Here is a 209714-nt window from a genome sequence, read left to right on the forward strand (position 1 = left end):
CGGGCGCTGGGCCCCCATGCCCTTTCCGGCGAATGTCCCCCGGCCGCTGCGCGGCCTCCTCCTTTATTTCGCCTCCAAGGGCATGGGGGCCCAGCGCCCAACCCACCGACTGCCCCCAAAGCCCCCTGCGTACCGCAAGCCGCTACGGGGCCCTCACGCGCGCGGAACGCCAAAGCGGAGACAGCACCGATCAACACGGCGGCCAGGCTGCCCAGCCACACGCATATCGCGCTGCGTCATCTGCCACGGCCCTTGCAACAGGACGCTCCCCCATAGCGAGAGGGAGCGTCCTTTCTGTGGGATACCGCCGCTCTCACCAGTCGTACTGCACCTGCAGCCGCGCATACCGTGGCGTGGTGTTGTAGCGGGCCTTCCCGTAGTTGAAGTAGTCGGTCACCGTCCCGGCCGAATTGACGTCGTAGCGCGTCTCATACACCTGCACCGGCTTGATCGAGTTGAACAGGTTGATCACCGACAACTGCACGCTCAGTCCCGGCAGCGCCGCCGGCGAGTACATCACGTTCGGGTTGACCGACATCGTCCACGGCGTACGCCCACTGCTGCCCACCCTGGAAAGATCGTCCTCGCCGACATTGCAGGTATGGAACACACCGCGGTAGCCGAAATCGGTATCGAACGTACCGTTACCGCCGCCCAGGCAGCTGATCGGCGTGCCCGACTGCACCAGCAGATTCGCGCCCACCTGCCACTGCGGGCTCAGCTGGTAACTGCCGTACAGCTTGAAGCTGTGGCGACGGTCGTTGAACAGATAGCCATCGGCGCCGTAGGACAGTTCCTTGAAGTCGAAGTCCGAGGTCGTGCCGGTGTCGTCCTGGCCGTTGGTGCTCTTCACCAGGCCTTCGTAATTGCCATACAGCTTGGCCCAGGTGTAGTTGACGCTGGCATACCAGCGCTCGGTACGCTTCTCCGCCGACAGGCTCAGCGAACGGTAGCTGCGCTTGGCCTTGGGGCCCAGTTCACTGCCGGGAACGGTGATGGTGTCCGGCGTGCCGTCGCCATCCACGTCGATGTCCAGGGTCAGGTCGCTGCCGGGATTGAAGATCCAGCAGCCGGGGAGGCCGCCCGGCACTTCCCATTCGCTGTCCCAGTGCGAGACGTCGTAGCCGGCGGCCTTGGCTGCGTTGTACAGCGAGCGCGAATCGCAGGTGTCGTCGATCACCTGGTTGATCCGGCGCACGGTGAGCTTGGCGCCCAGCGTCCAGCCATCGACCCAGTCGTTGCTCGATCGCAGCAGCCGCTGATAGCCGAGGATGGCTTCGTCCTGGGTGTAGGGCTTCAATCCACGGGAGGCGACCGCGCGCGGATCGGGCGTGCTGCCGTCGGCGCCGTTGACCACGCTGTCGGCGCTGCCGTTGCGATACGAACCGGTGATGTTGGGTTTGCCGGTGACCGGGTCGTAGCCGTCGTAGGTGTAGTAATCCATCGTGTAGTACGACCCGGTGGCCGCGCGCAGGGCCACGTTGGCGGCGATGGGCAGCGAGTAGCGGCCAAGCGATGCGTACAGCTTGCTGTCGCCGTCGCCGGTGGGATCCCACGAAAGGCCCAGCCGCGGCTGCCAGATGTTGTCCTGCTTGACGAACGTCGCGCCGCTGCCGTTGCGGTTGTCGAACGAGTCGTTGCGCAGCCCGGCGTACAGCATCAGCCGGTCGTTGACCTGCCAGTGGTCTTCCAGGTACCACGACGCCTGCTTGACGCCGATGCGGCCACCGGTACGGAAGTTGATGCGCTGAGCATAGTTGGCGTAGAGGTTCCAGTACGCGCCGCTGGAATAGGCCGTGCCCTGCACCGACGTCCAGTCTTCCTTGCTGTAGCCGCCGCCCAGCTGGTGGTTGCCCACCTGCCAGACCAGGTCGGCCTGCGTGTTGCTGCGCTCGTTGCTGCCGGCGCGCAGGCCCAACTGGCTGTTGACGGCGCAGCCGACCTGCTTGCCCAGCATGCGGTCGACCACGTATGGGCAGTCGCCATCGGCGGCATTGATGTCGCCATCGTAGTCACCACGCTGTCCATCCGGACTGATCGTGTACTGGCCATTGGTGTTGCGCATGCGCCCGTGCTGCAGGCTGGCGGTGACGTCGTCGCTGAGCTGGCTGGTCCACTTGAACACGTTGGTGTTGCCGCCCGAGCGGCCTTCCAGGCGCCCTCGGTAGTCGCGCTTGTCCACGGCCGCGCCGGGCCGGTCGCTGGCGTAGTCGGCGTCGTAATAGTCGTACTGGTAGCGGCGGCGGTTGTCGAAACCGGTGTATTCCAGGTGATTGCGGTCGTTGAGGTACCAGTCGAGTTTCAGCAGCCAATAGGGATCGCGCGAGCGGTAGTCCTGCGCGGACGTCGCCAACGATGTGGGCGGCACGGGCTTGTCCGGATCGCGCGTACTGCGCGGGTTGCTGGCCGAACGTCCGCCGAAGGCGGTGTTGTCCGATCGCGTCATGCTGCCCAGCGCGAACACGAACAGCGTGTCCTCGATCAACGGGCCGCCGGCCCAGGCGCTGAACACATCGCCGGACTGGCGGTTCTTGTCGTACGAACGCAGGATGCTGCCATCGGTGCGCAGCGTGTCGGGCGCGTTCTCGCGCAGCGCATCCGGCGTGGTGGTCCAGCTGGCCCCGCCTTTCCACGTGTTGGTGCCGCGCTTGACGTTGACGCTGGTGACTCCGCCGGTGGAGAACCCGTAACGCGCGCCGTAGCCGCCGGTCTGCACGTCCAGCTGGTCGATGGCCTGGAACGGCACCTCGGCGAATGACAGGCTGTCGAACAGGTTGGTGACGTTGAAGCCGTTGATGTAGTAACTGTTCTCGGCCGCCGACGCACCGCCGAACGAGGCCGGCCCGAAGAAGCTGCTGCTGGCCACCGTGCCCGGGGTGAGCAGCGAGATGCTGGTGACATCACGCGCCACCGGCAGGGTGTTGAGCTGTTCGGCGGTGAAGGTGGTGCGGGTCTCCACGCTGCCGAGGTCGATCGGGGCCACGTTGCTGGCACGCACGTTCACTGCGTCCAGGGTGGCGGCCTTGGCGAAATCGGCCTGGGTGGTCTGCCCGGCCACCACCGTGACCTGGCGTTGGTCGGTACTGCCATCGGCGCGGGTGACACGGATTTCGTACTGGCCGGTAGGCAAGGCCGGCAGACGGAACCTGCCGTCGGCGGTGATGCGGGTTTCGCGCGAGGTGCCGGCCTCCAGGCTGCGGATCTGGACATTGCCGCCGGCGGCATCCGGGACGTGCCCGAGGACGTCGCCGACCGTGCTCTGGGCCAGCGCGGGCAGCGGGGTCAACATGGCCATCAGCAGGAGGGACAGGGTGGTCTTGCGCGGTTGGATCCTGCACGTGCGGAACGGGTGTTGCATGTCTTCGCCTCCAGTGCGTCCGGCCGGGGTGGCCGGGTCGAGTGGGGCGGACGCTAGTCGTCAGGCGTGGAGAAAAAAGCGCGTGGCGTCGCCAGGACCTCGTGTAGCGTGACGCCGCGCAAAAATAGTGCCGCTGCGCGCACCGAGACGTGACGAGGTTCGCTGAAAAACCTTCTGCAGCAGTGCGAAGGGTGTAAATCAGGATCGTGCCGTTCGCGACAAACCGCGCGTCGTCGCCGGACGGAAAACGCCGCCCGGAGGCGGCGTTTTCAGGGGGTACGACCGTGTTCGGCTCCGCCGTGGGTCAGCCCGCGGTCACCGTTTCCAGGATCCGCTTGCCGGTCGCCTGCAGCTCTTCTTCCGCCTGCTCGCTCTTCTGCTTGGCGAACTTGGCGTTCGGGCACTGCGCCAGCATGTAGTTGGCGTCGAAGTCGAGCTTGGCCACCAGGAAATCGACAAACGCGCGCACCTTCGGCGAGACCAGGCGACCGCCGGCGAACACGGCGTTGAAGTCCACTTCCGGGCCGGTCCAGCCGGCCAGCACGCGGCGCACCATGCCCGATTCGACGAACGGTTTGGCCATCACATCGCCGGTGAGCAGCAACCCTTCGCCGCACACCAGCGCACCATTCAGCGCGGACGGGTCGTTGGCCACCAGCAGCGGATTGACCGGGAAATCGCGCAGGTCGCCGCCGTTCTCGCCGAGCTGCCAGAAGAAGCGGTTGTTGTTGATGTTGCGTGCCTTGCGCATCGCCAGGATGCGGTGGAACTGCAACTCGTCCGGGTGCAGCGGCTCGCCGTAGCGCTCGATGTAGGCCGGGCTCGCGAACACCTGCGTGCGCAGGCTGCCGAGCTTGCGCGCCACCAGGTTGGAGTCGGGCAGGGTACCCACGCGCAGGGCCAGGTCGGCTTCGCCGGCGATCAGGTCCAGCTTCTCGTTGCCCAGGTGCATGTCCAGCTGGATTTCCGGGTACTGCGCATGGAACTCGCCGAGCAGCGGCGCGATCCAGGTGATGCCGATCGAGTAGGGCACGGTGAAGCGCAGCCAGCCGCGCGGGCCGGACTGCAGCTGGTTGACCGCGCCTTCGGCTTCTTCCAGTTCGCGCGCGATGCGCTGGCAATGCTCGTGGTACACCGAGCCGGCCTCGGTCAGGCCCAGCCGGCGCGTGGTCCGGTGCAGCAGGCGCGCGCCCAGGCGCGTCTCCAGTTCCTGCACCTTGCGGCTGACCGTGGTCTTGGGCAGGCCGAGCGCGGTGGCGGCGGCGATGAAGCTGCCTTGCTCGACCACCTTGACGAAGATCAGCGTGTCGTTGAGATCGTGTGCCATGACGGGGATCCGAAGTGGGGAGGGCTAGGGTGCCCGAAAGATTGTGCCGGGTACGGGACGATTATTCCCCTTAATCCGGACTAATCAAGGGGGAGTTTGGGGACTAATCTGGCGCCATTCCCGAAGTGAAGGACCCCAGCCATGTGGTTGCGGAACATTCTTGGCCGCGTACTCAGCGGCCCCACCTCCCCGCTGGAGCTGGCCATGACCGTAGAGAAGCGCCCTTCGGCGTTCTCGCACAAGGCTTTCCGCGAGTTCACCCCGCCCGCCAAGATGCAGCGCGGCGGTAGCCTGCGACTGGGTTCACGCCATCTCGACCAACTGGGTCGAATTGGGATTATCCCGGGCGCGGGAGTGAAAGTCCCATGAGTGGGACGCTGGCCCCCGAGGTCCTGGTCCTGGGCGGCACCGGCAGTGTCGGCCAGGGCATCGTGGCTGCGCTGCTGGAGGCCGGCAGCCCGGTCCTGGTGGTCGGCCGCGACCCCGGGCGGCTGGCGGCCCTGCAGGACCAGTTCGCCGACGAGCCCGGGCTGGAAACGATGCTCGGTTCGCTGGGGGACGATGGTTCGGCGCGTGCGCTGGTCGAACGCCTGGCGCTGCGGCGGCGCCCGTTGGCGGCCGTGGTCGATGCAATGGGCGGCCCGTACAACCGCGGCCGCGTCACCGACCGCAGTGGCGATGCACTGCTGCAGGCACTGCAGGCCGACGTGATGCCGCACGTGCACGCCGGGCGCCACCTGCTGCCGCTGCTTCGCGGTGGCGCGCAGGTGCGCCGCTACGTGCTGGTCGGTGGCCCGGCCGGCTTCAAGCCGTGGGCCGGCCACGGCGAATCGTCGATCACCATGTCCACCACGCGCATGTACGCCCAGGTGCTGCACCAGGAAGCGCAGGCGCTGGGCGTTCGCGCGCAGATGCTGGAAGTGTGCAACCCGGTGTGTACGACGACCAATGCGGCCAATGCCTGCATCGAGTGGCCGAGCGCGCTGCTGGTCGGGCGGCGGCTGGTGTCCCTGCTCGATACCTGCACCGACAACCGCGCCATCGTGCGCTGCGACACCCGCGACGCCGAACTGCCGCGTGGCCTGCTGCACCTGGACAGGCCTCCCCCGCTGTCGCGCGATACCGCAGGTGCCGCTTGACCTTTACCAAGGTTCAGGTCCCAGGATGTGCCCCCCAGTTGCGCCTTCCCCCCGATTTCGTATCACCACCCCCTCCGTACGGATGCATGCCATGACCACCTCCAACTCCACTTCCCCACGTTTCACCCGACGGCTGGCCATGGTCGGTGTGTCCGTCCTGGCCGCCGCCGTCCTGGCCGCCTGCAGCGGTGGCCACGCCGAAGAAGCCGGCATGCCGCCGCCGCCGTCGGTCAGCGCCGCCCCGGTGCTGGTCAAGCAGATCAGCCAGTGGGATGACTTCAGCGGCCGCGTCGAGGCGGTGCAGAGCGTCGAGCTGCGCCCGCGCGTGTCCGGCTACATCGACAAGGTCAACTACGTCGAAGGCGACGAGGTGAAGAAGGGCGATGTCCTGTTCACCATCGACGCGCGCAGCTACCAGGCCGAGTACGACCGTGCCCGCGCCGAGCTGGCCCGTGCCCGCACCCAGTCCACGCTGGCCCGCAGCGAGTCCGACCGCGCCAAGAAGCTCTCCGAGCAGCAGGCGATCTCCACCGAAACCTGGGAGCAGCGCCGCGCCGCGGCCGACCAGGCCGGTGCCAGCGTGCAGGCCGCGCAGGCCGCGCTGGATGCCGCCGCGCTCAACCTGGAGTTCACCAAGGTGCGCGCGCCGATCAACGGCCGTGCCGGCCGCGCGATGGTGACCGCTGGCAACCTGGTCACCGCCGGCGACAGCGCCAGCGTGCTGACCACGCTGGTTTCGCTGGATACGGTGTTCGTGTACTTCGATGCCGACGAGAGCACCTTCCTGCGGTACGCGCAGATGGCGCGCAAGGGCGAGCGCCCGAGCGAGCGCGACAGCGACCTGCCGGTCAAGGTGGGCCTGTCGGGCGAGGAGGGCTTCCCGCATGAGGGCAAGGTCGACTTCCTCGACAACCAGGTCACCCGCAGCACCGGCACCATCCGCGTGCGCGCGCTGCTGGACAACGCCGACCGCACCTTCACCCCGGGCCTGTTCGCCCGCGTGCAGCTGCTGGGCAGTGGCCAGTTCCAGGCCATGCTCATCGACGAGAAGGCCGTGCTCACCGACCAGGACCGCAAGTACGTCTACGTGGTCGACAAGGACGGCAAGGCGCAGCGCCAGGACATCACCCTGGGCCGCAACGCCGACGGCCTGCGCATCGTGCAGCAGGGCCTGAAGGCCGGCGACCGGGTGATCATCGACGGCGTGCAGAAGGTCTTCATGCCCGGCATGCCGGTGCAGGCCAAGGCCGTGGTCATGCAGCCCGCTGCGGCACCCGCTGTTGCGTTGAATTGAAGGGCAGCCGACTGACCGTCGGCCCTACATAGCAGCCGACCCCACCGTCGGCTCTACCGTGTCTGCCAGCGCCCCGTGCAGGGGAGCCCGCCACCGCTGTCGCCTGCGACAGCGGCCGGGGTCGTGCACGCCGGCGTTGGTGAAACCCCAGGAATCCACCCATGGACTTTTCCCGTTTCTTCATCGACAGGCCGATTTTCGCGGCGGTGTTGTCGATCGTGATCTTCGCCGCCGGCCTGATCTCCATCCCGATGTTGCCCATCGGTGAGTACCCGGAAGTGGTGCCGCCGTCGGTGGTGGTGCGTACCGTGTATCCCGGCGCCAACCCCAAGGTGATCGCCGAAACCGTGGCCACCCCGCTGGAAGAGGCGATCAACGGCGTCGAGGGCATGATGTACCTCAAGTCGGTGGCCGGCTCCGATGGCGTGCTGCAGATGACCATCACCTTCCGCCCGGGCACCGACCCGGACGATGCGGCGGTGAAGGTGCAGAACCGCGTCGCCCAGGCCCAGGCGCGCCTGCCCGAGGACGTGCGCCGGCAAGGCGTCACCACCCAGAAGCAGTCGCCGACCTTCCTGATGGTGGTGCACCTGACCTCGCCCAAGGGCAAGTACGACACCCTCTACCTGCGCAACTACGCGCGCCTGCACGTCAAGGACGCGCTCGCGCGCATCCAGGGCGTGGGCGATGCGCAGATCTTCGGCGGTGGCGACTACGCCATGCGCGCCTGGCTGGACCCGGACAAGGTCGCCGCCCGCGGCCTGACCGCCAGCGACGTGGTCGGCGCGATGCGCGAGCAGAACGTGCAGGTCTCGGCCGGCCAGCTCGGTGCCGAGCCGATGCCCAACAGCCAGTTCCTGACCCTGATCAACGCGCAGGGCCGCCTGCGCAGCGAGAAGGAGTTCGGCGACATCGTGCTCAAGAGCGGTGCCGACGGTGAAGTGGTGCGGCTGTCCGATGTGGCCCGCGTGGAACTGGGCGCCGGCGACTACACCCTGCGCTCGCAGCTGGACGGCAAGAACGCGGTCGGCATCGGCATCTTCCAGGCCCCTGGCGCCAACGCGCTGGACATCCGCGACGCGGTGATGGCCAGCATGGACGAAATGCAGAAGTCCATGCCGGACGACGTCAAGTACGAGGCGGTGTACGACACCACCATCTTCGTGCGCGACTCGATCAAGGCCGTGGTCTCCACCCTGCTCGAAGCCATCGCCCTGGTGGTGCTGGTGGTGATCCTGTTCCTGCAGACCTGGCGCGCCTCGATCATTCCGCTGATCGCCGTGCCGGTGTCCATCGTGGGTACGTTCGCCGCGCTGTACCTGCTGGGCTTCTCGATCAACACGCTGAGCCTGTTCGGCCTGGTGCTGGCGATCGGCATCGTGGTCGATGACGCGATCGTGGTGGTGGAAAACGTCGAACGCAACATCGAGGAAGGTCTCACCCCGCTCGCGGCCGCCCACCAGGCGATGCGCGAAGTGTCCGGTCCGATCATCGCCATCGCGCTGGTGCTGTGCGCGGTGTTCGTGCCGATGGCGTTCCTGTCCGGCGTCACCGGCCAGTTCTACAAGCAGTTCGCGGTCACCATCGCCATCTCCACGGTGATCTCGGCGATCAACTCGCTCACCCTGTCGCCGGCCCTGGCCGCGCGCCTGCTCAAGCCGCACGGTGCGCCGAAGGATGCCCCGACCCGCATCATCGACCGCCTGTTCGGCTGGGTGTTCCGCCCGTTCAACCGTTTCTTCAAGTCCAGCTCGGAGAAGTACGAGCGCGGCGTGTCGAAGATCCTCGGCCGGCGTGGCGCGGTGTTCGTGGTGTACGCGGTGCTGCTGGTCGGTACCGGCTTCATCTTCAAGCTGGTGCCGCCGGGCTTCATTCCGACCCAGGACAAGCTGTACCTGATCGCCGGCGTGAAGCTGCCGGAAGGCTCCTCGATCGCGCGTACCGATGAAATGCTGCGCAAGGTCGCCAAGATCGCCCAGGAAACCGAGGGCGTGGCCCACACGATCTCGTTCCCCGGCCTGAACGCACTGCAGTTCACCAATACGCCCAACACCGGCGTGGCGTTCATCCCGCTCAAGCCGTTCAACGAGCGCCATGGCCGCACCGCCGCGCAGATCAACGCCGAGATCAACCAGAAGATCGCCGGGCTGCAGGAGGGCTTCGCCTTCGCCATGATGCCGCCGCCGATCCTCGGCCTGGGCAACGGCAACGGCTACCAGATGTTCATCGAAGACCGCGGCAACCTCGGCTACGGTGCGCTGCAGAACGCCGTGCAGGCGATGCAGGGCGCGGTGTCGCAGACCCCGGGCATGGCGTTCCCGATCACCAGCTACCAGGCCAACGTGCCGCAGCTGGATGCCGAAGTGGACCGGGTCAAGGCCAAGGCGCAGGGCGTGCAGCTGACCGAGCTGTTCGACACCCTGCAGACCTACCTGGGGTCGTCGTACGTCAACGACTTCAACCAGTTCGGGCGTACCTGGCAGGTGATCGCCCAGGCCGACGGCCAGTTCCGCAACAGCGTGGAAGACATCGGCAAGCTGCGTACCCGCAACGACCGTGGCGAGATGGTGCCGATCGGTTCGATGGTGACCGTCAAGGAAACCTTCGGCCCGGACCCGGTGCTGCGCTTCAACGGCTACCCGGCGGCCGACCTGGCCGGCGAAGCCGACCCGCGCGTGCTGTCCTCGGCCGAGGCGATGAACAACCTCACCGCCATCGCCGCCAAGGTGTTGCCGGTGGGCATGACCACCGAATGGACCGACCTGAGCTACCAGCAGGCCACCCAGGGCAAGGCCGCCTTCATCGTGTTCCCGGTGGCGATCCTGCTGGCGTTCCTGGTGTTGGCTGCGCTGTATGAAAGCTGGTCGCTGCCGCTGGCGGTGATCCTGATCGTGCCGATGACCCTGCTGTCCGCGCTGTTCGGCGTGTGGCTGACCGGCGGCGACAACAACGTGTTCGTGCAGGTCGGCCTGGTGGTGCTGATGGGCCTGGCGTGCAAGAACGCGATCCTGATCGTCGAATTCGCCCGCGAGCTGGAGATGGGCGGCAAGGGCATCGTGGAAGCCGCGCTGGAAGCCTGCCGCCTGCGCCTGCGTCCGATCGTGATGACCTCCATCGCCTTCATCGCCGGCACCGTGCCGCTGGTGCTCTCCCACGGTGCCGGCGCGGAAGTCCGCTCTGTCACCGGCATCACGGTGTTTGCCGGCATGCTGGGGGTGACCCTGTTCGGCCTGTTCCTGACCCCGGTGTTCTACGTGGCCCTGCGCAAGTTCGTCAGCCGTAATGGCGGCGGCCAGCTGGTGACCCACGGCGCACCCACCATCCACCATTGATCCCGTCCCCCGCGAGGTTTTTCACATGAATACCGCTACCCAAACGATTGCCCTGGTCACCGGTGCCACCCGCGGCATCGGCCTGGAAACCGTCCGCCAGCTGGCCCAGGCCGGCGTGCATACGCTGCTGGCCGGGCGCAAGCGCGACGTCGCCGTGGCCGAGGCCCTGAAGCTGCAGGCCGAAGGCCTGCCGGTGGAAGCGATCCAGCTCGACGTCGGCGATGCCGCCAGCATCGCGGCCGCCGTGCAGACCGTCACCGAGCGCCACGGGCGCCTGGACATCCTGGTCAACAATGCCGGCATCCTGCTCGATGACCCCACGCTGGCGCCGTCGGCGCAGACCCTGGACACCTGGCGCACCACCTTCGACACCAACGTGTTCGCGGTGATCGCCGTCACCCAGGCCTTCCTGCCGCTGATCAACGCCTCGCCCGCCGGCCGCATCGTCAACGTGTCCAGCATCCTCGGCTCGCTGACCCTGCACAGCCAGCCCGGTTCGCCGATCTACGGCTTCGCGGTGCCGGCCTACAACGCCTCCAAGAGTGCGGTGAACGCCTGGACCGTGCAGCTGGCCTACGAGCTGCGCGAGAGCACCACCAAGGTCAACACCGTGCACCCCGGCTACGTGAAGACCGACATGAACGCGGGCGAGGGCGAGATCGAGATCAGCGAAGGCGCGCGCTCCAGCGTGGGCATGGCGCTGATCGGTGCCGACGGCCCCAACGGCAGCTTCACCTACCTCGGCGAGGTGCTGCCATGGTGATCCGCCTGTTGACCGTGGCCGTGACCAGCGCGCTGCTGGCCGGCTGCGTCAGCGTCGGCCCCAACTACCAGGCGCCACCGGCACAGCCGGTGACCCTGCAGGGCGCGGCCGCGCCGGTGTTCAGCACCACCTCGCCGGTGGCCAGCTGGTGGGCGCAGTTCGACGATCCGGTGCTGGAGCAACTGGTGCATGACGCACTCGGCGACAACCTGGACCTGCGCATTGCGATGGCCCGCGTGCGTGAAGCGCGCGCGGTGTTCGTCGAGCAGCGCCTGGACCAGTTGCCGCACGTCACCAGTGGTGGCAGTTACGACCGCCGCAAGCAGCCCGACGCCAGCCGTGGCGGCGAGCGCGTCTTCAGCGAGACCTACCAGCTCGGCTTCGACGCCGGCTGGGAACTGGATCTGTTCGGTCGCCAGCGCCGTGCCGCCGAAGCGGCGCGCGCCGACCTCGGTGCAGAGCAGGACAACCTCGCCGATGCGCAGGTCACCGTGGCGGCGGAAGTGGCACGCAACTACTTCGAGCTGCGTGGCACGCAGAAGCGCATCGACGTGGCCAAGCGCACCCTGGTCAACCTGCGCGACACCCAGCGCCTGACCGAAGCGCGCTGGGAACTCGGTGCGGGCAGCGAGCTGGACGTGCAGAGCAGCCGCGCGCGCTTGAAGGCGATCGAAGCGGACATCCCGCTGCTGGAAGTGGCCGAAGTGCAGTCGCGGCATCGCCTGGCGGTGCTGCTGGGGCAGCGCCCGGATGCACTGGATGCCCTGCTGCAACCGCGCGAGGTCCCGGCCTATGCCAGGCAGTTGCCACTGGGCGACACCACCGACCTGCTGCGCCAGCGCGCCGACGTACGCAGTGCCGAGCGTCGCCTGGCGGCGGCGACGGCACGCGTCGGCGTGGCCACCGCCGACCTGTTCCCGCGGATCAGCCTCACCGGGTTCGTCGGGTTCCTGTCCGGCGACGCCAGCGGCCTGGTCAACGGGGCCAACAAGGCCTGGTCGGTGACGCCGTCGATCAGCTGGGCCGCGTTCGATTTCGGCACCGTGCGCGCGCGGCTGCGCGCCAGCAAGGCACAGGCCGACGGAGTGGCCGCCGAGTACGAAAAGGCGGTGCTGCTGGCACTGGAAGACACCGAGAACGCCTTGACCCGCTATGCCAAGCAACAGGCCCGGCTGGGCATCGTTGCCGAGCAGGCGCAGGCCGCACGACGTGCCGAGCAGCTGGCGCAGATCCGCTACCGAGAAGGGTCGGAAGACTTCCTGACCCTGCTCGATGCGCAGCGCACCCAGCTGGCCGCCGATGATGCGTTGGCGGCGGCCGAATCCACGGTCAATGTCAGCGTGGTTGGCGTGTACAAGGCCCTGGGGGGTTGGGGCCAGCAACAGGACGCGGCGCCGCCGGCGGTGGCCGGCACGCTGCGTTGAGGTGACACGGGGGGCGGCATCTGGCCGCCCTCCCGTGTGTCGGGCGTCGGAGTTCGCAAAGACGCCGCGTCGGCAATGCCGCCATTGGCGGCTTTGCCCCTGACGCACGCATCCCTCCGGGTGCTACAAGATTTCTCTTTTCCAGGGAGGGACGCTATGGGCGGACATGACCGATGGCGCACCGGGTCGATCGCCGGCCTGCGCGCGCGGGCGGCGATGTCACCGGCGGTGATCGTGCTGCTGGTGCTGGCCGCATTGGCGGTGGCCCTGGGGTTCGGCCGGCTCCCGGATCAACTGCTGGACATCGGCGTGCTGCTGGTAGGCGTGTTCCTGGCCGTGGTCGCGCGCATCTGCCAGGCGCGCGACCAGCACCTGGTGTTGAGCCGCCTGCTGGGCGAGGGGCACCGGCAACGCCGGTACTGAGCGCTAGTCCCAGTGGTTGGCCGCGGCCCGCCCGTCATCATCGCGCATACGCACGATGCAGAAACGGTGGCCGGTCGGCGCTTCCATCACCCACCAGCGTTTGACGAATCCGATCCGGCGCGCGCCGAGCGCCTCCAGCCGGTCGGCCTCGGCATCGATGTCGTCGCTTTCGATATCCAGATGTACCCGCGAGGCATGGGGCACCCGCTGCACTTCCACGTTCAATCCCGCCGGCGCGCCCTGCAGATCCGCATACTCGGCGCCTTCTTCGCGATAGGCCGGCGCGGCCCGGTAGCCGAGCGCGGCGGACCAGAACGCGGCGGCCTGGTCGGCGGGCGTGTCCTGGCAATCAATGATGAAACCGGCGAGGCGACTGCGGTGGGCCATGGTGGCGGTCTCCAGGGGGAATCCGGGCTGTATCGCACCCGGCGCATCCACGCCGCGTGAGGTGGCCCGGGCGCCCCTTGCCGCCGCGGTCACGGCGGCTGCGCGATCCTGCCGGCCACCGCTCACAGCCCATGACGAGGACCGCCGATGCGCACGACTTCGCTCGCCGCCGGGTGCCTGCTGGCCTTGGCCGCCGCCGCCTGTGCACACGCCAACGATCCGCTGGTCGGCCCGGGCGAGGCGATCGCCAAACAGCTGCCCAAGCCCTATGCCACCCGCTCGGCGCAGGTGAATGCCAAGGTGATCGGTTGGCCGCAGGGTCGCACCCCGACGGCGCCGGCGGGATTCCAGGTCAGCGCCTACGCGCGTGATTTCGACAACCCGCGCTGGATGACGCTGCTCGACAATGGCGACGTGCTCGTGTCCGAGGCCAGGACCGGGGCCAACAGCGCCAACCGCATCACCCTGCTGCGCGATGCCGACGGCGATGGCGTGCCGGAACTGCGCACTACCTTCCTGGCCGGTCTCAACCAACCGTTCGGCATGCTCCAGCGCGGCAACCAGTTCTACGTGGCCAACACCGACGGCGTCTGGGTGTATCCGTACCAGCCGGGCCAGACCAGGATCACCGCGAAGGGCCGCAAGATCCTGTCGCTGCCCGCCGGCGGCTACAACAATCACTGGACCCGCAACATCGTGGCCAGCCCCGATGGCCAGTACCTGTACGTGACCGTGGGTTCGGCCAGCAACAACGGCGAGTATGGGCTGGAGAACGAAAAACGCCGCGCCAACATCCTGCGCATCCGGCCCGATGGCAGTGGCGAAACCATCCATGCTGCCGGCCTGCGCAATCCCAACGGCATCGCCTTCAAGAATGGCCGCATGTGGACCGCGGTCAACGAGCGCGACGAACTGGGCGACAACCTGGTGCCGGACTACATCACCCAGGTAGAGCCAGGCGGTTTCTATGGCTGGCCCTATGCGTACTACGGCGCCAACGAGGATCCGCGGTTGGCCGGCAAGGCACCGGCGCTGGTCAAGAAAACCCGCGTACCCGATTTCGCGGTGGGGCCGCACGTGGCGGCGATGGACATTACCTTCTATGACGGCACGGCGTTCCCGGCCCGCTACCGTGGCGGCGCGCTGGTGGGCCTGCACGGGTCATGGAATCGCGCCACGCTGTCCGGTTACAAGGTGCTGTTCGTGCCCTTCAGCGGCGACACGCCCAGCGGCCAGGCCGAGGAGTTCCTCAGCGGCTTCGTGGCCGAGGGCGGCAGCGCGCAGGTCTACGGCCGGCCGGTGGCCAGCCTGGTCCTGAAGGACGGCAGCGTGCTGGTCACCGACGACGCCGGCAACACGGTCTGGCGTGTCAGCTACGCTCCCGAGGCCACCGCCGTACGGTAAGGCGGTGGCCCCTGGCGCGCCGGCTCAACGGCCGGGCGCGGCCGGGAAGCGCAGGTCGGCCTGCACCGGGAAGTGGTCCGATGGCAGCACGCCGCCGGGCCGGTCGTCCAGCGTGCTGAAACGGTCCACGCGGAAACCGCGGACCAGGATCCAGTCCAGCTCCACGGTCGGCTTGCCGCTGAAATCGTGGAAGGTCAGGCGTGGGCCATCCACCTTGCCGGCCAGCCTGCGTGCATCGCCGAGTGCGCGGGTGAAGGCCTGGTAGGTGGTGCTGCCCGGCTCACTGTTGAAGTCGCCGGTGACCACCACCGGGATGTCCTTGGGCAGCGCTGCCAGGCGGTCGACGATCAGCTGTGCGCCCAGCACCCGGCGCGGCTCATCCTCGTCGCGATAGGGCAGGTGGGTGTTGAGCAGGTAGAAGCGCTTGCCGTCGGCCTGGCGCTGGAACAGCGCCCAGGTGACCATGCGCGGCATCAGGTTGCCCCAGGTGATGCTGCCGGCCACGTCGGGCGTATCGGACAGCCAGAAGTTGCCCGACTCGACCACCGTCAACTGCGCGCTGTCGTAGAACACGCCCATGTGCTCGTCGCCCTTGCCGCCCCGACGGCCTTCGCCGAACCAGCGGTAGCCGGGCAGGTGCTCGACCAGGTAGTCGGCCTGTTTTTCCACCAGCTCCTGGGTGCCGAACACAGCCGGATGCTGGTCGCGAAGCAGCGCCACCATCGCATCGCGACGGTCTTCCCAGCGCCGGCCGGGCTCGGTATCCACCGGCGTGCGCACGTTGAAGGACATCACCCGCAGCGGGGCGTCGGTCTGGGCCAGGGCGTGGCCGGCCGGCAGCGACAGGGCCATCAGCGCCAGCAGCGCGGTACGACGAAAACGAGACAACATTGGAATCCCTCCATCCCATGAAAACGTTTCCCGAAGGGTCGCACGGAAACGGGGCAGGGGGAATTGCACGCATTGGCGGCTGGAGCGCCGGGCGCAGGGCCGCGCCGCCCGCTCAGGTGGCCAGCAATGCCCAGCCGATCAGGCTGTTGATGACGATCCCCAGCAGCAACACCCAGGCCATCGACAGGACCGTGTTGAGCCACGAGCGCTGCAGCGTCATCTTCAGCCAGCGGGCCTGCACCACCGCATACCAGAGCAGCGACAGTACCGACACGACAATGCCGGCCTGGGTCGAGAGCTCCCCCGGCAGCCGCACGAACACCATGCTGGTGGACAGTGCCACCGCGAACGGCGCGGTCAGGTAGCACTGCACGAAGAACGGGCCGCGCAGGGACTCACGGGTGATCGGCCGCTGCCTGCGCCGCAGCAGGTGCACGCTGCAGATGAGCGGCCATACCGCAAAGGTGATCGAGCGGTACAGCAGCAGGCCTTCCTCGTTGCCGAACAAGGTGCGCGACAACTGCCCGGTCCCGGTCACCTGCTGGTGCATCAACAGCTCCACCCCGTGCGCCACCAGCACCGCCAGCATCAGGAACATCGGCGGGCTGATCGCATCGTCGAACTGGTTTTCCAGCTTCTGGGTAAGCTCGGTATGCACGTACTGCGCCATCTGCCGTGGCCGCACCACCACCCGGTACAGCGTGCGCGGGAAAAACAGGAACCAGGTGCAGAGTTCGTAGAGGAACTCTTCCAGCGATCGGAGCAGTTTGAGGAAGTCCATCCCGAGGTCCCTGCGAGGAAGAAACCGGACGCGCCGTGCCTGCCCGACGCCGGGATCAGCGGATGGCCACCGTCAGCGTGTGCGGGGCCTTTTCACCGCGCCGTGCCTGTGCGCGCATCTGGTACACCTGCACCACATACGTGCCGGAGGCGGGCAGGGCACCGCTCCAGCGCCGCTTCTCGTCACTGTTGCCGAGCGCCTCGCCCTCGCCGGGCACCACGCCCGGGGCGAACACGTTGAAGCTGGCGTTGGCGCTGCCGCCCAGGGTGACCGTCATGGTCTGCCCGGCGCGTGCGGCCACCGTGTAGCGCACCGTGTCGTAACCGGAAAGCGTGCCACGCAGGGTGGCGCTGCTGGTGCCCTTGGCGAAGTGCACGGGCGTGGTGGTGACCGTATCGGCGGCGCCGGCCAAGGTCGGTGCCACCGCGAGCAGGGCGGTCAACAGGATCGAACGGAACGGGGTCATGGCAATCCTCGCGCGCCCGGGAGGGAGGCGCAGTGCGCCGAGCATGATGGGCAGGGCATCAAGGGGGTGTCGACGCTGCCCGGTCATCGCGCACGCCCCGGGGCCGTCGGCACCGGAGCGGCGCAGCCGGTGCCAAGGAGGGGTAACCTTGGCGGTTCCCTTCTTGAACAACAGGCCCCCCGATGGATTACCAGCTTGTGATCAAGTTCTGGCGAGCGTCGCTGGACGACGAGGCCTTCCTGGCCACCCTGGAAGCCGAGTTGCGTACGGCCCTGGGCAGTGCGGCGACCCTGGACGGCTATGACGTCAGCGCCAAGGAGATCAACCTGTTCATGTTTACCGCCGATCCGCGCCCCACCTTCCGCCGGGCCAAGGACGTGTTCGAGCGCCTCGGCGTGCTGCGCAGTGTGTCGGCGGCATACCGACTGGTCGGCGGGGCGCAGTTCACCTCGGTGTGGCCGCTGCGCATGGCGCGCAAGTTCACCCTGCCCTGAGCAGTACTGAGGCGGTTTCACCCTGCCCGTGAGCAATGACATGGACATACAGAATCGATATCGCGGTGCGCTGCTGGGCCTGGCCTGTGGCGATGCGGTGGGTACCACGCTGGAATTCCAGCCGCGCGGCAGTTTCGAACCGTTGACCGACATGGTCGGCGGGGGCCCGTTCGAGTTGCAGCCGGGGCAATGGACCGACGACACCTCGATGGCGATGTGCCTGGCCGAGAGCCTGGTGCGCTGCGACGGTTTCGACCCGCGCGATCAGATGAACCGCTACGTCAACTGGTACCAGCACGGGTACTGGAGCTCGACCGGCAGCTGCTTCGATATCGGCGTGGCCACGCGCGCGGCCCTGCACAGCTTCCTGGCCACCGGCGAGCCGCTGGCCGGCAACCCGGCCGCCAGCAGCGCCGGCAACGGCTCGATCATGCGCCTGGCCCCGGTGGTGCTGCGCTACGCCGGCACTGCCGAGCTGCAGGACATGGCGGTGCTGAGTTCGCGCACCACCCATGCCGCGCTCGAGTGTCTGGAGGCCTGCCGCCTGCTGGCGGTGGCGATCGAGCGCGCCTTGCAGGGGCAGGGCAAAGCAGCGGTGCTGGACCTGCGCGCGGTGGCGGTCAGCAGCCCACGGCTGGGTGCCATCGCCGCCGGAGGTTACCGCGCGCTGCCGCGTGAGCAGATCCGTGGCAGCGGCTACGTGGTGGACAGCCTGGAGGCGGCGCTGTGGTGTTTCGCCCGTCACGACAGCGTTGCCGACATGGTGCTGGCGGCGGCCAACCTCGGCGATGACGCCGATACCACCGCGGCGATCGTCGGCCAGCTGGCGGGCGCCTTCCATGGCGCCGCGGGCATTCCGGGCCACTGGCTCGAACGGCTGCACGAGCGCGAGGCCATCCAGGCGCTGGCCGACGCGCTGCTGGAGCGGCATGGCGGGATGCTGGACTGACGCCGCTGCGCGGCGTCGCAACGCCCGTACCGCGACCACCTTGTCACTGCACAGCGCATCCTCGCCGTCGAAACGGTAGGCGACCCGCGGCTCCCCCGGCAGGGCGGCGCTGTAATCCACGCAGCAGGCCGTGGCCGAGATGACGCCGGGCCTGCCGCTGAACCAGCAATGCCCGAAAAAGACCGGCTTGGCCTGGTCGTAACGGGCGATGGCGCTGTCCCACCAGCGCACGCGCGTGCGGTGACGGACGATGCTTTGCTTGTCGGTGAAGGACACCGGCGCGGGCAGCGCTATCTCCAAGCCCTTGCAGCTCGCCTCCACCGCGACGACCGCCACGCTGTCCTTGCGGCTGGCGGCCGGCACCAGTTCCGGGGTAAGGGTGTTGCCCGGGCCAGCCGGTCGGCGATCGCCGCCATCGCGGCCGGGTGCCGGCAGGCGTGCACCCGGCGCACCTGGTCGGTTTCGATCCACAGCGGCAGGGTCATGAACCACTGCACCCACTCCCGGTGCACTGCGCTGTCCACCACCACCTCGTCGAGGAAAGCGCGGTGCCGGGCATGGTTGCCGGGTCCGCGCGTCCGCAGGTGTTCGCCGGGCCGTTCCGGGTCCTGCGTCGCGTAGGCAATGCCGTTGAACTCGTGGTTGCCCATGATCGCGTCGGCACTGCCGGCATCCACCATGCGCCGCACGACGTCCAGTGTTTCCAGTTGCCCGGGGCCGCGGTCGATCAGGTCGCCCACGAACCGCGCGCTGCGCTCCGGGTGCCGCCACGCGCCCATGCGCTCGCGGTACCCCAACTGCTTGAGCAACGCCTTGAGTTTCCCGCCTGACCGTGGATGTCACCCATGATGTCGTGTCCCATGCCTGCATTCCAGCGGCGGGCGTGGGCGTGCGGATCGCTGCAGTAGAGGGCGCGCGGTGGGGTGCAGTTACCGCGCATCATTAGAAACTGTGATGCATGCACATTATTGCCGGCATATTGGACACTGCCATATACCTGTGTTATCAAGCGCTGGCCGGGATACTCCCGGTAAACCCGCACAGCCATCAAAGGAGTGAAAGATGAAACGATTCGCACGAGCATTGCGCGTCAGCCTCAATATTCATCCGAACGAGAAAAGCAGTGTGTGGAATACCTGGCCGCTCTGGATCGAGTTCTGATTCCCCGTTGATCCAAGGGGTTTGAACGGTAGCAAGACGAAGGGACTCGTCTTCGAGTCCCTTCTTGCCGGAGGCGTGCATGGAAGGGATGTCGCAACAGGTTGGCGGCGTGGCCGCCGAGCGCCTGGCCGCCCGCGTAGAGCGCGAAGGCCCGGTCTTGAAACTGGAGACCGGCGGCATCGGCGTGTTCTGCCCGGAACTGGCCGGCCGGGTCGACAAGGAAAACTCGGAACAGTTGTTCGTCGTGGAATCGCTGGCCGACCTGTTCCGCCGCCATGAGCGCGTGCGCTGGTCGGAAGTGCGAAGCCTCATCGCCACCCGCAGCGCGGAACTGACCGGCGCGGACACCCTGCGCGCCCTGCAGGGCCGGATGCGCGCCGCCCTCGATGCGGTCTGCGGCATCGAGGGCGATGCAATGCCCGCCGTGTGGAATGTCATGTCCTTCCCACTGATCCCGCTGGTGATCGACGGGCTCACCGAGCGCGAGCAGGCGGCGGTGCAGTGCGCGTTGCGGCTGCGTTTCACCACGCAGGTGGAGCAGGTCATCCATACCCGCCATCTGCTGCGCAACTTTCTCATCGGCCGTGGCGAGTCCAGCGCGATCCGGGCCGAACTCAAGCGCCGGCTGCGCGACGGCCATGCGCATCTTGATTATGCGCAGCCGCTGCTGGGCCTGCGCGACCGGATCGGCCTGGATAAAGTCATCTATCTGGTGACAGTGCAGCTGATCGCCATTTCCGGCGTGCCGGGCATGATGGCCGCGTGCCTGTTGCTGGCCCTGCAGATGCACCCGGCGTGGCGGGAGAAAATCGAGGCGGAGTTCAGGCCGCTGACCGATGCGGAGATCCAGGCGCTGCCGATGGCGCGCATCCCGTGCACGATGCGCTTCCTCAAGGAAGTCATGCGGCTGTATTCAACGCCGTTCAACAATCGCCGCGTGGCCGTCTGCGACCTGGAGGTCAACGGGCATGCGATTCCCGAAGGCAGCGTCTACGAACTGAGCTCCTACATCCAGCACCGCTCGGCAGCGCACTGGGACCATCCGCAGGTGTTCGATCCGGACCGCTGGTTGCCGGAGCGACGCCGCCGCACCGCCGGCATCTACGTGCCCTACGGGTTCCCGTCGCGCTCGTGCGTGGGCTCGGCGGTGGGCAACGCGCAGCTGATCCTGCTGTGCGCGCTGTTGGCGCGCGAGTACCGCTTCACGCCCTCGGCCAGCTACCGGCCGGAGGTGCGGATGGACGGCTTTGCGATCCCCGCGGCATTGCATGGGACGTTCTGCAGGCAATAAAAAAGCCGGAAGCCCTGTCACCAGGAACTTCCGGCTTCTTTCCGGTCCCGAAGGACCGGTCGTATGGTGGAGGTGGGCGGAATTGAACCGCCGTCCGAAGGCACTCCATCCCCGGTTCTACATGCTTAGCGCACCGTTGGATCTCATCCTGTGGCAGCACGGCGTGCAAAGCGCACCCCAGGACCAGCCTGCTTTAGTTAAGTCGTGACTGACAGGCAGCCATCACAACCGGTTCCGTGATAATGACCCTACATCTACGAGCACGGGCACAAGTAGGTTCGGGGGTTCGCCTTAGGCGGCTGTAGAACTAAAGCAACTGCTGCTGTTTAGGCGGCGATTGCGAAGTCCGAACCGTAGTTGTCGTCGTTGGCAACTAGAAGTTTGCTGCTGGATTAACGAGGAAAGCTGCCCCCTCGGCATGCACCAAGTAACTTCACAACCCCCGTCGAAACCAATGCACCCCCGGTTTCTTCAAGAACCGCAAGACATCTGGCGACCCAGACGCTACTTGACAGGGCTGATGCTACTCCAAAGACGCTGAACAGTCACGCACGGCGTTGCCGCGCAGGGGCGTCGTAGCCAATCCGTGCGGCCCTTTGTTAAGGTTTCTGAAATTTCGCCAGGACGCCATGGAGGCGGCTCCGCATGATCAAACCCCTGTGCATTGCAGCGCTTGTTGGGCTGTCGCTTACCGGCTGTGCCACGTTCGAATACGGCACGCCGTATGCGCCGGTGCAGGCAGTACCGGACAAAGCCACCGTGGTGGTGTATCGGGCGAAGGCTGGCTTCCTGGCGCCCCTGGGCAAGGCGCCGATGCCCTTCGAAGTGGATGGCGTGGCGCAGGGGGCGTTGAACCCGGACAGTTTCCGCACGCTGCACCTGGCGCCCGGTGATCGCCTCTTCAACGCGCGCAGCGGGGTAATCGATCTTCGCCGGCGCGCCGATCTGGTTGCCGGCACGGTCCAGTTTGTCCGCGGCAGCTGCTATTACGTGTTGACCGAGGCCTTCTGCAAGCTGGAGCCGGTGGAGGCGTCGGTGGGGCAGGCGGAAGTGGCCGGGCTGCGCGAGTCGGTGGGCAGCCGATAGACGGCCCTGCGTGGCAGGGCCGAGGGGTTCGGTCCGCCGCACCCAGCGCGCCGGCGGCGTGGCCGGCGCCCCGTGAGCGTAGTCAGTCCGCGCCACCGGCGGCACCGCCAGGTTGAACCGCAGGCAGCGCTGCACGCGGGCGGCCGGTGCAGCCACGTTCATTAGGGGTGGCAGACGGCGTCGCTCTGGTGCGCGATCAGTGCCGGCAACGTGGCCGGGCAGTTGCTTCCCTGAGAATCTCGATCGGGCTTCCGTGCCCGTCCGCGGACCGCTGCGGGCGGAGCTTCAGCGCTTGCCTTCGCGCTGCCGCTTGCTATCGGCCTGGTGCTTGGCCTTGAGCTTGCGCTGGTGGTTCTGCTCGTTGCGCAGGCTGATGGCCTGCTTGCGGGCTTCCGGCTGCACCTGCACCGTCAGGGCGTCGATGCGGGCGATCAGGCGGCGGTGTTCCAGGCTGTCGTAGGTCTGGTTTTCCGAGGCGTCGCGCTTGGCGTTGCGGCCCAGGTAGGTGAGCACCTTGAGCAGCGCGGCCGGATCCATCGCGCGGGTCAGTTCGGCGAAGATCGATTCGTATGCGGCGACGTCGGCCTGGAGCTCGGCGGTTGGATCCGCGCTCGGGGCGGTGTCCTGGGGGATTTCCTGTGTCACGCAATGCTCCAGACGGGTAATAGGCGGGGATTCTGACACTTGTGCGTGCGCTGCGGGAAATCGCGGCCTCGCGCGCTGCCTGGCCGCGTCGTCGCCCCATTCCGCCCGACCGCGACAAACCCCTGCAACCCGGCGCACAACCGCCGCGCCGGTGGCGGTAGAGGCTGGCGGTGTCGTGACTGTTCCCTGCAGCACGGCACGGCAGCGCCGCCAGCCCCCCTTTGCGGGCGGCGCTGCCCCTTCTTTCTTTCATGGAGAGCCAGAATGGGCATCATCGACGGACAGCCGTTGGCAGTGGATCGGACGCACGCGGCGCTGGCGCGCCTGGAATCGGATGTGATCTTCGGGTGCGTGTTCCTCGGTTTCGTCACCCACATGCTCGGCAGCGGCGAGACGCCGCGTTGGGACGTGGACAGTGGCGATGAGGACGCGGGCAGGCAGCAGGCCGACCTGCAGGACGTATTGAACCGGATCGGCGCGCTGACCGGGGTCGAGGGCGCGGTCGTGCAGGCCGGCAAGAGTCCCACCTACGACGGTGGCCAGGCGCTGCAGCTGGCGATCGCCTCGCCGTTGAAGGACGGCAAGGCGCACGCGGGCAGCGTGCAGTGGTCGCGGCATGTGGCCGACCACATCAGCAGGATCGTGACCAGCAAGAAGAGCTGGCTGTTTGGCCTGATCACCCGCAGCGGCCCCTCTGAGCTGCTGGAGTTCACCTTGGACAACGAGCGTGGCGCCTACTACGGCATCGTCGACGATCCGGCCAACACGGTGCCCAAGGTGATCAGCTCGGTGCGCCGGCTGATCCCCTACGGCAGTGAAGGGGGCCGCTGGCGGTACGGCATGGAGTACCACGGCCTGATCGGCTACGACAGCGACGCCACCCTGCACACGGCACGGACCACGCCCAAGCAGGCGGGCTCGATCGAGCCCACCGGGCTGATCGGCAGCTGGGACGGGCGCGGCAAGGTCTGTGGCTATTGCCACGGCATGGTCTGGGCGCTGGCCGAGGTGCGCTGCAACTACCCGCAGGGCAAGCCGTTCGAGCTGGCGCTGGGCAAGCAGACGCACAAGCTGTCCTCGTGCTTTGGCTGCAGCACCTTCCAGCTGGCCAACGGCCGCGTGGCCAGTTCGATGCACCTGGGTCGCTCGGAGTCCTGGGTGCCGCTGCCCGAGGACGAGAACGCCACCGCGCCCTTCAGCACCGGACTGGCCGTGGAGAGCGTCGACGGGCAGGTGGGCGCCAAGGAGCGCCGCGACCGCGAGGTCTTCGCCGACATGAACAAGGCCTGGGCCGAACACGTGGCGGCCTGGCTGTTGATGGGCGCCGAGCGGGTGCGGCGGGCCGGCCGGGGGACCTTTTCGGCGCAGGTGCTGGAGACGGCGGCGGCGCTGTCCGCCGAGGCAGGGCGGCGCAGCCAGCGCGGGGCGGCCAACCTGTTCCTGGATGCGCTGACGGTGCACGACAAGGACCTGAACCGGCTCAAGCGCTTCCTCGACCCCGCGCCGCACTGAGCGGCGCAGCCGCCGGCAGTCTCTGCCGGCGGTGCTGTGGCGCGCAGGCGCGGCGGGGCAGGGCGCCGGCCGCCGTGGCTCAGAGCCGCTTGCGCAGGTACAGCCGCTGGTGGCCCGGCGGAAAGTCCTCGAGCCGGCCGAAGATCGCGTAGCCCTGCTTGAGGTAGAAGCCCTCGGCCTGCCAGGAAAACGTGTCGAGCATGACCGAGCGCGCCCCGAGGGCGCGTGCCTGTTGTTCGGCATCGGCGAGCAGGGCGTGCCCCAGCCCGAGGCCGCGATGGCGCTCGTCCACCCACAGGGCATGCACGCTCAGCCAGCCGCCGTAGACATCGGCGACCAGGCCGGCGCAGGGCGTTCCGTGCGCATCGCGGATCACGCGGTTGAGCGCCTGGTCATCCAGCGCCGCCCCGCAGGCGGCACGGTTGAAGGCGCGCAGACCGGCGAACACCGCCGCCGCGTCGTCGGCACCGGCCGGCTCGATACGGGGCGATGCGTGCGGGCCGGGCATCAGGCGTCGCGGTTGTGGCGGCGCATGGTCCGCGACTTTTCGCGGGCCCAGTCGCGGTCCTTCTCGGCGTCGCGCTTGTCGTGGGTCTGCTTGCCCTTGGCCAGTGCGACCTCGAGCTTGATCTTGTTCTTGCTCCAGTACATCGCCGTCGGCACGATCGTGTAACCGTCGCGCTCGACCTTGCCGACCAGCTTGTCGATCTCGCTGCGATGCAGGAGCAGCTTGCGCTCGCGGCGGTCGTTGGCGACCACGTGGGTGGAGGCCTGGATCAACGGGGTGATCTGGGCGCCGATCAGGAAGATCTCGCCCTGCTTGACGTACGCGTAGGCGTCCACGATGTTGCCGCGCCCGGCGCGGATCGACTTGACCTCCCAGCCCTGCAGGGCCAGGCCGGCCTCGAAGCGATCTTCGATGTGGTACTCGTGACGGGCACGCTTGTTGAGCGCGATGGTTTTGTTGGCCGTCGCGCCCTTTGCTTTATCCTTGCCGCTGTTCTTGCTCATTTCCCTATTGTCTCCGATTCGGGCACGCCCGGTCGATTCATCTGACATCTGTATCGCATGCCCACAATCCGCCGTAGTGCCCTGGTCGAACATTCGGCTGCCCGTATGTTCGATCTGGTCAATGATATCGAGGCCTATCCGCGCCGGTTCCGCTGGTGCTCGGCGTCGCAGATCCTGGAATCCGCGCCGGACCGCCTGGTGGCGCGCCTGGACCTGGGGCTGGGGTCGTTCTCGACCTGGTTCATGACTGAAAACACCTTGCAGCGCCCGAGCAGCATCGACATGCAGCTGCGCGATGGTCCGTTCAAGCGCCTGCACGGCCGCTGGGAGTTCCATGCACTGGCCGAGGAGGCCTGCAAGGTGACCCTGACCCTGGAGTTCGAGCCGAACTCGCGCCTGCTCGGGCCGGCGCTGGCACTGGGCTTCCAGGGCCTGGCCGACCGCATGGTCAATGATTTCGTGCGCGTTGCCGACGGGCAGGACTGAGCCGTGATCAGCGTGGAGGTGGTACTGGCCTGGCCCGACCGCGTGGCGTCGCGCCAGGTGCAGCTCCCCGATGGGGCGACGGTTGCCGACGCCATCGCCGCTGCCGCGCTGGACGGCAGTGACGCCTGCCCGGCGGTGGCCGTGCACGGGTTGCTGGCCCGGCCGCTCCAGCTGCTGCGCGATGGGGACCGGGTGGAACTGCTGCGCCCCCTGCTGGCCGACCCGAAGGACAACCGCCGCCGGCGCGCACGCGCCGGCAGCTGAATGCGCCTGCCGCCTCAGCGGCCGCCGCGCTTCTTCTTGTCCTTGGCCAGGTTGCGACCGAACTGGCGCACCGTGGTCTTGGCCAGGTCGGCGTCGTTGTTGGCGAAGTACTCGCCGTCCCAACGGGTCACCGCGTCATTCTCGAAATACACCGTGAAGTTCTTCACTTCGGTCTGGCCCAGGCGGTTCACGCGCTGGCTGGCGGTGTAGTCCCAACGCTGGGCGTGGAACGGATCCGGGATCGAGGGGGTGCCGAGCAGCGCGTTGACCTGCTGCTTGCTCTGGCCCACCTGCAGCTGACCGACGGCCTGCTCCCGGACCAGGTTGCCCTGATAGATGGGTTGCTTATAGATGATGCCGCAGCCCGTGGTGGACAGGGCAACGGCGGCGACCAGCAGGAGATTGCGCATCGGAAAGGGCGTTTGGGGAAATCCAGTCGATGATACACTCACGACGCGTCGCCGCGACCCAATCCGAGGCAGCTGGCGCTAAATCGCCAATGAACGGAGAACTATGGAAACCCACGACCTGCGTAAAGTCGGCCTGAAGGTGACCCATCCGCGGATGCGGATCCTGGCGTTGCTCGAACAGCGCAATGCCCAGAACCACCAGCACCACATGACCGCCGAGGACATCTACCGCCAGCTCCTGGAGCATGGCGACGAGATCGGCCTGGCCACGGTGTATCGCGTGTTGACCCAGTTCGAGGCCGCCGGCCTGGTGCTGAAGCACAATTTCGAAGGCGGCCAGGCCGTCTACGAGCTGGACCGCGGCGGCCACCACGACCACATGGTGGACGTGGACAGCGGCAAGATCATCGAATTCGAAAGCCACGAGATCGAAGAACTGCAGCGCAAGATCGCGGCCGATCACGGGTACGAGCTGGAAGAGCACTCGCTGGTGCTTTACGTGCGCAAGAAGCGTCGGTAACGGCCCGGCGGCCGGTCATCGGACCGCCGCAGGCCAGCAGATCGCGTGACTGGACCCCGGGCCCTGGCCCGGGGTTCCTGAGTTTCAGCGTGCGCACACCGGGACGGCGTCCGGCAACAGGGCCTGCAGGTCCACCGCCGCCGCCATCGCGTGGTTGCCGGCATCGCCGGGGTGCAGGTGATCGCCGGAATCGAAGGCGGCGGCCAGGCGTGCCGGATCGGCGGGATCGCGCAGCACCGCGTCGAGGTCGATCACCGCATCGAAGGGACTGTCGCTGCGCAGCCAGGCGTTGAGTTGCCGGCGCAGGGCGTCCTTGTCTGGCTGGTAATAGTCCTCCAGCGGGGTGCCGGGCAGCGCACCGGCGAACGGCGGCAGGGTGGCACCGAGGATGCGCACGCCGCGGGCATGGGCGCGTGCGACCAGACTGCGATAGCCGGCCTGCAGCTGGGCCAGCGACGGCGCCGGTTCGGTGCGGGCGAAGGCGGTGCCAGGCCAGCCGATGTCGTTGGTTCCGAGGAGTACGATCACGCTGGCGAGGCCGGGTTGGTCGAGCACATCGCGCTGGAAACGGGACAGGGCGGCCTCGCCCATGCCATCGCGCAGCAGGCGGCCCCCGGAGATGCCGGCGTTGACCACGGCAACGCCCTGCGGCGCCAGCCGCGCGGCGAGGTGGTCGGTCCAGCGCTGGTCGCGGTCCAGGCTGGCGGTCGCACCATCGGTGATCGAATCGCCGATCACGGCCACGCTGCGTGCGCAGGCGGCCCGCTCCACATCCAGCCCCGAGACGAACAGGCGGGCGGTCGTGGTTGCCGCGTCTGTCAGTGCCGGGGCCAGGGTCTGGTCACCGGCGGCGAACGCGGCGGTCTGCCGGCCGTCCCAGTGAAAGGTCTGCAAGGGCGTGCGCCCGGCGACGTAGACGCTCACCTGCACCGCCTGCAGATCGCGGGTTGCCAGTGCCAGCGGGTCGCTCACGCGTTCCTCGCCGGGGCCGATCACCACGCCGGTGCGCCCATCGAAGGCGAGTGCCAGCGGCGTCCGGCCCGGGCCGGCGGCGGCACTGGCAGCATCGATCCGCAGGGGCTGTTGACCATACGCATTGCTCAGGCGGACCCGCAATTGGCGGCCACCCAGGCTGAGGCGCACGGTCTGGCGGAACGTCTGCGCGGCCAACTGATCGGGGATCAGCGTAGGGAACAGGAACCGTGCGTTCCAGACCGGTTGCGGGCTGGCCTGCCCGCTGGCGACCCATGCTGGCGACGGCACGGCGGTGGCCGCCGCGGCGGTCGAGGAGGCGAGCAGGGTGGTGGCGACAAGGCGGGTGAGTGCGTGCATCGGGTGATCCATCGGCGGGGGGAACCCCATGGTGATTCGCCAGCCACCTGTGAACTAGACTGCTCCCGGACAATCATCTGTGAACTGGATTCATCCCATGGCAGGCACCGACATCAACCGTTCCGGCGAACTGGAAGTCTTCGTCCGGGTCATCGACAGCGGCGGCTTCTCGGCGGCGGCGCGCTCGCTGGAGTTGAGCCCGTCGGCGGTCAGCAAGCTGGTGTCGCGGCTGGAGCAGCGGTTGGGCACGCGCCTGCTGCAACGCTCGACGCGCCAGGTGCAGCTCACGCCGGAAGGCTGCGCGTTCTACGAGCGCGGGCTGCGGGTGCTGGCCGATCTGGACGAGGCCGAGCGCTGCGCCAGCGCCCATGCCGAACCGCGCGGGCGCCTGCGGGTCAACGCGAACGTGCCGTTCGGGCACCACTTCCTGCTGCCCTTGCTGCCCGAGTTCCTGGCCCGGCATCCACAGGTCGGGGTGGACGTGGTGCTGACCGACGAGGTGATCGACCTGCTCGAACAGCGCACCGACGTGGCGGTGCGGGCCGGGCCGTTGAAGAGTTCCCGCCTGGTCGCGCGACGATTGGGGGCGACGCGGATGATGATCGTGGCGGCGCCGGCCTACGCCGCCCGGCACGGCCTGCCGCAGAGCGCGGAGGCACTGCTGGCGCACAACCGCCTCGACATCGGCCACCCGCGCGCGCTGTCGGGCTGGCCGCTGCTCGTGGACGATCAGCGCCGGGTGGTGCCCATCGACGGCAGTGCCCGGGCCAGCGATGGCGAAGCACTGCGGCGACTGGTGCTGGGCGGGGTGGGCATGGCGCGGCTGGCGGCGTTCCAGGTGCAGGACGACATCGCGGCCGGGCGCCTGCTGCCGGTGCTGGAACAGGCCAACCCCGGCGACCTTGAGGAGGTGCACGCGGTGTTCCAGGGGCAGGGCGGCTACCTGCCGCTGCGGGTGCGCGCCCTGCTGGATTTTCTGGTGGAACGGGTCGACCTGGAACGGCCGCTGGGGTGAGCGGCGCCTGGCTAGCCGGCACCGCCAAGCGCCGGCCAGCGACCGCTGCCGGCCGTCAGACCTGCAGCAGCTTGCGGGCCGCGGCGCGGGCTTCCTTGCTGACTTCCACGCCGCCGAGCATCCGCGCCAGCTCTTCTTCGCGGGCCTTGGTGTCCAGCTTTTCCACCGCGCTCTGGGTCATGCCGTCCACCGGTGCCTTGCTGACCCGGTAATGGGCGTGACCCTTGGAGGCGACCTGCGGCAGGTGGGTGACGCACAGCACCTGGCGCTTTTCGCCCAGGGCCCGCAGCTTGTGCCCGACGATATCGGCCACGGCACCGCCGATGCCCGAATCGACCTCGTCAAAGACCATGGTGGGCACCGCGTCCAGGTCGAGCGCCGCCACTTCGATCGCCAGCGAGATGCGCGACAGCTCGCCACCGGAGGCGACCTTGCGCAGCGCGCGGGGCGGCTGGCCGGCATTGGCGGCGACCAGGAATTCGACCCGTTCGGCACCATTCGGGTCCGGTTTGGACACCGCCTGCGGCTCGATCTCGATCAGGAACTGGCCACCGCCCATGCCGAGCTCGCCGATCAGGGTGGTGGTGGTGTCCGAGAGCGCCTTGGCGGCCTTGCGGCGGCTGCTGCTGAGGACGTCGGCGACCACCTGCCATTGCCCGGCGGCCCGCTCGATTTCGCCGGCCAGCGCCTGCAGGCGCACGTCGGCGCCGCGAAGCTGTTCCACCTCGGCCTGCATCGCGTCGCGGTGTTCGCCCAGGCTTTCCATCGGCACGCGGTGCTTTCGGGACAGGTCGTGCAGCCGGCCCAGGCGGCGCTCGATGTCCTCGAACTGCTCGGGATCGGCGTCCAGGTCGCCCAGCACGCGGTCCAGCAGGACCAGCGCTTCATGCAGCTGGATGACGGCGCTGTCGAGCAGGGCATCCACCTCGCCCAGGCGCGGGTCGTGCTCGGCCACGCGGGACAGCTCGTGGCGGGTCTGCTGCAACAACTGCAGCGCCGAGGTGTCGTCGTCGCCGTTGAGGCGGGCCACGGCCACGTCGCAGGCGGCGATCAGCGCGCTGGCATGCGCCTGGCGACGGTGGCTGCTGCCGAGCTGCTCGATCGAGGCCGGTTCCAGGTCTTCGCGTTGCAGTTCGCCCAACTGGTGCTCCAGGTAGCCGATGCGGTCGCTGACATCGCCCTGGCGCGACAGAGACTCGGCCTCGTCCACCAGCGCCTGCCAGCGCGCGGCGGCCTGGCGGACCTGGCCGCGCTCGGCCTCGTTGCGGGCGAAGGCATCCAGCAGGGCCAACTGCGAGGGCCGCGCCAGCAGGGCCTGCTGTTCATGCTGGCCGTGGATTTCGACCAGCGTGGCGGCCAGTTCGGTCAGCTGGGTCAGCGTGACCGGGCGCCCGTTGATCCACGCCCGCGAGCCGCCGTCGGCGCGGATGATCCGGCGCAGCTGGCACTGGTCCTCGTCGTCGAGCTCGTTCTCGCGCAGCCAGCGCCGCGCGGCGGCATCCGGTTCCGGGGCGAATTCGGCCGACAGCTCGGCACGCGCGGCGCCGTGGCGGACCACGCCGCTGTCGGCGCGCAGGCCGGACAGGAAGCCGAGCGCGTCGACCATCAGCGACTTGCCGGCGCCGGTCTCGCCGGAAACCACGGTCATGCCCGGCCCGAATTCGAGTTCGGTAGCGCGGACGACGGCAAAATCCTTGATCGATAGATGTCTGAGCATGGTTGTCTGTTCTCGAGCCGCGCAAAGCTAGCATGGGTGGACGGCAGCACCAATGACTTGCCTTCGCTCCCCGCAGCCATTATCTAAGGTGGCGTCTCACAGGCTGATTCCATGCACCCATCTGCGTCACATCTTGCGCCCCGCGCCCGCCACCTGCTGCGGACGCTGATCGCACGCCACATCCAGGATGGCGAGCCGGTCGGGTCGCAGACGCTGGCGCGACTGGCCGGGCTGGATGTCAGCCCCGCCACCATCCGCAACATCCTGGGTGACCTGGAGGACCTGGGCCTGCTCAGCTCGCCGCATACCTCGGCCGGGCGGGTACCCACCGCGCACGGCTATCGGGTGTTCGTGGACAGCCTGGTCAAGATGCAGCCGCCCGGCGAGGGCGAGCTCAGCCGGCTGCGCACGGAGCTGGCCACCGGCAACGGCACCCAGGCGCTGTTGGGCAGTGCCTCCGAGCTGCTCTCGGCCATGAGCCATTTCGTGGGCGTGGTCAGTGCGCCGCGGCGCGAGCAGTTCGCCTTCCGGCATATCGATTTCGTGGCCCTGGATGCGCGCCGGGTACTGGCGATCCTGGTGTTTGCCGACAACGAAGTGCAGAACCGGGTGATCGAGCCGCGCCGCGCCTTCGGCCCGGGAGAGCTGGAGCAGGTGGCCAACTACCTCAATGCCAACTGTGCCGGGCGCCCGCTGGCCGAGATCCGCCAGCGCCTGTTGCTGGAACTGCGCGATGCGCAGTCGGAGATGGAGCAGTTGCTGGCCCACGGCATCGAGCTGGCCGAGCAGGCGCTGGTGCCGCCGGCCGATGACATGGTGCTGGCCGGCGCGACCCGGCTGATGGGCGTGCAGGACCTGTCCGACCTGGAGCGGTTGCGCGAGCTGTTCGACGTGTTCGCCAGCAAGCGCGAGATCCTGCAGCTGCTCGAGCGCACCATCCAGGCCCCGGGCGTGCGCATCTTCATCGGCGAAGAGACCGGGGTGATGCCGCTGGAAAGCGTATCGCTGGTGACCGCGCCGTATTCGGCCGGCGGCCAGGTGCTGGGCGTGCTGGGGGTGATCGGCCCCAAGCGGATGGCCTACGACCGCATGATCCCGCTGGTGGAGGCCACCGCCCAGGTGCTGGGGGCGGCGCTGGCGGACCCGGCGGGCGGCGGATTGTCCCGGGATCGGGCATAAAACCCGCCGCCGGGCTCTTGAATCCCGACCCCGCGCCCACATAGGGGTGGGTGGAGGCGGAGAGTCACCGCCAAGGATCCGGAAATGAACCAAGATCAGCCCGATATCGCATCCCAGAATCCCGCCGGTGAGCCGGCTGCCGAGCCGTCTCTGCAGCAGCAGCTGGACAGCCTGCACAACGAGGTGGCCCTGCTGCGCGCCGAGTCGCTGCGCGAGCGCGCCGACCTGGACAACCAGCGCAAGCGCGTGGCCCGCGACGTCGAACAGGCACGCCGCTTCGCCAACGAAAAGCTGCTCGGCGAACTGCTGCCGGTGTTCGACAGCCTGGACGCCGGCCTCAACAGCGCCGGTGCCGAGCCCGGCCCGCTGCGCGAAGGCCTGGAGCTGACCTACAAGCAGCTGCTCAAGGTGGCCGCCGACAACGGGCTGACCCTGCTCGACCCGACCGGCCAGCCGTTCAACCCGGACCACCACCAGGCCATCAGCCAGGTCGACGCGCCCGGCGCGGCCCCGGGCAGCGTGGTCCAGGTGTTCCAGAAGGGTTACCTGCTCAACGATCGCCTGCTGCGCCCGGCCCTGGTCGTGGTCGCCCGCGATTGATCGCCAGCGGACGCTGAACGGGTTTTGCCAGCATCGGACACTGTGTTTGGTGGATGGCTTGAAAGTCCCGGCAGCGTCCCACACATCCCATTCATAACCCGGCAACTGCCGGATTCCCAGAACTTTCAGGAGTCTCCCTCATGGGCAAGATCATTGGTATCGACCTCGGCACCACCAACTCGTGTGTGGCGATCATGGACGGCGGCAAGGCCCGCGTCATCGAAAACGCCGAGGGCGACCGCACCACGCCGTCCATCGTCGCCTACACCAAGGACGGCGAAGTGCTGGTGGGTGCCTCGGCCAAGCGCCAGGCCGTCACCAACCCGAAGAACACCTTCTACGCCGTCAAGCGCCTGATCGGCCGCAAGTTCACCGACGCTGAAGTCCAGAAGGACATCGCGCACGTGCCCTACGGCATCCTGGCCCACGACAACGGCGACGCCTGGGTGCAGACCAGCGATGCCAAGAAGATGGCGCCGCAGGAAATCTCCGCGCGCGTGCTGGAGAAGATGAAGAAGACCGCCGAAGCCTTCCTGGGCGAGACGGTCACCGAGGCGGTGATCACCGTGCCGGCCTACTTCAACGACAGCCAGCGCCAGGCCACCAAGGACGCCGGCCGCATCGCCGGCCTGGACGTCAAGCGCATCATCAACGAGCCGACCGCGGCCGCGCTGGCCTATGGCCTGGACAAGGGCGACAACAAGGATCGCAAGATCGTGGTGTACGACCTGGGCGGCGGCACCTTCGACGTGTCGGTGATCGAGATCGCCAACGTCGACGGTGAGAAGCAGTTCGAAGTGCTGGCCACCAACGGCGACACCTTCCTGGGCGGCGAAGACTTCGACAACCGCGTCATCGAGTACCTCGTCGACGAGTTCAACAAGGACCAAGGCATCGACCTGCGCAAGGACCCGTTGGCCCTGCAGCGTCTGAAGGACGCCGCCGAGCGCGCCAAGATCGAGCTGTCCAGCGCCCAGCAGACCGAAGTGAACCTGCCGTACGTCACCGCCGACGCCTCGGGCCCGAAGCACCTCAACATCAAGCTGACCCGCGCCAAGCTGGAAGCGCTGGTGGAAGAGCTGATCAAGAAGTCGATCGAGCCGTGCCGCGTGGCGTTGAACGACGCCGGCCTGCGCTCGAGCGACATCAGCGAAGTGATCCTGGTCGGTGGCCAGACCCGCATGCCGAAGGTGCAGCAGGCGGTCACCGAGTTCTTCGGCAAGGAACCGCGCAAGGACGTCAACCCGGACGAAGCCGTGGCACTGGGTGCGGCGATCCAGGGTGGCGTGCTGGGCGGCGACGTCAAGGACGTGCTGCTGCTGGACGTGACCCCGCTGTCGCTGGGCATCGAGACCATGGGCGGCGTGTTCACCAAGATCATCGAGAAGAACACCACCATCCCGACCAAGGCCTCGCAGGTGTTCTCCACCGCCGAGGACAACCAGTCGGCCGTGACCGTGCACGTGCTGCAGGGTGAGCGCGAGCAGGCCCGCTTCAACAAGTCGCTGGCCAAGTTCGACCTCTCCGGCATCGAGCCGGCCCCGCGCGGTATGCCGCAGGTGGAAGTGTCCTTCGACATCGACGCCAACGGCATCCTGCACGTGTCGGCCAAGGACAAGAAGACCAACAAGGAACAGAAGGTCGAGATCAAGGCCGGTTCGGGCCTGTCCGAGGACGAGATCGCGCGCATGGTGGCCGATGCGGAAGCCAACCGCGAAGAAGACAAGAAGTTCCACGAGCTGGTCCAGGCCCGCAACCAGGCTGACGCGCTGATCCACGGTACCCGTACCGCGATCACCGAGCACGGCAGCAAGGTCGGCGGCGACGTGATCGGCAAGGTGGAGTCGGCCCTGGCCGACCTGGAAACCGCCATGAAGGGCGACGACAAGGCGCAGATCGAAGCCAAGTCGAAGGTGCTGGAAGAAGCCGGCCAGGCGCTGTTCGCTGCCTCGGCGGCGGCCGAGCAGGGCGGTGCCGCCCCGGGCCCGGATGCCGGTGCCAACAACGGCGCGCACGACGATGTGGTCGACGCCGAGTTCACCGAAGTCAAGGACGACAAGAAGTCCTGATCCGGACCCGACCCGGGACGTTGCGCAGGCAGCGTCCCGTTGTCGTTTCCCCTGGGTCCTGGCAACTGCATCGCAGCTTGTCGGGGCGCCCCGGCGCAAGAGCGGACCTGGTTCCGCTCTTCCGCTTTGACGAATCCCGACTTCCGGAACCCGATTCAACACCATGAGCAAGCGCGATTACTACGAAGTGCTGGGCGTCTCCCGCACGGCGACCGAAGAAGAGCTGAAGAAGTCCTATCGCCGTTGTGCGATGAAGTACCACCCCGACCGCAACCCGGGTGACAGCGCGGCCGAAGCCTCCTTCAAGGAGTGCAAGGAAGCCTACGAAACCCTGTCGGACACCAACAAGCGGCGCATGTACGACGCGCACGGCCATGCCGCGTTCGAGCACGGCATGGGCGGCGGTGGCGGCGGTGGTGGCCCGGACATGGGGGACATCTTCGGTGACATCTTCGGCAACATCTTCGGCGGTGCCGGGGGTGGCCAGCGCCAGGCGCGTCGCGGTGCCGACGTCGGCTACGTGATGGAGCTGGACCTGGAAGAAGCGGTGATGGGCGTGGAACGCCGCATCGAGATCCCGACCCTGGCCGAGTGCGACGACTGCGATGGCAGTGGTTCCGAAGACGGCAAGGTGGATACCTGCAGCGTGTGCCATGGCCACGGCCAGGTCCGCATCCAGCGCGGCATCTTCGCCATGCAGCAGGCCTGCCACAACTGCAACGGGCGCGGCAAGATCATCCAGAACCCGTGCAAGACCTGCCACGGCAATGGCCGCGTGGAGGAAGACAAGGTGTTGTCGGTGAAGGTGCCTGCGGGCGTCGATACCGGCGACCGCATCCGCCTGTCCGGCGAAGGCGAGGCCGGTCCGGCCGGCACGCCGCCGGGCGATCTGTACGTGGAAGTGCGGGTGCGCGAGCACGCGATCTTCCAGCGCGATGGCGACGACCTGCACTGCGAAGTGCCGATCCGCATTTCGCAGGCCGCGCTGGGCGACACCGTGCGCGTGGCCACCCTGGGCGGGTACGCGGAAATCCGCATCCCGGCCGAAACCCAGACCGGCAAGCTGTTCCGGTTGCGCGGCAAGGGCGTGCGTTCGGTGCGCAGCCGCAGCGAAGGCGACCTGTACTGCCGCGTGGTGGTCGAGACCCCGGTCAACCTCACCCCCGAGCAGCGCAAGCTGCTGGAGCAGTTCGAGACCACCTTCACCGGCGAAGAAGCGCGCAAGCACTCGCCGAAGTCGGCGACGTTCATCGACGGCGTGAAGGGTTTCTGGGACCGGATGACGTCGTAAGCGACATCGGTTGCTGTGTCGTACCGAAGGCCCCCTGGAGACAGGGGGCTTTTTTTTCGCCCGTATGCGGGGCAAGCAGAAGCGTGCTTCGAGCCCAGGCGCGGCGGTCGGTGAGTCGGGCGCTGGGGCTCCATTCCTGTTCCGGCGTCGGCCTGCGGCCGGCCCCTCACGCTGCGACGGCCCTTGCAGCACGCCGCTCCCCTCAGACGCGGAGACGAACCTTCTTTCTTTCCCGTCGCCCTGATGGGGAGGTCAATTGCACACGAGGGCATCCCGGCATCTGCGAAGCGCATCGCGTCGCGGTGCCGTGCAGGCTGCCTGCTTCCCGGGCTGATCGCGACCGGTGTGGGTGACTGCGCCCGCAGCGATCTCTACCCTGCCTGGATGAAAAAACGCACCCGTATCGCCCGCGGCGCCGCTCGACCACCGCCTTCGGCGGCACGCCGCGCCTTGTCGGTCGCCGGGGTGGCTGCCGCCCTCACTGCAGGCGCGGTGTCCGCCACGTCATTGGAGACATGCACGCTGGATGCGCGTGACGGGACGCTCGAGCGTCCTCTGCAGTTGGCGCATGGCACGCGATGGACATATTCGGTGGGTGCCGACCATCCTGTGTCGTCCCTTCGCCTGGAGGGGATGTCGGAGCGTCTGACGCGGCTGACGGTGGGGCACGGGGTGCAGCGCGTTGAACACACCGACACCTATGCGGACGTCAATCCGCTTCGCCGGGGGCGAAAGGAAATCCTGCGGTTCCCGCTTGCGGTGGGGGCAGCGTGGGACGATGCGTTCGCCGAACCCGGCGCCGTCGCGCGGGACAACGGGACCTACCGCTACGACTACGAAGAGAAGGGCAGCAGTCGGGTGGTGGCCCTGGAGACAATCAAGCTTGGTGTCGGCCGCGTTCGTACGTACCGCATCGAGCGCAGCGCACTCTGGCGAAAGTCCAACCCCAGGTCGACGGATATGACCGGCCTGCGTTGGCAGGGGCCGGCGGCCGTCGAGGGGCTGGAGCGCAGCATCCGCTGGTACGTGCCCGCGATGGGACGGGTCGTGTTGAAGCGCAGCGTCACCGCGCATCCTTCCTATGCCCTCCATCTCTCGGCCGAGAGCACCTCCCGCGATGTCATCGTCACCGAGCTGGTCGCGTTCGCGTCGCCGGGCGGCTGCCGCGTGGAAGGGCAGCCCATCCACGCGCAACGGTTCGCCGATCGCCCACCGCTGCATTACCCATGGGTCTTCAACGATACCTGGGAGTTCCTGTTGCAGCGTGACCCCCACGTCCCGTACCGGGAAGATCCGGCAGGGTAGACGGGCAGGATGCGGCGTACCGGTTGGGGGATAATGGCGCGGTAGCCCCCACAGTGCCGATGCCATGAACGAATCCCTCGAAAGCCACCTGGTCCACGGTCGCCGCCAGCGCCCGGACGGTCCGTCGCCGGTCGACGTCATCTCGGTACAGTCGCAGCTGGTCTATGGCTACGCCGGCAACAGCGCGGCCGTGCCGCCGCTGCGCGCGCTGGGCGTGCGCGTGGCCGAAGTGCCCACCACGCTGCTCAGCAACGCGCCGTTCTACCCGACCACGCGAGGCCGCGTGCTGCCGGCCGACTGGTTCGCCGAGCTGCTGCTCGGCGCCAGCGAGCGCGGGTTGCCGCAGCGTGCGCGCATGCTGGTCTCCGGGTATTTCGGTAGCGTCGGCAACGGCGCGGCCTTCGCCGACTGGCTGGACCAGGTGCTACCGGCCTCGCCGCAGCTGCGCTACTGCCTGGATCCGGTGATCGGCGACACCCACACCGGCCCCTACGTGGAACCGGGGCTGGAAGCCATCTTCGCCGAGCGCCTGCTGCCACACGCCTGGCTGGTGACGCCCAATGCGTTCGAACTGGGCCGCCTGACCGGCATGCCCAGCCTTGCCGAAGACGATGCCATCGCCGCCTCGCAGGCGCTGCTGGCGCGCGGGCCGGAGTGGGTGCTTGCCCACAGCGTGGGCGGCGAACCGGGCCAACTGGTCACGCTGGCGGTGAGCCGCGAGGCGATCTGGCGCTGGTCCTCGCCGCACCTGCCGGTGGACGTGGCCGGCACCGGCGACGTGCTGATGTCGCTGCTGGTGGCCTTCCTGCTGCGGGGCGAATCGTTCGAGCAATCGATCTCGCGTGCGATCGCCGGCGTGCACGTGGCGCTGGAAACCACGCTGGCCAACGGCCACGAAGAGTTCGACGTGCTGGCCGCCGCACCGGCGGCCCTGGCGCTGCCGCAGCGCTTCGTTCCCGAGCGCCTGGCGTGAGCGCAGCGCCGGTCGTTGGCATCGTCGGCAGTGCCGGCGCCTATGGGCGCTGGCTGCGCGGTTTCCTGCAGCAGCGCATGGGCCTGGAGGTGATCGGCCATGATCCGGCCGACCCGCAATCGGATGTCCCGGAGGTGCTGCTGCAGCGCGCCGACGTGCTGATTTTCTCCGCCCCGATCCGCCACACCCCGGCGTTGATCGCCGATTACGTGGCGCGCTCGGCCGGGCGCGAGGCCGGACGCCTGTGGCTGGATGTGACGTCGGTGAAAAGCGCGCCGGTCGCGGCGATGCTGGCCTCGCAGGCCGAGGTGGTGGGGTTGCATCCGATGACCGCGCCGCCCAAGGCACCTACGTTGAAGGGCCGGGTGATGGTGGTCTGCGAGGCACGGTTGGCGCGCTGGCAGCCGTGGCTGGCGCAGCTGTGCGCGGCGCTGGAAGCCGAGTGCGTGCGCGCCACGCCCGAGCACCATGACCAGGTGATGGCGCTGGTGCAGGCGATGGTGCACGCCACGCACCTGGCCCAGGCCGGCGTGCTGCGCGAGTACGCGCCGTTGCTGGGCGCGCTGCCGGCGCTGATGCCCTACCGCTCGGCGTCGTTCGAACTGGATACGGCGATTATCGCGCGGATCCTGTCATTGAACCCGGCCATCTACGAAGACATCCAGTTCGGCAATCCACACGTCGCGCCCATGCTGGACCGGCTGCTGGCACAGCTGCAGCAGCTGCGCCAGCAGGTCGGGCAGGGCGATGACGCGGCACGCGCGGCCTTCCGCCAACAGCTGCTGCTGGACAACCGCGACAGCCAGGGCGAGGCGGTGCTGGCCGAGGGCAACTACACCTTCGAACGGGTCGGCTACCTGTTGGCCGATCTGACCGAACGCAACGCGATCAGCGTGCACCTGCCCGAAGACCGGCCGGGGTCGCTGCGCGAACTGCTGCATGTGTTCGAACGCCACGCGGTCAGCCTGGCCTCGATCCACTCCTCCAGGACCCCCGCGGGTGAGGTGCATTTTCGTGTCGGCTTCATCGCCGGCAGCGACCCGACCGCGTTGTTGGCCGCCGCAGGCGAGATCGATGCGTCCGGCATCGGCCGCGTGCTGTCGCGTTGATCTGCTGCAACGCCGCATTCATCCACAGGGGGTGTGGATGAGTTGCGCACAAACATGTGGATAACCGCGCGCAGCCCTTGCCGGGAAAGGCTGTCAAGAAGGCTGGCCAGAAAATGACCAGCCGGATGCAAACTATTTTGCTTGACCTTTGTCGGGTTGCCGGGTGGGCTCAGGTGGTCAGGGTCAACTCACCGCCGCGGGTGCGGTACTGACGCCCGTCGCGGACCAGGTGGCGACCGTCGGCAAGTTCGTAGCGGGTCTCGGCGGCAGCCGCGGCGGCATCGCCTGTCTGCTCCTGCTTGAACTCGATGATGACGTAGCTTTCGCCGTTGGCGTCGGTGGCGGGGAACTGTCGGAACGACATGGAACACCTCCTGCAGCGCGGGTCTGGGACCCGCGCACGATGCAACGCACGGCGTTAGCGGTGCGTCATCAATCGATGAACTGCAGCTTGGCCAGCTCCGCGTACAGGCCACCTTCGGCCAGCAGCTCCGCATGGGTGCCCTGGGCGACGATGCGCCCGTGGTCCATCACCACGATGCGGTCGGCCTTGAGTACCGTCGCCAGGCGATGGGCGATGACCAGCGTGGTGCGCCCGGCCATCAACCGCTCCAGCGCCTGCTGCACCGCACGCTCGCTCTGTGCGTCCAGTGCGCTGGTGGCTTCGTCCAGCAGCAGGATCGGTGCATCCTTGAGCAACGCCCGTGCGATCGCGATGCGCTGCTGCTGGCCGCCGGACAGGCGCGCGCCGCGCTCGCCCAGTTCGCTCAGGTAGCCCTCGGGCAGGGCCTGCAGGAATTCATCGGCCTCGGCCGCCTCGGCCGCACGTTGCACCTCTTCGTCAGTGGCTTCCAGCCGGCCGTAGCGGATGTTGTCCAGCGCGGTGCTGGCAAACAGCGTGGGCTGCTGCGGTACCAGCGCCATCTGCGCGCGCAGTGCGGCCGGGTCGACCTGGCGCACGTCCACCTCGTCGACCAGGATGCGACCGCTGGCCGGATCGTGGAAACGCAGCAGCATCGACAGCACCGTGCTCTTGCCGGCACCGGAGGGGCCGACCAGGGCGACGGTCTCACCGGGGCGCACGTGCAGGTCGAAATGTTCCAGCGCGGGGGTATCCGGGCGCTGCGGATAGTGGAACACCACATCCTCGAAACGGATCTCTCCGCGCAACGGCTGCGGCAGTGGCTGGGGATTGGCCGGGCTGGTGATCTCGACCTCTTCCTGCAGCAGTTCGGCGATCCGGCCCATGCCGCCGGAGGCGCGTTGCAGCTCGTTCCATACCTCGGCCAGGGCACCGACCGAGCCGCCGCCGATCAAGGCATACAGCACGAACTGGCCCAGCGTGCCGGCGCTCATGCGGCGATCGATGACATCGTGCGCGCCCAGCCACAGCACCCCGACGATCGCGCCGAACACCAGCACGATGGCGGTGGCGGTGACGATCGACTGCGCACCGATGCGGCGTCGCGCGGCGCGGATCGATTCGCCCAGCGCGGCGTTGAAACGGCCGCGCTCGTACGGTTCGCGCGCATGCGCCTGCACTGTGCGCACCGCGCCCAGGGTCTCGGCGGCCAGGCTGTTGGCATCGGCGATGCGGTCCTGGCTGGCGCGCGAGATGTTGCGCAGCCGGCGGGCGCCGATGATGATCGGCAGCACCGCCAGCGGGATGCCGACCAGCGACCACGCCGCCAGGCGCGGGCTGGTCACGAACAGCATCACCAGGCTGCCGACCACGGTGACGCTGCTGCGCAGCGCCACCGACATGGTCGAGCCGATCACGCTGCGCAGCAGTTCGCTGTCGGCGGTCAGCCGCGAGACCAGCTCGCCGCTGCGGCTGCGGTCGTGGAAGCCGGCGCCGAGCGCGATCAGGTGCGCGTACAGGCGACTGCGCAGGTCCGCCACCACCTTTTCGCCCAGCAGCGAGACGAAGAAGAAGCGCGCGGCGGTGGCCAGCGCCAGCAGCACGGCGACCAGGAACAGCAGCGCAAAGGCGCGGTTGATCTGGCCGTTGTCGTTGAAGCCGTGGTCGATCATCTGTTTGACCGCGGGCGGCAAGCTCAGCGTGGCCACCGAGGACAGCGCCAGTGCCACCAGCCAGGCCACGAACAGGCCGGTATGCCGGCGCACGAACGGCCACAGCGTGCCGAGGCTGCCAAGCCGACGTACCGCCGTGGCCGGCGGGGGAGGAGTATCAGTCATTCAGGTGGCCTGGTTCGGTGCATGTTTCGATGCGGATACGATCACGGGTGGCGTCGCGCAGGCGGTTTTTCAACGGGTCGGCCTGATCGGCCGGCAGCTGCAGTTGCATCTCCACCCCGGAGGCGGTGAAGGTTTCGGCCTGCTTCTCGGCGCCATGGGCGGCCAGGGCGGCGTGCAGGGCGCCGAGGTCGTCGAAGCCGGCCTGCAGCCGCAGCGTGGCCAAGGCGACCAGCGGCAGGCGGGGGGCGATGCGCAGGCACTCGGCGGCGGTGCCGCCGTAGGCGCGGACCAGCCCACCTGCCCCCAGTTTGATGCCGCCATACCAGCGGATCACCACCACCACCACGCTGTCGAAGCCCTGGCCGTCGATCGCAGCCAGGATCGGGCGACCGGCGGTACCGGCCGGCTCGCCGTCGTCGCTCGAGCGGTACTCGCTGCCGTGCCGGTAGGCCCAGCAGTTGTGCGTGGCATCGGCTACCGCCACCTGCTGCAGGAAGGCCAGCGCGGCAGCGGCATCGTCGATCGGCGCGGCATGGGCGATGAAGCGGCTGTGCTTGATCTCCAGGCTGTGGCTGACGACGGTGGCGAGCGTATCGGGCATTGCCGCCATTGTAGTGGGCTGGCTACGCCCGGGTGGGTCAGTTGTCCAGCAACTGGCGCACGTCGCGCGGCACGCGCGCTTCGGGATAGTGCTGCAGGTAGCGTTCCAGGCTGGCGCGCGCGGTCTCCAGGTCGCCGGCATCGCGGCGTTCGCGGATCCGGGTGAGCCACTGCTTGCGCGGCAGCAGCGCATCGGCATCGACGGCGGCGTCCACCGCGCTGGCCGGGGCATCGGCGGCGACCCGGGCGGGCGCCGCGCGACGCATCACCCCGGCGGCGCTGCGGGCCGACTCGGCGGCGATCGGCGCGACGGGGGCCTGGTTGGCCTTGAACGGCACTGGCGCGCTGGTGGGGCTGACGCTGTCCAGCACCGGTGCCGCCTCCGCCGCGCGCGCGTCGTCCTGGCGCGGGGCAGCGGCTGGCGCAGGCGGCGCGGGTGGGGCAGGTGGGGTCACGATCGGAGCCGCCGGTGCGGGCAGCCTGGGCGCGGCCTCGCGCTGCGCGCGCGGCGCGTCCGTGGCCAGCTGCGCCGCCGGCGCTGGTGGTGCCGCGGCGGGGGCCGTCGCCTGCTTGGCCGCCTCCACCGGGGCCGGCGTGCGTTCGGCCGTTGCCGGGGCGACGGCTGCCTCGGCAGGGGCAGCCTGCGGCGCCGCAGCGGCCGGTGCGCCCTCGGCCAGCGGCGGCGGGGGCGATGTATCGGGCTTGAGCTGCCAGGCGATGCCCACGGCAAACACCACCGAGGCGGCCAGCCCGAGTGCCGCCGGCAGGCGCGAGCGCGGACGCCGCTGGCGCGCGATCGGTGCGGTCGACGGCGCTTCCGCCACCGCCGTGGCGACCGGTTGCGGCTGCACGGCGGCGCGCGCGGCGGCCAGCACCGCCTCGTCCAGTGCCGCCGAGGGCGCGTGCGGCGCCGCGCGGCCGAGCAGGCGCGCCAGTTCGCGTTCTTCGGGGGTCAGCGGATCGGACGGGTTCATTCGGACACCCCTGCACGCAGCTTGTCCATGGCGTAGCGCAGCCGCGATTTGACCGTTTCGCGGCCCACGCCGGTGATCTGGGCGATCTCTTCCAGGCTCAGCTCCTGCTCCAGCCGCAACTGCAGTACCTCACGCTGTTCATCGGGAAGCTGCTCCATCGCCAGTTGCAGCTGACGGCGCTGTTCGAACTCGGACAGCTGCGACTCGGGCGTATGCGTGTCGCTCATACGTGCCACCCGCTCCTCGGCGTCGCCAGGGGCGGGCGGACGGTGGCGTGCGGCGCGCCAATGATCGTTGAGCCGATTGTGGGCAATCCGGAACAGCCAGGTGGTGAAGGCGGCCTCGGGCTGCCAGCCGGCGCGGGCGGCGATCACCCGCTGCCACACGTCCTGGAACATCTCGTCGGCCAGTGCCGCATCGCGCAGCTGGCGCAGCAGGAAGCTGTACAGGCGGCTGCGGTGGCGGGCGTACAGGGTGTCGAACGCACGCAGCTCGCCGCCGGCCCAGGCCAGCATCAGCGACTCATCGGTTGGCAGGGCGGCGGCATCCACGGCGCACAGAGTAAGCGCTGGGCAGGATTCCGCATAGCTGGGCGGGCGCGCGAGGGTAACGGACGACATGGCCGGCGATGGCAGCGAAGACGAGGGGTTCAACGTACGGTGGCGCTGAACGGGGTTGCGGGCTTCCATTGCCCCCCGGTGGGCGCGCTATGCTCAGGGCAGGGGAGGTACCGGGACTCCGGTGCCAGAAGAGATGAACATGCTGTCCAGCCAGATGGTGACGTCCGTGGGGCATCCTGATCGTGACGCCGTGGTATCCGCTGCGCTTGCGCAGTCGCTGTGCGCGTTGCTTGCTGGCGACGCGCAGGTGGCGCTGGCGTGGGTGGACCCCGGGCTGGGCGAAGGCTGCCGCGCCCATCCGGCGCCGCCCCAGGGCACGGCCGCGTTGCTGGAGTCGCTGTTGGGCGATGTGGCAGGTCCCGACCGTTCGTTGCGTCGTTGGCAGGACCAGGGCAGTGAACTGGCGGTGCGGGTGCTGACGGCGGACGCCGCGCCGGATGACGGCTGGTGGGCGATCGCGCAGCAGTCCCTGCAGGATGCCCTGGCGCTGGCGCGGCAGCGCGAGCAGATCCGCTCCCTGGAGACCTCCAAGCGGCTGCAGCAGGCGCTGTACGAGATCGCCGACCTGGCCGGCGCGGACCTGGAGATGACCGAGATGCTTCGGCACTTCCACCGCGTGCTGAACTCGCTGATGTACGCGCAGAACTGCTACATCGTCGAGTACGACGACATCCGCCGGCGGGTGCGGTTCCTGTACTTCGCCGACCAGCGCGACACCTTCGAGGCCGACCCGGACCGCAGCTACGAAGAACACGAGATGCCGCGCAGCCTGACCTTCGCGCTGCTGCGCCACGGCCAGCCGTTGAGTGGGCCGTCCAACGAACTGCTGGCGGCGATGAACGACGAGTACGACCCCAGCCGTGGCCCGGAGAGCCTGGACTGGATGGGCGTGCCGATGCTGCGCGAGGGCCGCGTATGCGGCGCCATCGTGGTGCAGAGCTACGAGCAGCGCGTGCGCTACAACGAGGCCGATCGCACCCTGCTGGGCTACGTGGCCCAGCACATCTTGACCGCGATGGACCGGCGCCAGGCACAGGTGCAACTGGAGCGCCAGGTGGAGCGGCGCACGCTGGAACTGCAGCGCGCCAACCGCAGCCTGCAGGACGAAGTGGTGGAACGCCGGCGCGCGGAGAAGCTGCAGCTGGCGCTGTTCAACATCGCCGAGATGGCGATGAGCGCCGAAAGCCTGGCCCAGTTCTACGTGCAGGTGCACGGCGTGGTCGGCACGCTGCTGGATGCGCGCAATTTCTACATCGCGCTGGTCAATGAGGGCGGCGACGGGCTGGATTTCGTCTATTCGGTGGACGAGTACAACGCCTCGCGCGCACCCCGTCCCTTCAGCAAGGGGCTCACCGAGTTCATCGTGCGCAACCGCCAGCCGTTGCTGGCCTCGCGCGAACACATCGACGCACTGCGCGCCTCCGGCCGGGTCCGCGAGTTCGGCGCGCGCTCGCATTGCTGGCTGGGCGTGCCGCTGCTCAGCGACGATGACGTGGTGGGAGTGATCGTGGTGCAGAGCTATTCGCCGGAGGTGAGTTTCACCGCGCACGACCAGCGCCTGCTGACCTTCGTTGCGCAGAACATCGGCAATGGCCTGGCCCGCCAGCGCGACCAGGAACGCCTGCGCAACGCGCACGCCGAGCTGGAGAAGCGCGTGGAGGAACGCACCCGCGAGCTGGCCGAGGTCAACGACAAGCTGCTCGGGCAGATCGGCGAGCGCCTGCGCGCCGAACAGCGGCTGACCCACCAGGCCATGCACGATGCGTTGACCGGGTTGCCCAACCGCCTGCACCTGCTGGATCGGCTGGAAGATGCCATCGCGCGCGCGCGGGTGCCCGACGGCCCGCGCTTTGCGGTGCTGTTCCTGGACCTGGACCGCTTCAAGCTGGTCAACGACAGCATCGGCCACGCCGCCGGCGACCAGATGCTGGTCGAGGTGGCCAAGCGGATCGTATCGATGATCGGCAGTGGCGACGTGGTGGCGCGACTGGGCGGCGACGAATTCGCGATCCTGCTGCAGTGCGAACACGGGCTGGAGACCGCGCGCGATTTCTCGCAGCGGATGCTGGTGGCGCTTGAAGAATCGATGTGGGTGCAGGGCCGGGAGCTGTTCCCGTCCGGCAGCCTGGGCATCGCCTTGTGGAACCCGCGCTATCGCAACGGCGAGGAGCTGGTGCGTGACGCGGATGCGGCCATGTACCGGGCCAAGGCACAGGGCAAGGACCGCTGCGCGGTGTTCGACGAGGCCATGCGCGAGGAGGCGCTGCGCAGCCTGGACCTGGAAGCGGACCTGCGCCGGGCGATCATCAACCGCGACTTCCTGCCGTACTACCAGCCGATCGTGCGCCTGGGCGATGGTGCGGTGGTGGGCTACGAGGCGCTGCTGCGCTGGCAGCACGAGCGCCGCGGGTTGCTGCTGCCGAGCGCATTCCTCGATCTGGGGGAAGAGAGCGGGCTGATCGAGCAGGTCGACTGGCTGCTGTACGAGGACGTGATCGGGCAGCTGGCGCAGGGCGGCGAAGGCTACCTGTCGGTCAACGTGTCGCCGCGGCATTTCCGGTCGGCCGACTTCAGCGCGCGCCTGTTCGGCCTGATCGAGGCGGCGGGCGCGGACCCGCGCCGGTTGCGTCTGGAGATCACCGAGGTGGCGTTGCTCGACGACGGCCCACGCACCTTGCGCATCCTGCAGCAGCTGCGCGAGCGCGGGGTGCTGGTGCAACTGGATGATTTCGGGACCGGCTTCTCGGCGCTGTCCTACCTGCACCGGTTCCCGATCTCCACCTTGAAGATCGACCAGAGCTTCATTGCCGGCCTGCACGGGCAGGACATGCAGAGCACCTATGCTCTGGTGCAGGGCGTGCTGTCGCTGGCGCGCACGCTGGGCATCGAGACGGTGGGCGAGGGCATCGAGAACGATGCGCAGCGCCGGACCCTGCTGCAGTTGGGCTGCGACTACGGGCAGGGCTACCTGCTGGGGCGGCCGGCGCCGATGGAGACGTTCGCGGCGAAGTAGTGCCGGCCGTTGGCCGGCACCTCCTCGTCAACGCATCCGGGGATCAGCGCAACGCGGCCTGGCGCTTTTCGTCGATCCACTTGGAGGCCTGGGCCGGCTGGTAGGCGCGCATCCAGTCCAGCATGGCGTCGATGTCCGAGCCGTACCAGAGGTCGGCGCGCTGTTCCGGGTGCAGGAAACGCTCTTCCACCATGCGGTCGATCATGCCGATCAGCGGGGCATAGAAGCCGTCCACGTCCAGGAAGGCGCACGGCTTGTTGCCGATCCCAAGCTGGCGCCAGGTGAGCATCTCGAAGATCTCTTCCATGGTGCCGAAGCCGCCGGGCAGGGCCACGAAGGCGTCGGAGAGGTCGAACATGCGCGACTTGCGCTCATGCATCGAGCCGACGATTTCCAGCTCGGTCAGGCCACGGTGCGACACTTCCCAATCGGCCAGCTGCTGGGGGATGACGCCGGTGACCTTGCCGCCGCCTTCCAGCACGGCGTTGGCCACGGTTCCCATCAGGCCGACATTGCCGCCACCATAGACCAGGCGCAGGCCGTCGCGGGCGATGCGATCGCCGAGGGCGATGGCGCGCTCGGTGTAGACCGGCTTGCTGCCGGGGTTGGAACCACAGTAAACGCAAATCGACTTCATTGGATCTTCCTGTGTTCAGAAACTGACGCGGCGGAAACGAAAAAGCCCCGCCGATGACCAGTGTTCCGGTCTCGTGACGGGGTGTCGTTCCGCGGATGCGGGCGGTGATTATCGCGCGTTACGGGCGTGGAGGCCAATCGGCGATCGGAGACGGCAGCCGACCAGCGGTCGGCGTTACGGGGTGACGGCAGCCGACCAACGGTCGGCTCTACGGCGGAGGGCGGGCGACCGTCGGGGTCAGGCTGCCTGCGACTGTTGCCGGCGCGGGCCTTCCTTCAGTGCCCGGCCGACCAGCCCGACCAGCAGGTCCAGCTCGTCGCTGTCCATGCCGAAATGCGGGGTGAAGCGCAGGGAGTTCTCGCCACCATGGATGACGTTGATGCCGTGGTTGCGCAGCCACTCTTCGGTGGATCCGGTGCCATAGCACTTGAACTGCGGGGCCAGTTCACAGGAGAACAGCAGGCCGGTGCCCTGCACCTTGGTGATCAGCCCGCCCAGCTCGCCCTTGAGCTGCTCCAGCTTGCGCACGGCCTCGGCCCCGCGCACGCGGATGTTCTCGCGCACCTGCGGCGTCAGCAGCGACAACGTGGCGCAGGCCACGTCCAGGGCGCGCGGGTTGGAGGTCATCGTGTTGCCGTAGATGCCCTTGCGGTACAGCTGCGCGGCATGCTCGGTGACGGCCAGCACCGACAGCGGGAACTGCGCGGCATTGAGTGCCTTGGAATAGGTCTCCATGTCCGGCGCGTCCAGGCCTTCGAAGCCGGGATAGTCGACGATGGACAGCACGCCGTGGGCGCGCAGGCCGGCCTGGATAGAGTCGATCAGCAGCAGGCTGCCGTGCTGGCGGGTCAGGTCGCGGGCCAGGGCATAGAACGCCGGCGGCACCGAACGGCCCGGGTCGCCTTCGCCCATCACCGGCTCCAGGAACACGGCCTCGATGAACCACTGGTTCTGCTCGGCCTCGGCGAACACCCGCTTGAGCGCCTCCTCGTCATACGGCGCCAGCGCGATCACGCTATCTTCCCCGCGGTAGCTGGCCAGGTGCTGCACGTAGGTCTTGCGGCTGGAATCGGAGTACAGGCCCGGGCGGTCGGTACGGCCGTGGAAGCTGCCCTTGATCACCACGCGCTTGATCTTCGCCCCCGCATGGCGGGCGCCCGGATCGGTCTGCAGCTTGGCGTTGACGTCGGCGATGCGCGCGGCCAGGCCGACCGCTTCGGAGCCGGAATTGAGGCACATGAAGCGGGCGAACGGGCAGCCGCCGCGGCGGTGGCCGATCTCCTTGCGCAGGGCCTGGATGAAGCGCTGCTGCGAAAGACTGGGGGTCATCACGTTGGCCATCACCTGCGGGGCGGCCATGGCGGCCAGCACCGCCTCGGGGGTATGCCCGAAGCCGAGCATGCCGTAGCCGCCGGCGTCGTACAGCACCGCGCCCTTCAGGGTGACCACCCAGGCGCCACGCGCGGCGAGGGCAACGTAGGGGGTGACGGCATCGTCGGCGTAGAAATTGACGAAGCCATCCTGCATCGCGTCGATCTGGGCGCGCTCGTCCAGCGCCAGCAGGTCGCCCAGGTCGGCGCGAACGCGCTCGAATTCGGCCACGGCGGCGTCGATGGCCGCCACCAGCTGCGGATGGCCCGCGGCGAGGCGCTCGAGGCTGGCGTCATCCAGGCCGGCGGTGAGACGGGTGCCGGGCTGGGCGCGAAGGGGGGCAAGACGTTCGATGAAGCTCATTGCAGATCTCCTGAAACGATTGGCGGCACGGCGGAAATGCAAAACGCGCGTCTATTCGCGCGCGCTCGGGGTATTCCTGCTCGTGCATCTGACTTCCATCTCGATGCTAGCACGCGGTTTTTCGCGCGATAACCCCGCAGAAAACTGTTGCATAGCAGCATTTTGCGCGACGTTCGCCCAATCGCGCATTGCCACCGAGGGCCAGTCGTACAATGGCCGACATTGCCTACACGTTGCCGTGCGCTCCCTTGAAGAAGTCCGATTTCAACTATGAACTGCCGCCTGAGCTGATCGCGCAGGCGCCCCTGGCCGAGCGCTCGGCCAGCCGCCTGATGCTGGTCCCGCAGGCCCCGGCCGCGTTCGAGCATCGCCACGTGCGCGACCTGCCGGACCTGCTCAACCCTGGCGACCTGCTGGTGTTCAACGACACCCGGGTGATTCCGGCGCGCCTGTTCGGGCAGAAGGCCAGTGGTGGCCGGGTCGAGATCCTGATCGAGCGCCTGCTGGGCGCGCAGCAGGCGCGGGCCCAGGTGGGGGCGAGCAAGTCGCCCAAGCCGGGCAGCCGGATCGCTCTGGATGCCGGTGGCGAGGCCGAAGTGCTGGGGCGCGACGGGGAGTTCTATGTGCTGCAGTTCCACGTGCCCGAGGCGCTGGAGCAATGGCTGCTGCATGCCGGTCGACTGCCGCTGCCGCCGTACATCCAGCGCGAGCCGGGGCTGGACGACCGCGAGCGCTACCAGACCGTGTTCGCCCGTGAAGTGGGCGCGGTGGCCGCGCCTACGGCCGGCCTGCATTTCGACGAGGCGCTGCTGGCGGCGCTGTCGGCCAGGGGCGTGGAGGTCGGCCATGTCACCCTGCACGTGGGCGCGGGCACCTTCCAGCCGGTCCGGGTGGATGACCTGACCGACCATGTGATGCACCGCGAATGGCTCAACGTGGGCGCCGAGCTGGTCCAGCAGGTGCGCCGCACGCGCGCGGCCGGCGGCCGGGTGATCGGGGTGGGGACCACGGTGGTGCGCGCGCTGGAGAGCGCGATGCGCGACGGCGAACTGCTGCCATATGCCGGGGAGACCCAGATCTTCATCACCCCCGGCTACCGGATCCGCAGCGTGGACGCGATGGTGACCAACTTCCACCTGCCGGAAAGCACCCTGCTGATGATGATTTCGGCCTTCGCCGGGCAGGACCGGGTGTTCGAGGCCTACCGGGCCGCGATCGCGGAGAAGTACCGGTTCTTCAGCTACGGGGATGCGATGCTGCTGTTCCCGCAGGGGTAAAGGGCCGCCGGCAGGGCAGGCGGGCGGCTTTTCGGCGATAATCGGCAATTATTTGCCCGAATCCTGCTCCATGTCCCGACTCCAGTTCCAGCTCCAGACCACCGACGGCCGCGCCCGCCGCGGCCGCTTGACGTTCCCGCGCGGGACCGTGGAAACCCCGGCGTTCATGCCGGTGGGCACCTACGGGTCGGTCAAGGGCATCCTGCCCGAGCAGATCCGGGCGCTGGGTGCGGAAATCATCCTGGGCAATACCTTCCACCTGTACCTGCGGCCGGGCCTGGACGTGATCGCCGACCACGGCGGCCTGCATGGCTTCGCGCGCTGGGACGGGCCGATCCTGACCGATTCCGGCGGTTTCCAGGTGTTCTCGCTGGCCCATCGGCGCAAGATCACCGAGCAGGGCGTCACCTTCGCCTCGCCGACCGACGGTGCCCGCGTGTTCCTGGGGCCGGAGGAGAGCATGCGCATCCAGAAGGTGCTCGATTCGGACATCGTGATGATCTTCGACGAGTGCACCCCGTACCCGGCCACCGAGCCGGTGGCGCGCACCTCGATGGAGCTCAGCCTGCGCTGGGCCCAGCGCAGCCGCAACGCGCATGACGCGCTGGGCAACGACGCGGCGCTGTTCGGGATCGTCCAGGGCGGGGTCCACCACGACCTGCGCAGCCGCTCCGCCGAGGGCCTGCAGCAGATCGGGTTCGACGGCTACGCCATCGGCGGGCTGGCGGTGGGTGAGCCGGAACACGAGCGCAACGCCATGCTCGACCACATGCACCCGATCCTGCCGGCCGACCGCCCGCGCTACCTGATGGGCGTGGGCCGGCCGGAGGACCTGGTCGAAGGCGTTGCCCGTGGCGTGGACATGTTCGATTGCGTGATGCCCACCCGCAACGCCCGCAACGGCCACTATTTCACCTCGTTCGGCACCGTACGCATCCGCAACGCCCGCTACGAGCGCGACATGGACACCATCGAGCCGGGCTGCGGCTGCCACGCCTGCACCAGTGGCTACACCCGGTCCTACCTGCGCCACCTGGACCGCTGCAACGAAATGCTGGCACCGATGCTGGGCACCATCCACAACCTGTATTACTACGAAAAGCTGATGGCGGACATGCGCGCGGCCATCGCGGCGGGAACCTTTGCCGCCTTCCGCGAGTCCTTCTACGCGGCCCGTGGCATGGCCACGCCGGCCCTGTAAGGCCTGCCGCCTGCTCCGGGCCGGCGCGCCGACCCTGCCAAACGGCCCAAGGACGAACTCCCGGGGCCATGGCATACTTCGTGGCTGACCACCGTTTCGCGGCGACTCCCCGGCCCACCTGGGCGGGGCGCCTCCCAACCCAAGGACACAAGATGAACCTGCTCGCTTTCCTGATTCCCGCCGCCCACGCCCAAGCCGCTGGTGGCCAGCCGCAGGGCATGGGTCTGACCACGCTGCTGTTCCCGATCATCCTGATCGCGATCATGTACTTCCTGATGATCCGCCCGCAGATGAAGCGCCAGAAGGAACACAAGGCCATGCTGGAGAAGATCAAGCGGGGCGACGAAGTGCTGACCAACGGCGGCATCGCCGGCGTGGTCACCAATATCGGCGACAACTTCATCACCATCGAAGTGGCCGACAACGTGCAGATCCGCGTGCAGAAGGGCGCCGTGGGCAACGTGCTGCCGACCGGCACGCTGAAGTCGGCCAACTGAGCCACTCCTTTTCCGAAGCACAACCGCGGCGCCGGGACGGGCGCCGCGCGGGACCCAAGCAATGCTCGAATTTCCACGCTGGAAGTACTTCGTCATCCTGATCGTGCTGGCGCTCAGCACCCTGTACGCGCTGCCCAACATTTACCAGAAGGACCCGGCCGTCCAGATCACCGCCAACCGTGGCGGGCAGATCGATGACGCCCTGCGCGATCGCGTGCTGGCCGAGCTGAAGAAGGCCAACATCACCACGATCGGCGCGGAGAAGGAAGGCGACAGCCTGATCGTCCGCCTGGCCGACCTGAAGGCGCAGGCCGCCGCCAGCGATACGCTGCGCGACACGGTCGGCGAAAACTACGTGGTGGCGCTGAACCTCGCCTCGACCGTGCCGGAGTGGCTGGCCAAGCTGGGCGGCCGCCCGATGGTGCTCGGCCTGGATCTGCAGGGCGGTGTGCACTTCGTCCTGCAGGTCGACCAGAAGGCCGCGCTGGACAAGCGCCTGGACGCCTACGCCGAAGACGTGCGCACCAGCCTGCGCGATGCCCGCATCGCGTACCAGTCGGTGGAGCGTCGCACGGACAACAGCATCGTGGCGACCATCAGCCCGTCCGCCGGCGCCGATGCGGTGACCCGTGCGCGCGAGGTGATGGCCAAGGCGCAGCCGACGCTGGGCTATGAGGTCACCGACAACCGCATCGCGGTCAAGGTGCCCGAGGCCGAGTTGAACCAGATCGCCAATGGCGCGATCGAGCAGAACATCAACACCCTGCGCAACCGCGTGAACCAGCTGGGCGTGGCCGAGCCGATCATCCAGCGCCAGGGTGCCGACCGCGTGGTCGTGCAGCTGCCGGGCGTGCAGGACACGGCCGAAGCCAAGCGCATGATCGGTGCCACCGCGACGCTGGAATACCGCGCCGTGGTGGAAGGCAACGCGCAGGATGCGGTCGCCAGCGGCCGCATCCCGCCGGAGGCCAAGGTCTACCAGCGCCGCGACAGCGGTGGCCCGGTGCTGCTCAACAAGCGCGTGATCGTGACCGGTGACCAGATGGTCGCCGCGCAGGCCACCACCGACCAGAACGGTGCGGCGGCGGTCAGCGTGACGCTGAACAACGTCGGCGGCCAGCGCATGTTCGACTTCACCAGCGCCAACGTGAACAAGCCGATGGCGGTGGTCTACACCGAGCGCATCCCGACCGTGAACATGGTCGATGGCAAGGAAGTGCGCAGCTTCCGGGTCAAGGAAGAAGTGATCTCGGTGGCCAACATCAATGGCGTGTTCGGCAAGAACTTCCAGACCACCGGCCTGGAGAAGAAGGAAGCCGAAGACCTGGCCAAGCTGCTGAAGTCGGGCTCGCTGGCCGCGCCGATGGACTTCGTGGAAGAGCGCGTGGTCGGCCCGAGCCTGGGTGCGGAGAACGTCAAGAACGGTATCACCGCGGTGGTCTACGCGTTCCTGTTCACGCTGGTGTTCTTCAGCATCTACTACCGCATGTTCGGCGTGATCACCTCGCTGGCGATGCTGTTCAACCTGCTGATCGTGGTGGCGGTGATGTCGATGTTCGGCGCCACCATGACCCTGCCTGGCTTCGCCGGCCTGGCGTTGTCGGTGGGTCTGTCGGTGGATGCCAACGTGCTGATCAACGAGCGTATCCGCGAGGAGCTGCGTGCGGGCATGCCGGGCAAGACCGCGATCGTGACCGGTTATGACCGCGCCAGCGGCACCATCCTCGACGCCAACCTGACCGGCCTGATTGTCGGTGTGGCGCTGTATGCATTCGGCACCGGTCCGCTGAAGGGCTTCGCGCTGACCATGATCATCGGTATCTTCGCTTCGATGTTCACGGCGATCACCGTATCGCGCGCCCTGGCGACGCTGATTTACGGCCGTCGCAAGAAGCTCCAGAACGTGGCCATCTGACGGGACGACACGCACAATGAAACTGTTTCCGCTGCATATCCTCCCGAACGACACCAAGATCGACTTCATGCGTTGGCGTCATGCCGCCATGGTGGTCACCCTGTTGCTGTTCATCGGTTCGATCGCGCTGATCGCCACCAAGGGCTTCAACTACGCGCTGGACTTCACCGGCGGCACCTTGATCGAAGCCCGCTTCGAGCGCCAGGTGGACGTTGAAGATGTCCGCGCCAAGCTCGAGGCCAATGGTTTCGAGGGTGCCCAGGTGCAGAGTTTCGGTGGCAACACCGATCTGCTGATCCGCTTGGCACCGCAGGGTGAGCACGCGCCCGGCACCGGCAATTCGGCCAGTGACCAGCGCACCGCCGCTGCGGTGGTGAAGGCCATTTCGCTGGACGACAACAAGGCCACGATCCAGCGCAACGAGTTCGTGGGCCCGCAGGTCGGCAAGGACCTGGCGATGAACGGCCTGTACGCCACGCTGTTCATGCTGGTGGGCTTCCTGATCTACATCGCGTTCCGTTTCGAATGGAAGTTCGCGATCACGGCCAGCATCGTGGCGCTGTTCGATCTGCTGGTGACGGTGGCCTACATTTCGGCGATCGGTCGCGAGTTCGACCTGACGGTGCTGGCGGGCCTGTTGTCGGTGATGGGCTTTGCCATCAACGACATCATCGTGGTGTTCGACCGCGTGCGCGAGAACTTCCGCAGTCTGCGTGTGGAGCCGCTGGAGGTGTTGAACCGGTCGATCAACCAGACGCTGTCGCGTACGGTGATCACGGCGGTGATGTTCTTCCTGTCGGCCCTGGCGCTGTACCTGTACGGCGGTACGTCGATGGAAGGCCTGGCCGAGACGCACATGGTGGGCGCGGTGATCGTGGTGCTGTCCTCGATCCTGGTGGCCGTGCCGATGCTGACCATCGGTGCGCTGCGCGTGACCAAGCAGGACCTGCTGCCGAAGGCGAAGGACATCGAGGCGCTGGAGCGTCGTCCGTAAGGCATCGGTTGGCTGATGGACCTGAAAAGCCGCGCTCTGCGCGGCTTTTCTTTTTTTGCGCGGCACGGGCATGGTCAAAGGCGAGCGGCTGAAAAGCCAATGGCGGCGTCCTTGTTGCGCGTGTTGGAGGATGGCGGGCAGCCCCGCGCAGGACACGCCGTAAACCCGTCCATGGGGGCTCGACATGCGCCATCCATGGCGCATGACGGCCCTGCACGGGGCTACCCGCCATCCTCCGGGGGTTCGGCGCGAACCTGACGGTAGAGCCGACAGCCACTTTTTTGCGACGCACGGGCATGGTCAAAGGCGAAAGGCTGAAATGCCAACGCCGGCGTCTTTGTTGCGCGTGAGGGAGGATGGCGGGCAGCCCCGCGCAGGACACGCCGTAAACCCTTCCATGGGGGCCCGACATGCGCCATCCATGGCGCATGACGGTCCTGCACGGGGCTACCCGCCATCCTCCGTTGGTTCGGCGCGAACCGGACGGTAGAGCCGGCGGGCACTTTTTGCGACGCACGGGCACATTCAAGGCGAGGCATAGGCTGGAACGCCAACGCCGGCGTCCTTGTTGCGCGTGAGGGAGGATGGCGGGCAGCCCCGCGCAGGACACGCCGTAAACCCGTCCATGGGGGCTCGACATGCGCCATCCATGGCGCATGACGGTCCTGCACGGGGCTACCCGCCATCCTCCGTTGGTTGGGCGCGAACCGGGCGGTAGAGCCGACGGCCACTTTTCCTGAGCGTCGACGATCCATTCTTGTCTGGCATGTGGCATTCATCGCGCATGGCTTTCCTGCACAGGCTGCTCTCGCTTGGTAGAGCCGGGCCATGCCCGGCTGCTCTCCGCCCAGCGTGCGGCCAACGGTCGGACGAGGGGCGGGTGACAGGCCGCGCGCCATACACCCCCGTCGGTTGTGCAACGCGCCCCCGCGCACTACGATCCCATGCGTTCCGTGCAGCCGCTCCGGTGGCGCGCGCCGCCCCTTTTCATCGCGCAGGCTGGGCCTGCGCCAGTCCAATCGAGGTTTCCATGGTCATCAAACCGCGTGTGCGCGGCTTCATCTGCGTCACCACCCATCCCGTCGGCTGCGATGCGGCCGTCAAGCAGCAGATCGACTACATCCAGGCCAAGCCGAAGATCACCAACGGGCCGAAGAAGGTGCTGGTGCTCGGCGCGTCCACCGGCTACGGCCTGGCCGCGCGCATCACTGCCGCCTTCGGCAGCGATGCTGCGACGCTGGGCGTGTTCTTCGAGCGTCCGGGCACCGAGACCAAGCCCGGCACCGCCGGCTGGTACAACACCGCTGCGTTCCACAAGTACGCCGAGCAGGCCGGCCTGTACGCCAAGAGCGTCAACGGCGATGCGTTCTCCGATGAGGTCAAGGCCAAGGTCATCGAGCTGATCAAGCAGGACCTCGGCCAGGTCGACCAGGTGGTGTACAGCCTGGCCGCGCCGCGCCGCAAGCACCCCAAGACCGGCGAAGTGATCAGCTCCACGCTCAAGCCGATCGGCGCGCCGATCACCCTGCGCGGGCTGGATACCGACAAGGAAGTGATCACCGAGACCACGATTGAGCCGGCCACCCCGGAAGAAGTCGCCGGCACTGTTGCGGTGATGGGCGGCGAAGACTGGCAGATGTGGATCGATGCGCTGCTCGAGGCCGGCGTACTGGCCGAAGGCGCGACGACCACCGCCTTCACCTATGTCGGCGAAGAGATCACCCAGGCCATCTACTGGAACGGCTCGATCGGCGCGGCCAAGAAGGACCTGGACACCAAGGTGCTGGGCCTGCGCGAGAAGCTGGAGAAGATCGGCGGCGACGCGCGCGTATCGGTGCTCAAGGCCGTGGTCACCCAGGCCAGCTCGGCCATCCCGACCATGCCGTTATACCTGTCGCTGCTGTTCAAGGTGATGAAGGCCAAGGGCACTCACGAAGGCTGCATCGAGCAGCTCGATACGCTGTATGACATCGTCTACGGCGGCAAGGACAGCGGCACCGCGACCGAGCGCCTGCGCCATGACCTCAGCGACGGCGGCCGCACGGTCGCGTTGATCGACGAGGCCGGCCGCCTGCGTGCGGATTACAAGGAGATGGCGCCGGACGTGCAGGGCGAGGTGGTTGCGCTGTGGCCGCAGGTGACCAACGAGAACCTGTACGAGATCAGCGACCTGGCCGGCTACAAGGCCGACTTCCTGCGCCTGTTCGGCTTCGGCGTGGACGGCGTGGATTACGACGCGGATGTGGCCACCGACGTGAAGATTCCGAACCTGGTCGAGATGGCCTGATCCGGCAGGGTATGCAGCATTGAAAACGCCGGGCACTGCCCGGCGCTTTCGTTTCACCACTGGCGCGACGCCTCAGGCGAAATCGAAGTTCATCAGCGGGCCGGCCGGCCCCACGAACTCGCCCTGCACGTAATCCACGCCGGCACTGAACAGCAGGCTCATCGAGTTGGCATCGGCGACGAACTCGGCGATGGTGCGGATGTTGGCCGACTGCGCGCGGGTGGTGATCTCGCTGATCTTCTCGCCGTGTTCGCGGGTGCTGGCGACATCGCGGGTGAAGTCGCGGTCCAGCTTGAGGAACTGCGGCTGGAAGTGGGCCAGCAGCTGGAACGAGTCCAGCCCCGAGCCGAACTGTTCCAGGCCGATCCGGCACCCCAGCGGGGCCACGTCGGCCAGGAACTGCTGGGCATTGCGCAGGTGGGTGAACACCTTGGCCTCCGGCGCATGCAGCCACAAGCGCTCGCCCGGCACGCCATGCGCCTGCAGTTCGCGGCGCAGGGTGGCCACCATCAACGGATCGTTGAACGACTCCGGGGTGATCTTCACCATCAGGTGGGTCGGGTGCCCGGCACGCTCGCGCTGGCCCAGCACGCTGATGGCATGCGCGACCACCCAGCGGTTGATCTCGGCCAGCAGACCATGTTCTTCGGCGATGCCCAGGAACGCCGTGGGGCTGAGCAGTTCGCCGTTGTTGTCCAGGCGCAGGTAGGCCTCGTACAGCTCCAGTGCCTCGCCCTGCAGGTTCAGCACCGGCTGGTAGTGCAGCTGGAAACCGTCACCGGCCAGGGCTTCACGAATGCGTGCCACCCAGCGCTGGATGCGCTCTTCCTCGACGCGGTCGACGGCGGCCGGGTCGAAGATGCGGCTGGTGTTGCCCAGCTCGGAGGCGGCCTGCTGGCACTCGGTGGCGCGGGCCAGCACCTGGCCGATGCTGGCGATCTTCTCGCCCACCTGCACGCCGCCGATGCTCACCGTGACCGTGGCCGAGCGCTCGCCGATGCTGAACACCTGCGCGGCGAAGGCGTCGCGGATCTGGTCGGCCAGTGCCACCGTCTGCGCGTAGGCGCCTTCGGTGAGCACGGCGAAACTGTGCTCGCCGAAACGGGCCACCTGGGCCGCGTCGCCGACGCTGTCGGCCAGCACCCGGGCCAGCGCGGCGATCAGCGCATCGGCCGAATCCAGGCCGATATCCGGCAGCAGGCGGGCGTAGTGGTCCGGCTCGACCAGCAGCAGGCCGAACTGGCCTTCGCTGCGACCGGCCTGGGCCACCGCGTTCTCCACGTGCAGCATGAAGGTGGGGCGGTTGAGCAGGCCGGTGACCTGGTCGCGCTGGCGGAGGTCTTCGACTTCGCGCGCCAGCTCCGGGTCGAACTCCATGCGCCGGCGGCGGAACACCACCTGCAGGCAGGACTCGCCTTCGTAGCTGGCCTGGGTGAATTCCATCGTGGCCGGGAACACCGCCCCGTCCTGGTTGCGCGCGTCCACCTGGTACTGCGGCGGCGGCGCCTCGCCCTTGCTCATCGACTTGAGCAGCTGCTTGAAACCGTCCACGTGCTGCGGGGCGACCATGTCCAGCAGCGAAATGCCTTCCACGTCGTCGAACGACTCGTAGCCGAACATCTCCAGGTACGCCTCGTTGGCGCGGATGTGCATGCCCTCGTGGACGTAGGCGATCGGGTCGCGCGAGGAGGAGATCAGCGCATCGCAGCGGCGCTCGGTCTCGCGCATCTGCGCTTCGATCCGGCGCAGCCCGCGACGGGCGTGCAGGTCGGTCCATTCATTGCGCACCACCGCCAGCAGGTGTTCGGGGCGGTTGCGCAGGGCGATCGCGCGGATGCCGTTGGCCCCGGCTTCGACCCACTCGTTCTCGTCGATCGATTCGGCCAGCAGGATCATCGGGATGTCCTTGCCGCTGGCCGCGATCTGCTGGGTCACCTGCAGCAGCGGGATGCTCTGCGCCGGGGCGACCAGCACCAGGTCGATCGGCTGGCTGCCCAGGATCTGGGCCAGCTCCTCGCTGTGCTGCGGACGCGCCGGGCGCACCGCGATGCCGCTGTTGCGCAGCGTGCTGACGATGGTTTCAGCGTTTTCGCCGCTGTCATCCACGATCAGCAGGCGGACGGTGATGTCATTCGCGTTCTGCATTCACTACTCCCCGGACTGCAAACTTGATACACGATGCGTGTGGATACGTCCATGCGGCAAACGGTAGCCGGTCACGGATCCACTGAGAGGTCAGACCACCTGGCCGGCGGCGTGGCCGCTGGCCCAGGCCCATTGGAAGTTGTAGCCGCCCAGCCAGCCGGTCACGTCCAGCACTTCCCCCACGAAGTGCAGGCCGGGGACCAACTGCGATTCGAACGTACTGGAGGACACCTTGCGGGTGTCCACCCCGCCCAGGGTGACCTCGGCGGTACGGTAGCCTTCGGTGCCGCTGGCCACCAGCGGGAACGCCTGCAGCAGGGCGGCGGCCTGGCGCAGCTGCGGCGCGTCGATCTGCTTGACCGGACGGTCCGGCAGCCAGTGCTCGCACAGGCGCAGCGCCAGCCGCCGCGGCAGCACCTCGGACAGCACCGTGCGCAGTTCGGCCGCGCCGCGGTCGCGCTTCATCGCCTGCAGCCAGGCCTCGGCATCCTGGCCCGGCAGCAGGTCCAGGTGCAGCGCGTCGCCGGGCTGCCAGAACGAGGAGATCTGCAGGATCGCCGGGCCACTGATGCCGCGGTGGGTGATCAGCATGGAATTGCTGAAGGCCACGTCGTTGCAGCGCGCCGTCACCGGCAGCGCCACCCCGCTGAGGTCGTTGAAGCGTTCCTGGTGCGTGCCGCTGAGGGTCAGCGGCACCAGCCCGGCGCGGGTCGGCAGCACCTCATGGCCGAACTGGCGGGCCAGGTCGTAGCCGAAGCCGGTCGCGCCCAGGCTGGGAATGGACAGGCCGCCGGTGGCCACCACCAGCGAGGCGGCATGGAACTGCCCCTGCGCGGTGGTCACGTGGAAACCATCGGCGCCGCGCTGGACGTCGGTCACCGCGCAGTCGGTGCGCACCTGCACCCCGGCTGCCTGGCATTCGTCCATCAGCATGCGCACGATCTGCTTGGAGGAGATGTCGCAGAACAGCTGGCCCAGTTCCTTCTCGTGGTAGGCGATGCCGTGGCGCTCGACCATCTCGATGAAGTGCCAGGGCGTGTACCGGGCCAGCGCCGACTTGCAGAAGTGCGGGTTGGCGGAGAGGAAATTGGCCGGCGTGGTGCCGGTGTTGGTGAAGTTGCAGCGCCCGCCGCCGGACATGAGGATCTTCTTGCCGACCTTGTTGGCATGGTCGATCACCAGCACCATGCGCCCGCGCTGGCCGGCGGTGAGCGCACACATCAGCCCGGCCGCGCCCGCGCCGATCACCAGTACATCGCATCGGATCACGGACATCGCAGCGGACTCAGGCCTGCGGCTTCTGCTTGCGCCAGGTGGGGATGACGCTGAGCTGGGCCTTGTCGGAGGTCAGCTGCACTTCGCCGTCCTGGATCTGCACGTCCCATTGCATGGTGCGCTCGATCTGCGCGCCCCATTCGGTGACGAACTCACCCGGCAGGTCCATCACCTCCAGCACCGCCAGCTTCTTCAGCGCCGAGGCGTTGCGATCCCACCAGATATCGGCCGCGCGGCCGCCGTAGGTGACCAGCTGCACCGCGCGTGCGCGGCCGGCAGCCTTGCGCAGGCGCGACTCGTCCGGCTGGCCCAGTTCGATCCACAGCTCGATGTCGCCGGTGTAGTCGCGGCGCCACAGGTCCGGCTCATCGTCCACGCTCAGGCCGCGGCCGAATTCCAGGCGGTCGTCGGCGTTCAGCGCGAACGCCAGCAGCCGTACCATCAACCGGTCATCGGTCTCGGAGGGATGCTGGGCCAGGGTCAGCGAATGGCTGGCGTAGTAGCCGCGATCCATGTCGCTGATCTGCAGTTCGGCCTTGCGGATGGTGGCGGTGAGGGCCATGGGGATACCGGGAGCAAAGAGGACCATGATAGTGGTTTGCCCCCGGGGTGTCCGATGCGGTGCTTCTGCATCGCCGCCATTGGTGGCACGCTTCGCTGCCTGCCGCCCTTGGTTGCCCGGTCCATGCCACGCCCCGTCCCCGTTGCCTGCAGATCGATGGCGCCACCTTCACCCTGTAGCGTGCGCGTGGCACGTGCCGGCGTGCCTGCGGCCGTGGTCTTGACCGCCCACGGGGCGGGGCGGCACCTGCTGGCGGTGGCCCGCCTGCCCGCCGACGCGCAAGACCTAGGCGGGGCGCCGGCGTGACCGCGCCCAGCCGCCTGCAGCTGCCGCCTGGGCCGTGGCCGACCCTGCTGGACGGGCTGTGTGCGCGCTTCCCGCGGATCGACCGCGCGCAATGGGCGGATCGTTTCGCGCGTGGCCGGGTGCAGGATGCGCAGGGCAGGGCGTTGGCCCCGGACGGCCCCTGGCAGGTGGGGCTGGAGATCCGGTACTTCCGTGAGGTGGTCGACGAGGCGGTGATTCCGTTCGCCGACGCCATCCTCTACCAGGATGCGGACCTGCTGGTGGCCGACAAGCCGCATTACCTGCCGGTCACCCCGGCTGGCCGGCACGTGCGCGAAACCCTGCTGGCGCGGCTGGTCGCGCGGACTGGTAACGCGGACCTGGTGCCGCTGCACCGGCTCGACCGGCTGACCGCGGGGCTGGTGCTGTTCTCGACCCGGCCGGCAACCCGTGATGCCTACCAGCGCCTGTTCCGCGAGCGCCGCATCGACAAGACCTACGAGGCGCTGGCCCCGGCACTGCCCGGGCTGGTGTTCCCGCTGGAACGGCACAGCCGGCTGGTGCCGGGGGAGCCGTTCTTCCGCATGGCCGAGGCCGAGGGTGCGCCCAATGCGCGGACCCGGATCGAAGTGATCGCCGCCGAGGGGCCGCTGTGGCGCTACCGGCTGCACCCCGAATCGGGCCGCAAGCACCAGTTGCGGGTGCATATGGCGGCGCTGGGCGCGCCGATCGTGGGCGACGACCTGTATCCGTACCTGCGCCAGGATGCGCCCGGCGAGGGGGCGGGGCCGCTCCAGCTGCTGGCGCGGGAACTGGCGTTTGCCGATCCGCTGGATGGCGCGCAGAGGCGGTTCAGCAGCGCCCTCCGCCTCGGCTAGTACGCGCGCTGCGGCCCGGCACTACGGCGGGTGGCAATGTCGGGGGGCCGGGCGGCGCCGTTGCCGTTCAGCGCACTGAACGCTGCGCCAGCCAGCGGTCCAGTTCCGCCGCGAAGGCCTGGCGCTCGCGCGGGCCCAGCGGCGGTGGGCCGCCGGTCTGGATGCCTGCGCCGCGCAATTCCTCCATGAAGTTCCGCATCGACAGGCGTTCGGCCATGTTGTCCGGGGTATACAGCTGGCCGCGGGGGTTGAGTGCCACGGCGCGTTTTTCCAGGACCAGCGCAGCCAGCGGGATGTCCTGGGTGACCACCAGATCGCCGGCGGACACCCGCGCAACGATGGCGCTGTCGGCCACGTCCAGGCCCGGCGGCACCTGCAGGAAGCGAATCACCCGCGAGGGCGGAACGCGCAGCCCGTGGTTGGCCACCAGGGTCAGCGGGATCGTCACCCGCTCGGCGGCGCGGAACAGGATGTCCCGGATCACCACCGGGCAGGCGTCGGCGTCGACCCAGATGCGGCGGGTGGCAGAACTTGAATCGGGCATTTGGCTGATCTTAAGGTAGGAAAAGTCTGAATAGGCGCGATGAATTGGTGTAGGATGGGCCAATCCCTTGTCGCGTCAGGCGGGACGGGGGGATGGCTGAATAAACCAGCTATCGCTTTTTCGGTAAAACACGAGTATCGTCCCCCACACTGTGTTTGCTAGGGTCACCGTGAATCGTGGCCTGGTGCAGTTGATCTCACGATCTGCTCATCGATCCGCTTTACCAACGCCTGCAACTCAGTCTCGGCGCCCACAATGGGCGGCCGCGATTATTTCAACTATTGTTTCAGGAGTTTGTACATGTCTGATCGTCAGAGCGGCACCGTCAAGTGGTTCAACGATGCCAAGGGCTTCGGCTTCATCACCCCGGAAAGCGGCCCGGACCTCTTCGTGCACTTCCGTGCCATCCAGGGCACCGGCTTCAAGTCGCTGCAGGAAGGCCAGAAGGTGACCTTCGTCGCCGTGCAGGGCCAGAAGGGTATGCAGGCTGACCAGGTGCAGGCGGTCTAATCGACCCCCCGCTACCGTCAGGTTGCAATGAAACGCCGGAAGCGAAAGCTTCCGGCGTTTTTTATTGCGCGCGTGCCGGGCAACGACATCGTGGTGGCCGCCCGCCGGTTACGATGACGCTTTGAACCCTGCGGACGCGTCGATGATCAAAGTGCACCACCTGGACCACTCGCGCTCGCTGCGCGTGCTGTGGATGCTCGAAGAGCTGGGCCTGCCGTACCAGGTCGTGACCTACCAGCGCGACCCGAAGACCTGGCTGGCCCCGCCGTCTCTGCGCGAGGTCCACCCGCTGGGCAAGTCGCCGGTGCTGCAGGACGACGCACTGGTGCTGGCCGAGTCCGGGGCGATCCTGGAGTACCTGGCCGACCGTTATGACAGTGGCCGCCAGCTGTCGCCCGAGCTGCTGCCCGCGCAGGCCAGCGAGCGCCTGCGCTACCGCTACTGGATGCACTACGCCGAAGGCTCGGCGATGCCGCCGTTGCTGATGAGCCTGGTGTTCGCCCGGGTGCGCAAGGCGCCGATGCCGTTCTTCGCCCGCCCGATCGCCCGCGGCATCGTGGACAAGGTGATGAAGCGGTTCGTGGGCCCGCAGCTGACGCTGCACCTGCAATGGATGGAGCGTGAGCTGGGCCAGTCGCCGTGGTTTGCCGGCGAGCGCTTCACGGCGGCTGATATCCAGATGAGCTTCCCGATCCAGGCCGCCGCCTCGCGCGCTGGCGGCATGCAGGCCTACCCGAAGCTGCAGGGTTTCCTTCAGCGCATCGAGCAGCGTCCGGCCTATCAGCGCGCCAGTGATCGGGGCGGGGCGCTGGACCTGGGCGCCGGCACCGCCTGAGCTTGCGGGGGCGTCGCGGCGCCCCCATTTCGTGGTGATGAGCACCCCATCCCTGCAGTTCGACAACCGTTTCATCGAGGCACTCCCGGGCGACACGGAAACCGGCCCGCGGGTGCGTGAGGTGCGCGGCGCGGCCTGGTCGTCGGTGCTGCCGACCCCGGTCGCCGACCCGCAGCTGCTGGCGCTGTCGACGGAGGTTGCCGCGCTGCTCGGGCTGGGCCCGGATCTCACCGGCAGCTCCGATTTTGCCCGCGTGTTCGGCGGCAATGCGCTGTATGCAGGGATGCAGCCGTGGGCGGCCAACTATGGTGGCCACCAGTTCGGTCACTGGGCAGGCCAGCTCGGCGACGGGCGCGCGATCTCGCTGGGGGAGCTGGTCACCGCCGCGGGGACGCGCTGGGAGTTGCAGCTCAAGGGCGCTGGCCGCACCCCGTATTCGCGCGGTGCCGACGGGCGCGCGGTGCTGCGCTCGTCGATCCGGGAGTTCCTGTGCAGCGAGGCGATGCACCACCTCGGCGTGCCGACCACGCGCGCGTTGAGCCTGGTCGGCAGCGGCGACCGCGTGGTGCGGGACATGTTCTACGACGGCAACGCACGCCCCGAGCCGGGCGCCATCGTCTGTCGCGTCGCGCCGTCGTTCATCCGCTTCGGCACGTTCGAGTTGCCCGCCTCGCGCGGCGACGTGGCGCTGCTGCGGCAGTTGGCCGATGCCTGCATCGCGCGCGACTTCCCCGAACTGGCCGATGCCGGCACCGAGCGCCATGCCCGCTGGTTCGCCCTGGTCTGCGAACGCACCGCGCTGATGGTGGCGCACTGGATGCGGGTCGGCTTCGTGCACGGGGTGATGAACACCGACAACATGTCCATCCTCGGCCTCACCATCGATTACGGTCCGTATGGCTGGGTGGACGACTACGATCCGGACTGGACCCCCAACACCACCGACGCGCAGGGCCGACGTTATCGCTTCGGTACCCAGCCGCAGGTGGCGTACTGGAACCTGACCCGGCTGGCGCAGGCCCTGTCGCCCCTGTTCGACGACGTGGCCCCGCTGCACGCGGGCCTGGCCCATTTCCAGTCGGTCCATGCGCGGCGCGAGCGCGAGGACATCGCCGCCAAGTTCGGGTTGGCGCAGTGCCGCGAGGACGATGTGGCCCTGCGCGCGGCCTGGCTGCAGATCCTGCAGGACGGCGAGATGGACATGACCCTGGCGTTCCGGGGGTTGATGGCAGTGGACCCGCAGGCGCCGACAGTGACGGTGCTGGAGGAGGCCTTTTACAACGCCGAGCGCCGTGATGCCGTGCTACCGGCGTTGCAGGCCTGGCTGCAGCAGTACGCGGCCCGGTTGCGTGACGACCCGCTGGACGCGCAGGCACGCCAGCAGCAGATGGCCGCGGCCAACCCACGGTATGTGCTGCGCAACTGGCTGGCCCAGGAAGCGATCGAGCGCGCCGAGCAGGGCGACCTCGGCGGCGTGCACGCGCTGCAGGCGGTGTTGCGCCATCCGTATGACCTGCAGCCCGGCCGCGAACACTACGCCGGCAAGCGACCTGAATGGGCGCGCGACAAGGCCGGCTGCTCGATGCTGTCCTGCAGTTCCTGATCGACACTGAAAACACCGGGATGCGTGCTCCGGGCCTTGCGCGGCAAGGCCGGCCGACGGACGGTGGACGCTGCCGCACCGCGGTCTACGACAATGGTCGTAGCGGATAAGTTCGATAATCGCACGCGCAGTCGATAAACGCACTTGAATGGTGCGGTGCGATAAACCTACTTTCAATTCCGTTCCACGCGATCCACCCCTGGCGGGCGAGGGCAGTGCCCATCGGTACTGAAGCCAGGTGCAGGGGAAAGACCGCCGGAGTCCCTTTCCCTGTGCGGAGCCTGCGCATGCGTTGCCGTCTGTCTGTCGTTTCCCTGTCCCTGCTTGCCCTGCTGCCGTCGCTGGCCCAGGCCTACCAGGCCGAGCCGCCGCGCGAGGCGCTGCAGGTGCTGCACGTGGACCGCTATGCCGATGACGCTGCGCCCGGCTCGCTGCGCTGGGCGATCGGCACCGCCAACCAGGCGCCGGGGCGCTACCGCATCGAGATCGCCGCAGTGGGCGAGGCGCCGTACGTGATCCGCCCCGCCACGCCGTTGCCGGCGATCGTCGGGCCAGTGCAGATCGTCGGCACGCCCTGGGCCCACGATGGCCAGTACGTCGCCATCGACGGCTCGGCCTATGTCACCGGCACCGGCACCGATGCCTGCCCGGGCGCCGAGCCGGGCCAGTCCGGCACCAATGTCCGCACCACCACGCTGCCCGGCCTGGTCCTGCGCGATACGCGCGGCGTCGAGCTGAGCGGGCTGGAGATCCGCAACTTCTGCATCGGCGTGCTGATCAACCGCAGCAGCCACAGCGAGATCCACGACAATCGCATCGTCGCCAACAAGGGCGGTGCCGGGATCATGCTCACCGGCGACGATGGCAAGGGCCAGTCCACCGCTGCCACGACGGTGCACAACCGCATCGTGCGCAACCAGTTCCTCGACAACGGCGACGGCCTGGAGCTCACCCGCGGCGCGGCCTGGAACCTGGTCGCCGACAACCTCTTCCAGTCCACCGCCGCCAACCCGGAGCCGTCGCAGGGGATCGAAATCCTGTGGGGCAACGACAACACGGTGGTGCGCAACCGCTTCGTCGACTACTCCGACGGCCTGCAGATCAACTGGGGCAACCGCAACTACATCGCGGCCAACACCTTCACCGGCAATTCGATCGGGCTGAGCATCACCGGCAGCGACAACGTCGTCGACGGCAACACGATCAGCGGCAATGGAATCGGCATCGCAGTGCGGCCGCAGCCGGTCAGCGCACCCAACCGGTTCAGCGCGAACGTGATGGTCGGCAACGGGCTGCCGATCGAGCGTTGCGAAGCCGGTGGCGCCTGCGTCAAGGGCCAGGCGCGCGGGGCGATCGTGTTCGGCGTGCCGGGGCTGGAACACGCCGCGTTCGTCGGTTCGCGTGGGCGTGGGGTGGAGAACGATCCGGCCAAGCGCGCCCGCATCTGCAGCGCGGCCGATACCACCGGCTGCCAACCGGTGCCGAATCTGGGCCAGGCCGCGCCGGTGCTGCAGGCCGTGCAGGGCAAGGGTGCCGCGCGCACGCTGCGGGGCGTTTTCCAGGGCGTGCCGGGGCAGCGCTACCAGCTCGAGGTGTTCGGCAACCGTGCCGCCAACGGCAGCGAGGCCGAACGCCTGCTGGGCAGCACCGAGGCAGTCACTGACGCGCGCGGCCAAGGGCACTTCACGTTGGCCCTGCCGGCGACCACCGATATCGCCACGCTCACCGCCACCGCAACGTCGGCGCTGGGTGCCACCTCCCCATTGAGCGCGCCGCTGTCGCTGCGCTGACCAGACCCCGAGAGATCCCGATGCGTACTCCGACCCCGACGTACCTGGCCATCGCACTGTGCACCGCGTTGTCCGTGCCCGCATGGGCCCAGGCCCAGGACAGCAATCGCTACGACGGCAAGACCCTGACCGGCGACTGGGGCGGTACCCGCACCGCGCTGGACGAGCAGGGCATCCGCTTCCGCGGCGACTACGTGGGCGAGGCGATGGGCGTGGTCGACGGCGGCTATGGCCGCACCGGCGCACGCTACGCACAGCAGGTGCGGGTCGGCATCGACCTGGACATGGGCCGGCTGGCGGGGTGGGACGGCGGCGCCTTCCACGTGACCCTCAACGACCGCCGCGGCAACAGCACCTCGGCCGACCTGGTCGGCAACCGCTTCCCGATCCAGGAAGCCTACGGCGGCCAGTACACCCGCCTCACCGAGGCCAGTTACGACCAGACCTTCAACGCCGGCCAGTCGTATTTCAAGCTGGGCTACTACGCCATGGGCAACCAGTTCGGCGTGCACAGCCTGCTGACCCACTTCGTCAACGCCGCCTTCTGCGCGCATCCGCTGGCGATGTCGGGCAACAGCGGCTGGTACAACTATCCCACCGCACGCTGGGGCGGTGAAGTGGCCCAGCAGATCAGCCCGGCGGTGAACGTGCGCACCGGCTGGTTCCAGGTCAATCCGAACCTGGGCGGCAACATCGAACGCAACGCGTTCCGGCCCTTCGTCTCGGGCACCACCGGTTCGCTGATCCCGCTGGAAGTCACCTGGACCCCGGCCAAGGGCGGTACCTATCCGGGCGTGTACAAGTTCGGCGGGTACTACGACACCTCGCGGGTGGCCCAGCGCGGGCTGGATACCTCGCCGACCACCGGCCGCCATGGCGCCTACGTGCTGGCCGAGCAGCGCCTGACCCGCGAAGCCGGCGACCCGCAGCGCGGGCTCACCGCGTTCGCGCAGTACATGGTCTCGGATACCGACACCGCGCAGATCCGCCGCTGGTATGCACTCGGCGGCGTCTACCAGGGCATCGGCGCGCGTGCGCAGGACAGCATCGCGCTGGGGTACGTGGGCGCGGACATCAACCGCCGCCTGGTCGGCGCGCGCCGCGCCAACCTGGCCGACATGGGCGTGCCGCTGGATTCGCCGCTGTACCAGCTCAGCCAGGCCGAAGAGCTGTTCGAACTGTCCTACAGCATCCAGGTCAATCCCTGGCTGATGATCCGCCCGGACGTGCAGTACATCGTCAATCCCGGCACGTTCGCCTACACCCGCACCGACAACGCGTGGGCGTTGGGCGTGCAAGCCAAGGTCACCTTCTGATGCGCGCACTCACCCGCTTGTTCCTGGCCGCCATGCTCGGCGGCGTCGGTTCCATCGCCCAGGCCGCCCCCGTGCCGGTGACCCCGTTGCAGGTTGGCGCGCTGCGCATCGGCGAGGGGGCACCACGCACCATCGTGCCGATCACCGGGGCCACTGCCGAGCTCGCCCTGCAGCAGGCCGCCGCGATCGCGGCCAGCCCGTCCACGGATGTGGCCGAGTGGCGCATCGACTACCTGGACATCGCCACCGACGGCAAGGCATTGGTCGCGCTCGGCAAGCGCATCGCGCGCGCGCTGCAGGGCAAGCCGATGATCGTCACCTTCCGCACCCAGGCCGAAGGCGGCAGCAAGCCGATCAGCGATGCCGACTATGCGGCGCTGTACAGCACGCTGCTGCGCGGCGACTTCGCCCAGTTGATCGACGTGGAGATGTTCCGCGACCCGACCCGGGTGGCCGCACTGGTGGCGCAGGCGCACAAGGCCGGGGTCAAGGTGGTGATGTCCAGCCATGACTTCCACGCGACGCCGGCGCGCGAAGAGATCGTCGCGCGCCTGTTGCGCCAGGAAGCGCTCGGTGCCGACGTGCTGAAGATCGCGGTGATGCCGCAGGACGCCGGCGACGTGCTCACCCTGCTTCAGGCCACCTGGGACGTGCGCCAGCGCAGCAGCAAGCCGCTGCTGACGATGTCCATGGGCGGCACGGGCGTGGTTTCGCGGCTGGCCGGGGAGACCTTCGGCCAGGCGCTCACCTTCGGGATGATCGGCACGCCCTCGGCGCCGGGCCAGGTCGAGGTCGATCAACTGCAATCGGTGCTCCAGGTCATCCACGCCTCCAGCAAGGCCGGTCGATGAGGCCTCCCCGCCGGATGTTTTTTTCCGCACGACGTCGTCGCAGGACCCCCGCATGAGCCACGCCAGCGCCTCCGCTCCACCGCTCGTTCTGGAGCGGATGAGTTCCTTCCAATGGACCGCCATCGCCATCTGCGTGCTGTTGAACATGCTCGATGGCTTCGATGTGATGGTGATGGCCTTCACCGCGCCGCATGTGTCGGCCGACTGGGCACTGTCGGGCAAGGTGCTGGGGGTCATGCTCAGCGCCGGGCTGGTCGGCATGGCGCTGGGCTCGTTCCTGCTCGCGCCGCTGGCCGATCGCTGGGGCCGCCGGCCGATGATCATCGTCTGCCTGGTGATCCTCACCCTCGGCATGGCCGCCTCGGCGCTGGCGGCCAACGCCTGGCAGCTCGGCGCGCTGCGCGTGTTCACCGGGATCGGCATCGGCGGCATGCTGGCAGGCGTGGGGGTGATCACCGCCGAATATGCCAATGCGAAATGGCGCAGCACCGCCGTGGCGATGCAGGCCACCGGCTACCCCATCGGCGCCACCCTGGGCGGCCTGCTGGCAGCCTGGATGCTGGAGCATTTCAGCTGGCACAGCGTGTTCCTGATCGGGGCCGGTGCCTCGCTGCTGTGCATCCCGCTGGTGCTGAAGTGCCTGCCCGAATCGCTGGACTTCCTGGTCGCGCGGCGCCCGGCCGATGCCTTGCCGCGGCTCAACGCACTGCTGGCCCGCATGCACATGCCGGCCTTGCAGGCGCTGCCGCCGGCACCGGTGCGTGGCGATGGGCGCAAGGGCTATGCGGCGCTGTTCGTCGGCGACCTGCGCAAGGTGGCCGTGCTGATCGCGATGGCGTTCTTCCTGCACATGTTCGCGTTCTACTTCGTGCTCAGCTGGACGCCCAAGCTGCTGGTCTCGGCCGGTGTCTCGGCGCAGCAGGGCATCACCGGCGGGGTGCTGCTCAACCTCGGCGGCATCGTCGGCGGCAGCCTGTTTGGCTGGCTGGCCTCGCGCTGGGCGTTGTCGCGGTTGACCGCGGCGAGCCTGCTGCTGGCCATGCTGGCGATGCTGCTGTTCGCCGGCTTCAACACCCGTCTGGAGATTGCCTTCCCGATCGCCTTCGTGATCGGCGCAGCGCTGTTCGGTGCGATGGCCGGGCTGTATGCAGCGGCTCCGGTGGTGTTCGCGGCAGACGTGCGCACCACCGGGCTCGGCTGGGCGATTGGCATCGGGCGCGTCGGCGCGATCCTGTCACCGCTCAGCGTGGGCCTGCTGGTCGATGCAGGCTGGTCGCCGGCGGCGTTGTACGTGCTGTGCGCGCTGCCGCTGGCGCTGGCCGCCTGGGCGTGCCTGGGGCTGCGTGTCGGCGTTGGCCAGACGCGCACCTGAGCGCCCGGGGAAAATGACAATGATGTGCGATTATCGAATCAAGTGGCCGAATATCGGATTGACCGTGCAGGGCGCGCTCCGCACCATGGTCGCTTCCAGAGTCTTCCCGCACGTGGCCGTGCATCGCAGTGCGCGGCAAGGAGCAATGCAGTGATCGACAAGACCGTGGCCAGCGCTGACGCAGCGGTGGCCGATATCCACGACGGCGCCACGGTGATGATCGGCGGCTTCGGCACCGCCGGCATGCCCGACGCGCTGATCGATGCGCTGATCGCACAGGGCGCGCGCGAACTCACCATCATCAACAACAACGCGGGCAACGGCGACAGCGGGCTGGCCGCGCTGATCCAGCACAAGCGCGTGCGACGCATCATCTGTTCGTTCCCGCGGCAGGCCGATTCGCAGCATTTCGATGCCGCCTACCGTGCTGGCGAGATCGAACTGGAGCTGGTGCCGCAGGGCAACCTCGCTGCGCGCATCCACGCCGCCGGGTCCGGGCTGGGCGCGATCTTCACCCCCACCGGCTATGGCACCGAGCTGGCCGAGGGCAAGGAAACCCGCGAAATCGACGGTCGCCACTACGTGCTCGAGTACCCGCTGCACGCCGACTTCGCGCTGATCAAGGCCCACCAGGGCGACCGCTGGGGCAACCTGGTGTACCGCAAGACCGCGCGCAACTTCGGCCCGCTGATGGCGATGGCCGCACGCTGCGCGATCGTCCAGGTCGACGCCGTGGTGGCGTTGGGCGAGCTCGATCCCGAAGCGGTGGTCACCCCGGGGATCTTCGTGCAGCGCGTGGTCGAACTGCCTGCATCCGCCGCTGAAGGAGCCCGCGCATGAACCGCCTGAGCCGCGAACAGATGGCTGCCCGCGTCGCCCGTGACATCCCGGAAGGCGCGTACGTGAACCTGGGCATCGGCCTGCCGACCACGGTGGCCAACTTCCTGCCGGCCGACAAGGACATTTTCCTGCAGTCGGAAAACGGATTGCTCGGCATGGGCCCCGCACCGGCGCCCGGCGAGGAAGACCCGGACCTGATCAATGCCGGCAAGCAGCCGGTGACGCTGCTCACCGGCGGCTGCTATTTCCACCACGCCGATTCGTTCGCGATGATGCGCGGCGGCCACCTCGACATCTGCGTGTTGGGCGCGTTCCAGGTGTCGGCGCAAGGCGACCTGGCCAACTGGAGCACCGGTGCGGCCGATGCGATTCCGGCAGTAGGCGGTGCGATGGATCTGGCGATCGGTGCCAAGCAGGTCTTCGTGATGATGGACCTGCTCACCAAGCAGGGGCAGAGCAAGCTGGTGGCCGCGTGCAGCTATCCGCTGACCGGCCTGCGCTGCGTGTCGCGGGTCTATACCGACGTGGCCGTGTTCGACCTGGGCAAGGACGGCGCGACTGTGCTGGAGATGGTCGACGGGGTGACGCTGGCGCAGCTGCGCGACCTGACCGGCCTGCCGCTGCAGATGCGTGAAGGAGCCTGACATGAGCCTGCAGGAAACCTATATCGTCGATGGTATCCGCACCCCGATCGGCCGCTATGCCGGTGCGCTGTCGGGCATCCGTGCCGACGACCTCGGCGCGATCCCGATCAAGGCGCTGCTGGCGCGCCACCCGCAGCTGGACCCGGCGCTGATCGAGGAGGTGTACCTGGGCTGCGCCAACCAGGCCGGCGAAGACAACCGCAACGTGGCGCGGATGAGCCTGCTGTTGGCCGGTTTGCCGGTCAGCGTGCCGGGCAGCACCATCAACCGGTTGTGTGGCTCGGGCCTGGATGCGATCGGCACGGTGGCCCGCGGCATCGCCGCCGGCGAACTGGGGCTGGCCATCGCCGGTGGCGTGGAGTCGATGTCGCGCGCGCCGCTGGTGATGGGCAAGCCGGGCAGCGCATTCGCACGCGACCAGATCCTGGAAGACACCACGATGGGCTGGCGCTTCATCAACCCGCGCCTGCGTGAGCTGCACGGCGTGGAAACCATGGGGCAGACCGCGGAAAATGTCGCCGAGCGCTACGCGATTTCACGCGATGACCAGGATGCGTTCGCGCTGCGCAGCCAGCAGCGCACCGCCGCGGCCCAGCAGCGTGGCTTCTTCGAGGGCGAGATCGTCGCGGTGGATGCGCCGGGCCGCAAGCGCGGCGAAAGCGTGCGCGTGGAGCACGATGAACACCCGCGTGCCGACACCACGATGGAGGCGCTGGGCAAGCTCAAACCGCTGTTCCGTCAGCCGGGTACCGTCACCGCCGGCAATGCCTCGGGCATCAACGATGGCGCGGCGGCCCTGCTGCTGGCCTCCGGCGCGCAGGTGCAGGCGCTGGGGCTGACCCCGCGCGCACGAATTCTCGGCTTTGCCAGCGCAGGCGTGGAGCCGGCGGTGATGGGCATGGGCCCGGTGCCGGCCAGCCGCGCATTGATGGCGCGGCTGGGGCTGTCGATCGGCGACTTCGACGCCATCGAACTCAACGAAGCCTTTGCCTCGCAGGGCCTGGCCTGCCTGCGTGAGTTGGGCCTTGCCGATGATGCCGTGCACGTGAACGCCAATGGCGGCGCCATCGCGCTCGGCCACCCGCTGGGCATGAGTGGTGCACGCCTCGCGCTGACCCTGCTGCGCCAACTGGAGGCCGGCGGTGGACGGCGCGGCCTGGCGACGATGTGCATCGGTGTCGGCCAGGGCGTTGCGCTGGCCATCGAACGCGTGTGAACCGCGTGCCTTCTTCCTGTTTCACGGCCGCTGCCCGCCTTGCATGGCAGCGTGCCGGTGCCACCCAGCCGCGGCCTCCGGGCCGCCCGCCACTTGGAGTACGCCATGAGCGATCCCACTGACCTGCGCGGTTACCGCAGGCCGTATCCCGGCACCCAGCCGGCGCGCATCCACCTGCCGTATGCGTCCACCCGCCTGCGCGGCCCCGGCCGCGATCCGATCCAGATTCCGGCCACGCTGTCCGAAGTGACCGGGCCGACCCTGGACCGCATCACCCTGGGCGAGCACGCCGCCGACCTCACCGCCGGCTTCAAGGGCCAGCCGCTCGGCGAACGCATCGTCGTGAGCGGGCGCGTGCTGGACGAGAACGGCCGCCCGGTCCGCAACAGCGTGGTCGAAGTCTGGCAGTGCAATGCGGCGGGCCGCTACCTGCACAAGGGCGACCAGCACGATGCGCCGCTGGACCCCAACTTCACCGGCACTGGCCAGGTGCTCACCGACGACCACGGCCGCTACCGCTTCACCACGATCAAGCCGGGCGCCTACCCGTGGCGCAACCATTACAACGCGTGGCGGCCGGCGCATATCCATTTCTCGCTGCACGGCGAGGGGATCGGCCAGCGCCTGGTCACCCAGATGTATTTCCCCGGCGACCCGTTGCTGGCCTACGACCCGATCTACAACTGCGTGGACGATCCCAAGGCTCGCGCGCGCATGGTGTCCTCGTTCGACTGGGAAAACACCGCGAACGAATTCGCCCTGGGCTACCGTTTCGACATCGTCTTGCGTGGCCGCAAGATGACCGTGTGGGAGTAAGCAGATGAGTTTCCAATCCACTCCATGGCAGACCGTGGGCCCGTACTACCGGCTGGGCCTGGAACCGCTGTACCGCACCGACATCGCACCGGCCCAGGCGCAGGGCGATCGCGTGCAGGTGCAGGGCCAGGTCTTCGACGGCGTCGGCGTGCCGGTGTCCGATGCGGTGCTGGAGATCTGGCAGGCCGACGCGCAGGGCATCTATGCCCACCCCGAAGACCCGCGCCATGCCGACCACGACCCGGCGTTCGACGGCTGGGGCAGGGTACCCACCGATGAACACGGCCGCTTCGCCTTCAGCACGATCCGGCCTGGCAGCGTGGCCGGCCCGGGCGGGCGCGCGCAGGCCCCGCACCTGATGGTGCTGGTGTTCATGCGTGGCCTCTTGCGCGCCGCCAGCGCACGGCTGTACTTCAGCGATGCGCCCGGCAATGCCGCCGATCCGATCCTCGCGCTGGTCCCGGCCGAGCGCCGTGGCACGCTCATCGCGCAGGCGCAGGGCAATGGCGTGTACCACTGGGACGTACGCATGCAGGGCGAGCACGAAACCGTGTTCTTCGATTACTGATGTGGCCTCCACGCCTGCCGGCGGCCGGCGCGGGTAAGCTGTCCCGGTCCTGGATGGAGCTGGTTTGATGCACGATTCGCATTCCCTGCTGGGCGGGTTGTTTGGCGATCCGGTGGTGGACGCCCTGTTTACCGACGCCGCGCGGGTGCAGGCGATGCTCGACGTGGAAGCGGCGCTCGCCCGCGCGCAGGTGCGCTGCGGGGTGATCCCCGCCGCCGCGCTGGCCCCGATCGAGGCCGCCTGCCAAGCCGGACACTACCCGCTTGATGCGCTCGGCCAGGCCACCGCGCTGGCCGGCAACCCGGCCATCCCGCTGGTCAAGGCGCTCACCGCGCAGGTGCGCCAGCACGATCCCGACGCGGCGCGCTGGGTGCATTGGGGGGCCACCAGCCAGGACATCATCGACAGCGGCGCCATCCTGCAGTTGCGTGACGCGCTCACCCGCGTCGAGGAGCGGCTGCAGGTGCTGTGCGCCGCGTTGGCGGGTCTTGCCGATGCCGAGCGCGATACCGGGCTGCCCGGGCGCACCCTGCTGCAACAGGCCGTGCCGGTCACCTTCGGGCTGAAGGCGGCGGGCTGGCTGGATGCGCTGCAGCGCAGCCAACGACGATTGCAGGCGCTGCGCAGCGATACGCTGGTGCTGCAGTTCGGCGGTGCCGCCGGCACGCTGGCCTCGTTGCAGTCGCGCGGGCTGGACGTAGCGCTGGCGCTCGGCGACGCGCTCGACCTGCCGGTGCCGTCGCTGCCCTGGCACACCGCACGCGACCGCATCGCCGAACTCGGCAGCGCCTTCGCGCTGCTCACCGGGACCCTTGGCAAGATCGCCACCGACATCGTGCTGCTGATGCAGTCCGAGGTCGCCGAAGCGTTCGAGCCAAGCGGCGAAGGCAAAGGCGGCTCCTCGGCGATGCCGCACAAGCGCAACCCGGTGGGGTGCGTGGCGGCGATCGCCGCGGCCACCCGCGTGCCGGGCCTGCTGTCCACGCTGTTCGCGGCGATGCCGCAGCCGCATGAGCGCGCTGCGGGGCAGTGGCACGCCGAATGGGAGACCGTGCCGGAGATCGTGCGCCTGTGCGCCGGCAGCCTGGCCCAGGTAAGCGTGGTCGTGCAGGGCCTGCAGTTGGACCGCCCGCGCATGCAGGCGCACCTGGACAGCCACGGTGGCCTGCTTTACGCCGAAGCGGTGGCGGTGACCCTGGCCGGCACGCTCGGCAAGGCCGCCGCGCACGCACTGGTGGAAGAAGCCGCGCGGCGTGCGCTGGCCGAGTCGCGGCATCTGGGCGACGTCCTGCAGCAGATGCCCGAGGTGGCCGCGCAGCTGCCGCCCGCACAGTTGCAGGCGTTGTTTGCCGCCGACAGTTGGCGCGGCATGGCCGATACCTGGATCGACCGCGTGCTTGCGCGCGGCTGATCCGTTTCCTGGAGTACTGCATGCCGTTCCTTGATCTGCCCCTGCACCGCATTCACTACCGCGTCGATGGACCGGTGGATGCGCCCTGGCTGACCTTCTGCAACTCGCTGGGCACCGACCTGCACATGTGGGATGCGCAAGTGGACGCGCTGGCCGCGCAGTTCCGCATCCTGCGCTACGACCGCCGCGGCCACGGCCAGTCCAGCGCGCCGCCGGGCGCGTACAGCGTGGCCGACCTGGGCGCGGACGTGCTGGCCCTGTGGGACCACCTCGGGGTGGAGCGCAGCCATTTCTGCGGGCTGTCGATCGGCGGCCTGACCGGCCAATGGCTCGGTCTCCATGCCGGCGCGCGGCTGCGCACGCTGACCGTGGCCGCGACCGCAGCGAAGATCGGCACGGCCGAGAGCTGGCAGGCGCGCATCGCGCAGGTCGAGCAGGACGGGCTGCAGCCGTTGCGCGCGGGCACCGCCGAACGCTGGTTCACCCCGGCCTTCGCTGCAGCGCAACCAGCCGTGGTGGACGACATCCTGCAGCGCTTCGTCGCCACCCGCGTGGCCGGTTACATCGGCTGCTGCCATGCCGTTGCCACCGCCGACTTCCGCGGCGCGCTGGCCGGCATCACGGTGCCGACGCTGGCCATTGCCGGCGATGACGACCCCGTCTGCCCGCCATCGGACCTGGCGGCGATCGCCGCCGGCGTCGCGCAGGGGCAGGCCATCGCGGTGCCGGGTCGCCACATCTGCAACCTCGAATCGGCCGGTGCGTTCACCGCCGCGCTCGCCGCACACCTACGCTGAACCGGCCAGGTGCCGACCGTGGGTCGGCACGCCCACCCCAACAGAGGCATCCCCAATGGACGAACAGGAACGCTACGAAGCCGGCCTCGCGGTACGCCGCGCCGTGCTCGGCGAGGCCCACGTGGAGCGCTCGCTGCAGGCGCGCACCGATTTCACCGAGGAGTTCCAGGCCTTCATCACGCGCACCGCGTGGGGCACGGTATGGACGCGCGATGGCCTGCCACGGCACACGCGCTCGTTGCTCACCATCGTGATGATGGTGGCGCTTGGCCACGACGAAGAATTCAAGCTGCACATCCGCGCGGCGCGCAACAATGGCGTCACCGCCGACCAGATCAAGGAGGCGCTGCTGCAGGCGGCGATCTACTGTGGCGTGCCGGCGGCCAACCATGCCTTCGCACTGGCCAGGCCGATCCTGGAAGAACAGGCCAACGAATCCACGCCCTGACGGAAGGGCCGGCGGCTGGCCGGCAGCCCTGCAAGGCGCAACGGCGCGTTACTGCAACAACGTCCCCAGCCGCTGCGCCGCCTCACGCAGGCGCGGCAGCAGCTGCGACTGCATCACGCCCAGGCTGATGCGGCCGGCCTGGGTGCCGATGTTCAACGCACCCACCACGTTGCCACTGCGCGCATGCACCGGCACGGCAATCGAGCGCAGCCCGATCTCCAGCTCCTGGTCGACCAGGGCGACGCCTTCGCGACGGACCCGCTCCAGGGTGTCGAGGAACTCGTCCATGCGCGTCACGGTGCGCTCGGTGCGCGGTCGCAGCGGGTTGCGCTCCAGGTAGCTTTCCAGCGTGTCGCGCGGCAGTGCGGCCAGCAGCACGCGGCCCATCGAGGTGCAGTACGCCGGCAGGCGGCTGCCGGCACGCAGCCCGATCGACATGATCCGCACCGTTTCGGCACGTGCCACGTACAGCACGTCGTCGCCATCGAGCACGCCCAGCGAGCAGGACTCGTGCACATCGTCGCGCAGTGCATCCAGCACCGGCTGCGCGGCGGCGGTCATCGACGAGGACGCGACGTACGCCCCGCCCATGCCCAGCACGCGCGGCAGCAGCACGAAGCCGCGGCCCTGTTCGCCCACGTAACCGAGCTTCTCCAGCGTGTACAGCACGCGGCGCACCGCGGCGCGGGAAATCCCGGTCTCGGTGCTGATCTGCGACATGGTCACTTCGCGCGGATGTTGCGAGAACACGCTCAGCACCACCAGGCCACGGCCCAGCGAGGTCATGAAATCCGGATCGCCCTGGTTGTCCTGTATCTGCTGCATCAGCTCATGGCTGAGGCCGCGGTCCTGCGGCGGGGCAGGGACGCGCTTGGGGCGACGGCTGGGAGGTACGGCGGACATGGCGGTGTGTCGTGCTCGGTGATCGTGCATGGTAAAGGCTGCACGCAGCGAAGCGAAGCCGATGCGCCACGGTCGGGCGACCGTGGCGCGCGTGGCTCAGTGCGCGGTCGGCAGCGCGTAGGCGATCACGTAATCACCGCGATCCGGCGACTGGCGCGCGCCGCCGGCGGAAATCACCACGTACTGGCGCCCGGTCGTCGGCGACACATAGGTGATCGGCGTGCCCTGGCTGCCCACCGGCATCCGCGCCTTCCACACTTCCTTGCCGCTGCGGCTGTCGTAGGCGCGCAGGTAGTAATCCTGGGTACCGGCGAAGAACAGCAGGCCGGACTGGGTAGCCAGCGAGCCGCCCAGGGTGGGCATGCCGATCGGGATCGGCAGGCGCATCTTGATGCCCATCGGACCGGTGTCCTTCACCGTGCCCACCGGCACCTGCCAGACCAGCTGGTGGGTGGCCAGGTTGATGGCCGACAACGTGCCGAACGGCGGCTTCTGGCAGGGAATGCCGAGCTTGGACAGGAAGCGGTCGCGCAGCGAGCCGTACGGCGTACCGGTCTGCGAGGCCGCGCCCATTTCCACGCCGCCGGCGCCGGTGGTCATCTGTGCACGCGGGATCAGCTTGGTCCACAGGCCCAGGCGCATGTCGTTGACGAAGAGGTAGCCGGTGGTCGGATCGACCGAGGCGCTGCCCCAGTTCATGCCGCCCAGCGAGCCAGGCCACTGCAACGCCAGGTCCTCGCCCGGCGGGGTGAACATGCCGTCGTAGCGGAAGCCCTTGAACTGGATGCGGCACAGCATCTGGTCGATCGGCGTGGCGCCCCACATGTCCGATTCGGTCAGCGTCTGCGCGCCGATCTGCGGCAGGCCCACCGACAGCCGTTGGGTGGGCGAATACCGCTCGCCGTCGGCGTGGCCCTGCGGTGCCTGGATGTCGCGCACCTCGGTGATCGGCTGGCCGGTGGCGCGGTTGAGCATGAACACCTGGCCGGCCTTGGTGATCTGCAGCAGTGCCGGCAGGGTGCCACCCTTGCCGTCGGGCACGTCGGTGAGGGTGGGCTGTGCGGGCAGGTCGTAGTCCCACAGGTCGTGGTGCACGGTCTGGTAGACCCAGCGCTCCTTGCCGGTGGCGACGTCGAGGGCGACCACGGCCGAGCTGTACTTGTCGTCCTGCGGAGTGCGCTCGCCGGCCCACTGGTCCGGGGTGGTGTTGCCGGTCGGCAGGTAGACCAGGCCCAGCTGCGGGTCGTAGGCCATGGAGGTCCACACGTTCGGGGTGGCGCGCGTGTAGTGGATGGACGGATCCAGCGGCACGTCCGGGGTCTGCTTGGACAGGTCCCAGACCCAGGCCAGCGCACCGCTGCGCACGTTGTACGCGCGCACCACGCCGGACGGCTCGCCGACCTCGATGTTGTCGGCCACGCGGCCGCCGACGATCACCAGCTCACCGGCCACCAACGGCGCGGCGGTGAGGGTGTAGAAGCCGGGCTTGATCTCGCCCATGCCGACCTTCAGGTCGACCACGCCATTAACGCCGAAGTCCGGGCAGGCCGCACCGGTGGCCGCATCCAGGGCAAACAGGCGCGCGTCGATCGAGGTCATCAGGATGCGCTTTTCGCACAACGCCGGGGCGGGGGGCGCGGCGGCCAGGGCGGGCGCCGGGGGTGCGGGGGCGGGGGCAGCGACCGCGGCGGCCACGGTTGGCACGCCCGCGATCGGCAGGCTGGCGTCGAAGTAGCCCAGTCCACGGCAGCGCTGCCAGTTCGGCGCGGTCGCCTTGGGATCGAACGACCAGCGCTGCTTGCCGCTGTCCACGTCCATCGCGATCACCTGGTTGTGCGGCGTGCACACGTACAGGGTCTGCCCGATCTGCAGCGGGGTGACCTGGTCCTCGGCACCGAAGCCGTCGCTCTGCGGGACATCGCCGGTATGTGCGGTCCAGGCGACCTGCAACTGGTCCACGTTGTCCGGGGTGATCTGGTCCAGCGCGGCGAAACGGGTGCCGCCGGTGGTGTTGCCCCAGTGCATCCAGTCACGCTGTTCGCTGCCCTTGGCCACCGGCACCACGGCCGGTCGCTGGCCCTGCGCGGTCACCACCGGGCGCGGCTGGAACGCCGAGACGGCGGTGGCGAGCAGGCCGACCAGCAGCAGCGCGGCCACGCCGTACGCGCCGCGTCCGGCGGGCACGCCGCGGGCGCGCCGCAACGCGGGCCAGGCCAGCGCCACCAGCAGCGCCAGCACCGCCGGCATCACCAGGCGCGAGACCAGCGGCCAGAATTCCAGGCCCGCATCGGCCACGGCCCAGACGGCGGTGGCCACGAAGGCCACGCCATACACAAGCGCGCCCGCGGGGCGGCGTGCGGCCACCAACACGCCGGCCAGCAGCGAGGCGGCGCCCATCAGCAGGAAGTACACACTGCCGCCCAGTTGTACCAGGCGGATACCGCCGACCAGCAGGGCCAGGCCGAACAGCATGACCAGCACGCCGAGCAGGATGACCAGGATCCGGCAGGTCGCCGACTGTTTCTTGTTCTCGTTCACGTTGCATGAACCTCTACAGAGGAAACCCATTGCCGACCGGCAGCGGGCAGGCCCGCGCGCGACCAGCGTGGCGGGGACCGTCGGGCGTCACCTTGCCTGCATGCATCGCCTGGCGACAGCGCGACGGATGTTCCGCTGCTTATCGCGGAAACGAAGTGAACGACCGGTTAGGGCGATTATCGCACCGATGTGCGATTTACGCGTGAACTTGCCATGCCATCGCTGGAACGCAGCAACGCAGCGGCCGCCGGTCGCGGGCGGTGCCCGGCCGAAGCGTTTACCCTATGCCACCCGTTTGGTTTCCCCGCCCATGACCGAGTCTTCCGCCACGCCCGCCTGGGCCGGCCGCCTGCGCGACATCGCCGACTTCCCCAAGCCGGGCATCCTGTTCAAGGACATCATGCCGCTGCTGGCCAACGGCGAGGATTTCGCCGCTGCCATTGATGCGATGGTCGAACCGTGGCGCACGGCCAACCTGCAGGCGGTGATGGGCATCGAATCGCGCGGTTTCATCCTGGGTGCGGCGATGGCGCGCGTGCTGGGCGTGGGCTTCGTGCCGGTGCGCAAGCCGGGCAAGCTGCCGGGCCGCACGCTCAAGCAGGACTACACGCTGGAATACCGCACCGACAGCATCGAAGTGCATGCCGATGCGTTGCCGCCGGGCGCGCGCGTGCTGATCATCGATGACGTGCTGGCCACCGGCGGGACCCTGCTGGCGGCACTGTCGCTGGCGCGCCAGTTGCAGGTCGAGGTGCTCGGCGCCGCGGTGCTGGTGGAGCTGGCCGGCCTGGGCGGGCGCGAGCGCTGGGCGGCGGATGTGCCGCTGCTGGCCAACCTGGTGTATTGACGCCTAGGCGCGGTGGCCATGCCACCGCCCACCGTAGAGCCGACCGTTGGTCGGCTGCTGTTGATCCAGCTCCGGTAGGGCCGGCCGCTGGCCGGTGGCTCCTTGAGCGGGAGCAGCCGACCAGCGGTCGGCTCTACGGGGGCATGTGCAGCCGACCAACGGTCGGCTCTACGGGGGCGGGAGCAGCCGACCAACGGTCGGCTCTACGGTGGGGGGAGCAGCCGACCAACGGTCGGCTCTACGGGGGTATGGCCGCCCTCCCACCGCGCGTCGCTTACATCCTGCGGACGCGGAACCGACGGCCCTTGATTTTGCCCGCTTCCAGCCGCGCAATCGCCCGGCCGACATGCTCGCGTGCGATCGCCACGTACGAGCGGGTGGCATAGATGTCGATCTTGCCGATCACCTTGGCCGACAGCCCGGCGTCGCCGGTCAGTGCGCCGAGGATGTCGCCGGGGCGCAGCTTGTCGGTCTTGCCGCCGTCGATACGCAGGGTCTCCATGGCGGCCTGCGGCAGCACCGCCGGGCGGGCGGTCGCCAGGGGGGTCTTCTGCCAGTCCAGTGGCTTGCCCTGCGCCGCTTCCAGCGCGTCGGCGCGGTTGCGCTCGCGGCCGGTCACCAGGCTGATCGCAAGACCGGTCGCGCCGGCGCGACCGGTGCGGCCCACGCGGTGTTCGTAGGTCTCGATGTCGGTCGGCAGCTCGTAGTTGATCACCGCCGCCAGGTCCTGCACGTCCAGCCCGCGCGCGGCCACGTCGCTGGCCACCAGTACGTTGCAGCTGCGGTTGGCGAAGCGCACCAGAACCTCATCGCGGTCGCGCTGCTCCATTTCGCCATGCAGCGGCAGCGCGGAGAACCCGAACTGCTGCAGCGAGTTGGCCACGTCGTCCACATCGCGGCGCGTATTGCAGAACACCACGGTCGATTCCGGGTTGTACTTGAGCAGCAGCCCGGCCAGTGCCTTCTGCTTGCTGGCCAGGTCGGTCTCGCAGAACAGGTGGCGGATCGCCGGCGCGTTGTCGGCGCCTTCGACGGTCACCTCGACCGGATCGCGCAGCAGCTCGCGCGCGATCGTGCGGATCTCATCCGGGTAGGTGGCCGAAAACAGCAGCGTCTGGCGGTCCTTGCTGGTGCGCCCGGCGATCTCGCGGATGGGCTCTTCGAAGCCCATGTCGAGCATGCGGTCGGCTTCGTCCAGCACCAGCGTGGTCACCCCGCCGAGCTTGAGCACGCGCTTGCGGCCCAGCTCCTGGATGCGTCCGGGCGTGCCCACCACCACGTGCGGGTCGTGCGCTTCCAGCGAGGCCAGTTGCGGGCCCAGCGGCATGCCGCCGGTGAGCACCACCAGCTTGAGGTTGGGAATGCCGGTGGCCAGCTTGCGGATCTGCTTGCCCACCTGGTCGGCCAACTCGCGGGTGGGGCACAGCACCAGCGCCTGGGCGCGGATCACCGCCGGGTCCAGCGCCTGCAGCAGGCCCAGGCCGAAGGCGGCGGTCTTGCCGCTGCCGGTCGGGGCCTGTGCGATCAGGTCGCGGCGATCAAGGATGGCCGGCAGGCTCTGCGCCTGCACGGGGGTCATGCGGGTATAGCCCAGCGCGTCGATGCCCGCCGCCAGCGAGGCCGACAGGGGCAGTTCGGAGAATTCGTTCATGGCGCATTCTACCCGCTGCGCCGCTCGCCGGGCGGGTGCCGGCCAGGCTCAGGCCAGATCCAGCGCCCGCAGGCGGTCCATCAAGGCGCCGTGCTGGGCGTGGCTGAACTCGCCGAGGCTGGCGCTGACGTCCAGAATCAGCGTGTGAAACCATGGATTGGAATGCTCGATATCTTCCTTCCAGCACACCGCCGCATCCGCGCCGGCGACCTGGCGCACCAGTTCGAGCAGGTCGTCTTCGGCGTCATCCGCGGCCGCGTAGCGCTGCAGCAGCAGCCGGTAGGGGATACGCAGGCAGCTGCGATCGACAGGGGGCACGCGCGCAGATTTCATCGCCGTAGTGTTGCACGGCCCGGGGCTCACCCCAGCCAGGCATGCACGCCCAGGTTGATGGCCAGCCCGCCGCCGATCAGCCAGCCGAACAGCAGCAGGGCCAGCATCAGCGGCTTCAGCCCGGCCTGGCGCAGCACCGAGACGTGGGTGGTCAGTCCCAGCGCGGCCATCGCCATGGCCAGCAGCACCGTATCCACGTCGATGGCCGCGGCGACCACGGCCGAAGGCAGTACGTGCAGCGAGTTGATTCCGGCCACCGCCACGAACCCGAACGCGAACCAGGGCACCACGATCGCCGCGCGTCCGGCGCCTGGTTGCGTCGCACGGCCGCGCGCCAGCAGCAACGACAGCGCGACCAGGAACGGAGCCAGCATCATCACCCGCACCATCTTGGCGATCACCGCGGTATCGGCGGCGCCCTCGCTGACCGCGCGTCCGGCCGCGACCACCTGCGCCACCTCGTGCACGGTCGAGCCGGTGAACACGCCATAGGCCGCTTCGCCCATCGGCAGCCCGCCATGGGCCAGATTGAGCTGGTACAGCAGCGGGTACAGGAACATCCCCAGCGTGCCGAACACCACCACCGTCGCTACCGCCACGGTCACCTGGCCGGCGCGGCCGCGCACCACCGGTTCGGCGGCCATCACTGCCGCGGCGCCGCAGATCGCGCTGCCCGCGCCGATCAACAGCGCACTCTCGCGATCCATGCCGAACCAGCGGGTGCCGGCCCACCAGGCCAGCGCGAAGGTGCTGGCCAGCACCAGGGCGTCGATCAGCACACCGGCCACGCCGACCTGGCCGATGTCCTGGAAGGTCAGCCGCAGGCCATACAGCACGATCCCGGCGCGCAGCAGCCACTGTTTGCAGAAGCCCACGCCCGGCGCGGCCTGCGCGGCGATGCGCGGGTAGACGCTGTTGCCGAGCGCGATACCGAGCACGACGGCCAGGGTCAACGCGCTGATGCCGTGCGCCTGCAGCCAGGGCAGGGTGGCCAGGCCCATTGCCGTCGCGGCCACCAGCAGGGTGAGCAGCAGCCCCGGCAGGCGCCCGCGCCAGCGCTGGATAAGGGGCGGAAGCGGCAGGGCGGCGGTGGACGTGGTCACGGCAGAACTCCAATCAATGCAGATCGTCAGGATGGAATCGTCCATTGAACCTGTAAAACGGATTATTCATGTCATTTCAACCCGATAAATGGGTTAATGGCCGGATGCACATCACCCTTCGCCAATGGCAGGTTTTCGTGAGCGTCGCCGACGCCGGCACCACTGCGGCGGCAGGCGAGCAGTTGGCGCTGTCGCAGTCGGCCACCAGCGCCGCGCTCAACGAGCTGGAAACCCAGCTGCCGGCGCCGCTGTTCGACCGGATTGGGCGCCGGCTGGTGCTCAACGCACAGGGCCGCGCATTGCTGGGGCCGGCGCGTGCGCTGCTGGTGGGCGCCACCGAGCTGGAGGCGATGGCCGGCATCGGCCGCGAGGCCGGCGCCGGCGGCCCCCCGCTGCACCTTCGGATCGGCGCCAGCACCACCATCGGCAACTATCTGCTGCCGGCCCGGGTCGCCTCGCTGCTCGCCGGCAATCCACTGGCGCAGGTCGATCTGCGCATCGGCAACAGCGCCGACGTGGTCGCGGCGGTGCAGCGGCTGGAGGTGGACCTGGGTCTGATCGAAGGGCCCTGCCATGACAGCGGCCTGCAGGTGCTGCCGTGGCAGCGCGATGCCCTGGTGATCGTCGCTGCGGCAGGCGCGCCGCTGGGCCCGGCGCCGGACCTGGCCGCGCTGGCCGCGGCCCGTTGGCTGTTGCGCGAACCCGGCTCGGGCACCCGCGAGGCGGTGGAGCAGGCGCTGCTGCCGCACCTGCACCACTTCGGCCGCTCGATGCAGCTGGGCAGTACCGAGGCCATCAAGCAGGCGGCTGCGGCGGGGCTGGGCGTGGCCTGCCTGTCCAGGCATGCCGTGGCCGATCTGGTGGCACTGGGCACCCTGCGCATCCTGGATACCCCGCTGCCGCCGTTGTCGCGCCAGTTGTGGGTGGTGCGGCACCCGGGCAAGCAGGTGCCGCCGGCGTTGGGTGCGCTGCTGGGGCTGCCGCGGGACGCTTTCGCGCACGCCTGAGCGACGCCGCGCACCGCCAGCCCGTACAATGGGCGGATGCCTCTGATTACTCTGCAAAACGTCGACTTCAGCGTCGGCGGCCCCTTGTTGCTGGAAAAAGCCGAACTGTCGATCGAGCCGGGCGAGCGTATCGCCCTGATCGGCCGCAACGGCGCCGGCAAATCGACCCTGCTCAAACTGCTGTCCGGCGATCACAAGCCCGATGATGGCGAAGTCCGCGTGCAGCAGGGGGTGCGCATCACCCGCCTGGAACAGGAGGTGCCGCACGGTGCCGCCGGCAGCGTCTTCGACGTGGTCGCCGATGGGCTCGGCGAGCTGGGCCAGTGGCTGGCCGAATTCCACCACCTGAGCATGGCCGACGACTTCGACGGCGATGCCCTCTCGGCCGTGCAGGCCAAGATCGACGCCGCCAACGGCTGGGGCCTGGACCAGCGCGTCAGCGAGACCCTGACCAAGCTCGACCTGGATGGCGAGGCGGAGTTCGCGCGCCTGTCCGGCGGCATGAAGCGGCGCGTGCTGCTCGGCCGCGCGCTGGTGTCCTCGCCGGATCTGCTGCTGCTGGACGAACCGACCAACCACCTGGACATCGAAGCCATCGACTGGCTGGAAATGTTCCTCAAGAACTGGAACGGCAGCGTGGTGTTCGTCACCCATGACCGTCGTTTCCTGCGTGCCCTGGCCACCCGCATCGTCGAGATCGACCGCGGCCAGGTCACCAGCTGGCCGGGCGACTGGGCCAACTACGAACGCCGCCGCGAAGAGCGCATGAACGCGCAGGCGCAGGAAAACGCGCGCTTCGACAAACTGCTGGCCCAGGAAGAAATCTGGATCCGCCAGGGCATCAAGGCCCGGCGTACCCGCGACGAAGGCCGCGTGCGCCGCCTGAAGGCGATGCGCAACGACCGTTCGCAGCGCCGCGAACTCGGCGGCAACGTACGCATGGAAGCGGCGCAGGCGGAGAACTCCGGCAAGAAGGTCATCGACGTCAAGGACATCTCCTTCGCCTTCGGCGAGCGAATGATGGTCAAGGATTTCAGCACCGTCATCCTGCGCGGCGACCGCATCGGCCTGATCGGTCCCAACGGCAGCGGCAAGACCACGCTGCTCAAGCTGTTGCTGGGTGACCTGCAGCCGCAGAGCGGTGAAGTGCGCGCCGGCACCAACCTGCAGATTGCCTATTTCGACCAGTACCGCGCGGTGCTGCGCGAAGACTGGACCGCGATCGAGAACGTGGCCGAAGGCCGCGATTTCATCGAGTTCAACGGCAAGCGCAAGCACGTGCATGCCTACCTGCAGGACTTCCTGTTCTCGCCCGAGCGCGCGCGTGCACCGATCACCCGCCTGTCCGGCGGCGAGCGCAACCGCCTGCTGCTGGCCAAGCTGTTCGCGCAGCCGTCCAACCTGCTGGTGATGGATGAACCGACCAACGACCTGGACGTGGAAACCCTCGAGCTACTCGAAGAGCTGCTGAGCGACTACACCGGCACCTTGCTGCTGGTCAGCCATGACCGTGACTTCCTCGACAACGTGGTGACCTCCACCATGGTCATGGAAGGCGACGGCGTGGTCGGCGAGTACGTCGGCGGCTACACCGACTGGCAGCGCCACGCCGCACGCGTGGCGGCGGCGGCCGCGTCGGCACCGGTGGCGGCGCCCAGGCCCGTTGCGGCTGCAGCGGCCGCTGCGGCCCCGGCCGAGCCCAAGCGCAAGCTCAGCTACAAGGATGCGCGCGAGCTGGAACAGTTGCCGCTGAAGATCGAAACCCTGGAAAAGGACGTCGAAGGCCTCACCGCCGCGATGAACGACCCGGCGTTCTACCAGCGCAGCGCCGCCGACATGGCCGCGCACACGCAGCAGCTCGGCAAGGTGCAGGCCGAACTGGATGCCGCCTACGCACGCTGGGAAGAGCTGGACGCCTGATCCCGTGATCGGCGTAGAGCCGACCGTTGATCGGCTTGACGGTGCGGGACGTGTGGAACAGACCGCGGGTCGGCCTCCCCCGAGGAGCCGACGGTCGGTCGGCCTCACCCGTAGAGCCGACCGTTGGTCGGCTGGCGTCAGAGGTTCATGACGCCCGAACGAAAGGCAGCCGACCAACGGTCGGCTCTACCATTCAGCCCTCACCCGTGGAACCGACCGTTCGTCGGCCTCACCTGTAGAGCCGACCGTTGGTCGGCTGGCGTCAGAGGTTCATGACGCCCGAACGAAGGGCAGCCGACCAACGGTCGGCTCTACCATTCAGCCCTCACCCTTGGAACCGACCGTTGGTCGGCCTCAGCCGTAGAGCCGACCGTTGGTCGGCTGGCGTCAGAGGTTCATGACGCCCGGACGGAAGGCAGCCGACCAACGGTCGGCTCTACCATTCAGGGGGTCATGACGCCCGAACGAAGGGCAGCCGACCAACGGTCGGCTCTACCATTCAGAGGGTCATGATAGGCAGCCGACCAACGGTCGGCGCTACCGCGGTCATTTCACCCCGTGCAGGTCCCGCAACTGGCTCGGCCGCGACCCGAAATACGCGGCGAGGTCGGCAATGTCCTGATCGCTCAGGCCGGTTGCCTGCGGGGTCATCAACGCATGTTGGCGGTCGCCGGCCCGATAGGCCTGCAATGCATGCGCCAGATAGTCGCCGTATTGCCCGCCCAGTTTCGGGTAGGTCGGGTCGATCGGCTTGTTGCCGTCGGCCCCATGGCAGTCGATGCAGCTCTGCCCGGTCGCTTTGCCCTTGACCTGGGCCCGGGCCTCACCGGCGGCGATGCGACCGGCGGGCAGGCCGGCGGAGGAGCCGGACCCGTGCTCGCCACTGGCGTGGCCCGGATCGGCGGCGGAATCTGCGCTGTTTTCCACCTGCGACTGCGAACACGCAGTCATCAGCAGGGCAACGGACAGGGCGATGGCGTGACGCTTGAAGGGCGTGGCTTTCGACATGAGCGCGCTTATTTGACGGTGGACAGGTAAACAGCGAGATCGGCGATCTCCTGTTCGCTGAAACTCATGGACTGCGCCTGCATCGTGGGATGCCGGCGCTTGCCTTGGCGGTACTCGCTCAGCGCCTGGCTGAGGTACTGCTGGGTCTGCCCGCCAATCTTGGGCACCCGGTAGCTGGGGTAGGCGTTCTTGTAGCCGGTGATGCCGTGACACCCCTGGCAGGTATAGGCGAGCACGCGGCCATTGTCGAAGCTCCCGGTCAGGGGGGCGGGCGCGGCGGCGGCAGGGGCGGTGGCAGGTGCGGCAGGTGCTGCGGGTACTGCAGGAGCAGTGGCGGCCTGTGCGGCGGCCCCGAGGGGCAGGAGGACGGCCAGAAGACAAGCGGCGAGCGGCTGCGGGCGCATGATGTCCTTTCCGGTGTACGGGTCTGGTCGTTCCGGCGTGGGGTACGGAACTGGCCCGAGTATAGCCTGCGTTTTCAGCTAGCTGAAACCGGCCCGCGCAGGGAGGTTGCCGCAGGTCACCATGACCTTTGGGATATGGTGTGATCGTGACGTGGTGCATTACTTTGCTACCACACCTGCCCACGCATCCTTCAGGGACACGACGATGTCGCGAACTTCTCTCCTGCACGGCCGCACCGGAACCTGCGCCGCTGCCCTGCTTCTCTCTACCTCCCTGCTGCTGAGTGGCTGCGGCGCGGGCACCGGCACCGCCGATGCCCAGGCCGCCGAAAAGGACCCCAAGGCCCAGAAGGCGGTGGACGCGGTGCCGGTCGAGGCAGTGACCGCCAGCCGTCGCGCGGTGGCGGCCAGTTACACCGGCACTGCTGCACTGGAAGCGCGCGCCGAGTCGCAGGTGGTGGCCAAGACTTCCGGCGTGGCATTGGCGGTATTGGTGGAGGAGGGTCAGCCGGTCCGCGCCGGGCAGCCGCTGGTGCGGCTGGATCCGGATCGCGCGCGGCTGGCGGTGGCACAGAGCGAAGCGGTGATGCGCAAGCTGGAGAACAACTACCAGCGTGCGCAGAAGCTGATCGGCCAGCAGATGGTCAGCGCCGCCGACGTCGACCAGATCAAGTACGACGTGGAGAACGCCCGCGCGCAGTACCGCCTGGCCACGCTGGAGCTGTCCTACACCACGGTGGTGGCGCCGATCTCCGGCGTGATCGCTTCGCGCTCGATCAAGACCGGCAACTTCGTGCAGATCAACACGCCGATCTTCCGGATCATCGACAACTCGCGCCTGGAGGCCACCCTCAACGTGCCCGAGCGCGAACTGGCCACGCTGCGCGCCGGCCAGCCGGTGACGCTGGTGGCCGACGCGCTGCCGGGTAAATCATTCCCCGGCGTGGTCGACCGCATCTCGCCGGTGGTCGACGCCGGCAGCGGTACGTTCCGCGTGGTCAGCGGGTTCGGCGAAGATGCCCAGGGCCTGCAGCCGGGCATGTTCGGCCGCATCCGGATCGACTACGACCAGCGCGCCGACGCGCTGGTGGTGCCGCGCCTGGCGCTGCTCGACGACGGCGAGCCGGCGGTGTTCCGCGTGCGGGCCGGCAAGGTCGCACGGGTGCCGGTCACGCTGGGCTACGCCGAAGGCCCGTGGGTGGAGATCCGCGACGGCCTGGCCGAAGGCGACCAGGTCGTCACCGCCGGCAAGGTGGCCCTGCGTGATGGCACCGCGGTGCAGGTGATCGGTGCCAGGCCGACCACCACCGCCGCCGCAACGCCACCGGCGAAGAAGGCGGAGAGCCGTCAATGACCTCGGCCGGCAACGACCACGGCAACGATCCGCACCACGGCGAGCGGCCGGGGGCACACGGCGGCGGCCTGGTGGAATTCGCCACCCGCCGCCGCGTCACCATCGCCATGTGCACGGTGACGCTGATGCTGTTCGGCTTCATCGCCCTGGGCAACCTCAAGGTCAACCTGCTGCCCGACCTGAGCTATCCCACCCTGACCGTGCGCACCGAGTACACCGGTGCGGCGCCGACCGAAATCGAAACCCTGATCAGCGAACCGGTCGAAGAGGCCGTGGGCGTGGTCAAGAACCTGCGCAAGCTCAAGTCGGTCTCGCGCACCGGGCAGAGCGATGTGGTGCTGGAGTTCGCCTGGGGCACCAACATGGACCAGGCCAGCCTGGAGGTGCGCGACAAGATGGAAGCGCTGAACCTGCCGCTGGAGGCCAAGGCCCCGGTGCTGCTGCGCTTCAATCCGTCCACCGAACCGATCATGCGCCTGGTGATCTCGGCCAAGGCCGATGCAGCCTCGGCGACCGATGCGGTGCGCCAGCTCACCGAGCTGCGCCGTTACGCCGACGAGGACCTGAAGAAGAAACTGGAGCCGGTGGCCGGCGTGGCCGCGGTCAAGGTGGGCGGTGGCCTGGAGGACGAGATCCAGGTGGACATCGACCAGCAGAAGCTGGCCCAGCTCAACCTGCCGATCGACAACGTCATCAAGCGGCTCAAGGAAGAGAACATCAACATCTCCGGCGGTCGCCTGGAGGAAGGTTCGCAGCGCTTCCTGGTGCGCACCGTCAATCAGTTCGCCGACCTGGAGGACATCCGCAACCTGCTGGTGACCACCCAGGGCAGCAATGGCAGCGCTGCCGACGCAGCCATGCAGCAGATGTTCGCGATCGCCGCCTCCACCGGTTCGGACGCGGCCGTCGCGGCCGCCTCTGCGGCGCAGAGCGCCTCCAGCAGCAGTTCCTCCACCATCGCCAATGGCGTGCCGGTGCGGCTGAAGGATGTCGCCAGCGTTCGCCAGGGCTACAAGGAGCGCGAGGCGATCATCCGCCTGGGCGGCAAGGAAGCGGTCGAGCTGGCCATCTACAAGGAAGGCGACGCCAACACCGTGGCCACCGCCGAGGCGCTGCGTGCGCGCCTGGAGCAGATCAAGGGCCAGATCCCCGGCGATGCCGAACTGACCACCATCGAAGACCAGTCGCGCTTCATCGAACACGCCATCAGCGACGTCAAGAAGGACGCGGTGATCGGTGGCCTGCTGGCCATCCTGATCATCTTCCTGTTCCTGCGTGACGGCTGGAGCACCTTCGTGATCAGCCTGTCGCTGCCGGTCTCGATCATCACCACGTTCTTCTTCATGGGCCAGATGGGATTGAGCCTCAACGTCATGTCGCTGGGCGGCCTGGCGCTGGCCACCGGCCTGGTCGTGGACGACTCGATCGTGGTGTTGGAGAGCATCGCCAAGGCACGCGAACGTGGGCTGGGCATCCTGCAGGCCGCCATCGTCGGCACCCGCGAAGTGAGCATGGCCGTGGTCGCTTCCACCCTCACCACCATCGCGGTGTTCCTGCCGCTGGTGTTCGTGGACGGCATTGCCGGCCAGTTGTTCCGCGACCAGGCGCTGACCGTGGCGATCGCCATCGCGATCTCGCTGCTGGTGTCGATGACCCTGATCCCGATGCTGAGTTCGCTCAAAGGCCGCCCGCCGCTGGCCTTCCCGGAAGAGCCCGCGCAGGCCGCATGGCAGCCGCAACAGCGCTGGCTCAAGCCGGTCGCCGGCGGCCGCCGTGGCATCGGCGCGCTGGTGCGCTGGAGCTGCTTTGGCCTGGCCTGGGCGGTGGTCCGGGTCTGGCGCGGCCTGGCCGCGGTCATCGGCCCGGTCATGCGCAAGGCCAGCGACATCGCGATGAAGCCCTATGCCGGTGCCGAGCGCGGTTACCTGAAGCTGCTGCCCGGGGCCCTGCATCATCCGGGCAAGGTGCTGGGCCTGGCCGCGCTGGCCTTCGTGGCCAGCCTGGCGTTGGTGCCGATGCTCGGTGCCGACCTCATCCCGCAGCTGGCCCAGGACCGCTTCGAGATGACCGCCAAGCTGCCGGCCGGTACGCCGCTCAAGCAGACCGACGCACTGGTCCGCGAGCTGCAGTTGGCGCATGCCAAGGATGCGCAGATCGCGTCCCTGTACGGCGTCAGCGGCAGCGGTACGCGGCTGGATGCCAGCCCCACCGAAAGCGGTGAGAACATCGGCAAGCTGACCGTGGTGATGGCCGGTGGCGGCGACGCGCGCACGGAAGCGGCGATCACCGAGCGCCTGCGTGATTCGATGCGGCAGCATCCCGGCGTGCAGGTCGATTTCGCGCGGCCGGCATTGTTCAGCTTCTCCACGCCGCTGGAAGTGGAACTGCGCGGCCAGGACATGGCTACGCTGGAACGCGGCGGCCAGGCGCTGGCGGCGATGCTGCGCAACAACCCGCACTATGCCGACGTCAAGTCCACGGTCGAGGAGGGCTTCCCGGAAATCCAGATCCGTTTCGACCAGGAGCGCGCCGGCGCGCTGGGGCTGACCACGCGGCAGATCGCCGACGTGGTGGTCAAGAAGGTGCGTGGCGACGTGGCCACCCGCTACAGTTTCCGCGACCGCAAGATCGACGTGCTGGTGCGTGCCCAGGAAGGCGACCGCGCCAGCGTGGACAGCATCCGCCGCTTGATCGTCAATCCCGGCAGCAGCCGTCCGGTCACGCTGGACGCGGTGGCCGAGGTGGTCGCCACCAACGGCCCCAGCGAGATCCATCGCGCCGACCAGACGCGCGTTGCGGTGGTCTCGGCCAACCTGCGCGACATCGACCTGGGCGGTGCGGTGCGCGAAGTGCAGGAGATGGTCGCCAAGGACCCGCTGGGCGCGGGCGTGGCGATGCACATCGGCGGACAGGGCGAGGAGCTGGCCGAATCGGCGCGCTCGCTGATCTTCGCCTTCGGCCTGGCGATCTTCCTGGTCTACCTGGTGATGGCCTCGCAGTTCGAGTCCCTGCTGCATCCGTTCGTCATCCTGTTCACCATCCCGCTGGCCCTGGTGGGCGCGATCCTGGCGCTGATGCTGAGCGGCAAGCCGATCTCGGTGGTGGTGTTCATCGGCCTGATCCTGCTCGTGGGTCTGGTCACCAAGAACGCCATCATCCTGATCGACAAGGTCAACCAGCTGCGCGAAGCCGGCGTGCCCAAGCAGCAGGCGCTGGTGGAAGGCGCGCGCTCGCGCCTGCGCCCGATCATCATGACCACGCTGTGCACCCTGTTCGGGTTCCTGCCGCTGGCGGTGGCGATGGGCGAGGGCGCCGAAGTGCGCGCACCGATGGCGATCACCGTGATCGGCGGCCTGCTGGTGTCCACGCTGCTTACCCTGGTGGTCATCCCGGTGGTGTACGACCTGCTGGATCGACGCGGTGATGCCTACTACCGCGAACGTGGGCGCAAGCACGCCGGCCACGCCGAGCCCACCGCCGGCGGCGCTGCACAGGAGCCGGCATGAGCATCGCCGAGTTCTCCATCCGCCGCCCGATCACCACCATCATGTGCTTCGTGTCGTTGGTGGTGGTGGGGCTGATCGCCTCGTTCCGGCTGCCGCTGGAAGCCCTGCCGGACATCTCCGCGCCGTTCCTGTTCGTGCAGGTGCCCTACACCGGCTCCACCCCGGAAGAGGTGGAGCGCAACATCATCCGCCCCACCGAGGAGGCGCTGGCGACCATGACCGGGATCAAGCGCATGCGCTCCTCGGCCACCTCCGAAGGCGCCAGCATCTTCATCGAGTTCACCGACTGGGACCGCGACATCGCCATCGCCGCCTCCGACGCGCGCGAGCGCATCGATGCGATCCGCAGTGACCTGCCCGACGATCTGCAGCGCTACAACGTGTTCAAGTGGTCCAGCAGCGACGAGCCGGTGCTGAAGGTACGCCTGGCCAGCAGCGCCGACCTGACCGGCGCGTATGACATGCTCGACCGCGAGTTCAAGCGGCGCATCGAGCGCATTCCCGGCGTGGCCCGGGTCAACATCTCCGGCGCACCGCCCAACGAGGTGGAAATCGCGATCAGCCCCGACCGCCTGACCGCGCACAACCTGAGCATCAACGACCTCAGCGACCGCCTGCGCACGCTCAACTTTTCCATCTCCGCCGGGCAGATCGACGACAACGGCCAGCGCGTGCGCATCCAGCCGGTCGGCGAGATCACCGACCTGCAGGAGCTGCGCGACCTGGTGATCGACACCCGGGGGCTGCGCCTGGGCGATATCGCCGACATCCGCCTCAAGCCGACCCGCATGAGTTACGGCCGGCGCCTGGATGGCAATCCGGCGGTGGGCCTGGACATCTACAAGGAGCGCAGCGCCAACCTGGTGGAGGTCTCGCGCGCGGCGCTGGCCGAGGTCGAGGCGATCCGCACGCAGCCATCGATGCGCGACGTGCAGATCAAGGTGATCGACAACCAGGGCAAGACGGTCACCTCCTCGCTGCTGGAACTGGCCGAAGCCGGCGCGGTCGGCCTGCTGCTGTCGGTCACGGTGCTGTTCTTCTTCCTGCGCCACTGGCCGTCGACGCTGATGGTGACCCTGGCGATCCCGATCTGTTTCGTGATCACGCTGGGCTTCATGTATTTCGCCGGCGTCACCCTCAACATCCTGAGCATGATGGGCCTGCTGCTGGCGGTCGGCATGCTGGTGGACAACGCGGTGGTGGTGGTGGAGAGCATCTACCAGGAACGCGAGCGCATGCCCGACCAGCCGCGGCTGGCCTCGATCGTCGGCACCCGCAACGTGGCCATCGCGCTCAGCGCCGGCACCCTGTGCCACTGCATCGTGTTCGTGCCCAACCTGTTCGGCGAAACCAACAACATCAGCATCTTCATGGCGCAGATCGCGATCACCATTTCGGTCTCGCTGCTGGCGTCGTGGCTGGTCGCGGTCAGCCTGATCCCGATGCTGTCGGCCCGCATGCAGACGCCCAAGCTGGTGCATGCGGAGAGCGGGGTGATCGCACGCCTGCAGCGCCGCTACGCGCGCCTGCTGCAATGGACGCTGGAACACCGGGGCTGGAGCGTGTTCGGCATCGTGATGGTGGTGCTGGTCAGCCTGGTACCGATGAAGCTGACCAAGGTCGACATGTTCGGCGGTGAGGGTGGCAAGGACATCTTCATCGGCTACAACTGGAAGGGTGCCTACACCTACGGGCAGATGTCCGAGGAAGTCGCACGCGTCGAGCGCTACCTGGATGACAACCGCGAGAAGCTGCACATCACCCAGGTGTATTCCTGGTACAGCGAAGAGGAAGGCAGCAGCACCACCGTCACCTTCGACGCCGCGCATGCCGACAACCTGCCCGCCGTGCAGGAAGTGCTGCGCAAGGGCCTGCCGCGCTCGGCGCGCGCGGACTACATCGTCGGCAATCAGGGCGGGGATGGTGGCGGTGGCGGCACCCAGTCGGTGCAGGTGCAGCTGGTCGGGGACTCGACCAAGATGCTGCAGGAGATCGGCGAACAAGTGGTGCCCCTGCTGGCCCAGCGCAAGGAACTGCGCGATGTGCGCATCGACAATGGCGAGAAGGGCAGCGAACTGGCCATCCACGTCGACCGCGAGCGTGCCGCCGCCTTCGGCTTCAACGCCGAACAGGTCGCCAGCTTCGTCGGCCTGGCCCTGCGCGGCGCGCCGCTGCGGGAGTTCCGTCGCGGCGACAGCGAAGTGCCGGTATGGGTGCGCTTTGCCGGCGCCGACCAGAGCAGCCCGGAAGACCTGGCCAGCTTCACCGTGCGTACCGGCGACGGCCGCTCGGTCCCGCTGCTGAGCCTGGTCGACGTCTCGATCAAGCCATCGGCTACCCGGGTTGCCCGCACCAACCGCCAGACCACCCTGACCATCAAGGCCAACCTTGCCGAGAAGATCACCACCCCGGAAGCACGCAAGGCCATGGAGGACACCCTCAAGCCGATGAGCTTCCCGGCCGGTTACAGCTTCACCTTCGATGGGGGCGACTACGGCAACGACAACGAAGCCATGCAGCAGATGCTGTTCAACCTGATCATCGCGCTGGTGATGATCTACGTGGTGATGGCCGCGGTGTTCGAATCGCTGTTGTTCCCGGCCGCGATCATGAGCGGGGTGCTGTTCTCGATCTTCGGCGTGTTCTGGCTGTTCTGGCTCACCGGCACGTCGTTCGGGATCATGTCCTTCATCGGCATCCTGGTGCTGATGGGGGTGGTGGTGAACAACGGCATCGTGATGATCGAGCACATCAACAACCTGCGCCGGCGCGGGGTAGGGCGCACCCAGGCGCTGGTGGAGGGTTCGCGCGAGCGCCTGCGCCCGATCATGATGACCATGGGCACGGCGATCCTGGCCATGGTGCCGATTTCGCTCACCGACACCCAGCTGCTGGGCGACGGCCCGCCGTACTACCCGATGGCGCGTGCCATCGCCGGCGGCCTGGCGTTCTCGACGGTGGTCAGCCTGCTGTTCCTGCCGACCATCTACGCCATGCTCGATGACATGAGCACGGCGGTGTCGCGGATCATCCGCCGTGCGCGCGGGCTGCCGGCGAAGGGCGACGCGGCAACGGTCGCCTGAACGGGCCGGTGGCCGCCGGCCAACAATCCCGGCGTTCGGTAGTGCCGGCCGTCGGGCCGGGGTGGGCACTGCCAGGCGGTGTCTCCGTTCGGGTCCGTCGCGCGCATGTGGGCCCCGTCGCAGCCGGTAGGCCCCTGGCGCAAATGTCCCCCGGCCGCGTGGCGGCCTCCTCCTTTATTTTGCCCAGGAGCCTACCGGCTGCGAGGGGGCGCGGCTTGCGGTGCGCAGGTGGAAGCAAGGCTTTGCTGGCGCTGACGCTGGTCGGTGGGTTGGGCGCTGGGGCCCCATGCCCTTGGAGGCGAAATAAAGGAGGAGGGGGCGGCCGCAGGCCGACGCCGGGGGACATTCGCCGGAAAGGGCATGGGGCCCCAGCGCCCAACCCACTGACCGCGCGCGCCTGGAAGAAGTCAAAGCACGCTTCTGCTTGCCCCCGCATAGGGGCGAAGAACCTAAAAAAAAGGCCACGCATTGCGTGGCCTTTTCATACGCATAGGCGCGGGGTGATTACCCCGCCACCTTGCCCCACACCTGGAACCCGGTCAGCCACAGCCCCAGCATGCTGCCGAGGTTGGTCAGCATGAAGGTCAGCACCACGCGGGTGACCCGGTTGCGGTACCAGCCCTTCACGCTCTGCGCGTCATCGCGCAGCTTGAGGAAGTCCTCGTAGGCCGGCTTGCGCAGCCGCGTTTCCACCAGCGCGGCAAACGCGCCGGTGGGGATGCTCAGCCGGAACGGCTTGAACGGAGCCACCACGATCGCGGTCAGGATGCTCAGTGGATGGCTGCCCGCCAACAGGCAGCCCAACCCGGCCAGGCCGCCGGTGTACATCGCCCAGGTCAGCAGCAACTCGCCGCCGACACCGAGGCCACCGCGGTAGAAGCCCACGGCAATACCGGTCAGCACCACGGCCAGGATGGTCAGCGTGATCCACGGGATGTTGCGCTTCTTCGGCACCGCTTCCAGCGACTCGCGCAACGGGCCCGGCGCATCGGTATCGGTCTCCAGGTACCGCGCCAGCCCGGCCAGGTGGCCGGCGCCGACCACGGCCAGCACCTCGCGCTGGGCGGGGTCGTGCACCTCGCGCAGGCGGGTGGCCATGTAGCGGTCGCGCTCGCCGATGATCGTCTCGTACAACGCCGGGCTCTCGCTGGCGAACTCGCCGAAGCTCGCTTCCAGCATGTCGCCCTGCTTGAGTTTCTCGATCTCGTCCTCGCCCACGTCCTCGGACGCGAACAGGCCGGCGCCCAGGCCCATCACCAGCTTGATCCGGCCAAAGAAGCCCAGCTGCTGCGAGGCGCGCTTGAAGGTCAGCCCGACCTCGCGGTCGATCAGGTGGACCGGCAGGTTGTGCTGGTTGGCCAGGGTGACCGCACGCTTGAGCTCGGCACCGGGCTCGATGCCCAGCTGCTCGGCCAGCCGGCGCTGGTAGGCGGCCAGCGCCAGGTTGGCGGCGAACAGCGCCACGCGCCCCTTGCGGATCACCTCCACCAGGTCCAGCTTGGCCATGGCATCGGGGTTGGTCAGCGCCTGCAGGCGTTGCGGGTCCAGTTCAACCGCGACCGCGTCGAAGCGGCCGCTGCCGATGGCGCGTTCCACCGCCTCCACGCTGGCCTGGGAAACGTGCGCGGTGCCCAGCAGGGTGTAGCGCACGCCGTCGCGTTCGACCACGCGCACGGGCTGGCCGGCGAACAGATCGTCGCCGGTGTCATCGAGTTGGGGTTCAGTCATTTCATTCATTCGAAGGGGCGCTGTCGGCACCATCGCCGAGCGCGCGCTGCATCTGGACGGTATCCAGCCAGCGACCATGCTTGCGGCCGAGGCCGCGGAAAATGCCGACGGTATGGAAACCGAAGCGCTCGTGCAGCTTGATCGAGGCGGTGTTGGTCGGCTCGCCGATCACCGCCACCATCTGCCGGTAACCGCGTGCCACGCAAGCGTCGATCAGCCCCTGCATCAGCGCCGTGCCGACCCCGCGACCCTGGAAGCCGCCCGCCACGTAGACCGAATTCTCCACGGTCCACTGGTAGGCGATGCGCCCGCGGTAGGTATTGGCGTAGGCATAGCCGGCCACCTGTCCATCGACGTCGGCCACGAGGTAGGGAAAGCCACGGCCGACGATGTCGTGCATGCGGCGCAGCATCTCCACCGCGTCGGGCACGTCGTACTCGTAGGTGTTGACCAGGTCGGTCACCTCCACCGCGTAGATGGCGGTGATGGCATCGATATCGGTGTCACGGGCGTCGCGCAGCTGCACGGTCACGGGCGGTTCCTGGTCGGTCAGTCGATGTAGCGCTTGAGCAGGTCGCCGTACGCATCGATGCGGCGATCGCGCAGGAACGGCCAGATCCGGCGCACGTGTTCGCTGCGTTGCAGGTCGACGTCGCAGAGCAGCACGGTGGGGTCGCCACCGGCCTCGGCGATGAACTCGCCCTGCGGGCCGAGCACGTGGCTGTTGCCCCAGAACTGGATGCCCGAGGCGCCCAGCGGCGAGGCTTCATGACCGACGCGGTTGCAGCTCAGCACCGGTACGCCGTTGGCCACGGCATGGCCGCGGTGGCTCAGCACCCACGCATCGCGCTGGCGGTTCTGTTCGTCCTGCTGGTCGTCCGGGTCCCAGCCGATCGCGGTGGGGTAGAGCAGCAGCTCGGCGCCGGCCAGCGCCATCAGGCGCGCCGCTTCCGGATACCACTGGTCCCAGCACACCAGCACGCCAAGACGACCCACCGAGGTGTCGATCGGCTTGAAGCCGATGTCGCCGGGGGTGAAGTAGAACTTCTCGTAGAAGCCCGGGTCGTCCGGGATGTGCATCTTGCGGTACTTGCCGAGCAGCGTGCCGTCCTTTTCGAAGACGACCGCGGTGTTGTGGTACAGGCCGGCGGCGCGGCGTTCGAACAGCGAGCCGACGATCACCACGCCGTGCTTCTTGGCAAGCGCGCCGAGGCGCTCGGTGCTGGGGCCGGGGATCGGTTCGGCCAGGTCGAATTCGTCCACCGACTCGTGCTGGCAGAAGTACGCGCCGTTGTGCAGTTCCTGCAGCAGGATCAGCTTGGCACCCTGGGCGGCCGCTTCAGCCACGCGCGTTTCGATCACGGCCAGGTTGGCCGCGGCGTCTCCGTGGTTGCGCTCCTGGATCAGGGCGACGGAAAGGGTGTGGCGTGAGCTCATCCGAGTGCGGTCCTGCGGGGGAAAAACGCAGTTTATCGCGGATGGGTGCACGCGGCGTGCTGTGCGCTAAATGGGGAGCGCACAGCCTCGGGGCTGGCGAGGGAGCGGGCTGGGCGGCGCGGCCGGGGCCACGCCGTGAACCCACGCATTGGCCGCTCGCGGGCGCCCTCCATGGCGCCCAATGGTCGCGGCCCGGGCGGCGGTCAGGCCAGCAGGCCTTCCGGCAGCTGCATGGTGATGCAGTGCAGGCTGCCGTTCTGCCAGATCAGCGAGCGGCAGGGCACCGGCACGATCTCCCGGCCCGGGTAGGCCGCGGCCAGCACGGCCCGCGCGGCGTCGTCGGCCACGTCGCCGTACACCGGCATCAGCACTGCGCCGTTGAGGATCAGGTAGTTGGCGTAGGACGCGGCCAGGCGGCGGCCGTCGTCGATCACCGGCTGCGCCCACGGCAGCGGGAACAGGCGATACGGCGCACCGGACGCGGTGCGCAGCGCGGCCAGCTCATTGCCCATCGCCTGCAGTTCGACGAAGTGCGAGTCGCTGCTGTCATCGCAGGCCTGGTAGACGATGCTGTCGGTCGAGGCGAAGCGGGCCAGCGTATCGATGTGGGCGTCGGTGTCGTCGCCTTCGAGGTAGCCGTGGTCCAGCCACAGCACGCGGTCCTGCTGCAGCCAGTTGGCCAGATCGGCGCTCAGCGAATCGCGGCTGCGCTCCGGGTGGCGCTCATGCAGGCATTGCCAGGTGGTCAGCAGGGTGCCGGCGCCATCGGTCTCGATACCGCCGCCTTCCAGCGCGAACGGGATGCTCTGCACCTCGGCGCCGGAGGCGAACACGCCGGCCTCATGCAGTACCCCCACCAGCTTGTCGTCCAGGCTGGCGTCGAACTTGCCGCCCCAGCCGGTGAAGCGGAAGTCCAGCAGGCGGAAGCCGCCGTCGGCGCGCGTGAGCGTGATCGGGCCGGAATCGCGCAGCCAGGTGTCGTCGTACTGCGCGGTGACGAAACGGACGCGGTCCATGTCGATCCGGTTGGAGCGCAGCCGTGCATCGGCGTAGGCCTCCAGGTCATCGTCGGCGACGATGATCAGCACCGGCTGGAAGCGGGTGATGGCGGCGACCAGGGCGATGTAGGTGTCCTCGACGTCACCCAGGCGGTCGGCCCAGTCGGTGTCGGCGTGGGGCCAGGCGATCAGGATGGCGGACTGGGTTTCCCATTCGGCCGGAAAGCGGAGCGTGTCGTTCATGGTCTCGGTGCGATGGCCCGCCCTGCGCGGGCGGAGTGATGGGTCAGCGGATCGGCGGCTTGGGGCCGACCTCGTTGGCGTCGGCCTTGTTGGCCACCACGTCGATCACCTTCTGCTTTTCAAAGTAGACGGTGAACTGCGGGTAGACCCAGCGGTTGATCGTCGGCCACTGGCGCTTCTGGCCGCCGCGCGGGTCCAGGCGCTCGCTGGGGTCGCCGAACCGGGATTGCACCTCCTGCATGCTCTGGCCGCGGACGGGCAGGGCGGTGGCGGGCTTTTCCTGGCTGCGGTCGATCAGCAGCGTATCGGCGTGGGCGCTGGCGCAGGCCAGCACGGCAAGCAACGGCAGGGTGGTCAGGTAACGCGTCATCTCGATCTACTCCCCAGTGGTCAAGAAAGGTGTCACGGCAAGGAACGTGTCACGACGGACGGCCTTGCGACCGACCGTCACGACCAACCCGGCGATTACAACAAAAACGGCAATAAAAAACCGCCCGGAGGCGGCTTTTTATTCAGGATGGTCGCGACCAGAGGCCGGGACCCCCGCCGGCTCAGCGCTGGCGAGCCTTGAAACGCGGGTTCGACTTGCAGATCACGAAGATCTTGCCGCGACGACGAACGACCTTGCAATCGCGGTGACGGGACTTGGCCGACTTCAGGGAAGACAGGACTTTCATTGCATACCTCGGCGTAAACGTTGGATTCGGTTGGAGCGCGGCCGCGATATGCAGATGACAATCGGCAGGTGACGCCCGTTCAAGCCCGCAATTGTACCGGGCTTTTTTCCATCCTTTCAAGTGGTTGCACGAAAAAGGTCTCGAAGGCCCCCGGGCGGGGGCTAGAATGGGCGGTCCATTCCACAGGGAAACCCATGAACCAGCTTCCTCCCGTGCTCACCATCGACGGCCCGTCCGGGGCCGGCAAGGGTACCGTCAGCCGCATTGTCGCACGCCGCCTGGGCTGGCATTACCTGGATTCGGGCGCCCTGTATCGCGCCGTGGGCGTGGCCGCGAGCTGGGCCGATATCGACACCTCCGACGCCTCGGCACTGGTCCGCTGCACCTTCGACACCCATGTCCGCTTCGTCGAGGCGGCCGACGGGGGGCTGCGGGTGGTGGTCAATGAAACCGACGCCACCGACGAGCTGCGCCTGGAGACCACGGGCGCGCTGGCCTCGGCCATCGCGGCCATTCCGGAGGTCCGCGCCGCGCTGAAAGAGCGCCAGCGCGCATTCAGGATTCTGCCCGGCCTGGTCGCCGACGGCCGTGACATGGGCACGGTGATCTTCCCGGATGCCCCATTCAAGGTCTTCCTGACGGCGAGCGCGGAGGAGCGGGCGGGGCGCCGGCATAAGCAGTTGAAAGACAAGGGGGTTTCTGTTAACTTTGATGACCTCCTGCGCGAGATCATGGCCCGCGACGCCCGTGATGCACAGCGCACAGTGGCGCCCCTGAAGCCGGCAGACGATGCCGTCATCATCGACACCAGTGGCATCGGCATCGACCAGGTCGTTGCCAATGTGTTGGATCTGCTTCCGGTTTCGGGTGCCTGATCCGTTGTACAGGAGGACCGCCAGGGCACCGGCGGTGTCGCACATCGCAAGGCAGCACAAGCTCCGTCCCGCAATGATGCGTGGCGGTTTTCCTACTTAACACACGGCCTGCAGTACCGGGGTCGACGAACAGGCGGGCGGTAGCCATTCCCCGAAGGGAAGCCAACCGACCCATGTGTCCAACAGAGTAAATCTAATGACCGAATCATTTGCCGAACTGTTTGAAGCCAGCCAGGCCAATCTGGCCAAGCTGAAGCCGGGCGCCATCGTCAGCGGTGTTGTCGTTGAAGTCCGCGGCGACGTCGTGGTGATCAACGCCGGCCTGAAGTCTGAAGGCATCGTGCCGATCGAGCAGTTCCGTAACGACGCTGGCGAGATCGATGTCGCCGAAGGCGACGTCGTCAAGGTCGCCCTCGATTCCATCGAGAACGGCTTCGGTGAGACCGTCCTGTCGCGCGAGAAGGCCAAGCGCGCGATGGTGTGGGACGAGCTGGAAGAAGCGTTGGAAAAGAACGAAACCATCACCGGCCGCATCAGCGGCAAGGTCAAGGGTGGTTTCACCGTGGACATCAAGGATGTCCGCGCGTTCCTGCCGGGTTCCCTGGTCGATGTGCGCCCCGTGCGCGATCCGGCCTACCTGGAAGGCAAGGAGCTGGAATTCAAGCTCATCAAGCTGGACCGCAAGCGTAACAACGTCGTGGTCTCGCGCCGCGCTGTCGTCGAAAGCGAGCACTCGGAAGAGCGCGAGCAGCTGATGGACAAGCTGCAGGAAGGCGCGATCCTGAAGGGTGTCGTCAAGAACCTGACCGATTACGGCGCGTTCGTGGACCTGGGCGGTATCGACGGCCTGCTGCACATCACCGACATGGCCTGGAAGCGCGTGCGCCATCCGTCCGAAGTCGTGAACGTCGGCGACGAGCTGGACGTGCGCGTGCTGAAGTTCGACCGCGAGCGCAACCGCGTTTCGCTCGGCCTGAAGCAGCTGGGCGAGGATCCGTGGGACAACATCGCCCGTCGTTACCCGGCCAACAGCCGCGTCTTCGGCAAGGTCTCCAACGTGACCGATTACGGCGCGTTCGTCGAGATCGAGCCGGGCGTGGAAGGCCTGGTGCACGTGTCCGAAATGGATTGGACCAACAAGAACGTCAACCCGTCCAAGGTTGTGCAGGTCGGTGACGAAGTTGAAGTCATGGTCCTGGACGTCGACGAGGAGCGTCGCCGCATCTCGCTGGGCATGAAGCAGGTTGCCGCCAATCCGTGGGAAACCTTCGCTGCCATCCACAAGAAGGGTGACAAGGTGTCGGGCCAGATCAAGTCGATCACCGACTTCGGCATCTTCATCGGCCTGGACGGCGGTATCGATGGCCTGGTGCACCTGTCCGACATCAGCTGGAACACCACCGGCGAAGACGTGGTCCGCAACTTCAAGAAGGGCGACAACCTGGACGCCGTCGTCCTGGCCGTCGATCCGGAGCGCGAGCGCATCAGCCTGGGCGTCAAGCAGCTGGAGCAGGATCCGTTCGGTCAGTACATGGCTGCCAACCCGAAGGGTTCCAAGGTCGAAGGCGTGGTCAAGGAAGTGGACGCCAAGGGCGCTACCATCGAACTGGCTGACGGCATCGAAGGCTACGTGGCCGCTCGCGACGTTGCCAACGAGCGCGTGGACGACGCGACCCAGTTCCTGAAGGTCGGCGACAAGGTGGAAGCCAAGTTCGTGGGCATGGATCGCAAGGGTCGTACCCTGCAGCTGTCGATCAAGGCCAAGGACGACGCGGAAATGCGCGAAGTGCTGGAGGAATACCAGTCCTCGTCGGCCTCCAGCGGCACCACCCAGCTCGGCGCGCTGCTGCGTGCACAGCTGAACGGCAACAAGTCCGAGTAATCGGTTTGTCGCTGGCGTAGTTTCCTGGACGGCCCGGACATCAGTCCGGGCCGTTTCAGGGTCTGAGTTCCCCTCGAAGAGCCCGTAATGACCAAATCCGAGCTGATCGAAATCCTGGCGCGCCGACAGGCGCATTTGAAATCGGACGATGTCGATCTGGCGGTAAAGTCGTTGCTGGAGATGATGGGTGGGGCGCTGGCCGGCGGGGATCGCATCGAGATCCGCGGGTTCGGCAGTTTTTCGTTGCACTACCGGCCGCCACGGCTGGGGCGCAACCCCAAGACCGGGGAATCGGTCGCGTTGCCGGGCAAGCATGTCCCGCACTTCAAACCGGGCAAGGAGCTGCGCGAACGCGTCAGCGCCGTGGTGCCGCTGGAAAGCGACCCCGCGTAGAGCGGCCCGTTGGTCCGCTGCTCTTCTGGTCCACGTCTCTTTTGTCCCGCCGCTCCATATTCCGCTACTCTTGAATCTCCCGGAACTGGAGCTGCTGCATGAAAGTCGTACGTCTGCTGATCCTGTTGGCGGTTCTGGTGTTCGGGCTCATCGTCGGTGCGCTCAATTCAGACCCGATCGTCATCAGCCTGGGCTTCACCCATATCAATTCCACCACCGGCCTGGCGATCATCATCGCCCTGTTGTCCGGTGCCATCATCGGTGGCGGCATCGTGCTGGCCAGCCTGGTGATCCCGTTGTACGCAAAACTGCGCAAGGCGCAGAAGGCAGGCCCGACCGTGGTCGTGGCGCCTGCTCCCACCCCTTCTTCTCCTTTCGACGGACGCTGAGCGCCGATGGAATTTGTCTCCGAGTGGTTCTGGTTCTTCCTGTTCCTGCCGTTGGCGGCGGTGTCCGGCTGGGTGATCGGCCGTCGCGGTGGCCAGCGCCACGGCGACAACCAGGTCAGCCGCCTCTCCAGCACCTACTTCCGTGGCTTGAACTACCTGCTCAACGAGCAGCCGGACAAGGCGATCGAGCTGTTCCTGCATATCGCCGAGCTGGACAAGGAAACCTTTGAAACCCAGGTCGCGCTGGGCCACCTGTTTCGCCGTCGCGGCGAAGTGGACCGCGCGATCCGCCTGCACCAGGGCCTGGTCAACCGGGCCGACCTGAACGACGCGCAGCGCGTGCAGGCGCTGCTGGCGCTGGGCGAGGACTACATGAAGTCCGGCCTGCTGGATCGCGCCGAGACCGTGTTCACCGAACTGGCGCAGATCGACCAGCGCGCCCCGCAGGCGCTCAAGCACCTGATCGGGATCTACCAGGCCGAGCGCGATTGGGAAAAGGCGATCGACAACGCCAGCCGGTTCGAGGAAGTCACCGGCGAGCCCATGGGCAAGCTGATCGGGCAGTTCGAATGCGAACTGGCCGAGCGCTTCCGTGGCGCGGGCAAGATCGAGGAGGCGAGGGCGGCGATCGCGCGCGCCTACCAGGCCGATGCGATGTCCGTCCGTGCCGGCATCATCGAAGGCCGCCTGGAGGCCGACGCCGGCAACGCCGAGGCCGCCGTACGCGCCTTCGAACGTGCCGCCCGCAATGATCCGGAGTACCTGCCGGAAGTCCTGCAGGCGCTGATGCAGAACTACCGCAAGGTCGGCGACCTGGGCGGCGCGCGCGCGTTCCTGTCGGAAATGACCGAGCACTACCGCGGTATCGCCCCGGTGCTGGCGCTGACCCAGTTGATGGAAGAGCAGGAAGGCGTGGCCCCGGCGCGCGCCTACCTTGGCCGCCAACTCAAGGACCGGCCGTCGGTGCGTGGCGAATCGGCGCTGATCGACCTGACCCTGGCCGAGGGCGCCGATTCCACCGCGACCCTGCACGACCTCAAGCACATCACCGACCAGTTGCTGGTACGCAACCCGGCCTACCGCTGCACCCGTTGCGGGTTCGGCGCACGTACCCACCACTGGCAATGCCCCAGTTGCAAGGAGTGGGGTACGGTCAAGCCGCTGCTGAATTACGCGGTGCTCTAAGCGATGCCCGTTGCCTGGATGATCGGATTGCCAGCGGTGCTGGTGATCGCGGCGCTGCTTACCTGGGTGGCGCGCCAGTACGCGCTGCGTCGCAATCTCATGGACCAGCCGGGCGAGCGCCGCAGCCATGGCGTGGCCACTCCGCGCGGCGGCGGCATCGCGATCGTGCTGACGCTGCTGCTGGCCACCGTGGCCGCCGGCCTGGCCTGGCCCGGCGGGCGCGGGGCGCTGCTGGTGTTCGGGGTCGGCCTGGTGCTGGTCGCGGGGATCGGCTGGTGGGACGACCACCGGCCGCTGCCGGCGGTGCGCCGCCTGCTGGTGCACCTGGTGGCGTCCGCGCTGGTGGCCGCGCTGGTCTGGCAGGCCAGCGGCAACCCGGTGCAGGCGGTCCTGGCGTTGTTGTTCACGGTGTCGATGATCAACATCTGGAACTTCATGGATGGCATCAATGGCATCGCCACCACCCAGGCCATCCTGGCGGGCCTGGCGTTCGCCGCGGTGATGCCCATGCCGTTCGCCCTGGCCGGCGCGGTGCTGGCCCTGGCTTGTCTCGGCTTCCTGCCGTTCAACTATCCGCGGGCCCGGATCTTCATGGGCGATGTCGGCAGTGGCGCCCTGGGCTATGCGATCGCCGCGCTGGTCTGCCTGGCCAGCGTGGTCACCGAGGTCCATTGGTTGCTGCTGCTGGTGCCGCTTTCGGCCTTTCTTGTGGACGCAGGCTTCACACTCCTGTCGCGCATGCTGTCGGGGCAGCGATGGATGGAACCCCACACCCAACATCTCTATCAGCGCGCCGTTAAAGGTGGCATGAGCCACACTTCGGTGACAGGGATGTACTTCGTTTTTGGTCTGTTCAGTATTACAGTGTTTAATGCTTGCAGCGATCTGCAGCCGAGGTGGGAGGCTGCCGTGGCCGTCGCGTGGTTGATCTTCGCGACCGGTTTGTGGCTACTCCTGCGCAAGGGAATGCGCAACTAGAAGGATTGTTTGTTTTATGACGCCTTGGCAGGACCGTCTTACCAGTTTGATTCCACGCGGCGCCATCGTGGTCCACGACCTGTTCATGGTCTGGGCCTGCTGGCAGCTGCTGCATGCCGGCCGTTATTCGATGCTGGCCGATGCTCCCTCGCTGCCCCTGTGGAACATCGACACCTCGCTGGTGCTGGTGATCCAGGCGGTGGTGTTCTGGCGGGTGGGCCTGTATCGCGGCCTCTGGCGTTTCGCCAGCGTGGCCGACCTGCTCAATATCTTCAAAGCCAGCTTCATCGGCCTGCTGGCCATCGTCGTGGTGCTGGCCTACAAGCGCTTCAATGGCGTGCCGATGTCGGTGCTGGTGATCTATCCGTTCGCGCTGTCGGCGCTGCTGGGCGCGCCGCGCCTGCTGTACCGGGCATGGAAGGACTACCAGTCGCTGCAGTCCGATGCCACCGCCCGTCGCGTGCTGATCCTCGGCGCCGGCCAGGCGGCCGAGGCGCTGGTCCGCGACCTGCGCCGCTCCGGCGATTTCGAACCCGTCGGCCTGCTCGACGACGCCCCGCACCTGCAGGGGGCCAAGCTGCAGGGCCTGCCGATCCTGGGCACGCTCGACGATGCGCCGGCGGCCGTGCGCGAGACCGCGGCCAAGCTGCTGGTGATCGCCATCCCCTCGCTGGACGCGGTGGGCATGCAGCGCGTGGTCGCCATCTGCGAGGCCACCGGCGTGCCGTTCCGCATGGTGCCCAAGCTCAATGACGTGCTGCTGGGGCATTCGCTGCCCGGCGAGCTCAAGGAAGTGGCGATCGAGGACCTGCTGGGGCGCAAGCCGATCCTGCCGGACTGGTCGCTGATCCGCGGCTGGCTGGGCGGGCGCACCGTGCTGGTGACCGGCGCCGGCGGCTCGATCGGCTCGGAGCTGTGCCGCCAGTGCGCGCGCCACGGTGCCGGGCGCATCATCCTGCTGGAAATGAGCGAGCTGCTGCTGCTGACCATCGAGGCCGAGCTCAAGCGCAGCTTCCCGGACCTGGAAGTGGAGGCCGTGCTCGGCGACTGCGGCGACCCGGCGGTGATCCGCCACGCGCTGTCCATGGCCAGCGTCGATGCGGTCTTCCATGCCGCCGCCTACAAGCAGGTGCCGGTGCTGGAGCGCCAGCTGCGCGAAGCGGTGCGCAACAACATCCTGTCCACCGAGACGGTGGCCCGCGCCTGCGTCGAAGCCCGCATCGAGCATTTCGTCTTCATCTCCACCGACAAGGCGGTCGACCCGGTCAACGCACTCGGCGCGAGCAAGCGCTATGCGGAGATGATCTGCCAGAGCCTGGACCAGAAGACCAGCCACACCCGTTTCGTGACCGTGCGCTTCGGCAACGTGCTGGCCTCGGCCGGCAGCGTGGTGCCGCTGTTCCGCGAGCAGATCCTCAAGGGCGGCCCGGTCACCGTGACCGACCCGGAAGTCACCCGCTATTTCATGACCATCCCCGAGGCCTGCCAGCTCATCCTGCAGGCGGCCGCCTCGGCGTCGCATGGGGCCATCTACACCCTGGACATGGGCGAGCCCGTGCCGATCCGGGTGCTGGCCGAGCAGATGATCCGCCTGGCCGGCAAGCAGCCGTACAAGGACATCGCGATCATCTACACCGGGCTGCGCCCGGGCGAGAAGCTGCACGAGACCCTGTTCTATTCGGACGAGGACTATCGCCCGACCGCGCACCCGAAGATCCTGGAGGCCGGCGTGCGCACGTTCGCGCGTGAGCAGGTGCTGGGCAACGTGCCGCGGCTGCGCGAGGCGATCGCCACCTACGACACCGATGCCATCAACAACATCCTGTTCGCGACCATGCCGGAGTTCTCGCCGTTGCAACAGGACGATCACGTCGCCTCGGCTAAAGTGCTTCCTTTCCCGGCACGAGAGGCCAACAGGCTGTGACGAACAAGCGTATTCGCAAGGCGGTTTTCCCGGTGGCAGGGCTGGGCACGCGTTTCCTGCCCGCAACCAAGACGGTTCCCAAGGAAATGCTGCCGATCATCGATCGGCCGCTTATCCAGTACGCCGTCGACGAGGCGATCGAAGCCGGTTGCGACACCCTGATCTTCATTACCAACCGCTACAAGCACGCGGTCGCCGACTATTTCGACAAGGCCTACGAGCTGGAGCAGAAGCTCGAGCGCGCCGGCAAGACCGAGCAGCTTGAACTGGTGCGCCACGTGCTGCCCAACGGCGTGCGCGCGATCTTCGTCACCCAGGCCGAGGCACTGGGCCTGGGCCATGCGGTGCTGTGCGCCAAGGCCATCGTCGGTGACGAGCCGTTCGCGGTCCTGCTGCCCGACGACCTGATCTGGAACAAGGGCGACGGTGCACTCAAGCAGATGGCCGATGCCAACCAGGCAAGCGGCGCGAGCATCATCGCGGTCGAGGACGTCCCGCACGACAAGACCGGCAGCTACGGCATCGTGGCCACCGACACCTTCGACGGCCGCCAGGGCCGGATCAGCGCGATCGTCGAGAAGCCGAAGCCGGAAGACGCACCGAGCGACCTGGCCGTGGTCGGCCGCTACGTGCTGAGCCCGAAGATCTTCGAGCTGCTCGAAGCCACCGGCACCGGTGCCGGCGGTGAGATCCAGCTGACCGATGCCATTGCCGAGCTGCTCAACAGCGAGCGCGTGGACGCGTACCGGTTCGAGGGCACGCGGTTCGATTGCGGCACCCACCTGGGCCTGGTCGAGGCCACCATCCGCTTCGCGCTCAACAACGAGAAGCTGGCCGGCCCCGCCCGCGAGATGCTGCAGAAGGCGCTGGCCGACGGCTGACCCTGGCGCCGGGCCATGCCCGGCCGCCCGTTGACGCGGGCGGGGTAGTGTTGCCGCGCATGGTTCGGCACTACGTACGCGTTTCCGGTCACGGTAAACAAAAAGGGCAGCCTCGCGGCTGCCCTTTTGCGTTTTACGTGCCGACCAACGGCTGGCACCTACCGTTTTCTCACTGCCGTATCGGCCAACGCTCGATACCTGCCGCGTGGCAAGTGCCGGCGCTGGGCCGGCACCGCCGATGCATCACAGCGACTCGAAGATGCCCGCCGCGCCCATGCCGGTGCCGATGCACATGGTGACCATGCCGTACTTCTGCTGGCGACGGCGCAGGCCGTGCAGCAGGGTGGCGGTACGGATCGCGCCGGTCGCGCCCAGCGGGTGGCCCAGGGCGATCGCGCCGCCCAGCGGGTTGACCTTGGACGGGTCCAGGCCGCAATCGCGGATGACCGCCAGCGACTGCGCGGCGAAGGCTTCATTGAGCTCGATCCAGTCCAGCTGGTCCTGGCTCAGGCCGGCCTGCTTGAGCGCCTTGGGGATCGCGGCGATCGGGCCAATGCCCATCACTTCCGGGCGCACGCCGGCGACCGAGAAGCTGACGAAGCGGGCCAGCGGGGTCAGGCCGTAGTCCTTGATCGCCTGCTCGGAGGCCAGCAGCACCGCACCGGCGCCGTCGCTCATCTGCGAGGAGTTGCCGGCGGTCACGGTGCCGCCGAACTGGCCGTTGCGGAACACCGGGCGCAGCTTGGCCAGGCCCTCGGCGGACGAATCCAGGCGCGGGCCTTCGTCGGTGTCGACGATCTTGTCGCGGGTGATGATGCGGCGGCCGTCAGCCAGGTCGGGCTGGCGGGTGCGCACGTCGTAGGGGCTGATCTCGTCCTTGAAGTCGCCGTTCTGGATCGCGGCGATGGCCTTCTGGTGCGAGGCCAGCGCAAAGGCGTCCTGCTCCTCGCGCGAGACCTTCCACTCCTCGGCGACCTTCTCGGCGGTGATGCCCATGCCGTAGGCGATGGCGACGTGGTCGTTGTCGAACACGCTCGGGGCCATCGCGATCTTGTTGCCCATCATCGGCACCATCGACATCGACTCGGTGCCACCGGCCAGCATCAGGTCCGAATTGCCCAGGCGGATCTGGTCGGCCGCCATCGCCACGGCCTGCAGGCCGGAGGAGCAGAAGCGGTTGACGGTCTGCGCGGCGATGGTGTCCGGCAGGCCGGCCAGCAGCACGCCGATGCGCGCCACGTTCATGCCCTGCTCGGCTTCGGGCATGGCGCAGCCGATGATCGCGTCATCGATGCGGTTGAGGTCGATGCCCGGGGCCTGTGCGACCACCGAGCGGAGCACGTGGGCGAGCATGTCGTCGGGGCGGGTATTGCGGAACACGCCCTTGGGCGCCTTGCCAACCGGGGTGCGGGTGGCGGCGACGATGTAGGCGTCCTGGATTTGCTTGGTCATTGCAGTGATCTCTCGAAATTTTTGCCGGAGTGCCGACCTGTGGTCGGCACCCACCGAAAGCAGGGAGGGGCCATCAATTGCGCAGCGGCTTGCCGGTCTTGAGCATGTGCGCGATGCGGGCCTGGGTCTTTTCCTGCTGGGCCAGTTCGACGAAGTGCTTGCGCTCCAGGGTCAGCAGCCATTCTTCGTCCACCAGCGTGCCGCGATCCACTTCGCCGCCGCACAGCACGGTGGCGATGCGGACGGCGATCTCGTAGTCGTACGGGCTGATGAAACGGCCTTCCAGCATGTTGACCAGCATCATCTTGAAGGTGGCGATGCCGACGTCGCCGGCCACCTGGATGCGACGGGCCGGCATCGGCGGACGGTAACCGCCGTCGGCCAGCGCCTGCACTTCGGCCTTGGCGATGTAGAGCGCTTCGAAGCTGTTGAACACCACCTTGTCGGTGGCGCGCATCAGGCCCAGTTCCTTGGCGTTGACCGCCGAGTTGGAGACCTTGGCCATGGCCACGGTTTCGAAGGTCTTCTTCAGCTCGGCAAAGACGTCACCGCCCGGGCCGGCCGCCTGCGAGGCGCGCACCGCCAGTTCCTTCAGCCCGCCGCCGGCCGGCAGTAGGCCGACGCCGGCTTCGACCAGGCCGATGTAGCTTTCCAGCGCGGCCACGCTCTTGGCGCTGTGCATCTGGAACTCGCAACCGCCGCCCAGGGCCAGGCCGCGCACGGCGGTCACCACCGGTACCAGCGAGTACTTGATCGCCTGGCTGGTGCGTTGGAAGTTGTGCACCATTTCTTCGAACTGCTCGACCTTGCCGGCCTGCAGCAGGCCCAGCGCACCGGCCAGGTCGGCACCGGCGGAGAAGGGCTCCTTCTGCTGCCAGATCACCAGGCCCTTGAAGTCCTTCTCGGCGCGCTTGATCGCTTCCTGCAGGCCATCGAGCACGTGGTCGGAGACGGTGTTCATCTTGGTCTTGAAGCTGACCACGGCAATGCCGTCGCCGTCGTGCCACATGCGCACGCCGTCGTTCTCGAACACGGTCTCGCCCGGGCTGAAGGTTTCGCCCAGCAGCGGATCGGGGAAGCGCTGGCGCTGGTACACCGGCAGCGCCGAGCGCGGCAGCTTGGCATTGCGCGACGGGCTGTAGCTGCCTTCGGCGGCGTGCACGCCCTCGCGGCCATCGAACACCCAATCCGGCAGCGGCGCGTTGCTCATGCTCTTGCCGGCGACGATGTCATCGGCGATCCACTGCGCGACCTGCTTCCAGCCGGCCGCCTGCCAGGTTTCGAACGGGCCCAGCGACCAGCCGTAGCCCCAGCGGATGGCCAGGTCCACGTCGCGCGCGGTCTCGGCGATGTCGGCCAGGTGGTAGGCGCTGTAGTGGAACAGGTCGCGGAAGGTCGCCCACAGGAACTGCGCCTGCGGGTGCTCGCTCTCGCGCAGCTTGGCGAACTTCTCGGCCGGGTTCCGGATCTTCAGGATCTCGACCACTTCCGGGGCGGCCGTGCGGTCGGCCGGGCGGTAGTCCTGCTTTTCCAGATCGAGGACGACGATGTCCTTGCCGACCTTGCGGAAGATGCCGGCACCGGTCTTCTGGCCCAGCGCGCCCTTGGCGATCAGCGCGTCCAGCCATTTTGGCGATTTGAAGAACTCATGCCACGGATCGTTGGGCAGGGTGTCGCCCATGGTCTTGATCACGTGCGCCATGGTGTCCAGGCCGACCACGTCGGAGGTGCGGTAGGTGGCCGACTTCGGGCGACCGACCAACGGGCCGGTCAGGCCGTCGACTTCGTCGAAGCCCAGGCCGAATGCCTGGGTGTGGTGGATGGTGGACAGGATCGAAAACACGCCGATGCGGTTGCCGATGAAGTTCGGGGTGTCCTTGGCGTACACCACGCCCTTGCCCAAGGTGGTGACCAGGAAGGCTTCCAGGCCTTCCAGCACCGCGGCATCGGTGGTGCTGGCCGGGATCAGCTCGGCCAGGTGCATGTAGCGCGGCGGGTTGAAGAAATGCACGCCGCAGAAGCGGTGGCGCAGCTGTTCGGGCAGCACGTCGGCGAGCTTGTTGATGCCCAGGCCGGAGGTGTTGGAGGCCAGCACAGCGTGATCGGCCACGAACGGGGCGATCTTCTTGTACAGGTCCTGCTTCCAGTCCATCCGTTCGGCGATGGCTTCGATGATCAGGTCGCAGTCCTTGAGCTGCTCCAGGCCGGTCTCATAGTTGGCCGGGGTGATCGCCTCGGCGTAGGACTTGCTGGCGAGCGGGGCAGGGCTGAGCTTGCCCAGGTTGGCGATTGCCTTGAGCACGATGCCATCGGCCGGACCTTCCTTGGCGGGAAGGTCGAACAGCACGGTGTCGACGCCGGCATTGGTCAGGTGGGCCGCGATCTGGGCACCCATGACGCCGGCACCCAGCACGGCGGCGCGGCGGACTAGCAGGGAATTGGACATGTCGATAAGCCTTTGTTGGTCAACGTCGGTGCAGCCGGGCAGCGCCCGGCTCTACGGGGTGGAAAGGGAACTCGTCGCAGCCTCGGTGCCCGCGCTGGCGCGGAAACCGGCTTCGGCGAAGTGGATCAGTTCGCGGGCGGCATGGGCACGATGCGCCGCTTCGGTGACACCGGCAGGTCGCTTGATCAGGCCGAAGTCGGCCATGGCGTAGGTCAGCGAGCCGGCCAGGAAATCCAGGCGCCAGTACAGCTCCTCCTTGCTCAGCCCCGGCACGCAGGCGGCGATCGCCTTGCCGAAGTCGCGCAATACGTGGCCGTAGTGGTCGGAAAGGAACTTGCGCAGGTTGTCGTTCTTCTCGGCGTAGGCCCGGGCGATCACCCGCACGAAGGCACCGCCGGTCTGGCGGTCCTGGGCCATGGCCAGGGCCGGCTCCACGAACGCGGCCAACACCGGGCGTAGCTGGCCGGGATGCTCGCGGCGGGCGCCCTCCAGCTGGGCCAGGCGCGCGGCGGTCATCTCGTCCATGCGGCGGCGGAACACCTCGTTGACCAGGTTTTCCTTGGACCCGAAGTGATAGTTGACCGCGGCGATGTTCACGTCGGCCTGGCTGGTGACCTGGCGCAGCGACGTGCCGGCGAAGCCATGCTGGGCGAACAGCTCCTCGGCCGCGCCGAGAATGCGGTCCTTGGTGGAGAAATGAGCGGGCTTGGCCATGGGACGGGCAGGGTTCAATCAAACGATTGTTTGATATTAGGCCCATGCCGGCGAGGGAGCATTGTGCGGCGCACAAAAGCGCGGCATCCGTTTATCGTCGTGCAGGGCGTTGACCGGCCACCCCGGGGGCGCCTGAACGGGCGGCATCGCCCTGCGGGGTGCCGACCTGCCACGCGTGGCGTGGCACTACCGTAGATGGGGAGGACACGTTAGAATTGCCTCACGTATATCAGGCTAAGCCCGCGTTTTGACGCGGGTTTTTTTCATGTTACTCTCGGGCCGATCAGTGGCCCGCCCAACGGAGAATTCCCATGGCGCTGGAGCGCACCCTTTCCATCATCAAGCCGGACGCCGTCGCCAAGAACGTCATCGGTGAAATCTACGCCCGCTTCGAAAAGGCCGGCCTGAAGGTCGTCGCCGCCAAGTACAAGCAGCTGTCGCGCCGTGAAGCCGAAGGCTTCTACGCCGTGCACCGCGAGCGTCCGTTCTTCAACGCGCTGGTCGAGTTCATGATCTCCGGCCCGGTGATGATCCAGGCGCTGGAAGGCGAGAACGCCGTGCTGGCCCACCGCGACCTGCTGGGCGCCACCAATCCGAAGGAAGCCGCTGCGGGCACCATCCGCGCCGACTTCGCTGAATCCATCGATGCCAATGCCGCCCACGGCTCGGACTCGGTCGAGAACGCCGCGATCGAAATCGCCTACTTCTTCGCCGCGACTGAAGTCGTCTCGCGCTGAGAGTGAACCCGTGAACGAGGTCGTACAGCCAACCGCCATCCCCGTCGTGCTCGTCCCGAGCGCGCCGGTGGCCAAGCAGAACCTGCTCGACCTCGATCGCGAGGGTCTGGAGCGCTTCTTCGCCGATACCCTCGGCGAAGCGCGCTACCGTGCCCACCAGGTGATGAAGTGGATCCACCACCATTACGTCACCGATTTCGATGAGATGACCGACCTGGGCAAGGCGCTGCGCGCCAAGCTCAAGCAGCACGCCGAGGTCCGCGTCCCGAACATCGTGTTCGACAAGCCTTCCGCCGATGGCACCCACAAGTGGCTGCTGGCGATGGGCACCGATGGCAAGAACGCCATCGAAGCGGTCTACATTCCGGACAAGAACCGCGGCACGCTGTGCGTGTCCTCGCAGGTCGGCTGCGCGCTGAACTGCACGTTCTGTTCGACCGCCACCCAGGGCTTCAACCGCAACCTCTCCACTGCCGAGATCATCGGCCAGGTGTGGGTGGCCGCGCGTCACCTGGGCAACATCCCGCACAAGCAGCGTCGTCTCACCAACGTGGTGATGATGGGCATGGGCGAGCCGTTGATGAATTTCGACAACGTCGTGCGCGCCATGAGCGTGATGCGCGACGACCTGGGCTACGGGCTGGCCAACAAGCGCGTGACCCTGTCCACCTCCGGCCTGGTGCCGCAGATCGACCGGCTGTCCGCGGAAAGCGACGTGTCGCTGGCGGTGTCGCTGCATGCGCCCAACGATGCGCTGCGCGAGACCCTGGTCCCGCTCAACAAGAAATACCCGATCGTCGAGCTGATGGCCTCGTGCGCACGCTACCTGCGCGCCAACAAGCGCCGCGAATCGGTGACGTTCGAATACACCCTGATGAAGGGCATCAATGACCAGCCCGAACATGCCCGCCAGCTGGCGCGGCTGATGCGCCAGTTCGACAACGCCGTGCAGGCGTCGCACTCGGGCAAGGTCAACCTGATTCCGTTCAATCCGTTTCCGGGGACGCGCTACGAGCGTTCCGGTGATGCCGAGATCCGTGCGTTCCAGAAGATCCTGCTGGATTCGCAGGTGCTCACCATGGTGCGACGCACCCGCGGCGACGACATCGATGCCGCCTGTGGCCAGCTCAAGGGCCAGGTGATGGACCGCACGCGTCGCCAGGCCGAGTTCAATAAAACACTGCAGGAAGGGAAAGGCCGGGATGCCGCTGCCTGATATCCGATTGCCAGCCGTTGTCTTCATCGCGCTGGCATTGGTCGGCTGCGGCAGCAAAGGCGTCAAACCCCCGTCCGGACCCTTGGCCATCGCGCCGGTGTACGAGGTCCGTGACACCCCGTCGACCCGTCAGCGGGTCGGCTACCAGGACCAGATGACCCTGGCGGCCGAAGCGTTCCGCGCCGGCCAGACCGAGGCGGCCGAGAAGAAGGCCAAGGCGGCACTGAAGATCGACGGTACCCGTCCGGACGCCTACCTGCTGCTGGCCAATGTCGCCACCCAGCGTGGCGCCGACGCCGAGGCGGGCACGCTGTATCGCAAGGCCGCCGAGTTGGCGCCCGCCCACGGCGATGCCCTCAACAACTACGGCGCCTGGCTCTGCACGCATGGCCATCCGGCCGAGTCGCTGGTCTGGTTCGACCGCGCCATCGCCGCGCCGGGCTATGCGACGCCGGCCTCGGCCCTGGCCAATGCCGGCGGCTGCGCCCTCGATGCCGGCCAGGCCGAACGGGCCGCGCGCGACCTGCGCAACGCCATCCAGCTGGACCCGACCAACGCCTACGCGCTGGAATCGATGGCCCGCAGCGAGTATGCCCAGGGCCGTTATTTCGAGGCGCGCGCCTTTTCGCAACGTCGTCTTGCGGCTGCACCGGCCACACGTTCCGTGTTACAACTTGCCTCTCAAATCGAGGCGCAGCTTGGCGACACTGTGGCATCCGGTCGTTATCTGCAGCGAATTCGCGACGAATTTCCGCAGGATGCGGCTCCTAATCCCCGGGGTTGAAGCATTGTGATTGATGACCAGACTGTGAACGCTCTTGATGCTGCCGCCGGCTGTGGCGCACGCCTCCGCCAGGCGCGGGAAGCGGCAGGGCTGACGCTCGAGGAAGTGGGGCAGCAGCTGCGCATGCCCATGCAGGTGGTGAAGTCGCTTGAGGATGAACAATGGGAGCGCCTGGGCGCGCCGGTGTTCGTCCGCGGCCAGCTGCGCAGCTACGCGCGCCTGTTGAAGGTGGACCTGGGCGATGCGCTGGAGCAGGCCCGGATCGGGGCGGTGGTGCCGCCGCAACTGGTCAGCCACACGCATACCCCGCGCACCCGCCGCATTGCCGAGAGCCTGGGCCGCAAGGCGCTGTACGTGGGCATCACGGCGGCGCTGGTGGTGCCAACCTACTTCACGACCCGGGGCTTCTTCGACGCGGGCAGCCCCGCCCCGAGCACCGCCTCGCTGGATGTGATCCCGGCGGCCGTGCCGGTGGCCGGTGGTCCGGCCCCGGCCGACACCCCGCCCGCGCCGGCCGCTGCCCCCGCCGGTGCCGTTCCCGCCACGCCCAACGCGCCCTACGTGGCCTCGCTGACGGCGGTTCCGCGCCCCGCGGCCGCCGCCGCCCCGGCCCCGGCCGGTGCCTTGAACCTGCAGTTCACTGGCGACAGCTGGGTGGACATCACCGCTCCCGATGGCAGCAGCGTCGAGAAGGCCCTGATCAAATCCGGCGAGACGCGCAGCTTCAGCCCCGGCCAGGTCGGGCGCATGGTGCTGGGCAATGCCTCTGCGGTCGAGGTTCAGCAGGCCGGCACTATCGTCGACCTTTCGCCGTACCAGCGAGCCAACGTGGCACGCTTTACGGTATCCTCTGACGGCTCCGTGGCCCCAGTTTCGCACTGAGTCGCGTTTCCCAATCCAATTCAACTAGCTCCCCTTCACGGGCGGGGCGAGAGTACGCATGGCGATCGACGATCTGCTCGACGAGCACGAACAAAGTGAACGCGTCCGCAGCTGGCTGCGGAAGAATGGTGTCAGCATCATCGCGGGTGTCGCGATCGCAATCGGCGGCATCGCCGGTTGGCAGTGGTGGCAGAAAGAGCACAGCAATTCATTGGCCGGCGCCAACGTCCAGTACCAGGCGGTGCTCAAGCACCTCCAGGACAAGGACCTGGAGCAGGCAGCCAAGGGCGTGAAGGCGCTCGATGAAGGCAAGGCCAACATCTACGCCGACCTGGCGGCGCTGCAGCTGGCCAAGGCCCAGGTGGAGGCCGGCAAGAACGACCTCGCGCTGGCGACCCTGCGCGGTATCAAGGCCGACCCGGAATTCCAGCCGGTCATCGAGCAGCGCATTGCGCGCCTGCTGCTGGCCACCGGCAAGTACGACGAGGCCAGCAAGGCACTCGGCGGCGCCAGCGACAGCGCCAGCCTGGAAATCCAGGGCGACGTGTTGATGGCGCAGGGCAAGCGTGATGACGCCCGGCAACAGTATGAGAAGGCGCTCAAGACGCTGGACGTGGCAGCGCCGCAGCGGCGACTGCTTGAAACCAAAGTGATGGATGCCGGTGGCACCGTCACCGATGCTGCGGAGTCGGTGTAATGAAGCAGATGGTCATGATCAAGCGCGTTGCCACCCTGGTCCTGCTGGGCGTTGCATTGTCCGGCTGCACCACCGTCAAGGGCTGGTTCGCCGGCAAGGACGCGGCCGCCAAGAAGGCGCTGGAGCCGGCGGAGTTGGTGAAGTTCGAGCCGACCGTCAAGGTCGACAAGCTCTGGAGCGTCAACGTCGGCAAGGGCGAAAAGCGCATCGGCGTCCGCCAGGGCCCGACCGTGGCCGATGGCCGCGTGTACGCGGCGGCCATCTACGGTGGCGTGCATGCCATCGACCTGCAGACCGGCAAGAAGGTCTGGACCTGGGAGCCGGCCAAGGAAAAGAAGAAGCCCAAGCTGCGCCTGTCCGGTGGTCCCGGCGTGGGTGACGGCCTGGTGGCCATCGGCACGCTGGACGGCCAGGTGATCGCCCTCGATGCCAACGATGGCACCGAGAAGTGGCGGGCCAAGGTGACCGGTGAAGTGATTTCCGCGCCGGCCATCGCCCAGGGCATGGTGTTCGTGCGCAGCAACGACGGCCGCGTGACTGCCCTGGACGCCGGCAACGGCACCCAGCGCTGGTTCAATCCGCGTGAGCTGCCGGCCCTGACCGTGCGTGGCAATGCCGCCGTGGTCGCAGGCCCGGGTGTCCTGTTCATCGGCAACGATGACGGCAGCGTTTCGGCGCTGGGCATGCAGGACGGCCGCACCGTGTGGGACCAGATGGTCGCCAACGGCGAAGGCCGCACCGAGCTGGAGCGCATGTCCGACGTGGACGGCGCCCCGGTGCTGGAAGGCAACACCCTGTTCGTGAGCAGCTTCAAGAGCCAGACCATGGCCATTGAAGGCCCGACCGGTCGTCCGCTGTGGGCCCGCGATCATGGCGGCGCCGGCGGCCTGGCGCTGACCTCGGGCAACGTCTTCGTCACCGACAACAAGGGTGGCGTGTTCGGCCTGGACAAGAGCAGTGGCACCGCGATGTGGTCGCAGACCGGCCTGGCGCGGCGCTCGCTGACCGGCCCGGCGGTGCAGGGCGATTACGTGGTGGTCGGCGACTACAAGGGTTACCTGCACTGGTTGCGGACCGACAATGGTGAGTTCGCGGCGCGCGCCAAGAGTGGCGGCGACGCCCTCCTGGCACAGCCGGTAGCTGCCGATGGGATTCTGCTGGTGCAGAACGTTGATGGAAAGCTGACCGCATTCCGGTTGGCACAATAAGGAGTTACCGCGATGCTGCCCTTGGTCGCCCTGGTTGGACGGCCGAATGTCGGCAAGTCCACGCTGTTCAATGCGTTTACCCGTACGCGCGACGCGCTGGTCCATGACCAGCCCGGCGTGACCCGGGACCGTAATTACGGTGTTTGTCGTCTTAACGAAGACCACCCGTTCCTGGTGGTCGATACCGGCGGTATCGCCGGTGAAGAAGAAGGTCTGGCCGGCGCTACCGCCCGCCAGGCCCGCGCCGCCGCCGCCGAGGCGGACCTGATCCTGTTCGTGGTCGATGCCCGTGAGGGCCCGATGGACGACGAGATCCTGTCGTGGCTGCGCAAGCTGGCACGTCCGACCCTGCTGTTGATCAACAAGATCGACGGCATGAACGAAGACACCGTGCGTTCGGAGTTTGCCCGGTACGGCTTTGGCGAAATGCTGACCGTCTCGGCCGCGCATCGCCAGGGCCTGGACGACCTGCTGGACGAGGTCGTGGAGCGGCTGCCGGAAGAAGGCACCACCGAGACCCTCGACACCGATCCGAACCGCATCCGCATCGCCTTCGTCGGCCGCCCCAACGTGGGCAAGTCGACGCTGGTCAATCGCCTGCTGGGCGAAGAGCGCATGATCGCCTCCGAAGTGCCCGGTACCACCCGCGACTCGATCGCGGTGGACATGGAGCGTGACGGGCGCGAGTACCGGCTGATCGACACCGCCGGCCTGCGTCGCAAGGCGCGGGTGGAGGAGGTGGTCGAGAAGTTCAGCGTGATCAAGACGCTGCAGGCCATCGAGCAGTGCCAGGTGGCGGTGCTGATGCTGGACGCCGCCGAAGGCGTGACCGACCAGGACGCCAGCGTGCTGGGTGCGGTGCTCGATGCCGGCCGTGCCCTGGTGGTGGCGATCAACAAGTGGGATGGCCTCACCGATTACCAGCGCGAGCAGGCCGAAGCGCTGGTGTCGCGCAAGCTCGGGTTCGTGCCGTGGGCGGAAGTGGTGCGGATCTCGGCCAAGCACGGTTCGGGCCTGCGCGAGCTGTTCCGCTGCATCCACGCCGCGCACGCCTCGGCCACGCACGAGTTCAGCACCAGCGAAGTCAACAAGGCGCTGGAAGTGGCGTACGAGACCAACCCGCCGCCGGCGATCCGGGGTCACGTGTCCAAGCTGCGTTACGTGCACCCGGGCGGCTCCAATCCGCCCACCTTCATCGTGCACGGTACGCGCCTGAAGGACCTGCCGGAGTCGTACAAGCGCTACCTGGAGAATTTCTTCCGCAAGCGGTTCAAACTCGTTGGCACCCCGGTACAGTTCATCTTCCGCGAGGGTGTGAACCCGTACGAAGGCAAGAAGAACGTCCTGACCGAACGCCAGATCAAGCGCAAGCGGCGCCTGATCAAGCACGTCAAGGGCAAGTAATCCAGAAGAGCCGGCGAAAGCCGGCTCTTCTGCATTACCGGTAGTGCCGAGCCATGCTCGGCAGGCCCCCGCAAGGGGGCAATGGCCGATGCCAACGGCAGCCGAGCATGGCTCGGCTCTACCCACGCCCTGCCTGCGCGATCATCCAAGATGAGCAGCGCCCAATCATCCAGCCGGTAGTGCCGAGCCATGCTCGGCAAGGCAGCGCGCAACAATCCACCCGGTAGTGCCGAGCCATGCTCGGCAGGGCAGCGCTCAATCATCCCCCCGGTAGTGCCGAGCCATGCTCGGCAGGCCCCCGCAAGGGGGCAATGATCGATGCCAACGGCAGCCGAGCATGGCTCGGCTCTACCCGCGCCCTGCCTGCGCGATAATCCCGGGATGAGCAGCGCCCAATCATCCACCCGGTAGTGCCGAGCCATGCTCGGCAAGGCAGCGCTCAGTCATCCAGCCGGTAGTGCCGAGCCATGCTCGGCAGGACAGCACGCAGCAATCCACCCTGTAGTGCCGAGCCATGCTCGGCAGGCCCCGCAAGGGGGCAATGATCGATGCCAACGGCAGCCGAGCATGGCTCGGCTCTACCCACGCCCTGCCTGCGCGATAATCCCGGGATGAGTACCGTCCCCGAAATCACCCCCGAGCAGGCCCGCGCGCGCATCGTCCATGGCGCCCTGCTGATCGACGTCCGCGAGGCGCACGAGCGCGCCACCGGCATGGCCGAGGGGGCGCTCGGCATCGCCAAGGGCGATCTCCAGGCCGAGCCTTCTACCCATCTGCCCGCCACCGACCGCGAGGTCGTGCTGATCTGCCAGAGCGGCAAGCGCTCGATGGAAGCTGCGCGGATGCTGCACGACCTGGGCTACACCCACCTGGCCTCCGTGCAGGGCGGCACCACCGCCTGGCGTGCCGACGGCCTGCCGCTGGTGCAGCCGCTGCAGGGCGACGCCGAGCGCGACTTCAACGAACGCTATTCCCGCCACCTGCTGCTGCCGCAGGTGGGCGTGCCCGGACAGCAACGCCTGCTGGGTTCGCGGGTGCTGGTGGTCGGCGCCGGAGGCCTGGGCGCACCGGCCAGCTTCTACCTGGCCGCGGCCGGGGTAGGGCACCTGCGCATTGCCGATGACGACGTGGTGGAGCGCAGCAACCTGCAGCGCCAGATCATCCACACCGACGCCAGCGTCGGCACGCCGAAGGTACTGTCCGCGCGTGAGCGCCTGATGGCGCTCAATCCGCACCTGCAGGTGGAGGCGCTGCAGGTGCGGGTCACCTCCGGCAACGTGGACGCGCTGCTGGACGGCGTGGACGTGGTGCTGGATGGCTCGGACAATTTCCCGCTGCGCTACCTGCTCAACGATGCCTGCATCCGGCACGCCATCCCGCTGGTGTATGGCGCGGTGGAGCGCTTCACCGGCCAGGTGAGCGTGTTCGATGCCGGCCGCCAGCGCGGGCACGTGCCGTGCTATCGCTGCCTGTTCCCCGAGCCGCCGCCGCCGCAGTTCGCCCCCAACTGCGCCGAGGCCGGCGTGCTCGGCGTGCTGCCGGGGATGGTGGGGCTGCTGCAGGCCACCGAGGTGCTCAAGCTGCTGCTGGGCGTGGGCGAACCGCTGACCGGCCGGTTGCTGAGCTTCGATGCACTGGGCATGCGTTTTCGTGAGACCCGCCTGCGCCCCGATCCGGCTTGTCCGCTGTGCGCGCCGGGCACGGCCTTTCCCGGGTATATCGACTACGCCGCGTTCTGCAACGCCCGCTGATGCGGGTCGTGGCCAAGGTAGAGCCGACCCATGGTCGGCTGCCTTTGGCGCGGTCTTCGGCAGCGTGAGCAGCCGACCATGGGTCGGCTCTACCGGGCTTGCGTGGTGCGACCCCTGTTTGCGGGACGATATGCCGTGTGAATCCCGCCATCGTTCTGTTTTCGGCACAATCATGCGCGACATGCGTGCTATTGCCGCCAGGCGCTTTGCCCTATCGTTGACCCCTCTATGTAGTCCGGGGAAGCAACCGCATGGCGGTCGAAGCAGGTGCCAGCGAGCTGGTGAAAGTAGTGGCGCTGCTGGGCGCGGCGGTGGTGATGGTGCCGCTGTTCCGCCGGCTGGGCCTGGGCTCGGTGCTGGGCTATTTCGCCGCCGGCCTCGCCATCGGCCCGTTCGGCTTCGGCTGGTTCTCCGATCCGCAGGCGATCCTGCATACCGCCGAACTCGGCGTGGTGATGTTCCTGTTCGTGATCGGGCTGGAAATGCGGCCCTCGCACCTGTGGAGCCTGCGCAACGAGATCTTCGGGCTGGGCACGCTGCAGATCGTGGTCTGCGGCACGGTGCTCACCGGCGTGTGCATGCTGCTGGGCTTCCCGTTGCCGGTGGCCTTCATCGGCGCGGCGGGTTTCGTGTTGACCTCCACCGCGGTGGTGATGCAGTTGCTGGCCGAGCGAGGTGACATCGCCTTGCCGAGCGGCCAGAAGATCGTCTCGATCCTGCTGTTCGAAGACCTGCTGATCGTGCCGCTGCTGGCCGTGGTCGCGTTCATGGCGCCGGTGCACAGCGACGCCGGCGAGAGTTCGCGCTGGGTCACCGTCGGCATCGCCGCCGGCGCGATCGTCGGCCTGGTGCTGGTCGGCCGCTTCCTGCTCAACCCGTTGTTCCGCATCCTCGCCGCTGCCAAGGCGCGCGAAGTGATGACCGCCGCCGCACTGCTCGTCGTGCTGGGCGCGGCGCTGCTGATGCAGCTGGGCGGGTTGTCGATGGCGATGGGCGCGTTCCTGGCCGGCGTGCTGCTCAGCGAGTCCACGTTCCGCCACCAGATCGAAGCGGACATCGAACCGTTCCGCGGCATCCTGCTGGGCTTGTTCTTCCTCAGCGTGGGCATGGCGCTGGACCTGACCGTGGTGGCCAACAACTGGCCGCTGATCGTCTCCGGCGTGTTCGCGCTGATGCTGGCCAAGGCGGTGTGCATCTACGTGGTCGCGCGCATCCTCGGCAGCGACCATCGCCAGGCGCTGGATCGCGGCGTGGTGATGGCGCAGGGCGGCGAGTTTGCGTTCGTGCTGTTCTCCGCCGCGGCGGTGGCCGGTGTGATCGACGTACAGGTCAACGCCAACTTCACCGCGATCGTGGTGCTGTCGATGGCGCTGACCCCGTTGTTCGTGCTGCTGCACGACAAGCTGATGCCCGACCGCGAAGTGTCGCTGGACGGCGTGGAGGAGGCCGACGGCCTGTCCGGCAGCGTGCTGATGATCGGCTTCGGCCGCTTCGGCCAGGTCGCCAGCCAGTCGCTGCTGGCGCGCGACGTGGACGTGACCATCATCGACAACGACGTGGACATGATCCACAACGCCGAGCGCTTCGGTTTCAAGATCTATTACGGCGATGGCACCCGCCTGGACGTGCTGCATGCCTCCGGGGCCGGCTCGGCCCGGGCGATCGCGGTGTGCGTCAACAACGACCAGGACGCCGACCGGATCGTCGAGCTGGTCACCCATGAATTCCCGCAGGCCAAGGTGCTGGTGCGCTCGTTCGACCGCGAGCATTCGCTGCGCCTGATCCATGCCGGTGTGGACTACCAGATTCGCGAGACGTTCGAGTCGGCGCTGCAGTTCGGCCAGGCCGCGTTGATGGAACTGGGCGCCGACCAGGACGATGCGCGCGAGATCGCCGAGCAGATCCGCGAGCGCGATGCCGAGCGCTTCGAGCTGGAAATGGCTGGCGGCAGCCTGCGTGCCGGCGCGCACATGGTGTTCGGCAGCGCGCTGCCAGGCGTGCCCACGCCCACCCCGTTCACCGCGCCCAAGCGCAAGGCGCGCACGCTCAACGCCGACGAAGTGCCCGAAGAGGAATGACGCAGCGGTGGGCGGGGCCGGCGTAATCGGGGACAATACCGTCCCCGCCGCCCCACGCCTGCCGCCCTCGATGAGCTCACCGACCCCCGCATCCGCCGCCCCCGCCCGCATCCTGGACGGGCGCCGCATCGCCGAAGACCTGCTGGACAGCCTCAAGGTGCGGGTGGATGCCCGACTGGCCGCCGGCGGCACCCGGCCCGGCCTGGCCGTGGTGCTGGTGGGCGGCGACCCGGCGTCGACCGTATACGTGCGCAACAAGCGCCGCGCGGCCGAGAAGGTGGGCATCGAGGCCTTCGACTACGACCTGCCGGCGGGCACCAACGAGGCCCAGCTGCTGGACCTGATCGACCAGCTCAACGCCGACCCCAAGATCCACGGCATCCTGGTGCAGCTGCCGCTGCCGGGCATCCCCGATGCCAGCCGCCTGATCCACCGGATCGACCCGCGCAAGGACGTGGACGGCTTCCACCCGGAAAACGTCGGCCACTTGGCCCTGCGCGAGTTCGGCCTGCGCCCGTGCACGCCGCGCGGCATCGTCACCCTGCTGGGCCACACCGACCAGCCGGTGCGCGGCCGCAACGCCACCATCGTGGGCGTGAGCAATCACGTCGGCCGCCCGATGGGCCTGGAGCTGCTGATCGCCGGCTGCACCGTGACCAGCTGCCACAAGTTCACCCCGCGCGACGTGCTGGAGCGCAGCGTTCGCGACGCCGACATCCTGGTGGTGGCGGTGGGCCGCCCGGGCATCGTGCCGGGGGAGTGGGTCAAGCCGGGCGCGGTGGTGATCGACGTGGGCATCAACCGCCTGGACGACGGCCGCCTGGTCGGCGACGTCGGTTTCGAGGCCGCCGCCGCCCGTGCCAGCTGGATCACCCCGGTGCCGGGCGGGGTAGGGCCGATGACGGTGGCGACGCTGATGCAGAACACGATCGAGGCGGCGGAAGCCTTCTGACCGCCCGGGGCTGACTCGCGGCCGGCACCTGTCGCGGCTGCGGTTCCGGACCGACCGATGCCTGCCGTGGCGGCGGTCCCGGACCGAGCGATACTTGCTGCCTCCACGGTCTCGGGCTGACCGATACCTGCCGTGGGGGCGATCCCGGACCGAGCGATAACTGCCGCCGCTGGGATCTCGGGCCGACCGAGACCTGCTGCGGCCGCGATCTAGGGCCGACCGACCGGCGCCGCTGCCGCGATGTCGTGCCGACCGACCGGCGCCGCTGCCGCGATGTCGTGCCGACCGACCGGCGCCGCTGCCGCGATGTCGTGCCCACCGACCGGTGCCGCTGCCGCGATGCCGAGCCGATCGACCGGTGCCGCTGCCGCGATGCCGAGCCGATCGACCGGTGCCGCTGCCGCGATGCCGAGCCGATCGACCGGTGCCGCTGCCGCTGCCGCGATGCCGTGTAGAGCCGACCGTTGGTCGGCTGCTTTTGGCGCGGTGGCTCATCGATCCAGGTGCAGCCGACCAACGGTCGGCTCTACCGGGTTCGGGGCAGGGTTCAGGTGCAGCCGACCAACGGTCGGCTCTACGGCCCCCGCCGGCGCGACACTGCGTCGCATCCGCCCCCTGCCCAAGACGGCCGAATCAGGGTAAAATGTCGCGCTTCCCCACATCTCGGGTATGCCGATGCTGCGCATCCAGGCTGAAGCTCTCACCTACGACGACGTCTCGCTCGTCCCCGCACACTCCACGATCCTGCCCAAGGATGTCAGCCTGGAAACCCGGCTGACCCGCGACCTGCGGCTGAAGCTTCCGATCCTCTCCGCGGCCATGGACACGGTCACTGAAGCCCGCCTGGCGATCGCCATGGCCCAGCTCGGTGGCATGGGCATCATCCACAAGAACCTCAGCGTGGAACAGCAGGCCGCCGAAGTGGCCAAGGTCAAGAAGTTCGAGGCCGGCGTCATCCGCGACCCGATCACGGTCGGTCCGGAAACCACCATCCGCGACGTGCTGGCCCTGACCCAGGCGCGCAACATCTCCGGCGTGCCGGTGGTGGACGGCGGCGGCCAGCTGGTCGGCATCGTGACCCACCGCGACATGCGCTTCGAGACCGAACTGGACGATCCGGTCCGCCACATCATGACCAAGAAGGATCGCCTGATCACGGTCAAGGAAGGCGCCGCGTCGGAAGAAGTACTGCAGCTGCTGCACCGCAACCGCATCGAAAAGATCCTGGTGGTTAATGACGAGTTCGCCCTGCGCGGGCTGATCACGGTCAAGGACATCCAGAAGAACACCGACTACCCCAACGCCGCCAAGGACACCGCCACGCGCCTGCTGGTGGGTGCTGCGGTAGGCGTCGGCGGCGACACCGATCGCCGCGTCGAGGCGCTGGTCGCCGCCGGGGTGGACGTGCTGGTGGTGGACACCGCGCACGGCCATTCGCAGGGCGTGCTGGACCGCGTGCGCTGGGTCAAGAAGAACTTCCCGAACGTGCAGGTCGTGGGTGGCAACATCTGCACCGGCGAAGCCGCGCTGGCGCTGCTGGACTGCGGCGCGGACGCGGTCAAGGTCGGCATCGGCCCGGGCTCCATCTGCACCACCCGCGTGGTCGCCGGTGTCGGCGTGCCGCAGATCACCGCGATCGACCTGGTGGCCGAGGCGCTGCAGGACCGCATCCCGCTGATCGCCGACGGTGGCATCCGTTACTCCGGCGATATCGGCAAGGCGCTGGCCGCCGGTGCCTCCACCATCATGATCGGTGGCCTGCTGGCCGGTACCGAAGAATCGCCCGGCGAAACCGAGCTGTTCCAGGGCCGCTCGTACAAGAGCTACCGCGGCATGGGCTCGTTGGCCGCGATGGAGAAGGGGTCCAAGGACCGCTACTTCCAGGACGCCTCCAGCGCCGACAAGCTGGTGCCTGAAGGCATCGAAGGCCGCGTGCCGTACCGCGGCCCGGTCGGCGGCATCATCCACCAGCTGATGGGCGGCCTGCGCGCCACCATGGGCTACGTGGGCTGCGGCACCGTCGAAGACATGCGCAGCAAGCCGAAGTTCGTCAAGATCAGCGGCGCCGGCCAGCGTGAGAGCCACGTCCACGACGTGCAGATCACCAAAGAGCCGCCGAACTACCGCGCCTGATGCGGCATGAGCAAAGAGGAACGAGGAAGCTGATTCCCGTTCCTCTTTCTCTATCCGCCGCCGGTAACGAATCTGTGTTTCCCGTATTTACTCCTGCATTGCCCGGGCACCATGACCAACATCCATAACGACAAGATCCTCATCCTCGATTTCGGCGCGCAGTACACCCAGCTGATCGCGCGCCGCATCCGCGAGCTCGGCGTGTACTGCGAGATCTGGGCGTGGGACCACAACCCGGCCGACATCGCCGCGTTCGGCGCCAAGGGCATCATCCTGTCCGGTGGCCCGGAGTCGACCACGCTGCCGGGCGCGCCCGCCGCGCCGCAGGAAGTGTTCGACAGCGGCCTGCCGATCTTCGGCATCTGCTACGGCATGCAGACCCTGGCCGCCCAGCTCGGTGGCGCCACCGAAGCGGCCGACCAGCGTGAGTTCGGCCATGCCGAAGTCAACGTCGTCGCCCCCGATGCACTGTTCAAGGGCCTGAGCGACCACGGCGGCGAGCCCAAGTTGAACGTCTGGATGAGCCACGGCGACCACGTCTCCGTCGCGCCCCCGGGCTTCACCGTGACGGCTGTGACCGACCGCATCCCGGTGGCTGCGATGGCCAACGAAGAGAAGCGCTGGTACGGCGTGCAGTTCCACCCGGAAGTGACCCACACCCTGCAGGGCCAGGCGCTGCTGCGCCGTTTCGTGGTGGACGTGTGCGGCTGCGAAACCCTGTGGACCGCCGCCAACATCATCGACGACCAGATCGCCCGCGTGCGCGAGCTGGTGGGCGATGATGAAGTGATCCTGGGCCTGTCCGGCGGCGTCGATTCGTCCGTCGTGGCCGCGCTGCTGCACAAGGCGATCGGCGACAAGCTGACCTGTGTGTTCGTCGATACCGGCCTGCTGCGCTGGCAGGAAGGCGACCAGGTGATGGCGATGTTCGCCGAGCATATGGGCGTCAAGGTGATCCGCGTGAACGCCGCGGACCGCTACTTCGCCAAGCTGGAGGGCGTGAGCGATCCGGAAGCCAAGCGCAAGATCATCGGCAACCTGTTCGTGGACATCTTCGATGAAGAGTCCAACAAGCTGAAGAACGCCAAGTGGCTGGCGCAGGGCACCATCTACCCCGACGTGATCGAGTCGGCCGGCAGCAAGACCGGCAAGGCGCACGTGATCAAGAGCCACCACAACGTGGGCGGCCTCCCCGAGCACATGAAGCTGGGCCTGGTGGAGCCGCTGCGTGAGCTGTTCAAGGACGAAGTGCGCCGCCTCGGCGTCGAACTCGGCCTGCCGCGCAGCATGGTCTATCGCCATCCGTTCCCGGGCCCGGGCCTGGGCGTGCGTATCCTGGGCGAAGTGAAGCGCGAATACGCCGAGCTGCTGGCCAAGGCCGATGCCATCTTCATCGACGAACTGCGCAAGGCGGATCTGTACGACAAGACCAGCCAGGCGTTCGCGGTGTTCCTGCCGGTGAAGTCGGTGGGCGTGGTCGGTGACGCGCGTGCGTATGAGTGGGTGATCGCGCTGCGTGCGGTGGAGACGATTGATTTCATGACGGCGCATTGGGCGCATCTGCCGTATGACTTCCTGGGTACGGTGAGTAACCGGATCATCAATGAGTTGCGGGGGGTTTCAAGAGTTGTCTATGACATCTCGGGGAAGCCGCCGGCGACGATCGAGTGGGAATGAGTTGAACGAACGAGGGCGCCGAGAGGCGCCCTTGTTGCTTTTCACGCGCTCCAGCAAATGGCGCCGGTTTGTTCGTGGGATTGCCGTTGGGGGGAGGGCGACGGACTGCTACCGTTCCGATGACCAGGCTGTGCCAGTGTCTCTGGCGGGTGCATGCGCTGATGGGCGTGCCGGCGGCTACACTGACCGCCTGCGCCCGATGGAATCTTGCCCATGTTCACTGGAAAAGTCGCGGTGGTTACCGGCTCCACCAGCGGTATCGGTCTTGGCATTGCCACTGCGCTCGCGCGGCAAGGGGCCAACATCGTGCTGAATGGATTTGGCGATGCGGCGGAGATCGAACGCATCCGTTCCCGCTTGGCGACCGAGTTTGGCGTACGGGTGGCACACGATGGCGCCGACCTTTCCCGTGGTGAGGCGGTGCGCGAAATGATCGCCCATGCCGTCGAGAAGATGGGGCGCATCGACATCCTGGTGAACAATGCGGGCATCCAGCACACTGCGTCGATCGAGGATTTCCCGGTCGAGAAGTGGGATGCGATCCTCGCGCTGAATCTATCGGCGGTGTTCCATGCAACAGCGGCTGCCTTGCCCCACATGAAGCAGCAGCGATCCGGTCGCGTGGTCAACATCGCGTCGGTGCATGGATTGGTTGCGTCGGTGAACAAGTCTGCCTATGTGGCCGCGAAGCACGGTGTAGTGGGATTCACCAAAGTGACGGCGCTGGAGAACGCGGGCACGGGCATCACGGCCAATGCCATCTGCCCAGGGTGGGTGCGGACGCCGCTGGTTGAGCAGCAGATCACCGCGTTGGCGGAACGGGAGGGAGCGGATAAGGAGTCCGCCGCGCGCGCACTGCTGGCCGAAAAACAGCCCTCGCTGCAGTTTGTGACGCCCGACCAGCTCGGAGACATGGTGGTCTTCCTGGCCTCGGACGCCGCTGCTCAGATTACCGGCACGGCACTTCCGATGGATGGCGGCTGGACAGCCCGCTGACTGGCCGTCTTTGCCCGTCGACGCAGCATCGGCAGCGCCGCCAGGTTTGATACCCGAGAGGTGATCCATGTGCACCAGGTGCAGCATCCTGCCCACCCTGGTGGCAGAACCTGCTGAGGTGACGAGACTGCCTTATCGAATTCCGCCGTCAGGCGCTACAGTTCGCGGTTCCACCCGTACCCGCAAGGAAGCACGATGTCAGAGCTGGATTACCGCGCCTTCTACCGCCTGTTGGCTGCTGAAGTGCGCGCCTCTACGGACGTCGGCCAGTCCATGCGGACGCTGTTGGCCTGGGGCGACCAGCGCAGCCCGCACCCGTCCTGGGCGGTACTGAAGGAACTCGATTGTTCGGTAGAGAGTGCCGGCGTGGGCAAGTGGCTCACCCGCGTGCTGCGGCGGGCACCGTGCCCCTTCCCGGTGCGCGCGATCTACTTCGGGCTTGGCGAACGCGCCACCCGCGACGGGGTGGAATTCGCGGACCTGTATTTCGGTCTGTTGGGTCACTACGAACCGGCGGACAAGGCCTGCGAGTGGTTGTGGCGCAACCCCAGGCACTATCCCGACAAGGCCTACCTCGGCTCGGCGACCTTGAAAGCGGCCGGCGTGATCTGCAACGAGGACGAGGTTACCGGACTGGGCACGCCCGGCCACATAGTGTTTGCGTTGTCGTTCGCAACGTTGCTGCTCCGCGCTTCGCTGGATGGAAGCATCTATCAGCTGCTGGGTGCGGTGGAGCCGGTGGGCGTGGTCGTGGGCTTCGATTCGGGCGACCTGTTCCGGCTCGGGGAGCTCCACAGCGATGGGTTCCGCCCCACAAAGGGCGCAATGACCTAGGGCGCGCGGGAGTGCGAGATGCACAACCCCGCATCGCCGGCATCCGCGCGACGTGCACGTAAACTGGGCTCGAGGACAGGCTGTATCAAACGGCCGCATCGATATGGCACGGAGGCGGACATGAGTATCGTTGTACTGCAGCACCCCAAGACCACCCATGTCGTCGGACATGCCCGCGCGGAAGGCGCAGGCACTCACGTTGGTCGCCGGTTTTCAATGGCGAGGCTCCTGCGCACACTTGTGGTTGCCGTACTGGGACTGGCGTCGGCGGGCTGTGCCGCCCAGGTGGATGTACCGGCGACAGCTACGCGGCTGGTACCCGAGGGGCGTGTGGTGTGCCCCAACTTCCAACTTGACATCCCGAAGGGATGGACACTCGAGCCTACCGGTTCCAACCAATGGCGGATGGTGGCTCCGCAGGCATCCAGCTATGAAGGGTGGGTGGTCTGCACCGACGGCAACATCGATTCGTTCCAGGCCAGGAAGATGGAGACAGACAGTGCCAGTCAGCTTGGCTGGCTGGAAAAGCTCTCCGCCGCGAAAACTCGCAACTTGACGGATCGGATGCTGCAGAGCGGCCCGGAAAAGAGCCGTGATTCGGTATTGATCGGCTGCAGGCAGTTTGAGTTCAACGAAGATCGCTTTGAGAGTTGCATCTGGGGCGATCCGTACCCGCGTGCGGAACAGCGCGCCGATGGATACATCGGCATGCGGTGGGTCAGCTCGGATCGCGTCGCAGATGCGCAGCTGCGCGAACTGGCCGCAAGCGTGATGCGCTCCTTTATCGTCACGCCCATGCCTGAGCGCGAGTATGAGCGACGTCGTTAGCGACAGACGCTTGTTCCCGATGTCGGCGGGTGATCGGGTAATGCGGTGAACGTACAAGGGCGTCGAGAGGTGCTCTTATCGCATGCGACCGCGTTGCCGCGTGGGCGGCCATGCCAATGGGGCACCTCCCGCGCAGCGCGGCACATCGGGCATTGTTGGCGCCGTAACCGTGTGGTCGGCGGGTGCCTGGTCCTACGCGCGGGTGCCAGTTGACGTTGAGACTACCTACTAGTAGGATGAGTTCATGAAAGACGCACTCTCCCCCAAAGCCGCCGAAATCGTCAGCCACGCCCGCACCCTGCTCGAGACGGGCGGCTACAACGGTTTCAGCTACGCCGACATCGCCGTGCGGGTGAACATCAGCAAGGCCAGCATCCACCATCATTTCCCCAGCAAGGCCGAGCTGGTGCAGGTGGTGGTGGCGCTGTATCGCGCCGAGGCGCGCGAGGGGCTGGCCGTGTTGGACCGCCAGCTGGACGACCCGCTGACAGAGCTCAACGCGTATGTGGATTACTGGTCTACCTGCATCCGCGGCGGCACCTCCTCGTTCTGCATCTGCGCCATGCTTGCCGCCGAGCTGCCGCTGCTGCCGGCGCAGATCGTGGAGGAGGTGCGGGGGCACTTCGATGACCTCACCTCCTGGCTGACCGCCGTGCTGCAGAAGGGGGCCGCCACTGGCCAGCTTTGCCTGCAGGGTCCGGCCGCCGACGAGGCCCGGGCCTTCATGGCCTCGGTGCATGGGGCGATGCTGGCCGCACGTGGCTTCGGCGATCCGCATACCTTCCATACCCTGGGCCAGCTTTCGATAGCCCGGCTGGTCAGGACAGCCTGATTTTCACCGGGGAACGACGCATTTCGTGTCGTTCCCTTTTATTTACCTCATGCATCTACCTACTAGTAGGTACACGATTCCAGTGATGTGCCCGATCAACCGGCAGCAACCATAACCACCTACCTCCTGAGGCTTTCCATGAGTCATCCGCTTTCGCACCTCGGCGTCATCCATACGGCGCTCAGCCTGGTTCCCCTGGTCGCCGGCATCTACGGCTTCATCCGGCATCGCGCCATCGATCCGGCCACGCGCTCGGGCAAGGTGTATCTGCTGGGTCTGGTGCTGTCGGTGGTCACCTCGTTCACCGTCTCCAGCACGGGCGGCCTCAATCCCGGGCACGCCTTTGGCGTCGTCATCCTGCTGATCGCCTTCGGTGGGGTGCTGGTGCCTCGGCTGGGCTTCCTGGGTCGGCTCAGGCCCTACCTGGCCACCTTTGCGCTGTCTTTCACATTCCTGCTGTCGCTGGTGCCGGGCACCAATGAAACCATGACCCGCCTGCCTCCCGCACACCCGCTGGCGCAGGCACCGTTGGCGCCGGTGGTGCAGGGCACGCTGCTGGTGTGGCTGGTGCTGTTCGTGATCGGGTTTGCGCTGCAGTGCTGGCATATCCGGGCACAGTTGCGCGGCACAGGCCAGTTGCAGCGTGCCGGATAAGGCAGCCGCCGGTCAGCAGCCAGGCCCGCGCGCCGTGGCGGCTTCCCGGTGCCGGTCGCGGTACGTCGCCGGGCTGAGCGCGGTCTGCCCGCGAAAATGCCGCCGGAACGATTCCTGCGATCCAAACCCGGCCTGTTCGGCCACCCAGTGCAGCGGGCGGTCGGTGGTTTCCAGCAGCTCGCGCGCGTAGGCCACGCGTTCGCGGATCAGCCAGTCGATCGGTGACAACCCGGTCGCGTCGAGGAACTGACGCTGCAGCGTGCGCTGGCTGAGTGCGGCCTGCTCGGACAGGCTCTTGAGCGAGTGTTCCTCGCGCAGGTTGCGGCGCAGCCATTCCATCAGCCGGGCCAGCCGGGTGGGTTCACCCACCGGTATCGAGCGCACCACGCGCTGGCTGCGCTCGGCGTCCCGCCACGGCGCCAACACCAGCCGCTCGGCCACCAGGTTGGCCACGCGCGCGCCGTAATCCTTGCGCACCAGGTGCAGCATCATGTCCATGCCGGTGGCCGAACCGGCCGAGGTGATGATGCTGCCCTCGTCGACGTACAGCGCGTTTTCGCGCACCCGCACGTTGGGGAACTCGCGGGCGAGGGTGTCGGTGAGCCGCCAGTGGGTGGTGGCGCTGCGGCCGTCGAGCAGGCCGGCCCACGCCAACACGAAGGCACCCGAACAGATCGAGGTGATGCGTGCACCGCGCTGATGGGCGCGGATGAGCGCATCCAGCAATGGCTGCGGTGGGCGCTCGGCCGGATCACGCCAGCCGGGCACCACGATGGTGTCGGCGTGGTCCAGCGCCTCCAGGCCGTAAGGCAGCTGCACGTGGGTGCCGCCGAGCATGCGCAGGGGTCCGGGTTCGGCGGCGCACACCTGGGTGGTGTACCAGGCCACGTCCAACTCGGGGCGGATGGGCGCGAACAGGCCGACGGCGCAGCCGAACTCGAACAGGCCCTGGCCGTGGCAGGCCGCAATGGCGACGGTGGGCGGTGTGTGCGGGGCATGAGCGGAGAGCATCGTTTGATGCTAGCGGGGTAGGCGCGGCCACGCAGGGCGGGGCGCGAATGAGGTCATGCCATCGGGATATATGGCCGCCGGTGTCGCGCATCGATGCCCGGCGATGGGGCATCCACGCGCGGCGTGTGCGCGGGGTCGGCGTCTAAGGTCATGCCGAACGGGCATGTGCGTGGCGCGATGTTGCGGGTGGGTGGCGCGTGAACGACTGTTGCGCGCTGCGCGCAGGCCCTTGAATGGAGGCCTGTTTCCGATCAGGCCGCGAAATGTTCCTCCCCTCTCTGCCGCGATGTTGCCGGTGCGCTGCGCCCAACGCCAGCTGATGCCCTGCGACGCACCGTCGCGGACCGGATCGTCCTCCTTCCTTCAAGAGTCCCCATGCCTCCTGCCTTCCGCTCCCTGCCTGCGGCACGCGTGCCGACGCTGTCTTCCCTGTCTGTCCTGATCGCGCTTGTACTGGGAGCAGGTGCTGCCCACGCCGCCGGACCGGATGCACCGCCGGACTCGGTGGCGGCCGCCGGTACCGCAGCCGCCTCCACGCTGGATGCCGTGGTGGTCACCGGCTCGCGCACCAGCAACCGCACGGTCAAGAACAGCTCCACGCCCATCGATGTGATTTCGGCCGAAGACCTGGCGTCCACCGGGCAGGCCAACCTGCTGGAAGCGCTGCAGCGCAGCCTGCCGTCGCTGAGCCAGATCGGTGGCTACCAGAGCGACCAGGAAAGCCTGATCCGGGGCTACCAGCTGCGCAACCTGTCGCCGGGGTACACGCTGGTGCTGGTCAACGGCAAGCGCCGCAACGCCAGTGCCTATGTCAGCGGCGCCAACGGCGGCGGCTACCCGGGCCACGCCTGGACCGACCTCGCGTTGATTCCGGTCGCGGCCATCGACCATATCGAGGTGCTGCGCGACGGCGCATCCGCGCTGTACGGCTCCGATGCGATCACCGGGGTGATCAACGTGATCCTCAAGTCGAACGCGCGGGGAGGCGATGTGTCGGTGGAGAGCGGGCAGAGCATCGATGGCGATGGCACCCGCACCAGCGTGCGCGCCAACATCGGGTTGCCGTGGGGGCGTGATGGCTTCATCAGTCTGTCCGGCGAGAACACCCGCCAGCACCATGCGATCCGCACGCGACGCTACATCGATGCCTACCTGAGCTACCCGGCGGTGGACGCCAGCGGCAACCTGGTGGCGCTTCGCCCCAACAATCGCTTGCCTGCGGGCACGACGTGGAACCCGGCCGAGGCATCGCGTGATCCGGAAGCCAACACGATCCTCAGTTCGCCGTCCTATGCGCTCACCGCGCTGGCGGTGAATGCTGGCCATGGCCTGGGCGAGAACGCGCAGTTCTACGCCGCCGCCACGGCCAGCGACCGCGATGCGCAGGCGATCCAGAACTTCCGCCTGCCGGCGACGATCTTCGGCACCTACAAGGCGCCGAGCGTGTTGAATGTGTGGCCCGATGGTTTCCTGCCGGTACTGGAAACCAAGGAGAAGCAGTACACCGGCACCGCCGGGGTCAAGGGCCATTGGGGTGGCTGGGACATCGACGGCAGCCTGACCGGCAATCGCAACACGGTGCGCACCTACACACGCCACTCGGCCAACTTCTCGCTGACCTATCCCGGTGCGCCCACCGATTTCTATGACGGCAAGCTGGACTACCAGCAGGGCATCGCCAACCTGGATCTGCGCCGCGGGTTCGAGGTGGGCGCGTTCGCCTCGCCGCTGGAGGTGAGTGCCGGTGCCGAATACCAGCACGAGCGCTACGAGCGCGGGGCCGGGCAGTGGGAGTCGTACACGGGCTTCGGTGCCGCCGCGTTCGTGGGGTATTCCACCGCCGATGCGGTGGAGGCCACGCGCAACAGCAAGGCGGTCTATGCCGGTGCGGCGACGAACGTGACCTCGCGCTGGTATCTGGATGCGGCGGCGCGCTGGGAAGACCATTCCGATTTTGGCAGTGTCTCCACGGGGCGGCTGACCACGCGCTTTGACGTCACCGATGCGGTTGGCGTGCGTGCCACGGTGAGCAACGGCTTCCATGCCCCGAGCCTGGGCGCACAGTACTACCAGGCCACCGGCAGCTGCCCGTGCGGCACCACGCTGGTGGCGCAGGTGTCCTCGCCGGTCGCGCTGGCGCTGGGGGCGACGCCGCTGCAACCGGAGAAGGCCAACAACTACAGCCTCGGCGTGACCTGGGACCCGAGCGCGTCCTTCCACCTGGCGCTGGATGCTTACCAGATCGATATCCGCGGCCAGCTTGGCCAGTCCAGCCAGATCGGCTACAACGCACAGGACCCGGCACGGATCACCGACAACAGTGGCACGGTGCTGAGTGCGGCGCAGAAGAACACGATCGATGCGCTGCTGGGCACGGCGGGCATCAGCATCCTGCCGGGCGATGCGTTCTACGCCAGCTACTTCACCAACGTGGGCGACACCCGCACGCGAGGCGTGGAGCTGACCGTGGAAGCCAACCAGGAAACCGCCTGGGGCAAGCTGCGCTGGAGCTACGCCGCCAATGTGGGCCGCACCACCATCCAGAAGGTGCGCGACATCCCGGCGGCGCTGCAGGGGTTGCCCAACATCAACCTGCTGACGAAGTCGAGCGAGTACGCGCTGCGTTTCCGCACGCCGTCCTACACGCAGGTGGCCGGGCTGGGCTGGCAACACGGGCGCTGGCGCTCGAATGTCGATTTCACCTACTACGGGCCGATCAAGCGCCTCAACAACGGGGTGGAGTACAAGCAGCCGCCGGTGCTGGTCACCAACCTGTCCGGCAGCGCCGAGCTGGGCGGTGGCTGGAGCGCGGCGCTGGGCATCAACAACGTGTTCGACAAGCGCACCCGCAAGGTGCCTGAGTACGCCCGCAGCGCCACCGACGTGGCCAGCATCGAAACTACCTGGGACACCGGTGATGTGCTGAGCACCATCGGCGCGTTCTGGTATGGGCGCATCAACTACCGGTTCTGAGCAAACGCAGCCGACCAACGGTCGGCTCTACAGGGAGCATGGCGATGTCATCTGCATTGAACGTGGTCGCGCTGATCGGCTCGCCGACCAGCTCGGCCAACTCACGCACGCTGTTGCTGGTACGGCAGCTGCTGGACCAGCTGCGTCATCGGCTGCATATCGATGTGCAGCTGGTGGAACTTTCGCCGATCGCACGCTCGCTGGGGCAGGCGCTCACCCGCGAGGAAGTGGAGCCGCGCATCGAACAGGCGCTGCAACGGATCGAGGCGGCCGACCTGCTGATTGCCGCTGCACCGGTGTACCGCGGCTCGTATCCCGGCCTGTTCAAGCACCTGGTGGACTTCATCGGACTGGAGTCGCTGGTGGATGTGCCGGTGCTGCTGGCGGCCACCGGCGGCAGTGAGCGGCACGCGCTGGTGATCGACCACCAGCTGCGCCCGTTGTTCAGCTTCCTGCAGGCGCACACGCTGCCGATCGGTGTGTACGCCACGCCGGCCGATTTCAGTGGCGACCAGGTCAGCTGTGCCGCGTTGCGGGCACGGATCGTGCTGGCTGCCGAGCGTGCCGCGGCCCACCTGTCGCCCTCAGCGGTGCCTGTGCCCTTGCGCCGCATTGCCTAGGCGTCGGCGCATGTAGCTGCGGCACCTGGCCTTCCTCACCCCCGGCAGTTACCGGCCCGACGATCCGCGTAGCGGCCTGGACGATGCGTTGGCGCTGATCGCCTTTGCCGAAACGCTGGGGTACGACGGCGCGTGGGTGCGGCATCGCCACCTGGAGCCGGGCATCAGCTCGGCAGCGGTGTTCCTGGCGGCGGCCAGCCAGCACACCCGGCGCATCGAACTGGGCACGGCGGTGATCCAGCTCGGGTACGAAACGCCGTTCCGCCTGGCCGAGGATCTGTCGCTGCTGGACGTGCTGGCCGGTGGCCGCCTGCAGGTGGGTGTGAGTGCCGGACCGCCGCCGTTTGCAGACCTGGTGGGCCACCTGCTGTTCGATGGCGATCCGGCGCGCATCGACTTTTCGCACGCGCGGGTGGTGCGCCTGATCGAGGCCCTGCACGGCCATCCGTTGGGCAACGTGGATACCCAGGTGGGCAATGCGGTGTCGCAGTACCGTCCGCGCCTGCAACCGCATGTGCCCGGGCTCGCACGTCGGCTCTGGTACGGCGCCGGTTCGCTGCCGTCGGCGCGCTGGGCGGCGGGGCAGGGCCTGCACCTGCTGCTGGGCAACGTGGCGCGCGCTGAAACCCATGCGGACTTCGTGTCCACCCAGCGCGAGCATCTGGCGGTGTATCGCCGCGGCCTGCCTGAGGGTGCCGCGCCACGCGTCGCCGCGGGTCGCGTACTGGTGCCACTGGACGGTGCCGACGCTGCCACCCGCCAGCGCCTGCTCGCATTCGCCGCGCAGCGCCACGCGCGCACGCTGGAACCGCAAGGGCCGCGGCGCACGGTGTTTGCCGCGGACGTAGTGGGCAGCGCTGCGCAGATCGTGGACCTGCTGCAGGCCGATCCGGTGCTGCAGCAGGTCCACGAGCTGCGCGTGGAGCTGCCCTATGAACTTCCCGCCAGTGACGACCGGCGGATTCTGCAGATCGTGGCCGAACAGATTGCGCCGGCGCTTGGGTGGGCGGGCGCTGCCGCTGCGCCACGGTTGCGTGCGGCCCCATAACCCCAGGCGGTTTGCATATGGCCAACGCGCATTTGCGTGGCCGGATCCGACCGCTGATTGTCGAGTTACGACGCAGGCCCACGCGGCCGCATCTCTAGCATCAAGGTTCCAACGGCGCGCTGTTGCCGGCCATGACGAGGAACGTATCCGTGTCTGCTTATCCCCCGAATAAACCCATCCTGTTCCTGCTCGACCGTGAATTCGAAGACGGCCAGCTGCCAGGCCAGCGCTTTTTCTGCCGGCACAGCCTTCTGCTGGAAGGCGCGCTGTCGAGCATCGAGGGGCTGGATGCGCAGCTGGATGTACGCCGGATCGGATTTGCCCGGCCGCGCCGCGAAGTGATTGCCGAGATCGGCGAACAGGACCAGTCGCTGCCCAAGCTGGTGCTGCCGCAAGGCGTGCAGTCGGCGCATGCCAGTGGCGCGCACGACGATCGCCAGTACATCTCCGGTGCCGAACCGATCCTGGCCGCGCTGAACGGGTTGCTGGGCATTCCCGTGGCCCATCCCTGAGCAAGGAAAACACGATGAGTTACCTGACCAGCGTGCTGGACAAAAGCCCGATCCGCGACGGCGGCACGCCCGAGCAGGCGCTGCGCGACAGCCTGCGCCTGGCCCAGCATGCCGAGCGCCTCGGCTACCACCGGTACTGGTTCGCCGAACACCACGCCACCCCGCAACTGGCCAGTCCGGCGCCGGAAGTGCTGGCGGCCTGGGTGCTGGCACAGACCGCGCGCATCCGCGTGGGTACCGGCGGGGTGATGCTGCGCCACTACGCGCCGTACAAGGTGGCCGAAACCTTCAACCTGCTCGCGAGCCTGGCGCCCGGGCGGGTCGACCTCGGCATCGGCAAGGCGCCCGGCGGGCTGCCGGCGTCCACCGCGGCGCTGGCGGCCGGGCGTGCCGCGGTGGGTACGTTCGAGCAGCAGCTGCAGGACCTGGAGGGCTTCCTGGCGGGCAGCCTGCCGGTCGATCATCCGCATGCCGCCGCGCAGGCGCGGCCGCTGCCGCAGACGCCGCCGGAGCGCTTCCTGCTGGGGGCCAGTCCGCAGAGTGCCCGCCTGGCCGGCGAGCTGGGCTGGCGTTTCGTCTATGCGGCGCATTTCGATGGCGACCCGCGCAGCATCGAGGCCGCGTTCAACGCCTACCGCGACGTGTCACCGCAGGCGCCGCTGCTGGCCACCGTGGCCTTCGCCGCCACGACCGCCGAGGCTGCCGCGCACCACCTCGGGGCACTGCGCATCTACAAGCTGCACCTCGCGCCCGGGCAGACGGTGAACCTGCCCAGCGCGGAGGCCGCCGCCGAGTACGCGCGCCAGGTGGGCGTGGCCGACTACCGCATCGAAGAGACCCACCCCAGCGTGCTGGCCGGCGATGCCCACCACGTGCGCCGCGCGCTGGACGACCTGCACCAGCGTTTCGGTGTGGGGGAATTCATCCTGGATGCGCCGGTGGCCGACCTCGACGCACGCCTCACCTCACTCGAACTGCTGTCGCCCGCGCCCCGCGCGGCGGTGGCCTGATCCCCAGGAGAACGCCATGACCAAGACCCCGCGTCCCATTCCGTTCGGCATCATGCTGCAGGGCCCCGGAAGCCACATGCACGCCTGGAAGCATCCCTCCAACGTGGCCGATGCCAGCGTCAACCTGCAGTACTACATCGACGTGGCACGCACCGCCGAAGACCACGGCATCGCATTCGGCTTTGTTGCCGATGGCCTGTACATCAACGAAAAATCGATTCCGCATTTCCTCAACCGCTTCGAGCCGATCACGCTGCTGTCGGCGCTGGCCACGGCCACCACGAAGATCGGCCTGGCCGGCACCTTGTCCACCTCCTACAGCGATCCCTACACCGTTGCACGGCAGTTCGCCTCGCTGGACCTGATCAGCGGCGGGCGCGCGGGCTGGAACGTGGTGACTTCGCCGCTGGAAGGCTCGGGGCGGAACTACGGCCGCGCGCATCCCGAGCATGCGCTGCGCTACCAGATCGCCGACGAGTACCTGGCGGTGGTGCAGGGCCTGTGGGATTCCTGGGATGACGATGCCTTCGTGCGCGATCGCGACAGCGGCACCTTCTTCGCGCCTGAGAAATTCCGCCGGCTGGACCACAAGGGCCGGTTCTTCCAGGTGGAAGGCCCGCTCAACATCCAGCGCTCGCCGCAGGGGCAACCGGTGATCTTCCAGGCCGGCGCTTCCGACGACGGCATTGCGCTGGCCGGCAAATACGCCGATGCGGTGTTCACCCATGCGCCGTCGCTGGAAGAAACCCGCGCGTTCACCCAGAAGGTGAAGAATGCGGCGATCGCACACGGTCGCAGCGCCGCCGATGTAAAGATTTTCCCGGGCATCGGGCCGATCGTCGGCGCTACCGCCGAAGAGGCCGAAGCCAAGTACCAGGCCATCGCCGCGCTGGCCGGGCTGGACGATGCGCTGGCCTACCTGGGGCGTTTCTTCGACCACCACGACTTCAGCCAGTACGACCCGGACGGTCCGTTCCCGGAACTGGGCGACATCGGTGCCAACTCCTTCCGGTCAACCACCGACAAGATCAAGCAGGACGCCCGCGCGCAGGGCCTGACCCTGCGCCAGGTAGCGTTGCAGGCGGTCAGCCCGCGACCGAACTTCATCGGCACCGCCGAGCACGTGGCCGATGAGCTGATCCGCTGGTTCGAGGCCGGTGCCAGCGATGGCTTCATCCTGGGCTTCTCGGTGCAGCGCGAGGGCCTGGACGATTTCGTCGGCCAGGTGTTGCCGATCCTGCAGGCGCGGGGCTACCACCGCGGCACGTTGGAGGGCGGCACGTTGCGTGACCACCTGGGGCTGCCGCGCAAGGCCAGCCGCCACGCCGGCGACACCGCACCCGTGCGCAAGGCCGGCTGAAGGAGCATCACGATGACCATTCTGCACCGGCCCCCGGCTGATATCGTTCCCCTGCACGGCGGCGTGCTGCCTGCCATCGCAGCGCGCAATGCCGACGCCATTGCGATCCGCCACGACCTGCACCAGCACCCCGAGCTGGCCTTCGAGGAGCACCGCACCAGTGCCCGCGTGGCCGAGCTGCTGCAGCAGTGGGGCTACCAGGTGACCACCGGGGTGGGCGGCACCGGCGTGGTGGGCACGCTGCAGCGCGGGCAGGGCAGCCGTCGGCTGGGCCTGCGCGCCGACATCGATGCGCTGCCCATCCACGAGGATTCCGGGCTCGACTATGCCAGCCAGCGCGAAGGGCTGATGCATGCCTGCGGCCACGATGGCCACACCGCCATCCTGCTCGCGGCCGCGCACTACCTGGCCCACCACGGGCGCTTCGACGGCACCCTCCAGCTGGTGTTCCAGCCGGCCGAGGAAACCGGTTCGGGCGCATCGAAAATGATCGCCGACGGCCTGTTCGAACGCTTCCCGGTGGATGCGATCTACGGTCTGCACAACTGGCCCGGCGTGCCGGTGGGGCACTTCGGGTTCGTCGATGGCCCGTCGATGGCGTCGGTGGATTGGGCGAAAGTGAGGGTGGTGGGCAAGGGCGGCCACGGTGCCGAGCCGCAGGGCAGCGTGGATCCGATCCTGGCTGCGGCGCATATCGTGACCGCGCTGCAGAGCGTGGTGTCGCGTAATGTGGACCCGCGCCAGATGGGCGTGGTCACGGTGGGCTCCATCCACGGTGGCAAGGCCGCCAACGTGATTCCCGATGCGGTCGAGCTGAGCCTGACCGTGCGCGCCTACCTTCCCTACGTGCGCGACACTCTACGCCGCCGCGTCACCGAGATTGCCGAACACACCGCGGCCGCCTTCGGTGCGCGTGCCGAGGTCGAGTTCCCGCGTGGTTTTCCCAGCGTGATCAACCATCCCGAGCAGACCGCGTTCGTGCGCCAGGTGGCGCTGGACGAGTTCGGTGCGCAGCAGGTGGTGGACGGGTTTGCGCCGCGCACCGCCAGCGAGGATTTCGCCTTCCTGCTACAGGCGCGGCCGGGCAGTTTCGTGTTCGTGGGCAACGGCGACAGTGCGCCGCTGCACAGCCCGCGCTACGTGTTCAACGATGCAGCCATCGCGCCGGCGGCCAGCCTGTGGGCGCGGCTGGCCGAGCGTTACCTGGTGGAGGATGCGGCATGAGCGACCTGTTCCTGTACACCTCGGTGCACGACCCGCTGGCCAGGCCGCTGTTCGATGGACTGGAGCAGGAGTACGACAGCCGCTACGCGGATGTACGTGGCCGTATCGGCGGCAGCGCCCGCGAAGAACTGGAGCGCTACCCGGCCGAGGCATTCGCCGCGCCGGTGGGGGCGTTCGTGCTGCTGTTGCGCGACGGCGCGGCCATCTCCGGCGGGGCGTTCATGCCGCACCGTGATGCCGACACCGCCGAGTTCAAGCGGATCTGGACGTTGCCGGGGCTGCGCCGGCAGGGCATCGCGCGGCGCGTGCTGCAGGAGCTGGAGGACCAGGCCGTGCGGCAGGGCTACCGGCGCGCGTACCTGACCACCGGATTCCGCCAGCCCGAAGCGGTGGGGCTGTACCTGGGCCATGGCTACCGCGCGCTGTTCGACCTGCACGCCGACCCGGAAACCGTGGCCCACCTGCCGTTCGAAAAGCATCTGCCGCTGCTGCATCCGGCTGCCAACGCCGCGCCGCTGCAGCGGCAGGGAGTCCACGCATGAGTACTCCATCCAGCACGCTGCCGGGCATCGCAACACCCACCACGCCATCGCCTGCGCTGCGCATCGTCCCGGCGCGGCATCCGCTGCAACTGGCCGGTAGCGTGCTGGCGTTGGCCTTGATCCTGTTCGGCCTGCAGTCGGTGCTGGGCAACCCGCGCTGGGGCTGGGGCACGTTCGCCGAATGGTTCTTCGCCCGCCCGGTGCTGGAAGGGCTGGCCCGCACGTTGTGGCTGACCGCCCTGGGCACGGCGCTGGGCTTCGGCCTGGGCACCGTGCTGGCGTTGGCACGGGTGTCCGGCTCGCCGCTGCTGGCGGCAGTGTCGTGGGGCTACGTGTGGCTGTTCCGCTCGATCCCATTGCTGGTGCTGTTGCTGCTGCTCAACAACCTGGGCTATCTGTACAGCACCATCGCGCTGGGCGTACCGTTCACCAGCATCACCCTGTTCTCGTACCCGACCACGCAGCTGATCGGCGTGTTCACCGCCGCGGTGCTGGGGCTGACGCTCAACCAGGCGGCGTTCTCGGCCGAGGTGATCCGCGGCGGCATTCTCTCGGTGGACCACGGACAGTACGAAGCCTCGGCGGCGCTCGGGCTGCCGCGCGGGCGGCAGATCCGCCGCATCATCCTGCCGCAGGCCATGCGCTCGATCCTGCCGGCCGCGTTCAACGACGTGATCGGACTGGCCAAGAGCACCTCGGTGGTCTACGTGCTGGCGTTGCCGGAACTCTTCTACACCGTGCAGGTGATCTACCGGCGCAACCTCGAAGTTGTGCCGCTGCTGATGGTGGCCACGGTCTGGTACCTGGTCATCCTCACCGTGCTGTCGCTGGCCCAGCGCCGCATCGAGCGACGCTTCGCGCGCGGCCAGCTGCAGCGCGAACGCACGGTGTCCAAGGCGCCGCCACGTTCGCCTGCAGCGGCCACCGCTGCCCGCGCCGGGTCGCGTCCGTCGATCACCCCGGTCCTGCGGGGCAACGGCGCCACGGTGTCACTGCAGGGCGTGGGCAAAGCGTTCGGCGACCAGGCCGTGCTCGATGACGTGCACCTGGAGTTGAAGGCAGGCAGCGTCACCGTGCTGATCGGCCCGTCCGGCGCCGGCAAATCCACCCTGCTGCGCCTAATCAACCACCTGGAACGTGCCGACCAAGGGTTCGTGACCGTGGGCGGGCAGCTGGTGGGCTACCGCCGCGAGGGCGACACCCTGTACGAGTTGCCCGAAGGCGAAATCCGCCGCCGCCGTGCCGATGTGGGCATGGTGTTCCAGAGCTTCAACCTGTTCCCGCACCTGACCGCGCTGGAGAACATTGTGGAGGCACCGATCGCGGTGCGCGGCATTGCCCGCGTCCAGGCCGAGCAGCAGGCGTACGACCTGCTGGAGCGGATCGGTCTGGCCGACAAGGCGCATGCCTATCCGCGTGAGCTTTCCGGTGGCCAGCAGCAGCGCATTGCCATTGCGCGTGCGTTGGCGCTGCAGCCCAAGGTGCTGCTGTTCGACGAGCCGACCTCGGCACTGGACCCGGAGCTGGTGGCCGAGGTGCTGAGCGTGATCGAAGAGCTGGCGCGCTCGGGCACCACCCTGGTGATCGTTACCCACGAGCTGGGCTTCGCCCGCCGCGTGGCCGACCACGTGGTGATGATGGACCAGGGCCGGGTGGTGGAGCAGGGTCCGCCGGCGGTGGTGTTCGACCGGCCGCGCCAACCGCGCACGGCCGAGTTCCTTGCCAAGACGCTGTAACCGTACCTTTCACTTTTTGCAGGGAATCCGCATGAACGCCCCCCACAAGCGACGTGTCTCCACCGGCGGCGCACTGATTGCCGCAGTGCTGGTGATCGGTGTTGCCGGCATCGTCTACTCGCGCGTCCAGCAGGGCAGCGGCCCGGCACCGGCGGCGCGCGCTACGCTGGCCGGTGATGCCGCGCCGGCCTTGCAGGGCACGCCGGATCCGAAGGCGACCGCTTTGATCCCGGCCGGCTTCACGTTCGTCACCCCGGGCACGTTGACCGTGGCCACGCATCCGGGGCAACTGCCGCTGGCTGACTACGGCGCCGACAACAAACAGATCGTGGGGGTCGAACCAGACATCGCCCGGTTGATCGCCGACGGCCTGGGCCTGAAGCTGGTGCTGGTGCCGGTGGCCTGGCCGGATTGGCCGCTGGGGCTGGAGTCGGGCAAATACGATGCGGTGATCTCCAACATCACCGTGACCGAGGCCCGCAAGCAGAAGTTCGACTTTTCCAGCTACCGGTTCGACCTGCTTGGCATCTACACGCGCACCGATGGGCCGATCCGCAAGATCACCACGTCGGCCGACGTGGCCGGGCTGAAGGTGGTGGTCGGGGCGAGCACCAACCAGGACCAGATCCTGCGCGCATGGGACCGGCAGAACATCGCCGCCGGTTTGAAGCCGGTGGAGTACCAGTACTTCGACGATGCGGTGGTCGGGCGCCTGGCGGTGATCACCGGGCGCGCGGATGTATCCTTCGAGCCCAATGCCACCGGCGCGTACTCCGCCCGCGATGGCAAGGTGCGCCGGGTCGGCCTGTTTCCCGGTGGCTGGCCGGACGCGGCGGCTATCTCGGTGACCACGCGCAAGGGCAGTGGCCTGGCCGCGCCGATCACCCAGGCGTTGAACACCCAGATCGCCTCGGGTACCTACGCACAGGCCCTCAAGCGCTGGAACGTGAGCGAAGAGGCGGTGCCCCTATCGCAGACCAATCCGCCGGGGCTGCCCGATCTGTGACGGTCAGGGATCGGCCCAGGCGATGCCCTGCGGCCGGTCACCGCCGCTGCGATGGAAGCTGGCGAGGGCGCCGAGGCAGTGCTCGACCTCCACGCACCAGGAAAGCGGGTAGGGGTCCAGCTGACCGTTGCCCAGCAGGTAGTCGACCGATCCCGGCCGCGCCGGATCGCCGCAGGAGCGCACCCCCGGCTCGCCTTCGCCGGGCACGAACATCAGCCAGGCATGGGCGCCGTTGCGCAGCATGCAGAGCGTCGTCCCGGCCGGGCTGGTCATCCACAATTCAAAGCGTGGCAGCTGCCTGGCCCGGGCGAGGGCCTGTTCAAGCTGGGCCGGCGATGCCACCGCCACGGCGTGCCCGTTGATGTCCATCGCGATCATGCCCGCGTCCTGCCCGGGGGTGTGCAGTCCGCTCACCAGCGCGCCTCCAGCGTGCGGAACGGCCGCGCCAGCAGCACGCCGTCTGCATCGTAGTCGCTCACCGCGCGCCCATCCACGCGCACGCTGGCCGGCCGCGTGCGCGACGGCCACCACACGCGCACGGCGGCGTCCTTGCGCAGGCCCGGGCCCAACGTGAGCCGCAGCGCATCGTCGCGCTGCCGCGCCTGCAGTTGCAGGGTGCCGTAGGCGGTGGGCAGGCGCTCGATGGCCAGGCCTTCGCCAGCCACCCACGACGGCGGCGCACCCGGCAGCAGCGACAGTGCGTCGTCGTCTTCGCGCATCAACATGCCAAACAGCGTGCGCCCGTATTCGGCACCGATCCAGGTGTGCGGCATGTCGCCGAGGTAGCGCGGGAAGCGCAGCCGCGAGTGCACCACTTCGGCCAGTACCTGCCATTCCAGCGGGCGGCGGTCGTGCAACAGGCCCTGCAACAGCTCCTCGGCCGCGGCTGGCTGGTCCAGGTGCACGTAGCTGAGTACGTTGCGGATCTCGTACGGGGTATAGGCATACAGCGCGCCGGGCTGCCTGCGCTTGCGCACGTCCTCCAGGTAGCGCGCGAAGGTGGTGCGCAGTGCCTCGGGCGGCAGCACGCTCTGTGCGCCGGTCGGGTCCAGCGCGATCGAGACGCCGGTCGGATCGCCGTCGCCGAGATCGGCCGAGGACGGGATGAAGTCGATGCCCTTCCAGGCCATCGTCGCCCGGATCGACGCACCGAGGGCGACGTACAGCGCCTTGTACTGCGCGCGTGCCCACGCGGCGGTTTCGTGGTCACCCAGCGAGTCGGCCAGCCACGCGCCGTCGTGCCAGCCCTTCAGGCCCCAGTAGTCGTCCCAGTAGCTGTGGGTGGGCGAGGGATAGCCTTCGTGGCTGATCGACGGCGCAAGAATGCCGGCGAAGCGCTCGGGCGAGGGTTGGCTGGCCATGTAGCCGGGCACCAGCGTGCGCTCGCGCAGTTCCTGCAGGAAGCGCAGTGCGGCCTTCACCTTGGGCAGGTAGTCGCGGACCGACTCGGGACCGCCGTCCAGCCGTGCGACGTCGGCCACCAGCGTGACGTACTGGCCCTGGCTGTCGTACTCGATATCCGAGCCGAACCCGGTGTTGACGCTGCCGTCGTCGTTGAGGATGGGCGATACCAGCCCGTTGGCGTGCACGCCGTGCTCGCTGTACCAGGCCAGGTAGTCGCGCGCGACCTTGGCCTCGCCCATGCGCAGCAGCACCGCCGAGGTGGCCATGCCGTCGCGGATGAAGGACCGGTTGTAGTTGCGCGGGCCGGGCTGCATGGCCGGCCCGGTCTGGTTGATCAGCATGTAGGCGGCCTGCGCGCGCAGCATGTCCACCAGTGACGGGTCGGGCAGGCGCAGGCCGACCTGGCCCAGGCGTGCCTGCCAGTCGTCGGAGGCGCGCCTGGCCAATGCGTCGAAGGCGGCATCGGCGTCGCGCGGGGCATCGGCCAGGTCCAGCGGGGGTGCCTCGGGCAACGCGCCATCGGAACCGGTCGCGGCGGTGCCGAGCGGGAAGGCCACCACCACGGCGCGGCTTTCACCGGGTGCCAGCTGCACGCGGTAGCGCAGCGCGGCCGCCGCCAGGCCGTCGGCGTCGCGGGCGTGCTGCGCGGTGGGCAGCACGCCGCTGGCGATCGCCGCGGTGATCTCGGCGTTGCCATCGGGCCCGAACGGCGCGGCACCGGCGGCATCCACCGCGCTCAGCGACTGCAGCAGGCGACGCCCATTGACGCGCACGCTGCGGCCGTCGATCGCGATCTCGCGGATCGGCGAAAGGCCGCCGTTCTGCCACGGCGGGTTCATCTGCATCGGCCGCACCACCAGCGCCAACGTTCCGTGCACCGGCGTGCTGCCAGTGTTCGTGAGGCGGTGGCGCAGGTACGTCACCGGCTGCCCGTCGCGTTCGATGGCGAAGGTTTCGCTGCGTAGTTGCAGCCCCGATTGGGGCGACCAGGTGGCCGACGGCATGGGCTTCCAGCCATCGCGCAGGGCATGCTGCACGGGATGGTCGGCGGCGCCGGCGGTGCTGCCATCGGCGTTGCGCCAGATCGGCTGCACCAGCGGCGCCCCCTTGAATGCCTCGATGTTGCCGTACTCGTCGAAAATCGACTTCTGCCGGCCGCCGTGGATGCCGACCGCGGTCCAGTAGGTCTGCTGCATGTGCAGCGAGGCGGGGAACAGGCTGCGTTGCGCGCCACTGGCGGCGATCTGGTATCGCTTCATCGGCGTCATCACCGCCTTCGGGCCGAGCAGGCGCAGGCGCGCAACCTGCGGGGCGTCGCCGGCCACGCTCAGGCGCAACGCCTTGGCCGTCACGGGCGCGCTGCCCGCCAGCCAGCTCTGCGGGCGGCTGCCGGCCTGCGCGTCGGTGGCAAGGTCACGCCATGCGCCGTGTGTGTCCTGCGCCTGCAGCCGCGCCGCGCCGTGCGCGCCGGCCCATTCCACGACCAGGCCGGTGGTGGCCTGTGGGCGGGGCAGGGTGATGTCGAGTGCGTGCGTGCCGCTCTTCAGTGGCGGTACCGGGACTGCTCCGCCGCCCTGCCACACGGCGGCGGCCTGTTGTGGGGTGAGCGCGGCCACGCGCGCGCTGCTGGCGGCGTCCAGCGGCTCCAGTTCGAAGATCGACACGCCCCAGTCGGAGGTGCGGTCCGGACTGGCCAGGCGCAGGTAACGCGCCTGGCGTGGGGCGAAGTACAGGGTTTCGATGCCGCCCAGCGAGTCGGCCATGGTGTAGGCGGGCTGCCATTGCGTGCCGTCCAGCGAGGTCTGCAGCGTGTAGCCTTCCGGGTTGGAGACATCCCAGGTGATCTGCGCACCGCTGAGCGACGCCGTGTTGCCCAGGTCCACCTGGAACCAGTGGCCGGGACTGAAGGCGCCGCCGGTGACGGTCTTCGGGTCGCCGTCGATGAGGTGGCTGACCGCCATCGCCGGGACCTGCTGCGAGGAACTGCTGGCGTGCCACTGGCTGCGCGGCGGCAGGTTCTGCGCGGTTGCGCCCAGGGCCAGCAGCAGGGCCGGGAGCAGCAGGCTGCGCGCGAGGCGCTCTGCAGGCGGGCGCGGGACGGTGCGGCGATCGGCAGGCAACCCCATCAAGCTCTCCTCGGCGACCCTCGACATGAGGTGGGGCCAACGCTAGCAGGGGATGTAACCGTTTACATGACGCGTCGCAATATCGTTTTCGACTGCGCCCTGCCGCCGGTACCGGTCAGCCCAGCCCCGCCACGATCCGTTCGCGCAGCCAGCGGTGCGCCGGGTCACGGTGCACGCGCTCGTGCCAGAGCATCACCATCTCGAAGCCCGGCACCTCGATCGGTGCGGGGACCGCCTTCAGCGCCGGATCCTGCGCGACCAGGCGCGAGGGCATCATCGCCACCAGGTCGGTGCGCAGCAGCACGCTGCGCAGGAACAGGAAGTGCGGCACCGACAGAACCACGTTGCGGCGTGCCCCGGCGTGCGCCAGCGCGCTGTCGGTATTGCCGTGGAAGCCGCCGCCATCGGGCGAGACGATCACATGGTCCAGCGCGCAGAACTGCTTGAGCGTGGGCCGGCGCTTGAGGCGCGGGTGGTCGCGGCGGCCGGCCAGTACGTAGCGCTCCTGGAAAAGGGGGCGGTGGTGGAGGCTCGGTGGTGCTTCGGAGGTGATGTGGATCGCCAGGTCGATGGCGCCGCGCTCGCTCTGCGACACCATCTGGCCCGGTACCAGGCCGACCACGGCCAGCCGCGTCGAGGGTGCGGCCTGGCGCAGCGCGGGCAGGGCAGGCAGCACGACGGTGGTTTCCCCGAAGTCCGAGGCCATGATGCGCCAGGTGAGCGCGGCCTGGCCGGGATCGAACGGCTGCACCGGCGCAACCGCGCGCTGCAGCGCGGCCAGTGCGTCGGCGAGCGGCTCGCGCAGCGCATCGGCGCGGGCGGTGCTGCGCATGCCGCGGGGGCCGGGCAACAGCAGCGGATCGTCGAACACGTCGCGCAGCCGGCCCAGCTGCACGCTCACCGTCGGCTGGGCCAGGTGCAGTCGCTCGGCGGCACGGGTGACGTTCTGCTCTTCCAGCAGGGCCTGCAGGGTCACCAGCAGGTTGAGGTCGATGCGACGCAAGGTATCGTCCATGGCAATGCCTGGAATGCAAGGAATTCATTTCTACTATAGCCGGGCGCCACCTAAGGTGGTTGGCAATCCCGAATTGGAGTGCCCATGAACGTCCTGCTTGTCTACGCCCACCCCGAATCCACCTCGCTCAACGGCGCGCTCAAGGACTTCACCGTCCAGCGCCTGCAACGCGCCGGCCACTGCGTGCAGGTGTCCGACCTCTACGCCATGCGCTGGAAGGCCCAGGTGGATGCGGATGACCATGTGGGGCGCGATCCGTCTGCGCCCTTCCACGCGTCGCTGGACTCACGGCAGGCCTTCGCCACCGGCGCCCAGAGCGCGGACATCGCCGCCGAGCAGGACAAGCTGCGCTGGGCCGATGCGGTCATCCTGCAGTTCCCGCTGTGGTGGTTCTCGATGCCGGCCATCCTCAAGGGCTGGGTCGATCGGGTGTACGCCTATGGTTTCGCCTACGGTGTCGGCGAGCATTCGGACACGCACTGGGGCGACCGCTATGGCGAAGGCGCGATGAGCGGCAAGCGCGCGATGCTGGTGGTCACCACCGGCGGCTGGGCGTCGCACTACGGCCCGCGCGGCATCAACGGGCCGATCGAGGACGTGCTGTTCCCGATCCAGCACGGCATCCTGTTCTATCCCGGCTTCGAGGTGCTGCCGGCGCACGTGATCTACCGCACCGGCCGGGTGGATCAGGCCACGTATCCCGCGCTGCTGGAGCAGCTGGGCAGACGCCTGGACGGACTGGCCAGCGATCCGGCCATTGCCTACCGTCGGCAGAATGGCGGCGACTACGTGATTCCCACGCTCACCCTCCGCGACGGGCTGGCCGAGGGCGAGGGCGGGCTGGGCATTCACATCGCAGGCTGAGCGGCACGCGCGCCGGGCCGGAAGAACACCTGCTCCGGGTCGCCAGGGTCGAGGTTGTCGATCTGTCCGCTGGCGATGAAGCCGTTGCGCGCCAGCAGCGCGTGCATCGGCTGGTTGGACCGGTTGGTGGAGGTGAACAGGCGCGGTCGCTCGCAGCGTGACACCAGGTGCTGCAGCAGGGCCTCGCCCAGGCCGCGGCGACGGACGTGTGCACCGACCATCAGCATCTCGATGAAACCACTGTCGAAGAAGTGATGGTGGAGCACGCCGTAGGCCACCACATGCCCGTCGAGCAGCAGCAGGTGGCAACTGCGCGCCGCCACCCAGTGCTGCAACAGCTCGACGCGGCGCCGGTCGTGGGCGGCCACGCTGTCGATGTCGATCAGCGCAGGCAGGTCGCCGGCGTGGGCGAGGCGGAACTGGACGGTGTTTCCCACGGGGTATCCGGGTGTGGCGGTGTGGCGAGCGTAGGCCAGGAGCGTGGCGGACGCCACCCGCCGGGCATCGCGCCCGACCCGCAGCGAAGGGCGTTGCATCGACTGCGGGACGAATGCGTCTGATCGTCGCTGCTTGACGCATCGTCAAGTGCGTGACGCGCCAACTTGACGGGCTGGCGGTTCACCCGCGGGTCGCCCATCCGCACACTTTCCCGGTGCCAGTCCACATCCAGGGCTGGCCATGACGATCACTACCGGGGGACCACCATGATCAGCATTCCCGTTTCCGATACCTCGCACGCACGCCTGACGCGCGCCGCGCGCTGGCTCTGCATCCTTGGCTACGTCGGCCTGGCCATCGGCTTTGCCTGGACCGCGCTCAGTGGCCATCGACAGGCGCAGGCCATCCTCAAGGATCCCGTCAGCGTGCAGGTGCCCGTGCAGCTGGACCACATCGAGGAGAGCCGGCGCAAGGGCCGGGTCAGCCACACCTATCAGTTCCGCTATCAGTTCGTGGTCGACGGTGTGGCACGGCACGGGGAATTCAGCACCTCCGAAGACAATGCGACGCCGTACCTGGAGGACGGGGCGCAGGTCGAGGTGGCGTATGCCCGCGCCGACCCGGCACGGTTTGAACGCATGGACCGGCTGCAGGGCCAGAAGGACCTGGGCGCGGTGCTGGGCCGGTTGTCGGTCGGCGTGGTGCTGCTCGGCGTGCTGGCCTTCGTGGTGTTCCTGCTGCTGACCCGCAAGCTGTTCGTGGTGCGCCAGCCACACGCCGCATCGGCAGCCTGATCCGGTCCCGACACGGCAGGCCGCCCCGATGGTTGACAGCAGAAACGGCCACGGTAGGGTGGCCGATTCCCACCCGTTCTGGTCCCCCTCCATGCCCGTCCCGGCGTTCGCGGAACTGCTCTCGCGCCACATGCGCCGCATCCGGGCCAGCGCCGGCGGCGTCGCCGCCGAGATCGGGATCAGCCGCGAGGCGGTCAACAACTGGCGCGCGGGCGCGTCATTGCCCAGCCGTCGTCACCGTGACCGCGTGCTGGCCTGCGCCAACTACCTGCGCCTGACCGAAACGGAAAGCAACGCACTGCTGTGCTCGGCCGGTTTCGAGCCGGAGTTCCCGGTGGAGCCGGCGGAGCCGGTCACGCATGCGCCGGTCCCGGCCACGGTGGTGCGTCTGTTCGACCGTCTACAGGCCCTGCGACCGTACCCGGTGAGCTTGTTGTTGACCCAGGCGCACTGGGGGCAACCGCCGGAACGCGAGGCGATGCTCGCCGAAGCGGCGCGCCGCTACGGCCACGATCGGGTGTTGCACCTGCAGCCACCGTTCCGTGCCGGCGTGGATGACCAGGACTACTTCGCGTTGCTGGCCGCGCAGTGCGGGCTGGACGGGATCGACTCCGATGCCGGTTTCGAAGCGGCGCTCGCGCGTCACCTGCAGCAACCCGGCGCGCTGTTCTGCCTGGTCAGCCGCTTCGAACAGGGTGCGCCCGGCCCACGCGATGTGCTCGCCGGCATCCTGCGCAGCCTCAGCGAAATGTACAGCGGCAAGCTGCACCTGCTGATCTGTGGCGGTGCCGCACTGGCCGATCTGAAATACCAGGGCGGCGACCTGTCGCTGCTCAACATCGCCGCCAGCGAGCAGTGGCCCGAACTGGGCCTGGAGGACCTGCAGCGCAACGCAGCCAATGTGCCGGACGCCCTGCTGGCCCGCGCGCTGCACCTGTCCGGCGGCCACCCGCTGCTGGCCCAGGCCGCACTGGCCCTGCTGACCACGCCCGCGCCGGCGCCCACGCTGGACGACGACGCGATGATCGCTGCCCTGGCCACGCATCCGCGCCTGTGGGAAGCCCTGCTGCCGCTGCTGCGCGACCCGGCCGCGCGCGCCGCGGTGGATGCGTGGCTGGCGCGTCCGCGGCTTGCACCGGCACGTCCGTACCTGGTGGATCCGCTGCTGCGCCAGTTGTACTGGCACAACCTGCTGGCAGCGCGCGCGCATGCCGACGGTGCATGGCTGGAATGGCGCTGCGAGGCGATCCGCCGCGCGGTGCGGCAGGTGATCGACGGCCTCGCCGAGGTGCCCGCATGAGCCGCGGCGCGGGCCTGTCGCGTGGGCGCGTCGTGCGCCTGCTGTTGATCGTGGCCGTGACCTGGTTCGTGGCCAGCCTGTTCGTGGCGCCCATGTTGAACCCGTGGGTGGCGTGGAAGATCTCGCACGACGGCGAAAGCATGATGCTGATGCAGCGTGCCCGCATCGACATGCTGCTGTTGCGCGAGGAAGCGCAGGGCTACTGGGAACGGGAGGGCGAGTGGCCCGCCGAGATCGCCGTGCCGGGTGTGCACGACCCCGCGGAGGCGCTGCTGGTGGCCGAGCTGCCGGCACCGTTCGTGCTGCGGCTGCGGTTTACCGACCGCTTCCCGGCCAGCGCCGGGCTGGCTGGCACCGTGCTGGAGCACACGCTGACCCCGGCCACCGGCAGTTGGCGTTGCCGGCCCGGCGAGCCGGCGCCACCGTCGCGCTGGCTGGCGCCGGACTGCCAGGCCAGTGCGCCCTGGACCATCATCGAATGGCTGGGCCTGCTGCTCGGAATCACCCTGGTGGTGCTGGTGGCGCTTGGCCTGGTCTGGTATCGCGTGCAGCCGGCCATTGCCGGCATCGTGCGCGCGCCGCGGCGCCTGTTCGAGCAGCCGCTGCAGGCGTTGCCGGCGTTGGACCGGCAGTTGGGCTGGGTACGCCTGCGCGCGCGCGTGCTGGCCGACGCCGGCGTGGCCACGGTGCGGTGGCGCGAGGCACTGCGCCATGCAGAGGCGCCCGCGACGCAGCAGGCGGCGGCATTGGCGGCGCGGATCGGTGCCGTCGACGCCCCGGCGGCGGGATGGTCGCTGCCCGGTTGCGTGCGCGAGTGGACGCTGCCCGATGCCATGCCCCTGGCGCTGGAGCGCCTATGGGTCTACCTCCCCGACAACGGCCTGAGCGGCGAGTCGATCGTGCAGCACGTGCGCGGCATGCCCAACGGGCAGGACGTGGTCCTGGTGGTCAGCCCATCGCTGGCAGCCGAGCCCGCGCTGGTCGCCCATGCCGACGACCCCGCCAACCTGTGCGTCTGCCTGGACCAGGTCGCGCAGAGCCGCTGGCTGCTGCAGCCCAATGCCGCGGCCGCGCTGCTGGCGTTGCTGGCACGGCAACTGAAGGTGACCCGCATCTCCCCCTACCAGACGCATGGCGGCATCACCCGGCCGACGGCGTTTTTTGGACGCGAATCGCTGCTGGCCCGGGTGCTCAACCGCGAGCCCGGCAACTACCTGCTGGTGGGTGGCCGGCAGTTGGGCAAGACCAGCCTGATGAAGGCGATCGAGCGCCGTTTCGCCGGGCATCCGCGGGTGCACTGCCGCTACCTGTCGCTGCGCGACCACCGCCTCGGCGTGCGCCTGGCGGTGGAGCTGGGCTTGCCTGAAACCGCCGACATCGATGCCGTGGTCGCCGCGCTGTCCGCGCAGGCCGGTGGGCGCCGGCTGCTGCTGTTGGTCGATGAGACCGACCTGTTCCTGCGCGCCGATGCCAGTGCCGGTTACCCGCAACTGGCCGCCTTGCGCGCGATCAGCGAAGAGGGGCGCTGCCATTTCATGCTGGCCGGATTCTGGGACCTGTATGAAGCGGTCACCCTGGATTTCGCCTCGCCGCTGCGCAACTTCGGTGAGGTGATCCATGTCGGCGGGCTGGAGGAGGCGGCCTGCCAGGCCCTGGCAACCGAGCCGATGGCGCGCCTGGGCGTGCACTTCAGCGCGCCGGAGCTGCCCCGGCGGCTGGTGGCCGCGTGTGGCCGGCGCGCCAATCTGGTCGCGATCGTCTGTCAGCAGCTGCTGGCACAGCTGGGCCGCGGCGAACGCGTGATCGACGCGACGCACCTGCACGCCGCGCTGGTGGCCGAGCCGGTCTTCGATGCGTTGGCCGGCTGGGCCCGGCTGACCCCGGACGCGGAGGCCAACCGCATCGATCGGATCGTGGTGTACCGCGTCGCCTGCGCGCAGCTCAGTGGCACCGGTGAGCGCAGCGTGGGGCTGGACGAGCTGCTGGCCGACTTCGATGGGGCCGGCGTGCGCATCGATCCCGAAGCGCTGCGCCGCGCGTTGGCGCGGCTGCAGCTGGCCTACGTGATCCGGCGCGAGGATGACGGTCCGCGGTTCGTGTTCGCGGTGCCGTTGTTTGCCACCCAGTTCCAGGGCGAGGAAGCGCGGACGCTGCACCAGCGAGAACTGCAGGCGATGGCGGGCAGGGTTGCAGAGCGCGATGCTGCCGGGCCGGCCGCGTAGCACGCATGCCGGTCGCGCCGCAGCGTGACGCAATGCGCTGCTACTGCGCGGCGATTCTGCGATAGTGGGGCGATGCTCGTGCAACACGGCGGATGGATGCTGCACCCACAGGAACTCTCTTCTTCGCAGATTGGCGCGGTGCTGGCACAGGCCTGGGGCGTGCGCGCCACCTCGGTGGTGCAGCGCCCGGCCGGTGCCGACGCCGGCGCCACGGTCTACCAGGTGGGCGCGCACGACGGCGCCCGGTACTGGCTGAAATGTCGCCGCTACGCGGTGGAAGACACGGTGTGGCAGGTATTGCAGCACCTGCGCGGGCCGCTGGGCCTGGTGGAAGTCACCGCGCCGCAGCCCGCGCTGGATGGCGCCGCGGCGGTGCGTGCCGATGGCCTGCAATGGACCCTGTTCGCCTATATCGAAGGCCAGTCCGGCTTCGAGGCCGCGCTGTCGCAGGCGCAGTGGCGTCGTCTGGGGGAGGTGCTGCGCCAGGTGCACGAGGCGCGGCTGCCGCCCGCGCTGGCCGCCGGGTTGGCGCAACCGGGCTTCGATGATGACACCGCCGTGGAGCGGGTTGGCGCGTGGTTGCGCCGCGGCGATGCGCGCTGGCCGGTGCCCGATGCGCTGGCCGCCCAATACCTGGCCAGCTGGCGCCAGCACCGGCCGCGCATCGCCGAGGTCTGGCAGCGCTGCGTGGCGCTGCGCGAACGCCTGGTCCGGCAGCCGCTGCGGCGGGTGCTGTGCCATGGCGACCTGCACGCGGGCAACCTGCTGCTGCGTGCGGACGGGGGGCTGAGCCTGATCGATTGGGACGACATGTTGCTGGCCCCGCGCGAGCGCGACCTGATGCTGGTCGGCGCCGCCGTGGGTGGGCGCTGGGGACGCGAGGATCCGCCGGGCTTCGGCGACGGTTACGGCCCGGTGGCGGTCGAGCCGGCGCGCCTGGCCTACTACCGGCATTGGCGGATCCTGCAGGACGTGCAGGAGTTCCATGACCTGCTGCTCGAACCCGGCGCGGCCTCACGCCCGCCCACCCAGCGCCGCCAGGCGCTGCGCTACATGGACGAGCAGTTCGCGCCGGGCAACGTGGTCGACAGCGCCGCACGCAGCTGGGCAGCCGCGGTCGACTGAACGAGGACGGCCACGCAGGGCGTGGCGCGCTGCCGCTTGCGCCGGCCGGGCCGGCTTACTCGCCCGGCTTGGCCGCGGCGGAGGCGGCCTGCGAGGCCGCGCGGCGCGACAGCACCGCCTCGCGATGGGCGATGTAGGCGTTGGCGGCGAGGATGATGCCGGCGCCGATCACCGTCCAGCGATCCAGGCGTTCGCCGAACAGCAGCCAGCCCAGCGTCGCCACCAGCGGCAGCTGCATGAAGCTGATCGGGGTCAACGCGGACACATCGCCCAGGCGCAGTGCGCGGGTCCACAGCAGTTGGCCGACGGTGCCGAACAGGCCGGTCGCCGCCAGCCACAGCCAGGCCATGCCCGCCGGCCAGACCCAGACGAACAGGGCCGGCACCAGCGACAGCGGCACCCAGAACACATACGTGTACAGCACCACCGCATCGGCGCTGTCCACGCGGGTCAGCTGCTTGATCTGGATCGCCACCAGTGAGCTGAGCACCGCGGCCAGTACCGCCACCAGGATGCCGGGGGTGAAGCTGTCCGAGCCGGGGCGCACGATGATCAACACCCCGATGAACCCGACCACCACCGCCGCCCAGCGCCGGGCGCGCACGGTTTCCCCCAGCCACAGCACCGCGGCAATGGTCACGAACAAGGGCGTGGAATAGGACAGCGAGATCGCCTGCGACATCGGCAGGTGGCCGATCGCCCAGAACGCGCACAGCATCGAGGCCAGCCCGATCGCGCTGCGCAGCAGGTAGCGCGGCAACTGCTGCGTGCGCAGAGAGGCCCGGCCCGGGCGCAGCAGCATCGGCAGCAGCGCCAGCAGCCCGAAGGCGTTGCGGAAGAACGCCACCTCCTGGGTGGGGACCGAGCGGGTGGCGTAGCGGATCGCCACCGCCATCAACCCGAACGCCATCGTGCTGCCAAGCATCAGCAGTGCGGCACGCATCGGGGCTGGGGCGGGCAGGGCGAGTGGCGGGGTCACCACTGCGCGCCGATCAGGCGCGGCTCCGGCTCAATCGGCACGCCGAATTTTTCCAGCACCGAGGCCGATATCTGCCGCGCCAGCGCCAGCAGCTGCGCGCCGGTGGCCGCGCCATGGTTGACCAGCACCAGGGCATGCTGCGGCGACACCCCGGCATCGCCGTCACGGTAGCCCTTCCAGCCGCAGGCCTCGATCATCCAGGCCGCCGACAGCTTGCGGCGGTCGTCCTGGTCGGCCGGGTACACCGGCAGGTCGGGGAAGTGCTGCAGCAGCACCTCCACCTGTTCCAGCGGCAGGATCGGGTTCTTGAAGAAGCTGCCGGCATTGCCCAGCACGTCCGGGTCGGGCAGCTTGCGCCGGCGGATGTTGATCACCGCGTTGGCCACGTCCGCGGCGACCGGCAGCTCCACGCCCATCGCCTGCATTTCTTCGTCGATCCCGGCATATCCCAGGCGCAGTGCGTGCAGCAGCGGCAGGCGCAGCTCGATGGCGCTGATCAGGTAGCGGTCCGGGAACTGCTTGAACACGCTGTCGCGGTAGCCGAACTGGCAGGCATCCGCGTCCATCCGCACCCAGGCCGCCGCCTCGCGGTCCCACGCTTCCACGGCCTGGATGAACTCGTCCACCTGCACGCCGTACGCGCCGATGTTCTGGATCGGGGCGGCGCCGGCAGTGCCGGGGATCAACGCGAGGTTTTCCAGCCCGGACAGCCCGTTCTGCAGCGACCACATCACCAGTCCATGCCAGTTCACGCCGGCACCGGCGCGCACGATGGTGTGGTCGGCGCGGTGTTCCAGGATGTCGATGCTGCGGTTGGCGAACACCAGCACGGTGCCCTCCACGTCGCCGGCCAGCAGCACGTTGCTGCCGCTGCCGAGCACCAGCAGCGGCCGGTCCGCCACCTGGGGCAGGGCCAGCACGTCCGGCAGCAGGGTCACATCGTCCAGTTCCAGCACCTGCGCGGCGCTGGCCTCGACGTGGAAGGTGTTCAGCGCCTTCAGCGAGGCGTTTTCAGTCAGGGTCCAGGCAGGCATCGCATTACTCATAGGGGGGCGACCGCGCCACGGCTGGGTGCTTCGCGGCGACGGCGGATGGCCTCCACGCAGTCCTGCACCAGGGCCGGGCCACGGAAGATCAGGCCGCTGTAGCACTGCACCAGCGCGGCACCGGCGGACATCTTGGCCACGGCATCGGCACCGGACAGGATGCCGCCGACGCCGATCAGCGGCATCGATTCGGGCAGGCGTGCGCGCAGGCGGCGCAGCACCAGGGTGGATTGGCCCAGCAGCGGCGCGCCGGACAGGCCGCCGGCCTCCTGCGCGCGCGGGTCGCCCGCCACGGCGCTGCGGTCGATGGTGGTGTTGGTGGCGATCACCCCATCCACCTTCAGCTCGCTGAGCACGCGGGCGGCGGCGTCGATGTCGCGGTCGCTCAGGTCCGGCGCCACCTTGACCAGCATCGGCACGCGCTTGCCATGCCGCGCGGCCAATGTTTCCTGGCTGTCGCGCAGCTGCGAGATCAGCTGTCGCAGCGCGTTCTCTTCCTGCAGTTCGCGCAGGCCGGCGGTGTTGGGCGAGGAGATGTTGACGGTGATGTAGTCGGCCAGCGGGTAGACCTTCTGCAGGCAGTGCTGGTAGTCGTCGAACGCCTGCTCGTTGGGGGTGTCCTTGTTCTTGCCGATGTTGATGCCGAGCAGCCCGGTGCGGCGCTTGGCGCGTTCGACGTTGCGCACCAGCGCATCCACGCCGAGGTTGTTGAACCCCATGCGGTTGATGATGGCCTGGTGCGCCGGCAGCCGGAACAGGCGCGGTGTGGGGTTGCCCGCCTGCGGGCGCGGGGTGATGGTGCCGATCTCGACGAAGCCGAAGCCCAGCGCCAGCAGTGCGTCGATGTGCTCGCCATTCTTGTCCAGGCCGGCGGCCAGGCCGACCGGATTGGGGAACGCCAGGCCGAAGGCCTGGGTGGGCAGCGGTGCGATGCGGCCGGCGAGCAACGGCGTGGTGCCGGTGCGGTAGGCCAGCTCCAGGCCGCTCAGGCCAAGGCCGTGGGCACGCTCGGCATCGAAGGCGAACAGGAAGGGACGGGCAAGCGAGTACATGGCGTTCTATCAGTCCAGCGTGCCGACGAAGGCACGGGTGTGGTATTCGAAGGCGACCTGGCCGTCCACCGCATGGGCGTCGAACAGCTGCTGCAGCGCCTCCAGCATCGGCGCGTGGCGCGGGTGGCCGGCCTGGGGCGCGTAGGAGGACGACAGCAGGCGGCCGCGCAGGCCATCCAGGTCCATCCGCTGCACGTTGGGGAAGCTGGCCATTCCACGCAGGCCGGGGCCGAACCAGGCACGCATGGCGTCATCGTCCTGGTAGCGCTCGGCGACCTGGGTGTAATCGGTGCCGAACTCCAGCAGCAACTGTTCGTAGCCGACCAGGAACGGCGAGGCATCGAGCAGCCGCGAGTTCCAGAACACCAGCGCCAGGCCGCCCGGGTGCAGGATGCGCGCCCATTCGGCGCGTACCGCGGTGGTGTCGAACCAGTGGAAGGCCTGCGCGGCCGCCACCAGGCCGACGCTGTGGTCGGCCAGCGTGGTCGCTTCGGCGGTGCCGTCGACCAGTTTCAGGCGCAGGTAGTCCGGGGCCAGCCACTGCTCGGCGGCCGCGCGCATGGCTGCATTGGGCTCCACCGCGATCACCGGGTGGCCGCTGGCCAGGAACAGGCGGGTGGAGATGCCGGTGCCGGCACCGATATCGGCGACCAGGGTCTCGGTCGGCACGCCGATATCACGATGCAGCCAGTCCAGCAGCGCCGGCGGGTAATCGGGGCGGTAGCGGACGTAGTCGGCGACGCGACTGCTGAAGCGTTCCGTCGAATCCGATGCGCTCATGCCGACCTCACGATTGGGATGCGGCAAACAGGGCCAGTCCACCGAAGAACAACAGGAAGCCCATCACCACCAGTATGCTGCCGATCACCGCCACCCAGCCCAGGATCAGCCCGGCCAGGGCCAGTCCGTCGCCTTCCAGCGCCTGCGGCTGGCGACGGATGTCGGCGCGCGCCATGTGCCCGGTGATGATCGCCACCAGGCTGCCGATGAACGGCAGTACCGTCCAGCCGACGATCCCCATGACCAGGCTGACCACGGCCAGCGCGCTGGTTTGTCGAAGTGGCTGGTTCATCCGGTTCCTCCAAGGCAATGTGCCCATGATAGTGCCTGTGGCCGGTTTATCCCATCGACGGCAAGGCCCAGGCGTTGGCGGCGGCCGCTCAGTGCGATCGAAGCAGCGGGGCGTCCAGCAGAACCTGGCCCAGCGCCTTCAGCGCTGGAATCACCCGGAACACCATCACCGCGGCCACCACCAGCAGGACGATCAAGCCGATCCAGCCCAGCGTCAGCCCGGCCAGGGCGAACGCATCGGTGTCCATCGGCGCGTGGCGCCGCCGGATCTGCGCCCGTGCCCAGTGGCCGGTGATGATCGCGACCCACTGCCCGACGACGGGCAGGACCACGCAGTCGAGCACGCCGAATATCAGGCTGACCCTGGCCAGGGTATTGCCGAGGGGTGGGGGCTGGGACATCGACATCCTCCGGGATGGCGATGCGCTGCATGGCGGAGCGGGAGGCTCAGCCCATGAGGACCTGGCCGCCATCCACGTTCAACGTGTGGCCGGTGATCCAGCGTGCCAGCGGCGAGCACAGGAACAACGCGGCATCGGCGATCTCCTGCGGCTGCCCGAAGCGGCCGAACGGAATCTTGGCCAGGGTGCCGTGGTACAGCGTGGGGTCCTGCTCGCGGCGGCGTGCCCACAGGCCGTCCTCGAACTCGATCGAGCCTGGTGCGATGGCATTGACGCGGATGCGCCGCGGGGCCAGCGCCAGCGCCTGCGAGGTGGTGTAGTGCATCAGGGCGGCCTTGGCCGCCGCATAGGGCGCCGCGCCGGGGCGCGGTTGCTGGGCCGCGATCGAGGCCAGGTTGAGGATGCAGGCGTCGCTGGACTGCTGCAGCCAGGGCAGGGCCAGGCGCGAGGCCCGCACGGCCGCCATCAGGTCGACGCCAAGGCTGGCCTCCCAGCCGGCCTCGTCATCGGCCATGCCGTAGCCGGTGGCGTTGTTGACCAGCACGTCGATGCCACCGAGCGCGCCGGCGGCATCGGCCAGCCAGCGGCCGATGTCGTCCAGCACGGCCAGGTCCGCCGACGTGGTATGCACGTCCAGGCCCAGTGCCTGCGCATCGGTACGCAGCGCGGCGAGCCCTTGCTCACCGCGTGCGCAGACCGAGACGCGGGCGCCCGCCGCAGCGAACGCCAGCGCCATCGCGCGGCCGATGCCCTTGCTGCCACCGGCCACCAGTACCCGGCGGCCGCTGAAATCCAGGCAGGGGCCGCTCACAGGTCGAACTTGATGCCCTGGGCCAGCGGCAGCGAATCGGAGTAGTTGATGGTGTTGGTCTGGCGGCGCATGTAGACCTTCCAGGCATCCGAGCCGGACTCACGACCGCCGCCTGTGTCCTTTTCGCCACCGAACGCACCGCCGATCTCCGCACCCGAGGTGCCGATGTTGACGTTGGCGATGCCGCAATCCGAGCCGGCCGCCGACAGGAAGCGCTCGGCGGTCTTCAGGTTGGTGGTGAAGATCGAGGACGACAGGCCCTGCGGCACGCCGTTCTGCATGTCGATGGCCTCATCCAGCGTGCTGTACTTCATCACGTACAGGATCGGCGCAAAGGTCTCGTGCTGCACCACTTCGTCGCTGTTCTTCAGCCCCGTGACGATCGCCGGCAGCACGAAATTGCCGGCGCGGTCGATGCGGGTGCCGCCGGTTTCCACGGTGCCGCCGCTGGCCTTGGCCTTCTCGATGGAGGCCAGGAACTGCTGCACGGCGCCGTCGCTGTTGAGCGGGCCCATCAGGTTGGCCGGGTCGGTCGGATCGCCGATCTTGCCTTCCACCTGCTTGTACGCCTTGATCAGCGTGGCCAGCACGTCGTCATGGATGGATTCGTGCACGATCAGGCGGCGCGTGGTGGTGCAGCGCTGGCCGGCGGTGCCGACCGCACCGAACACGATGCCCGGGATGGCCAGCTTCAGGTCGGCCGTTTCATCCAGGATGATCGCGTTGTTGCCGCCCAGTTCCAGCAGGCAGCGGCCCAGGCGATGGGCGACCTTCTCGGCGACCTGGCGGCCGACCTGGGTCGAGCCGGTGAAGCTGATCAGCGGCACGCGCTTGTCGGCCACCATCTTCTGCGACAGCTCGGTACCCGCATCGTTGATGAGGAAGAACAGGTCCGGGAAGCCGCCGTTGCGCAGCGCTTCGTTGCAGATGCGCATCGAGGCGATGGCAGTGAGCGGGGTCTTGTTGGACGGCTTCCACAGGCAGATGTCGCCGCAGATCGTGGCCAGGAACGCGTTCCACGCCCACACCGCGACCGGGAAGTTGAACGCACTGATGATGCCGACCAGGCCCAGCGGCTGGTACTGCTCGTACATGCGGTGGCCCGGACGCTCCGAATGCATGGTGTAGCCGTACAGCATGCGGCTCTGGCCCACGGCGAAGTCGGCGATGTCGATCATCTCCTGCACTTCACCGTCGCCCTCGGGCTTGCTCTTGCCCATTTCCAGCGCGACCAGCGAACCCAGCGCATCCTTGTTGGCGCGCAGCGCTTCGCCGCACAGGCGCACGGCTTCGCCACGGCGCGGGGCCGGGGTGGTGCGCCACACGTGGAAGGCTTCCTGGGCGCGCGCGATGATGGTTTCGTAATCGGCGTCGGTGGTGGCGTGCACGGTGGCGATCGCTTCACCGGTGGTCGGGTTGACCGGGGTGATCACACCGGCGCTGGTGGCGGTAGACCACTCGCCGTTGCCCAGATAGGTGCCAGCGTTGGTCGCGTCCAGGCCAAGGGCCTTGAGCAGCTCAGAGGACATGCAAACTCCTGTTGCGTATCAAAAAAGGGCGCAGCCGCTGGCAGGGTGGGGGGCGGCATGCAGAACGCCGATTCTACCCGGTCGACGCAGGCGATGCCTGGCTGCGCCCGGCGCGGACGCCCTCGCCCCAAACAGGTAGAGCCGGGCCATGCCCGGCTTCTCTTCCCCTGCAACCGGATAGAATGTCGCCCATTGTTCGCCCCAAGGAATCTGAATGAACGTTACCGTTGCGGAAGGCGTGGTTGTCGGCAATCGACTGCCGTTCGTGCTGTTTGGCGGCCTGAACGTGCTCGAAGACCTCGATTCGACCCTGCACGCGGCCGAACACTTCACCACGGTCACCGCCAAGCTCGGCATCCCGTACGTGTTCAAGGCGTCGTTCGACAAGGCCAACCGGTCTTCGATCAAGTCCTTCCGTGGCGTCGGGCTGGAGGAAGGGCTGCGCATCTTCGAGGAGGTCAAGCGTCGTTTCGGCGTGCCGGTGATCACCGACGTGCACGAAGTGGCCCAGGCCGCGCCGGTCGCCGAGGTGGTCGACGTACTGCAGATCCCGGCCTTCCTGGCGCGCCAGACCGACCTGGTCGAGGCGATCGCACGCACGGGCCGCGCGGTCAACATCAAGAAGCCGCAGTTCCTCAGCCCCACCCAGATCAAGCACATCGTGTCCAAGATCCGCGAGGCGGGCAACGAGAACATCATCCTGTGCGAGCGCGGTGCGCAGTTCGGCTACGACAATCTCGTGGTGGACATGCTGGGCTTCCGCGAAATGATCGAATCCACCGGCGGCCTGCCGGCGATCTTCGACGTCACCCACAGCCTGCAGCGTCGGGACGCCGGCAGCGATGCCTCGGGTGGCCGCCGCCGCCAGGTGGCGGAACTGGCCCGTTCCGGCATGGCGCTTGGCCTGGCCGGCCTGTTCCTGGAAGCCCACCGCGATCCGGACCACGCCCGTTGCGACGGCCCCAGCGCGCTGCCGCTGGCCGCGCTGGAGCCGTTCCTGGTGCAGATCAAGGCGCTCGACGAGCTGGTCAAGGGCTTCCCGGAACTGGACATCCGCTGACCCGGCGGACCCGCGCGCTGCGGCGGTGGCCTTGGTCCCGCCGCTGAATGTGGGTATCCTTCACGGCTGCACCGCGCATCGCGCCGGTGCAGCCAGCGGCCGGGCGGATCTCGCCCCGCACCGCACTTGGCCCCGTAGCTCAGCTGGATAGAGCGTCCCCCTCCTAAGGGGAAGGTCGCCCGTTCGAATCGGGCCGGGGTCACCATCATTCCTGCAGCGTCAATCCTGCCGCTCGGCTGCCAGCCCATACAGGCCAGGCTAGGGTGTCTGTCGCCGCGTTCAGGGCCCCCGATTCGCTGCTAGCCCTGCCGCTCTTGCCGCAGCAGTCCATCAAACCGCGCCCGGCTGATCGCCTGCCGCGTCTTGCAGCCCGGGCAGGTGATGGCCACCCCGCCGGGGATGAGTTGCAAACCGTTGTCGCCGCTGGCGGTGAAGTGGCGCTTGCACGCAACGCAGGCGGCAGCCACCGAGCTGAGCCACGATGCGCGCGCGTCGCGCGCTTCGGTGGGGACGTTGACTTCAATCAGTTCGAAAACGCCTGTACAGGTCATGGGTATCGATGTCCGTCAGTGTCGCCAGGGCGGGGCAGGTGGCGACGCAGTGCGCCAGGCCCCTTGGCTGGATATCGGCGGCGGTGGCCGGAACCTGAGCCCGGCAGGGGAGTAGCGCAGTCCCGGCTGGCCGCCGCGAGGGACGCGGCGGCCAGGTAGTCCAGACGGCTCGCCGAGCCGGATGGGCTCATGCCGCCTTCGCAGGTTTCCCGTCGCCGCCCTTCGCGATGAGGGTCAGCTTGTCATCGGTGGCCTTCTCCTCCTGCAGCGTGGCCAGCAGATGCGGCAGCGCGTCCTTGTAGCCGAGCTGCTTGGCCAACGCCGCGATGGTGCCGTAGGACGCGATTTCGTAATGCTCCACTTTCTGCGCGCCGCCGATCAGGGCCGAATCCCGTACCGGACCCTCCTCGATGCTCTCGACGGCCTCCTTGCCTTCCTCGACCAAGCCTTCCATCGCTGCACACTTGATGCGCTTGAGCCGGATGCCGAGCAGCTCGACCACCGCGTCGATGCGCTCGACCTGGCCCTGGGTTTCCTCCAGGTGCAGCTCGAATGCGGCTTTCAGGGCCGGGTTGGTTGCGGCGCGGGCCAGCCGCGGCAGCGCCTTGGTCAACTGCTTTTCCGCACTGTAGATGTCGGAGAGCTCGTGGATGAAGAGATCTTCCATCGTCTTGATTGCCATGTGTCTGCACCGGGGTGTGTTGGAGAGTGCAGGCTAGGCGCATGGTTGTTACTTGAACGGGGGGTTCCTGTGAGGCTCGTCTAGACATGTCCTCGATGGATGCCGGTTGCTGCGCAATGGGACCTCGCGTGGTGTGGCGGCGGTGCATACAGGGTGAGGGTGGCGTCGCAGGCAAGCCCCTTCCATATGACGCGGCGCGAATGCTCGCGTCGATACCCTCTGCCCGGCCGTGGAGGATCCTGCGGCCCCCGCGTTCGACGGCGTTTGCGCCCAACCCAGGTCACCCGACCGGGTTCGAACGTCGCATGCGCTGACCGGCGCCGGCCAGGTGCATGGTGATCGCCAGCCGGGTAGTCTTGAACATCGCCAGGACGCGATGCCAGGAGACGGGGATGGAGTTTCGACAGATGACCACGTGGCCGGCCAAGGCCAGGGACGCAACGAAGCTGAAATCGGGGTGGCGGTTTGATCTGAGCCAGGGTGCCTGGTGGCTCGATCTGTGCCAGATGGAAGCGTTCCTGAAGCAGCGTTTGTCGGGGCAGAGCTTCGGCGCCGCTGTCGACGTTTTCATATTCGGATTCGAGATGTACGACGCGGTCGATGGCACTGCCATCGGCTCGTCCGGCGCCATGCCGGCCGATTTCTCGCGTTACACGCCCAAGCTGCGGCAACTCCTTTCGGTCGGCCAGTTGGACTGGCACGATGTGCGCTTCCTTGATGCAAGCGCTCAACTGGTCGCCTACAAAGCGGCCCTGCTGCGCGCGGTCGACAACTGGTACGCGCGCAAGCGTCGCCCGCGCGACTTCGACGTCGAGGCATTTCGCGCGTACCTGCTGGACAGCCTCGCCGGACTTACGACCGCGCAGTGCGCGGTGGACCTGTCGCTGTTGGACCTGTCCTTGCCCGAATGGGATGAGGACGGTCGGTTCATCTACAAGAATCTCTCGGCCCACGACGTGCTGGAGTGAGCCGGTAAGCGCTGCCCATGGTGCCTCAGCGCGGCGGAGCAGGCAGCGTCGCCTCCAAGTGCCTGGCAAAGAACCGCGCCATCACCCGGTACGCCTGCTGGCTCTCCGGGAGCTTGGCATCCAGGTGGAAGGCATGGCCCAGGCCCTCCCACACATGCAGGTCCGATTCGCGCCCCAGGTCCACCAGCCGGCCGTGCATGTAGGCCACGTTGCTCAGCTCGGCGGCGCGGGTGGCGGTGATGAACAGGGTGGGCGGAAACTGCGCCAGCAGCGGCTCGGAGAATATCGGGGACACCAGCGGATCGCGGAAGTCGACATCGCCGTAATACAGGTCCTCCATGATCGGCAGGCTGCCGTCGGCATGTGGCAGCAGCGCGTCGTTGAGCGCGGCCATCACGTAGCGGGAATCACCGCCGTAACGCGCATCGCCGCCCGCGCAGAAGAGCCCGGCGGCGCCCGGCATCGGCAGTTTTTCCTTGGCGAACCAGGCCAGCGATTCACCGGTGAGCACGCCCCCGGCGGAGCAGCCGAACAGGCCGATGTGCCTGGCCGGCATCTGCTCGAGGGCGGCGCGGTACACGCTTGCCACGTCTTCGCTGGCGGCGGGGAAGCGGTGCTCCGGGCCTTGCCGATACTCCACCGCCACGACGGTCATGCCAGTCATCGCCGCTACCGGGATCGCCTCAAGCAGGCCGAGGCTGTCGGCGCGGCCGAACACGAACGCACCGCCATGCAGTTCGATCAGCAGGCGCCGCTGCGTCGGATCGGCCGGGGCACTGCGCGGTTGCACGCGCACCACGGGCACACCGTTCCAGGTTTCGTTGTGCAGCTCCACCGGGTAGCGCTTGCGCAGTTCGGCGATCTCGGCATACGCCCACTGGTCGGCGCCCCTGCGGATTGTCCCCAGCTGCGCGCGCACGGCGGTGTTGTCCAGCTTGGCGGTGGGATCGCCGTGGATCACGCCATTGCGAACGCTGGCCTGTGCTTCCGGGCTGAGGAAGGGCGAGATCGGCAGCGGGAAGGTGGGCACCTGGCGCGTGCCGTCGGCGTCGGGTGGGGTTGCCTGCGCGAGCGCGTCGCCGCCTGCAACCAGGCCAAGGACCAGCAGTGATATCCGTATCGACCTACCCATGGGCGGATCCAGCAGTAATGGAGGAGGTCGCACAGGATAGCCGCAAGCTGCGCGCGCCGCGTGCCGCACGGGGCGGCGCCGCGCGCCAGCGCGCGGCGTCCTCGCGGGCTCGTGACGGCAGGCGGTGGATGCTGCAGGACGATACCCCGAAGGAGACCACTGAATGCACCACGATGCCATGCAGGAAACGGTCGCGCAGCGTCCGCTGTGCGCGCAGACACCCACGCCCGAGGTGCCGGTGCCACCGCCGGCACCGGTCGAAGAACCGGTGCGCGAAGACCCGCCCGCGCAGGAGCCGCCGACCGAGGTTCCGCCCGAGCGGGACCCGTCGCCGTCGACGCCGCCCATGGAAGATCCACCGTCGCCCGGCCATGCGCCGCATTGAGCGGCAAGCGCGCACGAGGGGGCATGTTTCATGCTGCCGTATGCGCCATGGCGGGCGTATTCGTGACGGCGCCATGGCGCGGTCCACACGTCATGCAAACAACTGTTTTTCCGCGCGCACACCTCGCTGAACCGTCCGTTTTGGGTGTCACGCCGACTTCATTGCCGATGCGGAAAGGTGGACCCACCCAAGCACGGGCAAGCCCAAAGAAACACAGGAGCAGATCTCAGTGACTACCGAAACCAAGACCACGCACACCCTGAACGACCTGATCGAAATCGCCCGCGATGGCAAGGACTTCTACACCGAAGCCGCCGGCAAGGTGAAGGACGCGGAACTGTCTTCGCTGTTCACCCGCATCGCCGGGGTGAAGGACGAGATCGTGCGCTCGCTCAGCGCCAGCGTGCTGGCCGCCGGTGGCAAGCCCGCCGAGCACGGCACCGTGGTCGGCTCGATGCAGCAGTTCTACGGCAAGGTGCGCGCCACCCTGGGCGACACCCAGTACGGCTACGTGGCCGAACTGGAAGAATCCGAAGACCGTTTGCTGAAGGCGTTCAAGGACACCCTTACCGATGCGGACACCCCGCCGGCCGCGCGCCAGGAAGTGCAGCGCCTGCTGCCGCAGGTGCAGGAATGCCATGCGGTGATGCGCGATCGCAAGCACGCGATGAAGCCGTAATCCCACCCGCCCTGGTGCTTGCGCCAGAGCGTGGGTGAATGCGCGGGCCTCGCGCATGGACAGCCCCGGCACGCCCGGGGCTGTCGCTGTGTGGGGTCCGCACGGCCGCGTACGGGGCAGGAGGATTTGGTGCATACTCGATCGAAAGGGCTAGTTGGATCTGCTATGGAACACATGCGTTGGCTGACGCTTCGTCTTGGCAATAATCAATCCATCGGGCCCAAGGTTCTGTCGGACCTGTGGAGCAATGCCTGCGAAACAAACCAGTCGTCGGTGACCCGCGATACGATGCCCGGCAAGTCCACCTCGTATGCACTGCACGCGCCGCTGTCGCTGGCCTATCCCAAGCGTGCCGAATTGCGCATGCGCAAGTTGCTCGAGGAAGCCGGCTACACCTTCACCCTGGGGTCGTTGGCCGACCGGCCCGCGCCGCAGCCGATGCGGTCGCGCTGAATCAAGGCGGCACCAGCCGCCGCAGCATCACGCGCATCGGCAAGCCCCGTCGTGCGCCACCGGTTTTTCCAGCGGCGACCCGCCCAGTCGGCGATACAGGCGCCCATCGTCGGCCGCAGGCCGCACGGACATACTCCGCACCTCCAGCACCGCCGCCTTAGCTATCAGGTCTTAGATCAGCGTGGCCGCCAGGCCCCGGCCGCGATGCGGGTCACTGACGTAGAGGCCGCCCAGGCAATGTTGGCGCCCGAGCCGCCCAGTGCGTTCATGGGAGGTGAGCGGCGCGGCAGCCACCACTGGCTCGCCCCAGCGGCAGCGCCGTCGTGCAGAAAGACGTGCCGACGCTGGCATTCGTCGGCGGCACGCCGGCCAGGGACAGGCCGGCCCCATTGCACGACGTACCACGCCGGCACGATCGGGAATCGTTCGAGCACGGTAGCCGCCAGCCGCCAGCCGGCGCCCGGCACGGCGCGTGATTGCGTCGCGGGTTGGCCACGCGCAGACTCCTGCATACCGCCGCCTGCCGCCGTGCCTCCCGCTCCATGTCTGCCGCTGCCTTCAACCTGCGTCGTTACGACCGCTCATCGAGCGTGGACCGGCATGCGTTCGCGCAGTGGGTGGTGCCGGTGCGGGGCGAGCTGGCGTTCGAACTGGAGGGGAGGGGCGCGCGCCTGGATCTGTGGCAGGGCGCATTCGTGGCGCCGGCGGCCGGACATGCGCAGGCTGCGCTCGATGACGACCGTTTCCTGATCGTCGACTGCCCGGCGGCCCTGTTCGACGATGACACGCTGCAGCGGCTGCACCGCCACCCGGTGCTGGCGTTGCCGGTGCAGGTGCGCGCGATGGCGCAGCGGGTCTGCGCGCATCCGGAGCGGCTCGATGCCGACGTGGTGGCACGCGAGCTGCCGCTCCTGCTGCAGGCGTTTTCCCTGGCGGGCAGCGGCACGCGGCTGCAGGCGGTATGCGCGCAGATCGAGCGCCACCCCGGCCAGGCGTGGCCGGTGGAGCGGATCGCTGCGGAAGTGGGGGTCAGTGGCAGCCGGCTGCATGCGTTGTTCCGCCAGGCCTTCGGCATGAGCCCGCTGGCATGGCTCAGTGCCTGCCGGCTGCGCTGGGCACGTGGCCGCCTGGCCGAGGGCGACATGCCGATCGCCAGCATCGCCCAGCATGCCGGCTACTCCGAGCAGAGCGCGCTGACCCGGGCGTTGCGCCGCGAGTGGGGCATGACCCCGGCCGACTATCGCCGTCGTCACCGGCAGTAGCCTCGGTCAAGATTGGCCGCGCGCGCCTGCCTACACTGGCAGGCCTTTCCAGACCGCAGCCCGCGCACGCAGATGAATCGATCGATGGGAGTTGGCGTCACCAACGGCATTGCCGCCGGCGCGCTGTGGGGCGTGGTGTTCCTGGCGCCGGCGATGCTGAGCCAGTTCAATGCGGTGCAGCTGTCGGCCGGGCGTTACCTGGTGTACGGGCTGATCGCAGTGGCATTGCTGGCCCCGCGGTGGCGCGAGCTGCGCACGCGGATCGGCATGGCCGAATGGCGTGGGCTGCTGTGGCTCAGCCTGGCCGGCAACCTGGTCTATTTCGTGCTGCTGGCCAACGCGGTGCAGTGGGCCGGTGGTGCGGCGGCCTCGCTCATCGTCGGCGTGATCCCGGTGGTGGTCACGCTGGCCGGTGTGCGCGAGGCAGGCGCGGTGCCGCTGCGGCGATTGGCACCGGCGCTGCTGCTGTGCCTGCTCGGGGTGGGGCTGGTGGGCTACGAAGCGCTCCTGGCCGAGCACGCCGCCGGTTCCACCGGGCGCCGCCTGCTTGGGCTGCTGTGCGCGGTCGGTGCGCTGCTGTCCTGGGCGGTGTACTCCATCGGCAACAGCCGCTGGCTGGCGCGCCGGCCGGACCTGTCCGGGCACGACTGGTCGTTGCTGACCGGCGTGGCCACCGGCGGCCTGGCGCTGCTGCTGGTGCCCAGTGCATTCCTGGTGTCCGGCCCATCGCATCCCGCCACGGACTGGGGCGGGTTCTGGCTGATCAGCGCCGGCGTGGCGGTGGTTGCCTCGGTACTCGGCAACGCGTGCTGGAACCGCGCCAGCCGCAACCTGCCGTTGACCCTGACGGGCCAGATGATCGTGTTCGAGACCCTGTTCGCGCTGCTGTACGGGTTTGCCTGGCAGCGGCGCTGGCCGAGCACGATCGAGGTCGTGGCGATCGTCTGCCTGGTCTCCGGCGTGCTGATGTGCGCGCACGCGCACCGGCCGCCCCGTGCGGTGGCCGAGCACGTCGGCTGAGCAAACGACGGCGAGAGCCCCGCGATGTCTGGATGGTGTCATTCGCAACTTTTTTGCCGACGTTGCAGGCCGATCGCGGCGCGGAATCTTTTGCGCTGCAACACTTGACAAGCCCCCCGGCGCCGTAGTTTTCTTGGTCCATGGTCTCCATCGCCGCCACCGCCCCGCTGTCCAACGCCGCCCTTGCGGGCGGTCGGGCCGTGCCGCGCCAGACCACCGGTACCACCACCATTACCACCGTCACCACTCGCCCGGTGCGGCCCGTCGTCTTCGCGTAATTTCCGAACACAACGGCCCCGCACCCGGAACAGGTTGCGGGGGAGCACCTTCAGCCTGAGCCGACGCGGGGCCTCGAATCGAGGTCCACATGTCATCCGTCGCCGTCCCCGTTGCTGGTTCCCCCGCCCCCGTCCTGCGGGCCGCCTCCACCGTCGTGCACAAGTTCGGTGGCACCTCGGTGGCCGATGCCGAGCGTTACCGCCACGTGGCCCAGTTGCTGCTGGCGCGCGACGACGCCGTGCAGGTCACCGTGGTCTCGGCGATGAAGGGCGTGACCGACGCGCTGATCGGCCTGGCCGGGTTGGCCGCGGACGACGCGCCGCAATGGCGCGATGACTGGCACGCGCTGCGCGCTCGCCATCGCGGCGCGGCAGTGGCGCTGCTCGGCGAGCATGCCGGGCCCACCGTGGAATGGCTGGACGCGCGCTTTGCGCAGCTGGCCGACGTGCTGGGCGCGCTGGCGGTGATCGGCGAGCTGCCGGCCGAGGTGCTGGACCGCGTGCAGGGGCTGGGCGAGGTGTACTCGGCGCATCTGCTCGGGCACTACCTGCAGGGCCTGGGTGAAGACTGCGCGGTGCTGGATGCGCGTGACGTGCTGGTGGTGGACCGCGGCGAACTGGGCGTGGACGTGGACTGGGTGCAGAGTGCGCAACGCCTGGCCACCTGGCGGCAGGCGCATCCGCAGCGGCGGGTGGTGGCCACCGGCTTCGTCGCGCGGGACCGCCGTGACCGGATCACCACGCTGGGGCGCAACGGCAGCGACTACTCCGGCGCGATCTTCGCGGCGCTGTTCAATGCCGGCGAACTGCATATCTGGACCGACGTGGACGGGGTGCTCTCGGCCGATCCGCGGGTGGTGCCCGAAGCGGTGCAGCTGGAGGCGCTCAGCTACGACGAGGCCTGCGAGCTGGCCTATTTCGGAGCCAAGGTGGTGCACCCGCAGACGATGTCGCCGGCCATCGAGCGCGGCCTGCCGATCATCATCCGCAACACCTTCAACCCGGATCACCCGGGCACCCGGATCACCGCCGACCGCACGGTGGCCGGCCCGATCAAGGGCCTGACGCTGAGCCCGGACCTGGCCGTGCTGAACCTGGAAGGCACCGGGCTGATCGGCGTGCCCGGCACCGCCGAGCGCGTGTTCGCCGCGCTGCGCAACGCGCACGTATCGGTGGTGATGATCTCGCAGGGCTCCTCGGAGCATTCGATCTGCTGCGTGGTGCGGCAGGCCGAGGCCCTGCGCGCACGCGATGCACTGCTGCAGGCCTTCGCCCACGAGCTGGGCCTGGGCCAGGTGCAGCGCGTGCAGCTCACCGACAACGTCAGCGTGCTGGCGGCGGTCGGCGATGGCATGGCCGGGCAGCCCGGCGTGGCCGCGCGCCTGTTCGAATCGCTGGGCCGCGCCCAGGTCAATATCCTGGCCATTGCGCAGGGCTCGTCCGAGCGCAACATCTCGGTGGCGGTGGACAGCCGCCACGCGACCAAGGCCCTGCGCGCGGCGCATGCCGGGTTCTGGCTGTCGCCGCAGACGTTCTCGGTGGGCGTGATCGGGCCGGGCAACGTGGGCGCGGCGCTGCTGGACCAGTTGCAGGCCGCGCAGGCGCACCTGCTTGGGCGTGCCAAGGTGGACCTGCGGCTGCGCGCGGTGGCCTCGCGCAGCCGCATGCTGCTCGACCAGCGCGGCGTGCACGGCGACTGGCGTGCCGCACTGGCCGGGCCGTCGCAGCCGACCGACCTGGAGGCCTTCACCGCGCACCTGCTGTCCGCGCACCTGCCGCACGCGCTGATCATCGACTGCAGCGGCAGCGCCGATGTGGCCGATCGCTATGCCGGCTGGCTGGCCGCTGGCATCCACGTGGTGACCCCGAACAAGCAGGCCGGTGCCGGGCCGCTGCCGCGCTACACCGCGATCCGCGAGGCGGCCGCCGCCAGCGGTGCGCGCTTCCGCTACGAGGCCACGGTGGGCGCCGGGTTGCCGGTGATCACCACGCTGCGCGACCTGGTCGACACCGGTGACGAAGTGCTGGCCATCGATGGCATCTTCTCCGGCACGCTGGCCTGGCTGTTCAACATGTACGACGGCCAGGTGCCGTTCTCGCAGCTGGTGGCGCAGGCACGTGGCATGGGCTACACCGAGCCGGACCCGCGCGACGACCTGTCCGGAGTGGACGTGGCGCGCAAGCTCGTGATCCTGGCGCGCGAAGCCGGACGCGAGCTGAGCCTGGAGCACGTGCAGGTGGAAAGCCTGGTGCCCGAGGTGCTGCGCCAGGCCAGCGTCGAGGATTTCATGGGCGGGCTGGATGCCGTCGACGCGGTGTTCGCCGAGCGCCTGGCCCAGGCCCGCGCGCGTGGCGCGGTGCTGCGCTACGTGGCGCGGTTGTCGGATGCGGGCGCGCAGGTGGGGCTGGTCGAGCTGCCGGCCACGCATGCCTTCGCCAACCTGCGCCTGACCGATAACGTGGTGCAGTTCACCACGCGTCGTTACTGCGAGAACCCGCTGGTGGTGCAGGGCCCGGGCGCCGGCCCGGAGGTCACCGCCGCCGGCGTGTTCGCCGATGTGCTGCGGGTGGCGGTGGGCGAGGGGGCGCGCCTGTGATGGCCGTGGCATCGGCGGTGGCGCGCGCGTTCTCGCCTGCATCGGTAGGCAATGCGGCGGTGGGCTTCGACATCCTCGGGCATGCGATCGCCGGCGTCGGCGACACCGTCAGCGTGCGTCGCATCGACGCGCCTGAGGTGCGCATCGCCGCGATCCGTGGCACGCCGTTCGCGCTGCCGCTGCAGGCCCCGGACAACACCGCCGGGGCGGCACTGATCGCGCTGCGGGACGCACTGGCGCTGCCGTTCGGCTTCGAGATCGAGATCGACAAGGGCATCGCGCTGGGCTCGGGGATGGGCGGCTCGGCCGCTTCCTGCGTGGCCGCGCTGGTGGCCGCCAATGCACTGCTGGACACGCCGTTGCCGCGCGCGGGGCTGTACCCGTTCGCGCTGGCCGGCGAGGCCGTGGCCAGCGGCGGCCGGCATGGCGACAACCTGGGGCCGATGCTGCTGGGCGGGTTGGTGCTGAGCACCGCCGAGCGACTGGTGCCGGTGCCGGTGCCCGACGCCTGGCACAGCCTGCTGGTGCATCCGGAGGCGGTGCTGGAAACGCGCCGGGCACGCGCCGCGTTGCAGGGCCACTACGCGCTGGGGGAGTTCGTGCAGCAGAGCGCCAACCTGGCGCTGGTGTTGTGTGGCTGCTTCAACGCCGACGCATCGCTGGTCCGTGCCGGCCTGCGTGACGTGCTGGTGGAGCCGCGCCGGGCGGGCCTGATTGCCGGCTTTGCCGCCGCACGCGATGCCGCGCTGGCGGGCGGCGCGATGGGCGCCAGCATCTCCGGTGCCGGCCCCAGTGTGTTCGCCTGGTTCGAACAGCGCGCGCAGGCCGAGGCTGCGCAGGCGGCGGTGCAACGCGCGTTTGCCGAGGCCGGCTTCGACAGCCAGGGCTGGGTGTCGCCCTTGAACGCGCCCGGTGCGCAGTTGCTGTGATTCCCGATGTCCCTCTTCCCGCAGGATCTCCGATGAATTTTGTTTCCACCCGCCACGCCGCCCCGTCCGCAACGCTCAGCCAGGCCATCGCAGCGGGCCTGGCCCCCGATGGCGGGCTCTACGTACCCGCGCAACGCCCGCCGCCGCATGCCTGGCAGGCGCAGGGTTCGCTGGCCCAGGATGCCGCCGCGGTGCTGGCGCCGTTCTTCGACGGCGATGCGCTGGCACCGCAGCTGGCCGCGCTGTGCGAGCAGGCCTTCGACTTCCCTGCGCCACTGCATGCGTTGAGCACGCCCGGTGACCACGTACTGGAGCTGTTCCATGGCCCCACCGCGGCCTTCAAGGATTTCGGTGCACGCTTCCTGGCCGCCAGCCTTGCCCGGTTGCAGCAAGGCCAGGTGCGCGAGCTCACGATCGTGGTCGCCACCTCCGGCGATACCGGTGCGGCGGTGGCCGCCGCCTTCCATCGCCAGCCCGGCATCCGGGTGGTGGTGCTGTACCCGGACGGGCGCGTGTCGCCGCGCCAGGCGCACCAGTTGGGGTGCTTCGGCGACAACATCCAGGCCCTGCGCGTGGCCGGCTCGTTCGACGATTGCCAGGCGATGGTCAAGCAGGCGCTGGGCGACCGCGAGCTGCAGGCACGGGTGCCGCTGAGTTCCGCCAACAGCATCAGCCTGGGGCGCTGGCTGCCGCAGATGAGCTATTACGCGCACGCTGCGCTCAGCCACCAGGCCGCCACGGGCAACGTGCTCAACCTGGTGGTGCCGACCGGCAACCTGGGCAACGCGATGGCCGCGGTGCTGGCGCGGGCGATGGGCCTGCCGCTGGGTCGCATCGCACTGGCCACCAACGCCAACGATGTCTTGCCGCGCTTCTTCCACGGCGGCGATTACCAACCGGTCGCCAGCGTGGCCACCCTGGCCAACGCCATGGACGTGGGCGCACCGAGCAACTTCGAACGCCTGCGCTGGCTGTACGCCGCCGACGACGCGGCGCTGCGCGCGGCCTTCCGGGTGGAGGCGGTGGACGATGCGGCGATCCGCGAGGTGATCACCCGGCGGCATGCGCAGGCAGGCGAGGTGTTCTGCCCGCATACCGCGACCGCCGTTGCGCTGCTGGAGACGATGCGGGCCGAAGGCGTGCAGGGCGACTGGGCGGTGGCGGCCACCGCGCATCCGGCCAAGTTTGATTCGGTGGTGGAGCCGTTGATCGGGCGTTCGCTGGCGGTGCCGGCTGCGCTGGCCGAGTTGCTGCAGCGGCCGGCGCATGCCGAGCCGTGCGCGCCGGCGTATGCGGCGCTGCGCGCGGTGCTGCTGCAGGGGCGGTAGGGCTGCGCGATGTGAGGGCGAGCCGCCGGCCAGCCCGGCGCACCCGATGCGCGGCGGCTTATTCGTCGCCGGAGAGCGTGTGCAGGCCGGCTTCGTCCAGGATCTCGACGGTGTTCAGGTGGGGCAGGGCGATCAGGCCCTGCTGGCGCAGCTTGGTGAAGGTGCGGCTCACCGTTTCCATGGTCAGGCCGAGGTGGTCGGCGATGTCGCCACGGCCCATCGGCAGGGTCACGCGCAGGCCGTCGGCACCGAGCCGGGCTTCGCGCGCGGCCAGCCGCAGCAGGAAATCGGCCAGCTTTTCGGCCGGCTGCAGGCGCGCCAGTGACAAGGCCGCATCCTGCGCGTCATCCAGCGCCTGGCAGGCACGCTGCAGCAGCTTGCGCTCCAGGTGCGGGTAGCGTTGGCGCAGGTCTTTCATCTGCGGCAGGGTGACGCGGCAGACGCGGCTGTCGGCGATCGCTTCGATGTCGTAGCGGTGGTTGTCGCTGCCGGTCAGGCCAAGATAGTCGCCGGGCAGCACGAAGCCGCTGATCTGGCGGCGGCCATCGGCCAGGGTGCGGACCAGGCGCAGCGCGCCAGCCGTCAAGGTATAGACATGTTGGCGCGGCTCGCCGCTGCGGGCCAGGGTGGCGCCCAGTGGCAGGGCCTGCGATACGGTTACCCGTTCCAGTGCCTGCACCTCGTCCGGGGAGAGCGCCGAGCACACCGCGAGGTGGCGCACCGAGCAGTGCAGGCAGTCGCGCAGCGTCGAGCAGCCCGGGCTGGCAGGGTCTTCAACGGCGGAAAGGGCGGTACCGGAGTGGGGCCGGGTCATGTCGAACCAGGGAGCGGGGCCTGCTCATGATACTTCATGCGGCCGTTCACCCGGGCCGTGGCGCCGGCCTGCGGTCGCGCCGCCCGGCTGCGGCTAGAATATGCCGCTAGCTCATCCCCCCGATTCGCAGGAGTCCCGCAAGTGATCAAGCCCCGTACGCCGCCCGGCATCATGGAATTGCTGCCGCGCGAGCAGATCGCGTTCCAGCGCATGCTGGACGTCATCCGCCGCAATTACGAGCGGTTCGGGTTCCTGCCGGTGGAAACCCCGGTGTTCGAGCTGTCCGACGTGCTGCTGACCAAGTCCGGCGGCGAGACCGAGCGCCAGGTGTATTTCGTGCAGTCCACCGGCGCGCTGGCCAATGCCGCCGAAGCCGGCGACAAGACGCTGCCCGAGCTGGCCCTGCGCTTCGACCTGACCGTGCCGCTGGCCCGTTACGTGGCCGAACACGAACATGACCTGACGTTCCCGTTCCGCCGTTACCAGATGCAGCGCGTGTACCGCGGCGAGCGTGCCCAGCGCGGCCGCTTCCGCGAGTTCTACCAGTGCGACATCGACGTGATCGGCAAGGACAGCCTGAGCACGCGGTACGACGCCGAGGTCCTGGCGGTCATCCACGCGGTGTTCGCCGAACTGCGCATCGGCGATTTTTCGGTGCAGTTGAACAACCGCAAGCTGCTGCGCGGCTTCTTCGAAAGCCTGGGCGTGGCCGACGGCGAGCGCCAGCTGGCGGTGCTGCGTGAAGTGGACAAGCTGGACAAGCGCGGCGCCGATTACGTGCGCGAGACGCTGGTGGGCGAGGGCTTTGATATTCCGGCCGAGCAGGTCGAGCGCATCCTGGCCTTCGTCGCGGTGCGTTCCAGCAGCCACGCCGACGCGCTGGCGCAGCTGGACGCGCTGCTGGCCGACCCGGCCGCCAGCGACACGCTGAAGCTGGGCGTGGCCGAGTTGCGCGAAGTGCTGGAACTGGTCAAGGCGCTGGGCGTGCCGGAGACCGCGTACTGCCTGAACTTCTCCATTGCCCGCGGCCTGGATTACTACACCGGCACGGTCTACGAGACCACGTTGACCGACCACCCGCAGATCGGCTCGATCTGCTCGGGCGGCCGTTACGAAGACCTGGCCAGCCATTACAGCAAGTCCAAGCTGCCGGGCGTGGGTATCTCCATCGGCCTGACCCGCCTGTTCTGGCAGCTGCGCGAGGCTGGCCTGATCGCCGGCATCGAAGACAGCAGCGTGCACGCGCTGGTCGCGCTGATGGACGACGCCAGCCTGCCGCAGTCGCTGGATATCGCCCGTCGCCTGCGCGTGGGTGGCATCAACGCCGAAGTGCAGATGGAGCCGAAGAAGATCGGCAAGCAGTTCCAGTACGCGGCGAAGGCGGGCATCCGCTTCGTGGTGTTGGCCGGTGAAGACGAGCTGGCGCGCGGCGTGGTGGCGGTGAAGGACCTGCTGCGCGAGCAGCAGTTCGAGGTCTCCCGCGAGGAGCTGGCCAGCACCCTGCAGGTGGAACTGGAGCAGGCCAAGGTCATGCCGTGAAGCCGGTAGCGGCAGGGGCACTGTTGCTGCTCCTGCTCTGCGCCTGCCGGAGCGATCCGTCGCTGCACAGCGATCGGATCGGTCCGGGGCAGTACCGGTTGGTGGTCGATCGCTGTCACGTGATCGACCCGAAGCAGCTTGAGCAGGACCTGCGCACATTGGCCGGCACGCTGTGTCCAGACGGGGCAGGGGCGCTGGACGCCCTGCAGCCGATCCCGAGCCGCCAGGGCGGCCTGTTGGGCGAGTGCCTGCGCGGCGGGGCCATGCGCGCCGAGGTGCGTTGCACGGTGCGATAGCGGCGTCTGTTGGTTGGCTGGCGCCCGTCCGTTGCCTTCCGTCTTCCGCTGTGCAGCCGACCATGGGTCGGCTCCAGCCCCGACGCCCGCTACCGCGGGCGTTTTTCGTTTTCAGCGGCTGAACGGGTCCCTTGTGGACCCTGGGGCGGTTTGACCCAAGACCGTCGTTTGCGCTAATGTAATAGCACGCTATTACATTGATACGATGAAACTACGCCCCGCCCCCCGTGAAAAAGACGCCCAGGCCGATCTGGCCTCGCTGGCGCGTGCCTTTGCTGCCGTCACCGATCCCGAGGCGGTGACCGCGTTTCTGCGCGACCTGTGCACGCCGGCCGAGCTGGAGGCGCTGTCCGACCGCTGGAAGGTCGTGCCGCTGCTGCAGCAAGGGGTGCCGTATCGCGAGATCCATGAGTTGACCGGGGTCAGCGTGACCACCACCGGGCGCGTGGCGCGCTCGCTGGACCACGGCCACGGCGGCTATGCCGCTGCCATCGCCGCCACGCCGACCTCCCCCGAATCCGAGTAGAGACCTCCCCCATGAGTGCAACCCAGACCGCCCCGGCACGCGACCGGCTGCGTATCGCCATCCAGAAGAACGGGCGGCTGGCCGAGCCCGCGCGCAGCCTGCTGACCGCCTGCGGGCTCAGCTGGCGGCAGAGCCGCGACAAGCTGTTCTGCTACGGCGAATCGCTGCCGGTGGACCTGCTGCTGGTCCGCGATGACGACATTCCCGGCCTGATCGCCGATGGCGTCTGCGATTTCGGCATCGTCGGTCGCAATGAGCTGGACGAGCAGGGCGCTGCGCGCCGCCGGATCGGCCTGCCGGAGGCCTACCAGGCGCTGCGCGGCCTGAACTTCGGCCAGTGCCGCTTGATGCTGGCCGTGCCGGACGAATGGGAATGGACAGGCGTGGAGCAGCTGGCCGGCAAACGCATCGCCACCAGTTATCCCGCGATCCTGGCCGACTGGCTGGCCGAGCGCGGCGTGGACGCGCAGGTGGTGGAACTGTCCGGCTCGGTCGAAATCGCCCCGCGGCTGGGCACCGCCGATCTGATCTGCGACCTGGTCTCCAGCGGCGCGACGCTCGCGGCCAACCAGCTCAAGCCGGTGGAAACCCTGCTGGAAAGCGAAGCCGTGCTGGCCGGCCCGGTCCGCACGCCCGACGACGCCCGCGCCGGCCTGATGGCCATGCTGCTGCGTCGCCTCGATGGCGTGGTCAAGGTGCAGGACAGCAAGCTGCTGATGTTCCGCGCCGCCCTGGACCGGGTCTCCGAGTTGACCCGGCTGCTGCCGGACGCCGACCCGCTGGTGCAGTTGCCCGATGACGGCGGTCACCTGCGTTTGCAGACCATGTGCCACGGTGCGTTGACCTGGCAGCGGTTGGAGGACCTGGAGCGCGCGGGCGCGCAGGGCTTGATGGTGTTGAGCGTGGAGCGGTCGCTGGCATGAATCGTCTGACGTGGTCCCAATTGAATGCCGGCGCCCAGGCGCAGGCCCTGCAGCGCCCGGTCCAGGCCGTGGCGGCGCGTACCCGTGAATCGGTGGCGGGCTTGATCGCCGCGGTGCGCGCCGATGGCGATACGGCGCTGCGCGAGATCAGCCTGCGCTTCGATGGCGTGGCGCCGGCAAGCTTTGAAGTGGGCGAGGCCGAATTCGCCGCGGCCGAGCAGGCGGTGTCGGCCGAGCTGCGCCAGGCGATGACCGATGCCGCCGCGCGGATCCGCACGTTCCACCAGGCGGGCATGAGCCAGGGCTATGCGGTGGAGACCGCGCCGGGCGTGCACTGCGAGCGGGTGGTGCGCCCGATCGGTCGCGTCGGCCTGTATGTGCCTGCCGGCAGTGCGCCGCTGCCGTCGACCGCGCTGATGCTGGGCGTGCCGGCACAGCTGGCCGGCTGTCGCGAAGTGGTGCTGTGCACGCCGCCCCGCAAGGACGGTAGCGCCGATCCGGCGGTGCTGGTGGCCGCTCGCCTGACCGGCGTGCACCGGGTGTTCAAGCTCGGCGGTGCGCAGGCGATCGCGGCGATGGCCTACGGCACCGACAGCGTGCCGGCCTGCGACAAGCTGTTTGGCCCCGGCAACAGCTTCGTCACCGAAGCCAAGCAGCAGGTGGCGCAGGACGGTGCGGCGGCGATCGACATGCCGGCCGGTCCTTCGGAAGTGCTGGTGATCGCCGATGCGGGGGCCAATCCCGCGTTCGTCGCCGCCGACCTGCTGTCGCAGGCCGAACACGGTCCCGATTCGCAGGTCCTGCTGCTCACCGACGACGCGCAGATGCTGGCGCGGGTGGAAGCCGAGGTGCAGGCGCAGTTGGCCCGGCTCTCGCGTGCGGACATCGCCGCGCAGGCCCTGCAGGCGTCGCAGCTGATCCTGGTCGACACGCTGGAGCAGGCCTTCCAGATCAGCAATCGCTACGCGCCCGAGCACCTGATCCTGGCGCTGCGCGACCCACGCGCCTGGCTGGCGCAGGTCGAGGCGGCCGGTTCGGTGTTCCTCGGCGACTACACGCCCGAAGCACTGGGCGACTACTGCAGCGGTACCAACCACGTCCTGCCGACCGCCGGCGCCGCACGCGCCTACAGCGGCGTGAGCGTCGCCAGCTTCCAGAACCTGATCAGCGTGCAGTCGGCCACCGCGCAGGGCATCGCCGCGATCGGCGGCTGCGCGCGCGTGCTGGCCCGTGCCGAAGGGCTGGATGCGCACGAAAATGCCGTCGCCCTGCGCATGGAGGCTGCGGCATGAGCGCCGCCTCGTCGGTGATGGCGCTGGTGCGCCCGGACCTGCAGGCGTTCGCGGGCTATTCGTCCGCGCGCAGCAGTGCGCTGGTGGGCGATGTCTGGCTCAACGCGAACGAGTCGGCCTGGGCCAACCCGGCGGACAGCGAAGGCCGCGCACGGCGTTACCCGGACCCGCAACCGGCCGCGCTGCGGGCACGCCTGGCCGACCTGTACAAGTGCACGCCCGAGCAGTTGCTGATCGGGCGTGGCAGCGATGAAGCGATCGACCTGCTGGTGCGCGCGCTGTGCGAGCCCGGGCGTGACGCGGTGCTGGTCACCCCGCCGGTGTTCGGCATGTACGCGGTCTGTGCACGGCTGCAGAACGCGCCGCTGCTGGAGGTGCCGCTGCGCGATGACGGCGAGGCGCTCAATGCCGATCTCGACGCGGTGATCGCCACGGCGCTGGCGGGCAATGCCAAGCTGGTGTTCCTGTGCTCGCCATCCAACCCCGCCGGCAGCACGATCGCGCTCGATCAGATCGAGCGCGTGGCGCGCGCGCTGCAGGGCAGGGCACTGGTGGTGGTCGACGAGGCCTATGCCGAGTACGCGGCGCTGCCGTCGGCGGTGTCGCTGCTGGCCACGCATGACAACGTGGCCGTGCTGCGCACGCTGTCCAAGGCGCATGCGCTGGCCGCGGCGCGGATCGGCAGTTTGATCGCCGCGCCCGCACTGATCGCGCTGCTGCGCCGGTGCCAGGCACCGTATCCGATTCCCGGCCCGTGCGCCGATCTGGCCCTGGCCGGGCTGAGCGACAGCAACCTGCAGCTCACCGCCTCGCGCGTGGAGCGGATCAAGGCCGAGCGCAGCCGTCTGCAACTGGCGCTGGCGGTGCTGCCGGGCGTGCTCCGGGTGTATCCCTCGCAGGGCAACTACCTGCTGGTCCGCTTCGCCGACGCGCAGCAGGCCTTCGACGCGCTGCTCGATGCGGGCGTCGTGGTGCGCGACCAGCGCGCCGCGCCACAGCTGCACGACGCGCTGCGCATCACCGTGGGCAGCACCCTGGAGAACGACCGCGTGCTCAGTGCGCTGGCGGCACGGAGGGTTGCCGCATGACGCCCATCCTGTTCGTCGACCGTGACGGCACCCTGATCGAAGAGCCGGCCGATTTCCAGATCGATGCCTACGAAAAGATCCGCTTCGTCCGCGAGGTGATCCCGGCCATGCGCAAACTGCGCGATGCCGGCTACCAGTTCGTGATCGTCAGCAACCAGGACGGGCTCGGCAGTGAAGGCTATCCGCAGGCCAGTTTCGATGGCCCGAACGACCTGATGCTGCAGATCTTCGCCAGCCAGGGCATCGAGTTCCGGGATGTGCTGATCGACGGTACCTGGCCGCACGACAACGCGCCCACGCGCAAGCCCGGCATCGGCATGATGCTGCCCTACCTGCAGGACCGCAGCATCGACTGGACGCGCTCGGCGATGGTCGGTGACCGCCCCACCGACATCCAGTTCGCCGAGAACATGAACATCCGCGGCTTCCAGCTGCGCACCGAGCAGTTCGGCGGCGAGTGGGACTGGAATGCGATCGCCCACGAGCTGGCCGATGCCCCGCGTCGCGCCACCGTGCAGCGCAACACCAAAGAGACCAGGATCCGGGTGGAGGTCGACCTGGACCGCACCGCCGAGCCGCAGACCCACACCGGGCTGCCGTTCTTCGACCACATGCTGGAGCAGATCGGCAAGCACGGCGGCTTCGCCTTGAGCGTGCAGGCCGAGGGCGACCTGCACATCGACGAGCACCACACCATCGAGGATACCGGCCTGGCGTTGGGGCAGGCATTGCGCGAGGCGCTGGGCGACAAGCGCGGCATCGGCCGCTACGGCTTCACCCTGCCCATGGACGAGACCCTGGCCAGTGCCGCGCTGGATTTCAGCGGGCGCCCGTATTTCGTGTTCAACGGCGAGTTCAAGCGCGAGCGCGTGGGCGACATGCCGACCGAGCTGGTGCCGCACTTCTTCCGCTCGCTGTGCGATGCGGCCGGCCTCAACCTGCACCTGAGCGTGCACGGCGACAACGACCACCACAAGGTCGAGGCGTGCTTCAAGGCGCTGGCGCGGGCATTGCGCCAGGCGCTGCCGCGGCAGGGCACCGCGTTGCCCAGCACCAAGGGGGCGCTGTGAGCGAGGTCGCGCTGATCGATGCCGGCGGCGCCAACCTCGGCTCGGTGCGCTACGCACTGGAGCGGCTGGGCGTGCAGGTACGGCTGGTACGCGATGCCAAGGGTCTGCAGGGCGTGTCGCGGGTGATCCTGCCCGGGGTGGGCGCCGCGCCGCACGGCATGGCACGGCTGCATGCGCAGGACCTGGTGCAGCCGCTGCGCGAGCTGCAGGTGCCGCTGCTGGGCATCTGCCTGGGCATGCAGTTGCTGTTCGAGGGCTCCGAGGAAGGTCACGTGGAGTGCCTGGGCCTGCTGCCCGGCGTGGTCCGCCACCTGCACCCGGCCACTGGGATCCGCGTGCCGCACATGGGCTGGAACCGGCTGCTGCCGCTGCGCGAGTCGACCCTGCTGGCGGGCGTGCCCGAGCGTGCCAGCGCGTATTTCGTGCACAGCTACGCCGCCCCGCTGGGCGAGCACACCGTGGCGGCCTGCGACCACGGTGGCCTGTTCGCGGCCGTGGTGCAGCGCGGCCGCCACAGCGGCGCGCAGTTCCATCCCGAGCGATCGGCCGCCACCGGCGCGCGGATCCTGCAGAACTTCATCGAGAACCCGCCGACATGAGTTTTACCGTCTATCCCGCCCTGGATATCCGCGAAGGCCGCGTGGTGCGGCTGCTGCAGGGCGACTATGCCCGGCAGACCACCTACGGCGACGACCCGTTGCCGCGTGCGCAGGCGTTCGCCGCCGCCGGGGCGACGTGGATGCACCTGGTCGACCTGGATGCGGCGCGTGCGGGCGGTTACACACTGGCACCGCTGCTGTCGGCCATTGCGCAGCAGACCCCGCTGCAGGTGCAGACCGGTGGCGGCGTGCGCTCGCGCGACGACGTCGCGCGCATCCTCGACGCCGGCGCCGCCCGCGTGGTGGTTGGCTCGGTGGCGGTGCGTGAGCCGGCGACGGTGATCGGCTGGCTGGCCGAGTTCGGTGCGGAGCGGCTCACCCTTGCGCTGGATGCGCGCCAGGCCGAGGACGGCCGCTGGCTGCTGCCCGTGCATGGCTGGACCGAGACCGCCGAGGCTACCCTCGACGCGCTGGCCACCCGGTTTGCCCAGGCCGGCATGCGTCACCTGCTGTGCACCGATATCGCCCGCGATGGGATGCTGTCCGGGCCCAACATCGGGCTGTACCAGCACCTGGCGGCATTGCTGCCGGGCGTAGCCGTGCAGGCCTCCGGTGGCGTGCGCAGTGCCGCCGACGTGGCCGACGCCAAGGCCGTGGGATGTGGCGGCGCGATCCTCGGCAAGGCGCTGCTGGAAGGCCGCATGACCCTGGAAGGAGCGCTGGCATGTTGAGCCGGCGGCTGATTCCCTGCCTGGACGTGCGCGATGGCCGCGTGGTCAAGGGCGTGCGCTTCCGCGACCACGTGGACATGGGCGACATTGCCGAACTGGCACTGCGCTACCGCGACCAGGGCGCCGACGAGCTGGTGTTCTACGACATCGGCGCCAGCCCGGAAGGGCGCGCGGTGGACGTGGGCTGGATCGAGCGCATCGCCCGGCTGATCGACATTCCGTTCTGCGTGGCCGGCGGCATCTCCGATGTGGAGACCGCGCGCCGGGTGCTGTATGCCGGCGCCGACAAGATCTCCATCAATTCACCGGCACTCGGTCGCCCCGCGCTGATCGAGGAGCTGGCCGACGCGTTCGGCGTGCAATGCGTGGTGGTCGGCATCGACTCGGTGCGCGAGGCCGACGGCGAGTGGCGGGTGCGCCGCTTCAGCGGCGACCCCGACAAGACCCAGGCCGTGCCGCTGCGCACGCTGGACTGGCTGGTGGAGGCGCAACGCCGCGGCGCCGGCGAAATCGTCTTGAACTGCATGGACAGCGACGGCGTGCGGCGCGGCTATGACGTGGCCCAGCTGCGCCAGGCGCGTGCGCTGTGCCATGTGCCGCTGATCGCCTCCGGCGGTGCTGGCGAGATGCAGCACTTCGTCGACGTGTTCGACCAGGCTGACGTCGACGGTGCCCTGGCCGCCAGTGTTTTCCACAGTGGCGCCATCGCCATTCCCGCGCTCAAGCAGTTCCTGCGCGCGCAGCAGATCGAGGTTCGAGATGTCTATTGAGGTATTGCCGTCGCGCGAGGCGCTGGCCGGGTTGGACTGGAACAAGGGCGATGGCCTGCTGCCGGTGGTGGTGCAGGACGCCGACAGCCTGGCGGTGCTGATGCTGGGCTACGCCAGTGCCGAGTCGCTGGAGCTGACCCTGGTCACCCGCCACATGACCTTCTACAGCCGCAGCAAGCAGCGCCTGTGGACCAAGGGCGAGTCGTCGGGCAACGTGCTGGCGGTGGTGGCGGTGCGCATCGATTGCGACAACGACACCCTGCTGGTGAGCGCGCGCCCGGCCGGCCCGACCTGCCACACCGGCAGTGAAAGCTGCTTCGAGCGGGCCCCGGGCAATTTCCTGGGCCGGCTCGATGCGCTGGTGCAGCAGCGTGACCAGCAACGTCCGGCCGGCAGCTATACCACGCGCCTGTTCGAGGACGGCATCCGCCGCATCGCGCAGAAGGTGGGCGAGGAGGGCGTGGAAACCGCGCTGGCCGGCGTGGTCCAGGACGATGCCGCCCTGCTGGGCGAATCGGCCGACCTGCTGTTCCACCTGATCGTGCTGCTGCGCGCACGCGGGCTGTCGCTGGATGACGCCGTGCAGGTGCTGGCGACGCGCCACGCGCGCTGAGCGCGTCGAGGCGCGCCGTTTAACGTCGGTGAAACGCGGCACACGCGATGATGTGCCGCTTTACAATCACCCACCCCCGAACGGACCGTCCCGATGACCCGCACTGCTGCCTGGCTGGCCTGCCTGCTGTTGACCACCGCACCCGCCCTGGCCGCCGAGGTGACCGTCACCGGCAAGGTCTACCAGGAACGCGACGGCAAGCCCGGGCGCGGCCCCACGGATCCGGGCATGGGCGGAGTGCAGGTTTCCAATGGCGAGACGATCGTGCGTACCGCCGCCGATGGCAGTTACAGCCTGCCGGTGCGCGAAGGCCAGACCGTGTTCGTGATCAAGCCGGACGACTACCGCTTCCCGGCGGCGGCCAACGGCCTGCCGGCCTACTGGCGGCATTACGCGCCCCAGGGGTCGCCGCGCCTGAAGTACGACGGCATCCACGCCACCGGCAGCGCCACCCGCAACTGGGATTTCGCGCTGGAGCCGGCCAAGGGCAGCGATGCGGCGCGGTCCGGTTTCGAGATGCTGGTGTTCACCGATTCGCAGACCGCCAGCCGCCAGGACATCGACTACTACCAGCGCGCCATCGTCGAACCGATCATCGGCAAGCATCCGGCCCGGCTGGGCACCACGCTGGGCGACATCGTCAATGACGACCTGGGCCTGTACCCGGCCATCAACAAGGTCACCGCGCAGCTGCAGGTGCCCTGGTTCCATGTGCCGGGCAACCACGACCTGGATATGGACGCTGGCGATGACCGCCACTCGCTGGACAGCTGGCGCGCGGTGTACGGCCCGGATACCTATGCGGTGGAGGAAGGCGGCGCCAGCTTCGTGTTCCTCGACGACGTGGTGTACGACCCTGCCGCCAAGCCGAGCTACGTCGGTGGCCTGCGCCCGGACCAGTTGACCTTCCTCGGCAACTACCTCAAGGGCCTGCCACGCGATCGGCTTGTGGTGTTGGGCATGCATATCCCACTGTTCGATGCCGCGCCGGGCCGCGAAACCTTCCGCCATGCCGACCGCACGCGCCTGTTCGCGCTGCTGAAGGACTTCCCCAACGTGCTGGTGCTCAGCGGCCACAGCCACACCCAGCAGCACTATTACCACGGCGCCGCCGAGGGCTGGCAGGGCAGCAAGCCGCTGCACGAGTACAACGTCGGCGCGGCGTGCGGTGCATTCTGGTCCGGGGTGAAGGACAGCAACGGGATTCCGGACGCCACCATGAGCGACGGCACCCCCAACGGCTATGCGCTGCTCTCGGTCAAGCCGGGTGGCGCGTACAGCCTGCGCTACTACGTCGCGCGGGCGCCGGATGACTACCAGATCGCCCTGCACGCGCCGAAGGTGCTGCGCAAGGATGCCTATCCGGCCTGGGGCGTGTACGCGAACGTGTTCATGGGCCAGGCCGACACCCAGGTGGAGTTCCGCGTGGACAATGGCGCCTGGCAGCCGATGAAGCGCGTGGAGCAGCCCGATCCGCGCCTGCTGGTGGAAAACGTGGCCGACGACGAGGCAGAGCGCCTGCGCGGCTTCGACCGCTCGCCGGAGGCCACGCCGTCGCCGCACCTGTGGCGGGGGGCGCTGCCCACGAATCTGGCCGCCGGGGCGCACAAGGTGGATGTGCGTGCGATCCATGCCGACGGCCCCACCGCCACGGCCAGCACCAGCTACCGGCTGCAGGTCGCCAAGCCCTGATGGCGCATACGCCCCTGTACGGCACCGCGCGCTTTGCAAAGCCCGAAGGATCGCCGAAAATCGCGCCGAGTTATTCGATCCCAGCCAAGGCCTGCGAGTGAGCGTTGCGGTACCGTTCCCGGAACACATTCCGGCCCCTTCCGGCGCGCCCTCGGTGGTGACGCCCGGCCTGCCGCCGCAGTCCGGGCCGATCATCGTCGCCGACGTCGGCGGCACCTTCGCCCGTGTCGCGCTGGCGCAGTTGCCTCCTGGCCAGCCGCCGCAGCTGACCGGGCTGCGCCGTTACGAGTGCGCCAGCTACCCCAGCCTCGCCGCGATCCTGGCCGATTTCATCGCCGTCAGCGGGCACGCGCTGGATACCGCGGTGGTGGCCATTGCCGGCTTGTTGGAAGGCGACCACCTGGTCAACACCAACCTGCCCTGGGCGGTGTCGGTGCAGGCGACGCAGGCGCAGGCGCGGTTGCGCTCACTGGCGTTGATCAACGATTTCGAGGCGGTGGCCTACGCCATCCCGCACGTGCAGGCCGACACCCTTGCCGCACTCAACGGCGACCCCGATGCGCTGCCGTCGTGGCCGGCGCTGGTGCTTGGCCCGGGCACCGGGCTCGGCGCGGCACTGCGTTTCCAGGGCGGCGAACAGCCGGTGCTCGCCAGCGAAGCCGGGCATGCGGCGCTCACTGCGGTAACCGCGCTGGAGATGGACATCCTGGCCCGCATGCAACAGCGCTGGGAGCATGTGGACCAGGAGCGGATCCTGTCCGGCAGCGGCCTGATGAACCTGTATCCGTGCCTGTGCGACATCCGCGGGGCCAGCCCGCGCTGGCAGTCCACCGAAGCGCTGATCGCCGCGGCGCACGCGGGCGAGGACCCGCTCGCGGTGGAAACGCTGGAGGTGTTCAGCGCCTGGCTGGGCAGCCTGGCCGGCGACCTGGCGATCACCTTCGGCGCGCGCTCGGTCTACCTGGTCGGCGGGATCCCGCCGCGGATCGCGCATTTCCTCCATGCCGGCGGTTTCCGCGCACGGTTCCTGGCAAAAGGCGTGATGGGACGGGTGCTGGCGCAGGTGCCGGTGTGGCGGGTGGAACACGGCGAACTGGGCATGCTCGGCGCCGCGGTATGGCAGGCGGCACGGCGCGACCGCGCGGCGGCCTGAGGCGAGCCCGGCCGACACCGGGCGCTGTAACCCCATAGGGCAGGGAGAGGTTTCAGATGACCGATCGCAGGCAGTTTCTCCAGGCCGGCGCGCTCGCCGCCGGCGCCTTGGCGTTGCCACGCGCACGCGCACAGGGCAGCAACGGCGCGCGGGTAGTGTCCACCTGGGACTTCGGGGTGGGCGCCAACCAGGCGGCGTGGGCGGTGTTGTCCGGCGGCGGCAGCGCGCTGGACGCCGTGGAGGCGGGCGCGCGCTGGGCCGAAAGCGAGCTGTGCAATCCGACGGTGGGGCGCTGCGGCAACCCCGACCGCGACGGCGTGCTCAGCCTGGATGCCAGCATCATGGATGGCGATGGCCGCTGTGGTTCGGTGGCCGCGCTCACCGACATCCTGCATCCGGTCTCGGTGGCCCGCAAGGTGATGGAGAACACCCCGCACGTGATGCTGGTCGGGGAGGGCGCGCAGCAGTTCGCGGTGGCGCAGGGGTTCGAGCGGCAGAGGCTGCTCACTCCGGCCGCCGAGAAGGCGTGGCGCGACTGGCTGAAGACCGCGCAGTACACGCCGGAGATCAACGTCGAGCGACGCGGTCGCCCCGGCGACAGCAGCAACCATGACACGCTGGGCATGTTGGCCATCGACGCCACCGGCCGCCTCGCCGGTGCCTGCACCACCAGCGGCATGGCGTGGAAGCTGCATGGCCGGGTCGGCGACAGCCCGATCATCGGTGCCGGCCTGTACGTGGACAACGAGGTGGGCGGCGCTACCGCGTCGGGCGTCGGCGAGGAGATGATGCGCAACGCCGCCTCGTTCCTGGTGGTGGAACTGATGCGCCAGGGCCGCTCGCCGGCCGAGGCCTGCCGCGAGGCGATCGCTCGCCTGGTGCGCAAGCGCCCGGAGGCCAGCAAGACCCTGCAGGTGTGTTTCCTGGCGCTGGACAAGCACGGCCAGGTCGGCGCGTATGCGCTGCACCGGGGTTTCGTGTTCGCGGTGTGCGACAAGGACCGCCAGGACGACCTGCGTGATTCGGCCTCGGTCTACCGCAGCGAGCAGACCTGAGCATGACGCGCCGGCTGCTGGAAATCGCCTCCAATTCGGTCGCCTCCGCGTTGGCCGCGCAGGCCGGTGGCGCCGACCGCATCGAACTGTTCGACAACCTCGCCGAGGGCGGCACCACGCCGTCGCACGGCAGCATCGCGTTGGCGCGCGAGCGCTTGCGGATCCCGCTGTTCGTGTTGATCCGGCCTCGCCCGGGCGATTTTCATTACGGGGCGCTGGAGGTGGACATCATGCTGCGTGATGTCGCGCAGTGCCGCGCGCTGGGCTGCGATGGCGTGGTGATCGGCGCGCTGGATGCCGACGGCGGCATCGATATCGCTGTCTGCCACGAACTGGTGCAGGCGGCCGGACCGATGCAGGTCACCTTCCACCGTGCGTTCGATGCGGCACGCGACCTGCCCAGCGCGCTGGAGCAGGTGATCGCGCTCGGCTGCCAGCGCGTCCTGAGCTCCGGTGGCCAGGCCAGTGCGGAAGCCGGCGCGGATCGGTTGGCGTCGCTGGTCGCCCAGGCCACCGGCCGCGTGCGGGTGATGGCCGGGGCAGGGCTCAACGCCGACAACATCGCCACCGTGGCCGCCCGCAGCGGATGCCAGGAGCTGCATGCGTCGGCCAAGGCCGTGCAACGTTCGGCCATGCGCCACCAGAACCCGGCGCTGATCGGGTTGTCCGCGGATTGGACCGCCACCGACACCGCGAACGTCGCCGCCCTCCGCGCCGCCCTCGACACGTAGCGCCACGCCATGCGTGGGTGCGCTTTGAACTGGCAGGGCGCGCAGCCACCCATGGGGTGGCTCTACGGGGATACGTTGGGCCGCGGTGTGCGTGGGTTCGCTTCGATTTGGCACCGCGTGTAGCCACCCATGGGGTGGCTCTACGGGGGCTACGTTGGGCCGCGGTGTGCGTGGGTTCGCTTCGATTTGGCGCCGTGTGTAGCCACCCATGGGGTGGCTCTACGGGGCTGCGTTGGGTCACGGTTTGCGTGGGTGCGCTTCGATTTGGCACCGCGTGCAGCCACCCATGGGGTGGCTCTACGGGGCTACGTTGGGCCACGGTGTGTGTGGGTTCGCTTCGCGATTTGGCACCGCGCGCAGCCACCCATGGGGTGGCTCTACGGGGCTATGTTGGGCCACTGTGTGCGTGGGTTCGCTTCGATTTGGCACCGTGTGCAGCCACCCATGGGGTGGCTCTACGGGGACATCGTAGAGCCACGCCATGCGTGGCTGCGCTTCGACCCGACCACGCGGGCGACACAAAAACGGCAGCCACCTGTACCAGCGTGGCTGCCGTGGAGGACCGTTATCCCTGCCTCGGGGCAGGGCGGGCGATGCTTAGAACTTCCAGTTCACGCCGAAATACAGCTGGCGGCCGGTGTAGGTGTTGGAGATCAGGCGGGCCTTGCTGTCGCTGCCCAGGTAGATGCGCTGCTCGGACTTGGTGGCGTTGAGCACCGAGGCGGTCAGGGTGAGCGCGTCGGTGAGGTTGTAGGCCACGTTGAGGTCCAACTGGTCGTACGGCTCGGAATACTGGGTGAGGCCGTTGACCAGCCCGCCCACCACTTCACCGCGACGGTTGTACGAGGCGCGTGCCAGGAACTTCTCGTTCTCGTAGAACAGGGTCACGTTGGCCTGGTTCTTGGCGCTGCCCACCAGCGGCGAGGAGCCGATGTTCTGGCCGTCCAGCACGATCGACGCCAGGTTGGTGTCGTTGTAGGTGTAGTTGGCCTGCACGCCAAAGCCCATCTGGAAGGTGTACTGGCCGTACAGCTCCACGCCCTGCGAGACGCCATCACGGCCGTTGGCTTCGGTTTCGTACTTCTGCACGGTCACCGTCTGGCCGCCGACCGTCATCTGCTGGTCGCGCACCACCGGCACGGTGAAGTTGTCCACGTTCTTGCGGAACAGCGCCGCACCGGCCACCGCGCCGGGCTGGAAATACCACTCCAGGCCGATGTCGAACTGGGTCGCTTCGAACGGCTCCAGGTTCTTGTTGCTGCCGTGCCCGTACCAGCCGGGGGTGTCGGTACCGCCGGCCACGCGACGGTCGTTGCTGTATTCCTCGCTCACATAGCTCAGGCTGCCCGGCGCGGCGATGCTGGTGTAGCCGGGGCGTGCGATGACCTTGGAGGCCGCGCCGCGCAGCACCAGGTTGTCGGTGATGTCCCAGGCGATGTTGAAGCTCGGCAGGAAGTCGGTGTAGGTGCGCTCCAGCGAGGCGAACTCGTAGGTCTTCTCGCGCGCCAGCGCGTCGGGCAGGCGCACGAAACCGCTCTGGCAGACATAGCCGGTGTTGGAGGCGATCAGCGGGGCGGCGGCCGGGTCGTTGCAGCCCATCGGCGCGCCGGCGGCGTTGTCCTGGAAGTAGTCATTGAACCGTTCGACCGAATCGCTGGACTCGGCGAACTGCTGGGTACGTACCACGCGCACGCCCACGTTGCCGCGCACGCGCTCGGTGCGGAAGTTGGCCTGGAAGTAGCCGGAGTAGATCTTCTCGTTGACGTTGTAGACGAAGTCCTCTTCCTTGCGGCTGTACGAGCCGCCGTACTTCTGGTTGAGGAAGTCGATGTAGGCCGGGTAGTTGATGCCCGGGAACACGTTGGCATTGAAGCCGCCGGCGATGTTGCTGATCGGGCTGGACAGGAAGAAGCCGGGCTGGGCCTCACCGGCGGTGGAATCGCACCCGGCCTGGTAGCGGTTGTTGTCGTAGTCGGCCGGGTCCTTGCCCTGGCACACCCAGTAGGTGTTGCCGGTATTGCGGTGGACCTCGCCGTCGCGGTACTTGGCGCCGAACTGGATCGAGTCCAGCCAGCCGCTTTCGAACATCTTGGTGACGTCGGCCTGGAAGTAGTTCTGCTTGACGCTGGTCTGCATCCACGATGACCCGGTCGAGCCGGTGTCGATCTCGGCGATGCCGGCCATCAGCTGGTCCTGCAGGTTTGGCGAGAAGGTCACGCTGGGCGTGCCGGTCAGGTCCCATGCCGTGTAGGTGTTGCCGGACTGCCACACGCCGTCCACCTGGCGGCGCGGCTTTGCCGACATGCCGAAGTTCATCGACGGACCGCCCTCGGACCAGGTCCGGCCACCGGTGAAGGAGGCCTTCCACAGCGGACTGATGTCCCAGTCGATGGTCAGGTCGGCGGTCTGCGAGAGCGCCTTTTCCTTGCTGTAGGTACCGGTCAGCTGCGGGGTGGGGATGGTGCAGTCATCCGGGCCCCAGCCGCCGGGCGGCATGCCCGCGGCAGCTGCCTGCTCTTCACTGCAGTAGTAGGTCTTGCCGGCCAGCTTCTCGTACTGGGCGCCGGTGACGATGCTGCCGCTCGGGTCGAAGTCCAGCCCGTTGAGCAGGCGCCCGCCGGCCCAATTGCCGTCGCCGTTGAAGCGCGCCAGGTTCCATTCGGGAACCTTCAGCATGTTCTGGGTGTAGTTGCCTTCCAGCTCGAAGCGGAAGTAGTTCGCGGTCAGGGTCAGGTTGTCGATCGGCTTGAACTGGAACGTCAACTGCCCGCCGGTGCGCTCGCGCTTTTCTTCCTTCACGGCGAAGTTCGCCGAGGTGGGCATGAAGAACTCGCTGTAGTTGCGCCCGCTCTGGTCGTTGAAGCCGGACTGGCCCCACCAGTAATGGATGCCGTCCTGGCCCAGCACGTTGCCGTTGGCATCCACGGCATCGGTGCCGTTGCCGTACCACTGGTAGTCCTCGGTGCTCACCTGCATGGTGCGGCTGGTGCGCTTCTGCTTGGTCGCGCCGACCAGCACGCCGAAGCGCTCGTCCTGGCTGTGCCAGGAATACAGCGCCGACGCCTGCGGGTCCACGTCGTGGCTGGTATCGGAGGAGGTGCCTTCCAGGTTGACGTAGCCGGAGTTGGCTTCCATCTCCAGCGGGCGCCGGGTATGCAGGATCACCGTGCCGCCGATGCCGCCCTCGTCGATGCGCGCTTCCGGCGACTTGAACAGTTCCGCGCTGGACAGCATGTTCGACGGCAGCAGCGTGTAGTTGAACGACCGCGTGGCCTCGTTGTTGGTTTCCGAGGTCGCCACGTAGTTGCCGTTCAACTGGGTGAGCGTCAGGTCCGGCGCGAGGCCGCGCACGCTGACGGTCTTGCCTTCGCCGCCGCTGCGCTCGATGACCACGCCGGGCACGCGCTGCAGCGCATCGGCCACGTTCTTGTCGGGGAACTTGCCCACGTCCTCGGCGGTGATCACTTCGACCACGGCGTTGGCGTCGCGCTTCTGCTGCAGGCTCTTTTCGATGGCGTAGCGATAACCGGTGACGGTCACGCTGTCGAGCGTGGTGGCCTCCGGCGACGACGCGGGGCTGGCCTGCTGTGCGAAGGCACCGGCCGGCACCATCGCGGCGGCGAACAGCGCGGCGGTAATGGCGGCCGACAGCGTGTCGCGGTTGCGCATGCGGGACATCTTGTTCATTCCACTCTCTCCCTCTCCTGGATTGAAACGGTGGCGATACGTTGTTGAATCGATCTAATGTTTTGGGAGGGCTGTTGCCAGCGCTCAACTCCCGTGCGTCCCGCGTGCTGCCTGGTGGGCCCCCACCCACCGCTCCGGCAATCGTGACCGTTTGAAGTTGGATCGATCTAAACGATTGACGGGGGAATTTTTAGCACGGGCGCGGCAGGGAAGCATGCTGCTCCGCAATATGGCCAAGGACGACCGGGGACCGGGCCGATGACGTCCGACGGGTGAAAACGTTTTCTTGCGCGGGACGCGGCAGGGCGTGCGCCGGCGGTCCGCAGGCGACCCTGGGATATGGCGTTGTGGTGTGCACCTTGCCGCAACCACTCGGCGCCGCTTAACCCATACCCGGGGGACTCTGCGGCGACCGGCGTGGCAGCCCCTTCAGGGAGGGACCTCGACCCGGCCATGTTGCGCCGCAGAATGCATCCGTCGAAATCTCCGTGCTTTACTTGAATCGATCTAAATACACGGCAACGTGGATCTGGACCGGTGCCAGCGGGGGAATGGCTGGCGCGCCACGGCTGGCATCCGCCGTGCCTTTTCCGTCTGCCGTACCGACATCGACCCACAGGATCCACGCATGCGCCGACTGCCGTCCGTCATCGCCGTTACCCCGTTGAACCGCCCACTGCCGCGCCTGGCCTGCCTGCTCGCGCTGGCCTTCGCGCCGGTCCTGCAGGCCGCCGCGCCGGTCGCGCTGGAGCGCGAAGTCAACACCTTCATCGGCAGCAAGGATGACGGCAACACCTTCCCGGGCGCATCGGCCCCGTTCGGCCTGATCCAGGTGAGCCCGATCGGCGAGCATTACGCCGGCTGGCGCTACGACGACCCGAAGATCCGCGGCTTCGGCCATTCGTTCCTGTCCGGTGCCGGCTGCTGGGAGCAGGGCGGTCAGGTCTCGGTACTGCCGGTCACCGGCAGCATCGGCAAGGGCGGCGACTTCAACACCGACGATGCCAAGAGCTTCGACCACAAGCGCTATGCCGCCAGCTACACCCACGACGGCGAGATCGGCCAGGCCGGCTACTACAAGGTTCGCCTGACCAGCTACGGCGGCATCGATGCCGAGGCCACCGCCCGCACGCGTGCCGCCGCCGAGCGCTACACCTTCCCCGCCGATGCCGGGACCGGCCATGTACTGGTCAACGTCGGCCAGGCCAACGAGCGCCATTCGGTGATCGGCAGCGTCATCGACGTGGTCGGCGACCGCGCGGTGGAAGGCAAGCTGGTCACCAAAAGCTTCTGCGGCGGCCACCAGTACACCACCTGGTTCCGCATCGAGTTCGACCGCCCGTTCAAGGCGTTCGGTACCTGGGGCGAAGAGGGCGGCCTGGCCGGCGCGCGCCACCGCATGGAAGGCGAGCAGAAGCCCAGCGGCGCCTGGTTGAGCTTCGACGTCGGCAAGGATGGGAAGCGCGCGGTCACTGCGATCAGCGCCATCTCGCACGTGGATGCAGAAGGCGCGCGCAACAACCTGCGCAGCGAGGGCATGCAGGGCGGCAAGCTGCTCGGCTTCGAGCAGATGCGCACCCGGTCGCAGCAGCAGTGGCGCCGCGAGCTGGCCACCACGCGCGTGCAGGGCGGCTCCAGCGACGACCGCACCGTGTTCTATTCCGCGCTTTACCACGCCCTGTTGCAGCCGCTGACCGGCAGCGATGCCGACGGTCGTTACCGCGGCTACGACGATGCCATCCACCGCGCCGACGGCTGGACCTATTACGAGTATTTCTCGCTGTGGGATACCTACCGCGCGCAGAACCAGTGGCTGGCCTTGACCCGCCCCAGCGTGGCGCGCGACATCGGCCGCAGCCTGCTGGCCATCAACGAACAGGGCGGTTGGCTGCCGCGCTGGGGCTATGCCAACTTCGAGACCAACATCATGACCGGCGACCCGGTCACCCCGTTCCTGGTCGACCTGTGGCGCTTCGGTGCCCTCGCCGGGCGTGAGGGCGAGGCCTACACGGCGCTGCGCCGCAATGCCTTCGAACAGCCGCCGCTCAACTCGCGCCACGCCGGCCGTTCCGGCAACCCCGGTTACGTGGAAAACGGCTATGTGGCCTATGACCGCGCCTTCCCCTCCAAGGGCATGGACGTGGACCCGCACCACGGCGGTTCGGCCACGCTGGAATACGCGCTGGCCGACTGCGCGCTGGCACAGATGGCCGATGGCCTCGGCCACGCCGACGATGCGGCCACGCTGCGTACGCGCGGCGGCAACTGGCACAAGGTGTGGGATCCGCAGGTGCGCGATGAGGAGACCGGCATGAGCGGCTTCCCGCGCCCGCGCATGGACGATGGCAAGTGGTACGTGCCCTCCGACGGCCACTACAGCCCGCGTTCGCACCATGGGTTCCACGAAGGCACCGCGTGGCAGTACCAGTGGCTGGCGCAGCAGGACATGCCGGGCCTGGTCCAGGCCATGCACGGCCGCGAACAGGCCGGCAAGCGCCTGGATGCGTTCTTCGCCTACGACGCGCTGGTGCGGTCGCCGCTGACCGCCGCGCGCAAGGAATGGGTGGTGGGGCCGTACAGCTACTACAACCAGTACCGCTACAACCCCAACAACGAACCGGACCTGCACGCGCCGTGGATGTACACGCTGATCGGCCAGCCGTGGAAGACCGCCACGGTGGTGCGCGCCGCCCAGCAGTTGTTCACCAATGCGCCCAACGGCGTGACCGGCAATGACGACCTGGGCACGATGTCTGCCTGGTACCTGTTCAGTGCGATCGGCCTGTACCCGGCGGTGCCGGGCAGTGGGCAGTTCCTGCTGCATACCCCGCGCTTTGCCAAGGTCGAGGTGGATCTGGGCACCGGCCGCACCCTGACCGTCGCCGCCGCCGGTGCCGACGGGCGCCGGCTGCAGTATGTGCAGGGCGTGCAGGTGGACGGCCAGGACCACGCCCCGGTGTGGTTGGACTGGGCCCGGCTGCAGCAGGGCGGGCGCATCGAGTTCGCCCTGGGGACGGACGCGCCGACCACCGGCTGGGGCACCCGTGCCGAAGCGCTGCCGCGTTCGTTCTGCGCCACCCCGGGTGCGGTGCTGGAATGATCCGTCGCAGCGGCCGCAGCCCCTACCTGACCGACGGCACGGGCACGGTCCGCTTGCCGATGCGATCGTTTAGGCTTGCGGCATGACAAGGAACGGGCAGACAGCATGAACGACAAGGCCACCCCCGCAGGCAAGGGATCGCGCGCGGTCACCGTGACCGACATCGCCGAGGCGATCGGCGTGTCGCGGGCGACCGTGTCGCTGGTGCTGCGGGGCAGTCCGCTGGTCAACGTGGACACCCGTGCGCGGGTCGAGGCCGAACTGCGCCGGCAGCGCTACGTCTACAACCGTGGCGCGGCCAACCTGCGCCGGCGCACGTCTTCCAGCGTGGCCCTGGTGATCAACGACCTGTCCAACCCGTTCTTCGCCGAATTCGCCTCCGGGGTGGATGAGGCGCTGGGTGCCAAGGGCTTCGTGACCCTGCTCGGCAGTACCGGCGAATCGCCGCAACGCCAGCAGGCGGTGTTGAGCACGCTGATGGAGCACACCCCGGCCGGGTTGATCCTGTCACCGGCCGAAGGCAGCGATGCCAGCGAACTGCGCCAGGTGCTGGGTTTCAACGCCAACGTGCTGCTGTTCAACCGCGAGCCGCCCGGTGCCGACTGGGACTTCCTTACCCTGGACAATCAGCAGGGCGCCTACCTGGCCACCCGCCACCTGATCGAGCGCGGCCACGAGCGCATCGCGTTCTTCGGTGGCCACGCCGACTCCAGCTCCTGCCACCAGCGTCGCCTCGGCTACGCGCAGGCGCTGGCCGAAGCGGGCAGGGCGGTGCACCCGGACTGGCTGATCGAATCGGCGCCGAATCGTCTCGAGGCCGCCGCGCGCACCAACGAACTGTTCGCGCGCGATCCGGTGCCCACCGCCGCGGTCTGCTACAACGACAGCGTGGCGCTGGGGCTGATGCTGGGCCTGGCCTCGCGCGGGGTGCGGCCCGGCGTCGATTTCGCGGTGACCGGGTTCGATGACATTTCCGAAGCAGCCGTCGCCCTGCCGCCGCTGACCACGCTCACGGTCAATCCGCGCGAGCGCGGCCGCCAGGCGGCCGAGCTGCTGCTGCAGCGGCTGGACCATCCCGACGCGGCGCCCCAACGCACCGTGGCGCCGGTACAACTGCGCATCCGCGCCAGCAGCGGCCCCGTGGCCGCGTGATGGCGCTTCCTTCCACCTGCTCGCGCAATGAGGCGCGTACCTGATGCCCATCTCTCCAACGCCCCGACTGCCGTCTTCGCCTGCGTCCGCGCCCGTGGTCAACACGCGCATGGCCCTCGCCGTGGCGACCACGATCTTCTTCATGTGGGGCTTCCTGACGTGCCTCAACGACATCCTCATCCCGCACCTGAAGGCGGTGTTCGAACTGAACTACGCCAAGGCGATGCTGGTGCAGTTCACGTTCTTCGGCACCTATTTCCTGATGTCGCTGCCGGCCGGCCGGCTGGTCGCGCACCTGGGCTACAAGAAGGGCATCGTGGCCGGCCTGGCGATCGCCGCGGTGGGCGCGCTCGGCTTCTGGCCGGCGGCCGAACTGCGGGTGTATGAAGCCTTCCTCGGCGCGCTGTTCGTGCTCGCCACCGGCATCACCGTGCTGCAGGTGGCGGCCAATCCGTACGTGGCGCTGCTTGGCCCGGAGCAGACCGCCTCGAGCCGGCTGACCCTGGCCCAGGCGCTGAACTCGCTGGGCACCGCGATCGCGCCGATTTTCGGCGGCCTGCTGATCCTCGGCAACACGGTCAAGAGTGCCGACGAACTGGCTGCGCTGCCGTCGGCCGAGCAGATCGCCTATCGCGTGCAGGAAGCGCAGTCGGTGCAGGGCCCCTACGTGGGACTGGCCATCGCGCTGGCGTTGCTGGCGGTGTTCGTCTACCTGTTCCGTCTGCCGGCGCTGACCGAAACCACCGAGCAGGCCGACAGCGGCACGCACACCCTGCTCGACGCGCTGCGCCACAAGCACGTGCTGTTCGGCGTGCTGGCGATCTTCTTCTACGTGGGCGCCGAGGTGTCGATCGGCAGCTTCCTGGTCAACTACCTGTCGATGCCGTCCATCGGCGGCTTCACCGAACAGCAGGCCACCCACTATGTGTCGGCGTACTGGACGCTGGCGATGATCGGCCGGTTCGCCGGTTCGGCGATCATGACCCGTTTCTCGCCGCGCCTGCTGCTGACCCTGTTCGCGGCGGTCAACGTGCTGCTGCTGGCGCTGACCATGCTCGCCACCGGCCACGTGGCGCTGTACGCGGTGGTGGCGGTGGGCCTGTTCAACTCCATCATGTTCCCGACCATCTTCGCGCTGAGCATCGAGCGCCTGGGCCCGTTGACCAACAAGGCGTCCAGCCTGCTGATCATGGCGATCGTCGGGGGCGCGGTGGTGCCGTACCTGCAGGGCGTGCTGGCCGACCACATCGGCTTGCAGCCGTCCTTCATCCTGCCGCTGGTCTGCTACGGCTACATCATTTTCTATGGCCTGTCGGGTTCGCGCCCGAGCGCCGCATTCCGCCAGGGAGCCTGAGGCCCGAATGAGCAAGATTGTCTGTTTCGGCGAGATTTTGATCGATCTACTCGCCCAACCACCGGCCAACGCGGACACCCCGCGCGCGTTCCTGCAGTACGCCGGTGGCGCGCCGGCCAACGTTGCGGTGGCCGCCGCGCGGCTGGGTGCCGATACCCATTTCGCCGGCATGCTCGGCCAGGACATGTTCGGCGACTTCCTCGCCGACAGCCTGGCCCAGGCCGGCGTGGCCACCGACTGCATCGTGCGCACCGATGCCGCCAAGACCGCGCTGGCGTTCGTGGCGCTGGACGCACATGGCGAGCGCAGTTTCAGTTTCTACCGGCCGCCGGCGGCGGACCTGCTGTTCCGCAGCGAGCACTTCCAGCCCACCTGTTTCGAGGGCACGCGCAGCTTCCATGTGTGCTCCAACAGCCTGACCGAGGCGGAGATCGCCGCGACCACGCTGGACGGCATGCGCCGTGCCCGCGCGGCCGGGGCGATGGTCAGCATCGACCTCAACCTGCGCCCCGCGCTGTGGCCGACCGGGGTCGACCCGTTGCCGCGGCTGTGGGAAGCGCTGCTGCTGGCCGAGCTGGTCAAGCTGTCGCGCGAGGAGCTGGATTACCTGGCCGCCGCGCAGGCCGGCGGCGCCGACGCAGTCATCGCGCGGCTGCTGGCCACCCAGGCGCAGGCGGTGGTGGTCACCGACGGCGCCGCACCGATCCGTTGGCACACCCGCCACGCGCAGGGCGTGCTCACCGGCTTCCGCGTGCAGACCGTGGACTCCACCGCCGCGGGCGATGCCTTCGTCGGCGGCCTGCTGTTCGGCATCGGCGAGCACGGCGGGGATGGCATCGGCTTCGCCGACTTCTGCCAGGACCCGGCCGCACTCACTGGCGCGATCCGTTTCGGCGCTGCGGTCGGCGCGCTCGCGGTCACCCGAAAGGGTGCGTTCGCCGCCATGCCCAGCCTCGATGAAGTCCACCAACTGCTGCAGCAGCAACAGGAAGACGCCGCATGACCACCGCCTCCAACGGCACGCCCGTTCCGCCGACCCCCGATTTCCGTTCGCCCGCGTTCCTGCGCGCGCACATCGCGCAGACCATGGCGTTCTACCAGCCGCACGAGATCGACCCGACCGGCGGCTTCTTCCACTACTACCGTGACGATGGCAGCGTGTACGACACCGCGCATCGGCACCTGGTCAGCAGCACCCGCTTCGTGTTCAACCATGCCATGGCCTACCGCGAGTTCGGCAAGGCAGAGGACCTGGCGGCCGTCGAACACGGCCTGCGCTACCTGCGCGATGTCCACCGCAACCCGGCTACCGGCGGCTACGCCTGGACGCTGCGCGATGGCGTGGTCGAAGACGCCACCAACCACTGTTACGGCGTGGCCTTCGTGCTGCTGGCCTACAGCTGTGCGCTCAAGGCCGGCATCAGCGAGGCCCGTGCGTGGATGGACGAGACCTGGCAGCTGCTGGAACGTCGGTTCTGGGAGCCGGAATTCGGCCTGTACAAGGACGAAGCCGACGCAGAGTGGAACTTCAGCGACTACCGCGGCCAGAACGCCAACATGCACATGTGCGAGGCGATGCTGGCCGCGTTCGAGGCCAGCGGCGAGCAGCGCTACCTGGCGCGCGCGCTGTTGCTGGCCGACCACATGACCCGCCGCCAGGCCGCGCAGGGCGATGGCCTGGTGTGGGAACACTACGACCGGCAATGGCAGATCGACTGGGACTACAACCGCGACAACCCCAAGCACCTGTTCCGTCCATGGGGCTTCCAGCCCGGCCACCAGACCGAGTGGGCCAAGCTGCTGTTGATCCTGGACCGGCACGTGCAGGCCGACTGGCTGCTGCCGACGGCCCGGCATCTGTTCGACGTCGCGGTCGAGCGCAGCTGGGATGCCGCGCGCGGTGGGCTGTACTACGGCTTCGCCCCCGATGGCAGCGTCTGCGATGACGACAAGTATTTCTGGGTGCAGGCCGAGTCGCTGGCCACCGCCGCGCTGCTGGCCAGGCGCACGGGCGATGCGCAGTACTGGGACTGGTACGACCGGCTGTGGGGTTACGCCTGGCAGCACATGATCGACCACCGCTACGGTGCGTGGTATCGCATCCTGGACGCGGACAACGGCAAGTACAGCGACGAGAAAAGCCCGGCCGGCAAGACCGATTACCACACCATGGGCGCGTGCTACGAAGTGCTCAACGTGGTGCGTTGAACAGGTAGAGCCGACCGTTGGTCGGCTACCCAGATCCCCGTAGAGCCGACCGTTGGTCGGCTACCCAAACCCCGGTAGAGCCGACCGTTGGTCGGCTGCTCAAACCCCGGTAGAGCCGACCGTTGGTCGGCTGCCCAAACCCCGTAGAGCCGACCGTTGGTCGGCTGACCAAACCCCGTAGAGCCGACCGTTGGTCGGCTGCTCCCGCAACCAGGCACATCACCATGCGCGCGCACCGCCGTCTCCATGTCGTTGCACCGGCCTGCTGGCTGTTTCTGGTCCTGCTGGTAGCCTGGGCACTGCCCGTCGCTGCCGCCCCGCTGGCGGCGGACTGGTCATTCCGCCTGCTGCCCGGTGACGCGCGCGGTGCCGCACACCCCGGCCTGCAGCAGTGGCGCCCGGCACAGGTGCCCGGCGCGGTGCACACCGACCTGCTCGCGCACGGCCTGATTCCCGATCCCTACGTGGGCGCGCCCGAGGCGGGCCTGCAATGGATCGGGCTGGTCAGCTGGGAGTATCGCGCCCGCTTCGACGTGGACGCCGCCACGCTGGCGCGCGCGCACGCCGAGCTGGCGTTCCAGGGCCTGGATACCTTCGCCACGGTCAGTTTGAACGGCGCGCCCCTGCTGCAGGCCGACAACAGCCATCGCACCTGGCGTGCGCGCGTGGATGGCCGGTTGCGCGCCACCGGCAACGAACTGCGCATCGTGCTGCGCTCGCCGATCAGCACCCTGCTGCCAGGCGTGCAGGCGATGCCGCACAAAATCGCCGGCAATTACCCATCGCCATACGGCGATGAGCCCAAGGACGCGATGGTCGGCAACTTCGTGCGCAAGCCGGGCTACCACTTCGGCTGGGATTGGGGCCCGCGTTACGTGACCGCCGGCCTCTGGCGCCCGGTGCAGCTGGAAAGCTGGGATGCGCAGCGCCTGACCGCGCTGGCCGTGCAGACCCGCGCGCTGGATGCGGACCATGCCGATCTGGCGGTCACGCTGCAGGTGGAAAGCGCCGCGCGCGGCAATGCAGCGGTGCGCGTGGAGATCCTGGATCCGGACGGTGTGTCGGTGGCCCGCATGGACCGTGACGCCGCACTGCAGGCCGGGGACAACGCCATTGCCGTGCCGGTCTCGCTCAAACAGCCGCGCCGCTGGTGGCCGGCCGGCCAGGGTGAGCAGGCGCGCTATACCGTGCGCGCCACGCTGGCCCCGGGTGCTGCCGACGCGACCGGTATCGAACAACGCATCGGGCTGCGCACGGTGGAGCTGCGCCGCGAGGTGGACCGCCAGGGCGGACAGGGCTTTGCCTTCGTCATCAATGGCGTGCCGATCTTCGCCAAGGGCGCCAACGTGATCCCGTTCGACATGTTTCCCGCGCGCGTGGACGCCGCGCGCATCCGTCGCGAGCTCACCGCCGCGCGCGATGCCAACATGAACATGCTGCGCAACTGGGGCGGCGGCTATTACGAGGACGACGTCTTCTTCGACATCGCCGACGAGCTGGGCCTGCTGGTCTGGCAGGACTTCATGTTCGGCGGCGGCATGCAGCCCGGCTACGATCCCGCATTCCGCGCCAACGTGGTGGCCGAGGCCCGCGACAACGTGCGCCGGTTGCGGCACCACCCCAGCGTGGTGCTGTGGTGTGGCAACAACGAAGAAGAGACGGCCTGGAAGGACTGGGGGCATGGCCGCGACCTGGCCGCCGCCGATCCGGCCTTCGCCGCCAGGGTGTGGCAGGGCTACGTGGACCTGTTCGGCAATGACCTGCGCCAGGTCGTGGCCGAGGAGGGGCTGGGCGTGCCGTACTGGTCCAGTTCGCCCGGCAACGACCTGGACGAGAAGGCCAACGATTCCACCCGCGGCGACAAGCACTACTGGCAGGTGTGGGGCAACCCCGCGCTGCCGGTGAGCGCCTACCTGCGCGAGACCCCGCGCTTCATGTCCGAGTACGGCCTGCAGGCGTGGCCGGTGCTGCGCACGCTGGACGGGATCATTCCCGCTGCCGAGCAGCAGGTGGACAGTGCCACGGTGCGCGCGCACCAGAAGTTCATGGCGGGCGAGGGCAACCAGCGCCTGCTCAAGTACATCGAAGAGGCGTACGGCACGCCGCGCGATTTCCCGGCGTTTGTCTACCTCAGCCAGGTGATGCAGGCCGATGGCATCCAGCTGGCCGCGCTGCACCACCGCGCCTCGCGCCCGTACACCATGGGCTCGCTGTACTGGCAGCTCAACGACGTGTGGCCGGGTGCGTCGTGGTCCAGCATCGATTACGCCGGGCGCTGGAAGGCGCTGCACTTCCACGCCAGGCGCTTCTTTGCCGACCAGGCGGTGGCCGCACTGCGCGACGACGGCGTGACCCGCATCAGCCTGCTCAACGACCGCCAGCAGGGCCTGCGGGCGACCTGGCGTCTGCGGGTGATGGATCTCGACGGCACGCTCCGCCACGCCCAGCGAAAGACGGTGGACGTGCCACCGCTGGCCGCGCTGGAGGTGGGCCGATTCGACGACACCACGATGCTGAAGGGCGCCGACCCGACGCGCACGGTGGCCGTCGTCGAGCTGCTGGATGGCGCGCGGGTGCTGTCGCGGCAAGCGGTGTACTTCGTGGCGGCCAAGGATCTCGCGCTGGCACCGGTGACGATCGACACGGACCTGCGCGCCGATGGCGAGGGTTACGTGCTGCAGCTGCGCGCTCCGCAGTGGGTACGCGCGTTGTGGATCGCGTTCGAGGGGCACGATGCCACGCTGGACGACAACGCCCTGGACCTGCTGCCGGGCGAAACCGTGAGCCTCCATCTACGCAGCGACGCCGACCTCACCACCCTGCGCCGCAGCCTGCGCCTCACCTCGTTGACCGACACCCGGTAGCGCCCGGCCAAGCACACACGTAGAGCCACGCCACGCGTGGCTGAAGCGCCCATGATGCCCGTAGAGCCACGCCATGCGTGGCTGACGCGCGGTGTGGGCTGCGCGAAGAGCATCCACGCATGGCGTGGATCTACGCGTTGGGTCCCCGCGGCGGGGCACACAGCGGCTGACGCGATGCAGGATTCCCGTAGAGCCACGCCATGCGTGGCTGACGCGAGGCGTGGTCCGCGCGAACAGCATCCACGCATGGCGTGGATCTACGCGGTGGGGCCCGCGGCGGCGCACACAGCGGCTGAGGCGATGCAGGATTCCCGTAGAGCCACGCCATGC

At 68.4% G+C, this 209714-nt stretch carries 183 protein-coding genes, 1 tRNA gene and 1 other RNA gene; 126 read left to right on the forward strand and 59 right to left on the reverse strand.

Translation table 11 applies throughout. The annotated features are described in order from the left end of the window. Window positions 1–313: 313 nt before the first annotated feature. Together M2421_RS15215 and M2421_RS15220 are read right to left on the reverse strand one after the other, a co-directional pair. Window positions 314–3358: a TonB-dependent receptor gene (locus tag M2421_RS15215; RefSeq protein ID WP_259208247.1), complete on the reverse strand. Its 3045-nt coding sequence runs from the start codon at window positions 3356–3358 to the stop codon at window positions 314–316. Between the two features lie 304 nt (window positions 3359–3662). Beyond that, the gene (locus tag M2421_RS15220) at window positions 3663–4685 is read right to left on the reverse strand and encodes a LysR family transcriptional regulator (protein ID WP_259208248.1); all 1023 of its coding nucleotides are present in this window, start codon (window positions 4683–4685) and stop codon (window positions 3663–3665) included. 204 nt (window positions 4686–4889) lie between these two features. Between M2421_RS15220 and M2421_RS15225 the strand changes: the two genes are divergently transcribed. From M2421_RS15225 to M2421_RS15255, 7 genes are all read left to right on the forward strand, one after another. Beyond that, complete coding sequence (locus M2421_RS15225) at window positions 4890–5054, forward strand: hypothetical protein (RefSeq protein WP_259208250.1); 165 nt, start codon at window positions 4890–4892, stop codon at window positions 5052–5054. Beyond that, window positions 5051–5824: an SDR family NAD(P)-dependent oxidoreductase gene (locus M2421_RS15230; protein ID WP_259208251.1), complete on the forward strand. Its 774-nt coding sequence runs from the start codon at window positions 5051–5053 to the stop codon at window positions 5822–5824. The genes M2421_RS15225 and M2421_RS15230 overlap by 4 nt, the downstream gene beginning before the upstream one ends. Before the next feature lie 91 nt (window positions 5825–5915). Further along, window positions 5916–7118 carry an efflux RND transporter periplasmic adaptor subunit gene (locus M2421_RS15235; RefSeq protein WP_259208253.1) on the forward strand — a complete coding sequence of 401 codons (1203 nt, stop codon included), beginning with the start codon at window positions 5916–5918 and terminating at the stop codon, window positions 7116–7118. Window positions 7119–7279: 161 nt separating this feature from the next. Then, window positions 7280–10450, forward strand: a complete 3171-nt coding sequence (locus M2421_RS15240; protein WP_259208254.1) for an efflux RND transporter permease subunit — start codon at window positions 7280–7282, stop codon at window positions 10448–10450. Between the two features lie 25 nt (window positions 10451–10475). After that, window positions 10476–11213: an SDR family oxidoreductase gene (locus M2421_RS15245; protein ID WP_259208256.1), complete on the forward strand. Its 738-nt coding sequence runs from the start codon at window positions 10476–10478 to the stop codon at window positions 11211–11213. Continuing rightward, window positions 11207–12637: an efflux transporter outer membrane subunit gene (locus tag M2421_RS15250; protein ID WP_259208258.1), complete on the forward strand. Its 1431-nt coding sequence runs from the start codon at window positions 11207–11209 to the stop codon at window positions 12635–12637. Before M2421_RS15245 ends, M2421_RS15250 begins: the two co-directional genes overlap by 7 nt. A gap of 156 nt (window positions 12638–12793) precedes the next feature. Then, window positions 12794–13060, forward strand: coding sequence for a hypothetical protein (locus tag M2421_RS15255; protein ID WP_259208261.1), 267 nt, complete (start codon window positions 12794–12796; stop codon window positions 13058–13060). Window positions 13061–13063: 3 nt separating this feature from the next. Here the strand turns inward: M2421_RS15255 and M2421_RS15260 are convergent, their stop codons facing one another. Then, a complete protein-coding gene (locus tag M2421_RS15260; RefSeq protein WP_259208616.1) occupies window positions 13064–13447 on the reverse strand; it encodes a VOC family protein in 384 nt (127 codons plus the stop codon). A 147-nt stretch (window positions 13448–13594) separates the two neighbouring features. Between M2421_RS15260 and M2421_RS15265 the strand changes: the two genes are divergently transcribed. Beyond that, complete coding sequence (locus tag M2421_RS15265; RefSeq protein ID WP_259208263.1) at window positions 13595–14851, forward strand: sorbosone dehydrogenase family protein; 1257 nt, start codon at window positions 13595–13597, stop codon at window positions 14849–14851. A gap of 24 nt (window positions 14852–14875) precedes the next feature. On the opposite strand, the gene M2421_RS15270 is transcribed toward M2421_RS15265, so the two are convergent. The 3 genes from M2421_RS15270 to M2421_RS15280 form a co-directional block, all read right to left on the reverse strand. Next, window positions 14876–15742: an endonuclease/exonuclease/phosphatase family protein gene (locus tag M2421_RS15270; RefSeq protein ID WP_259208264.1), complete on the reverse strand. Its 867-nt coding sequence runs from the start codon at window positions 15740–15742 to the stop codon at window positions 14876–14878. 112 nt (window positions 15743–15854) lie between these two features. Continuing rightward, window positions 15855–16523 carry a hypothetical protein gene (locus M2421_RS15275; RefSeq protein WP_259208266.1) on the reverse strand — a complete coding sequence of 223 codons (669 nt, stop codon included), beginning with the start codon at window positions 16521–16523 and terminating at the stop codon, window positions 15855–15857. Window positions 16524–16578: 55 nt separating this feature from the next. Beyond that, window positions 16579–16989 (reverse strand): g-type lysozyme inhibitor, encoded by a 411-nt coding sequence (locus M2421_RS15280; RefSeq protein WP_259208268.1) that lies wholly within the window; start codon window positions 16987–16989, stop codon window positions 16579–16581. Between the two features lie 182 nt (window positions 16990–17171). Here M2421_RS15280 and M2421_RS15285 point away from each other — a divergent pair, with 182 nt between their 5' ends. Next, complete coding sequence (locus tag M2421_RS15285; protein ID WP_259208270.1) at window positions 17172–17483, forward strand: hypothetical protein; 312 nt, start codon at window positions 17172–17174, stop codon at window positions 17481–17483. Window positions 17484–17523: 40 nt separating this feature from the next. Next, window positions 17524–18432, forward strand: coding sequence for an ADP-ribosylglycohydrolase family protein (locus M2421_RS15290; protein ID WP_259208272.1), 909 nt, complete (start codon window positions 17524–17526; stop codon window positions 18430–18432). A 290-nt stretch (window positions 18433–18722) separates the two neighbouring features. Here M2421_RS15290 and M2421_RS15295 read toward each other — a convergent pair whose 3' ends face one another. After that, complete coding sequence (locus M2421_RS15295) at window positions 18723–19241, reverse strand: hypothetical protein (protein WP_259208273.1); 519 nt, start codon at window positions 19239–19241, stop codon at window positions 18723–18725. A 431-nt stretch (window positions 19242–19672) separates the two neighbouring features. On the opposite strand from M2421_RS15295, the gene M2421_RS15300 reads away from it, so the two are divergent. Then, window positions 19673–20884: a cytochrome P450 gene (locus M2421_RS15300; RefSeq protein ID WP_259208275.1), complete on the forward strand. Its 1212-nt coding sequence runs from the start codon at window positions 19673–19675 to the stop codon at window positions 20882–20884. A 64-nt stretch (window positions 20885–20948) separates the two neighbouring features. On the opposite strand, the gene ssrA is transcribed toward M2421_RS15300, so the two are convergent. Then, window positions 20949–21348: a transfer-messenger RNA gene (gene ssrA / locus M2421_RS15305) on the reverse strand. A 181-nt stretch (window positions 21349–21529) separates the two neighbouring features. Between ssrA and M2421_RS15310 the strand changes: the two genes are divergently transcribed. After that, the gene (locus M2421_RS15310; protein WP_259208277.1) at window positions 21530–21970 is read left to right on the forward strand and encodes a hypothetical protein; all 441 of its coding nucleotides are present in this window, start codon (window positions 21530–21532) and stop codon (window positions 21968–21970) included. 285 nt (window positions 21971–22255) lie between these two features. On the opposite strand, the gene M2421_RS15315 is transcribed toward M2421_RS15310, so the two are convergent. Beyond that, complete coding sequence (locus M2421_RS15315) at window positions 22256–22615, reverse strand: hypothetical protein (RefSeq protein ID WP_259208279.1); 360 nt, start codon at window positions 22613–22615, stop codon at window positions 22256–22258. Window positions 22616–22879: 264 nt separating this feature from the next. On the opposite strand from M2421_RS15315, the gene M2421_RS15320 reads away from it, so the two are divergent. Further along, a complete protein-coding gene (locus tag M2421_RS15320) occupies window positions 22880–24127 on the forward strand; it encodes a hypothetical protein (RefSeq protein WP_259208281.1) in 1248 nt (415 codons plus the stop codon). Between the two features lie 79 nt (window positions 24128–24206). Here the strand turns inward: M2421_RS15320 and M2421_RS15325 are convergent, their stop codons facing one another. Both M2421_RS15325 and smpB read right to left on the reverse strand, forming a co-directional pair. Beyond that, window positions 24207–24635 (reverse strand): GNAT family N-acetyltransferase, encoded by a 429-nt coding sequence (locus M2421_RS15325; protein WP_259208283.1) that lies wholly within the window; start codon window positions 24633–24635, stop codon window positions 24207–24209. Continuing rightward, the gene (gene smpB / locus M2421_RS15330; RefSeq protein WP_259208285.1) at window positions 24635–25138 is read right to left on the reverse strand and encodes an SsrA-binding protein SmpB; all 504 of its coding nucleotides are present in this window, start codon (window positions 25136–25138) and stop codon (window positions 24635–24637) included. Before smpB ends, M2421_RS15325 begins: the two co-directional genes overlap by 1 nt. Window positions 25139–25195: 57 nt before the next feature. Between smpB and M2421_RS15335 the strand changes: the two genes are divergently transcribed. Both M2421_RS15335 and M2421_RS15340 read left to right on the forward strand, forming a co-directional pair. Next, a complete protein-coding gene (locus tag M2421_RS15335) occupies window positions 25196–25624 on the forward strand; it encodes a type II toxin-antitoxin system RatA family toxin (RefSeq protein WP_259208287.1) in 429 nt (142 codons plus the stop codon). Window positions 25625–25627: 3 nt separating this feature from the next. Beyond that, entirely contained in the window at window positions 25628–25888 is a 261-nt protein-coding gene (locus tag M2421_RS15340; protein ID WP_259208288.1) for an RnfH family protein, read from the forward strand. Window positions 25889–25902: 14 nt separating this feature from the next. On the opposite strand, the gene bamE is transcribed toward M2421_RS15340, so the two are convergent. Further along, complete coding sequence (bamE, locus tag M2421_RS15345; protein ID WP_259208290.1) at window positions 25903–26298, reverse strand: outer membrane protein assembly factor BamE; 396 nt, start codon at window positions 26296–26298, stop codon at window positions 25903–25905. 103 nt (window positions 26299–26401) lie between these two features. On the opposite strand from bamE, the gene fur reads away from it, so the two are divergent. Next, window positions 26402–26818 carry a ferric iron uptake transcriptional regulator gene (fur, locus tag M2421_RS15350; RefSeq protein WP_259208293.1) on the forward strand — a complete coding sequence of 139 codons (417 nt, stop codon included), beginning with the start codon at window positions 26402–26404 and terminating at the stop codon, window positions 26816–26818. Between the two features lie 84 nt (window positions 26819–26902). Here the strand turns inward: fur and M2421_RS15355 are convergent, their stop codons facing one another. Continuing rightward, window positions 26903–28150, reverse strand: a complete 1248-nt coding sequence (locus tag M2421_RS15355) for an SGNH/GDSL hydrolase family protein (RefSeq protein ID WP_259208296.1) — start codon at window positions 28148–28150, stop codon at window positions 26903–26905. 97 nt (window positions 28151–28247) lie between these two features. Here M2421_RS15355 and M2421_RS15360 point away from each other — a divergent pair, with 97 nt between their 5' ends. After that, complete coding sequence (locus M2421_RS15360) at window positions 28248–29165, forward strand: LysR family transcriptional regulator (protein WP_259208298.1); 918 nt, start codon at window positions 28248–28250, stop codon at window positions 29163–29165. A 55-nt stretch (window positions 29166–29220) separates the two neighbouring features. Here the strand turns inward: M2421_RS15360 and recN are convergent, their stop codons facing one another. Further along, window positions 29221–30882, reverse strand: a complete 1662-nt coding sequence (gene recN / locus M2421_RS15365) for a DNA repair protein RecN (RefSeq protein WP_259208300.1) — start codon at window positions 30880–30882, stop codon at window positions 29221–29223. 111 nt (window positions 30883–30993) lie between these two features. Between recN and hrcA the strand changes: the two genes are divergently transcribed. The 7 genes from hrcA to M2421_RS15400 all read left to right on the forward strand — a co-directional run bounded on the left by hrcA (window position 30994) and on the right by M2421_RS15400 (window position 39408). Then, window positions 30994–32061, forward strand: a complete 1068-nt coding sequence (gene hrcA / locus M2421_RS15370; protein WP_259208302.1) for a heat-inducible transcriptional repressor HrcA — start codon at window positions 30994–30996, stop codon at window positions 32059–32061. A gap of 84 nt (window positions 32062–32145) precedes the next feature. Next, a complete protein-coding gene (gene grpE / locus M2421_RS15375) occupies window positions 32146–32661 on the forward strand; it encodes a nucleotide exchange factor GrpE (RefSeq protein WP_259208304.1) in 516 nt (171 codons plus the stop codon). A 140-nt stretch (window positions 32662–32801) separates the two neighbouring features. Next, on the forward strand, window positions 32802–34730 hold the full coding sequence (dnaK, locus tag M2421_RS15380) for a molecular chaperone DnaK (RefSeq protein ID WP_259208307.1): 1929 nt from the start codon (window positions 32802–32804) through the stop codon (window positions 34728–34730). A 163-nt stretch (window positions 34731–34893) separates the two neighbouring features. Continuing rightward, on the forward strand, window positions 34894–36021 hold the full coding sequence (gene dnaJ, locus M2421_RS15385) for a molecular chaperone DnaJ (RefSeq protein ID WP_259208309.1): 1128 nt from the start codon (window positions 34894–34896) through the stop codon (window positions 36019–36021). Between the two features lie 384 nt (window positions 36022–36405). Then, window positions 36406–37326, forward strand: coding sequence for a hypothetical protein (locus M2421_RS15390; protein WP_259208311.1), 921 nt, complete (start codon window positions 36406–36408; stop codon window positions 37324–37326). A 64-nt stretch (window positions 37327–37390) separates the two neighbouring features. Next, the gene (pdxY, locus tag M2421_RS15395; protein WP_259208313.1) at window positions 37391–38299 is read left to right on the forward strand and encodes a pyridoxal kinase; all 909 of its coding nucleotides are present in this window, start codon (window positions 37391–37393) and stop codon (window positions 38297–38299) included. Beyond that, the gene (locus M2421_RS15400; RefSeq protein ID WP_259208316.1) at window positions 38296–39408 is read left to right on the forward strand and encodes a prephenate dehydrogenase; all 1113 of its coding nucleotides are present in this window, start codon (window positions 38296–38298) and stop codon (window positions 39406–39408) included. The genes pdxY and M2421_RS15400 overlap by 4 nt, the downstream gene beginning before the upstream one ends. A gap of 169 nt (window positions 39409–39577) precedes the next feature. On the opposite strand, the gene M2421_RS15405 is transcribed toward M2421_RS15400, so the two are convergent. The 5 genes from M2421_RS15405 to M2421_RS15425 all read right to left on the reverse strand — a co-directional run bounded on the left by M2421_RS15405 (window position 39578) and on the right by M2421_RS15425 (window position 43732). Then, the gene (locus tag M2421_RS15405; protein WP_259208318.1) at window positions 39578–39772 is read right to left on the reverse strand and encodes a hypothetical protein; all 195 of its coding nucleotides are present in this window, start codon (window positions 39770–39772) and stop codon (window positions 39578–39580) included. A 68-nt stretch (window positions 39773–39840) separates the two neighbouring features. Then, window positions 39841–41607, reverse strand: a complete 1767-nt coding sequence (locus M2421_RS15410; protein ID WP_259208320.1) for an ABC transporter transmembrane domain-containing protein — start codon at window positions 41605–41607, stop codon at window positions 39841–39843. Next, window positions 41600–42208 (reverse strand): YigZ family protein, encoded by a 609-nt coding sequence (locus tag M2421_RS15415; protein WP_259208322.1) that lies wholly within the window; start codon window positions 42206–42208, stop codon window positions 41600–41602. Before M2421_RS15415 ends, M2421_RS15410 begins: the two co-directional genes overlap by 8 nt. Before the next feature lie 37 nt (window positions 42209–42245). Beyond that, window positions 42246–43181 (reverse strand): hypothetical protein, encoded by a 936-nt coding sequence (locus M2421_RS15420; protein WP_259208324.1) that lies wholly within the window; start codon window positions 43179–43181, stop codon window positions 42246–42248. Further along, window positions 43178–43732 (reverse strand): RNA polymerase sigma factor, encoded by a 555-nt coding sequence (locus M2421_RS15425; RefSeq protein WP_259208618.1) that lies wholly within the window; start codon window positions 43730–43732, stop codon window positions 43178–43180. The genes M2421_RS15420 and M2421_RS15425 overlap by 4 nt, the downstream gene beginning before the upstream one ends. A gap of 202 nt (window positions 43733–43934) precedes the next feature. Here M2421_RS15425 and M2421_RS15430 point away from each other — a divergent pair, with 202 nt between their 5' ends. Then, window positions 43935–46814: an EAL domain-containing protein gene (locus M2421_RS15430; protein WP_259208325.1), complete on the forward strand. Its 2880-nt coding sequence runs from the start codon at window positions 43935–43937 to the stop codon at window positions 46812–46814. 43 nt (window positions 46815–46857) lie between these two features. On the opposite strand, the gene M2421_RS15435 is transcribed toward M2421_RS15430, so the two are convergent. Continuing rightward, window positions 46858–47451, reverse strand: coding sequence for a TIGR00730 family Rossman fold protein (locus M2421_RS15435; RefSeq protein ID WP_259208328.1), 594 nt, complete (start codon window positions 47449–47451; stop codon window positions 46858–46860). A 237-nt stretch (window positions 47452–47688) separates the two neighbouring features. Further along, on the reverse strand, window positions 47689–49185 hold the full coding sequence (locus M2421_RS15440; RefSeq protein WP_259208330.1) for an aminotransferase class III-fold pyridoxal phosphate-dependent enzyme: 1497 nt from the start codon (window positions 49183–49185) through the stop codon (window positions 47689–47691). 212 nt (window positions 49186–49397) lie between these two features. Here M2421_RS15440 and queA point away from each other — a divergent pair, with 212 nt between their 5' ends. The 6 genes from queA to fabV all read left to right on the forward strand — a co-directional run bounded on the left by queA (window position 49398) and on the right by fabV (window position 57356). Further along, window positions 49398–50462: a tRNA preQ1(34) S-adenosylmethionine ribosyltransferase-isomerase QueA gene (gene queA / locus M2421_RS15445; RefSeq protein ID WP_259208332.1), complete on the forward strand. Its 1065-nt coding sequence runs from the start codon at window positions 49398–49400 to the stop codon at window positions 50460–50462. Between the two features lie 70 nt (window positions 50463–50532). After that, complete coding sequence (gene tgt, locus M2421_RS15450) at window positions 50533–51663, forward strand: tRNA guanosine(34) transglycosylase Tgt (RefSeq protein WP_259208335.1); 1131 nt, start codon at window positions 50533–50535, stop codon at window positions 51661–51663. 152 nt (window positions 51664–51815) lie between these two features. Then, a complete protein-coding gene (gene yajC, locus M2421_RS15455) occupies window positions 51816–52160 on the forward strand; it encodes a preprotein translocase subunit YajC (protein WP_259208337.1) in 345 nt (114 codons plus the stop codon). Between the two features lie 61 nt (window positions 52161–52221). Continuing rightward, a complete protein-coding gene (gene secD, locus M2421_RS15460) occupies window positions 52222–54075 on the forward strand; it encodes a protein translocase subunit SecD (RefSeq protein WP_259208340.1) in 1854 nt (617 codons plus the stop codon). Between the two features lie 16 nt (window positions 54076–54091). Beyond that, window positions 54092–55069, forward strand: coding sequence for a protein translocase subunit SecF (gene secF, locus M2421_RS15465; protein WP_259208341.1), 978 nt, complete (start codon window positions 54092–54094; stop codon window positions 55067–55069). Between the two features lie 1030 nt (window positions 55070–56099). Continuing rightward, entirely contained in the window at window positions 56100–57356 is a 1257-nt protein-coding gene (gene fabV, locus M2421_RS15470) for an enoyl-ACP reductase FabV (protein WP_259208342.1), read from the forward strand. A 72-nt stretch (window positions 57357–57428) separates the two neighbouring features. Here fabV and M2421_RS15475 read toward each other — a convergent pair whose 3' ends face one another. The 3 genes from M2421_RS15475 to M2421_RS15485 form a co-directional block, all read right to left on the reverse strand. Continuing rightward, on the reverse strand, window positions 57429–59501 hold the full coding sequence (locus M2421_RS15475; protein ID WP_259208345.1) for an EAL domain-containing protein: 2073 nt from the start codon (window positions 59499–59501) through the stop codon (window positions 57429–57431). Between the two features lie 90 nt (window positions 59502–59591). Next, the gene (locus M2421_RS15480) at window positions 59592–60776 is read right to left on the reverse strand and encodes an NAD(P)/FAD-dependent oxidoreductase (protein ID WP_259208347.1); all 1185 of its coding nucleotides are present in this window, start codon (window positions 60774–60776) and stop codon (window positions 59592–59594) included. A gap of 10 nt (window positions 60777–60786) precedes the next feature. After that, entirely contained in the window at window positions 60787–61338 is a 552-nt protein-coding gene (locus tag M2421_RS15485) for a YaeQ family protein (protein WP_259208348.1), read from the reverse strand. 302 nt (window positions 61339–61640) lie between these two features. Here M2421_RS15485 and M2421_RS15490 point away from each other — a divergent pair, with 302 nt between their 5' ends. Then, window positions 61641–62501, forward strand: a complete 861-nt coding sequence (locus tag M2421_RS15490) for a pseudouridine synthase (protein WP_259208349.1) — start codon at window positions 61641–61643, stop codon at window positions 62499–62501. A gap of 67 nt (window positions 62502–62568) precedes the next feature. Here the strand turns inward: M2421_RS15490 and M2421_RS15495 are convergent, their stop codons facing one another. Then, window positions 62569–63045: a YaiI/YqxD family protein gene (locus M2421_RS15495; RefSeq protein ID WP_259208350.1), complete on the reverse strand. Its 477-nt coding sequence runs from the start codon at window positions 63043–63045 to the stop codon at window positions 62569–62571. A gap of 300 nt (window positions 63046–63345) precedes the next feature. Here M2421_RS15495 and M2421_RS15500 point away from each other — a divergent pair, with 300 nt between their 5' ends. The 15 genes from M2421_RS15500 to pcaC all read left to right on the forward strand — a co-directional run bounded on the left by M2421_RS15500 (window position 63346) and on the right by pcaC (window position 78062). Next, entirely contained in the window at window positions 63346–63555 is a 210-nt protein-coding gene (locus tag M2421_RS15500; protein ID WP_006451993.1) for a cold-shock protein, read from the forward strand. 142 nt (window positions 63556–63697) lie between these two features. Continuing rightward, a complete protein-coding gene (locus M2421_RS15505) occupies window positions 63698–64390 on the forward strand; it encodes a glutathione S-transferase (protein ID WP_259208358.1) in 693 nt (230 codons plus the stop codon). Window positions 64391–64427: 37 nt separating this feature from the next. Beyond that, complete coding sequence (locus M2421_RS15510; protein ID WP_259208360.1) at window positions 64428–65993, forward strand: protein adenylyltransferase SelO; 1566 nt, start codon at window positions 64428–64430, stop codon at window positions 65991–65993. A gap of 287 nt (window positions 65994–66280) precedes the next feature. Then, window positions 66281–67783, forward strand: a complete 1503-nt coding sequence (locus M2421_RS15515) for a right-handed parallel beta-helix repeat-containing protein (protein ID WP_259208362.1) — start codon at window positions 66281–66283, stop codon at window positions 67781–67783. A gap of 20 nt (window positions 67784–67803) precedes the next feature. Next, the gene (locus tag M2421_RS15520; RefSeq protein ID WP_259208364.1) at window positions 67804–69099 is read left to right on the forward strand and encodes a carbohydrate porin; all 1296 of its coding nucleotides are present in this window, start codon (window positions 67804–67806) and stop codon (window positions 69097–69099) included. Beyond that, window positions 69099–69950 (forward strand): type I 3-dehydroquinate dehydratase, encoded by an 852-nt coding sequence (gene aroD, locus M2421_RS15525; RefSeq protein WP_259208366.1) that lies wholly within the window; start codon window positions 69099–69101, stop codon window positions 69948–69950. Before M2421_RS15520 ends, aroD begins: the two co-directional genes overlap by 1 nt. A gap of 97 nt (window positions 69951–70047) precedes the next feature. Continuing rightward, a complete protein-coding gene (locus M2421_RS15530) occupies window positions 70048–71322 on the forward strand; it encodes an MFS transporter (RefSeq protein ID WP_259208367.1) in 1275 nt (424 codons plus the stop codon). A gap of 150 nt (window positions 71323–71472) precedes the next feature. Further along, entirely contained in the window at window positions 71473–72162 is a 690-nt protein-coding gene (locus M2421_RS15535; RefSeq protein ID WP_259208368.1) for a 3-oxoacid CoA-transferase subunit A, read from the forward strand. Then, the gene (locus tag M2421_RS15540; RefSeq protein ID WP_259208371.1) at window positions 72159–72806 is read left to right on the forward strand and encodes a 3-oxoacid CoA-transferase subunit B; all 648 of its coding nucleotides are present in this window, start codon (window positions 72159–72161) and stop codon (window positions 72804–72806) included. The genes M2421_RS15535 and M2421_RS15540 overlap by 4 nt, the downstream gene beginning before the upstream one ends. A 7-nt stretch (window positions 72807–72813) precedes the next feature. Beyond that, window positions 72814–74022, forward strand: a complete 1209-nt coding sequence (gene pcaF / locus M2421_RS15545; protein WP_259208621.1) for a 3-oxoadipyl-CoA thiolase — start codon at window positions 72814–72816, stop codon at window positions 74020–74022. A gap of 105 nt (window positions 74023–74127) precedes the next feature. After that, a complete protein-coding gene (gene pcaH / locus M2421_RS15550) occupies window positions 74128–74838 on the forward strand; it encodes a protocatechuate 3,4-dioxygenase subunit beta (protein ID WP_259208373.1) in 711 nt (236 codons plus the stop codon). A 4-nt stretch (window positions 74839–74842) separates the two neighbouring features. Then, entirely contained in the window at window positions 74843–75406 is a 564-nt protein-coding gene (gene pcaG / locus M2421_RS15555; RefSeq protein ID WP_259208376.1) for a protocatechuate 3,4-dioxygenase subunit alpha, read from the forward strand. A 67-nt stretch (window positions 75407–75473) separates the two neighbouring features. Continuing rightward, window positions 75474–76817, forward strand: coding sequence for a 3-carboxy-cis,cis-muconate cycloisomerase (locus M2421_RS15560; protein WP_259208378.1), 1344 nt, complete (start codon window positions 75474–75476; stop codon window positions 76815–76817). 20 nt (window positions 76818–76837) lie between these two features. Next, window positions 76838–77614, forward strand: a complete 777-nt coding sequence (gene pcaD, locus M2421_RS15565) for a 3-oxoadipate enol-lactonase (RefSeq protein WP_259208381.1) — start codon at window positions 76838–76840, stop codon at window positions 77612–77614. Window positions 77615–77669: 55 nt separating this feature from the next. After that, entirely contained in the window at window positions 77670–78062 is a 393-nt protein-coding gene (gene pcaC / locus M2421_RS15570) for a 4-carboxymuconolactone decarboxylase (RefSeq protein ID WP_259208383.1), read from the forward strand. A 48-nt stretch (window positions 78063–78110) separates the two neighbouring features. On the opposite strand, the gene M2421_RS15575 is transcribed toward pcaC, so the two are convergent. Further along, on the reverse strand, window positions 78111–78965 hold the full coding sequence (locus M2421_RS15575; RefSeq protein WP_259208385.1) for an IclR family transcriptional regulator C-terminal domain-containing protein: 855 nt from the start codon (window positions 78963–78965) through the stop codon (window positions 78111–78113). Window positions 78966–79061: 96 nt separating this feature from the next. Beyond that, entirely contained in the window at window positions 79062–81503 is a 2442-nt protein-coding gene (locus tag M2421_RS15580; RefSeq protein WP_259208387.1) for a membrane-bound PQQ-dependent dehydrogenase, glucose/quinate/shikimate family, read from the reverse strand. 310 nt (window positions 81504–81813) lie between these two features. Here M2421_RS15580 and M2421_RS15585 point away from each other — a divergent pair, with 310 nt between their 5' ends. Then, on the forward strand, window positions 81814–82350 hold the full coding sequence (locus M2421_RS15585) for an adenine phosphoribosyltransferase (RefSeq protein WP_259208390.1): 537 nt from the start codon (window positions 81814–81816) through the stop codon (window positions 82348–82350). A gap of 274 nt (window positions 82351–82624) precedes the next feature. On the opposite strand, the gene dbpA is transcribed toward M2421_RS15585, so the two are convergent. The 3 genes from dbpA to M2421_RS15600 are packed head-to-tail and all read right to left on the reverse strand — an operon-like array spanning window position 82625 to window position 85437. Continuing rightward, window positions 82625–84001: an ATP-dependent RNA helicase DbpA gene (gene dbpA / locus M2421_RS15590; protein ID WP_259208395.1), complete on the reverse strand. Its 1377-nt coding sequence runs from the start codon at window positions 83999–84001 to the stop codon at window positions 82625–82627. 48 nt (window positions 84002–84049) lie between these two features. Next, window positions 84050–84334: a hypothetical protein gene (locus M2421_RS15595; RefSeq protein WP_259208396.1), complete on the reverse strand. Its 285-nt coding sequence runs from the start codon at window positions 84332–84334 to the stop codon at window positions 84050–84052. 26 nt (window positions 84335–84360) lie between these two features. After that, window positions 84361–85437 (reverse strand): YeiH family protein, encoded by a 1077-nt coding sequence (locus M2421_RS15600; RefSeq protein ID WP_259208397.1) that lies wholly within the window; start codon window positions 85435–85437, stop codon window positions 84361–84363. A 104-nt stretch (window positions 85438–85541) separates the two neighbouring features. Here M2421_RS15600 and M2421_RS15605 point away from each other — a divergent pair, with 104 nt between their 5' ends. Together M2421_RS15605 and M2421_RS15610 are read left to right on the forward strand one after the other, a co-directional pair. Beyond that, complete coding sequence (locus M2421_RS15605) at window positions 85542–86444, forward strand: LysR family transcriptional regulator (protein WP_259208400.1); 903 nt, start codon at window positions 85542–85544, stop codon at window positions 86442–86444. A gap of 36 nt (window positions 86445–86480) precedes the next feature. Further along, window positions 86481–88364, forward strand: a complete 1884-nt coding sequence (locus M2421_RS15610; protein WP_259208402.1) for an ATP-binding cassette domain-containing protein — start codon at window positions 86481–86483, stop codon at window positions 88362–88364. A gap of 546 nt (window positions 88365–88910) precedes the next feature. On the opposite strand, the gene M2421_RS15615 is transcribed toward M2421_RS15610, so the two are convergent. Both M2421_RS15615 and M2421_RS15620 read right to left on the reverse strand, forming a co-directional pair. Then, on the reverse strand, window positions 88911–89372 hold the full coding sequence (locus M2421_RS15615) for a cytochrome c (protein WP_259208405.1): 462 nt from the start codon (window positions 89370–89372) through the stop codon (window positions 88911–88913). An 8-nt stretch (window positions 89373–89380) separates the two neighbouring features. Then, complete coding sequence (locus tag M2421_RS15620; RefSeq protein WP_259208408.1) at window positions 89381–89776, reverse strand: c-type cytochrome; 396 nt, start codon at window positions 89774–89776, stop codon at window positions 89381–89383. Window positions 89777–89981: 205 nt separating this feature from the next. Between M2421_RS15620 and M2421_RS15625 the strand changes: the two genes are divergently transcribed. The 3 genes from M2421_RS15625 to M2421_RS15635 are packed head-to-tail and all read left to right on the forward strand — an operon-like array spanning window position 89982 to window position 97719. Continuing rightward, window positions 89982–91130 (forward strand): efflux RND transporter periplasmic adaptor subunit, encoded by a 1149-nt coding sequence (locus tag M2421_RS15625; RefSeq protein WP_259208411.1) that lies wholly within the window; start codon window positions 89982–89984, stop codon window positions 91128–91130. Next, the gene (locus M2421_RS15630) at window positions 91127–94636 is read left to right on the forward strand and encodes an efflux RND transporter permease subunit (RefSeq protein ID WP_259208412.1); all 3510 of its coding nucleotides are present in this window, start codon (window positions 91127–91129) and stop codon (window positions 94634–94636) included. The genes M2421_RS15625 and M2421_RS15630 overlap by 4 nt, the downstream gene beginning before the upstream one ends. Beyond that, complete coding sequence (locus M2421_RS15635) at window positions 94633–97719, forward strand: efflux RND transporter permease subunit (RefSeq protein ID WP_259208413.1); 3087 nt, start codon at window positions 94633–94635, stop codon at window positions 97717–97719. The genes M2421_RS15630 and M2421_RS15635 overlap by 4 nt, the downstream gene beginning before the upstream one ends. A gap of 504 nt (window positions 97720–98223) precedes the next feature. Here M2421_RS15635 and M2421_RS15640 read toward each other — a convergent pair. From M2421_RS15640 to ykgO, 6 genes are all read right to left on the reverse strand, one after another. Further along, a complete protein-coding gene (locus M2421_RS15640; RefSeq protein WP_259208415.1) occupies window positions 98224–99456 on the reverse strand; it encodes a TraB/GumN family protein in 1233 nt (410 codons plus the stop codon). After that, the gene (locus tag M2421_RS15645; protein WP_259208419.1) at window positions 99449–99979 is read right to left on the reverse strand and encodes a GNAT family N-acetyltransferase; all 531 of its coding nucleotides are present in this window, start codon (window positions 99977–99979) and stop codon (window positions 99449–99451) included. The genes M2421_RS15640 and M2421_RS15645 overlap by 8 nt, the downstream gene beginning before the upstream one ends. Window positions 99980–99996: 17 nt before the next feature. Beyond that, window positions 99997–100884 (reverse strand): carbon-nitrogen hydrolase, encoded by an 888-nt coding sequence (locus M2421_RS15650; protein ID WP_259208422.1) that lies wholly within the window; start codon window positions 100882–100884, stop codon window positions 99997–99999. A gap of 203 nt (window positions 100885–101087) precedes the next feature. Next, window positions 101088–102125, reverse strand: coding sequence for an agmatine deiminase family protein (locus tag M2421_RS15655; RefSeq protein WP_259208424.1), 1038 nt, complete (start codon window positions 102123–102125; stop codon window positions 101088–101090). Window positions 102126–102168: 43 nt separating this feature from the next. Then, window positions 102169–102495, reverse strand: coding sequence for a hypothetical protein (locus tag M2421_RS15660; RefSeq protein WP_259208426.1), 327 nt, complete (start codon window positions 102493–102495; stop codon window positions 102169–102171). A gap of 181 nt (window positions 102496–102676) precedes the next feature. Beyond that, window positions 102677–102802, reverse strand: coding sequence for a type B 50S ribosomal protein L36 (gene ykgO, locus M2421_RS15665; RefSeq protein ID WP_017355593.1), 126 nt, complete (start codon window positions 102800–102802; stop codon window positions 102677–102679). A 194-nt stretch (window positions 102803–102996) separates the two neighbouring features. On the opposite strand from ykgO, the gene cmk reads away from it, so the two are divergent. The 8 genes from cmk to galU all read left to right on the forward strand — a co-directional run bounded on the left by cmk (window position 102997) and on the right by galU (window position 111309). Next, window positions 102997–103677 carry a (d)CMP kinase gene (gene cmk / locus M2421_RS15670; RefSeq protein WP_259208432.1) on the forward strand — a complete coding sequence of 227 codons (681 nt, stop codon included), beginning with the start codon at window positions 102997–102999 and terminating at the stop codon, window positions 103675–103677. Between the two features lie 196 nt (window positions 103678–103873). Next, window positions 103874–105559, forward strand: coding sequence for a 30S ribosomal protein S1 (gene rpsA / locus M2421_RS15675; RefSeq protein ID WP_068851279.1), 1686 nt, complete (start codon window positions 103874–103876; stop codon window positions 105557–105559). A gap of 87 nt (window positions 105560–105646) precedes the next feature. Continuing rightward, window positions 105647–105952, forward strand: coding sequence for an integration host factor subunit beta (locus M2421_RS15680; RefSeq protein WP_017355596.1), 306 nt, complete (start codon window positions 105647–105649; stop codon window positions 105950–105952). A gap of 98 nt (window positions 105953–106050) precedes the next feature. Next, a complete protein-coding gene (locus M2421_RS15685) occupies window positions 106051–106341 on the forward strand; it encodes a LapA family protein (RefSeq protein WP_259208441.1) in 291 nt (96 codons plus the stop codon). Window positions 106342–106347: 6 nt separating this feature from the next. Continuing rightward, window positions 106348–107526, forward strand: a complete 1179-nt coding sequence (gene lapB / locus M2421_RS15690; protein WP_259208443.1) for a lipopolysaccharide assembly protein LapB — start codon at window positions 106348–106350, stop codon at window positions 107524–107526. A 3-nt stretch (window positions 107527–107529) separates the two neighbouring features. Continuing rightward, window positions 107530–108504, forward strand: a complete 975-nt coding sequence (locus tag M2421_RS15695) for a glycosyltransferase family 4 protein (RefSeq protein WP_259208445.1) — start codon at window positions 107530–107532, stop codon at window positions 108502–108504. 16 nt (window positions 108505–108520) lie between these two features. Beyond that, window positions 108521–110428, forward strand: a complete 1908-nt coding sequence (locus M2421_RS15700) for a nucleoside-diphosphate sugar epimerase/dehydratase (protein WP_259208447.1) — start codon at window positions 108521–108523, stop codon at window positions 110426–110428. Then, window positions 110425–111309, forward strand: coding sequence for a UTP--glucose-1-phosphate uridylyltransferase GalU (gene galU / locus M2421_RS15705; protein WP_259208450.1), 885 nt, complete (start codon window positions 110425–110427; stop codon window positions 111307–111309). Before M2421_RS15700 ends, galU begins: the two co-directional genes overlap by 4 nt. A 243-nt stretch (window positions 111310–111552) precedes the next feature. On the opposite strand, the gene M2421_RS15710 is transcribed toward galU, so the two are convergent. From M2421_RS15710 to M2421_RS15720, 3 genes are all read right to left on the reverse strand, one after another. Beyond that, complete coding sequence (locus tag M2421_RS15710; protein ID WP_259208453.1) at window positions 111553–112761, reverse strand: acetyl-CoA C-acyltransferase; 1209 nt, start codon at window positions 112759–112761, stop codon at window positions 111553–111555. A gap of 73 nt (window positions 112762–112834) precedes the next feature. Next, the gene (locus tag M2421_RS15715) at window positions 112835–115207 is read right to left on the reverse strand and encodes a 3-hydroxyacyl-CoA dehydrogenase/enoyl-CoA hydratase family protein (protein WP_259208454.1); all 2373 of its coding nucleotides are present in this window, start codon (window positions 115205–115207) and stop codon (window positions 112835–112837) included. 51 nt (window positions 115208–115258) lie between these two features. After that, window positions 115259–115921, reverse strand: coding sequence for a TetR/AcrR family transcriptional regulator (locus M2421_RS15720; RefSeq protein ID WP_259208455.1), 663 nt, complete (start codon window positions 115919–115921; stop codon window positions 115259–115261). Between the two features lie 311 nt (window positions 115922–116232). Between M2421_RS15720 and ndk the strand changes: the two genes are divergently transcribed. The 17 genes from ndk to M2421_RS15805 all read left to right on the forward strand — a co-directional run bounded on the left by ndk (window position 116233) and on the right by M2421_RS15805 (window position 135584). Then, window positions 116233–116658 (forward strand): nucleoside-diphosphate kinase, encoded by a 426-nt coding sequence (gene ndk / locus M2421_RS15725; RefSeq protein WP_008265389.1) that lies wholly within the window; start codon window positions 116233–116235, stop codon window positions 116656–116658. Window positions 116659–116668: 10 nt separating this feature from the next. Continuing rightward, on the forward strand, window positions 116669–117874 hold the full coding sequence (rlmN, locus tag M2421_RS15730; protein WP_259208463.1) for a 23S rRNA (adenine(2503)-C(2))-methyltransferase RlmN: 1206 nt from the start codon (window positions 116669–116671) through the stop codon (window positions 117872–117874). After that, window positions 117861–118658, forward strand: coding sequence for a type IV pilus biogenesis/stability protein PilW (gene pilW, locus M2421_RS15735; protein ID WP_259208465.1), 798 nt, complete (start codon window positions 117861–117863; stop codon window positions 118656–118658). The genes rlmN and pilW overlap by 14 nt, the downstream gene beginning before the upstream one ends. A 6-nt stretch (window positions 118659–118664) precedes the next feature. Further along, window positions 118665–119540 (forward strand): helix-turn-helix domain-containing protein, encoded by an 876-nt coding sequence (locus tag M2421_RS15740; RefSeq protein ID WP_259208467.1) that lies wholly within the window; start codon window positions 118665–118667, stop codon window positions 119538–119540. A 58-nt stretch (window positions 119541–119598) separates the two neighbouring features. Beyond that, the gene (locus M2421_RS15745) at window positions 119599–120237 is read left to right on the forward strand and encodes a tetratricopeptide repeat protein (protein WP_259208470.1); all 639 of its coding nucleotides are present in this window, start codon (window positions 119599–119601) and stop codon (window positions 120235–120237) included. Then, on the forward strand, window positions 120237–121445 hold the full coding sequence (bamB, locus tag M2421_RS15750) for an outer membrane protein assembly factor BamB (protein ID WP_259208473.1): 1209 nt from the start codon (window positions 120237–120239) through the stop codon (window positions 121443–121445). Before M2421_RS15745 ends, bamB begins: the two co-directional genes overlap by 1 nt. A 12-nt stretch (window positions 121446–121457) precedes the next feature. After that, window positions 121458–122849, forward strand: a complete 1392-nt coding sequence (der, locus tag M2421_RS15755; RefSeq protein WP_259208475.1) for a ribosome biogenesis GTPase Der — start codon at window positions 121458–121460, stop codon at window positions 122847–122849. A gap of 611 nt (window positions 122850–123460) precedes the next feature. Further along, the gene (gene moeB, locus M2421_RS15760; RefSeq protein WP_259208477.1) at window positions 123461–124600 is read left to right on the forward strand and encodes a molybdopterin-synthase adenylyltransferase MoeB; all 1140 of its coding nucleotides are present in this window, start codon (window positions 123461–123463) and stop codon (window positions 124598–124600) included. Window positions 124601–124851: 251 nt separating this feature from the next. Beyond that, window positions 124852–126678: a monovalent cation:proton antiporter-2 (CPA2) family protein gene (locus tag M2421_RS15765; protein WP_259208478.1), complete on the forward strand. Its 1827-nt coding sequence runs from the start codon at window positions 124852–124854 to the stop codon at window positions 126676–126678. Between the two features lie 70 nt (window positions 126679–126748). After that, window positions 126749–127630, forward strand: coding sequence for a bifunctional methylenetetrahydrofolate dehydrogenase/methenyltetrahydrofolate cyclohydrolase FolD (gene folD / locus M2421_RS15770; protein WP_259208479.1), 882 nt, complete (start codon window positions 126749–126751; stop codon window positions 127628–127630). Window positions 127631–128305: 675 nt separating this feature from the next. After that, entirely contained in the window at window positions 128306–129763 is a 1458-nt protein-coding gene (gene guaB, locus M2421_RS15775; RefSeq protein ID WP_259208622.1) for an IMP dehydrogenase, read from the forward strand. A gap of 111 nt (window positions 129764–129874) precedes the next feature. Further along, window positions 129875–131440, forward strand: coding sequence for a glutamine-hydrolyzing GMP synthase (guaA, locus tag M2421_RS15780; protein WP_259208481.1), 1566 nt, complete (start codon window positions 129875–129877; stop codon window positions 131438–131440). A gap of 213 nt (window positions 131441–131653) precedes the next feature. Next, a complete protein-coding gene (locus M2421_RS15785; RefSeq protein WP_259208483.1) occupies window positions 131654–132436 on the forward strand; it encodes a 3-hydroxybutyrate dehydrogenase in 783 nt (260 codons plus the stop codon). Between the two features lie 195 nt (window positions 132437–132631). After that, window positions 132632–133270, forward strand: a complete 639-nt coding sequence (locus M2421_RS15790) for a hypothetical protein (protein WP_259208486.1) — start codon at window positions 132632–132634, stop codon at window positions 133268–133270. 120 nt (window positions 133271–133390) lie between these two features. After that, window positions 133391–134098 carry a hypothetical protein gene (locus M2421_RS15795; RefSeq protein WP_259208488.1) on the forward strand — a complete coding sequence of 236 codons (708 nt, stop codon included), beginning with the start codon at window positions 133391–133393 and terminating at the stop codon, window positions 134096–134098. Between the two features lie 244 nt (window positions 134099–134342). Further along, a complete protein-coding gene (locus M2421_RS15800; protein ID WP_259208490.1) occupies window positions 134343–134930 on the forward strand; it encodes a TetR/AcrR family transcriptional regulator in 588 nt (195 codons plus the stop codon). Between the two features lie 138 nt (window positions 134931–135068). Next, window positions 135069–135584 carry a hypothetical protein gene (locus tag M2421_RS15805; protein ID WP_259208492.1) on the forward strand — a complete coding sequence of 172 codons (516 nt, stop codon included), beginning with the start codon at window positions 135069–135071 and terminating at the stop codon, window positions 135582–135584. A 12-nt stretch (window positions 135585–135596) separates the two neighbouring features. On the opposite strand, the gene ftrA is transcribed toward M2421_RS15805, so the two are convergent. Next, window positions 135597–136595 (reverse strand): transcriptional regulator FtrA, encoded by a 999-nt coding sequence (gene ftrA / locus M2421_RS15810; RefSeq protein WP_259208494.1) that lies wholly within the window; start codon window positions 136593–136595, stop codon window positions 135597–135599. A gap of 396 nt (window positions 136596–136991) precedes the next feature. Between ftrA and M2421_RS15815 the strand changes: the two genes are divergently transcribed. The 10 genes from M2421_RS15815 to M2421_RS15860 all read left to right on the forward strand — a co-directional run bounded on the left by M2421_RS15815 (window position 136992) and on the right by M2421_RS15860 (window position 148626). Then, window positions 136992–139568, forward strand: coding sequence for a TonB-dependent receptor (locus M2421_RS15815; protein ID WP_310440137.1), 2577 nt, complete (start codon window positions 136992–136994; stop codon window positions 139566–139568). Between the two features lie 44 nt (window positions 139569–139612). After that, entirely contained in the window at window positions 139613–140188 is a 576-nt protein-coding gene (gene msuE, locus M2421_RS15820; protein ID WP_259208498.1) for an FMN reductase, read from the forward strand. A 25-nt stretch (window positions 140189–140213) separates the two neighbouring features. Then, window positions 140214–141236 carry an LLM class flavin-dependent oxidoreductase gene (locus M2421_RS15825; RefSeq protein WP_259208624.1) on the forward strand — a complete coding sequence of 341 codons (1023 nt, stop codon included), beginning with the start codon at window positions 140214–140216 and terminating at the stop codon, window positions 141234–141236. A gap of 149 nt (window positions 141237–141385) precedes the next feature. Beyond that, the gene (locus tag M2421_RS15830) at window positions 141386–141748 is read left to right on the forward strand and encodes a DUF3088 family protein (RefSeq protein WP_038688750.1); all 363 of its coding nucleotides are present in this window, start codon (window positions 141386–141388) and stop codon (window positions 141746–141748) included. Between the two features lie 14 nt (window positions 141749–141762). Then, on the forward strand, window positions 141763–142758 hold the full coding sequence (locus M2421_RS15835) for an MsnO8 family LLM class oxidoreductase (protein WP_259208505.1): 996 nt from the start codon (window positions 141763–141765) through the stop codon (window positions 142756–142758). A gap of 16 nt (window positions 142759–142774) precedes the next feature. Beyond that, entirely contained in the window at window positions 142775–144118 is a 1344-nt protein-coding gene (locus M2421_RS15840) for an LLM class flavin-dependent oxidoreductase (RefSeq protein ID WP_259208508.1), read from the forward strand. A gap of 12 nt (window positions 144119–144130) precedes the next feature. Further along, complete coding sequence (locus tag M2421_RS15845; protein WP_259208510.1) at window positions 144131–145342, forward strand: M20 aminoacylase family protein; 1212 nt, start codon at window positions 144131–144133, stop codon at window positions 145340–145342. Then, complete coding sequence (locus tag M2421_RS15850; RefSeq protein ID WP_259208513.1) at window positions 145339–145884, forward strand: GNAT family N-acetyltransferase; 546 nt, start codon at window positions 145339–145341, stop codon at window positions 145882–145884. The genes M2421_RS15845 and M2421_RS15850 overlap by 4 nt, the downstream gene beginning before the upstream one ends. Then, entirely contained in the window at window positions 145881–147620 is a 1740-nt protein-coding gene (locus tag M2421_RS15855) for an amino acid ABC transporter permease/ATP-binding protein (protein WP_259208515.1), read from the forward strand. The genes M2421_RS15850 and M2421_RS15855 overlap by 4 nt, the downstream gene beginning before the upstream one ends. Window positions 147621–147651: 31 nt before the next feature. Beyond that, on the forward strand, window positions 147652–148626 hold the full coding sequence (locus M2421_RS15860; protein WP_259208517.1) for an ABC transporter substrate-binding protein: 975 nt from the start codon (window positions 147652–147654) through the stop codon (window positions 148624–148626). A gap of 3 nt (window positions 148627–148629) precedes the next feature. Here the strand turns inward: M2421_RS15860 and M2421_RS15865 are convergent, their stop codons facing one another. From M2421_RS15865 to M2421_RS15875, 3 genes are all read right to left on the reverse strand, one after another. Beyond that, entirely contained in the window at window positions 148630–149004 is a 375-nt protein-coding gene (locus M2421_RS15865) for an Imm1 family immunity protein (protein WP_259208519.1), read from the reverse strand. 32 nt (window positions 149005–149036) lie between these two features. After that, a complete protein-coding gene (locus tag M2421_RS15870) occupies window positions 149037–152156 on the reverse strand; it encodes a discoidin domain-containing protein (RefSeq protein WP_259208521.1) in 3120 nt (1039 codons plus the stop codon). Window positions 152157–152271: 115 nt separating this feature from the next. Continuing rightward, window positions 152272–153171 carry a LysR family transcriptional regulator gene (locus M2421_RS15875; RefSeq protein ID WP_259208523.1) on the reverse strand — a complete coding sequence of 300 codons (900 nt, stop codon included), beginning with the start codon at window positions 153169–153171 and terminating at the stop codon, window positions 152272–152274. Window positions 153172–153255: 84 nt separating this feature from the next. Between M2421_RS15875 and M2421_RS15880 the strand changes: the two genes are divergently transcribed. Continuing rightward, on the forward strand, window positions 153256–154035 hold the full coding sequence (locus M2421_RS15880) for an NAD(P)H-dependent oxidoreductase (RefSeq protein ID WP_259208525.1): 780 nt from the start codon (window positions 153256–153258) through the stop codon (window positions 154033–154035). Here M2421_RS15880 and M2421_RS15885 read toward each other — a convergent pair. Beyond that, a complete protein-coding gene (locus M2421_RS15885; RefSeq protein WP_259208527.1) occupies window positions 154020–154472 on the reverse strand; it encodes a GNAT family N-acetyltransferase in 453 nt (150 codons plus the stop codon). The genes M2421_RS15880 and M2421_RS15885 overlap by 16 nt on opposite strands. Before the next feature lie 267 nt (window positions 154473–154739). Here M2421_RS15885 and M2421_RS15890 point away from each other — a divergent pair, with 267 nt between their 5' ends. The 4 genes from M2421_RS15890 to M2421_RS15905 all read left to right on the forward strand — a co-directional run bounded on the left by M2421_RS15890 (window position 154740) and on the right by M2421_RS15905 (window position 159914). Further along, a complete protein-coding gene (locus M2421_RS15890) occupies window positions 154740–155267 on the forward strand; it encodes a DUF3592 domain-containing protein (RefSeq protein ID WP_259208529.1) in 528 nt (175 codons plus the stop codon). 91 nt (window positions 155268–155358) lie between these two features. After that, window positions 155359–156567, forward strand: coding sequence for a hypothetical protein (locus M2421_RS15895; protein ID WP_259208531.1), 1209 nt, complete (start codon window positions 155359–155361; stop codon window positions 156565–156567). Continuing rightward, window positions 156564–158789 carry an ATP-binding protein gene (locus M2421_RS15900; protein WP_259208533.1) on the forward strand — a complete coding sequence of 742 codons (2226 nt, stop codon included), beginning with the start codon at window positions 156564–156566 and terminating at the stop codon, window positions 158787–158789. Before M2421_RS15895 ends, M2421_RS15900 begins: the two co-directional genes overlap by 4 nt. A gap of 96 nt (window positions 158790–158885) precedes the next feature. Further along, the gene (locus M2421_RS15905) at window positions 158886–159914 is read left to right on the forward strand and encodes a phosphotransferase (protein WP_259208536.1); all 1029 of its coding nucleotides are present in this window, start codon (window positions 158886–158888) and stop codon (window positions 159912–159914) included. 55 nt (window positions 159915–159969) lie between these two features. Here the strand turns inward: M2421_RS15905 and M2421_RS15910 are convergent, their stop codons facing one another. The 8 genes from M2421_RS15910 to M2421_RS15945 form a co-directional block, all read right to left on the reverse strand. Then, the gene (locus tag M2421_RS15910; RefSeq protein ID WP_259208538.1) at window positions 159970–160857 is read right to left on the reverse strand and encodes a DMT family transporter; all 888 of its coding nucleotides are present in this window, start codon (window positions 160855–160857) and stop codon (window positions 159970–159972) included. 32 nt (window positions 160858–160889) lie between these two features. Next, window positions 160890–161939 carry a UDP-N-acetylmuramate dehydrogenase gene (gene murB, locus M2421_RS15915; RefSeq protein WP_259208539.1) on the reverse strand — a complete coding sequence of 350 codons (1050 nt, stop codon included), beginning with the start codon at window positions 161937–161939 and terminating at the stop codon, window positions 160890–160892. Beyond that, on the reverse strand, window positions 161936–162991 hold the full coding sequence (locus M2421_RS15920; protein WP_259208541.1) for a quinone-dependent dihydroorotate dehydrogenase: 1056 nt from the start codon (window positions 162989–162991) through the stop codon (window positions 161936–161938). The genes murB and M2421_RS15920 overlap by 4 nt, the downstream gene beginning before the upstream one ends. 9 nt (window positions 162992–163000) lie before the next feature. Continuing rightward, the gene (locus tag M2421_RS15925) at window positions 163001–163771 is read right to left on the reverse strand and encodes a class I SAM-dependent methyltransferase (protein WP_259208543.1); all 771 of its coding nucleotides are present in this window, start codon (window positions 163769–163771) and stop codon (window positions 163001–163003) included. Between the two features lie 7 nt (window positions 163772–163778). After that, window positions 163779–164063, reverse strand: a complete 285-nt coding sequence (locus M2421_RS15930; protein ID WP_259208545.1) for a DUF4190 domain-containing protein — start codon at window positions 164061–164063, stop codon at window positions 163779–163781. A gap of 88 nt (window positions 164064–164151) precedes the next feature. Further along, window positions 164152–164463: a DUF4190 domain-containing protein gene (locus M2421_RS15935; protein WP_259208547.1), complete on the reverse strand. Its 312-nt coding sequence runs from the start codon at window positions 164461–164463 to the stop codon at window positions 164152–164154. Window positions 164464–164509: 46 nt separating this feature from the next. Next, on the reverse strand, window positions 164510–165274 hold the full coding sequence (locus tag M2421_RS15940) for an SDR family oxidoreductase (protein ID WP_259208548.1): 765 nt from the start codon (window positions 165272–165274) through the stop codon (window positions 164510–164512). Continuing rightward, complete coding sequence (locus M2421_RS15945; protein WP_259208550.1) at window positions 165271–166803, reverse strand: aldehyde dehydrogenase family protein; 1533 nt, start codon at window positions 166801–166803, stop codon at window positions 165271–165273. Before M2421_RS15945 ends, M2421_RS15940 begins: the two co-directional genes overlap by 4 nt. Window positions 166804–167017: 214 nt before the next feature. Between M2421_RS15945 and kdsA the strand changes: the two genes are divergently transcribed. Both kdsA and M2421_RS15955 read left to right on the forward strand, forming a co-directional pair. Beyond that, the gene (gene kdsA, locus M2421_RS15950; protein ID WP_259208551.1) at window positions 167018–167863 is read left to right on the forward strand and encodes a 3-deoxy-8-phosphooctulonate synthase; all 846 of its coding nucleotides are present in this window, start codon (window positions 167018–167020) and stop codon (window positions 167861–167863) included. 128 nt (window positions 167864–167991) lie between these two features. After that, window positions 167992–168068, forward strand: a tRNA-Arg gene (locus M2421_RS15955). 94 nt (window positions 168069–168162) lie between these two features. Here the strand turns inward: M2421_RS15955 and M2421_RS15960 are convergent. Together M2421_RS15960 and M2421_RS15965 are read right to left on the reverse strand one after the other, a co-directional pair. After that, window positions 168163–168414, reverse strand: coding sequence for a hypothetical protein (locus M2421_RS15960; RefSeq protein WP_259208553.1), 252 nt, complete (start codon window positions 168412–168414; stop codon window positions 168163–168165). 187 nt (window positions 168415–168601) lie between these two features. Continuing rightward, window positions 168602–169096: a ferritin-like domain-containing protein gene (locus M2421_RS15965; RefSeq protein ID WP_259208555.1), complete on the reverse strand. Its 495-nt coding sequence runs from the start codon at window positions 169094–169096 to the stop codon at window positions 168602–168604. A 392-nt stretch (window positions 169097–169488) separates the two neighbouring features. Here M2421_RS15965 and M2421_RS15970 point away from each other — a divergent pair, with 392 nt between their 5' ends. Then, window positions 169489–170064: a hypothetical protein gene (locus M2421_RS15970; RefSeq protein ID WP_259208556.1), complete on the forward strand. Its 576-nt coding sequence runs from the start codon at window positions 169489–169491 to the stop codon at window positions 170062–170064. 25 nt (window positions 170065–170089) lie between these two features. Here M2421_RS15970 and M2421_RS15975 read toward each other — a convergent pair whose 3' ends face one another. After that, complete coding sequence (locus M2421_RS15975; protein WP_259208558.1) at window positions 170090–171196, reverse strand: alpha/beta hydrolase; 1107 nt, start codon at window positions 171194–171196, stop codon at window positions 170090–170092. A 163-nt stretch (window positions 171197–171359) separates the two neighbouring features. Here M2421_RS15975 and M2421_RS15980 point away from each other — a divergent pair, with 163 nt between their 5' ends. The 9 genes from M2421_RS15980 (at window position 171360) to thrC (ending at window position 180127) form a co-directional block, all read left to right on the forward strand. Then, window positions 171360–171581, forward strand: a complete 222-nt coding sequence (locus M2421_RS15980) for a hypothetical protein (RefSeq protein WP_259208561.1) — start codon at window positions 171360–171362, stop codon at window positions 171579–171581. Window positions 171582–171810: 229 nt separating this feature from the next. After that, window positions 171811–172260, forward strand: a complete 450-nt coding sequence (locus M2421_RS15985; RefSeq protein ID WP_259208562.1) for a PA2169 family four-helix-bundle protein — start codon at window positions 171811–171813, stop codon at window positions 172258–172260. 174 nt (window positions 172261–172434) lie between these two features. Next, on the forward strand, window positions 172435–172713 hold the full coding sequence (locus M2421_RS15990; RefSeq protein WP_310440123.1) for a hypothetical protein: 279 nt from the start codon (window positions 172435–172437) through the stop codon (window positions 172711–172713). 542 nt (window positions 172714–173255) lie between these two features. Then, window positions 173256–173975, forward strand: a complete 720-nt coding sequence (locus tag M2421_RS15995) for an AraC family transcriptional regulator (RefSeq protein WP_259208569.1) — start codon at window positions 173256–173258, stop codon at window positions 173973–173975. A gap of 72 nt (window positions 173976–174047) precedes the next feature. Continuing rightward, on the forward strand, window positions 174048–174995 hold the full coding sequence (locus tag M2421_RS16000; RefSeq protein WP_259208572.1) for a DMT family transporter: 948 nt from the start codon (window positions 174048–174050) through the stop codon (window positions 174993–174995). A gap of 140 nt (window positions 174996–175135) precedes the next feature. Then, a complete protein-coding gene (locus tag M2421_RS16005) occupies window positions 175136–175273 on the forward strand; it encodes a hypothetical protein (RefSeq protein WP_259208573.1) in 138 nt (45 codons plus the stop codon). Between the two features lie 89 nt (window positions 175274–175362). Continuing rightward, window positions 175363–177870, forward strand: coding sequence for a bifunctional aspartate kinase/homoserine dehydrogenase I (gene thrA / locus M2421_RS16010; protein WP_259208574.1), 2508 nt, complete (start codon window positions 175363–175365; stop codon window positions 177868–177870). Continuing rightward, window positions 177870–178799, forward strand: a complete 930-nt coding sequence (locus M2421_RS16015; protein WP_259208576.1) for a homoserine kinase — start codon at window positions 177870–177872, stop codon at window positions 178797–178799. The genes thrA and M2421_RS16015 overlap by 1 nt, the downstream gene beginning before the upstream one ends. A gap of 32 nt (window positions 178800–178831) precedes the next feature. Beyond that, window positions 178832–180127, forward strand: a complete 1296-nt coding sequence (gene thrC / locus M2421_RS16020) for a threonine synthase (protein WP_259208578.1) — start codon at window positions 178832–178834, stop codon at window positions 180125–180127. A 58-nt stretch (window positions 180128–180185) separates the two neighbouring features. Here the strand turns inward: thrC and M2421_RS16025 are convergent, their stop codons facing one another. Continuing rightward, the gene (locus M2421_RS16025; protein WP_259208580.1) at window positions 180186–180941 is read right to left on the reverse strand and encodes a helix-turn-helix domain-containing protein; all 756 of its coding nucleotides are present in this window, start codon (window positions 180939–180941) and stop codon (window positions 180186–180188) included. 141 nt (window positions 180942–181082) lie between these two features. Here M2421_RS16025 and hisS point away from each other — a divergent pair, with 141 nt between their 5' ends. The 15 genes from hisS (at window position 181083) to M2421_RS16100 (ending at window position 195019) form a co-directional block, all read left to right on the forward strand. Next, window positions 181083–182480 (forward strand): histidine--tRNA ligase, encoded by a 1398-nt coding sequence (hisS, locus tag M2421_RS16030; RefSeq protein WP_259208581.1) that lies wholly within the window; start codon window positions 181083–181085, stop codon window positions 182478–182480. A 23-nt stretch (window positions 182481–182503) separates the two neighbouring features. Next, on the forward strand, window positions 182504–182776 hold the full coding sequence (locus M2421_RS16035; RefSeq protein WP_259208583.1) for a hypothetical protein: 273 nt from the start codon (window positions 182504–182506) through the stop codon (window positions 182774–182776). A gap of 205 nt (window positions 182777–182981) precedes the next feature. Continuing rightward, window positions 182982–183302: a YerC/YecD family TrpR-related protein gene (locus M2421_RS16040; RefSeq protein WP_259208585.1), complete on the forward strand. Its 321-nt coding sequence runs from the start codon at window positions 182982–182984 to the stop codon at window positions 183300–183302. A gap of 11 nt (window positions 183303–183313) precedes the next feature. Next, entirely contained in the window at window positions 183314–184225 is a 912-nt protein-coding gene (gene hisG, locus M2421_RS16045) for an ATP phosphoribosyltransferase (protein WP_259208587.1), read from the forward strand. Beyond that, window positions 184222–185517 (forward strand): histidinol dehydrogenase, encoded by a 1296-nt coding sequence (gene hisD, locus M2421_RS16050; RefSeq protein WP_259208588.1) that lies wholly within the window; start codon window positions 184222–184224, stop codon window positions 185515–185517. Before hisG ends, hisD begins: the two co-directional genes overlap by 4 nt. After that, on the forward strand, window positions 185514–186605 hold the full coding sequence (gene hisC / locus M2421_RS16055; protein ID WP_259208590.1) for a histidinol-phosphate transaminase: 1092 nt from the start codon (window positions 185514–185516) through the stop codon (window positions 186603–186605). Before hisD ends, hisC begins: the two co-directional genes overlap by 4 nt. Next, entirely contained in the window at window positions 186602–187675 is a 1074-nt protein-coding gene (gene hisB, locus M2421_RS16060; RefSeq protein WP_259208591.1) for a bifunctional histidinol-phosphatase/imidazoleglycerol-phosphate dehydratase HisB, read from the forward strand. The genes hisC and hisB overlap by 4 nt, the downstream gene beginning before the upstream one ends. Beyond that, on the forward strand, window positions 187672–188274 hold the full coding sequence (hisH, locus tag M2421_RS16065) for an imidazole glycerol phosphate synthase subunit HisH (RefSeq protein WP_259208593.1): 603 nt from the start codon (window positions 187672–187674) through the stop codon (window positions 188272–188274). Before hisB ends, hisH begins: the two co-directional genes overlap by 4 nt. Continuing rightward, window positions 188271–189005 (forward strand): 1-(5-phosphoribosyl)-5-[(5-phosphoribosylamino)methylideneamino]imidazole-4-carboxamide isomerase, encoded by a 735-nt coding sequence (hisA, locus tag M2421_RS16070; protein ID WP_259208594.1) that lies wholly within the window; start codon window positions 188271–188273, stop codon window positions 189003–189005. Before hisH ends, hisA begins: the two co-directional genes overlap by 4 nt. Next, window positions 188999–189775, forward strand: coding sequence for an imidazole glycerol phosphate synthase subunit HisF (gene hisF, locus M2421_RS16075; protein WP_259208595.1), 777 nt, complete (start codon window positions 188999–189001; stop codon window positions 189773–189775). The genes hisA and hisF overlap by 7 nt, the downstream gene beginning before the upstream one ends. Beyond that, window positions 189765–190388 carry a bifunctional phosphoribosyl-AMP cyclohydrolase/phosphoribosyl-ATP diphosphatase HisIE gene (gene hisIE, locus M2421_RS16080; RefSeq protein WP_259208596.1) on the forward strand — a complete coding sequence of 208 codons (624 nt, stop codon included), beginning with the start codon at window positions 189765–189767 and terminating at the stop codon, window positions 190386–190388. The genes hisF and hisIE overlap by 11 nt, the downstream gene beginning before the upstream one ends. A gap of 93 nt (window positions 190389–190481) precedes the next feature. Continuing rightward, window positions 190482–192080: a calcineurin-like phosphoesterase family protein gene (locus M2421_RS16085; protein ID WP_259208597.1), complete on the forward strand. Its 1599-nt coding sequence runs from the start codon at window positions 190482–190484 to the stop codon at window positions 192078–192080. 154 nt (window positions 192081–192234) lie between these two features. Further along, window positions 192235–193233, forward strand: coding sequence for a glucokinase (locus tag M2421_RS16090; RefSeq protein WP_310440139.1), 999 nt, complete (start codon window positions 192235–192237; stop codon window positions 193231–193233). A gap of 56 nt (window positions 193234–193289) precedes the next feature. Continuing rightward, the gene (locus tag M2421_RS16095; protein WP_259208599.1) at window positions 193290–194288 is read left to right on the forward strand and encodes a N(4)-(beta-N-acetylglucosaminyl)-L-asparaginase; all 999 of its coding nucleotides are present in this window, start codon (window positions 193290–193292) and stop codon (window positions 194286–194288) included. Between the two features lie 2 nt (window positions 194289–194290). Next, entirely contained in the window at window positions 194291–195019 is a 729-nt protein-coding gene (locus M2421_RS16100; RefSeq protein WP_259208600.1) for a copper homeostasis protein CutC, read from the forward strand. Between the two features lie 597 nt (window positions 195020–195616). On the opposite strand, the gene M2421_RS16105 is transcribed toward M2421_RS16100, so the two are convergent. Beyond that, window positions 195617–198706, reverse strand: a complete 3090-nt coding sequence (locus tag M2421_RS16105) for a TonB-dependent receptor (protein ID WP_259208601.1) — start codon at window positions 198704–198706, stop codon at window positions 195617–195619. 628 nt (window positions 198707–199334) lie between these two features. Between M2421_RS16105 and M2421_RS16110 the strand changes: the two genes are divergently transcribed. The 6 genes from M2421_RS16110 to M2421_RS16135 all read left to right on the forward strand — a co-directional run bounded on the left by M2421_RS16110 (window position 199335) and on the right by M2421_RS16135 (window position 209384). Then, complete coding sequence (locus M2421_RS16110) at window positions 199335–201806, forward strand: GH92 family glycosyl hydrolase (RefSeq protein WP_259208603.1); 2472 nt, start codon at window positions 199335–199337, stop codon at window positions 201804–201806. A gap of 105 nt (window positions 201807–201911) precedes the next feature. Further along, a complete protein-coding gene (locus M2421_RS16115) occupies window positions 201912–202958 on the forward strand; it encodes a LacI family DNA-binding transcriptional regulator (protein ID WP_259208604.1) in 1047 nt (348 codons plus the stop codon). A gap of 43 nt (window positions 202959–203001) precedes the next feature. Further along, window positions 203002–204312 carry an L-fucose:H+ symporter permease gene (fucP, locus tag M2421_RS16120; protein WP_259208607.1) on the forward strand — a complete coding sequence of 437 codons (1311 nt, stop codon included), beginning with the start codon at window positions 203002–203004 and terminating at the stop codon, window positions 204310–204312. Window positions 204313–204319: 7 nt separating this feature from the next. Then, a complete protein-coding gene (locus tag M2421_RS16125; protein WP_259208609.1) occupies window positions 204320–205315 on the forward strand; it encodes a carbohydrate kinase in 996 nt (331 codons plus the stop codon). After that, window positions 205312–206520, forward strand: coding sequence for an AGE family epimerase/isomerase (locus tag M2421_RS16130; RefSeq protein ID WP_259208610.1), 1209 nt, complete (start codon window positions 205312–205314; stop codon window positions 206518–206520). Before M2421_RS16125 ends, M2421_RS16130 begins: the two co-directional genes overlap by 4 nt. Before the next feature lie 224 nt (window positions 206521–206744). After that, a complete protein-coding gene (locus tag M2421_RS16135) occupies window positions 206745–209384 on the forward strand; it encodes a glycoside hydrolase family 2 protein (protein ID WP_259208614.1) in 2640 nt (879 codons plus the stop codon). Window positions 209385–209714 lie beyond the last annotated feature (330 nt).

This window comes from Stenotrophomonas sp. BIGb0135 (assembly GCF_024810105.1).
In the GTDB taxonomy this organism is placed as follows: Bacteria; Pseudomonadota; Gammaproteobacteria; order Xanthomonadales; family Xanthomonadaceae; genus Stenotrophomonas; species Stenotrophomonas maltophilia_AB.

Coding starts and splice junctions, on each gene's coding strand:
- M2421_RS15765 (WP_259208478.1), top strand. CDS start 124,852: ATGGCGGTCGAAGCAGGTGCCAGCGAGCTGGTGAAAGTAGTGGCGCTG.
- M2421_RS15530 (WP_259208367.1), top strand. CDS start 70,048: ATGAGTTCCTTCCAATGGACCGCCATCGCCATCTGCGTGCTGTTGAAC.
- M2421_RS15235 (WP_259208253.1), top strand. CDS start 5,916: ATGACCACCTCCAACTCCACTTCCCCACGTTTCACCCGACGGCTGGCC.
- M2421_RS15320 (WP_259208281.1), top strand. CDS start 22,880: ATGGGCATCATCGACGGACAGCCGTTGGCAGTGGATCGGACGCACGCG.
- M2421_RS15250 (WP_259208258.1), top strand. CDS start 11,207: ATGGTGATCCGCCTGTTGACCGTGGCCGTGACCAGCGCGCTGCTGGCC.
- M2421_RS15355 (WP_259208296.1), bottom strand. CDS start 28,150: ATGCACGCACTCACCCGCCTTGTCGCCACCACCCTGCTCGCCTCCTCG.
- M2421_RS15230 (WP_259208251.1), top strand. CDS start 5,051: ATGAGTGGGACGCTGGCCCCCGAGGTCCTGGTCCTGGGCGGCACCGGC.
- M2421_RS15620 (WP_259208408.1), bottom strand. CDS start 89,776: ATGCGCCCGCAGCCGCTCGCCGCTTGTCTTCTGGCCGTCCTCCTGCCC.
- M2421_RS15920 (WP_259208541.1), bottom strand. CDS start 162,991: ATGTACTCGCTTGCCCGTCCCTTCCTGTTCGCCTTCGATGCCGAGCGT.
- guaB (WP_259208622.1), top strand. CDS start 128,306: ATGCTGCGCATCCAGGCTGAAGCTCTCACCTACGACGACGTCTCGCTC.
- M2421_RS15855 (WP_259208515.1), top strand. CDS start 145,881: ATGAGTACTCCATCCAGCACGCTGCCGGGCATCGCAACACCCACCACG.
- M2421_RS15300 (WP_259208275.1), top strand. CDS start 19,673: ATGGAAGGGATGTCGCAACAGGTTGGCGGCGTGGCCGCCGAGCGCCTG.
- M2421_RS15685 (WP_259208441.1), top strand. CDS start 106,051: ATGAAAGTCGTACGTCTGCTGATCCTGTTGGCGGTTCTGGTGTTCGGG.
- M2421_RS15280 (WP_259208268.1), bottom strand. CDS start 16,989: ATGACCCCGTTCCGTTCGATCCTGTTGACCGCCCTGCTCGCGGTGGCA.
- pcaC (WP_259208383.1), top strand. CDS start 77,670: ATGGACGAACAGGAACGCTACGAAGCCGGCCTCGCGGTACGCCGCGCC.
- M2421_RS15215 (WP_259208247.1), bottom strand. CDS start 3,358: ATGCAACACCCGTTCCGCACGTGCAGGATCCAACCGCGCAAGACCACC.
- pdxY (WP_259208313.1), top strand. CDS start 37,391: ATGAACGAATCCCTCGAAAGCCACCTGGTCCACGGTCGCCGCCAGCGC.
- M2421_RS15935 (WP_259208547.1), bottom strand. CDS start 164,463: ATGTCCCAGCCCCCACCCCTCGGCAATACCCTGGCCAGGGTCAGCCTG.
- M2421_RS15310 (WP_259208277.1), top strand. CDS start 21,530: ATGATCAAACCCCTGTGCATTGCAGCGCTTGTTGGGCTGTCGCTTACC.
- M2421_RS15880 (WP_259208525.1), top strand. CDS start 153,256: ATGAACGTCCTGCTTGTCTACGCCCACCCCGAATCCACCTCGCTCAAC.
- M2421_RS15240 (WP_259208254.1), top strand. CDS start 7,280: ATGGACTTTTCCCGTTTCTTCATCGACAGGCCGATTTTCGCGGCGGTG.
- fur (WP_259208293.1), top strand. CDS start 26,402: ATGGAAACCCACGACCTGCGTAAAGTCGGCCTGAAGGTGACCCATCCG.
- thrC (WP_259208578.1), top strand. CDS start 178,832: ATGAATTTTGTTTCCACCCGCCACGCCGCCCCGTCCGCAACGCTCAGC.
- M2421_RS15745 (WP_259208470.1), top strand. CDS start 119,599: ATGGCGATCGACGATCTGCTCGACGAGCACGAACAAAGTGAACGCGTC.
- M2421_RS16015 (WP_259208576.1), top strand. CDS start 177,870: ATGGCCGTGGCATCGGCGGTGGCGCGCGCGTTCTCGCCTGCATCGGTA.
- msuE (WP_259208498.1), top strand. CDS start 139,613: ATGTCATCTGCATTGAACGTGGTCGCGCTGATCGGCTCGCCGACCAGC.
- M2421_RS15870 (WP_259208521.1), bottom strand. CDS start 152,156: ATGGGGTTGCCTGCCGATCGCCGCACCGTCCCGCGCCCGCCTGCAGAG.
- guaA (WP_259208481.1), top strand. CDS start 129,875: ATGACCAACATCCATAACGACAAGATCCTCATCCTCGATTTCGGCGCG.
- M2421_RS15510 (WP_259208360.1), top strand. CDS start 64,428: ATGAGCACCCCATCCCTGCAGTTCGACAACCGTTTCATCGAGGCACTC.
- hisC (WP_259208590.1), top strand. CDS start 185,514: ATGAGCGCCGCCTCGTCGGTGATGGCGCTGGTGCGCCCGGACCTGCAG.
- M2421_RS15290 (WP_259208272.1), top strand. CDS start 17,524: ATGGACATACAGAATCGATATCGCGGTGCGCTGCTGGGCCTGGCCTGT.
- hisIE (WP_259208596.1), top strand. CDS start 189,765: ATGTCTATTGAGGTATTGCCGTCGCGCGAGGCGCTGGCCGGGTTGGAC.
- pilW (WP_259208465.1), top strand. CDS start 117,861: ATGCCGCTGCCTGATATCCGATTGCCAGCCGTTGTCTTCATCGCGCTG.
- M2421_RS15615 (WP_259208405.1), bottom strand. CDS start 89,372: ATGTCGAAAGCCACGCCCTTCAAGCGTCACGCCATCGCCCTGTCCGTT.
- M2421_RS15420 (WP_259208324.1), bottom strand. CDS start 43,181: ATGAACCCGTCCGATCCGCTGACCCCCGAAGAACGCGAACTGGCGCGC.
- dnaJ (WP_259208309.1), top strand. CDS start 34,894: ATGAGCAAGCGCGATTACTACGAAGTGCTGGGCGTCTCCCGCACGGCG.
- kdsA (WP_259208551.1), top strand. CDS start 167,018: ATGAACGTTACCGTTGCGGAAGGCGTGGTTGTCGGCAATCGACTGCCG.
- M2421_RS15850 (WP_259208513.1), top strand. CDS start 145,339: ATGAGCGACCTGTTCCTGTACACCTCGGTGCACGACCCGCTGGCCAGG.
- M2421_RS15220 (WP_259208248.1), bottom strand. CDS start 4,685: ATGGCACACGATCTCAACGACACGCTGATCTTCGTCAAGGTGGTCGAG.
- hisD (WP_259208588.1), top strand. CDS start 184,222: ATGAATCGTCTGACGTGGTCCCAATTGAATGCCGGCGCCCAGGCGCAG.
- M2421_RS15515 (WP_259208362.1), top strand. CDS start 66,281: ATGCGTTGCCGTCTGTCTGTCGTTTCCCTGTCCCTGCTTGCCCTGCTG.
- M2421_RS16105 (WP_259208601.1), bottom strand. CDS start 198,706: ATGAACAAGATGTCCCGCATGCGCAACCGCGACACGCTGTCGGCCGCC.
- M2421_RS15975 (WP_259208558.1), bottom strand. CDS start 171,196: ATGGGTAGGTCGATACGGATATCACTGCTGGTCCTTGGCCTGGTTGCA.
- M2421_RS15875 (WP_259208523.1), bottom strand. CDS start 153,171: ATGGACGATACCTTGCGTCGCATCGACCTCAACCTGCTGGTGACCCTG.
- yajC (WP_259208337.1), top strand. CDS start 51,816: ATGAACCTGCTCGCTTTCCTGATTCCCGCCGCCCACGCCCAAGCCGCT.
- grpE (WP_259208304.1), top strand. CDS start 32,146: ATGAACCAAGATCAGCCCGATATCGCATCCCAGAATCCCGCCGGTGAG.
- M2421_RS15410 (WP_259208320.1), bottom strand. CDS start 41,607: ATGACTGATACTCCTCCCCCGCCGGCCACGGCGGTACGTCGGCTTGGC.
- M2421_RS15390 (WP_259208311.1), top strand. CDS start 36,406: ATGAAAAAACGCACCCGTATCGCCCGCGGCGCCGCTCGACCACCGCCT.
- M2421_RS15415 (WP_259208322.1), bottom strand. CDS start 42,208: ATGCCCGATACGCTCGCCACCGTCGTCAGCCACAGCCTGGAGATCAAG.
- hisG (WP_259208587.1), top strand. CDS start 183,314: ATGAGTGCAACCCAGACCGCCCCGGCACGCGACCGGCTGCGTATCGCC.
- tgt (WP_259208335.1), top strand. CDS start 50,533: ATGTCCCGACTCCAGTTCCAGCTCCAGACCACCGACGGCCGCGCCCGC.
- M2421_RS16130 (WP_259208610.1), top strand. CDS start 205,312: ATGACCACCGCCTCCAACGGCACGCCCGTTCCGCCGACCCCCGATTTC.
- M2421_RS16110 (WP_259208603.1), top strand. CDS start 199,335: ATGCGCCGACTGCCGTCCGTCATCGCCGTTACCCCGTTGAACCGCCCA.
- M2421_RS15225 (WP_259208250.1), top strand. CDS start 4,890: ATGACCGTAGAGAAGCGCCCTTCGGCGTTCTCGCACAAGGCTTTCCGC.
- M2421_RS15505 (WP_259208358.1), top strand. CDS start 63,698: ATGATCAAAGTGCACCACCTGGACCACTCGCGCTCGCTGCGCGTGCTG.
- M2421_RS15275 (WP_259208266.1), bottom strand. CDS start 16,523: ATGGACTTCCTCAAACTGCTCCGATCGCTGGAAGAGTTCCTCTACGAA.
- moeB (WP_259208477.1), top strand. CDS start 123,461: ATGAGTACCGTCCCCGAAATCACCCCCGAGCAGGCCCGCGCGCGCATC.
- folD (WP_259208479.1), top strand. CDS start 126,749: ATGAGCTCACCGACCCCCGCATCCGCCGCCCCCGCCCGCATCCTGGAC.
- M2421_RS16085 (WP_259208597.1), top strand. CDS start 190,482: ATGACCCGCACTGCTGCCTGGCTGGCCTGCCTGCTGTTGACCACCGCA.
- M2421_RS15720 (WP_259208455.1), bottom strand. CDS start 115,921: ATGGCCAAGCCCGCTCATTTCTCCACCAAGGACCGCATTCTCGGCGCG.
- M2421_RS15265 (WP_259208263.1), top strand. CDS start 13,595: ATGCGCACGACTTCGCTCGCCGCCGGGTGCCTGCTGGCCTTGGCCGCC.
- M2421_RS15325 (WP_259208283.1), bottom strand. CDS start 24,635: ATGCCCGGCCCGCACGCATCGCCCCGTATCGAGCCGGCCGGTGCCGAC.
- M2421_RS15260 (WP_259208616.1), bottom strand. CDS start 13,447: ATGGCCCACCGCAGTCGCCTCGCCGGTTTCATCATTGATTGCCAGGAC.
- M2421_RS15660 (WP_259208426.1), bottom strand. CDS start 102,495: ATGACGCGTTACCTGACCACCCTGCCGTTGCTTGCCGTGCTGGCCTGC.
- M2421_RS15800 (WP_259208490.1), top strand. CDS start 134,343: ATGAAAGACGCACTCTCCCCCAAAGCCGCCGAAATCGTCAGCCACGCC.
- M2421_RS15495 (WP_259208350.1), bottom strand. CDS start 63,045: ATGCCCGATTCAAGTTCTGCCACCCGCCGCATCTGGGTCGACGCCGAC.
- M2421_RS15605 (WP_259208400.1), top strand. CDS start 85,542: ATGCACATCACCCTTCGCCAATGGCAGGTTTTCGTGAGCGTCGCCGAC.
- M2421_RS15270 (WP_259208264.1), bottom strand. CDS start 15,742: ATGTTGTCTCGTTTTCGTCGTACCGCGCTGCTGGCGCTGATGGCCCTG.
- M2421_RS16005 (WP_259208573.1), top strand. CDS start 175,136: ATGGTCTCCATCGCCGCCACCGCCCCGCTGTCCAACGCCGCCCTTGCG.
- M2421_RS15255 (WP_259208261.1), top strand. CDS start 12,794: ATGGGCGGACATGACCGATGGCGCACCGGGTCGATCGCCGGCCTGCGC.
- M2421_RS16025 (WP_259208580.1), bottom strand. CDS start 180,941: ATGACCCGGCCCCACTCCGGTACCGCCCTTTCCGCCGTTGAAGACCCT.
- hrcA (WP_259208302.1), top strand. CDS start 30,994: ATGCACCCATCTGCGTCACATCTTGCGCCCCGCGCCCGCCACCTGCTG.
- murB (WP_259208539.1), bottom strand. CDS start 161,939: ATGAGTAATGCGATGCCTGCCTGGACCCTGACTGAAAACGCCTCGCTG.
- ftrA (WP_259208494.1), bottom strand. CDS start 136,595: ATGCTCTCCGCTCATGCCCCGCACACACCGCCCACCGTCGCCATTGCG.
- pcaD (WP_259208381.1), top strand. CDS start 76,838: ATGCCGTTCCTTGATCTGCCCCTGCACCGCATTCACTACCGCGTCGAT.
- M2421_RS15500 (WP_006451993.1), top strand. CDS start 63,346: ATGTCTGATCGTCAGAGCGGCACCGTCAAGTGGTTCAACGATGCCAAG.
- dnaK (WP_259208307.1), top strand. CDS start 32,802: ATGGGCAAGATCATTGGTATCGACCTCGGCACCACCAACTCGTGTGTG.
- M2421_RS15710 (WP_259208453.1), bottom strand. CDS start 112,761: ATGACCAAGCAAATCCAGGACGCCTACATCGTCGCCGCCACCCGCACC.
- M2421_RS16095 (WP_259208599.1), top strand. CDS start 193,290: ATGACCGATCGCAGGCAGTTTCTCCAGGCCGGCGCGCTCGCCGCCGGC.
- M2421_RS15640 (WP_259208415.1), bottom strand. CDS start 99,456: ATGAATGAAATGACTGAACCCCAACTCGATGACACCGGCGACGATCTG.
- M2421_RS15575 (WP_259208385.1), bottom strand. CDS start 78,965: ATGTCCGCCGTACCTCCCAGCCGTCGCCCCAAGCGCGTCCCTGCCCCG.
- M2421_RS15790 (WP_259208486.1), top strand. CDS start 132,632: ATGTCAGAGCTGGATTACCGCGCCTTCTACCGCCTGTTGGCTGCTGAA.
- M2421_RS15925 (WP_259208543.1), bottom strand. CDS start 163,771: ATGAGCGCATCGGATTCGACGGAACGCTTCAGCAGTCGCGTCGCCGAC.
- der (WP_259208475.1), top strand. CDS start 121,458: ATGCTGCCCTTGGTCGCCCTGGTTGGACGGCCGAATGTCGGCAAGTCC.
- M2421_RS15540 (WP_259208371.1), top strand. CDS start 72,159: ATGAACCGCCTGAGCCGCGAACAGATGGCTGCCCGCGTCGCCCGTGAC.
- M2421_RS15695 (WP_259208445.1), top strand. CDS start 107,530: ATGCCCGTTGCCTGGATGATCGGATTGCCAGCGGTGCTGGTGATCGCG.
- cmk (WP_259208432.1), top strand. CDS start 102,997: ATGAACCAGCTTCCTCCCGTGCTCACCATCGACGGCCCGTCCGGGGCC.
- rpsA (WP_068851279.1), top strand. CDS start 103,874: ATGACCGAATCATTTGCCGAACTGTTTGAAGCCAGCCAGGCCAATCTG.
- M2421_RS15560 (WP_259208378.1), top strand. CDS start 75,474: ATGCACGATTCGCATTCCCTGCTGGGCGGGTTGTTTGGCGATCCGGTG.
- recN (WP_259208300.1), bottom strand. CDS start 30,882: ATGCTCAGACATCTATCGATCAAGGATTTTGCCGTCGTCCGCGCTACC.
- M2421_RS15585 (WP_259208390.1), top strand. CDS start 81,814: ATGACCGAGTCTTCCGCCACGCCCGCCTGGGCCGGCCGCCTGCGCGAC.
- M2421_RS15970 (WP_259208556.1), top strand. CDS start 169,489: ATGGAGTTTCGACAGATGACCACGTGGCCGGCCAAGGCCAGGGACGCA.
- M2421_RS15960 (WP_259208553.1), bottom strand. CDS start 168,414: ATGACCTGTACAGGCGTTTTCGAACTGATTGAAGTCAACGTCCCCACC.
- bamB (WP_259208473.1), top strand. CDS start 120,237: ATGAAGCAGATGGTCATGATCAAGCGCGTTGCCACCCTGGTCCTGCTG.
- M2421_RS15860 (WP_259208517.1), top strand. CDS start 147,652: ATGAACGCCCCCCACAAGCGACGTGTCTCCACCGGCGGCGCACTGATT.
- M2421_RS15430 (WP_259208325.1), top strand. CDS start 43,935: ATGAACATGCTGTCCAGCCAGATGGTGACGTCCGTGGGGCATCCTGAT.
- ykgO (WP_017355593.1), bottom strand. CDS start 102,802: ATGAAAGTCCTGTCTTCCCTGAAGTCGGCCAAGTCCCGTCACCGCGAT.
- M2421_RS16040 (WP_259208585.1), top strand. CDS start 182,982: ATGAAACTACGCCCCGCCCCCCGTGAAAAAGACGCCCAGGCCGATCTG.
- pcaG (WP_259208376.1), top strand. CDS start 74,843: ATGAGTTTCCAATCCACTCCATGGCAGACCGTGGGCCCGTACTACCGG.
- M2421_RS15625 (WP_259208411.1), top strand. CDS start 89,982: ATGTCGCGAACTTCTCTCCTGCACGGCCGCACCGGAACCTGCGCCGCT.
- M2421_RS15655 (WP_259208424.1), bottom strand. CDS start 102,125: ATGAACGACACGCTCCGCTTTCCGGCCGAATGGGAAACCCAGTCCGCC.
- smpB (WP_259208285.1), bottom strand. CDS start 25,138: ATGAGCAAGAACAGCGGCAAGGATAAAGCAAAGGGCGCGACGGCCAAC.
- M2421_RS15715 (WP_259208454.1), bottom strand. CDS start 115,207: ATGTCCAATTCCCTGCTAGTCCGCCGCGCCGCCGTGCTGGGTGCCGGC.
- queA (WP_259208332.1), top strand. CDS start 49,398: ATGGCCGACATTGCCTACACGTTGCCGTGCGCTCCCTTGAAGAAGTCC.
- M2421_RS15835 (WP_259208505.1), top strand. CDS start 141,763: ATGAGTTACCTGACCAGCGTGCTGGACAAAAGCCCGATCCGCGACGGC.
- M2421_RS15700 (WP_259208447.1), top strand. CDS start 108,521: ATGACGCCTTGGCAGGACCGTCTTACCAGTTTGATTCCACGCGGCGCC.
- dbpA (WP_259208395.1), bottom strand. CDS start 84,001: ATGAACGAATTCTCCGAACTGCCCCTGTCGGCCTCGCTGGCGGCGGGC.
- M2421_RS15865 (WP_259208519.1), bottom strand. CDS start 149,004: ATGATCGCGATGGACATCAACGGGCACGCCGTGGCGGTGGCATCGCCG.
- bamE (WP_259208290.1), bottom strand. CDS start 26,298: ATGCGCAATCTCCTGCTGGTCGCCGCCGTTGCCCTGTCCACCACGGGC.
- M2421_RS15520 (WP_259208364.1), top strand. CDS start 67,804: ATGCGTACTCCGACCCCGACGTACCTGGCCATCGCACTGTGCACCGCG.
- M2421_RS15785 (WP_259208483.1), top strand. CDS start 131,654: ATGTTCACTGGAAAAGTCGCGGTGGTTACCGGCTCCACCAGCGGTATC.
- M2421_RS16000 (WP_259208572.1), top strand. CDS start 174,048: ATGAATCGATCGATGGGAGTTGGCGTCACCAACGGCATTGCCGCCGGC.
- M2421_RS15610 (WP_259208402.1), top strand. CDS start 86,481: ATGCCTCTGATTACTCTGCAAAACGTCGACTTCAGCGTCGGCGGCCCC.
- M2421_RS15930 (WP_259208545.1), bottom strand. CDS start 164,063: ATGAACCAGCCACTTCGACAAACCAGCGCGCTGGCCGTGGTCAGCCTG.
- M2421_RS15435 (WP_259208328.1), bottom strand. CDS start 47,451: ATGAAGTCGATTTGCGTTTACTGTGGTTCCAACCCCGGCAGCAAGCCG.
- M2421_RS15840 (WP_259208508.1), top strand. CDS start 142,775: ATGACCAAGACCCCGCGTCCCATTCCGTTCGGCATCATGCTGCAGGGC.
- M2421_RS15475 (WP_259208345.1), bottom strand. CDS start 59,501: ATGCAGAACGCGAATGACATCACCGTCCGCCTGCTGATCGTGGATGAC.
- hisB (WP_259208591.1), top strand. CDS start 186,602: ATGACGCCCATCCTGTTCGTCGACCGTGACGGCACCCTGATCGAAGAG.
- M2421_RS15680 (WP_017355596.1), top strand. CDS start 105,647: ATGACCAAATCCGAGCTGATCGAAATCCTGGCGCGCCGACAGGCGCAT.
- M2421_RS16125 (WP_259208609.1), top strand. CDS start 204,320: ATGAGCAAGATTGTCTGTTTCGGCGAGATTTTGATCGATCTACTCGCC.
- M2421_RS15405 (WP_259208318.1), bottom strand. CDS start 39,772: ATGTCGTTCCGACAGTTCCCCGCCACCGACGCCAACGGCGAAAGCTAC.
- lapB (WP_259208443.1), top strand. CDS start 106,348: ATGGAATTTGTCTCCGAGTGGTTCTGGTTCTTCCTGTTCCTGCCGTTG.
- aroD (WP_259208366.1), top strand. CDS start 69,099: ATGCGCGCACTCACCCGCTTGTTCCTGGCCGCCATGCTCGGCGGCGTC.
- M2421_RS15335 (WP_259208287.1), top strand. CDS start 25,196: ATGCCCACAATCCGCCGTAGTGCCCTGGTCGAACATTCGGCTGCCCGT.
- ndk (WP_008265389.1), top strand. CDS start 116,233: ATGGCGCTGGAGCGCACCCTTTCCATCATCAAGCCGGACGCCGTCGCC.
- M2421_RS16100 (WP_259208600.1), top strand. CDS start 194,291: ATGACGCGCCGGCTGCTGGAAATCGCCTCCAATTCGGTCGCCTCCGCG.
- hisF (WP_259208595.1), top strand. CDS start 188,999: ATGTTGAGCCGGCGGCTGATTCCCTGCCTGGACGTGCGCGATGGCCGC.
- M2421_RS15285 (WP_259208270.1), top strand. CDS start 17,172: ATGGATTACCAGCTTGTGATCAAGTTCTGGCGAGCGTCGCTGGACGAC.
- M2421_RS15485 (WP_259208348.1), bottom strand. CDS start 61,338: ATGGCCCTCACCGCCACCATCCGCAAGGCCGAACTGCAGATCAGCGAC.
- M2421_RS15360 (WP_259208298.1), top strand. CDS start 28,248: ATGGCAGGCACCGACATCAACCGTTCCGGCGAACTGGAAGTCTTCGTC.
- M2421_RS15910 (WP_259208538.1), bottom strand. CDS start 160,857: ATGCGTGCCGCACTGCTGATGCTTGGCAGCACGATGGCGTTCGGGTTG.
- M2421_RS15650 (WP_259208422.1), bottom strand. CDS start 100,884: ATGAGCTCACGCCACACCCTTTCCGTCGCCCTGATCCAGGAGCGCAAC.
- M2421_RS15245 (WP_259208256.1), top strand. CDS start 10,476: ATGAATACCGCTACCCAAACGATTGCCCTGGTCACCGGTGCCACCCGC.
- pcaH (WP_259208373.1), top strand. CDS start 74,128: ATGAGCGATCCCACTGACCTGCGCGGTTACCGCAGGCCGTATCCCGGC.
- M2421_RS15965 (WP_259208555.1), bottom strand. CDS start 169,096: ATGGCAATCAAGACGATGGAAGATCTCTTCATCCACGAGCTCTCCGAC.
- fucP (WP_259208607.1), top strand. CDS start 203,002: ATGCCCATCTCTCCAACGCCCCGACTGCCGTCTTCGCCTGCGTCCGCG.
- M2421_RS15995 (WP_259208569.1), top strand. CDS start 173,256: ATGTCTGCCGCTGCCTTCAACCTGCGTCGTTACGACCGCTCATCGAGC.
- M2421_RS15895 (WP_259208531.1), top strand. CDS start 155,359: ATGCCCGTCCCGGCGTTCGCGGAACTGCTCTCGCGCCACATGCGCCGC.
- M2421_RS16115 (WP_259208604.1), top strand. CDS start 201,912: ATGAACGACAAGGCCACCCCCGCAGGCAAGGGATCGCGCGCGGTCACC.
- M2421_RS15480 (WP_259208347.1), bottom strand. CDS start 60,776: ATGTCCGTGATCCGATGCGATGTACTGGTGATCGGCGCGGGCGCGGCC.
- M2421_RS15630 (WP_259208412.1), top strand. CDS start 91,127: ATGACCTCGGCCGGCAACGACCACGGCAACGATCCGCACCACGGCGAG.
- M2421_RS15440 (WP_259208330.1), bottom strand. CDS start 49,185: ATGAGCTTCATCGAACGTCTTGCCCCCCTTCGCGCCCAGCCCGGCACC.
- M2421_RS15905 (WP_259208536.1), top strand. CDS start 158,886: ATGCTGCACCCACAGGAACTCTCTTCTTCGCAGATTGGCGCGGTGCTG.
- M2421_RS15980 (WP_259208561.1), top strand. CDS start 171,360: ATGCACCACGATGCCATGCAGGAAACGGTCGCGCAGCGTCCGCTGTGC.
- M2421_RS15595 (WP_259208396.1), bottom strand. CDS start 84,334: ATGAAATCTGCGCGCGTGCCCCCTGTCGATCGCAGCTGCCTGCGTATC.
- M2421_RS15990 (WP_310440123.1), top strand. CDS start 172,435: ATGCGTTGGCTGACGCTTCGTCTTGGCAATAATCAATCCATCGGGCCC.
- secD (WP_259208340.1), top strand. CDS start 52,222: ATGCTCGAATTTCCACGCTGGAAGTACTTCGTCATCCTGATCGTGCTG.
- thrA (WP_259208574.1), top strand. CDS start 175,363: ATGTCATCCGTCGCCGTCCCCGTTGCTGGTTCCCCCGCCCCCGTCCTG.
- M2421_RS15805 (WP_259208492.1), top strand. CDS start 135,069: ATGAGTCATCCGCTTTCGCACCTCGGCGTCATCCATACGGCGCTCAGC.
- M2421_RS16135 (WP_259208614.1), top strand. CDS start 206,745: ATGCGCGCGCACCGCCGTCTCCATGTCGTTGCACCGGCCTGCTGGCTG.
- M2421_RS15635 (WP_259208413.1), top strand. CDS start 94,633: ATGAGCATCGCCGAGTTCTCCATCCGCCGCCCGATCACCACCATCATG.
- M2421_RS15890 (WP_259208529.1), top strand. CDS start 154,740: ATGATCAGCATTCCCGTTTCCGATACCTCGCACGCACGCCTGACGCGC.
- M2421_RS15845 (WP_259208510.1), top strand. CDS start 144,131: ATGACCATTCTGCACCGGCCCCCGGCTGATATCGTTCCCCTGCACGGC.
- M2421_RS15795 (WP_259208488.1), top strand. CDS start 133,391: ATGAGTATCGTTGTACTGCAGCACCCCAAGACCACCCATGTCGTCGGA.
- fabV (WP_259208342.1), top strand. CDS start 56,100: ATGGTCATCAAACCGCGTGTGCGCGGCTTCATCTGCGTCACCACCCAT.
- secF (WP_259208341.1), top strand. CDS start 54,092: ATGAAACTGTTTCCGCTGCATATCCTCCCGAACGACACCAAGATCGAC.
- M2421_RS15945 (WP_259208550.1), bottom strand. CDS start 166,803: ATGTCCTCTGAGCTGCTCAAGGCCCTTGGCCTGGACGCGACCAACGCT.
- M2421_RS15900 (WP_259208533.1), top strand. CDS start 156,564: ATGAGCCGCGGCGCGGGCCTGTCGCGTGGGCGCGTCGTGCGCCTGCTG.
- hisA (WP_259208594.1), top strand. CDS start 188,271: ATGAGTTTTACCGTCTATCCCGCCCTGGATATCCGCGAAGGCCGCGTG.